At 31.9% G+C, this 230,686-nt stretch carries 194 protein-coding genes, 1 tRNA gene, 1 other RNA gene, 4 pseudogenes and 2 riboswitches (1 of these 202 cut by a window edge); of the genes and pseudogenes, 98 read left to right on the top strand and 102 right to left on the bottom strand.

Annotated features, from left to right (window positions below; all coding sequences use genetic code 11):
* From ccoN to AMD28_RS01445, 3 genes are all read right to left on the bottom strand, one after another.
* Positions 1 to 1,434: the 5' portion of a cytochrome-c oxidase, cbb3-type subunit I gene (gene ccoN / locus AMD28_RS01455; RefSeq protein ID WP_055442380.1), read on the bottom strand. The gene continues 750 nt to the left of window position 1, outside the view; only the first 1,434 of its 2,184 coding nucleotides appear in the window; it begins with the start codon at positions 1,432 to 1,434; its stop codon lies beyond the left edge, outside the window.
* Between the two features lie 9 nt (positions 1,435 to 1,443).
* Positions 1,444 to 1,632 (bottom strand): cbb3-type cytochrome oxidase assembly protein CcoS, encoded by a 189-nt coding sequence (gene ccoS, locus AMD28_RS01450; RefSeq protein WP_055442379.1) that lies wholly within the window; start codon positions 1,630 to 1,632, stop codon positions 1,444 to 1,446.
* Positions 1,633 to 1,717: 85 nt separating this feature from the next.
* Entirely contained in the window at positions 1,718 to 4,093 is a 2,376-nt protein-coding gene (locus AMD28_RS01445; RefSeq protein WP_055442511.1) for a heavy metal translocating P-type ATPase, read from the bottom strand.
* A gap of 106 nt (positions 4,094 to 4,199) precedes the next feature.
* Here AMD28_RS01445 and AMD28_RS01440 point away from each other — a divergent pair, with 106 nt between their 5' ends.
* From AMD28_RS01440 to AMD28_RS01430, 3 genes are all read left to right on the top strand, one after another.
* Complete coding sequence (locus AMD28_RS01440; protein WP_055442378.1) at positions 4,200 to 4,877, top strand: Crp/Fnr family transcriptional regulator; 678 nt, start codon at positions 4,200 to 4,202, stop codon at positions 4,875 to 4,877.
* Between the two features lie 54 nt (positions 4,878 to 4,931).
* Positions 4,932 to 6,059 carry a vWA domain-containing protein gene (locus tag AMD28_RS01435; protein ID WP_055442377.1) on the top strand — a complete coding sequence of 376 codons (1,128 nt, stop codon included), beginning with the start codon at positions 4,932 to 4,934 and terminating at the stop codon, positions 6,057 to 6,059.
* Positions 6,060 to 6,173: 114 nt separating this feature from the next.
* Positions 6,174 to 7,640 carry a sigma 54-interacting transcriptional regulator gene (locus AMD28_RS01430; protein WP_055442510.1) on the top strand — a complete coding sequence of 489 codons (1,467 nt, stop codon included), beginning with the start codon at positions 6,174 to 6,176 and terminating at the stop codon, positions 7,638 to 7,640.
* 81 nt (positions 7,641 to 7,721) lie between these two features.
* Here the strand turns inward: AMD28_RS01430 and AMD28_RS01425 are convergent, their stop codons facing one another.
* The 8 genes from AMD28_RS01425 to AMD28_RS01390 all read right to left on the bottom strand — a co-directional run bounded on the left by AMD28_RS01425 (position 7,722) and on the right by AMD28_RS01390 (position 18,978).
* The gene (locus tag AMD28_RS01425) at positions 7,722 to 8,294 is read right to left on the bottom strand and encodes a YdeI/OmpD-associated family protein (protein WP_055442509.1); all 573 of its coding nucleotides are present in this window, start codon (positions 8,292 to 8,294) and stop codon (positions 7,722 to 7,724) included.
* Positions 8,295 to 8,299: 5 nt separating this feature from the next.
* Positions 8,300 to 9,943, bottom strand: coding sequence for a M1 family metallopeptidase (locus tag AMD28_RS01420; RefSeq protein ID WP_055442376.1), 1,644 nt, complete (start codon positions 9,941 to 9,943; stop codon positions 8,300 to 8,302).
* Between the two features lie 85 nt (positions 9,944 to 10,028).
* Positions 10,029 to 11,837, bottom strand: coding sequence for an acyl-CoA dehydrogenase family protein (locus tag AMD28_RS01415; protein ID WP_055442375.1), 1,809 nt, complete (start codon positions 11,835 to 11,837; stop codon positions 10,029 to 10,031).
* Positions 11,838 to 11,976: 139 nt separating this feature from the next.
* Positions 11,977 to 13,167: an acetyl-CoA C-acyltransferase gene (locus tag AMD28_RS01410; RefSeq protein ID WP_055442374.1), complete on the bottom strand. Its 1,191-nt coding sequence runs from the start codon at positions 13,165 to 13,167 to the stop codon at positions 11,977 to 11,979.
* Between the two features lie 5 nt (positions 13,168 to 13,172).
* On the bottom strand, positions 13,173 to 15,581 hold the full coding sequence (locus AMD28_RS01405; protein WP_055442373.1) for a 3-hydroxyacyl-CoA dehydrogenase/enoyl-CoA hydratase family protein: 2,409 nt from the start codon (positions 15,579 to 15,581) through the stop codon (positions 13,173 to 13,175).
* 1 nt (position 15,582) lies between these two features.
* Positions 15,583 to 16,038 (bottom strand): MarR family winged helix-turn-helix transcriptional regulator, encoded by a 456-nt coding sequence (locus AMD28_RS01400; RefSeq protein ID WP_055442372.1) that lies wholly within the window; start codon positions 16,036 to 16,038, stop codon positions 15,583 to 15,585.
* Positions 16,039 to 16,150: 112 nt separating this feature from the next.
* Positions 16,151 to 17,923, bottom strand: a complete 1,773-nt coding sequence (locus AMD28_RS01395) for an AMP-dependent synthetase/ligase (protein ID WP_055442371.1) — start codon at positions 17,921 to 17,923, stop codon at positions 16,151 to 16,153.
* Positions 17,924 to 18,162: 239 nt separating this feature from the next.
* Positions 18,163 to 18,978 carry a helix-turn-helix domain-containing protein gene (locus AMD28_RS01390; protein ID WP_055442370.1) on the bottom strand — a complete coding sequence of 272 codons (816 nt, stop codon included), beginning with the start codon at positions 18,976 to 18,978 and terminating at the stop codon, positions 18,163 to 18,165.
* Positions 18,979 to 19,531: 553 nt separating this feature from the next.
* On the opposite strand from AMD28_RS01390, the gene AMD28_RS01385 reads away from it, so the two are divergent.
* Together AMD28_RS01385 and AMD28_RS01380 are read left to right on the top strand one after the other, a co-directional pair.
* Positions 19,532 to 20,095 carry a hypothetical protein gene (locus tag AMD28_RS01385; RefSeq protein WP_055442369.1) on the top strand — a complete coding sequence of 188 codons (564 nt, stop codon included), beginning with the start codon at positions 19,532 to 19,534 and terminating at the stop codon, positions 20,093 to 20,095.
* Positions 20,092 to 20,541, top strand: coding sequence for a hypothetical protein (locus tag AMD28_RS01380; RefSeq protein WP_241492413.1), 450 nt, complete (start codon positions 20,092 to 20,094; stop codon positions 20,539 to 20,541). Before AMD28_RS01385 ends, AMD28_RS01380 begins: the two co-directional genes overlap by 4 nt.
* Positions 20,542 to 20,627: 86 nt before the next feature.
* On the opposite strand, the gene purL is transcribed toward AMD28_RS01380, so the two are convergent.
* The 4 genes from purL to AMD28_RS01360 all read right to left on the bottom strand — a co-directional run bounded on the left by purL (position 20,628) and on the right by AMD28_RS01360 (position 27,346).
* On the bottom strand, positions 20,628 to 24,311 hold the full coding sequence (gene purL / locus AMD28_RS01375; protein ID WP_055442367.1) for a phosphoribosylformylglycinamidine synthase: 3,684 nt from the start codon (positions 24,309 to 24,311) through the stop codon (positions 20,628 to 20,630).
* A 105-nt stretch (positions 24,312 to 24,416) separates the two neighbouring features.
* Positions 24,417 to 24,752: a hypothetical protein gene (locus AMD28_RS01370; protein WP_055442366.1), complete on the bottom strand. Its 336-nt coding sequence runs from the start codon at positions 24,750 to 24,752 to the stop codon at positions 24,417 to 24,419.
* A 243-nt stretch (positions 24,753 to 24,995) separates the two neighbouring features.
* Positions 24,996 to 26,123, bottom strand: a complete 1,128-nt coding sequence (locus AMD28_RS01365; protein WP_083478211.1) for an endonuclease — start codon at positions 26,121 to 26,123, stop codon at positions 24,996 to 24,998.
* An 8-nt stretch (positions 26,124 to 26,131) separates the two neighbouring features.
* Positions 26,132 to 27,346 (bottom strand): RsmB/NOP family class I SAM-dependent RNA methyltransferase, encoded by a 1,215-nt coding sequence (locus AMD28_RS01360; protein ID WP_055442364.1) that lies wholly within the window; start codon positions 27,344 to 27,346, stop codon positions 26,132 to 26,134.
* Between the two features lie 238 nt (positions 27,347 to 27,584).
* On the opposite strand from AMD28_RS01360, the pseudogene AMD28_RS01355 reads away from it, so the two are divergent.
* From AMD28_RS01355 to AMD28_RS01350, 3 genes and pseudogenes are all read left to right on the top strand, one after another.
* Positions 27,585 to 29,759 (top strand): annotated as a pseudogene (locus AMD28_RS01355) (CotH kinase family protein); the annotation flags it as partial.
* A gap of 32 nt (positions 29,760 to 29,791) precedes the next feature.
* Positions 29,792 to 29,878 carry a hypothetical protein gene (locus AMD28_RS19140; protein ID WP_420806037.1) on the top strand — a complete coding sequence of 29 codons (87 nt, stop codon included), beginning with the start codon at positions 29,792 to 29,794 and terminating at the stop codon, positions 29,876 to 29,878.
* A 112-nt stretch (positions 29,879 to 29,990) separates the two neighbouring features.
* Positions 29,991 to 31,061: a WD40/YVTN/BNR-like repeat-containing protein gene (locus AMD28_RS01350; protein WP_055442362.1), complete on the top strand. Its 1,071-nt coding sequence runs from the start codon at positions 29,991 to 29,993 to the stop codon at positions 31,059 to 31,061.
* Positions 31,062 to 31,157: 96 nt separating this feature from the next.
* On the opposite strand, the gene AMD28_RS01345 is transcribed toward AMD28_RS01350, so the two are convergent.
* The 7 genes from AMD28_RS01345 to AMD28_RS01315 all read right to left on the bottom strand — a co-directional run bounded on the left by AMD28_RS01345 (position 31,158) and on the right by AMD28_RS01315 (position 38,086).
* The gene (locus tag AMD28_RS01345; protein ID WP_055442361.1) at positions 31,158 to 31,601 is read right to left on the bottom strand and encodes a Spy/CpxP family protein refolding chaperone; all 444 of its coding nucleotides are present in this window, start codon (positions 31,599 to 31,601) and stop codon (positions 31,158 to 31,160) included.
* 10 nt (positions 31,602 to 31,611) lie between these two features.
* The gene (locus AMD28_RS01340) at positions 31,612 to 32,112 is read right to left on the bottom strand and encodes a hypothetical protein (RefSeq protein WP_055442360.1); all 501 of its coding nucleotides are present in this window, start codon (positions 32,110 to 32,112) and stop codon (positions 31,612 to 31,614) included.
* Positions 32,113 to 32,153: 41 nt separating this feature from the next.
* Positions 32,154 to 32,696, bottom strand: a complete 543-nt coding sequence (locus AMD28_RS01335; protein ID WP_055442359.1) for an RNA polymerase sigma factor — start codon at positions 32,694 to 32,696, stop codon at positions 32,154 to 32,156.
* A 313-nt stretch (positions 32,697 to 33,009) separates the two neighbouring features.
* Entirely contained in the window at positions 33,010 to 34,836 is a 1,827-nt protein-coding gene (locus AMD28_RS01330) for an ABC transporter ATP-binding protein (protein WP_055442358.1), read from the bottom strand.
* A complete protein-coding gene (locus AMD28_RS01325) occupies positions 34,836 to 36,566 on the bottom strand; it encodes a phospho-sugar mutase (protein WP_193787277.1) in 1,731 nt (576 codons plus the stop codon). The genes AMD28_RS01330 and AMD28_RS01325 overlap by 1 nt, the downstream gene beginning before the upstream one ends.
* Positions 36,567 to 36,610: 44 nt before the next feature.
* Positions 36,611 to 37,567, bottom strand: coding sequence for a glycosyltransferase family 2 protein (locus AMD28_RS01320; protein WP_055442357.1), 957 nt, complete (start codon positions 37,565 to 37,567; stop codon positions 36,611 to 36,613).
* Positions 37,568 to 37,570: 3 nt separating this feature from the next.
* The gene (locus tag AMD28_RS01315) at positions 37,571 to 38,086 is read right to left on the bottom strand and encodes a DUF4199 domain-containing protein (protein ID WP_055442356.1); all 516 of its coding nucleotides are present in this window, start codon (positions 38,084 to 38,086) and stop codon (positions 37,571 to 37,573) included.
* Between the two features lie 261 nt (positions 38,087 to 38,347).
* On the opposite strand from AMD28_RS01315, the gene AMD28_RS01310 reads away from it, so the two are divergent.
* From AMD28_RS01310 to AMD28_RS01295, 4 genes are all read left to right on the top strand, one after another.
* The gene (locus AMD28_RS01310) at positions 38,348 to 38,599 is read left to right on the top strand and encodes a type B 50S ribosomal protein L31 (RefSeq protein ID WP_055442355.1); all 252 of its coding nucleotides are present in this window, start codon (positions 38,348 to 38,350) and stop codon (positions 38,597 to 38,599) included.
* A 101-nt stretch (positions 38,600 to 38,700) separates the two neighbouring features.
* Complete coding sequence (locus tag AMD28_RS01305) at positions 38,701 to 39,879, top strand: GlmU family protein (protein ID WP_055442354.1); 1,179 nt, start codon at positions 38,701 to 38,703, stop codon at positions 39,877 to 39,879.
* Positions 39,880 to 39,901: 22 nt separating this feature from the next.
* The gene (locus AMD28_RS01300) at positions 39,902 to 40,819 is read left to right on the top strand and encodes a TolB family protein (RefSeq protein WP_161804609.1); all 918 of its coding nucleotides are present in this window, start codon (positions 39,902 to 39,904) and stop codon (positions 40,817 to 40,819) included.
* Positions 40,820 to 40,964: 145 nt separating this feature from the next.
* A complete protein-coding gene (locus tag AMD28_RS01295) occupies positions 40,965 to 41,684 on the top strand; it encodes a lysoplasmalogenase family protein (RefSeq protein ID WP_055442352.1) in 720 nt (239 codons plus the stop codon).
* A 4-nt stretch (positions 41,685 to 41,688) separates the two neighbouring features.
* Here AMD28_RS01295 and AMD28_RS01290 read toward each other — a convergent pair whose 3' ends face one another.
* Positions 41,689 to 43,269 carry an ABC transporter substrate-binding protein gene (locus tag AMD28_RS01290; protein ID WP_055442351.1) on the bottom strand — a complete coding sequence of 527 codons (1,581 nt, stop codon included), beginning with the start codon at positions 43,267 to 43,269 and terminating at the stop codon, positions 41,689 to 41,691.
* A 57-nt stretch (positions 43,270 to 43,326) separates the two neighbouring features.
* On the opposite strand from AMD28_RS01290, the gene AMD28_RS01285 reads away from it, so the two are divergent.
* Together AMD28_RS01285 and mtaB are read left to right on the top strand one after the other, a co-directional pair.
* Positions 43,327 to 44,169: a T9SS type A sorting domain-containing protein gene (locus tag AMD28_RS01285; RefSeq protein ID WP_055442350.1), complete on the top strand. Its 843-nt coding sequence runs from the start codon at positions 43,327 to 43,329 to the stop codon at positions 44,167 to 44,169.
* Positions 44,170 to 44,256: 87 nt separating this feature from the next.
* On the top strand, positions 44,257 to 45,582 hold the full coding sequence (gene mtaB / locus AMD28_RS01280) for a tRNA (N(6)-L-threonylcarbamoyladenosine(37)-C(2))-methylthiotransferase MtaB (protein ID WP_055442349.1): 1,326 nt from the start codon (positions 44,257 to 44,259) through the stop codon (positions 45,580 to 45,582).
* Positions 45,583 to 45,637: 55 nt separating this feature from the next.
* Here mtaB and AMD28_RS01275 read toward each other — a convergent pair whose 3' ends face one another.
* Positions 45,638 to 45,934 carry an N-acetyltransferase gene (locus tag AMD28_RS01275; protein WP_193787276.1) on the bottom strand — a complete coding sequence of 99 codons (297 nt, stop codon included), beginning with the start codon at positions 45,932 to 45,934 and terminating at the stop codon, positions 45,638 to 45,640.
* A gap of 118 nt (positions 45,935 to 46,052) precedes the next feature.
* Here AMD28_RS01275 and AMD28_RS01270 point away from each other — a divergent pair, with 118 nt between their 5' ends.
* The 3 genes from AMD28_RS01270 to AMD28_RS01255 all read left to right on the top strand — a co-directional run bounded on the left by AMD28_RS01270 (position 46,053) and on the right by AMD28_RS01255 (position 49,322).
* A complete protein-coding gene (locus tag AMD28_RS01270) occupies positions 46,053 to 46,715 on the top strand; it encodes an alpha/beta hydrolase (RefSeq protein WP_055442348.1) in 663 nt (220 codons plus the stop codon).
* A gap of 57 nt (positions 46,716 to 46,772) precedes the next feature.
* The gene (locus AMD28_RS01265; RefSeq protein ID WP_055442347.1) at positions 46,773 to 47,702 is read left to right on the top strand and encodes a lytic transglycosylase domain-containing protein; all 930 of its coding nucleotides are present in this window, start codon (positions 46,773 to 46,775) and stop codon (positions 47,700 to 47,702) included.
* A 158-nt stretch (positions 47,703 to 47,860) separates the two neighbouring features.
* Positions 47,861 to 47,956: riboswitch (SAM-I-IV-variant riboswitch) on the top strand.
* Between the two features lie 55 nt (positions 47,957 to 48,011).
* Positions 48,012 to 49,322 carry a Na+/H+ antiporter NhaC family protein gene (locus AMD28_RS01255; RefSeq protein WP_055442345.1) on the top strand — a complete coding sequence of 437 codons (1,311 nt, stop codon included), beginning with the start codon at positions 48,012 to 48,014 and terminating at the stop codon, positions 49,320 to 49,322.
* A 3-nt stretch (positions 49,323 to 49,325) separates the two neighbouring features.
* On the opposite strand, the gene AMD28_RS01250 is transcribed toward AMD28_RS01255, so the two are convergent.
* Positions 49,326 to 49,904 carry a hypothetical protein gene (locus AMD28_RS01250; protein WP_055442344.1) on the bottom strand — a complete coding sequence of 193 codons (579 nt, stop codon included), beginning with the start codon at positions 49,902 to 49,904 and terminating at the stop codon, positions 49,326 to 49,328.
* A 186-nt stretch (positions 49,905 to 50,090) separates the two neighbouring features.
* Between AMD28_RS01250 and rpmH the strand changes: the two genes are divergently transcribed.
* The 3 genes from rpmH to AMD28_RS01235 all read left to right on the top strand — a co-directional run bounded on the left by rpmH (position 50,091) and on the right by AMD28_RS01235 (position 54,102).
* On the top strand, positions 50,091 to 50,252 hold the full coding sequence (gene rpmH, locus AMD28_RS01245; protein WP_034059443.1) for a 50S ribosomal protein L34: 162 nt from the start codon (positions 50,091 to 50,093) through the stop codon (positions 50,250 to 50,252).
* A gap of 100 nt (positions 50,253 to 50,352) precedes the next feature.
* Positions 50,353 to 53,205: a carbamoyl-phosphate synthase large subunit gene (gene carB, locus AMD28_RS01240; protein WP_055442343.1), complete on the top strand. Its 2,853-nt coding sequence runs from the start codon at positions 50,353 to 50,355 to the stop codon at positions 53,203 to 53,205.
* Positions 53,206 to 53,274: 69 nt separating this feature from the next.
* The gene (locus AMD28_RS01235; protein WP_083478210.1) at positions 53,275 to 54,102 is read left to right on the top strand and encodes a choice-of-anchor V domain-containing protein; all 828 of its coding nucleotides are present in this window, start codon (positions 53,275 to 53,277) and stop codon (positions 54,100 to 54,102) included.
* Positions 54,103 to 54,111: 9 nt separating this feature from the next.
* Here the strand turns inward: AMD28_RS01235 and AMD28_RS01230 are convergent, their stop codons facing one another.
* The 10 genes from AMD28_RS01230 to AMD28_RS01185 form a co-directional block, all read right to left on the bottom strand.
* On the bottom strand, positions 54,112 to 54,813 hold the full coding sequence (locus AMD28_RS01230; protein ID WP_055442341.1) for a DUF3307 domain-containing protein: 702 nt from the start codon (positions 54,811 to 54,813) through the stop codon (positions 54,112 to 54,114).
* Positions 54,810 to 55,424, bottom strand: coding sequence for a hypothetical protein (locus AMD28_RS01225; protein WP_055442340.1), 615 nt, complete (start codon positions 55,422 to 55,424; stop codon positions 54,810 to 54,812). The genes AMD28_RS01230 and AMD28_RS01225 overlap by 4 nt, the downstream gene beginning before the upstream one ends.
* Before the next feature lie 188 nt (positions 55,425 to 55,612).
* A complete protein-coding gene (locus tag AMD28_RS01220; protein WP_055442339.1) occupies positions 55,613 to 56,176 on the bottom strand; it encodes an acyl-CoA thioesterase in 564 nt (187 codons plus the stop codon).
* A 1-nt stretch (position 56,177) separates the two neighbouring features.
* On the bottom strand, positions 56,178 to 56,543 hold the full coding sequence (locus AMD28_RS01215) for a hypothetical protein (protein WP_055442338.1): 366 nt from the start codon (positions 56,541 to 56,543) through the stop codon (positions 56,178 to 56,180).
* Positions 56,544 to 56,589: 46 nt separating this feature from the next.
* Positions 56,590 to 56,847, bottom strand: a complete 258-nt coding sequence (locus AMD28_RS01210; RefSeq protein ID WP_055442337.1) for a hypothetical protein — start codon at positions 56,845 to 56,847, stop codon at positions 56,590 to 56,592.
* On the bottom strand, positions 56,840 to 58,228 hold the full coding sequence (locus AMD28_RS01205; RefSeq protein WP_055442336.1) for a DNA recombination protein RmuC: 1,389 nt from the start codon (positions 58,226 to 58,228) through the stop codon (positions 56,840 to 56,842). The genes AMD28_RS01210 and AMD28_RS01205 overlap by 8 nt, the downstream gene beginning before the upstream one ends.
* A gap of 81 nt (positions 58,229 to 58,309) precedes the next feature.
* Positions 58,310 to 60,037: a tetratricopeptide repeat protein gene (locus AMD28_RS01200; RefSeq protein ID WP_055442335.1), complete on the bottom strand. Its 1,728-nt coding sequence runs from the start codon at positions 60,035 to 60,037 to the stop codon at positions 58,310 to 58,312.
* Between the two features lie 117 nt (positions 60,038 to 60,154).
* On the bottom strand, positions 60,155 to 60,949 hold the full coding sequence (locus AMD28_RS01195; protein ID WP_055442334.1) for an ABC transporter ATP-binding protein: 795 nt from the start codon (positions 60,947 to 60,949) through the stop codon (positions 60,155 to 60,157).
* Between the two features lie 280 nt (positions 60,950 to 61,229).
* A complete protein-coding gene (locus AMD28_RS01190; RefSeq protein ID WP_055442333.1) occupies positions 61,230 to 62,258 on the bottom strand; it encodes a FecCD family ABC transporter permease in 1,029 nt (342 codons plus the stop codon).
* Entirely contained in the window at positions 62,259 to 63,416 is a 1,158-nt protein-coding gene (locus AMD28_RS01185; protein WP_055442332.1) for an ABC transporter substrate-binding protein, read from the bottom strand.
* Positions 63,417 to 63,607: 191 nt separating this feature from the next.
* Positions 63,608 to 63,804, top strand: a riboswitch (cobalamin riboswitch).
* Positions 63,805 to 63,831: 27 nt separating this feature from the next.
* On the opposite strand from AMD28_RS01185, the gene AMD28_RS18815 reads away from it, so the two are divergent.
* From AMD28_RS18815 to AMD28_RS01175, 3 genes are read left to right on the top strand one after another with little or no spacing between them, the layout of a single operon-like run.
* On the top strand, positions 63,832 to 64,935 hold the full coding sequence (locus AMD28_RS18815) for a TonB-dependent receptor (RefSeq protein WP_241492412.1): 1,104 nt from the start codon (positions 63,832 to 63,834) through the stop codon (positions 64,933 to 64,935).
* A gap of 50 nt (positions 64,936 to 64,985) precedes the next feature.
* Entirely contained in the window at positions 64,986 to 65,666 is a 681-nt protein-coding gene (locus tag AMD28_RS18810) for a TonB-dependent receptor domain-containing protein (RefSeq protein ID WP_338035219.1), read from the top strand.
* A 3-nt stretch (positions 65,667 to 65,669) separates the two neighbouring features.
* Positions 65,670 to 66,731 carry a YncE family protein gene (locus tag AMD28_RS01175; RefSeq protein ID WP_055442331.1) on the top strand — a complete coding sequence of 354 codons (1,062 nt, stop codon included), beginning with the start codon at positions 65,670 to 65,672 and terminating at the stop codon, positions 66,729 to 66,731.
* A 50-nt stretch (positions 66,732 to 66,781) separates the two neighbouring features.
* On the opposite strand, the gene AMD28_RS01170 is transcribed toward AMD28_RS01175, so the two are convergent.
* On the bottom strand, positions 66,782 to 67,477 hold the full coding sequence (locus AMD28_RS01170; protein WP_055442330.1) for a Dph6-related ATP pyrophosphatase: 696 nt from the start codon (positions 67,475 to 67,477) through the stop codon (positions 66,782 to 66,784).
* Positions 67,470 to 68,891, bottom strand: a complete 1,422-nt coding sequence (locus tag AMD28_RS01165; protein ID WP_055442329.1) for a S41 family peptidase — start codon at positions 68,889 to 68,891, stop codon at positions 67,470 to 67,472. The genes AMD28_RS01170 and AMD28_RS01165 overlap by 8 nt, the downstream gene beginning before the upstream one ends.
* Before the next feature lie 137 nt (positions 68,892 to 69,028).
* Here AMD28_RS01165 and AMD28_RS01160 point away from each other — a divergent pair, with 137 nt between their 5' ends.
* From AMD28_RS01160 to AMD28_RS01145, 4 genes are all read left to right on the top strand, one after another.
* Positions 69,029 to 69,538, top strand: a complete 510-nt coding sequence (locus tag AMD28_RS01160) for an RNA polymerase sigma factor (protein ID WP_055442328.1) — start codon at positions 69,029 to 69,031, stop codon at positions 69,536 to 69,538.
* Positions 69,525 to 69,962 (top strand): hypothetical protein, encoded by a 438-nt coding sequence (locus AMD28_RS01155; RefSeq protein WP_055442327.1) that lies wholly within the window; start codon positions 69,525 to 69,527, stop codon positions 69,960 to 69,962. Before AMD28_RS01160 ends, AMD28_RS01155 begins: the two co-directional genes overlap by 14 nt.
* A 131-nt stretch (positions 69,963 to 70,093) precedes the next feature.
* Complete coding sequence (locus tag AMD28_RS01150) at positions 70,094 to 70,654, top strand: DUF4252 domain-containing protein (RefSeq protein ID WP_055442506.1); 561 nt, start codon at positions 70,094 to 70,096, stop codon at positions 70,652 to 70,654.
* Between the two features lie 239 nt (positions 70,655 to 70,893).
* Positions 70,894 to 71,289 carry a DUF4252 domain-containing protein gene (locus AMD28_RS01145; RefSeq protein WP_241492411.1) on the top strand — a complete coding sequence of 132 codons (396 nt, stop codon included), beginning with the start codon at positions 70,894 to 70,896 and terminating at the stop codon, positions 71,287 to 71,289.
* A gap of 77 nt (positions 71,290 to 71,366) precedes the next feature.
* On the opposite strand, the gene AMD28_RS18470 is transcribed toward AMD28_RS01145, so the two are convergent.
* From AMD28_RS18470 to AMD28_RS01135, 3 genes are all read right to left on the bottom strand, one after another.
* Positions 71,367 to 71,588 (bottom strand): hypothetical protein, encoded by a 222-nt coding sequence (locus tag AMD28_RS18470; protein ID WP_152975510.1) that lies wholly within the window; start codon positions 71,586 to 71,588, stop codon positions 71,367 to 71,369.
* A 9-nt stretch (positions 71,589 to 71,597) separates the two neighbouring features.
* Positions 71,598 to 72,941, bottom strand: a complete 1,344-nt coding sequence (gene purB / locus AMD28_RS01140) for an adenylosuccinate lyase (protein ID WP_055442326.1) — start codon at positions 72,939 to 72,941, stop codon at positions 71,598 to 71,600.
* 314 nt (positions 72,942 to 73,255) lie between these two features.
* On the bottom strand, positions 73,256 to 73,837 hold the full coding sequence (locus AMD28_RS01135) for a hypothetical protein (RefSeq protein WP_055442325.1): 582 nt from the start codon (positions 73,835 to 73,837) through the stop codon (positions 73,256 to 73,258).
* 53 nt (positions 73,838 to 73,890) lie between these two features.
* Between AMD28_RS01135 and AMD28_RS01130 the strand changes: the two genes are divergently transcribed.
* The 7 genes from AMD28_RS01130 (at position 73,891) to AMD28_RS01100 (ending at position 80,788) form a co-directional block, all read left to right on the top strand.
* Complete coding sequence (locus AMD28_RS01130) at positions 73,891 to 74,355, top strand: heme-binding domain-containing protein (RefSeq protein WP_055442324.1); 465 nt, start codon at positions 73,891 to 73,893, stop codon at positions 74,353 to 74,355.
* 43 nt (positions 74,356 to 74,398) lie between these two features.
* Positions 74,399 to 75,631, top strand: coding sequence for a glycosyltransferase family 4 protein (locus tag AMD28_RS01125; RefSeq protein WP_055442323.1), 1,233 nt, complete (start codon positions 74,399 to 74,401; stop codon positions 75,629 to 75,631).
* Between the two features lie 36 nt (positions 75,632 to 75,667).
* On the top strand, positions 75,668 to 76,186 hold the full coding sequence (locus tag AMD28_RS01120) for an NUDIX hydrolase (RefSeq protein WP_055442322.1): 519 nt from the start codon (positions 75,668 to 75,670) through the stop codon (positions 76,184 to 76,186).
* 123 nt (positions 76,187 to 76,309) lie between these two features.
* Positions 76,310 to 77,761: a cardiolipin synthase gene (cls, locus tag AMD28_RS01115; RefSeq protein WP_055442321.1), complete on the top strand. Its 1,452-nt coding sequence runs from the start codon at positions 76,310 to 76,312 to the stop codon at positions 77,759 to 77,761.
* An 86-nt stretch (positions 77,762 to 77,847) separates the two neighbouring features.
* Complete coding sequence (locus AMD28_RS01110; protein ID WP_055442320.1) at positions 77,848 to 79,416, top strand: serine hydrolase; 1,569 nt, start codon at positions 77,848 to 77,850, stop codon at positions 79,414 to 79,416.
* A gap of 24 nt (positions 79,417 to 79,440) precedes the next feature.
* Positions 79,441 to 79,824, top strand: coding sequence for a VOC family protein (locus AMD28_RS01105; RefSeq protein WP_055442319.1), 384 nt, complete (start codon positions 79,441 to 79,443; stop codon positions 79,822 to 79,824).
* 166 nt (positions 79,825 to 79,990) lie between these two features.
* Positions 79,991 to 80,788, top strand: coding sequence for a Rossmann-fold NAD(P)-binding domain-containing protein (locus AMD28_RS01100; protein WP_055442318.1), 798 nt, complete (start codon positions 79,991 to 79,993; stop codon positions 80,786 to 80,788).
* Positions 80,789 to 80,890: 102 nt separating this feature from the next.
* On the opposite strand, the gene AMD28_RS01095 is transcribed toward AMD28_RS01100, so the two are convergent.
* Positions 80,891 to 81,568 (bottom strand): SIR2 family NAD-dependent protein deacylase, encoded by a 678-nt coding sequence (locus AMD28_RS01095; protein WP_055442505.1) that lies wholly within the window; start codon positions 81,566 to 81,568, stop codon positions 80,891 to 80,893.
* Complete coding sequence (locus AMD28_RS01090) at positions 81,565 to 82,770, bottom strand: tetratricopeptide repeat protein (protein WP_055442317.1); 1,206 nt, start codon at positions 82,768 to 82,770, stop codon at positions 81,565 to 81,567. Before AMD28_RS01090 ends, AMD28_RS01095 begins: the two co-directional genes overlap by 4 nt.
* A gap of 31 nt (positions 82,771 to 82,801) precedes the next feature.
* Between AMD28_RS01090 and AMD28_RS01085 the strand changes: the two are divergent.
* Positions 82,802 to 83,460 (top strand): annotated as a pseudogene (locus AMD28_RS01085) (TrmH family RNA methyltransferase).
* Positions 83,461 to 83,876: 416 nt separating this feature from the next.
* Here AMD28_RS01085 and AMD28_RS01080 read toward each other — a convergent pair.
* The 4 genes from AMD28_RS01080 to AMD28_RS01065 form a co-directional block, all read right to left on the bottom strand.
* Positions 83,877 to 84,659 (bottom strand): carboxypeptidase-like regulatory domain-containing protein, encoded by a 783-nt coding sequence (locus tag AMD28_RS01080; protein WP_055442316.1) that lies wholly within the window; start codon positions 84,657 to 84,659, stop codon positions 83,877 to 83,879.
* A gap of 87 nt (positions 84,660 to 84,746) precedes the next feature.
* On the bottom strand, positions 84,747 to 86,618 hold the full coding sequence (locus AMD28_RS01075) for a DEAD/DEAH box helicase (protein WP_055442315.1): 1,872 nt from the start codon (positions 86,616 to 86,618) through the stop codon (positions 84,747 to 84,749).
* A gap of 479 nt (positions 86,619 to 87,097) precedes the next feature.
* Positions 87,098 to 88,051: a Fic family protein gene (locus AMD28_RS01070; protein ID WP_055442314.1), complete on the bottom strand. Its 954-nt coding sequence runs from the start codon at positions 88,049 to 88,051 to the stop codon at positions 87,098 to 87,100.
* A 178-nt stretch (positions 88,052 to 88,229) separates the two neighbouring features.
* Positions 88,230 to 89,468 carry an NADH:flavin oxidoreductase/NADH oxidase family protein gene (locus AMD28_RS01065; RefSeq protein ID WP_055442313.1) on the bottom strand — a complete coding sequence of 413 codons (1,239 nt, stop codon included), beginning with the start codon at positions 89,466 to 89,468 and terminating at the stop codon, positions 88,230 to 88,232.
* 227 nt (positions 89,469 to 89,695) lie between these two features.
* On the opposite strand from AMD28_RS01065, the gene AMD28_RS01060 reads away from it, so the two are divergent.
* Positions 89,696 to 90,739, top strand: coding sequence for a flavin-containing monooxygenase (locus AMD28_RS01060; protein WP_055442312.1), 1,044 nt, complete (start codon positions 89,696 to 89,698; stop codon positions 90,737 to 90,739).
* Here the strand turns inward: AMD28_RS01060 and AMD28_RS01055 are convergent.
* A complete protein-coding gene (locus tag AMD28_RS01055) occupies positions 90,736 to 91,314 on the bottom strand; it encodes a non-canonical purine NTP diphosphatase (RefSeq protein ID WP_055442311.1) in 579 nt (192 codons plus the stop codon). The genes AMD28_RS01060 and AMD28_RS01055 overlap by 4 nt on opposite strands.
* A gap of 176 nt (positions 91,315 to 91,490) precedes the next feature.
* On the opposite strand from AMD28_RS01055, the gene AMD28_RS01050 reads away from it, so the two are divergent.
* Positions 91,491 to 92,372: a DUF4421 family protein gene (locus AMD28_RS01050; protein WP_241492410.1), complete on the top strand. Its 882-nt coding sequence runs from the start codon at positions 91,491 to 91,493 to the stop codon at positions 92,370 to 92,372.
* Between the two features lie 89 nt (positions 92,373 to 92,461).
* Positions 92,462 to 92,761, top strand: coding sequence for a ribosome hibernation-promoting factor, HPF/YfiA family (hpf, locus tag AMD28_RS01045; protein WP_055442310.1), 300 nt, complete (start codon positions 92,462 to 92,464; stop codon positions 92,759 to 92,761).
* Positions 92,762 to 92,775: 14 nt separating this feature from the next.
* Here hpf and rlmH read toward each other — a convergent pair whose 3' ends face one another.
* Positions 92,776 to 93,249 carry a 23S rRNA (pseudouridine(1915)-N(3))-methyltransferase RlmH gene (gene rlmH / locus AMD28_RS01040; RefSeq protein ID WP_055442309.1) on the bottom strand — a complete coding sequence of 158 codons (474 nt, stop codon included), beginning with the start codon at positions 93,247 to 93,249 and terminating at the stop codon, positions 92,776 to 92,778.
* A 91-nt stretch (positions 93,250 to 93,340) separates the two neighbouring features.
* On the opposite strand from rlmH, the gene nadC reads away from it, so the two are divergent.
* The 3 genes from nadC to AMD28_RS01025 all read left to right on the top strand — a co-directional run bounded on the left by nadC (position 93,341) and on the right by AMD28_RS01025 (position 95,647).
* Positions 93,341 to 94,201 carry a carboxylating nicotinate-nucleotide diphosphorylase gene (gene nadC / locus AMD28_RS01035; RefSeq protein ID WP_055442308.1) on the top strand — a complete coding sequence of 287 codons (861 nt, stop codon included), beginning with the start codon at positions 93,341 to 93,343 and terminating at the stop codon, positions 94,199 to 94,201.
* Between the two features lie 77 nt (positions 94,202 to 94,278).
* Positions 94,279 to 95,226: a YihY/virulence factor BrkB family protein gene (locus AMD28_RS01030; protein ID WP_055442307.1), complete on the top strand. Its 948-nt coding sequence runs from the start codon at positions 94,279 to 94,281 to the stop codon at positions 95,224 to 95,226.
* Positions 95,219 to 95,647: a DUF2147 domain-containing protein gene (locus AMD28_RS01025; RefSeq protein WP_055442503.1), complete on the top strand. Its 429-nt coding sequence runs from the start codon at positions 95,219 to 95,221 to the stop codon at positions 95,645 to 95,647. Before AMD28_RS01030 ends, AMD28_RS01025 begins: the two co-directional genes overlap by 8 nt.
* Here AMD28_RS01025 and AMD28_RS18805 read toward each other — a convergent pair.
* From AMD28_RS18805 to AMD28_RS01015, 3 genes are all read right to left on the bottom strand, one after another.
* Positions 95,644 to 95,913 (bottom strand): LytR/AlgR family response regulator transcription factor, encoded by a 270-nt coding sequence (locus AMD28_RS18805; protein WP_275077392.1) that lies wholly within the window; start codon positions 95,911 to 95,913, stop codon positions 95,644 to 95,646. The genes AMD28_RS01025 and AMD28_RS18805 overlap by 4 nt on opposite strands.
* Before the next feature lie 122 nt (positions 95,914 to 96,035).
* Complete coding sequence (locus AMD28_RS01020; protein ID WP_055442306.1) at positions 96,036 to 96,380, bottom strand: LytR/AlgR family response regulator transcription factor; 345 nt, start codon at positions 96,378 to 96,380, stop codon at positions 96,036 to 96,038.
* Position 96,381: 1 nt separating this feature from the next.
* Positions 96,382 to 98,442, bottom strand: a complete 2,061-nt coding sequence (locus tag AMD28_RS01015) for a tetratricopeptide repeat-containing sensor histidine kinase (RefSeq protein ID WP_161804608.1) — start codon at positions 98,440 to 98,442, stop codon at positions 96,382 to 96,384.
* Positions 98,443 to 98,610: 168 nt separating this feature from the next.
* Between AMD28_RS01015 and AMD28_RS01010 the strand changes: the two genes are divergently transcribed.
* The 4 genes from AMD28_RS01010 to priA are packed head-to-tail and all read left to right on the top strand — an operon-like array spanning position 98,611 to position 103,635.
* On the top strand, positions 98,611 to 99,747 hold the full coding sequence (locus AMD28_RS01010) for a T9SS type A sorting domain-containing protein (protein WP_055442304.1): 1,137 nt from the start codon (positions 98,611 to 98,613) through the stop codon (positions 99,745 to 99,747).
* Between the two features lie 45 nt (positions 99,748 to 99,792).
* A complete protein-coding gene (locus AMD28_RS01005) occupies positions 99,793 to 100,224 on the top strand; it encodes a hypothetical protein (protein ID WP_055442303.1) in 432 nt (143 codons plus the stop codon).
* Between the two features lie 23 nt (positions 100,225 to 100,247).
* The gene (locus AMD28_RS01000) at positions 100,248 to 101,123 is read left to right on the top strand and encodes a tetratricopeptide repeat protein (RefSeq protein ID WP_152975509.1); all 876 of its coding nucleotides are present in this window, start codon (positions 100,248 to 100,250) and stop codon (positions 101,121 to 101,123) included.
* 58 nt (positions 101,124 to 101,181) lie between these two features.
* A complete protein-coding gene (gene priA / locus AMD28_RS00995) occupies positions 101,182 to 103,635 on the top strand; it encodes a replication restart helicase PriA (RefSeq protein ID WP_055442301.1) in 2,454 nt (817 codons plus the stop codon).
* Between the two features lie 263 nt (positions 103,636 to 103,898).
* Here priA and AMD28_RS00990 read toward each other — a convergent pair whose 3' ends face one another.
* A complete protein-coding gene (locus tag AMD28_RS00990) occupies positions 103,899 to 104,594 on the bottom strand; it encodes a LytR/AlgR family response regulator transcription factor (RefSeq protein WP_055442300.1) in 696 nt (231 codons plus the stop codon).
* Between the two features lie 208 nt (positions 104,595 to 104,802).
* Here AMD28_RS00990 and rpsF point away from each other — a divergent pair, with 208 nt between their 5' ends.
* The 6 genes from rpsF (at position 104,803) to AMD28_RS00960 (ending at position 110,769) form a co-directional block, all read left to right on the top strand.
* Entirely contained in the window at positions 104,803 to 105,141 is a 339-nt protein-coding gene (rpsF, locus tag AMD28_RS00985; protein WP_055442299.1) for a 30S ribosomal protein S6, read from the top strand.
* 2 nt (positions 105,142 to 105,143) lie between these two features.
* Positions 105,144 to 105,443: a 30S ribosomal protein S18 gene (gene rpsR, locus AMD28_RS00980; protein ID WP_055442298.1), complete on the top strand. Its 300-nt coding sequence runs from the start codon at positions 105,144 to 105,146 to the stop codon at positions 105,441 to 105,443.
* A 13-nt stretch (positions 105,444 to 105,456) separates the two neighbouring features.
* A complete protein-coding gene (gene rplI, locus AMD28_RS00975) occupies positions 105,457 to 105,900 on the top strand; it encodes a 50S ribosomal protein L9 (protein ID WP_055442297.1) in 444 nt (147 codons plus the stop codon).
* 137 nt (positions 105,901 to 106,037) lie between these two features.
* Positions 106,038 to 109,154, top strand: a complete 3,117-nt coding sequence (locus tag AMD28_RS00970; protein ID WP_055442296.1) for a TonB-dependent receptor — start codon at positions 106,038 to 106,040, stop codon at positions 109,152 to 109,154.
* A gap of 84 nt (positions 109,155 to 109,238) precedes the next feature.
* A complete protein-coding gene (locus AMD28_RS00965; RefSeq protein WP_162838494.1) occupies positions 109,239 to 110,177 on the top strand; it encodes a glycerophosphodiester phosphodiesterase family protein in 939 nt (312 codons plus the stop codon).
* A gap of 124 nt (positions 110,178 to 110,301) precedes the next feature.
* Positions 110,302 to 110,769 (top strand): DUF6495 family protein, encoded by a 468-nt coding sequence (locus AMD28_RS00960; protein WP_055442295.1) that lies wholly within the window; start codon positions 110,302 to 110,304, stop codon positions 110,767 to 110,769.
* A 203-nt stretch (positions 110,770 to 110,972) separates the two neighbouring features.
* Here AMD28_RS00960 and AMD28_RS00955 read toward each other — a convergent pair whose 3' ends face one another.
* From AMD28_RS00955 to AMD28_RS00940, 4 genes are all read right to left on the bottom strand, one after another.
* Positions 110,973 to 111,377, bottom strand: a complete 405-nt coding sequence (locus AMD28_RS00955) for a hypothetical protein (protein WP_055442294.1) — start codon at positions 111,375 to 111,377, stop codon at positions 110,973 to 110,975.
* An 88-nt stretch (positions 111,378 to 111,465) separates the two neighbouring features.
* Positions 111,466 to 112,299, bottom strand: coding sequence for an energy transducer TonB (locus tag AMD28_RS00950; protein ID WP_152975508.1), 834 nt, complete (start codon positions 112,297 to 112,299; stop codon positions 111,466 to 111,468).
* A gap of 134 nt (positions 112,300 to 112,433) precedes the next feature.
* Positions 112,434 to 113,000, bottom strand: coding sequence for a DUF998 domain-containing protein (locus AMD28_RS00945; protein ID WP_055442292.1), 567 nt, complete (start codon positions 112,998 to 113,000; stop codon positions 112,434 to 112,436).
* 86 nt (positions 113,001 to 113,086) lie between these two features.
* On the bottom strand, positions 113,087 to 114,328 hold the full coding sequence (locus tag AMD28_RS00940) for an ABC transporter permease (protein ID WP_055442291.1): 1,242 nt from the start codon (positions 114,326 to 114,328) through the stop codon (positions 113,087 to 113,089).
* Between the two features lie 241 nt (positions 114,329 to 114,569).
* Between AMD28_RS00940 and hisS the strand changes: the two genes are divergently transcribed.
* Positions 114,570 to 115,961 carry a histidine--tRNA ligase gene (hisS, locus tag AMD28_RS00935; protein WP_055442501.1) on the top strand — a complete coding sequence of 464 codons (1,392 nt, stop codon included), beginning with the start codon at positions 114,570 to 114,572 and terminating at the stop codon, positions 115,959 to 115,961.
* Positions 115,962 to 116,043: 82 nt separating this feature from the next.
* On the opposite strand, the gene AMD28_RS00930 is transcribed toward hisS, so the two are convergent.
* From AMD28_RS00930 to AMD28_RS00900, 7 genes are all read right to left on the bottom strand, one after another.
* Entirely contained in the window at positions 116,044 to 116,862 is an 819-nt protein-coding gene (locus AMD28_RS00930) for a T9SS type A sorting domain-containing protein (RefSeq protein WP_055442290.1), read from the bottom strand.
* 268 nt (positions 116,863 to 117,130) lie between these two features.
* Positions 117,131 to 117,973, bottom strand: coding sequence for a T9SS type A sorting domain-containing protein (locus AMD28_RS00925; RefSeq protein ID WP_055442289.1), 843 nt, complete (start codon positions 117,971 to 117,973; stop codon positions 117,131 to 117,133).
* 358 nt (positions 117,974 to 118,331) lie between these two features.
* On the bottom strand, positions 118,332 to 124,178 hold the full coding sequence (locus AMD28_RS00920; RefSeq protein WP_083478208.1) for a choice-of-anchor D domain-containing protein: 5,847 nt from the start codon (positions 124,176 to 124,178) through the stop codon (positions 118,332 to 118,334).
* Between the two features lie 182 nt (positions 124,179 to 124,360).
* Complete coding sequence (locus AMD28_RS00915; protein ID WP_055442287.1) at positions 124,361 to 126,940, bottom strand: M14 family zinc carboxypeptidase; 2,580 nt, start codon at positions 126,938 to 126,940, stop codon at positions 124,361 to 124,363.
* A gap of 197 nt (positions 126,941 to 127,137) precedes the next feature.
* Positions 127,138 to 132,105 carry a LamG-like jellyroll fold domain-containing protein gene (locus tag AMD28_RS00910; RefSeq protein WP_083478207.1) on the bottom strand — a complete coding sequence of 1,656 codons (4,968 nt, stop codon included), beginning with the start codon at positions 132,103 to 132,105 and terminating at the stop codon, positions 127,138 to 127,140.
* A 167-nt stretch (positions 132,106 to 132,272) separates the two neighbouring features.
* Positions 132,273 to 133,949 carry a PQQ-dependent sugar dehydrogenase gene (locus AMD28_RS00905; RefSeq protein ID WP_055442285.1) on the bottom strand — a complete coding sequence of 559 codons (1,677 nt, stop codon included), beginning with the start codon at positions 133,947 to 133,949 and terminating at the stop codon, positions 132,273 to 132,275.
* A gap of 223 nt (positions 133,950 to 134,172) precedes the next feature.
* Positions 134,173 to 136,158 carry a T9SS type A sorting domain-containing protein gene (locus tag AMD28_RS00900; RefSeq protein WP_083478206.1) on the bottom strand — a complete coding sequence of 662 codons (1,986 nt, stop codon included), beginning with the start codon at positions 136,156 to 136,158 and terminating at the stop codon, positions 134,173 to 134,175.
* A 1,139-nt stretch (positions 136,159 to 137,297) separates the two neighbouring features.
* Between AMD28_RS00900 and AMD28_RS00895 the strand changes: the two genes are divergently transcribed.
* The 11 genes from AMD28_RS00895 to AMD28_RS00845 all read left to right on the top strand — a co-directional run bounded on the left by AMD28_RS00895 (position 137,298) and on the right by AMD28_RS00845 (position 152,148).
* A complete protein-coding gene (locus AMD28_RS00895; RefSeq protein WP_055442283.1) occupies positions 137,298 to 140,087 on the top strand; it encodes a type I restriction endonuclease subunit R in 2,790 nt (929 codons plus the stop codon).
* A gap of 1 nt (position 140,088) precedes the next feature.
* Positions 140,089 to 141,723 carry a class I SAM-dependent DNA methyltransferase gene (locus AMD28_RS00890; protein WP_055442282.1) on the top strand — a complete coding sequence of 545 codons (1,635 nt, stop codon included), beginning with the start codon at positions 140,089 to 140,091 and terminating at the stop codon, positions 141,721 to 141,723.
* Positions 141,724 to 143,286, top strand: a complete 1,563-nt coding sequence (locus tag AMD28_RS00885; RefSeq protein WP_055442281.1) for a restriction endonuclease subunit S — start codon at positions 141,724 to 141,726, stop codon at positions 143,284 to 143,286.
* On the top strand, positions 143,267 to 145,105 hold the full coding sequence (locus tag AMD28_RS00880; protein ID WP_055442280.1) for a restriction system-associated AAA family ATPase: 1,839 nt from the start codon (positions 143,267 to 143,269) through the stop codon (positions 145,103 to 145,105). The genes AMD28_RS00885 and AMD28_RS00880 overlap by 20 nt, the downstream gene beginning before the upstream one ends.
* A complete protein-coding gene (locus AMD28_RS00875; protein ID WP_055442279.1) occupies positions 145,105 to 146,223 on the top strand; it encodes a hypothetical protein in 1,119 nt (372 codons plus the stop codon). The genes AMD28_RS00880 and AMD28_RS00875 overlap by 1 nt, the downstream gene beginning before the upstream one ends.
* An 18-nt stretch (positions 146,224 to 146,241) precedes the next feature.
* A complete protein-coding gene (locus tag AMD28_RS00870; protein ID WP_055442278.1) occupies positions 146,242 to 147,837 on the top strand; it encodes an AAA family ATPase in 1,596 nt (531 codons plus the stop codon).
* Positions 147,838 to 149,160 carry a 5-methylcytosine restriction system specificity protein McrC gene (locus AMD28_RS00865; RefSeq protein WP_055442277.1) on the top strand — a complete coding sequence of 441 codons (1,323 nt, stop codon included), beginning with the start codon at positions 147,838 to 147,840 and terminating at the stop codon, positions 149,158 to 149,160. It abuts the gene before it with no gap.
* A 332-nt stretch (positions 149,161 to 149,492) separates the two neighbouring features.
* The gene (locus AMD28_RS00860; protein ID WP_055442276.1) at positions 149,493 to 149,777 is read left to right on the top strand and encodes a hypothetical protein; all 285 of its coding nucleotides are present in this window, start codon (positions 149,493 to 149,495) and stop codon (positions 149,775 to 149,777) included.
* Positions 149,778 to 150,031: 254 nt separating this feature from the next.
* Positions 150,032 to 150,589 (top strand): hypothetical protein, encoded by a 558-nt coding sequence (locus AMD28_RS00855; protein WP_055442275.1) that lies wholly within the window; start codon positions 150,032 to 150,034, stop codon positions 150,587 to 150,589.
* Positions 150,590 to 150,617: 28 nt separating this feature from the next.
* Positions 150,618 to 151,226: a hypothetical protein gene (locus tag AMD28_RS00850; protein ID WP_055442274.1), complete on the top strand. Its 609-nt coding sequence runs from the start codon at positions 150,618 to 150,620 to the stop codon at positions 151,224 to 151,226.
* Positions 151,227 to 151,236: 10 nt separating this feature from the next.
* A complete protein-coding gene (locus AMD28_RS00845; protein WP_055442273.1) occupies positions 151,237 to 152,148 on the top strand; it encodes a helix-turn-helix transcriptional regulator in 912 nt (303 codons plus the stop codon).
* A 78-nt stretch (positions 152,149 to 152,226) separates the two neighbouring features.
* Here the strand turns inward: AMD28_RS00845 and AMD28_RS00840 are convergent.
* Positions 152,227 to 152,433 (bottom strand): annotated as a pseudogene (locus AMD28_RS00840) (helix-turn-helix domain-containing protein); the annotation flags it as partial.
* A gap of 52 nt (positions 152,434 to 152,485) precedes the next feature.
* Between AMD28_RS00840 and AMD28_RS00835 the strand changes: the two are divergent.
* The 3 genes and pseudogenes from AMD28_RS00835 to AMD28_RS00825 all read left to right on the top strand — a co-directional run bounded on the left by AMD28_RS00835 (position 152,486) and on the right by AMD28_RS00825 (position 157,431).
* Positions 152,486 to 153,699, top strand: a pseudogene (locus AMD28_RS00835) (DNA polymerase Y family protein).
* On the top strand, positions 153,699 to 156,656 hold the full coding sequence (locus AMD28_RS00830) for a DNA polymerase III subunit alpha (protein WP_055442271.1): 2,958 nt from the start codon (positions 153,699 to 153,701) through the stop codon (positions 156,654 to 156,656). The pseudogene AMD28_RS00835 and the gene AMD28_RS00830 overlap by 1 nt, the downstream one beginning before the upstream one ends.
* 34 nt (positions 156,657 to 156,690) lie before the next feature.
* Positions 156,691 to 157,431: an SOS response-associated peptidase gene (locus tag AMD28_RS00825; RefSeq protein ID WP_055442270.1), complete on the top strand. Its 741-nt coding sequence runs from the start codon at positions 156,691 to 156,693 to the stop codon at positions 157,429 to 157,431.
* Here AMD28_RS00825 and AMD28_RS00820 read toward each other — a convergent pair.
* The 3 genes from AMD28_RS00820 to AMD28_RS00810 form a co-directional block, all read right to left on the bottom strand.
* Positions 157,428 to 158,114, bottom strand: a complete 687-nt coding sequence (locus AMD28_RS00820; protein ID WP_055442269.1) for a hypothetical protein — start codon at positions 158,112 to 158,114, stop codon at positions 157,428 to 157,430. The genes AMD28_RS00825 and AMD28_RS00820 overlap by 4 nt on opposite strands.
* 2 nt (positions 158,115 to 158,116) lie before the next feature.
* Positions 158,117 to 159,460, bottom strand: coding sequence for a tyrosine-type recombinase/integrase (locus AMD28_RS00815; protein WP_055442268.1), 1,344 nt, complete (start codon positions 159,458 to 159,460; stop codon positions 158,117 to 158,119).
* 55 nt (positions 159,461 to 159,515) lie between these two features.
* Positions 159,516 to 159,589 (bottom strand) — tRNA-Met (locus AMD28_RS00810).
* A gap of 126 nt (positions 159,590 to 159,715) precedes the next feature.
* Here AMD28_RS00810 and AMD28_RS00805 point away from each other — a divergent pair.
* Positions 159,716 to 160,102, top strand: coding sequence for an START-like domain-containing protein (locus AMD28_RS00805; RefSeq protein WP_055442267.1), 387 nt, complete (start codon positions 159,716 to 159,718; stop codon positions 160,100 to 160,102).
* A gap of 57 nt (positions 160,103 to 160,159) precedes the next feature.
* Positions 160,160 to 161,005, top strand: coding sequence for an aminotransferase class IV (locus AMD28_RS00800; RefSeq protein WP_055442266.1), 846 nt, complete (start codon positions 160,160 to 160,162; stop codon positions 161,003 to 161,005).
* On the opposite strand, the gene AMD28_RS00795 is transcribed toward AMD28_RS00800, so the two are convergent.
* The 5 genes from AMD28_RS00795 to AMD28_RS00775 form a co-directional block, all read right to left on the bottom strand.
* Entirely contained in the window at positions 160,998 to 161,558 is a 561-nt protein-coding gene (locus tag AMD28_RS00795) for a YqgE/AlgH family protein (RefSeq protein WP_055442265.1), read from the bottom strand. The two genes, AMD28_RS00800 and AMD28_RS00795, sit on opposite strands and share 8 nt — an antisense overlap.
* A gap of 123 nt (positions 161,559 to 161,681) precedes the next feature.
* On the bottom strand, positions 161,682 to 161,954 hold the full coding sequence (locus AMD28_RS00790) for an HU family DNA-binding protein (protein WP_055442264.1): 273 nt from the start codon (positions 161,952 to 161,954) through the stop codon (positions 161,682 to 161,684).
* A 190-nt stretch (positions 161,955 to 162,144) separates the two neighbouring features.
* Positions 162,145 to 163,092 (bottom strand): methionyl-tRNA formyltransferase, encoded by a 948-nt coding sequence (fmt, locus tag AMD28_RS00785; protein WP_055442263.1) that lies wholly within the window; start codon positions 163,090 to 163,092, stop codon positions 162,145 to 162,147.
* The gene (locus AMD28_RS00780; protein ID WP_055442262.1) at positions 163,092 to 164,993 is read right to left on the bottom strand and encodes a RecQ family ATP-dependent DNA helicase; all 1,902 of its coding nucleotides are present in this window, start codon (positions 164,991 to 164,993) and stop codon (positions 163,092 to 163,094) included. Before AMD28_RS00780 ends, fmt begins: the two co-directional genes overlap by 1 nt.
* Positions 164,993 to 165,535: an AAA family ATPase gene (locus tag AMD28_RS00775; RefSeq protein ID WP_055442261.1), complete on the bottom strand. Its 543-nt coding sequence runs from the start codon at positions 165,533 to 165,535 to the stop codon at positions 164,993 to 164,995. Before AMD28_RS00775 ends, AMD28_RS00780 begins: the two co-directional genes overlap by 1 nt.
* Positions 165,536 to 165,626: 91 nt before the next feature.
* Here AMD28_RS00775 and AMD28_RS00770 point away from each other — a divergent pair, with 91 nt between their 5' ends.
* From AMD28_RS00770 to murA, 3 genes are all read left to right on the top strand, one after another.
* Positions 165,627 to 165,920 (top strand): DUF493 family protein, encoded by a 294-nt coding sequence (locus AMD28_RS00770; RefSeq protein ID WP_055442260.1) that lies wholly within the window; start codon positions 165,627 to 165,629, stop codon positions 165,918 to 165,920.
* Between the two features lie 65 nt (positions 165,921 to 165,985).
* Positions 165,986 to 166,642 (top strand): DUF4290 domain-containing protein, encoded by a 657-nt coding sequence (locus tag AMD28_RS00765; protein ID WP_055442259.1) that lies wholly within the window; start codon positions 165,986 to 165,988, stop codon positions 166,640 to 166,642.
* A gap of 6 nt (positions 166,643 to 166,648) precedes the next feature.
* Positions 166,649 to 167,965 (top strand): UDP-N-acetylglucosamine 1-carboxyvinyltransferase, encoded by a 1,317-nt coding sequence (murA, locus tag AMD28_RS00760; RefSeq protein WP_055442258.1) that lies wholly within the window; start codon positions 166,649 to 166,651, stop codon positions 167,963 to 167,965.
* A gap of 73 nt (positions 167,966 to 168,038) precedes the next feature.
* On the opposite strand, the gene AMD28_RS00755 is transcribed toward murA, so the two are convergent.
* The 12 genes from AMD28_RS00755 to AMD28_RS00700 form a co-directional block, all read right to left on the bottom strand.
* Positions 168,039 to 168,401, bottom strand: coding sequence for a SnoaL-like domain-containing protein (locus AMD28_RS00755; protein WP_055442257.1), 363 nt, complete (start codon positions 168,399 to 168,401; stop codon positions 168,039 to 168,041).
* A 66-nt stretch (positions 168,402 to 168,467) separates the two neighbouring features.
* Positions 168,468 to 169,778 carry a cryptochrome/photolyase family protein gene (locus AMD28_RS00750; protein WP_055442256.1) on the bottom strand — a complete coding sequence of 437 codons (1,311 nt, stop codon included), beginning with the start codon at positions 169,776 to 169,778 and terminating at the stop codon, positions 168,468 to 168,470.
* The gene (locus AMD28_RS00745; protein ID WP_055442255.1) at positions 169,775 to 170,242 is read right to left on the bottom strand and encodes an SRPBCC family protein; all 468 of its coding nucleotides are present in this window, start codon (positions 170,240 to 170,242) and stop codon (positions 169,775 to 169,777) included. The genes AMD28_RS00750 and AMD28_RS00745 overlap by 4 nt, the downstream gene beginning before the upstream one ends.
* Entirely contained in the window at positions 170,242 to 170,697 is a 456-nt protein-coding gene (locus AMD28_RS00740) for a TspO/MBR family protein (RefSeq protein ID WP_055442254.1), read from the bottom strand. Before AMD28_RS00740 ends, AMD28_RS00745 begins: the two co-directional genes overlap by 1 nt.
* Before the next feature lies 1 nt (position 170,698).
* Positions 170,699 to 170,869, bottom strand: a complete 171-nt coding sequence (locus tag AMD28_RS18460; RefSeq protein WP_055442253.1) for a Lacal_2735 family protein — start codon at positions 170,867 to 170,869, stop codon at positions 170,699 to 170,701.
* Between the two features lie 4 nt (positions 170,870 to 170,873).
* Positions 170,874 to 171,392, bottom strand: coding sequence for a glutathione peroxidase (locus tag AMD28_RS00730; protein WP_055442252.1), 519 nt, complete (start codon positions 171,390 to 171,392; stop codon positions 170,874 to 170,876).
* A gap of 29 nt (positions 171,393 to 171,421) precedes the next feature.
* Positions 171,422 to 172,105 carry an SDR family NAD(P)-dependent oxidoreductase gene (locus AMD28_RS00725; protein ID WP_055442251.1) on the bottom strand — a complete coding sequence of 228 codons (684 nt, stop codon included), beginning with the start codon at positions 172,103 to 172,105 and terminating at the stop codon, positions 171,422 to 171,424.
* Between the two features lies 1 nt (position 172,106).
* Positions 172,107 to 172,331 (bottom strand): hypothetical protein, encoded by a 225-nt coding sequence (locus tag AMD28_RS00720; protein ID WP_055442250.1) that lies wholly within the window; start codon positions 172,329 to 172,331, stop codon positions 172,107 to 172,109.
* A 3-nt stretch (positions 172,332 to 172,334) separates the two neighbouring features.
* The gene (gene folE, locus AMD28_RS00715) at positions 172,335 to 173,021 is read right to left on the bottom strand and encodes a GTP cyclohydrolase I FolE (protein ID WP_055442249.1); all 687 of its coding nucleotides are present in this window, start codon (positions 173,019 to 173,021) and stop codon (positions 172,335 to 172,337) included.
* A gap of 53 nt (positions 173,022 to 173,074) precedes the next feature.
* Positions 173,075 to 173,347 (bottom strand): TIGR03643 family protein, encoded by a 273-nt coding sequence (locus AMD28_RS00710; RefSeq protein WP_055442248.1) that lies wholly within the window; start codon positions 173,345 to 173,347, stop codon positions 173,075 to 173,077.
* Positions 173,344 to 174,768, bottom strand: a complete 1,425-nt coding sequence (locus AMD28_RS00705; protein ID WP_055442247.1) for an SDR family oxidoreductase — start codon at positions 174,766 to 174,768, stop codon at positions 173,344 to 173,346. Before AMD28_RS00705 ends, AMD28_RS00710 begins: the two co-directional genes overlap by 4 nt.
* Positions 174,769 to 174,771: 3 nt before the next feature.
* Entirely contained in the window at positions 174,772 to 176,082 is a 1,311-nt protein-coding gene (locus AMD28_RS00700; RefSeq protein WP_055442246.1) for an ABC1 kinase family protein, read from the bottom strand.
* Positions 176,083 to 176,392: 310 nt separating this feature from the next.
* Between AMD28_RS00700 and AMD28_RS00695 the strand changes: the two genes are divergently transcribed.
* Positions 176,393 to 177,238, top strand: a complete 846-nt coding sequence (locus AMD28_RS00695) for a DUF2911 domain-containing protein (RefSeq protein ID WP_055442245.1) — start codon at positions 176,393 to 176,395, stop codon at positions 177,236 to 177,238.
* Between the two features lie 65 nt (positions 177,239 to 177,303).
* Here AMD28_RS00695 and fahA read toward each other — a convergent pair whose 3' ends face one another.
* Complete coding sequence (fahA, locus tag AMD28_RS00690; RefSeq protein WP_055442244.1) at positions 177,304 to 178,596, bottom strand: fumarylacetoacetase; 1,293 nt, start codon at positions 178,594 to 178,596, stop codon at positions 177,304 to 177,306.
* A gap of 230 nt (positions 178,597 to 178,826) precedes the next feature.
* On the opposite strand from fahA, the gene glyA reads away from it, so the two are divergent.
* Positions 178,827 to 180,101, top strand: coding sequence for a serine hydroxymethyltransferase (glyA, locus tag AMD28_RS00685; protein ID WP_055442243.1), 1,275 nt, complete (start codon positions 178,827 to 178,829; stop codon positions 180,099 to 180,101).
* Between the two features lie 66 nt (positions 180,102 to 180,167).
* On the opposite strand, the gene AMD28_RS00680 is transcribed toward glyA, so the two are convergent.
* From AMD28_RS00680 to AMD28_RS00655, 6 genes are all read right to left on the bottom strand, one after another.
* A complete protein-coding gene (locus tag AMD28_RS00680; RefSeq protein WP_055442242.1) occupies positions 180,168 to 180,794 on the bottom strand; it encodes a hypothetical protein in 627 nt (208 codons plus the stop codon).
* A gap of 376 nt (positions 180,795 to 181,170) precedes the next feature.
* Entirely contained in the window at positions 181,171 to 181,533 is a 363-nt protein-coding gene (locus tag AMD28_RS00675; protein ID WP_055442241.1) for an endonuclease domain-containing protein, read from the bottom strand.
* A gap of 501 nt (positions 181,534 to 182,034) precedes the next feature.
* Entirely contained in the window at positions 182,035 to 183,588 is a 1,554-nt protein-coding gene (locus AMD28_RS00670) for a hypothetical protein (protein ID WP_055442240.1), read from the bottom strand.
* Positions 183,589 to 183,686: 98 nt separating this feature from the next.
* The gene (locus AMD28_RS00665; protein ID WP_055442239.1) at positions 183,687 to 184,085 is read right to left on the bottom strand and encodes an acyl-CoA thioesterase; all 399 of its coding nucleotides are present in this window, start codon (positions 184,083 to 184,085) and stop codon (positions 183,687 to 183,689) included.
* A gap of 200 nt (positions 184,086 to 184,285) precedes the next feature.
* Positions 184,286 to 184,675 (bottom strand): acyl-CoA thioesterase, encoded by a 390-nt coding sequence (locus AMD28_RS00660; RefSeq protein ID WP_055442238.1) that lies wholly within the window; start codon positions 184,673 to 184,675, stop codon positions 184,286 to 184,288.
* A gap of 1 nt (position 184,676) precedes the next feature.
* Positions 184,677 to 185,711: a glutaminyl-peptide cyclotransferase gene (locus tag AMD28_RS00655; RefSeq protein WP_055442237.1), complete on the bottom strand. Its 1,035-nt coding sequence runs from the start codon at positions 185,709 to 185,711 to the stop codon at positions 184,677 to 184,679.
* A gap of 88 nt (positions 185,712 to 185,799) precedes the next feature.
* Here AMD28_RS00655 and ffs point away from each other — a divergent pair.
* The 4 genes from ffs (at position 185,800) to AMD28_RS00640 (ending at position 189,808) form a co-directional block, all read left to right on the top strand.
* Positions 185,800 to 185,897, top strand: an RNA gene (ffs, locus tag AMD28_RS18290) — signal recognition particle sRNA small type.
* A gap of 124 nt (positions 185,898 to 186,021) precedes the next feature.
* Positions 186,022 to 186,825: an SDR family oxidoreductase gene (locus AMD28_RS00650; RefSeq protein ID WP_055442236.1), complete on the top strand. Its 804-nt coding sequence runs from the start codon at positions 186,022 to 186,024 to the stop codon at positions 186,823 to 186,825.
* Positions 186,826 to 186,893: 68 nt separating this feature from the next.
* Positions 186,894 to 189,326 carry a T9SS type B sorting domain-containing protein gene (locus AMD28_RS00645; RefSeq protein ID WP_055442235.1) on the top strand — a complete coding sequence of 811 codons (2,433 nt, stop codon included), beginning with the start codon at positions 186,894 to 186,896 and terminating at the stop codon, positions 189,324 to 189,326.
* Positions 189,327 to 189,376: 50 nt separating this feature from the next.
* Entirely contained in the window at positions 189,377 to 189,808 is a 432-nt protein-coding gene (locus tag AMD28_RS00640; RefSeq protein WP_055442234.1) for a hypothetical protein, read from the top strand.
* 32 nt (positions 189,809 to 189,840) lie between these two features.
* Here the strand turns inward: AMD28_RS00640 and AMD28_RS00635 are convergent, their stop codons facing one another.
* Positions 189,841 to 191,274: a TlpA family protein disulfide reductase gene (locus tag AMD28_RS00635; protein ID WP_055442233.1), complete on the bottom strand. Its 1,434-nt coding sequence runs from the start codon at positions 191,272 to 191,274 to the stop codon at positions 189,841 to 189,843.
* Positions 191,275 to 191,498: 224 nt separating this feature from the next.
* Here AMD28_RS00635 and AMD28_RS00630 point away from each other — a divergent pair, with 224 nt between their 5' ends.
* Entirely contained in the window at positions 191,499 to 193,118 is a 1,620-nt protein-coding gene (locus AMD28_RS00630) for an ABC-F family ATP-binding cassette domain-containing protein (protein ID WP_055442232.1), read from the top strand.
* Between the two features lie 75 nt (positions 193,119 to 193,193).
* Here the strand turns inward: AMD28_RS00630 and AMD28_RS00625 are convergent, their stop codons facing one another.
* Positions 193,194 to 193,430 (bottom strand): DUF2007 domain-containing protein, encoded by a 237-nt coding sequence (locus AMD28_RS00625; RefSeq protein WP_055442231.1) that lies wholly within the window; start codon positions 193,428 to 193,430, stop codon positions 193,194 to 193,196.
* A 208-nt stretch (positions 193,431 to 193,638) separates the two neighbouring features.
* Between AMD28_RS00625 and AMD28_RS00620 the strand changes: the two genes are divergently transcribed.
* Entirely contained in the window at positions 193,639 to 193,833 is a 195-nt protein-coding gene (locus tag AMD28_RS00620) for a cold-shock protein (protein WP_055442230.1), read from the top strand.
* A gap of 117 nt (positions 193,834 to 193,950) precedes the next feature.
* Here the strand turns inward: AMD28_RS00620 and AMD28_RS18455 are convergent, their stop codons facing one another.
* Both AMD28_RS18455 and pheT read right to left on the bottom strand, forming a co-directional pair.
* Complete coding sequence (locus AMD28_RS18455; RefSeq protein WP_152975507.1) at positions 193,951 to 194,139, bottom strand: hypothetical protein; 189 nt, start codon at positions 194,137 to 194,139, stop codon at positions 193,951 to 193,953.
* 9 nt (positions 194,140 to 194,148) lie between these two features.
* Entirely contained in the window at positions 194,149 to 196,575 is a 2,427-nt protein-coding gene (gene pheT, locus AMD28_RS00615; protein WP_055442229.1) for a phenylalanine--tRNA ligase subunit beta, read from the bottom strand.
* Positions 196,576 to 196,796: 221 nt separating this feature from the next.
* Here pheT and AMD28_RS00610 point away from each other — a divergent pair, with 221 nt between their 5' ends.
* Positions 196,797 to 197,561, top strand: a complete 765-nt coding sequence (locus tag AMD28_RS00610; protein ID WP_055442228.1) for a hypothetical protein — start codon at positions 196,797 to 196,799, stop codon at positions 197,559 to 197,561.
* Between the two features lie 62 nt (positions 197,562 to 197,623).
* Here AMD28_RS00610 and AMD28_RS00605 read toward each other — a convergent pair whose 3' ends face one another.
* From AMD28_RS00605 to recG, 4 genes are all read right to left on the bottom strand, one after another.
* Positions 197,624 to 199,453 carry a PLP-dependent aminotransferase family protein gene (locus tag AMD28_RS00605; protein WP_055442500.1) on the bottom strand — a complete coding sequence of 610 codons (1,830 nt, stop codon included), beginning with the start codon at positions 199,451 to 199,453 and terminating at the stop codon, positions 197,624 to 197,626.
* 213 nt (positions 199,454 to 199,666) lie between these two features.
* Complete coding sequence (locus AMD28_RS00600; protein ID WP_055442227.1) at positions 199,667 to 199,954, bottom strand: type II toxin-antitoxin system RelE/ParE family toxin; 288 nt, start codon at positions 199,952 to 199,954, stop codon at positions 199,667 to 199,669.
* The gene (locus AMD28_RS00595; RefSeq protein ID WP_055442226.1) at positions 199,947 to 200,186 is read right to left on the bottom strand and encodes a ribbon-helix-helix domain-containing protein; all 240 of its coding nucleotides are present in this window, start codon (positions 200,184 to 200,186) and stop codon (positions 199,947 to 199,949) included. Before AMD28_RS00595 ends, AMD28_RS00600 begins: the two co-directional genes overlap by 8 nt.
* Positions 200,187 to 200,277: 91 nt before the next feature.
* On the bottom strand, positions 200,278 to 202,380 hold the full coding sequence (gene recG / locus AMD28_RS00590) for an ATP-dependent DNA helicase RecG (RefSeq protein ID WP_055442225.1): 2,103 nt from the start codon (positions 202,378 to 202,380) through the stop codon (positions 200,278 to 200,280).
* 94 nt (positions 202,381 to 202,474) lie between these two features.
* Here recG and AMD28_RS00585 point away from each other — a divergent pair, with 94 nt between their 5' ends.
* Entirely contained in the window at positions 202,475 to 204,478 is a 2,004-nt protein-coding gene (locus tag AMD28_RS00585) for a M1 family metallopeptidase (RefSeq protein ID WP_241492409.1), read from the top strand.
* 10 nt (positions 204,479 to 204,488) lie between these two features.
* Positions 204,489 to 205,400 carry a patatin-like phospholipase family protein gene (locus AMD28_RS00580; protein ID WP_055442224.1) on the top strand — a complete coding sequence of 304 codons (912 nt, stop codon included), beginning with the start codon at positions 204,489 to 204,491 and terminating at the stop codon, positions 205,398 to 205,400.
* A gap of 9 nt (positions 205,401 to 205,409) precedes the next feature.
* Here the strand turns inward: AMD28_RS00580 and AMD28_RS00575 are convergent, their stop codons facing one another.
* On the bottom strand, positions 205,410 to 205,928 hold the full coding sequence (locus AMD28_RS00575) for a DUF7935 family protein (protein ID WP_055442223.1): 519 nt from the start codon (positions 205,926 to 205,928) through the stop codon (positions 205,410 to 205,412).
* A 316-nt stretch (positions 205,929 to 206,244) separates the two neighbouring features.
* Here AMD28_RS00575 and AMD28_RS00570 point away from each other — a divergent pair, with 316 nt between their 5' ends.
* The 12 genes from AMD28_RS00570 to AMD28_RS00515 all read left to right on the top strand — a co-directional run bounded on the left by AMD28_RS00570 (position 206,245) and on the right by AMD28_RS00515 (position 218,766).
* The gene (locus AMD28_RS00570; RefSeq protein WP_055442222.1) at positions 206,245 to 209,049 is read left to right on the top strand and encodes a DUF7619 domain-containing protein; all 2,805 of its coding nucleotides are present in this window, start codon (positions 206,245 to 206,247) and stop codon (positions 209,047 to 209,049) included.
* Positions 209,050 to 209,058: 9 nt separating this feature from the next.
* Positions 209,059 to 210,090 (top strand): hypothetical protein, encoded by a 1,032-nt coding sequence (locus AMD28_RS00565; protein WP_055442221.1) that lies wholly within the window; start codon positions 209,059 to 209,061, stop codon positions 210,088 to 210,090.
* A 34-nt stretch (positions 210,091 to 210,124) separates the two neighbouring features.
* Positions 210,125 to 210,571, top strand: coding sequence for a hypothetical protein (locus AMD28_RS00560; protein WP_055442220.1), 447 nt, complete (start codon positions 210,125 to 210,127; stop codon positions 210,569 to 210,571).
* A gap of 11 nt (positions 210,572 to 210,582) precedes the next feature.
* A complete protein-coding gene (locus tag AMD28_RS00555; protein WP_055442219.1) occupies positions 210,583 to 210,903 on the top strand; it encodes a hypothetical protein in 321 nt (106 codons plus the stop codon).
* 25 nt (positions 210,904 to 210,928) lie between these two features.
* Positions 210,929 to 211,729 carry a prolipoprotein diacylglyceryl transferase gene (locus AMD28_RS00550; RefSeq protein WP_055442218.1) on the top strand — a complete coding sequence of 267 codons (801 nt, stop codon included), beginning with the start codon at positions 210,929 to 210,931 and terminating at the stop codon, positions 211,727 to 211,729.
* A 4-nt stretch (positions 211,730 to 211,733) separates the two neighbouring features.
* Positions 211,734 to 212,432, top strand: coding sequence for a putative metal-binding motif-containing protein (locus AMD28_RS00545; protein ID WP_083478204.1), 699 nt, complete (start codon positions 211,734 to 211,736; stop codon positions 212,430 to 212,432).
* A gap of 211 nt (positions 212,433 to 212,643) precedes the next feature.
* The gene (locus AMD28_RS00540; protein WP_055442216.1) at positions 212,644 to 213,573 is read left to right on the top strand and encodes a CPBP family glutamic-type intramembrane protease; all 930 of its coding nucleotides are present in this window, start codon (positions 212,644 to 212,646) and stop codon (positions 213,571 to 213,573) included.
* A gap of 366 nt (positions 213,574 to 213,939) precedes the next feature.
* Complete coding sequence (locus AMD28_RS00535; protein ID WP_055442215.1) at positions 213,940 to 214,125, top strand: putative metal-binding motif-containing protein; 186 nt, start codon at positions 213,940 to 213,942, stop codon at positions 214,123 to 214,125.
* 88 nt (positions 214,126 to 214,213) lie between these two features.
* Positions 214,214 to 214,645, top strand: coding sequence for a hypothetical protein (locus tag AMD28_RS00530; RefSeq protein ID WP_055442214.1), 432 nt, complete (start codon positions 214,214 to 214,216; stop codon positions 214,643 to 214,645).
* A 6-nt stretch (positions 214,646 to 214,651) separates the two neighbouring features.
* Positions 214,652 to 214,978 carry a hypothetical protein gene (locus AMD28_RS00525; protein ID WP_152975506.1) on the top strand — a complete coding sequence of 109 codons (327 nt, stop codon included), beginning with the start codon at positions 214,652 to 214,654 and terminating at the stop codon, positions 214,976 to 214,978.
* A gap of 219 nt (positions 214,979 to 215,197) precedes the next feature.
* Positions 215,198 to 218,026: a sensor histidine kinase gene (locus AMD28_RS00520; protein ID WP_055442212.1), complete on the top strand. Its 2,829-nt coding sequence runs from the start codon at positions 215,198 to 215,200 to the stop codon at positions 218,024 to 218,026.
* Complete coding sequence (locus tag AMD28_RS00515; RefSeq protein ID WP_055442211.1) at positions 218,026 to 218,766, top strand: LytR/AlgR family response regulator transcription factor; 741 nt, start codon at positions 218,026 to 218,028, stop codon at positions 218,764 to 218,766. Before AMD28_RS00520 ends, AMD28_RS00515 begins: the two co-directional genes overlap by 1 nt.
* 84 nt (positions 218,767 to 218,850) lie before the next feature.
* Here the strand turns inward: AMD28_RS00515 and AMD28_RS00510 are convergent, their stop codons facing one another.
* Positions 218,851 to 219,879, bottom strand: a complete 1,029-nt coding sequence (locus AMD28_RS00510) for a T9SS type A sorting domain-containing protein (protein ID WP_055442210.1) — start codon at positions 219,877 to 219,879, stop codon at positions 218,851 to 218,853.
* A gap of 379 nt (positions 219,880 to 220,258) precedes the next feature.
* On the opposite strand from AMD28_RS00510, the gene AMD28_RS00505 reads away from it, so the two are divergent.
* A complete protein-coding gene (locus AMD28_RS00505) occupies positions 220,259 to 222,004 on the top strand; it encodes a hypothetical protein (protein ID WP_055442209.1) in 1,746 nt (581 codons plus the stop codon).
* Positions 222,005 to 222,066: 62 nt separating this feature from the next.
* Here AMD28_RS00505 and AMD28_RS00500 read toward each other — a convergent pair whose 3' ends face one another.
* Complete coding sequence (locus tag AMD28_RS00500) at positions 222,067 to 223,623, bottom strand: FMN-binding glutamate synthase family protein (RefSeq protein ID WP_055442208.1); 1,557 nt, start codon at positions 223,621 to 223,623, stop codon at positions 222,067 to 222,069.
* A 339-nt stretch (positions 223,624 to 223,962) separates the two neighbouring features.
* Between AMD28_RS00500 and AMD28_RS00495 the strand changes: the two genes are divergently transcribed.
* The 3 genes from AMD28_RS00495 to AMD28_RS00485 all read left to right on the top strand — a co-directional run bounded on the left by AMD28_RS00495 (position 223,963) and on the right by AMD28_RS00485 (position 230,238).
* Complete coding sequence (locus tag AMD28_RS00495) at positions 223,963 to 224,142, top strand: hypothetical protein (protein ID WP_152975505.1); 180 nt, start codon at positions 223,963 to 223,965, stop codon at positions 224,140 to 224,142.
* Positions 224,143 to 224,347: 205 nt separating this feature from the next.
* Complete coding sequence (locus AMD28_RS00490; protein ID WP_152975504.1) at positions 224,348 to 229,432, top strand: BspA family leucine-rich repeat surface protein; 5,085 nt, start codon at positions 224,348 to 224,350, stop codon at positions 229,430 to 229,432.
* 17 nt (positions 229,433 to 229,449) lie between these two features.
* On the top strand, positions 229,450 to 230,238 hold the full coding sequence (locus tag AMD28_RS00485) for a T9SS type A sorting domain-containing protein (RefSeq protein WP_055442205.1): 789 nt from the start codon (positions 229,450 to 229,452) through the stop codon (positions 230,236 to 230,238).
* Positions 230,239 to 230,686 lie beyond the last annotated feature (448 nt).

Genomic DNA, 230,686 nt, shown 5'->3' with positions numbered 1-230,686 from the left:
AGAAACATGCTGTAATGCAGGAGCTTCGGCTAATTCGTCTTCTACTTTACTACCTTGTCTTATTGTAATATAAACGTTATATACAAGAATTAACATTCCTACAATATAAAGCGTTCCACCAACAGCACGCATATAGTACATTGGCATAATTTCAGTAACAGTTTCTAAGAAGTTACCATACATTAAGGTACCATCTGGATTAAACTGTTTCCACATACTTGCTTGTGTAAATCCAGCAACGTAAAGCGGTAAAGCATAAAATATAATACCTAAAGTACCAATCCAGAAATGCAAGTTAGCAAGTCCGAGAGAGTATAACTTCGTTTTAAATAATCTTGGTACTAAGTAATAAATCATACCAAAGGCTAAGAAACCATTCCAAGCTAAAGCACCAACGTGAACATGCGCAATAATCCAATCGGTAAAGTGACCAATTGCATTTACATTTTTAAGGGAAAGTAAAGGTCCTTCAAAAGTTGCCATACCATAACCGGTAAGTGCAACAACCATAAATTTTAAAACAGGATCTGTACGTACTTTATCCCAAGCACCACGAAGTGTTAGTAGTCCGTTTATCATTCCTCCCCAAGAAGGCATTAATAACATTACAGAAAATGCTACACCAAGATTTTGTGCCCATTCTGGTAAAGCAGTATATAGTAAATGGTGAGGTCCAGCCCAGATATAAATAAAGATTAAAGACCAAAAGTGAATGATAGAAAGTCTATATGAATATACAGGTCTGTTTGCAGCTTTAGGTACAAAATAGTACATCAATCCTAAGAAAGGTGTTGTTAAAAAGAATGCTACGGCGTTATGTCCGTACCACCATTGTACCAGTGCATCTTGAACTCCTGCGTATACCGAATAACTTTTCATAGCACTAACAGGTAGCTCTAAACTATTAAAGATATGTAATACAGCAACGGTTACAAAAGTGGCTATGTAAAACCAAATAGCAACATATAAGTGACGTTGTCTTCTTTTAATCATGGTACCAATTAAATTGATCCCGAAGGCAACCCAAATAAGCGCAATAGCAATATCAAAAGGCCATTCTAATTCTGCATATTCTTTAGAGGTAGTATACCCTAAAGGTAATGTGATAGCAGCACCAACAATAATGGCTTGCCATCCCCAAAAATTAATTTTACTTAATAGATCACTGTACATTCTCGCTTTAAGAAGACGTTGTGAAGAGTAATACACACCTGCAAAAATAGCATTACCAACAAAGGCAAAGATTACAGCGTTGGTATGTAATGGTCTTAAACGACCAAAGCTTAACCAGGAAATGCCTTCTGTGTAATTGGGAAAAATGAAAAGGAAAGCTAGCATTAAGCCGACTGCCATACCTACAACTCCCCAGAGAATAGTAGCGTAAAGGAAATTTTTAACGATTTTGTTATCGTAATAGAATTGTTCTTTTTCCATAATAAATAATTAATTAGTCTTTTTAGTTTTTATAGTTGGTTTTGGTTTCTCTTTAACAAGTTCGTCTTCAAAAAGCATTCTAACGGAAGGGGTATAGCTATCATCAAATTGACCACTTTTTACGGCATAAATAAAAGCTGCAAAAAAACCGATTGCAACTATAATGCTGATAGTCAATAAAATATAAATAACACTCATACCTATTAGAAGTTATGGTTCAAAATTACATGTAAACCGTTTTGTAAAACATGATTTTTATCATGTTTAGTTATTTGTATTCATTCTAATTTCTTGCCAATTTTCTTCCTAAAATATTTGTAGCAATGGTTGTAAACACTACGATACTAATAGAACTCAAAGGCATTAAAATGGCGGCAACTACAGGAGCTAATTGTCCGGTTACTGCAAAGTACAAACCTATTACGTTATATACAAATGAAAGTACAAAACTCCATTTAATAATTTGTATAGCACTTTTTGATACTTTGATATATTTGTATAGTTGATTGAATTTAGAAGCATCTAAAATAGCATCACAAGCTGGAGAGAAGACGTTTACGTTTTCCGACAATGCAATACCAACATTACTCTGCGCCAAAGCACCAGCATCATTTAAACCATCTCCAATCATGAGCACTTTTGCACCTTCGGTTTGATGGTATTTGATGTATTCTAATTTGTCATCTGGTTTCTGATTGAAAATTAACTTCGTTTTACTTGGAAGTATTTTTTTTAAATTTTCCAATTCTCCTTCATTATCACCAGAAAGGATTACCAAATCGTAATGTTTTTTTAGTTTATTGAAGAGTTTTGACAACCCTTTTCTATAGCTATTATAAAAAGTATATTTTCCTTTATAAATATTGTTAGTACTAATATGAACCGCTGTATTTAAAACGGAAGCTTCTGAAGAACCCACAAAACTTGCAGAACCAATTTTTATGTTTTCGTTATTATGGGAAGCTTCAATACCTTTACCTAAATGCTCTTCAAAATGATTTAAAGTAATGATATTGTTTTCGTCTAAAATATCATACAATGTTCTACTTAGTGGATGATTAGAACCTCGAAGCGTATTTTTTAGTAAGATGCCTTCGGAAGTAGAAAGCGTTTCCCCTTCATAAGTTGCCGTACTTTGTTTGTTGGAAGTAATCGTTCCTGTTTTGTCAAAAATAATCGTGTTTATAGCAGCTAACTGTTCTATAACCGAAGCATTTTTAACATAGAATTTTTGCTTTCCAAAGATGCGAAGTAAATTTCCGAAGGTAAAAGGAGCAGAGAGCGCAATGGCACACGGACACGCAATAATAAGTACAGCAGTAAAAACATTCATGGCTTTCGATGCATCTACAAACAGCCAAAAAGTAGTTGCTAGTATTGAAATACTTAGTACAGCGATGGTAAAACGTTTACTAATTCTATTAGTTAGCGTGGTAAATCCGTCTTCCTTATTTTTACTGAATACATCATTACTCCATAATTGCGTGAGGTAACTTTGTTCTACCGATTTCAAGGCTTCCATTTCTATCACTCCAGCGGTTTGTTTTCCTCCTGCAAATAGCTTGTCACCAGAATTTTTACTAACGTTTTCCGATTCTCCAGTTACAAAGCTATAATCAATTCGTGCTTTTCCGTTAATGAGAATACCATCTACAGGTATTAACTCTTCGTTTCTAATCAGTAATCGGTCTCCTTTTTTAATTTCGTAAACTTGAATTGGAGTTTCGCCTTCTTCCGAAGAAATTTTAGTTATTGCAATTGGGAAATACGATTTATAATCCCGCTCAAACGAAAGGAAGGAATATGTTTTTTGCTGAAAGAATTTTCCGAGTAATAAAAAGAAAACCAAACCCGTTAAACTATCGAAGAAACCGGATCCTAAATCGAAAATGATTTCTATAGTACTTCGAATAAATAAAACCGAAATACCTAAAGCTATTGGTACATCTATATTTAAAAGTTTAGCACGTAAACCTTTGAATGCCGAAACAAAATAATCTTGTGCTGCATAAAAAACGACAGGAAGTGAAAAGGCAAACATGAGCCAACGAAACAAGTGCTTGTATTGTTCTAACCAGAATTCACCAACTTCAAAATACTCTGGAAAAGAAAGAAACATCACATTACCAAATGCAAAACCTGCAATTCCTAATTTGTAAATTAGTGTTCTGTTAATATGTTCTTTTCCGGTTTTAAAATCGTCTAAAGAAATATAAGGTTCATAACCAATACTACTTAAAAGTATCACAATTTCTTTAAGCGATGTTTTTTCGGTATCGTAAGTAACACGAACGGTTTTCTTACCAAAATTAACTTGTGAGGTGGATATCCCTGGATTTAATTTATTTCCATTTTCTAGAATCCAAATACAAGAACTACAATGAATATGCGGAATGTAAAGGGTAACTATTTGTGTGTTACCATCATTAAATTCGGTTAATTTTTCAATAATATTTTCTTGCGAAAGGAAATCGTATTTACCTTGAATTTCCTTCGGAATTGCTCCAGGAGAAGATTGTAAATCGTAGTAACAAGTTAAATCGTTTTCTGAGAAAATTTCATAAACGGTTTTACAACCATTACAACAAAACGACTTTTCGTTAAATTGAATAATTGTATCACAATCATCACCACAATGAAAACAAGTAGACTTGTCCATATTTTTTTTGCTCATTTATACCTGTAACAAAAGTCACTAAACATGTGCTAATATACTATGATATTTGTCATGTTTTAATTAATTTCGCCAAACATTAAAAGTCCATATGAGTAATTGTAACCAGTGTATAGTAAAACAATTTAATGCTTTAAAAACCTTATCCAAAGACGAATTGGTACGAGTTTCTAATTGTAAAACGTCTAGAACAATTAAGAAAGGAGAAACTATTTTTGAGGAAGGAGAAATGATAAATGGCATTTACTGTATTAAAGATGGCGTTTGTAAATTATCTAAACTAAGTCCTAACGGAAGAGCGCAAATTGTAAAACTGGTTGTAAAAGGCGATTTATTAGGCCAACGTTCTTTAATTGGTAAAGAATCTGCAAATTTAAGTGCCATTGCACTTAACGATATGGAAGTTTGTTTTATTCCTAAAAGAGAAATTGTCGATGATTTAAGTAAGAATCCGGAGTTTTGTCATTCTATGTTAGAGCAAATGGCAAACGATTTAAGAGAGTCGGATAATATTATAGTCAATATGGCTCAAAAATCTGTTAGAAATAGAATAGCAGATATTCTTATTTATATGTTTGAAAACTTTGGAGAAAATGAAGAAGGCTTTTTGGCTATCCATTTTTCAAGAGAAGACTATGCTAATTTGGTTGGTACAGCTACAGAGTCTGCAATACGAATTATGTCTCAATTTAAAAAAGAAGGATTAATTTCTACATCTGGTAAATGGATTAAAATTGAAAATCTTCAAAAATTAAAATCTATAGAGTAATTTTATTATAGATTTAATATTCTTCCATTAAAAAAGCAGTATTTTTATGCTGCAATGAAAAAAGAAAATATACACAGAAAAGGCTTTGTATTTAAAACATACGAAGCACCTTCACAATCCCCTTTCGAGAAGCTTTTTGATATATTTAAAGAGTTAATTACACATACTTCTGGAGATTTTGACGAAGCTATAAGTTGGCTTCGCGAATTAGATAAAGAGTATGAGTTAACTACTGCCGAATATACCATAGACGACTTTATTGAAGACCTGAAAGATAAAGGGTATATACGTGAAGAAATTAAACCAGATGGTAAAAAAGGGAATGCTATTACAGCAAAAACCGAACGTGCTATTAGGCAATCTGCATTAGATCAAATCTTTGGAAATATTAAACGTAGTGGTTCTGGAAATCATAAAAGTAAAGGTGCCGGAATAGGAGATGAGCATACTGGCGATTTTAGAAATTACCAGTTTGGCGATAGCTTAGATAAAGTGTCTATGACCGAAAGTTTGCGTAACGCACAAATTAATCACGGTATTGGCGATTTTAATCTCACCGAAGACGATTTGGTGGTGGAAGAGACCACGCATAAATCGCAAATGAGTACCGTGTTAATGATCGATGTTAGCCACTCTATGATTCTGTATGGCGAAGATAGAATTACTCCTGCCAAAAAAGTAGCAATGGCTTTAGCCGAATTAATTACCACACGCTATCCAAAAGATACCTTAGATATTTTAGTTTTTGGTAACGATGCTTGGCCTATTAAAATTAAAGATTTACCCTATTTAAATGTTGGTCCATACCATACCAATACGGTTGCAGGATTAAAGTTAGCAATGGATTTATTACGAAGAAAACGAAATACCAACAAGCAGATTTTTATGATAACCGATGGAAAACCGAGTTGCTTGAAAATGCCTGACGGAACGTATTATAAAGACAGCAACGGATTGAATCCGTACATCACGAATAAATGTTATGCACAAGCGCAACAAGCTAGAAAATTACATATTCCTATTACCACTTTTATGATTGCGCAAGATCCGTATTTAATGCAATTTGTAGAAGAGTTTACGCATGCCAATCAAGGGAAAGCATTTTATACCGGTTTGAAAGGTTTAGGGGAAATGATTTTTGAAGATTACGAAACCAATAGGAAGAAAAGAATTAAAGGCTAATTAACGAACTGTTAAATAAGAAGTAACTCTCCTCTTATTTTAAGAGGAGAATGAATTTTGAGTTTCATTAAAGAAAATCAAAAGAAAGAGGAGTTAAAAAAGAATAAAAAAAATATGGAAATAAAAGATATAAATACTTTAGGCGAATTAAAAAACGCTGGATATAAAAGCAGATCGATTAAAGACGAATTAAGAGATAATTTAATTGAAAAAATAAAGAATAAAACAACTGTTTTTGAAGGAGTACATGGTTATGAAAATACCGTGATTCCGGAATTAGAACGTGCTATTTTATCCAGACATAATATTAACTTTTTAGGATTACGCGGACAAGCAAAAACACGTTTAGCACGTTTAATGCTGAATTTGTTAGACGAATATATTCCTGTGGTGGAAGGTTCTGAAATTAATGACGATCCGTTGCAACCAATTTCTCGTTATGCTAAAGAATTGATTAAAGAAAAAGGGGATAGCACTCCAATTACTTGGATGCATAGAAGCGAACGTTTTGCTGAAAAATTAGCGACTCCAGATGTAACTGTTGCAGATATTATTGGTGATGTAGATCCAATAAAAGCAGCGAATTTAAAGTTGAGTTATGCTGATGATCGCGTGATTCATTACGGAATGATACCAAGAGCAAACCGTTGTATTTTTGTGATTAATGAATTACCAGATTTACAAGCAAGAATTCAAGTGGCTTTATTTAATATTTTACAAGAAGGCGATATTCAAATTAGAGGATTCAAATTGCGTTTGCCTTTAGATATGCAGTTTATATTTACTGCAAACCCGGAAGATTATACCAACAGAGGAAGTATTGTAACTCCTTTAAAAGATAGAATTGGTTCGCAAATATTAACGCATTATCCAACAGATATTGAAACTGCAAAAACCATTACACAGCAAGAAGCAAAATCGGATGCAAGACAAAAAGAAAGCATTCACGTACCAGAATTAGCAAAAGACTTGTTAGAACAAATTGTATTTGAAGCACGTGAAAGTGATTTTATTGACGAAAAGAGTGGTGTAAGTGCACGATTAAGTATTACTGCTTTTGAGAATTTATTAAGTACGGCAGAATTGCGTTCGCTAAAATCAGGAGATGAAACTACAACCGTAAGATTATCCGACTTTTTAGGGATCATTCCAGCAATTACTGGTAAAGTGGAATTGGTATATGAAGGAGAACAGGAAGGAGCTGCACAAGTGGCTTATAATTTAATTGGTGAAGCAGTAAAAAGTTTGTTCCCAGAATTTTTTCCAGAGATTGAAAAACTAAGAAAACAAGAGGATGAAAGTCCGTATGACGCTATTATTTCGTGGTTTTTTAATAATTCGGAAGGATTTGAATTACTAGATAGCCTAAGAGATAAAGAATATAATAATTTACTGGACGCTGTTTCTCCTTTAGATGATTTGTTAGCAGAACACCAACCAAAATTATCGAAACAAGAAAGTTATTTTGTAAAAGAATTTGTGCTTTGGGCTTTGGTAGAGTACAAGCAATTAAGTAAACATAGGTTTACTGAAGGGATTCAATTTAAAGATCCTTACGGAAGTTTTCTAAGTGGTATTTAATTCAAAAACCTTTAAAACATTAGCTTTTAAAGGTTTTTGAAACTGTCATTCCCGTGAAAATGGGAGTCTAAATAATATTGTTTACCAAGTATCCCGAGATTTAATATTAGCATCGCAGCGTTTTATAATCTCTGCGATTCTTTTTTGTTTTGTAGCTTCACGTTTGGCGCTATGTAACCAATACAAGTAATGTTTTTTATAAGAAGGAGCGAAGTTGTTATAGTTTTCCAATGCTTTAGGATTTTTGTTAAAAGCAATTTGTAGTGCTTCCGGAATGATTCCTTTCTCCACAGCATCTAAAGCGGTCCAGCTCCCATTTTTCTTTCCTGTTTTTATAATTTCTAATCCTTTGGGATGCATTAAATCTTCCGCAAGTAAATCTTTAATATGCCTTTTGTTTAAAGCACTCCAAACACTTTTTGGATTTCGTTTGCAAAAATATTGTCTTCGTTTTCCGTCTCCTAAACTTTTCACAGTACTATCAATCCAACCATAGCATAAAGCAACTCTAACCGCTTCTTCCCAACGCATGCTTTCGTTTTTATGGTCCACTTTGTAAAAGATAAGATAGATGCCATTATCACTATCGTGATTAATGTGTAGCCATTCGCGCCATTCGTTATCGGATTTAAAATATAGTTCTGCTAATTCCATTACCATTAAAGTTTGCTTGATTTTACATAAAAATCCTCGTCTATTTGAATGTCTTTATTTTTAATCGCTGTTTTTTTCCATTCGTTATTTGGAAAAATCCACTGTTCTTTATCATCAATGGTTACTTGAATTGGCATATCAAAATCTGCAACAATATTCGTCCATCTATATTTTAGTTGGTTGTTTTTAATTTCATATTCTAAGGTAGGAATTCTAGTATCTCTTAAATATTGATTAAAAAATGCAGTTAAATCTATTCCAGATTGGGCACTAATATAATTCTCGACTTGTTGTGTAGTAACGGTTTGGTGGTAAAATGTTTTGTTTAATCCACGAAGAATTTGTCGCCATTTTTCATCGTCTTCAATTAGCTGACGAAGCGTGTGTAACATGTTTCCACCTTTACTGTACATATCACTAGAACCTTCGTTGTTTACATTGTATTCTCCAATAATTGGTTTGTCATTTCTAATTCCTTTACGGGTTCCTATAACATATTTTGCAGAAGATTCTTTGCCATAATGATAATCTAAAAATAGATTTTCAGAATAATTAGTAAAACTTTCATGAATCCACATGTCTGCAATATCTATATAGGTAATATTATTGGCAAACCATTCATGTCCAGCTTCGTGAATGATAATAAAATCGAATTTTAATCCTTCGCCTGTACCTGAAACATCTCTGCCTAAATATCCTTTTTTATACTGGTTTCCGTAGGTTACAGAACTTTGATGCTCCATACCTAAATAAGGTACTTCCACTAACTTAAAGCTATCTTCGTAAAAAGGGTAAGGACCAAACCAATGTTCAAAAGCTTTCATCATTTTTGGAGCGTCTTTAAAATGCTCTTTCGCTTTTTCTAAGTTATCGCGTAGTACGTAATAATTCATGTCTAAATCGCCATTTTCACCTTTATATACTTCCGAAAAATGCACATAATCTCCAATGTTTACATTTACTCCGTAATTATTAATCGGGTTTGCAACATGCCAATTGGTAGTAATGGTTTCATCGTTATTCTTGACAATACTTTTTAATCTTCCATTAGATACATTCATTAAGTCTTTTGGAATGGTGACGCTAATATCCATACTATCCACCTCGTCATACATATGGTCTTTATTTGGCCACCAAACGCTAGCTCCTAATCCTTGGCAAGAAGTAGCTACAAAGTGTTTTCCATTATTGTCTTTTTTCCAAGAAAAACCGCCATCCCAAGGAGCACGAACAGCTTCTTTAGGTGTCCCTTCATAAAAGACATCGATGCTATTTACATCGCCAATATTTTGTGGTTTTGTTAAAGTTACAAAGTGTGCATTTCCAACATGTTCTATTTCTAGTTCATTGTTGTCTTGTGTTACTTTGGTGATTTTTAAAGGCGTTTGTAAATCTACTTGTAGGATGTTGTTTTCTTTTAAAACAGTATACTGAATGGTGTTTTTTCCACCAATAGTTTTATCGTCTGGATTTACTTTAATATCTAAATGGTAATAGGTTAAATCCCACCATTCACGTTCAGGAGTGATGCTTCCTCTTAAAGTATCTTGTTTTGTGAAATTATTTTTAGATTGAAATAAGCCATCTTTTTTTTGAGATAAACAAGAAGTAGCTATAAAACAAGTGATTATAAGGAATAGATTTTTCATGAATTTAATTTTGCTCTAAAATAAGGAAAATAAAAAAGCCGTTTCATTTCTGAAACGACTTTTTAAATTCTAATTAAACTTAAAGTTAGAAGCAGTATTTATTCTCTGCTTTTACTTTTTCAGCAATCTCGATACGTAAATCTACGATGTCTGGATAGTTCGCGTATTTTGTAAAACGTTTAAGTCCCATTAGCATCATACGTTGTTCGTCTCCTTCAGCAAAAGAAATAATACTTTCTTTTCCTTTTTCTTCCACGATATCTACAGCGTGATATAAATATAATTTCGCCATAGCGATTTGAGCAGATTGCTCTTTTTCGCTAGTACGTTTCACATTTTTCTCTGTTCTTAAAATTGCAGATTCTGCCATATAGATTTCAATTAAGATATCTGCAGCTGCAATTAATAATTGTTGGTGATCTTCTAATTGAGGACCATATTTTTGAACCGCTCCACCAGCAACCATTAAGAAAGTCTTTTTCAACTTCTTAATCATTTCTTTTTCTTCTGAAAATAACTCTGAGTAATCTGGAGTTTCAAAAGAAGGTATTCCCATTAATTCTTCTTGTACTTTAGAAGCAGGACCTAATAAGTCTACATGACCTTTCATTGCCTTTTTAACTAACATACCAACAGCTAACATTCTGTTAATTTCGTTAGTACCTTCGTAAATACGTGCAATTCTAGCATCTCTCCAAGCCGACTCCATTGGAGTTTCTTCAGAGAATCCCATTCCGCCAAAAATTTGGATACCTTCATCTGCACAATTTTGTACATCTTCCGATACAGCAACTTTTAAGATAGAACATTCAATAGCATATTCTTCAACACCTTTAAGTTCTGCTTCTTGATGTGTATTTCCAGCAGCCTCACGCATTGCGATTCTGTCTTCAATATTTTTAGCAGCTCTATAGGTTGCAGATTCACCAGCATAAGCACTAGCAGCCATTTCTGCTAATTTGGTTTTAATAGCACCAAAGTCTGAAATTCTTGTTTTGAATTGTTTACGTTCGTTCGCATAATTTACAGCGATAGATAGTACTCTACGTTGTGAATCTAAACAAGCCGCAGCTAATTTAATACGTCCGACGTTAAGTGCGTTCATTGCGATTTTAAATCCTTCGCCACGACCAGCTAACATATTTTCAACAGGAACTACAGTATCATTAAAAAATACTTGACGTGTAGAAGACGCACGAATACCTAATTTATGTTCTTCTTCACCTAAAGTGATTCCGTTTGGCGTATCGCCATTATATTCTACGATGAAACCCGTAATATTTTTATCTCCTTCAATACGAGCAAAAACGATCATCACACTACAGAAACCTGCGTTTGAGATCCACATTTTTTGTCCGTTAATTTTATACGATTTCCCATCTGCAGAAAGTTCCGCTGTTGTTTTACCCGAATTTGCATCCGATCCAGCACCAGGCTCTGTTAGGCAATATGCTCCAAACCACTCACCAGAAGCTAATTTTGGCACGTATTTTTGTTTTTGTGCTTCGGTTCCATATAAGGTAATTGGCATGGTACCAATTCCTGTATGTGCACCAAAAGCAGTACTAAAAGAACCCGTTCCACTTGAAATATAATCACAAGTTAAAACAGTAGAAACAAATCCCATTCCCATTCCGCCAAAAGCTTCAGGAACAGCTACACTTAAAAAGCCCATTTCTCCAGCTTTACGCATCACTTCTTCTGTTAATGCATAATCTTTAGCTTCAAAACGTGCTTTATGAGGAATGATTTCACGATCATTAAATTCCATTACGGATTCTTTCATCATTGTTTGCTCTTCTGAAAAATCTTCAGGAGTAAACACATCTTCGCATTTTGTTTCTTTTACTAAGAATTGACCACCTCTTAAGATGTCTTTTTCAGTTGTTTCCATATTTTTTTATTAGATTTTAAGATTTCTAGAACCAAGAATCAAGACAGCTTAAGTCCGGATTTGAATCTTGAAATCATTTTTTGTATTTGTCTTATTTTTTTAAGTCTTTCCTCTTTATTCTATGCTCTCTTTTCTTTTCTTAATTAAGAAATTCAAAAATTCCACAAGCACCTTGACCGGTACCAACGCACATAGTAACTGCACCATATTTACCTTTCATGTCACGCTTACGCATTTCATCAAAAAGTTGTACCGATAGTTTTGCTCCTGTACATCCTAATGGATGCCCCAATGCAATAGCACCACCGTTTACGTTAATAATGTCTGGATTAAGACCTAATTCTCTAATTACTGCTAAAGATTGCGAAGCAAAAGCTTCATTTAACTCAATTAAAGATAAATCGTCTTGTTTTAATCCTGCTTGTTTTAATGCTTTCGGAATTGCTTTTACCGGTCCGATACCCATAATACGAGGTTCCACACCTGCAGCAGCATAGTTTACCATTCTTGCAATTGGCTCTAAACCTAGTTCTTTCACCATGTCTTCACTCATTACCATTACAAAAGCAGCACCATCACTCATTTGTGACGAGTTACCAGCGGTAACACTTCCTCCAGCAGCAAATACGGCTCTAAGTTTTGCTAAAGCTTCTTTACTAGTTCCTGCACGAGGTCCTTCATCTTTAGTTACGGTGTACGATTTTGTAGCTTTCTTTCCGTTAGCATCAATGTAGGTTTGTTCTACTTCAATAGGAACAATTTGATCTTGAAAACGATTTTCAGCTTGCGCTTTTAATGCCTTCATATGCGAATGGTATGCAAATTCATCTTGGTCTTCACGAGATACTTTAAACTGTTTTGCAACCGCTTCGGCAGTATTTCCCATTCCCCAATAATAATCTTCATGACCAGATTTTACGATATCGTAATTCAATTCTGGTTTAAAACCTGTCATTGGTACGCTACTCATACTTTCTGCACCACCAGCAATAATACAATCTGCCATTCCGGCTTGTATTTTTGCAGTTGCCATACCAATAGTTTCTACTCCAGAAGAGCAAAAACGGTTGACAGTTACTCCAGGAACATCTACGATATCTAATCCCATTAAAGAGATTAAACGTGCCATATTTAATCCTTGAGAACCTTCAGGCATTGCGTTACCAACAATAACATCGTCAATACGCTTTGGGTCTAAACCTGGCAATTCCTTCATCATATACTTGATGGTTTCTGCTGCCAATTCATCTGTTCTTTTAAAACGGAACACGCCTTTTGGTGCTTTACCAACTGCGGTTCTATATGCTTTTACTATATATGCTGTTTTCATTTTTCTTAGTTTCTTAAAGGTTTACCTTTGGTTAACATGTGCTGAATACGTTCTAAAGTTTTACGTTCTGTACATAAACTTAAGAAAGCTTCACGCTCTAAATCCAATAAATATTGTTCTGTTACGCGAGTTGGTTCTGATAGATCTCCACCAGCCATTACGTAAGCTAATTTATTAGCGATTTTCATATCGTGTTCTGAAATGTAGTTAGAGTCTTCCATAGAGTCTGTTCCTACTAAAAACATTCCTAATGCTTGTTTACCAAGAACTAAAACGTCATCTCTTTTAACTGGTTGTGTGTAACCAGAATTAGACATTAACATAGCGTGTTGTTTAGCAACTGCTATTTGACGGTCTTTATTTACAACCACAACATCTTTTCCTTTTTGTAAAAGGTTTAGGTCGAAAGCTTCATAAGCAGAAGTCGATACTTTTGCCATACCAATAGTTAAGAAATGCTCTTGTAAAACGTTTAACTGTACGTCTCCTTTATGGAAAAGGTCTTGTGCTCTTAAAGCCATTTCTTTAGAACCACCACCACCAGGAATCACACCAACACCAAACTCTACAAGTCCCATGTATGTTTCTGCTGCTGCAACTACTTTATCTGCGTGTAAGGATAACTCACATCCACCACCTAAAGCCATTCCATGCGGAGCAGAGATAGTTGGGATAGAAGAATAACGCATACGCATCATAGAATCTTGGAAGTATTTAATAGCCATGTTAAGCTCATCATACTCTTGCTCTGCAGCCATCATGAAAATCATTCCAATGTTTGCACCAACAGAGAAGTTTGCTGCTTGGTTACCAACAACTAAACCAGCAAAATCTTTTTCAGCTAAATCAATAGCTTTATTTAATCCAGCCAAAACGTCTCCACCAATGGTGTTCATTTTAGATTGGAATTCTAAATTCAGGATTCCGTCTCCTAAATCTTCAACAACAACACCAGAATTCTTAAAGACTTCGGTTGTTTTTCGGATATTATCTAAGATTATAAAGGAATCTTGACCAGGAATTTTAGTTTGTTTTTTAGAAGGAATATCATAGAAATATGAAGCACCATCTTTTACTGTATAAAAGGAAGTGTTACCAGAGGCAACCATATCATTAACCCAAGCAGCAGGTTCTAAACCTTCGGCTTTCATTAATTCGATTCCTTTTTCTACGCCAATAGCATCCCAAATTTGGAATGGTCCGTGTTCCCAACCAAAACCAGCTTTCATTGCATCATCAATCTTGTAAAGCTCATCTGAAATTTCTGGAATACGATTCGATACGTAAGCAAATAATGCGGTGAAGCTTTTTCTGTAAAATTCACCTGCTTTATCTTTTCCTTTTACAAGTACTTTAAAGCGGTCAACAACCTTATCAATCGTTTTCGTTAATTCTAAAGTTGCAAATTTTGCACGTTTTGCAGAACGATATTCTAAAGTGTTTAAGTCAAGAGATAAAATTTCTTTTTTCCCTTCAGGAGAAACAGTTTTTTTATAAAAACCTTGTCCCGTTTTACTTCCTAACCATTTATTCTCCATCATGGTATTGATGAAATCTGGTAATTCAAATAAGGCTAAACGTTCGTCATTCGGACAGTTTTCTCTAATTCCGTTTGCAACGTGAACTAAAGTATCTAAACCAACAACATCTACGGTACGGAAGGTTGCCGATTTTGGACGACCAATTACTGGTCCAGATAATTTATCGACTTCTTCAATAGTTAAATCTAAATCTTTAACTGCGTGAAATAAACTTTGTATGCTGAAAATACCAACTCTGTTTCCTATAAAAGCAGGAGTATCTTTAGCAACTACCGAGGTTTTTCCTAAGAATTTTTCACCATATTCATTTAAAAACTCTAAAACAGAAGCATCTGTTTTTGGTCCAGGAATGATTTCAAATAATTTTAAGTAACGTGCAGGATTAAAGAAGTGCGTTCCGCAGAAATGCTTCTGGAAATCTTCACTACGACCTTCATTCATGAATTTTATTGGAATTCCTGAAGTATTCGACGTAATTAACGTTCCTGGAGTTCTGTATTTTTCAAGTTTTTCAAAAACTATTTTTTTAATGTCTAGTCTTTCTACTACAACTTCCATAATCCAATCTACATCTGCTACTTTAGCAATATCGTCTTCTAAGTTTCCTGTAGTGATACGACTTGCAAAAGCTTGGTTGTAAATAGGGGATGGTTTCGATTTTAAAGACGCCGTTAAAGCATCATTTACTAATCTGTTTCTTACGACTTTGTCTTCTAAAGTTAAACCTTTAGCTTTTTCTTTGTCGTTTAGTTCTCTAGGAACAATGTCTAATAATAATACATCTACACCAATATTGGCGAAGTGACAAGCGATACCGCTTCCCATAATTCCGGAACCAATAATCGCAACTTTTTTAATTCTACGTTTGCTCATGTTATTTTAAGGTATGTTCTTTTTTGTTGTATATTTTTTTGTTCGATATCATGTTATTAATGATTTCTGCTACTTTATGAAAACTCTCTAGTTCTTCAGCTGCTACGTTTGCTTTAATGGTTTCATTAAAGGTTAGTACTTTTTCTTTAGAGTAATTTCTTTTTTCTCTACCAAACTCGGTTAGAAAAATGAGTACGCCACGACCATCTTCGGGGTTCGGTTTACGTTCTATTAAGCCTCTTTCCTCCATGTTTTTTAATGTACGAGATAAGCTTGTAGCTTCCATTCCCATTTTTGGACCTAAAGAAGTAGACGGTGTACCATTTTCAGGATCTATGCTTAATAAAGCAAAACCTGTAGCCATTGTGCTATCAAACTTTGAAGCTTCTTCATTATACATTTTGGTTACAGCTAACCATGTGGTTCTTAACACATAATCTATTGTTGCATCTTTCATTTAGAAATTTTAGATTCCCAAATATACAAAAATATACTATGCGTGCATAATAAATTTGAAAAATATTGTGTAGAAATTAAAAAGCTCCTGTAGGATAGGAGCTTTTAGGTATTTAACTATAAATTTTATCGTAAAGATCTTGATGCATCTTTTTAATAACAATTCGTTTCATTTTCATGGTAGGAGTTAGGTGTCCGGAATCTATAGACCAAATTTCTGGAGTAAGTTCAAAACGTTTAATTTGTTCCCACTTTCCAAAGTGTTTGTTGTATTTATCTATTTCTTCCTGAATGCGATCAATTACCACTTGTGAAGTTGCAATTTCAGTATCCGATGTACCAATATCTAGTTTTTTGTGACTTATCCAATCTCTAATGAAATCAAAATTAGGTTGTATGATTGCTCCCGGCATTTTTTCTCCTTCACCAACGACCATGATTTGTTCTATGAAAAGGGATTGTTTCATTTCGTTCTCTAAAAGTGGCGGAATTACATATTTACCACCAGAGGTTTTAAACATTTCCTTTTTACGACCTGTAATTTTTAAAAAACCATCGGTATCAATTTCTCCTTTATCCCCGGTATGAAAAAAGTCTCCAGTCATTACTTCCTTCGTTTTTTCTGGGTCTTTATAATACCCCATCATAACGTTTGGTCCTTTCACTAGTATTTCGCCATCTTCGGCAATTTTCACTTCTACATTTTTAATTGGTTTCCCAACAGTACCAACTCTAAAATGGTGGTTAGCATACATTTCTACGGAAACAACTGGAGAAGTTTCAGTTAATCCGTAGCCTTGCATTACTTGCATTCCAGCAGCAGAAAACACTCTTGTTAATCTAGTTTGTAAGGCAGCACTACCAGAAACCATGGTGTGTAATTCACCTCCAAGTGCTTCTCGCCATTTGCTAAATATCAATTTGTTAGCAATTTTTAGTTTAAACTCGTACCATGCGCCATTTGCTCCATAAGGTTCCCATTGTTCACCTAAACGAACAGCCCAAAAGAAAAGTGCTTTTTTTATTCCAGATAAATCTTCAGCTTTTGCTATAATTTTATCATACACTTTTTCTAATAATCGTGGTACAACACTCATTAAGTTTGGCTTGATCTCTTTAGCGTTTTCGCCAATTTTATCTATGCCTTCCGCAAAGTATATAGTTGCTCCTGCGTATTGATATAGGTAAATTAGTACACGCTCAAATACATGACAAATAGGTAAAAAGCTCAGTATTCTATTTTCTTCCGAATTTATAAAAGGCAGGCGATCTGAAGCATCCAAAGCGTTGCTAGTAATGTTATTATGAGAGAGCATAACTCCTTTTGGTTTTCCTGTGGTACCCGAAGTGTATATAATGGTTGCTAAATCGGTAGGAAGCACAGCGTCTTTACGGGCTTGTACTTCTTTTTGATTGCTTTCGTCTTTACCTAGTTCTAATAATTCTGAAAAATGTTTACATCCTTCTATATCATCAAAGGAGTATACTTCTTTTAGTTTTGTATTTGCTTGTACTTGACGTACTTTTTTTAAAACATCTGCATCAGATACAAAACAGTAAGTTGCTTCACTATGGTTTAAGACATATTCATAATCTTCGGCACAAATAGTTGGGTAGATAGGAATGTTTTGCGCTCCAGTTTGTAAAATACCAATATCCATGATATTCCATTCGGTTCTATTGGTAGTAGAGATTAATGCAATTTTATCATTCTTTTGAACTCCCATTTTTAACAAAGCTCTACTAATAGCATTAGCTTTATCAACATATTCTTTAGTAGAAGTCGCTACCCATTTTCCATCTTTTTTAGTTACTAGTGCAGCATCTAAATTATATTTTTCGAGTTGATAATATGGAAAATCAAAAAGTCTAGTAATATTTGTCATTAGGAAATTTTAGTTAGAAGACTTGCAAAGTATGAAATTAATAATTGTTTTCAAATTACAAAATCAAAAAGGAACCATAAAAATTATAGTTCCTTTAAAAATTTACTGATTAAATAGACGATAATTTATCATTCGCAATAAAAAATTATAGAATCCCTAAATAACTAACTAAACTGATATTAGAATGACTCGCTTATTCCATATAAAAGTAGGGTATAAGGGGAAAAAAGTATTGTAAATTAACGTAAACTTTGATTTTTTAATATTTTTTTTATAAAAACATTATCTTTTTTAAAAAAGGAAGTAGGAGATTCATTCATGAATAATTTAAAATCTTTATTAAAATGCGATGAATCGTAGTAGTTATACATATATAAAAGGTCTTTTATATCTATCTCATTATTTTCGTATTTTTTTAAAAGTTTAATAAATCTAAAGGAGCGAATATATTTTCCAGGAGTAATACCAACAATTTTTTTGAACTGTGTTTCTAGTGTTTTTTGAGATATTTTAGTTTCAAATAAAATTCTATCTATGTTAATTAATCCTTCACTATCCCGAATTAAATCAATTGCTTTATCTATAAGTATTGTGTTTTGGTTAATGGTTAGCGGCGTTTCGTTTAATAATTGCTCTAAATCATTAACAGCGCTTTGTGGTGTTTGATAATTTTGGAATATTATATTTAGTTTTTCAGAAAACGGGATACTAATATCTTGTAGCGGGATATGTTTATTTTTTATTTTAGAAACATCTATATTTAAAAGTTTATGAAGTGCTGTTGGATGTAAAGTACAGCCGAAGGAAGAACCAAATTCGGTAGAGACAAATTTATAAGATTGATAAAAGATACCACTTAGTGTTAATTTATTTAATGGTATTTCTTTGTTTTTTACTATTGCTTTTTGGCCAGGAGTAAAAATATAAGTTATGGCTGTATTGCCAATTGGTAAAATTCTGGATTCAAAAGGTATGGCGCTTTCTTTTAATATAAGCTCATAGTATTCTTCCACTAAAGGATTAGTGTTTTCGTTTTTAAAATATGTTAATTGCATTAAATGTGGTTATGAACAACTTAATTATTATATATCTTTTTTATCGAAAATTTTAATTTTTAGGGTTGTTCAAATATTATGGTAAGTGGTAAAAACATTTTTATGCTCTAAAGCATTTTAGGAAATGTTAAGATACGAAATTAGTTATAATTCATTAAATGTACTTGTAAAATATCGTAATAATAGTTCTTTTATTACATCTAAACATGCTTTTTCCTCCATTCACCTTCAGGTAATTACAAGTTTTTTTAACAAGACGAAACCTTTTTAATTATTTAAACCATTCGATTAAAAGTAAAATACTCCATATTTGGCATGTTGTATTCCTTTTCGTCAAGCGGAAGATTGTGTTTTCTTTTACAAACGAAATATAAACTCCTAAAGTACCAGTTTCATGTTTTGGTAAAATCACCAAATTATTATTTCTTTTTCTAACGGAAGCAAAATCATTTTTGGGAGCAATAGAATCTTTTATATTATACTTATAAAGTAATTAATAAGGAAAGCTAAAACAGCAATATTATGTATTTTTGTAGTGTATTAAATACCAATTATGATTAAAAAGCATGTAAAGAAGCTTTCTTTTAGTTTAATAATACTATGTCATTTGGGCTTTTTAGCTGCCATTTTATTTGAAAAACAGAATAACATTTTTATTTCTGGATTTGTGATTTTGGCATTAATATTACTTCTAATTACTTACAAAAAAACACCATTAAGTGCTGGAAACCATAGTCTAGAACATGTATTGACCATTGCATTTGTTTTTTTTGGAGCTATTGTGACTTATATTTTATCCGTTTCCTTTGGTTTGAGTAATGTTTTATCTGCAGGTTTGGTAGGTTTGGTAGTTAGTTTTATACCTAATTTTTTTAAGAAGAATACTTTTATTCAAGGAATGCCAACCGCTGTTTATTGTGGTGCTTTTGTTGGAATGACTAATATTAGCATTGCTCATGGTTATATATTTATCACGCTTGCAAGTACCATTACAGGTTTATTATTAATTGGTACTAAAGATGCTTTTCATGGTGTTGGAGGCAAGTTAGGTACGCTAGCTTTTGGAGGTGTTGCTCTTGCTTTTTTTATTACATTTTTAGTTTCGGAATGGGTATGACACATTGGATATTGTTTTTGGCAGGAGGTCTTTCTTCTATAATCACTTTTGTTTTACAAGTAAACTTTAAACAAGGAGCTGTGCGAGCATCTGCATTAGTTGGCGTTTTGGTTGGAGTATTCGTTTTAGTATTCCCTAATTTGTTATCACCTTATTTAACCGAAAATTTACCATTAGTTTGTTTCGGAGCTTCCTTTATTGGGATGGTTTCTTCTAAAGTACTTTCCAACTATTTTTTAATTGGAATATCCGGAATGGTATTCACTTTTATCTTTTTAAATACCAGTTCTTACTTTGAAGGTTTTGGTGGCGGATTAGGTTCTGCAGCGTGTATCGCGCTTTTAGTAACTTTAAGTTTTCCTATATTACGTAAGAAAAGAGGGATAAGTAATGGTTTGATACAGCTTAGAGACCAGATGCGATCTAGGATTAAAAATAGAAAATAAAAAGTTTTTTTGTTAATAGGAAGCGAAAAAAAAGCGATTTAAGATAAATTTCTTAAACCGCTTAATTCTATAATAAGAATATATTTTTATTTGTTTTCAATCCAATTTTTAGCATTCACAAAAGCTTCTAACCAAGGCGAAACTTCATCCTTTCTGTTTTCTGGGTAATTTGCCCAGTTCCATTGAAAAGTAGAACGCTCAATATGTGGCATCGTTACTAAATGTCTTCCTGTTTTATCACAAAGCATTGCGGTGTTAAAATCGGAACCATTTGGGTTATGCGGATATGCTGCATAGCCATATTTTGCAACAATGTTGTATTGGTTTTCGTCAAGCGGAAGATTAAATTTTCCTTCGCCATGAGAAATCCAAACCCCTAAAGTAGCACCTTCTAAAGAAGAAAGCATTACCGAATTATTCTTTTGAATAGCTACGGAAGTAAAAGAACTCTCATGTTTATGAGAATCGTTATACGTTAGTTTTCCATGTGTTTCATGCTCCGGATTAATTAAATCTAATTCCATCCAAAGTTGTGCGCCATTACAAATACCAACAGATAATGTATCTTCTCGTTTAAAGAAGTTTTTTAAAGCAGTATTTGCTTTTTCGTTGTATTTAAATGCGCCTGCCCAACCTTTTGCCGAACCTAAAACATCCGAATTAGAGAAACCACCAACAGCACCAATAAACTGAATATCTTCCAATGTTTCACGACCAGAAATTAAATCGGTCATGTGCACATCTTTCACATCAAAACCAGCTAAATACATTGCATTTGCCATTTCGCGTTCGGAGTTTGATCCTTTTTCACGAATGATGGCTGCTTTAGGCTTCTCGATACGATTCGTTTTAGACGAATTACTCGAAGTGATATCTTTTAACTTTCCAGTGAAGTGTTTTGGAAATGTAAATTGTAAAGGTTGCTTTTTATAATTATCAAATCGATCTTGTGCTAAACCGTTAGCTGTTTGTTTTTGGTCGAGTAGGAAAGAGGTCTTGTACCAAACATCTCGTAATCTAGAAATGGTTAATGTGAACACTTCCGCATTATTAATAATACTTAGTGTATCACTTTCTGTAACTTTTCCTATGTTGAAAAATTCAATATTTGCATCTTTTAATACTTTTTCTACAGAAGCATCCGATGATTGAAAAACAATTCCTGCATTTTCAGAAAAAAGAAGTTTTATAGAATCTTTTTCCCCTAAATCCGTTAAATCTAATTCCGCACCAAGATTGGTATCTGCAAAACATAATTCTAATAAAGTAGTAACTAATCCACCAGAAGCAACATCATGTCCTGCAACAATTTTGTCGTCTTTAATTAATTGCTGTATGGTATTAAAAGTATTCTTTAATTGTGCAGCATCTTTAATGGTAGGCGTTTCATTTCCTACTTTATTTAATACTTGCGCAAAAGAACTTCCTCCTAATTTAAATGCGTCTTGAGAGATGTTTATATAATAAATGTTTCCTGCATTTTTCTTTAAAACAGGTTCTACTACTTTAGTAATATTGTTACAATTTCCGGCTGCCGAAATAATTACGGTTCCTGGAGAAATAACATCTTCTGTAGGATATTTTTGCTTCATAGAAAGGGAATCCTTTCCTGTTGGAACATTGATTCCTAAATCGATAGCAAATTCTGAAATAGCTTCTACCGCTTCATAAAGTCTAGCATCTTCACCTTCATTTTTACAAGGCCACATCCAGTTTGCAGATAATGAAATAGAATGTAAGCCATCTTTTAAAGGTGCCCAAATAATATTAGTAAGCGATTCTGCAATAGCATTTCTACTTCCTGCTGTAGGACTAATTAATCCAGAAATAGGAGCGTGGCCAACCGAAGTTGCAATACCTTCTTTTCCTTTATAATCTAAGGCCATTACACCACAATTATTAAGCGGTAATTGTAAGGGGCCTGCACATTGTTGTTTGGCAACTTTACCACCAACACAACGGTCTACTTTGTTGGTTAGCCAATCTTTACAAGCAACAGCTTCTAACTGTAAAACTTGGTCTAGATAGTTTAATATATTATCAGAATCATAGGTAATAGCATCATAATTTCTATGTACCGTTTTGTCTGTCATGATTGTTTTTGGCGAACTACCAAACATATCTTCTAAAGCTAAATCCATTGGTTTTTCTCCAGTAGTTTTAGACTCAAAAGTAAAACGATCGTTTGCAGTTACCTCACCAACCGTGTACATTGGTGAACGTTCACGTGCGGCAATTTTACTTAGCGTATCTAAATGTTTTTCGGCAATTACTAATCCCATTCTTTCTTGAGACTCATTACCAATAATTTCTTTTGCAGAAAGTGTTGGATCTCCAACAGGCAATTTATCTAAGTCGATGTTTCCACCAGTATCTTCTACTAATTCGGATAGGCAATTTAAATGTCCTCCAGCACCATGATCGTGAATAGAAACTATAAAATTTTCTTCACTTTCTACCATACCACGAACGGCGTTGGCAGCACGTTTTTGCATTTCTGGATTAGAACGTTGTACTGCGTTAAGCTCGATACCAGAAGCAAATTCTCCTGTATCTGCACTTGAAACAGCAGCGCCACCCATTCCTATTCTGTAGTTTTCACCACCAAGAATAACAATTTTATCTCCTTTTTTAGGCGTGTCTTTTAAAGCTTGTTCTGCTTTACCATAGCCAATTCCTCCAGCTTGCATGATGACTTTATCGAAACCAAGTTTGCGTGCATCTTCTTCATGCTCGAAAGTTAAGACTGAACCGCAGATAAGTGGTTGTCCAAATTTGTTTCCAAAGTCGGAAGCACCATTACTCGCTTTGATTAAAATATCCATTGGTGTTTGATATAGCCACGGACGTTCTTGCATTTTTTGTTCCCAAGGACGTGCATCTTCTAATCTAGAATATGAAGTCATGTAAACTGCTGTTCCTGCTAATGGTAAAGAACCTTTTCCTCCAGCAAGTCTATCTCTAATTTCTCCTCCAGAACCAGTTGCAGCCCCGTTAAAAGGCTCTACTGTTGTTGGGAAATTATGTGTTTCAGCTTTTATAGATATTACAGAATTGAAATCTGTAGTCTGATAAAAGTCTGGTTTATCTGCTGTTTTAGGAGCAAATTGTTCTACTCTTGGTCCTTTTATAAAAGCTACATTATCTTTATAAGCGGAAACAATATCGTTAGGAAATTGTTTTGAAGTTTCTTTAATTAATTTGAATAATGACGTTGGTTTTTCTTCGCCATCGATAATAAAAGTTCCGTTGAAGATTTTATGACGACAGTGTTCTGAGTTTACTTGAGAGAATCCGAATACTTCAGAATCTGTAAGTGGTCTTCCAATTTTCTTGGAAACACCTTCAAGATATGTAACTTCTTCTTCATTTAAAGCTAAACCTTCTTGTTGATTATACGCAGCAATATCTTCGATATTAAGAATTGCTTCTGGTTGTATGTCTATAGTAAACGAATCTTGATGGATTCCTTTATATTTTTCAGAAATCATAGGATCGAATGCATCAAATGCTTCCGTAGAAGCTTGAAATTCTTCTATTCTAATAATATCTGTAATTCCCATGTTTTGGGTAATTTCAACAGCATTAGTACTCCAAGGTGTTATCATAGCAGCTCGTGGACCAACAAAAAAAGCATCTAAAGATGCTTGTTCTATTTTGGGCTGGTTGCCAAATAACCATGTCAGTTTTGAAATGGTTTCGGTTGATAATTCTTTTGTTGCTTGAACAGCAAGTATTTTACTGTTTTGGTTTCCGAAGAAATGAATCATTATATCGTGGTTTGAGTGTTGTTTTTTAAAGAAACAAATTTAGGTTTTTTAGTTAGAATTTTTCAGTAAAAGGTATACTTAATTTTCGTTCTTTAGAAAAAGAATCTATTCTAGCCACTTAAAACTGTTTGCTATTTTTCTACCGGCTTCTAAATCTATATTGTAGCAATATACCGTTACTTCGTATGCTAATCCCAATTCCTTATTAATAAAAGCAATAACATAAACAGGAGTATTTGTTTCTTCGTATTGATCATAAGCAATTACATAAAAAGCACTTTCTATATGTGGTAAGAAAGCCCCGGTTTTAATATCTTTTAATCCCAATAATTTAGCGGTTGTATGGGCACCATCTTTTTGAGATTTTATAAAGGTGGGAGACTGTTCTGTTATTGGAGTTATTTCAATATCTACGGCTAAGTTACTGTTTTCGTAACCCAATACCGTTTCTGCTTCGGTTTCGTATTGTTCTAATACTTCTGGCGAGGTAAAGCTATTTTATATTTATCTGACTTGACATTGTACTGCGCGTTTATTGTAGTATATGCTAAAAGTAAAATAATGGAAGTCATAATTTGTTTCATCTATATCTTATTTAAAGTTGGTTAAATATATAAAATCTAATGAAACAAAAAAAGCGACTCCAATTGGAATCGCTTTAGAAATATATAGTCTAACAAATGTTTATGACTTGATTAGTTTTTTTGTGGTGCTACCTGTAGCAGAATTAAATCTCACTAAGTATAAACCTTTTGACAATCCAGAAATATTTAATTTATTCTGACTTGGAGTAATGTTTTGCATCTTAATTCTCTTACCTAAAACATCGTAAACTTCTACAGAAAGATTTTCTTTAGCTACTATAGTAATTGTATTTCCATTAGAAGGGTTAGGGTACATTTTAATTGCGTCTACCGTTTCAAAATCATCTACAGAAAGAATACTAGACCAAATAGCTTGCACGTATTCTGGATGATTAATAAACGGGTTTGCATTCCCTTGATATGCATAAGCAGCATTGTTTCTATCTATTTCTCTTTGACTTACGCCGTCTTGAAGGTGCCAAGAATACAATAAGTTTACATACCAAGTTTCGTAAAACTGATTAGATGTACCGTTTAATGGGTTATTATCAACGCTATGTGATGACCAACCAGAATCGTTCCAATTGTCTTCATATCTAACCGCAAAATATAATAACATTCTAGCGATGTCTCCTTTAAACTCATCAATAGGTTCAAAAACAATCCCAGTATAACCAGGAGAAATAGAATTACCTAATTTAGATCCGTTTTCTGTTGGGTTATCAATGTTACTTTGACTTACTAAATTGGTGCCTACTTCACCAAAAGGGTAATTATTTCTAAAACCATTAACTCTTCCATCTGTAGGTACTACATGATGAATATCTCCTCGCATTGGATTTTTCTGATCAAAAAATCCTTGTGGGAAAAGATGTTCTCTATTATAACAATCACCTTCATCGGAATAATTTCCACATGCTTGTCCTGGAGCAGAACCACCATTGGTGTCATGTTGAAAGTTATACGGATCTGTAGCATCTGGATTTTCAGAATACATATCTAATACCGAATTATCATTTTCGTAATACGAATCGTTATCGGACGTTTGATAAGCGACATACAAACTATTTGTATATCCGTGATCTACGTGACCATTAGTAATAATAGTTTTTAATTGTGTTTTTAAAGTATAACCAGTTCCAGTTGCATCATCATAATAATCTGAAGGTATCTGAGCCGAAACTGTAATAGTTACTAATAGTAATAATAGGGAGTAAAATTGTTTCATTCTATAATTTATTTTTTCTTTTCTAATAATGCCATGTAGAATCCGTCAAAGCCAGATTCATGCGATAATATTTTTTTCTCTTTAACAAAGGTAAAATCTTTTCCAGAATCTGATTCTAAAAATGTTTTCACTTGATCTTGGTTTTCTGAAGGTAATATAGAACATGTTGCATAAACAATTTGTCCTCCAGGTTTCACCATTCTAGAATACGAGCTTAAAATTTCAGCTTGTGTTTTCTTAATTTTATCTAAAAACTCTGGTTGTAGTTTCCATTTTGCATCTGGATTTCTACGTAAAACACCTAAACCAGAACAAGGCGCGTCAATTAAAACTCTATCTGCTTTGTCATATAGTTTTTTAATTGGTTTTGTAGAATCTATTACACGGAACTCAATATTATGCGCTCCAGCACGTTTTGCTCTACGTTTTAGTTCTTTTAATTTATTTTCATAAATATCCATTGCAATGATTTGCCCTTTGTTTTCCATAAGAGCTGCAAGGTGTAATGTTTTTCCACCTGCACCTGCGCAAGTATCTACAACTTTCATTCCAGGTTGTACATCTAAAAATTCGGCAACTTTTTGAGAAGAACCATCTTGTACTTCGAAAAAACCTTTTTGAAAAGCTTCTGTTGTAAAAACATTTGCTCTTTCTTTAAGTCTTAATGCGTCTGGATGATTTTTTACAATTTCAGTTTCTATATCTAAGTCAAAAAGTTCTGCTTGTAGCTTTTCTTTAGTTGTTTTTAGCGTATTCACACGTAAAACAACGTCTGCTTGCTGGTTTAAAGCCGATATTTCTTTAGTCCAAACGTTTTCACCTAACTCTTTAGCCGCTATTTCATCCATCCAATCTGGTACAGATGCGCCAATTTTTCTTATGTTAGAAAGTTCATCATAACGACCTTTAATTTTTCTAGTAGGTGTATTTTCAAAATATTTCCAATCCGGAAGTTTTATTCCTTTTAAGGTTGCCCAAACGGCAATTAAGCGCCAAACATCATCACGAGAAAATGGTTCTTTTACTTCCGCAATTTCTGCATATAAACGTTTCCAACGTACAACGTCGTAAGTAGTTTCTGCAACAAAACCTCTGTCGCGACTTCCCCAACGTTTATCACGTTTTAATAATTGTTGTACTACTTTATCTGCATACTTGCCTTCGTTAAAGATTAGTAATAAACCATCCACTGTAGCAAAACATAAATTTCTGTGTAATCTCATATATTCGTATTCGTTGTTCAAAAACAGAAATAAGTATTTATTCCGATTGAACTTTTTAAAAGTTTGAAACGTGCAAAGGTATGATTTTAGAAATTATTATAATTATTTCTTGATCATTAATAGGTGTTAATTTTTACTTGTATTCTCTGTGATTGAAATTTTATCAAAATATTTTAGAAAGTTGCACAAGTTTTTTAACAATTAGGCATCTAAAGGAGAGTAACTAAAATATACATAAATGAAACAACTAATTACTCTGACGTTATTTTTATTAATTTTTATAAAATCGTACGCACAAGAATTATATGATATAAATACCATTCAAACTATAGAAATAGAATTTGCAGAAAGCAATTGGGACGCATTATTGGATGCGGAAAAAGCAGGAGATAATAATTATACAGAGGCAACATCTGTTACTATTAATGGAACTGTTTTTAATCAAGTGGGTGTTAAATATAAAGGAAATAGCTCGTATAGTGCAAATCAAACTAAAAATCCATTTCATATAGAATTAGATACGTATGTGGATCAAGATTACCAAGGTTATAAAGATATAAAATTGGCAAATGTGATGTTCGATCCTTCTTTTGTTAGAGAAACGATTGCTTATAATATTGTGAATCAATACATGGATGCACCACAAGCAAACTATGCAAATGTATATGTAAACGGAACTTTAATTGGCTTATATACCAATACAGAAGCGATTACTAAAACATTTATTAATAAGCATTTTTACTCTAAGGATAATGCCTTTTTTAGTTGCAGTCCTCCAGATGGAGCAGGACCACAGTCTAATGATTATCCAAGTTTAGAATATTTAGGAACTAATAGTACTAGTTATGAGGATGCTTATGAAATTAAATCGGATGATGATACAGATCCAACAGTTGCTGTAGCACATTGGGACGATTTAATAGAACTGACTAATATTTTGAATAATGATATTGCGAATATTGAAAATGTTATTGATGTAGATATGGCTATTTGGATGCTTGCGCTAGACAATGTATTGGTAAATTTAGATAGTTATATCGGTCAGTTTAAACAAAACTATTATTTATATAAAGATGATAATGACCAATTTAATTCTGTGATGTGGGATTTAAATATGTCTTTCGGTGTTTTTAGCATGACAGGAGAAAGTAGTAGTGGACCTGGCGGTCCAGGAGGACCAGGAGGAGGATTAAATTCTACTACCGATAAAGCAGAACTAGATCATTTATTACATGATGACGATGCTACTTTTCCATTATTTTCTAAACTAATGGAAGTGCCTAAATACAAGAAAATGTACTTAGCACATTATAAAACTATTTTAACAGAAAATATAAGTAATTCCAACTACTTAACATTAGCAAACGATTATCAAGCACTTATATCTAGTGCAGTAACAGCAGATACGAATAAGTTTTACACGGACGCACAATTTACGGGTAATATAAATACAGATTATACCGTTGGTGGAAACACAGCTCCTGGATTAACAAATTTAATGGCTTCAAGAAGCACCTATTTATTATCGCAAACAGACTTTACTAATTCACAACCTGTTATTAGTAATGTGACTCCATCGGAAACAACACCGTTAATTGGAGATGTGATTTCTATAACAGCTAATGTTACGGATGTGAATGATGTATATATTGGATATAGAACAGATGAAACGCTTCCATTTACAAAAGTGTTAATGAATGCTGAAGGAGGAGATGTTTACAGTACAGATGTTAGTGTGGATACCGATTATATGCAATATTATATCTATGCAGAGAATGCGAATATTGGTGCATTTTCTCCTGCAAGAGCAGAATACGAATTTTATACTATTGAAGCAACATACCTAACATTAACACCTGGAGATCTTGTGATTAATGAAATTATGGCATCTAATGAAACTACGGTTACAGATCAAGATGGAGAATATGATGATTGGTTAGAGTTGTATAATAATAGTGATCAAACATTGAGTTTAGATAATTTATATTTATCTGATGATGCTGATGATTTACTAGTTTGGCCATTTCCTTCAGGATTAACTATAGCGCCAGATACTTACTTAATTGTTTGGTGTGATAAAGATGACGATCAAGATGGTTTACATGCAGATGTAAAGTTTTCATCAGGAGGAGAAAGTGCTATATTATCGTATGCAAATGGTACCATAATAGAAAACATCACTTTTGGAGCACAAACCGATGATATGGGGTATGCAAGAGTGCCAAACGGAACAGGAGACTTTGCAATTCAGTTACCAACGTATGCCGCAAATAATGAATCCCTATCTATAGATGAAGTAGATTTTAATAATCATTTAAAGTATTATCCAAACCCTACAAGTAACGTGGTAACTATAGTAAATTCGTCTTATTCTATTGAAACGATTAAGGTTTATAATATTCAAGGACAGTTGTTGCTAGACACAAGCAAACCAATACGAATAACATTGTTATTGATTTTTCAGATTTCTCTAAAGGAATGTATATGGTGCATATTAATGATAGTACCGTTTTAAAAATTATACGTAATTAGAAGTGGTTTAAAATCCTAATCCCTAAAGGATTTGATTAGTTTTGATTAATAGCAGGAGAGGCTTTATGATTATGTCATAAAGCTTTTCTATTTTTATAAAAATTTAAAATTTATGAAAAATAGTATTCTTCTAGTAGTTGTTCTTTGTTTTTTGTTTTCCTGCGGAAAGAAAGAAACACCATTTAAAGTCAGAGATTATAAAACAGTGGATATCGAAACCTTGTTGCAAGACTCTTTGTTGAATGTTAGAGCTTTGGAAGTTTATGAAAATAACTTGGCATATTTTGCAACGTCTTCAGGTAAAGTAGGAGTAATTACGGAAGATGCAGATGGCAAAGTAGGTGTTTTAGATTATAAATACTTAATTCAGTTACAACAAGATACTATTACACCTAATTTTAGATCTTTAGCAGGAACAAAGGATAATGGCTTTGCTTTAAGTATTGGTTCTCCAGCTTTGTTATTTAAAATGGGAGGAGAAGAAGATGAAGTAGTCTACCAAGAAAACCACGATAAAGCATTTTATGATGCTATGGATTTCTGGAATGATCAAGAAGGAATTGCTATTGGAGATCCTACAGCCGATTGTATGAGTATAATAATCACTCGTGATGGTGGAAATACTTGGAATAAATTATCCTGTGATATCTTACCAAAAGCAAAAGAAGGAGAAGCGGCTTTTGCAGCGAGTGATACTAATATTGCAATTGTAGGTGATAAAACTTGGATAGCAACAGGAGGAAAGGCAAGCAGAATTTTATTCTCGCCAGATAAAGGAAAAACGTGGGAGGTTTTTGAAACGCCAATCGTGCAAGGTCTTGAAACCACAGGAATGTATTCTGTAGCTTTCTACGATGCGCTTAATGGTTTTGCTATTGGTGGAGATTATACCAAAGCTGCAGATAGTTCTGCAAATAAAATAAGAACAAATGATGGTGGAAAAACGTGGCAGTTGGTTGCACAAAACCAAAGTCCGGGATATAGAAGCTGTGTACAATATGTGCCTAATAGTAATGCTAAAGGTTTAGTTGCAATAGGTTTTAAAGGAATAGATTATAGTAACGATGCAGGAAATACTTGGAAACATTTAAGTGATGAAGGTTACTATACACTTCGGTTTTTAAATGATAGTACAGCCTATGCAGCAGGAGCAAGAAGAATTAGTAAATTGACTTTTAAATAGTATTATTAAAAAGTAACTATTTCATTTTTAATTTATAACAAACAAAAACAGCCAATGTATTTGCATTGGCTGTTTTTATTAATTTAAGTTTCAAGCTTAGTGTTTGGATTCTTTTCTTTTTTTGTACTCACTAAACATTTTTCTTTTAAAGTTATCTTCTGTGTTTTTTAATTTTAAAATTTGTTTTGCCGTAAGCACTTTTTTCAGCGCTAACATATAGTTGTCATTAATGCTGTTTCGCTTTGCATTTAAAGCTTCCAGTTCTTTTAATAATTTTTGAGCTTCCGTTTCTGTTAAAGCATCAATATTGATATCTCTTTTTTTGTTGTGATACTCACTTCTTACACTTTGTTGTTGCTCTTCGTATGTATTATAAATTGGCCAAAACTGTTGTGCTTCTGTAGTGGATAAATCTAAGTTTTCTGTTAGATACGCTATTTTTAAAGCTTTAATTTTATCTTCTTTTTCTTGTCTGTCATTTTGTGAAAAAGCGGCAACAGAAAGAAATAATATAAATAATGTAATAATTGATTTTTTCATTGTAATTGTTTTATTCTGTATATAAATCGTTTAGTTCTAAATTATTGTTTAGGTAATCTTGCATGGCTTCATCGGTAAAACTAATAGCTTTAAAACCGTCTTCTTCTAAAAGGTCTATGTCATTAAATAAAGTTGCTAAATCATTAGCGCTATAATCTTCATTAAGAATAAAATCCTCTACGGTTTCTGTAGATAAAGAAGCGTAGGTTACTTTGGTGTTTAACGATGGTAGATTAAACAATAATACAATTGCGGCAGCTATACTAGATATGTAAATTAGGTTTTGTTTACTAAATAACGGAATAACTTTTACAGTCTCTTCTTGACTTGCCTTTGCTAAAATATCCTGTTCTACATTTTTAAAGTAATCTTTAGGTACTGTAAAACCAGTGTCTGAAGCTTTCTCTTTTAAGTTTGCTTGACGTATTATAGATGCTTCAAAGTTTTCAAAATAATCTTTTGGAACTTTAAAACCCGTTTCTTTCTTGTTATGTAAATGATTATGCTTCACAATATTTAGACTCTTATTTTTTATAAAGGTTTAATGCTTACTTATTTATTCGTTAAATAGCTTTCAATTTTTTTTACGGCTATATGGTAAGATGCTTTTAATGCACCTTCGCTAGTTTCTAATATCTCAGACATGTCTTTGTATTTAATGTCTTGAAAATATTTCATATTAAAAACCAGTTGTTGTTTTTGTGGCAAAGTAGCAATGGCTTGTTGTAATTTTAATTGAATTTCGTCTCCTTCAAAATACACATCCGATTGTAAATTATTAATTGCTAGTTCTTGCGTTTCTTCATTAGTGATTTGTAATCTTTTTGCATTCTTATTAATATATGTAATGGCTTCGTTAGTTGCTATTCTATACATCCAAGAGTAAATTTTACTATCTCCTTTAAAGTTGTCGATGTTTTTAAACACCTTTATAAAAGTGTTTTGTAGTACATCGTCTGTATCATCATGAGATTTTACAATATTTCTAATATGCCAATATAATCGCTCTTTGTATTGCGTAACCAACTCTGTAAAAGCTTGCTCTTTAGAGTTTTTTGACTTTAGCTGTTGTAAAAAAAGTGTTTCGTTTAACACAGAGTACTATTAGTTTTTATTTTAAGACTAAATAATTTACAAAAAGTTTAAAGAGGAAGCTATTTTATTTTTAATTGAAAAAAATATACTTTTTTTTATGGTTTTTAAACTATTGATAATCAGTGGAGAACAGATAAAAACATCGATTAAGCGCGTTATAATTCGGATGAAATACATTTTTTATTTGGTTGGTATGTTTATTTGATATATATTTACATCAACAAACCTACTTAATGTTAGTCGCCCCAAGTCTAACTTAAACAAAAAAAGCTAGATATTTTATCTAGCTTTTTTTTTATTTATAGAAGTTTGATTATTCAAAGCTTTGCATTTCTACAAGCTTTTTATACACACCATTTTTAGCAAGAAGTTCTTTATGCGTGCCTTGTTCTGCAATTTGTCCTTTTTGCATCACTAGAATTTGATCTGCATTTTGAATGGTAGATAGTCTATGTGCAATTACAATAGAAGTTCTGTTTTTCATCATGTTTTCTAGAGCCACTTGCACTAGACGTTCGCTTTCTGTATCTAATGCAGAAGTAGCTTCATCTAGAATCATAATTGGTGGATTCTTTAAAACGGCTCTAGCTATACTTAAGCGTTGTTTTTGTCCGCCAGATAGTTTCCCTCCAGAATCACCAATATTTGTCTCTATACCTTTTGGTAGGTCTTTTACAAACTCCCAAGCATTGGCAATTTTTAAAGCTTCAATTACTTCTTCGTCTGTGGCGTTGGGATCTCCAATTAAGATGTTATTCTTTACGGTTTCATTAAAAAGAATAGAATCTTGAGTTACTAAACCAATTAAGCTTCGTAATGATTTTTTAGTAAGGTTTCTAATGTCTTCGCCATCTATAGAAATGTTTCCTTCGTTTACATCATAAAATCGAGTTATCAGATTAGCAATGGTAGATTTACCAGATCCTGATTGCCCAACAAGTGCTACCGTTTTTCCTTTAGGTACGTTTACGGTAAAGTTTTTAAGGACTAAATGGTCTTCATATTTAAAAGAGATATTATTAATATCTATAGTTTTTGTAAAATCTGTTTTAGTAATAGCGTTTGGTTTGTCTTCTAGTACAGAAGGTGTTTCAATAATTTCTAACACACGATCTGCAGCAGCATTACCAGCTTTTACTTTATAACTCGCTTTACTAATTGCTTTTGCTGGAGTTAAAATTTGGTATGCTAAAGCCATATATGTGATAAATGCACCACCAGAAAGACTTTTCTCTATTAAAACCATGCTTCCTCCATACCATAATAAAGCTGCAATAGTTGCAATACCCAAGAACTCACTTGTAGGTGAAGCTAAATTTTGACGGTTAAGTAAGGTGTTTGAATAATTATAAAATCGGTTAGTTGATTCTTGAAATTTGTTATTAAAACGGTCTTCTGCATTAAAACCTTTTATTACTTTAAGTCCGCTTAACGTTTCTTCTAAAGTAGATAAAAAGATACCTTGCTCTTGTTGAACTCTTCCCGATTTTTTCTTTAAACTTTTTCCTATTCTAGATATAATGAATCCTGCAACAGGTATAAATAGGAACACAAAAATGGTTAGTTTCATAGAAATTGTAAACATGGTTACAATAGCAAAAACAATTGTTAATGGTTCTTTTATAATTAGCTCTAAAACAGCAAGTAAAGAGTTTTTTACTTCGTTTACATCCCCTGAAATACGAGCGATTATATCTCCTTTTTTCTTTTCGGAATAATAGGAGATAGGAAGTGTTAATACTTTATTGTAAATAGAATTTCTTAAGTCTTTTAAAACACCATTTCTTAAAAAGGTAATAAAAAAGAGCGCGAGATAATTAAATATATTTTTAAGTAAAAACAAACTAATGATTAAAACAATCATGTATAACAAAGTGCGTTGCGGACCTTCGTTTTGGTTTGTAATAGTTACAAAATAATTTAAACAATCTTCTCCATAAGATTTTAATTCTCTAATACCTTTGTAAACTGGTTTTATGTATAGTTTTTTAGTTTCACCAAACAATACATTAATCATTGGCATTAAGGATACCATTGCCAATGTGCTAAACAAAGCGTAAAGCACATTAAAGAAAATGTTTAGGTAACCGTATTTTTTATACGGTAAAATAAATGGAGCAATTTTTTTAATATAATCCATTAATTAAGCTTCAAGTCTTTTATTATAGCTTCTATTTTTGACGCTAATTCCTTTTGCTTTGTAGTATAAGCTGCAGCATGTTCTAAAGGTGTATTTACACTAATATAGAATTTAATTTTAGGCTCTGTACCACTTGGTCTTAACGCTATTTTACTTCCGTCTTCTGTGTAATAAATAAGTACATTAGATTTTGGTACATCGATGCTAGTTTCTGCTCCAGAATTTAAATCTTTAGTTATAGATAATTGGTAATCTTCAATTTTAACCACTTTAGAACCATTTACTGTTGTTAATGGGTTTTCTCTAGCGTCAATCATCATTTGTTTAATTTCTTGAGCACCTTCAATTCCTTTTTTAGTGATAGAAATTAAGTGTTCTTTATATAAACCGTGAGCTACATAAAGCTTTATTAATTCTTTATATAATGAACTTCCGTTTGCTTTTGCTTGTGCTGCAATTTCAATAGCTAATAATGAAGATGTATTTGCATCTTTATCTCTTACAAAGTCACCAACCATATAACCAAAGCTTTCTTCTCCACCACCAATAAAATCTAGATTAGAATAGTCTTTTATTAATTTTGCAATCCATTTAAAGCCTGTTAATACAATTTTACAATCTGTAGCATAACTTTTTGCTAAAGCTGCAACCATTGGCGTCGATACAATAGTAGTTGCAACAAATTCATTTCCTTTTAATTTGTTATTCTTTTTCCATTGTTTTAATAGAAAATCGGTCATCAATACCATGGTTTGATTTCCGTTTAGAATAATCATCTTTCCATCTAAATCTCGAACAGCAACACCTAATCTATCTGCATCTGGATCTGTACCAATTACAATATCTGCGTTTGTTTTTTCTGCTAATTCTAAAGCCATTTTTAAAGCTTCAGGTTCTTCAGGGTTCGGTGATTTTACCGTAGGGAAATCGCCATTAGGTTCGCGTTGTTCTTCAACAATATGCACGTTTTTATAACCTGCACGTTCTAATGTTTCAGGGAAAATGGTAATCGATGTTCCGTGTAACGAGGTAAATACAATCTCTAAATTGTCTTTCGCTTCCGCGGAAGTATCAAACGTTCCATTTTTAATAGAGGCATCGATAAAAACATCATCTACTTCTTTACCTATATATTGTATTAAATCTTCGTTTGCTTTAAATTTAATTTCCGCATAATCTAGATTATTGATGGTGTCAATTATTTCAGCATCTTGTGGCGGCACTAATTGTCCTCCATCTTGCCAATAGACTTTGTAACCATTGTATTCTGGTGGATTATGAGATGCTGTTAAAACAATTCCGCAATGACAGTTTAAATGTTTTAATGCAAAAGAAAGTTCTGGAGTAGGGCGTAAGTCTTCAAATAAAAACACTTCTATATTATTTGCCGAAAACACATCTGCAACTACTTTTGCTAGTGTTTTACTATTGTGTCTGCAATCAAAAGCGATTACCACTTTTATTTTTTCACCAGGAAAGGATTGGTGTAAATAGTTACTTATACCTTGTGTATTTCTTCCTAGCGTAAATTTGTTAATTCGATTGGTACCAATTCCCATTACACCACGCATTCCACCAGTTCCAAATTCTAAATCTTTATAAAAAGATTCTTTAAGTTCTTTTGGGTTTGTTGCAATTAGGTCCTTTATATAGGTTTGTGTTTCCCCATCAAAAGCTGGAGTTAACCAACTGTTTACTCTTTTTAATAATTCTGGTTCTATGTGTATCATGTTGTAAATGTAATTATTATGCAAAAATACGGAAATGCTAAAGATTAAATGGATGCTAGATCAATTTCCTCTTTAACCAAATAGCGTTTTTTGTCTGATTTTGTTCTTAAAATAATCTCGCCTAAAAATCCAGCAACAAAAAATTGTGTACCAATAATCATGGTAACTAAAGAAATATAAAATTGCGGACGTTGGGTAATTAGTCTACCTGTTGGGTTTAAGTAAAGCTTATCTATACCTAAATATATAGCAAAGCCAAAACCAATGGCAAACATTAAAAAACCAAGAGCACCAAAGAGATGCATGGGCCTTTTTCCAAATCTGGATAAAAACCAAATGGTTATTAAATCTAGAAAACCATGTATAAATCTATCTATACCAAATTTTGTTTCTCCATATTTTCTAGCTTGATGTTGTACTACTTTCTCTCCAATTTTTGTAAAACCAGCATTTTTAGAAAGTACAGGAATGTAACGGTGCATTTCACCATTTACGTCTATGTTTTTTACAACATCATTATGGTATGCTTTTAAACCACAATTAAAATCATGCAGTTGAACTCCAGATGTTTTTCGTGCTGCCCAATTAAAAAGTTTGGAAGGCATATTCTTGGATATAACAGAATCGTAACGTTTCTTTTTCCAACCAGAAACCAAATCGAAACCATCTTTAACAATCATGTTGTAAAGTTCTGGTATTTCGTCTGGATTGTCTTGTAAATCGGCATCCATGGTAATAACCACGTTTCCTTTAGCTTTTTCAAAACCCGCATGTAGTGCTTGCGATTTTCCAAAGTTTTTTAAGAATCGAATACCTTTTACATTGGTGTCTTTTTGTGATAATTGGGTAATGATTTTCCAAGAATCGTCTGTACTACCATCATCAATAAAAAGGATTTCATAAGAAAAATGATTGGAATGCATAACTTTTGCAATCCAATCATGTAACTCTGTTAAAGATTCTTGTTCGTTAAGTAGTGGTATGACTACTGATATATTCATGTATTATGCTTCTTTTTTCATTATTAATCCTCCAATTAGAGAATAAATTAAGCCAAAAATAGAACTAAAGGCTATAAATGCAGCGTTTGCTATTAATGGACTAGAAAATTTTTCCATCATATCCATTTGTTTGTCAACGATCTCTTCGGTTAAATTTGGGTTTTCTAATAATTTATCTCTAACAGCTTCCATTGCTAAGCCTTGAAATTCTGGATCTATAATATAATTAAAAACTAGAGAGTAAACTGCAAATACAAGTGCACTAATTACTGCAACCAATAAACCAATTTTTATAGCTTGTCTTAAACTTAAAAGATTAGCATTTGTTTTTTTGTATTGGCTAATAGCATAAATAATTGTTGCTGGAAAAATGATATAATATAAATACATTGGCCATTGTATGCCTTCCAACTGCATACCAGTTACATACATAATAACTGTTATTAGAACTAGAATTAACCCTAATACTAATCCGTAATTTTTAGCAAAACTGGCTACTGATACATTTTGTGATTCCATAATTATTTTTTGATTTGTTAGTTTATAGAATTGTTAGTAAACAAATATAGCAAAACGTTACATTTTATTCCCACGAAAGTGGGAATCTTAATAAATTAAGTAATAATAATGTAAATGAAAGTGGAAATCTTTTCCTAATTAATCCCGTATTTTTGCTTTAATTCATTTTAATTGAATTATTTTTACAAAAAATATTGTGCATTAGTAAAAAATACTTAAATTTGCACCTCAAAATTAGTTAAGAAATTAAAGCATTTAGTGATGAGAAAAGGAATACATCCAGAAAATTATAGATTAGTAGCATTTAAAGATATGTCAAATGAAGATGTGTTTTTAACAAAATCTACTGCAAATACGTCAGAAACATTAGAAGTTGATGGTGTTGAATACCCATTAGTAAAAATGGAGATTTCAAGAACATCTCACCCGTTTTATACAGGTAAATCTAAATTAATTGATACCGCTGGTCGTATTGATAAGTTCAAAACTAAATACGCTAAGTTTAAAAAATAATTTAGCTTATAGATATTTTATTAAAGCCTTTCAAAATATTGAAAGGCTTTTTTGTTTTTAATATTTAGACTACTTTTGATTTACACTTAAACTCTATACCAATGAATTACATTCTTTTTGATGGACCTTCTCGTAACCAATTACTTCCATTTACATATACACGTCCTGTTGCAGACATTCGTGTTGGTATTTTAACCATTAGAGAAAAATGGGAAAAACATTTAGGATCTACAACCACTACAATTACAGAAGATTATTTATCTGAAAAATATCCAATGGTGGAAATGGAAAAGAATGTAATGATAAATGCATCCTATCTTCCAGATTATGAATTGGTAGAAATGATTAATTCGTTAGAAGAAAATCAAGCTATTTTTAACGACGATGAAGTTATTGCTTTTTTTACTGTAGAAGCACAAGAAGATATAGACTTAAGTACTTACGAAGCTATTGAGTATACTCAAGAAATATTAAAAATTGAAAATACTTGGGATATTTTCTCTAAAAATGGAGAAGCAATTCAAGAAGATTTTGAACTTTTAACAAAAGGAAGAAAATCGCAACCAATTCCAAGTTCTAATAATATCATTGCAGCAGAAAATATCTTTCTTGAAGAAGGAGCAAAGCTAGAATTTGCAACTTTAAATGCTAGTTCTGGACCCATTTATATTGGTGAAAATGCAGAAGTCATGGAAGGAAGTATCATTCGTGGGCCTTTTGCATTATGTAATGATGCAACAGTAAAAATGGGAGCCAAAATTTATGGGCCAACCACTGTAGGACCACATAGTAAAGTAGGAGGAGAGGTAAATAATTCGGTGCTATTTGGGTATTCTAACAAAGGGCATGATGGCTTTTTAGGAAACTCCGTTTTAGGAGAATGGTGTAACCTTGGCGCAGACACAAACAACTCTAACCTTAAAAATAACTACGCAGAAGTTAGACTTTGGAGTTATGAAACAGAGGGTTTTGCAAGAACAGGTTTACAGTTTTGCGGATTAATGATGGGAGATCATAGTAAGTGTGGTATAAATACAATGTTCAACACTGGCACAGTTGTTGGAGTTTGCGCAAATATATTTGGAAGCGGTTTTCCAAGAAATTTTGTGCCAAGTTTTTCCTGGGGAGGGAATAGTGGTTTTACAACATACTTAACTAAGAAAGCGTTCGAAGTTGCTAAAGTAGTTATGTCTAGAAGAGATATTGACTTTACAGAAGAGGATGAAGCAATTTTAGAACATGTTTTTAACGACACTAAAAAATGGCGAAGCAATTATTAAGTTATTTACTATTGTGCTAATTATGAAAAATACATTTTGGGTTTGTTATTTAATGCTGTTATGCATTAGTTTTAAAGGTTTTTCTCAAAACGATAAAAGGAATATTGTTAACTTAAAACTTAACGATGAGAACAATCATTTTGGGGTCTCTTATTTAGAAGATAATAAAATCGTTTTTACTTCAAATTTATTAACCAAAAGAGGAAAACAAGAATTTCTTAATGGTACACCTTTAGTAACCTTATATCAAGGAGAAATAGATCCAGATGGCGAAATTAATAATGTTAGTCCGTTGCCAAGTAAGTTAGACAGTGATGCTTTTAATATGTCTGCTGCTGCTTTTTATACAACCGATAAAAAATACATGGTGATTACTACCAATGTTTATAATACTACACGAGATGCTAATTTATCGCAAAAAGCATCCAAATTAAGAATGGAAATAGGAGAATATGTAGAAGGCGTTGGTTGGACTAACTTTAAAGTGCCATCTTTTTGTAACCCGAGATCTTCCTATGGGCATCCGGCAATTAGTCCAGATGGTAAATTTATGTATTTTGTGTCTACAATGCGAGGGACTCTTGGTGGTACTGATATTTTTAGAGTTGCTATTAATGAAAATAATGTTTTTGGAAAACCAGAAAATTTAGGACCAAAAGTAAATACTAGAAAAAAAGAACTTTTCCCTTTTATAGGAAAAGATAACGCACTTTATTTTTCATCTAATAGACCAAAAGGAAAAGGGCAACTAGACATTTATAAATGTGATATTCTTGAAGACGGAACTTTTAGTGAAGCGCAATTACTAGATGATCCAATAAATTCTAGGTTTGATGATTATAGCTTTATGCTTAATGATAATTTAGAATCGGGATATTTTTCTTCCGCTAGACCTAAAGGAAAAGGTGGCGATGATTTGTACTATTTTTTCAGCAATTAAATACATTATTTATTTTATCACTTTATAAATAATAATTCTAAATTAATTGATTTTTTAGTTTTTAGGTAGGCGTTTATTGTTTTTTGGTTTAAGTTGCTGTAAATTAACTTTCATAGCTTAAAATAATACCTAGTCGTTACATATCATGTTTATTTTAAAAAATAAATTACACTTTTCCATACTCTATTTTTCCATTCTTATAATTGATATAATAGTAAAATTAGGACTGGATACTATTCCTTTTAGATTTATTACTAAGCCTTTAATAGTAGTTTCTTTAGTCTTCTTTTATTGGATCAATAATAATGAAAAGTCTAAGAGAAAGTTTGTTTTCATGGTTTTAGCTTTATTCTTTTTTCTTTTAGGAGATATTTTTTTAATATTTAAAGACGTTTCTTTACTTTTTTCTTTAGGAATGTTAGGCTTTATTTTGGGGAAATTGTTTTTTACTTTTAGATTTTCTAATCAAAATGATTTTAAATTAGTTAGGTTACTTCCTATAGTTGTTTTTTGTTTTGTTTACATCTTTGTAGTTCTAAATATTATATATGATAATCTAGGAGGTTATTTTATTCCTGTCTTAACTTATCTTTTTGTAGCTATGCTTACATTACAGTTTGCTTATTTAAGAAAATCTGGTGTAGATGCTAAAAGTTATTTAACCGTTGGTATTGGAATTTTATTTTCTGTAGTAGCAGATTCTGTTGCCGTTTTAGCGCAATTTTATGAGAACAACTTTTTTTATGATAAGGTTACCGTTATATTATTCTATGGTATTTCGCAGTATTTAATTGTAATGGGTATCATTGAAGAAAAAGTGAAAATAGATAATAGTTTATATGAAGATGTTAGTATCGAAATCTGATAAATTATTTTTTAAAGACCTGTTTTAATTCTAATAAATTAATTGGGTTTATACCTAATCCGTTTACATTTTTTCTAGTAAAACGAACCACTTCATCATAAAACATAGGAATAATAGGTGATTCTTGCATTACCAAGGAGTCCATTTTAGAATATAATTTTTCCCTTTTTAAAGTGTTTGTTTCTGTAAAAGCCTGTTCATACCAAAGATCAAACTGTTTGTTTTTAAAGTGGGTGTAATTTGGTCCGTTTGGTGCAAAATTCTTACTATAATATAAAGAAAGGTAATTTTCGGCATCCGGATAATCGGCTACCCAACTTGCTCTAAACATATCTGTTTTTCCGTTAGACTTTGCTTCTTTTAAAGCAGAAGCAGGAACAACGTCTACTTTAATATTTAGTCCTGTTTTTTTTAATTCTCGTTGTATATACTCGCAAAAACTCAAATAATTACTAGTGGTAGTAAGTGTGATTTCTGGGTTTTTATTTCCAGTTTCGTTTATATATTTTGCAACTAAATTTTTTGCTTTTTCTGGTTGATAAGTATAACCTATAGTTGCATTATAACCAGGAAGTCCTTTTGGAATAAAACCTCCATTTGCGGCAATACCAATCCCATTTCTTAAATAGGTCATCATTTTTTTTCTGTCGAAACCAAAGTTCACGGCTTGCCTAAGCAATTTAGATTGTACTTCATTAGCTTCCGTATCCATATAAAAACCAAGGTATTCTGTGTTTAAATACGGACCACGAATCATATTTACATCAGGAACATACAAATCACGAAGCGTACCAGTAGCAGTTAAAATTTCATCTTTATACGAAGCATCTAAACCAGATACAAAATCTAAATTACCTTGTGCAAATTGTAAAAACTCACTTTGCTTATCTGGTAAAAAGGTAATAGCCACAGCTTCTAGATATGGAAAGGGATTTCCGTTTGTATCTTTTTCAAAATAATCGACATTCTTTCTAAAAACAAGTTTGATGTTTTCTTCCCAACGTTTAAATAAAAAAGGACCGGTACCAATTGGGTTTGCTCTAAAATCACTACCATAATGCGTAACAACTTCTTTTGGTACTACAGAGCAATACTTCATGGTTAACAATCCTAAAAATGCAGGAAAAGGTTGTTTTAATTGTATTTGAAAAACAGAATCGTTTATTGCTTTAAAATGTTCCACTTTGTTTAATACCCAACTTCCAGATGAAGCTACTTTTTTATCTTTTAAACGATGGAAGCTGTATTCAAAATCACTAGCAATAACATTTCTGGTAGAATCTTTATTAAAAAGAACATGCTTATGAAAATTCACATCATCACGAAGTAAAAAGGAGTAGGTAAGTGCATCGGGAGAAATTGACCAACTTTTGGCAATACAAGGCTGCACGTTTAAGTTTTCATCCATTTGCACCAATCCATTAAATAATTGATGAATTGCCCAAATATCTGCATTGTCTTTAGCAAAGGCTGGATCTAAAGAACCTATATTTTTGTGCTCGTTATAGCGAAACACAGTGTTTTTGTTTTCTTTTTTGGTGACACAACCTAAAAGTAAGATAAAAACTAGAAAGCGAAATTTCATTTAAAACATTTAAAGTTATATATTGTATACAATAGTATTCATTTAAAATTTAAAATTATGAAAAAAAATTACATGTTATTTTTATTAAGTATATTTTTTGTTTGTGCTATAAATGCCCAAACAACTTTAACACATTCTACAGATCCTACGACTATTGTACCAGGTACAGTTTCCTGTCAAGCAGGAGGAATTACTTCTGATAATACTTATTACAGAAGTTTTGATATAGCGACAATGGGTGTATCTCCATTTAGTGTTCTGGAAGTTTCTTTTGGTGTAGAAAATGCTATTATAGATCCTACAGAACCATTAACCATAGATGTTGTTATTTATTCGGCAACTGTAGATTTGCCAGGAGCTGCTTTAACAGAAATAGCTAGAGTACCTGTGCCTATTGTTGATGCAGATGCCGGAACTATTAAAACAGTCCCAATTGTAGCAACAGTAACTACAAATTATTTAGTTAGTACTATTGAAATACCAGATAGTGCTACTGCACAATTTAGTCTAGCATCAAATAATTTAGGTCAATCGGCACCTACCTATATTTCATCTGCAGGATGTAGTATCAATTCTCCTACCGATATGGCAAATGTGGGATCTGGTTTTCCAGACGTACATATACTTATGAGTGTTAGAGATTTTGTTACTTTAAGTATTGATGATAACAGTTTAGAAGCAATTTCCGTTTATCCAAATCCAACTAAGGACTTTATTCATATTAATATGGCTAATACAGATAGTATTGAAAAAGTAGAGTTGTTTGATATAACAGGAAAAAGCGTTTTAAGCTTTACCAATACAACTAAAATTAATATTTCAAATTTAAGTAATGGTATATATATGCTACATATAAAAACCGATAAAGGAAGTATTAATAAAAAAGTAATCAAGAATTAGATATTTTTTTTAAAAGAATAAAAAGAGCGTTTTAACTAGTTAAAACGCTCTTTTTATGTAATTTTGCATCGTTTTATTATTCAATTCATGGCACAAAAAAAAGTCGCATTTTATACTTTAGGTTGTAAACTTAATTTTTCGGAAACATCTACTATTGCTAGAAACTTTAAAGATGAAGGTTTTGAACGCGTAGATTTTAAGGAAGAAGCAGATATATATGTTATTAATACATGTTCTGTTACAGAAAATGCAGATAAACGATTTAAAACGATTGTAAAACAAGCGCAAAAGATTAATCCGGATGCTTTTGTGGCAGCAGTAGGTTGTTATGCCCAGCTAAAACCACAAGAATTAGCAGATGTACATGGTGTAGATTTAGTGCTTGGTGCTACCGAAAAATTTAAAATCACAGACTACATAAACGACCTTTCTAAAAATGATTTTGGAGAAGTACATTCTTGCGAAATTGAAGAAGCAGATTTTTATGTTGGTAGCTACTCTATTGGAGACAGAACACGTGCTTTCTTAAAAGTACAAGATGGTTGTGATTATAAATGTACTTATTGTACCATTCCTTTAGCACGAGGTATTTCTAGAAGTGATGAACTTTTAAATGTACTTAAAAATGCAAAGGAGATTTCAGAAAAAGGAATAAAAGAGATTGTACTTACCGGAGTTAATATTGGTGATTATGGAAAAGGGGAATTTGGTAATAAAAAACACGAGCATACGTTCTATGAACTAGTGCAAGCATTAGATAAAGTGGAAGGTATTGAGCGTTTACGAATATCTTCAATAGAACCAAATTTATTGAAAAATGAAACCATAGATTTTGTTTCTAAAAGCAGAATATTTGTACCTCATTTTCATATTCCTTTGCAAAGCGGAAATAATGAAATTTTAAAATTAATGCGAAGAAGATACATGAAAGAGTTGTATGTAGATCGCGTTAATAAAATAAAAGAAGTGATGCCTCACGCTTGTATTGGCGTAGATGTAATAGTTGGTTTCCCTGGTGAAACAGACGAAATGTTCTTAGAAACCTATAACTTTTTAAACGGATTAGATATTTCTTATTTACACGTTTTTACGTATTCGGAAAGAGATAATACCGTTGCCGCTACTATGGAAGGTGAAGTGCCTAAAAACGTAAGAGCAAAGCGTAGTAAAATGCTACGAGGTTTGTCGGTAAAGATGCGAAGAGCATATTATGAAAGCCAAATAGGTAGTTCTAGAACCGTTTTGTTTGAAAGTGAGAATAAAGAAGGCTACATACACGGTTTTACCGAAAATTATGTAAAAGTAAAAACACCTTGGAATCCAGAGTTAGTTAATACATTACAGGATGTAACACTTACCAAAATTGATGATGATGGTATAGTAAGATTTGACTTTATAAAAGAATTGGCATAAAAAAAACGGAAGCATTTGCTTCCGTTTTTTTTAGTAAACAGTAATTGTATACGTGTTAAATTCTTAATCCTACAGGTAACATACTTTTATATTTCCTGTTTTTTCTAATAAACTTAGCTATTTCCGGACTTGTAGGAACAACGCTTAGGTTTCTTTCTTCAATATTTTTTAGAACAAGTACTATAAATTCATTTTGAAAATCTTCAGAAAATAAGTTCTCAGGAATTATAAGTTTGGTTAAAAATATTTTTCTTTCTTGAAGGGAATATTCAATTTTTGCTAATTCATCTTCAATTTTTAATTCATATTGACGTAAGAAGTCATTATCAATTAATTCAGCTGCATCAATCATAATTAATTTGTTTTAATTCAATAGAAAAATAAGGAGTCAAAACTTTTTTGCATAGTTTTGTGGAGTAAATTTACGAAAATTAATCGGTTATTTATAGTTATTAAGAACTTAAAAACTAATGAATCAAGAACTTATACACGTGTATTTAATGCCAGGAATGGCCGCTAATCCTACAATTTTTGAGCATATAAAATTACCCGAAAATCAGTTTCAAATACACTGGTTAGAATGGGTGATTCCTCATAAAAATGAATCTATAAGTGATTATGCAAAACGTATGACACTTTTCATTAAAGAGGATGATGTAGTGCTATTAGGTGTTTCTTTTGGAGGTATCTTAGTGCAAGAAATGAGTAAGCATATTAAGCTAAGAAAACTTTTTGTTGTATCTTCTGTGAAAACGATGCATGAGTTGCCAAAACGTATGAAAATTGCAAAACATACCAAGGCTTATAAAATTTTGCCAACTAGTTTAGCTGGTAATATAGATGCCTTAGCAAAATATACCTTTGGTAAAAGTGTAGCTAAAAGAGTAGAGCTTTATAAAAAATATATGTCTGTAACTAGTACAGCGTATTTAGATTGGGCAATTGAGCAAGTAGTATGTTGGGAGCAAGATAAACCAATACCAGGAGTTATTCATATTCATGGGGATAAAGACATGGTTTTTCCTTATAAACATATTACCGATTGTATCACCGTTAAAGGAGGAACGCATATTATGATTATTAATAAATACAAGTGGTTTAATGAAAATTTACCCAAATTGATATTGCAGTAATTTCTGGCGTAAATTTTGCTAGATATTATTTAACTTTATAAAAAAAAATCAAGGACTATGAAAAGGATTAAAAATGCACTCGCGCTAGTTGGACTATTTGGGATATGTGGGATGTTTGTTTTTGCGCTGCAAGACGCTCCAACAGATGAAAATTTTGAAAAAAAGCTAATCAACGATTATAACGTTTACGCGTTACAAGTACCTAGTTACTTAGATTTTGCTGGGGAACAAGTACCATTGCATAATCCAGATATTCTAGAACGTATGGATAGAGAATTGTTAGTAAATACCTACTGGCAATCTAATGGTTTTTTAATGTTTAAACGTGCGCGAAAATACTTTCCAATAATAGAACCTATTCTTGCAAAACATGGTATTCCTGACGATTTTAAATATTTAGCAGTTATTGAAAGCGGACTTACAAACGCGAGATCGCATGCAGGAGCAAGTGGTGTTTGGCAAATAATGAAAGATACCGGAAGAGAATATGGCTTAGAAGTGAATGATAATGTTGATGAGCGCTATAATATAGAATTAGCAACAGAGGTTGCTTGTGAGTATTTAAAAAAATCTAAAGATAAGTTGGGTTCATGGACGCTTGCAGCTTCTGGGTATAATGCAGGAATGGCAGGAATGGCAAGAAGGTTAAAAGAACAAGATGTTTCTAGTTATTACGATTTACTTTTAGGAGAGGAAACAGGACGTTATGTTTTTAGAATCATCGCACTTAAAGAAATTTTAAGCCATCCAGATAAGTATGGATTTAATTTTAGAGAGAAAGATTTATATGGATATATTCCAACCTATAAGGTAGAAGTAGATACCGTAGTAACAGATTTTGCTAGTTTTGCTAAAGGATTTGGTATTAACTACAAAATACTTAAACTACACAATCCTTGGTTGCGTGAACCAAAACTTAATAATGCATCTAGAAAAAAATATTTAATAGATATTCCTCGAGAAGGATACTATAACACAAACCCTTAAATAAATGTTTGCGAACTGAAAAAGGATAGCTTTACGTGTAAAGCTATCCTTTTTTTTTGTTTAAAATGGTAGTGGTTTTTCATTTATTAAATAGTTTGTTAAAATTATCTAATTTAGGATGGCGCCAAGACTTTATTCTTATATATTTGCCGACTTATAATAATTATCAAGAATCTCGAAAGGAGATAGCAACCTGCAATAACAAGCAAGGTGCTAAAGCGATAAGCCAATATTTTGGAAAAAATGTTAATTCAATTTCTTTTCTATTTGCTTTTTGTCTTCTTTCTATTAAAATGAAAAAATGAAAAAATGGCAAAATTGAATCCTATTACACCAAGTTTTACAGCACTAATTCCATTATTTGTATTCGTATTTACTTTTTTAGGTGTTGGTTTATATCAAAACGACTTTTACGCACTTCCAGCTCCTATAGCTGTTATCTTAGGTATTATAGTTGCTTTTGTAATGTTTAAGCAATCGGTGAACTCTAAAATTAAAACGCTTTTAAAAGGTTGTGGAGATGATAAAATACTAACCATGTGTTTAATCTATTTATTAGCAGGAGCTTTTGCTGCTATTACTAAATCTACAGGAAGTGTAGATGCTATTGTAAATCTAGGTTTAGACTTCATTGCTATTGAATATATTTATTTTGGTGTGTTTATTATTGCAGCTTTTTTATCTGTTTCTACAGGAACTTCGGTTGGTGCCATTGTTACTTTAGCACCAATTATTATGGGTATTGCAGATCAAGGAGGAACATCTCTAGCAATACTTTGTGGTGCATTACTTGGTGGTTCTATGTTTGGAGATAATCTATCTGTAATATCCGATACTACTATTGCTGCAACGCAATCTCTAGATTGTAAGATGAGTGATAAGTTTAAAGAAAATATAAAAATAGCACTTCCTGCTGCAATTATTACTTCTATAATCTTAATGGTTCAAGGTTTTGATTTGGAAACAAATACGGCTGAAAATGCAATCTACACTTATAATATAATCAAGATACTACCTTATGTTTTAGTTATTTTACTTTCCGTTTTTGGAGTAAATGTATTTGTAACTCTCCTTTTAGGAATTATTTCTGCAGGTATCTTAGGACTGTTTTACGGCGACTTTACACTGATAGAATCCACAAAAATTGCATATTCTGGCTTTACAAGTATGACCGAAATATTTTTACTGTCTTTATTAACTGGAGGTTTAGCGGCTTTAGTAGAAAAAAATGGAGGAATAGATTATGTCTTAAATAAAATTAAAACCTTAATTAAAAGTAAAAAGTCTGCGCAGTTTGGTATTGCAGGTTTAGTAAGTACTATTAATGTAGCAATTGCTAATAATACAGTATCTATTATAATAGCGGGATCTATTGCTAAAACGATTAATGATGAATATGCTTTAGATAATAAAAAGACAGCTTCTATTTTAGATATCTTTGCTTGTATCACACAAGGACTATTGCCTTATGGTGCACAAGTATTAATGATCTTAAGCTTTTCTCAAAGCAAAATAAACTATATAGACTTGGTACAAAACACATGGTACTTACTATTATTATTAGTAAGTACCATTTTGTTTATTGTTTTTAGGACGAATAAAAAACAGGTAATTCAGTAAGAATTATCTGCTTTTTCTTTTTTGCGAACGCATAGAACCACCTTGACCATAATGTTGATTAGGTGCTTGTGCACGCTTCATATTATCTTTCATCATTTTGATCTGTTCTTTCAACATATCACGCTTGTCTAATTTTTCAGCTTCCTTTAAAAGGATTTGCGCTTCTTGCTTTCTTCTTTTAGTAAAAGCAATTCCAGCTAAGTTTAATTTTGCCATAGCCAAATCATGGTCCATAGATAAACCAAGAGTGATTGCTTTTTTAAAGCGCTTTTCAGCTTCACCCATATCGGTTTGGCTAACCATAATACCTTTAAGGTAATTAAAATAACCTTGCTGTTTTGTTACCAAAGCAGCTTCCGGATTTTTGATTTTATCTAACCATTTATTGGCGCCTTCGAAATCTTGCTTACGTAATTTTAAAAAAGCTAATAAAATAAATTCGTTTTTAAAGTATAAGAAAATAAATATTAATGATAATAAAATAAGCATAATACCATTACCAATATAACCTTCTATAAACTGCCAAACAGCTGCTCCTACTATGGCTGCCGCAATAATTAACTTAAAATTTTTGTTGTACATTTTTTACTAAAATTTATGGAATACAAAGAAACTAAATTTTTACGAAAAACACTGCTTAATAAATTTCAAAAAAATATTTAAATTTAGGTTTGTTAAATAAAAAAGGCTTTGTATATTTGCGCGCACATTTGAGGAAACTCAACCCTGAGAAAATATATAATTAAGAAGATTTAAAAAAATAAGACAATGCCAAAAAGAACGTTCCAACCATCAAAGAGAAAGAGAAGAAACAAACACGGTTTCAGAGAAAGAATGGCATCTGCTAATGGAAGAAAAGTACTTGCACGTAGAAGAGCTAAAGGAAGAAAGAAATTGTCTGTATCAACTGAAACAAGACATAAAAAATAATGATTAACAATTGTTAATATATAAAAGGCGTTACTTAGGTGTAACGCCTTTTTTTATATCTAATAAATTTTATTTTTGCAACACACTATAATTAAATAAAATGCCAAAAAACACGCAACTAAAATCGATTTTAATTATTGGTTCTGGACCAATTGTTATAGGGCAAGCCTGTGAGTTTGATTATTCAGGAACTCAAGCCTTACGCTCCTTAAGAGAAGACGGTATCGAAACCGTTTTAATTAATTCTAATCCTGCAACTATCATGACAGATCCCTCTATGGCGGATCATGTATACTTGTTGCCTTTAACTAGTAAGTCTTTAATTCAAATATTAAAAGAACATCCGCAAATTGACGCTGTTTTGCCTACAATGGGAGGACAAACCGCTTTAAATTTATGTATTGAAGCAGATGAAAAAGGTATTTGGAAAGATTTTGGTGTAGAAATTATTGGTGTAGATATTGACGCTATTAATATTACCGAAGATAGAGAGAAGTTTAGAGAGTTAATGCTTAAAATTGGTGTGCCAATGGCACCTCAAGCTACTGCTACCTCATATTTAAAAGGAAAAGAAATTGCGCAAGAGTTTGGTTTTCCTTTAATTATTAGAGCATCTTTTACTTTAGGTGGAGCAGGTGCTTCTTTTGTACATAAAGAAGAAGACTTTGATGAATTGTTAACTCGCGGACTAGAGATTTCTCCAATCCATGAGGTAATGATCGATAAAGCATTAATAGGTTGGAAGGAATACGAATTAGAACTTTTACGAGATGCGAATGATAATGTAGTAATTATCTGTTCTATTGAAAACATGGATCCTATTGGGATTCATACCGGAGATTCTATTACCGTTGCTCCAGCAATGACATTAAGTGATACGACGTATCAGAGAATGCGTGATATGGCCATTCATATGATGCGTAGTATTGGTGATTTTGCTGGTGGATGTAATGTGCAATTTGCCGTTAGTCCAGACGCAAATGAAGATATAATCGCTATTGAAATTAATCCTCGTGTTTCGCGTTCTTCCGCATTAGCGAGTAAAGCAACAGGATATCCTATTGCAAAAATTGCTGCTAAATTAGCTATCGGTTATCATTTAGATGAATTACAAAATCAGATTACAAAATCTACTTCAGCTTTATTTGAGCCTACTTTAGATTATGTAATTGTAAAAATACCACGTTGGAACTTCGATAAATTTGAAGGAAGTGACAGAACACTCGGACTTCAAATGAAATCTGTAGGAGAAGTAATGGGAATTGGACGTTCGTTTCAAGAAGCATTACATAAAGCAACGCAATCTTTAGAGATTAAACGTAACGGTTTAGGTGCAGATGGAAAAGGATATAAAGATTACGATCAAATTTTAAGCAAGCTGAAACATGCAAGTTGGGATCGTGTTTTCGTTATTTATGATGCTATTCAGATGGGAATTCCGTTAAGTAGAATTCATGAGATTACTAAAATCGACATGTGGTTCTTAAAGCAGTATGAAGAATTATACGTGCTGGAAAAAGAAATTTCCACTTTTAAAGTAGAAACCATTCAAAAAGATTTGTTACTAGAAGCCAAACAAAAAGGATATGGTGACAGACAAATAGCACACATGCTTGGTTGTTTAGAAAGTCAGGTATATAACAAACGGGAAGAATTAGGTGTCAATAGAGTGTATAAATTAGTAGACACTTGTGCTGCAGAATTTAAAGCAAAGACTCCTTATTATTATTCTACGTTTGAAAATGATGTAGAAACTGCCGACGGAAAACGTTACGCAGATAATGAAAGTGTCGTTTCCGATAAAAAGAAAATTATAGTTCTTGGTTCTGGTCCAAATAGAATTGGTCAAGGTATCGAGTTCGATTATTGTTGTGTTCATGGTGTATTAGCTGCCGCGGAATGTGGTTATGAAACCATCATGATTAACTGTAATCCAGAAACGGTTTCTACCGATTTTGATACTGCAGATAAATTATACTTTGAACCTGTTTTTTGGGAACATATTTATGATATCATTAAACACGAAAAACCAGAAGGTGTTATCGTGCAACTTGGTGGACAAACGGCTTTAAAACTTGCTGAAAAATTAGATAGATACGGAATCAAAATTCTTGGTACTACCTATCAAGCTTTAGATTTAGCAGAAGATAGAGGTTTGTTTTCTAACATGCTGAAAGAAAATAATATTCCATATCCAGAATTTGATATTGCTACAACAGCAGACGAAGCTTCAGCAATTGCAGATGTTTTAGACTTCCCTATATTGGTAAGACCTTCTTATGTGCTTGGTGGACAAGGAATGAAGATTGTAATTAATAAACAAGAATTAGAAAAACACGTTGTTGATTTATTAAGAAGAATGCCAGGAAATCAATTGCTTTTAGATCATTATTTAGATGGCGCAATAGAAGCAGAGGCAGATGCTATTTGTGATGGTGAAAATGTGTACATTATTGGTATAATGGAACATATTGAACCTTGCGGAATTCACTCTGGAGATAGTAATGCAACATTACCTCCTTTTAATTTGGGGGAATTTGTAATGCAACAAATAAAAGATCACACTAAAAAAATTGCTTTAGCATTAAATACTGTAGGTTTAATAAACATACAGTTTGCTATTAAAGATGATATCGTATACATTATTGAAGCAAATCCTAGAGCTTCACGTACAGTACCATTTATTTCTAAAGCTTATGGGGAGCCTTATGTAAACTATGCTACTAAAGTAATGTTAGGGGAGAAGAAGGTTACCGATTTTGACTTTAAACCACAACTTAAAGGATACGCAATTAAGCAACCAGTATTCTCTTTTAATAAGTTTCATAATGTAAATAAACAACTTGGTCCAGAAATGAAAAGTACAGGAGAAAGTATTTTATTTATCGATAGCTTAAAAGATGATGAGTTTTATAATTTATATTCTAGACGAAAAATGTATTTGAGTAAATAAACTTTTTTGTTTTTATTATTAAATGAGTTATTTTTAGAGTGTTAAACATTGTTAATCAATATTTTAATCATGAAAAAAAATAACTCATTTTACTTTACTCTATTGTGTATTCCTGTTTTTGCAATGCTATTTCTTTCTTATAGTTCTGGTCAAACCGTGTATTATGTTTCGGGATCTCTATCAGATAATATGGATGCTTTAAATGAGCAAGGTAATGGGCTTATTGGTAATTGTTCTACCTGTCATACCGGTAATGTTGTAATTGCAAATAGTTCTACAATTTCTTTGAATGCTCCTTCAAATTATGAATTGAATACTAGGTATTCTATTACAGTATCTTCTAGTTCTAGTGCTTCACGACAAGGGTTTCAAATGTCTGTTGAAGATACAGCGAATATGAAAGTAGGGGATTTTGAAGGGGATGGATTTAGTACACAAGCATTTGTTAGTCCTATAGTGAATAGGGGAGAAGCTATAACGAATACTGGTAATGGTTCTTATCAAAATTCTTGGACTTTTGATTGGACTTCTCCTGCAGCCAATGTTGGTCCGGTAACATTTTACGTAGCTTTAAATGAATCTAATTTTGATAACAATACAACAGGTGATCAAATACACTTAAAGCAATCTTCTTCTAATTTATTATCTACAGAGAATGCTGTTTTTAAAGATATAAAAGTATATCCTAATCCAGTTCAAGATTTTGTAACTATTGACTTACCTGTAAATTTAGAAAATACGAAAGTTACTGTTTTCGATTTTCTTGGGAAACAAATATTAGTTCAAGATGTAACCGCTAAAAATAAAATAGATGTTTCGGTATGGCAATCTGGTGTGTACTTAGTACAAATAAAGAATGATAAAGCATCTATTACCAAACGTTTTGTAAAGCAATAGATTAAAGTGTTAATGTAGGTTAAATAAAACACCAATACTAATAGCAATACCAAAGCTAATTAATGTACCAATTAATATGTATTCGGTAAGTTTTCTATGTTTCGATTCTTTTAAATCCCCAAATCTAAAAACAGATTTTGCAGTGATTAAAAATCCAACAGCTTCCCAATGACCAACTACAATAAAAATAAATACTAAAATACGCTCTAGAATACCAATGTATTTCCCTGCATCTTTAAGGGATTCATTGCCTTCGGTAAGTTTCGAAATATCCCATTTAGAAAAAATGGTTTTCATGATGATAGAAACCGGTTGCGTTAAAAAAGCAAAACAGGTTAATAGAAGTAGGCTTTCTTCCGTAAAAAGCATTTTAAAATCTATTTCTGTATTGGTATACATAAAATAGGCGATTAGAATTACTACTATATGAAGTGCTTGATCTATAAAAAAGAGTAAGCGTTTTGTTTTTTTCTTTTGAATTTGAAGCTTAATAGCATCTATAATAAAGTGTGAAACACCAATTAGCAGTACTACTGGCCAAAGCGAAAGATCCCAAAGGATTACGAGTAATAATACAATATGAATTAATATATGAAGATATAATTTTGGAGATTTAAACTTTTTGCGCTCTTTATCTTTAACCCATTTTTTGGGTTGTAAAAAGAAATCACCAATAATGTGTGCTAATAAAAGTTTAATAAGTAGTATCATAATAAGCTGCTTATTTTTTTCTTATACATGTTATTTAAAGCTAAAATTTCATCCAGATTCGCACGTTTTATACGTTTACTAATAGCATTTTGATTAGTACCTATTAATTTTGCTAAATCTTCTTGTAATGCTTGAGGGTTTTCTAAAGTTAATTTAACAATTTCTGCCGAATTAACTGTCCAATGATCCATGCTAATTAATGCTAGTTTGAAATATAGATTCAACTCGTCATTAAGTATTTGTGATTTGGTTTTTATTTTTAGGTTTTGTTTTTCCTTTTTTAAAGTCTCAAAAGTTTCCCCAGAAAATATAAAAGCTTCTCCATTAGATTCTGTAACATCTTTGCCTTGATATGTTTTTTCGCCAATACCAATAGCCAACCTAACATCTAATCCTTTTATCATTTTAATTGCTGCTTTTATATAAATAGCAGCTTCAAAACTTTTGGTGATGTCTTTAATTTCTATTTGAAAACTGTCTCCACGATAGATCTCCCAATGTTTATTGTCTGTTTCTAAATAAGATAGAACAGCCTTTAAATGGCTAAGCCAAATCTCTGGATTTTTTTGTCCGCGGGATTTGATAATATCTCCTGTTACTATGCTTGTCATTCGTTTTGATTTTTATCATATTTTTAAATGATAATTATATTTATCGCTTTATTACGTGATAATCAAATATATTCCTTTTTTATGGAATAATCAAGTTTATTCCTTTAAAAGGGAATATTTTGATTTATTCCTTAATAGTGGAATAATCACGAATATGTAGTTTGTAGGGAGTATTAATAAGAATAAAACTAACTAGAAAAGTGATCTGGTAAATCAATGCGAACACGATGATCTTTTAAATCATTGAAATAGTTTTCCAAAGAAAAGTCTACATGATTAAACTCTTCTTGTCTTGCTCTGTGGTTTTCGTTACGATTTATTGCTTTTAAAAAACGAACAACTTCTTTTTTATCATTTAATATTAAACCGGGAACAATTACCGATTTGCCTGCATCGTCTTTAGCAACCATTGTAAAATAAGAAGAATTACAATGTTTGGTTTCACCAGTTCTAATATTTTCTGCTTCTACACGAATACCAACAACCATAGAGGTGCTACCAACATAATTAACAGAGGCTTTCATGGTTACAAGATCGCCAATTTCTATCGGACTTAAAAAATCGACCGTATTTACAGAAGCAGTAACACAATAGGTTTCCGAGTGTTTGGAACCACAAGCAAAAGCAATTTCATCCATTAAACTTAAAATATAACCACCATGAATTTTTCCACCAAAATTGGAGTGGGATGGTTGCATGAGTAATGATATACTTATACGAGAAGAATCTACAGTTTTAAATTTTAGTTTCATATTAGTATCTATTGTTTCGTGAGGTGTCTTCTTCTACTTTGGTGATAAAATATTTGGTGTCTCCCAACCAAAAGAAGGTTTTGTAACGTTCAAAATACGTTAGTTTTACAAACTTGCCTTGTAAACGATTTAAATCTTTTATGGCTTGTTCTTCTTTGTCTTCTACAGAAAATTTAAACATTTGTGCTTCAGAAACACCTTGGCTAATTTCGCCTTCCCAAGTTTTAAATAGTACTCCTTTACTTGTAAATTTAACCAATTGTCCAGCTCTAACACCTTCACTATAGGTTGCAAAATAGATAAAGCAGAAATATGCAGCTGCTATGAATACTATCGTAATGAATGCTTTTATTAAAAATTTTATCATAATATGTATATGCTAATCGTTAGATGCAGCGTGTTTTGTAATGGTTTTAGACCTCGTGTCTTTTTTCTTTAATACCAATTTCAGTTTCCATTCTATAAAAAAGACCAATAGCAGATAATAAGATTCCTAATAATAAAGTTATAATTATGATAAACATATCAAAATCTGGTTTGTTTATGATACTATATCCAGAAATTAGTAAAACAAGTGCAAAGCTAACTAAACCAACACCTATTGCTAATATTCTATAATAACGAAAACGTAAAAACCATTTATATATAGTATCTATTTTTTTCTTATTCATTATCTTCTTTAGCACGTTTTATAATTGCTTCTGGTAGTGCTTTTTTTGCTTTGGCTCCTAGTTTCTTGATTTTTTCAACGCTAGTTATAAGATTTCCTTTTCCTTCCACTAATTTATTCATAGCAGCAGAATAGTCTGTTTTTGCAGCATCAATCTTTTTTCCAACTCCGGTTAAATCGGTTACTAAACCATGAAATTTGTCATACAAAGCTCCAGCTTGTCTAGCAATTTCAATGGCGTTTTGTTGTTGTTTTTCATTATTCCACATACTATCTACCGTTCTTAAAGTAGCCAATAGCGTAGAAGGTGTAACAATTACAATGTTTTTCTCGAATGCTTTATTATAAATGGAATTGTCGGCATTAATAGCAACAGCAAAAGCAGGTTCAATTGGTATAAATAGCAATACAAAATCCGGACTTTCAATATCGTATAAATCTTCGTATTTCTTTTCAGAAAGCTGATCTACATGTCTTCTAATCGAATTGATATGTGCTTTTAAGTACGTTTCACGCTCATCATCTTCCGCATTTACATAACGTTCATAATCTGTTAAAGACACTTTACTGTCAATAATCATTTTTTTGTTATCTGGTAAATGCAATACAATATCCGGAAGCACTCTTGTGCCATCTTCTCTAGTGAAATTTTGCTGTACAAAGTACTCTCTGTCTTTTTCTAATCCCGATTTTTCAAGAACACGTTCTAATACTAATTCGCCCCAATTTCCTTGCATTTTACTATCTCCTTTTAAGGCTCTAGTTAGGTTTGTAGCTTCTTTAGTCATTTGTTGGTTTAAATCTTTTAAACCTAATAATTGTTCTTTTAAAGCAGAATGCATACTGATACTTTCCTTTTGGGTATCGTCTACTTTCTTTTCAAAAATTTGAATTTTTTCTTGAAGCGGATGTAATATTTGTTGGATATTTTCTTTATTCTGAAGGGTGAATTTTTCAGATTTAGCATCTAAAATTTTATTTGCAAGATTTTCAAAATCGGTACGAAGTCTTTTTTGTTGTTCTTCAAGTTCTTCGTCTCTTTTTAAATTCAGTTTCTGAAGGTTTTCAAACTCGGTATTCTTTCTTGCTAATTCTTGATTTAAGAAATCCTTTTCACGACGGATGCTTTCACGCTCCGTTTCAATTTTAGAAATAGTTTCTCTAAGTTCATTTAACTGCGCAGTAAACGTGGTGTTTTGTTTTTCGTTTTCGGTATTATGAAACTGCTTTAAATCGGTTAACTGTTGTTGTAAATTATTGTTGCGTTCCTCTAAAGTGCTTTTTTCGCTTTTACTTTTCATTTTAGCGAATAGCATACCAAGATATGCACCAATTGCTGCAGAAATAAGAATAGAAATAATAAGAATAATACTGTCGTTCATTTAAAATAGAAGTTTATCCAAAGATAAATTTTTATTCAGAAATAAAACGAATGAATAAGAAATGATTTAACAGTCGGTTGTTTATAAAATGGATGTAGAAATTTCTATATCAGCATCCTTCCAAGCAGTATCAAATTCTTGCTTTATTTTGTTTGCTTCATCCTGTTTTCCTTGGGCTTTTAAACTTTGATATAAACCCATTAATGACCAACCATTTTGTCTTAAATCTTTTAAATCTTCTTTAAAAACCTGTTCTGCTTCTTTATATTTTTTAGCATTAAGTAAAACAGCTCCTAAATTTTGTCTTGGCGGAATATACCATGCAGATGGTTCGTTGTAAATTAAATGATCTTCTATTTCTACAGCGCTTTCCAAATGTGTAATAGCAGCGTCATAGTTTCCTTTTAAGGCTTCTAATTCGCCAGCAACGACTTGAAATGCCAATTTAGAAATAGTAGTGCCATTATCAAAACCTGTAGCAACTATGGTTTCCATTTCTGGATCTTTAACATAACTAGCTATAGCGTCTAGTTCTTCTTGTGCCTCTTTAATATTGTTTTTTCTAATAAAAGCTATCCCACGCGCATAATGCCAAATCATTTTTAAATGTTTGATCTCATCATTTGGTTTCGGAATGGTTAAAATGTCATTCCATTTTCCAAATCGCGTATAGGCAAGTAGTGGAGTAGCAGCAAAATTTTGTAAAAAATGAAGTTCTTTTAATTCTCCTGTCGGAACTTTTTCTGCTGTTTTTTTAGCGGCATCTATAGCAATTTCACTATTTCCTAAAAGGGTTGCTGCCGACCATAAAAAGTGAATGTTATGCGGATAATATCCTAAAGGATACATGCCTTGAGATAAACATTGTGAAATATAATCTTCATCTGCTAAAATAGCTTTTTGATTAGATTCTACAGCATCTTTATATCTACCAACTCGTATATAAATATGGGATGGCATATGTACAATATGTCCGGCAGCAGGCATTAATGATGCTAGTTTTTCTGCACTTGGAATTGCTAAATCTGGTTTTGGTAGTTCTACCATATGAATATAATAATGGTGTGCGCCAGGATTATTAGCATCTAAAGCCATCGCTTTTTCCAGTGCTGCTTTTGCTTTATCAATATTTTGCGACGGATTACCATCTTTATCCCAATAATTCCATGGAACCGTATTCATAACAGAAGCAGCAAATAAAGTGTTGATATTCGTGTCTTCTGGATATTTTTCTATAAGTTTAGTCATTGCGTGCATGTAGGCGACATTTAATTCTGGAGTATCTGCAGTCAGATCTTTAGAATATCGATGGGTTAAAGCTTCAATGATAGCTTGCTCTTTTTTAGTTGCGTTTGTTGCTAACTGTTTCGCTTTGTCTATGGCTTCGTTGTATTTGTTTTTACGGTCATCGTCTGGTGAAGGATCATTAATATTTGGACCAAGAGCGTAAGCTTGTCCCCAAAAAGCCATCGCTAAATTTGAATCTAATCTAGAAGCTTCCATAAAAGAACGATGTGCTTCTGCATGATTAAATGCGTAGGTAAGTCGTAAGCCTTGGTTGAAAAATTGTTGTGCTAATTCGTTTTTTGTACTGACCTTGTACGCGTGATTTCCAAGATTTTCAAATAGCGGAGAAATTTGTTTGGTGGTATCTACATCTTCCAATAAAAACGTTGCAGGTGTGCATTTAATTACATTCATGCCGTATTTTTTAGAATAGTCGATTTCTTCTTCTTTATTTAAAAGGAATAAAGACATTAAAGTCACTGTAAGAAGTGAAAATAGGAATAGATTTAATTTCGTTTTCATGGTTTCTATAATTTAGAATGCCATAAAAATAAATATGATTAATTTCAATAAATAGATTTAAGTCACTGAAAATGAGCGATATAAATATAGTGAATTTATTTGATAGTTTTAATAAAATTATTTTTTTACTCTAAAACTTCCTGTCGTTGCATCGAAAGTAATTAAGTCTTCTGGGAATAATGTATTAAAAGTTCCTTGCTGAATTAAATGACAAGGCGAATCTGAAGTTACTTCGGTTTTAGTCATTACAATCATGGTATCACAAAGTTGAATAGCAAGATCTATTTCGTGTGAAGAAAATAAAATAGTTTTACCCGTTTCTTTCACCAATTTTTGAAGCAGTTTTAAAATGTACACTTTGTGATACATATCTAAATGTGTTGTTGGTTCATCTAGAATAATCAAGTCGGTATCTTGAGCTAGTGCACGAGCAATCATTACTTTTTGCAATTGACCATCACTAAGTTCAAAACATTTTTTATGTTTTAAATTGTCAATATTTGTTTGTTGAATAGCAGTGTTTATTATCGAAATATCTTTTTCAGATAAATTACCAACCCAATTGGTATATGGTTGTCTTCCTAAGGCGATCAATTCAAAAACGGATAAATTTTTAGAAGCAATAGTTTCGGTTAAAACCAAACTCATTGTTTTTGCTAAGTCTATATTAGCGTAGGTTTCTAGAGGTTTATGATTTAAATGAATTGCTCCAGATAATTTAGGTTGTACTTGGGTTAATGTTCGTAATAAAGTGGATTTACCAATACCATTTCCGCCAACTAAGCCAATAAGTTCTCCTTTTTTTAAGGCGATATTTATGTTGCTAGCAATTGAAGTTTCTTCTTTTTTGGTTTTGTAACCAATAGAAAGATTTTCTGTTTTAAGGATGATATGTTGGTTGGTTTCTGACAATACTTTTTTCTAAATTGTTAAACTAATATAATTTCCTTTTTTCATTTTGTCTAGATACAAAACGAACCAAAAAATCATGTCAAAATTAGGAAATTGCTAAAGCATCACTCACTTTCGGAATTTCGTGCTTAAAGCTTCGCTTTGCATCTGCATTCCTTCGTTCGTTATTTCTGAATTTTGACGCTTCCGACTGTGTCGAAATTCCAAGTTCATTTTATATTTTATTATAAGTTTGATTATTCGTTTTTAATCAACAATCAACATTTTTTCTTTACTCTATCTAAAACACCATCTTTCTTTTTCTAACCAGTAGCCAAATTACAACAGGAGCACCAATTAAACTAGTAATGGCATTAATAGGTAGAGTATAATCGCTTGCTGGTAATTGTGCAATACTGTCGCAAATAAGCATCACTATGGCACCAAATAAAAAGACTGCTGGTAATAATATTTTATGATTTGCCGTGTTAAAAATTTGTCTCGTTAAATGCGGAACAGCCAAACCAATAAAAGCAATTGGTCCTGCAAAAGCGGTTATGGTTCCTGCTAAAAGACTGGTTGCAATAATGATTAATAATCGGCTTTGTTTAATATTCAATCCTAAACTCTTCGCATAATTTTCACCAAGTAATAAGGTGTTTAATCCTTTTATTGAAAGGATACTTAAAAGTATTCCGAAGCAATAAATAATAAAGAAAATGGCAAGTTCATTCCACGAAAGGTTTCCTAAACTACCAAATCCCCAAAAGATATATTGTTGTAATTGTTCGGCAGAACTAAAATAGGAGAGTACACTTACTACTGCAGAGGTAATGCTTCCAAACATGAGTCCGATAATAAGAATAGCCATCGTGTCTTTCACTTTTGACGAAACAATTAATACGGCTAATAAAACAAGAAAACTTCCTAAACTGGCAGCAATAACGATGGTCCATTTGGAAATTAGTAAACTTGCAAAAAAGCCTCCAAAAACGCCAGCACCAAGAATTACTAAAGCAACACCTAAACTTGCTCCAGAAGTAATACCAAGTACAAATGGTCCTGCTAACGGATTTCTAAAAAGGGTTTGCATCAATAGGCCTGAAATTCCCAAACCAGAACCAACTAAAATGGCGGTAAAGGCTTTTGGTAATCTGTAATTCTGAATGATATATTGCCAAGATTCGTTTTTAGCAGAATTTATTAAACTATTAAAAATTTCATCCAAAGGAATAGATACAGAACCTAGGCTAATGTTAGCAAAAAAGCATGCAATAAGTACTAGTATTAATACTAGGTAAGAATTTCTATATGTAGCTGTTTCCGACAATTATTTTAAAGGTTTAAAAAAGTAAGGGGTATATTCTGGTAGTAATTCTGGATGACAGATTTTAATAATATCTTTTAAAATGATATCTGGTCTGGCTGTACCAAGTTCGTAATATAAAACACCACCAGTTTTTCCTGTTGTTGTCGAAAATGTATAGATTTTTTTATTTTTAAAAGCATCAAATTTCGTGTAATGTGCATTTGCTTTTTCTAGCGCTTCCATACTTGTGTAATACGAAGGACTTAACCATAAATCTGCATGCGCTGCTTTTTCAAAAACGGATTCAAAGTTTAGTGCTAAACTTCCGCTCCCTGTGGTCTCACCATATAAATAGTTTACGTTAGCGTCTTTTAAAATTTGTGCTTCAGCACTTGTGCCATTTGGTAAATACCAAGTGTCTTTATGCATTGCTCCACTTAATACAGTTGGTTGATTTTCTACTTTTGCCGCAATATCTTTTGCTTCCTGGTAATTTTTTTCAATAGAATCAAAAATAGTATTTGCTACTTTTTCTTTGTTATAAAGAACACCAAAGAATTTAATCCATTCGGCTTTTGCTAAAGCAGATTTTTCTACCCAATCGCCATTATAAATTACAGGAATTCCAGATTTTTTAATTGTTTCAAAGGTTTTGTTATTTCCGTCAATACCATAACCAATAACTACATCTGGTTGTAATTCTAATAAAACTTCGGTGTTTATACCTTCGTTTTTTCCTAATTCTCTAATGCTTTCCGTATCAATTCTAGTTCTCGTTTTTAAGGAAGAGACATAATCTGTTCCAGGAAAACCAACTAATGTTTCTTCTACTTCTAAAAGCTCTAAAGCAGGAATATGTGTAGTAGATGTAACTACTATTTTTTCAATAGGAATTGTTATTATGCCATCAAATTCGTCTTTGTTTAACGTTATTTTAGATAACATATTTTTTTGCACTAAGGCATATTTATATGTTTTTTCCGCTTTAGGCCAAGGGTTATTTATGGTTAGGATTTTAAAGTTTTCATTATGTGTAATGGCAAAACCTTCGGCATATTTAAATGTTGTTTTCGCAAAATCTTGTTTGTTTTCCGGAATTGGTTTTACTTCCTTTTTACAGGAGGTTAAAGACAATAAAAGACAAAATAGGAGTGCTGTGAAAGTTTTGTTTTGTAACATTAGTGACATTTAAACAGATTAAATTCGTGTAAATTTATATAAAATTATAGTCATGAGAGACGGTTCAAATGTAACAATATATATAGTAGGTGGAATAATAATAGCACATTTTTTAATCGGTTTTATTTTTCTTATTTATAAAATGAACAAGAAAAAGTAGCTATAAATTAGCTTGCATTTAAAAAAGAAACTATTTTTGCGCTGAATTTTGGTTTGACTTCGCAATGATGCAAAGTCGATTAAAAGGGAATCTAGTTAAAATCTAGAACTGTTCCCGCAACTGTAAGCTATAAAGCTTCATGTTAAACTTCAAGTCACTGGAAATAATTTCTGGGAAGACCAACATGAAGACGTAAGTCAGGAGACCTGCCAATTTCAACATCAAATGAATCTTCGGGAGAAAGATTTTAAGATTATGAAAAAAGGTATTCTATTTTTATTTGGTCTTATTTTTAGTTTAAGCTGTTTCTCGCAAACAAGGCTAGACTCTGTGCAACAATTAGATGAAGTGGTTTTAAAGTCGGATAGATACTTAAAAACGTTTTCTAATACACAATCTATAACGACATTAAATGACACGGTGTTATCTAGAAGTGCACCTTCATTAACCCAATTATTAAACTATAACTCTAACATCTATTTTAAGGAAAATGGTTTAGGCATGGTTTCTTCGCCATCTTTTAGAGGAACCACTGCACAGCAAACCGTTGTCGCTTGGAATGGTATTAATATCAATTCGCAATTTAACGGTCAAACCGATTTTAATACCATTAATATTCGCAATTTCGATGGCGTAAGTATACGAAGTGGTGGAGGAAGTGTGCTTTACGGAAGTGGTGCCATTGGAGGTTCTATTCACTTAAATAATGATATCGCTTTTAATGAAGGTTTTGAGAATTCTATATATGCCAACTACGGAAGCTTTAATACCTTAGATTTAGGATTGAAGTCTGGATTTTCTTCTGAAAAATTTAGCGTAGATGTAGCGATAAGTAGATCGAGTTCCGATAATGATTACGATTATGTAGATAGTGATAAAACGAATCTTAATGGCGCGTTTTACAATCAGAGTTACTCTGCAAATTTTGGTTATAAAATCAATAAGAAAAATGTACTGAAATTGTACAGCTATTTGTTGGATGGCGAACGCGAATTTTCATTTATATTTCCTTCGGAAACACCTACAAAATACCAAGATTTAAATTCTAGAAATATGCTAGAATGGAATGGGTTATACGGAAAATTCATCTCTACTTTAAAACTAGCATATCTTACAGAGCAGTACAAATACTTCGCGAATAGTAATTCGGATACCTATTCCTTTGGGGAAGCAAAAACACTTATTGGAAAATATGATTTAAGTTATCGTGTATTTAAGGACGCCATGCTACAAGGGGTTGTGGATATTACGAATACTTCTGGCGAAGGATCTAGTATTGGTGAAAGTAAAAGGACCATTTCTAGCTTTAGCTTGTTATACAAACAAGAATTAATTCCTTTTTATACGAAGCTGCTTTAAGAAAAGAAATTACTAGTAATTATGATAGTCCGTTACTATATAGTTTAGGATTGCAATATAAATTTGGTAACCATTATACCGTAAATGTAAATGGTTCTAAGAATTTCAGAATTCCAACCTATAATGATTTGTATTGGGAAGGAAGTGGTAATACCAATTTAAAACCTGAGACTTCCAATCAAGTAGAAATGGGACACCAATTAGATTTTAAACACGTGTCTTTTTCTGCAACAGGTTTTTATAATGATATAAAAGATATGATTCGTTGGCTTCCTATAGGAAGTAATTGGCAACCAGTAAATACAGACCATGTAGAAACCTATGGTTTAGAGTCTACATTAGATTTAAAATATCATTTAAAAGAACATCAGTTTACTTTAGGAGGAACGTATGCATATACTGTTTCCAAAAATAAAGAAACAGATTTACAGTTAATTTATGTTCCAAAACACAAGGCAACAGCTACTCTTAACTACCAGTATAATCGTGCTTCTTTATATTACCAAACGCTTTATGTTGGAGAGGTTTTTACTCTATCAGATAACAATCCTAAGTACATATTAGATGCTTATTTGGTTTCTAATATCGGACTTTCTTATGCTTTAGGAAAAGAGAAACAATTCACTTTAGGAGCACAAATTAAAAATATGTATAACGAAAACTATCAGAGTGTAGCAAACCGCTTCATGCCTGGAATTAACTATAATTTTTACTTAAACTTTAATTTTTAAACTATGAAAAAACAATTTAAATTTTTAGCTTTTACTCTCTTTTTGGGATTATTAATCACATCTTGTAGTAGTGATGATGATAATTCTTCAACCCCTCAGGAGCCTTTAGGAGATTATGAAAATGGTATTTTAGTAAGTGCAGAAGGAGGTCCTTCTTCAGTATCCTATATTTCTAATGATTTTTCTACTGTAGAAAACAATATTTACGCGAATGTAAATACGGAAAGTTTGGGTGTTTATCTACAATCTATTGGTTTTGATGGTAATCAAGCTTATATTATTTCAGATAATGTGAACACAATAAATGTAGTTAATCGTTATACTTTTGAAAAAGAAACGGCTATCACTACAGGTTTGTATACACCAAGATATATTGGTTTTGCTAACGGAAAAGGGTATGTTAGTAATTGGGGAAGTGGTTCGGATGCTATTGATGATTTTATTGCTGTTATTGATTTGTCTACAAATACAGTAGAAAGTACTATTCCTGTTGGAGAAGGACCAGAACAAATTGTAAGTAATAACGGAAAAATCTACGTTTCACATAAAGGTGGTTGGTCTTTTAACAATATTATTACGGTTATTGATACCAATACTAATTTGACAACTACTATTACTGTAAATGATGTTCCAGATGAAATGTTTATTAATAATAGTGGTGAACTTGTTGTGTTATGCGAAGGAAAACCTGGATGGTCTGGAAGTGAAACAAATGCAACTATATCTAAAATAGATGTAACAACAAACACAGTAACCGAAACACTAAACTTTGCTGCTGGTGTGCACCCAAGTCAAATGAGTTCTGATAATGGGGAAATTTATTACCAAGCGAATAACGAAGTTTTTGTAATGAGTGAAACTTCTTCTTCATTACCAACAGCATCTATTGTTAATTTAGGAACTATTAACACGTATGGAATGGCTGTAAAAGGAGATAAACTATATGTAACAGATGCTAAAGATTTTGCATCTTTAGGAGATCTTAATGTATATGACTTAACAACAAACACTTTAGAAAATACTTTTACAGTAGGAGTAAATGCTTCAAAAATCTATTTTAATTAAACTTTAGTCTTTAATTATAATAAAAAAGCCACTCGATCGAGTGGCTTTTTTTATGCAATCAAATCGCAAAACCAAAAACCGGTTTTTTCATTTTTAGCATTTGGAGTATCATATTCACGATATACCTTTTCTCCAATAGTAAAAGGAATAGGTGATTTAAATATTGGACCATCATAACAAAAGGTATGGAACTCTCCATTTTCGCCACAAGGATCTACCTCTTTTGGTAAGTTTTCAATAAGTTCTTGAGTAATGGTTTTTCCAACAAAGTCTTCCGAGAAATATTTGGCACTAGCACAAACGATCACCGCTTTAAAACCTAAGTCTAGAAATTCGGTAATCAATGCTTTAGTGTTCCTTTTCCATAGTGGGAATACAGTAGAAATGTCAAGTTTACCTAAATCATCTTCTCTGTACTTTTTTAAATCCTCTAAAAAGATATCTCCAAAAGCACTATGTGTAAAGTGTTCTGTCTTTAATTTGTTTAAAGCAGTATGCATGATGGTTTCATAATCGGTCATGCTTGGCTGCTCTGGCAACTCTATAATTTGTAACGGAATACCAATCGCTTCTGTTTGCTTTTTTAATAAGGAAACTGGCAAACCATGCATAGTTACTCTTTGGTAATGTGCGTTAATGGTTGTGACTAATTTCTCTATTGAAAAATTTTCGTCTAGAAGTAAGTAATGCAATGCTAAAGAAGCATCTTTTCCTGTACTCCAATTAAAGTATGTTTTATTATTCAATGTACATGTCGTTTTCAAAAGGATGGTAATCTACTTTGGTACTTAATTTATTTAAGTTATTGGTTTGAGGTTGTACATATCTTCCGTTTTCTAAAATATGCTGTAATGCTGCAGCAAGTAACGGTTCGTTTTCATTTCCTAAAATGCCATAATTATTTGGTGTTTCCTTTAATAGGATATCTGGGGTTAGCCCTTCATTTGGAACACTAATATCTAATTTGTTTATCGTTTTTGCGACTAATGGTTGGAGCGCATACGTATGTAACGGGTTTGCGTCATTTCGTTTAAAATTTGGAGAATCGTAAATCGTTATAGATGCTTGCGATTTCCCTCTAGTTTCAACCCCAATTTGAATAACTTCTATTTGCGAGTAGGCTTTTAAGCTATTTATCACCATTTCACTAGCAGAAGCAGATGCGTTGGTAGTTAGTATGTATACCTTTTGTAGATTCAGACTGTTTATACTGTTTCCGTCGAAGGAATCTGTAAAACGATATTCGGTATTACTACTTTGTAAATCGTTGTTATATATTAATTTCGAAAAGATTTCTCCGTTAAATTGTCCGGTAATCATACTTCCTAAAAGTGTTGCAGTATTTACAGATCCACCAGGATTATAACGTAAATCTAAAACCAAGTTTTGCACATTATTACTTTGTAAAGTTGCAAAGGCATTATTTAGTTGGTTGTTAAAATCTGCAGTAAAGCCATTGTACATTAAATAACCAACGTTTTGACTGTTCACTTCTAGTATTTCAGTTTTATAAACAGGATTTTCGGTTAAAGAAATTTTGCTTAAGGATACAGATTCTGAAGTTGTTTCAATAGCGTCATCACTATCATCATTTGGCGTATTATTGTCATTATATATTGCAAGATTTAAGGTATAGCTATCTTGATTTAATAAGGAACTAATATTATTTTCGGTTAAATCTATCCCATCGACAGCATTAAATATTTGTCCGCGTTGCAGGTTTTGATCTTCCGCAGGACTATTATTTAAAACCAATTTTATAATTCCAAAAACATTGGTACTACTTCCTGGCTCAAAATAAAAATCAAACTCTAAACCATTACTTTTTCTGGTACCACTAAAAGATTGTTCTAAAGCAAAATAATCATTCGTAATCCAGCTAAATCTATCTATACTTTGTCTATTGTATATTAAATCTTCAAATAGGGCTTCCGGACTTTCAAAAGCATTTAAATAACTAGAATATTCACTGTTGTTAGAAAATCGATCATTTGCTAAATCTGGTTTGTTTTCTTTGTATAAATAGGCATAATGCATTCCTTTGTAAACAAAGTCTTTTATATCTTTACTGGTAACAGGAGAATCATCTAAATCTTCAAAACAAGCAGTACATAAGGATGCAGCAAAGAATAGAAGCGTTATTCTTTTTATCGTATTCATAGCAATTAGGGTTTCTTTTTCACTTTAAAAGTACTTATTTTATATTGGACAAAAAATTTATTGTAACAAAATATAGAGTTGTTCGTCTTAATAGAAACCGCCCTTACCAAGCCGTTTTATAACTAGAACCAAAAATAATGACACAAACAGAGTTTTTACATATTGTAATGCCCTTTAAGGATAAGGTGTTTCGTTTAGCAAAACGTTTGTTAGTGTCTAGGGAAGAAGCAGAAGATGCAACACAAGAAGTGCTTTTAAAATTATGGAAGAATAAAACCAAGATTCAAGAGTATAAAAACGTAGAAGCATTTTCGATGACCATGACCAAGAATTTTTGTTTGGATAAGTTAAAATCGAAACAAGCACAAAATTTAAAATTGGTGCATAGTAACTATCAAGACAACAATACGTCTTTGCAAAAGCAATTAGAATTTAGTGATAGCGTTAATTGGGTTGCTAAAATAATGGAAGATTTACCAGAGCAACAAAAAATGGTAGTACAATTAAGAGATATTGAGCAATATGATTTTGACGAAATTGGCAAGATGCTTGATATGAATAATACAGCAGTGCGAGTAGCATTGTCTAGAGCAAGAAAAACAATAAGAGAAAAATTAACAAAAACACACAATTATGGTGTTAAATAATATAGAACAATTACTAGAAAAGTACAACAATGGCGAAACATCGCTAAAAGAAGAGCAGCAGTTAAAAGACTATTTTAAACAAGAGACTGTAGCGCCACATTTAGAAATGTATAAACCAATGTTTGCTTATTTTTCGGTAAGCCAAGAAGAAAAGTTTACTAAAGACGTTCCATTAAAATCTAACAAAAGCAATTTGTATAAATGGATTTCTGTCGCAGCAGTAGCAGTTCTTATGTTAGGGTTTTATTTTAAATCGCCTCTAACTTCTACAGAAGATTTAGGTACTTATGATGATCCTGAAATGGCATATCTTGAAGTGAAAAAATCTTTAGAAATGATTTCTACGCAATTCAATAAAGGCGCTTCAAGTATTAATTATCTAGCAGAAGTAGATAACACAACACGTTTAATCTTTAAAAAATAGAAAAAATGTACCGAGCCATCCATCTTATTTTATAACAAATGAAATAGTGGAATAGGCGAACACCTTTTTACAATTAATAACAAATAAATACTACAAAAATGAACACGCAAATAAATAATAAAATAAACAAAATGAAAAAGAATGTAATTTTAGTCGCAATGGCTTTATTAATGATGCCTTTAACATCTATGGCACAAGATGTTTTTGCAAAATATAGCGATAATGCAGATGTAACGTATGTAAACATTAAACCAAAAATGTTTCAAATGTTAGCAAAAATAGATATAGATACCGATGATCCAGAAGCAAATGAATACCTAGAAATGGTAAATAGTATTACTAGTTTAAAAACTATTATTACGGAAAAAGGTAGTATTTCTGCAGATTTATCTTCTTGGGTAAACTCTAAAGCAAGTAGCTTAGAAGAGTTAATGGAAGTTAAAGATGATGGAACAGTAATTAAATTCTATATCAAACAAGGAAAAGACGAAGACCACGTACAAGAGCTTTTAATTTTTGTAAATGGAATAAGCAAACACATGGAAGGTTCTAATGTTTCTGTAAATGGTGCGCAACGTAAATTTGAAACTGTCATTGTATCTTTAACAGGAGATATCGATTTAAAACAAGTTTCTAAACTTACCAAGAAAATGAACATTCCTGGAGGAGAACATTTAGAAGATAAAAAATAAACTATGAAACTTCTATAACGAGCATTCGATACCTAATGGAATGACTATTAAAGAAGCAACATGTGACCAATAAAAAACAAATAATATATACACATGAAAACATCAATCAAAACAATTTTGTGCAGCTTACTAACAATTACTTTGTTAGTGAGTTGTAACAATAAGAATCTTTACAAACATACTTTGTAGATAATCAAGAAACCGCAAGTTTTACAACCGTAGATATACCTACAAGTATTGTGGACTTTGAAAATGCAGATCTTTCTGAAGACGAAAAAGACGCATACAACTCTATAAATAAGCTAAACTTTTTAGGCTTTAAATTAGACAGTACCAATCAGGAAACGTATACCATAGAAAAAGCGAAAGTAGCTTCTATTTTAAAAGATGAAAGATATATTGAACTAGGTGATTTTAATATGTTTGGCTCTAAATTATCTGTAAAATATATTGGGGATAACGATCTTGCTGATGAGTTTATAGTCTTTGGAAGTTCTAAAGAATATGGTTTTGGTGTTTTAAGAGTTTTAGGAAACAAAATGAGTCCAGCAAAACTAGTAAGACTTGCCGAATCTATGAATAAAGGAAAAGTAGATGACACACAATTAAAAGGGCTAATGGAGTTTTTTAAGTAAAAAAATAGTTCCTTAATTTTCAATAAAAAAGGCTTACCATTTAGGTAAGCCTTTTTTTTATGTGTAAAATTTATTTCTTAAATTTCTTCAGAAGCTGTTTCTTTTGCTTTTTTAATTTCTTCTAGCTCTTCGGCTTCCGGAATTCTTTTGGTTACTATTAAATTGATAACAACAACAAGAAAGCCTATAATAATTGGGCCAGCAATAAAAATATTATCCAAAACGTCTAACATTCCAAAAAAGACAAAGGACACCATTACTATTCCGCAAAGTAATATCGATTGATTGTCTGTTAGCATAAAATAAATTTATATTCCTGTATAGTTACTAGGCGAAATTACTTTTAACTCTTCTTTAATTTCGTTAGATACTTCTAAGGTATCAATAAAATTTGAAATAGATTGTTTTGTAATCTTTTCATTCGTTCTTGTTAAACCTTTTAAAGCTTCATACGGATTAGGATACGCTTCTCTTCTTAATATGGTTTGAATTGCTTCTGCTACAACAGCCCAATTGTTTTCTAAGTCTTCGGCAAATTTAGATTCATTCAATAACAATTTATTTAATCCTTTTAAAGTACTTTTAAAAGCGATTAATGTATGTCCGAAAGGTACACCAACATTACGTAAAACAGTACTATCTGTTAAATCACGTTGTAATCTGGATATTGGTAATTTGGCAGATAAATGCTCGAAAATAGCATTTGCAATTCCTAAGTTTCCTTCTGAGTTTTCAAAATCAATAGGATTTACTTTATGTGGCATTGCGCTACTTCCTACTTCACCAGCTTTAATTTTTTGCTTGAAATAATCCATAGAAACATAAGTCCAGATATCTCTATCTAAATCTATTAGAATGGTATTTATACGTTTTAAAGCATCAAACAAAGCAGCCATGTGATCATAATGCTCAATTTGTGTGGTTGGAAACGAGTGTTGTAAACCTAATTTTTCTTGTACAAAAGTACTTCCAAAAGCTCTCCAGTCTATATTTGGATATGCCACTTTATGCGCATTAAAGTTTCCTGTTGCTCCACCAAATTTTGCTGCACTTGGTACATCATTTAATAAATTAAACTGCTCTTCTAAACGCACCACAAATACTTCAATTTCTTTTCCTAATCGCGTTGGAGAAGCAGGTTGACCATGTGTTCTTGCTAGCATTGAGATATGCGACCAATCTTTTACTAATTCTTTTAAACGGTTAAGAACAATAAAATATTCTGGTACATACACATCGTTCATAGCATCTTTAATGCTTAACGGAATGGCAGTATTGTTGATGTCTTGAGAGGTTAATCCAAAATGGATAAACTCTTTATAGGCTTGTAAACCAAGTTTGTCGAATTTATCTTTTATAAAATATTCAACAGCTTTTACATCATGATTGGTAACTTTTTCAATGTCTTTAATTGCTAAAGCATCTGCTGTAGAAAAGTCGGTGTAAATCGCTCTTAAATCTCCAAAAACCGATTTGTTTACCGATTCTAATTGCGGTAATGGTATTTCGCAAAGTGCAATAAAATATTCAATTTCTACTAAAACGCGATATTTTATAAGCGCTTCTTCCGAAAAATATTTACCTAATTCATCTACCTTATTTCGGTATCTTCCATCAATAGGAGAAATGGCATTTAGTGTGTTTAAAGACATAGTGTGTGTTGTTTTTTAAGTGCATCTTCATAAAAAATTCGATGCATTTTTGAAAGTGGCAAAGATAGGTTTTTTAGCTGTTAAAAAGAACATTTTGAAGATACTAATATGAGTAACGTAGAAGTTGTTCTTTGAATTTAGAGGTGGAATATTTGAAGCTCTCCTCTTTTTTCAAAGAGGAGAATGCATTTAAATTCCCATTAAAGGAATTTGAAGAAAGAGGAGTTAAAAGCCGTTTCACGCTTTTCGACAAACCATCCGATTCCGTAAAACGGAACCACCTTCCTTTAGCTAAAGGAAGGAGCAAATAGTAATTATATTTTAGGTAAAGATTTCCCTTTCACTTTTTTTATAATCTGTTTTGCTCGTGCTTTAAATCCGGAGCTTTGCATCTGGAAATCACGTTCTAAAATAAGAACTAGTTCTGGATGAATCCAATCGTAATCCTTACCAAGTAGATACAAACACTTCATGGAGTACGCCTTTGGTGCAATTTTCTCCTCATTAATCATATAATCAAAACAGACTTCTATAATTTTTTCACGATGTCTCGGAAGTAATTCTGTTTTCATCCTGTTTTCACTTCTAGAATAATACGCATTTACTAAATACTCACATACTTTTGCAACGGGTCTAACCGCAGAATCTTGATGTACTTTGTGCATGTTTTCTGTGAAATAATCGAGATACGGAATCGCTTCTTCCAGATTTTCTTTACACATAAACTCAAAAACCCAAGCCGCACGAGGCGAAATTTTATCGTCTACCATAAAAAGGATTTCTAATAACTTTTCGATTAAATCGGGATTGTCGATTACCAAATTAGCATAATGCAAACGCTTTTCTCGCGAGTGATTTACATAATTTAATTCTTGATAGAGTTGTGCTGTCGTCAAAAGATTTTCTTATTTTTAAAGTCTAAAATTAATCAAAAAAAATAGATCATATTATGAAAAAGATTCTTTTACCTTTACTTGTACTTTTTATAATGGCTCAGTTTTTTGGTCCAGCAAGAAATGAAGGAGAACTAACATCTATTACAGCTTTTGAAACAGAAACAAATCCGCCAGAAGATGTAAAGTTTATTTTGCAAACGAGTTGTTATGACTGCCATAGCGATGTAACCAATTATCCTTGGTATAATAAAATTACACCAGTAAATTATTGGTTAGCTAGTCATGTAAAAGATGGAAAAAAACATTTTAATGTATCTGGTTGGGAAGCAAATTCGGTAAAAAAGAAAGACCATAAGTTTGATGAGCTTATAGAAATGGTGGAAGAAAAAGAAATGCCTTTAGATTCGTATACTTGGACACACACCGAAGCTAAACTTACCGACGCACAAAGAGCATCTGTAATAGAATGGGCAAAAAATGTGCGTTTAAAATATAGCCTTATAGCTAAACCACAATAAGTAGTTTTTAGTAAATAATATAAAAATAAGCATTCGTGTATTCGTGGTAAAAAAACTTTTAATAATCGGATTTGTTTGGCCAGAACCTAAAAGTTCTGCCGCAGGAAGTAGAATGATGCAAATTATTCAAGTCTTTCTAAATCAAAATTACCAGATCACTTTTGCTAGTCCTTGTGCAAAAAGTGATAATGCTTTTGACCTAACAACTATTGGAATTGCACAAGTTGCCATCGAGTTAAACCATCCTAGTTTTGATGCTTTTATTCAAGAGTTACATCCAGATGTTGTTTTATTCGACAGGTTTATGATGGAGGAACAATTTGGATGGCGCGTTGCCGAAAATTGTCCGAATGCACTTCGAATTCTAGACACCGAAGACCTTCATTTTTTACGAAAAGGAAGACAGCAAGCCTTTAAAGATAAACAGCCTTTTACAGACGAATATCTATTTAGTGATGCAGCAAAAAGAGAGATTGCAAGTATCTATAGATGTGATGTTACTTTGATTATTTCGGAAGCAGAGATAGAAATATTGAAGCATCGTTTTAAAGTAGAAGCCTCTTTATTGCATTATTTTCCATTTATGCTGGATCCAATTTCTTCCGAAACTATTGCTAAACTTCCAAAATATGAAGAACGAAGCCATTTTATAACTATTGGTAATTTTATTCATGAACCCAATTACAATGCCGTTTTATACTTAAAAGAAACCCTTTGGCCTTTAATACGTAAACAAGTACCAAAAGCAGAAATGCATGTTTATGGATCGTATGCTAGCCAAAAAGTAAATCAGTTGCACAATAAAAAAGATGGTTTTATAATAAAAGGTTTTGCCGAAGACGCTAATCAAGTCATGCAAAATGCAAAAGTATGTTTGGCTGCTATTCGATTTGGAGCAGGTTTAAAAGGAAAACTTGCAGAAGCCATGCAAAACGGAACGCCTTGTGTTACCACAACTATTGGGGCAGAAGGGATGTTTGGTAATTTAGAAGCTAACGGATTTGTTGTAGATAGTCCGCAAGAATTCGCAGATAAAGCAGCCGAACTTTATAGTAATGAAAACCTTTGGATAGACAAACAAGAAAAAGGTTTTGAGGTAATTAATTCACGTTTTGATAAAAGCAAAATAGAAAAAGGATTTGTTACCATTTTAGACGAAACTAGAAAAGAACTAAGCAACCACAGAAAAAATAATTTTACCGGACAAATACTTATGCATCACACGTTGCAAAGCACCAAGTTTATGAGTAAGTGGATAGAAGCGAAGAATAAATAAGCTTAGCATTGTAAACCCAATTATTAGAATTTTTTAATGCAAAATTTAAAAACCCATTATCATCCTGAAGTACAAACTTTAGAAAATAAATCTATTTTCACAAGGCTAGCTACTAGAAGTATCGCTGTTCAAGGAAATAATATTTTATTGATGTATACGCAACGATATGAAGATTATAGTCTTCCAGGAGGAGGTTTAGATTTAGGTGAAGATAAAGTGGATGGCATGATGCGAGAGCTTAGTGAAGAAACTGGAGCTGAAGAAATTAGAAACATCAAGCCCTTTGGTATTTACGAAGAATACAGACCTTGGTATAAACCAGGTTTTGATGTGCAACACATGATTTCGTATTGCTATACTTGTGAGATAAATAAAGAACTTGGCGAATCGAACTTAGAACTTTATGAAACTAAAAATGGAATGAAAGCCGTTTGGATGAATATTCATGAAGCCATAAAACACAATAAAGAAACTATGGCTACAAGTGATAAAAAAGGAATGTCTATTGAACGAGAAACTTTTTTATTAATGCTAATAGCAGAAAATTTAAAGTAAATATTTAAACTAGCAACTAAGAAACCGTAGATAATTATCCTTATGGGTGAACGGTTGTATATTAAGTCTTAAATTGTGGTAAATAGGTAGAAGAGGAGCGTAGGTTAAACTAATAAAAATAGTATGAATTGGATTCTAATTGCTCAAGTAGTTTATGTAATAATACTCATTTTTGTATGCTTTCGTATCATTTTTGATACAGACAACAACACGAAAGCCATAGCTTATGTGCTACTCGCTATATTTTTGCCAATAGTAGGGATGATTATATACTTTTCTTTCGGAATTAATTACAGAAAACGAAAGATGTATGATAAAAAACTTGGAGATAAAGAGCGTTTTCAGGGCGATTTAGAAAAAGAACTAATTAGATACTCTAAAGACATTTTGCAAGAAGGAGATGCCGCTGTAAAGAGTAATAAGAAATTAGTGAATCTCGTTTTAAAAGAAAATTTAAGTCCGCTAACAAATAATAATGATGTAAAACTTCTTCTTAATGGCGAAAATAAATTTCCAGAAGTTTTTAAAGCAATAGAAAACGCTAAACATCATATTCATATAGAATATTATATTTTTAATGATGACAAAATAGGGAACCAACTTGTTGATTTGCTAATTAAAAAAGCCAAAGAAGGCATTAAAGTAAGATTTATTTATGACGATTTTGGTAGTCGTTCTATTCGAGAAAAATGCATTCCAAAATTAAAAGAAGCAGGAGTGCAAACCTCTCCTTTTTACGAAATAAAGTTTTATGCATTTGCTAGTAGAATCAATTATAGAAACCATAGAAAAATTATTGTTATTGATGGAAAAACTTCTTTTGTAGGAGGAATAAATGTAAGTGATAAATATATTAACAACCAAAAGAATCAGCTGTTTTGGCGTGATACGCACTTAATGATTCACGGACCAGCAACATGGTATTTGCAATTTTTATTTTTATGCGATTGGAATTTTTGTGCGAATGACACCATTACTATTAAAGATGTTTTGTTTCCGCAAAAAGAAACATTCATATCTACACAAGATAAGTTGGTGCAAATAACTGCTAGTGGTCCAGATTCAGATACACCAACTATTCTTTTCTCCATGTTTCAAGCTATTTGTTTAGCTAAAAAAGAAATTCTAATTACAACTCCTTATTTTATTCCAGGTGATAGTCTTTTAGATGCGCTTATAATTGCAGGAAATAGTGGCTTAGCTGTAAAACTTCTAGTTCCTGGTATTTCCGATTCTAAATTGGCAAATTTTGCATCTAGTTCTTATTATAATGCACTTTTAAAAGCAGGAGTAGAAATTTATAAATATCAAAAAGGTTTTGTTCATGCTAAAACTTTGGTGATAGACGATGAAATAGCAATTGTTGGAACAGCAAATATGGATATTAGAAGTTTTGACTTGAATTTTGAAGTAAATGCCATTGTTTATGATGAAGAAATAACAATTCAACTTAAAAATGCGTTTTATCAAGATATAGAAAATGCCGATAAAATCAATATGCAAGCTTGGCAGAATAGACCAAAATACATAAAGTTCTTCGAAAAAATTGCACGTCTTTTTTCTCCATTACTTTAAGTGTTTGTTTAAAGTACAACAAGAAGAAGTACAGTCTGTTAAAATATTAATTACTGCATTTAAGCAACGTTTAATCCATTTAAATTATGAAAGGTACCCAAGCGAAACATTTTAGAATTTTACTATTTGTCTTATTATTAACTAATCCTGTTTTTTCACAAGTATCCTCCAAGCAAATCGATTCTATAGTGAATTATGCCATGACAAAGTTTAACGTTGCAGGGACTGCAATTGCTGTTGTTAAAGATGGAAAGATAATTCATAACAAAGGTTATGGAGTAAAATCTATTGTAACCAAAGAACCTGTAAATGAACATACCCAATTTGCAATAGCATCTAATAGTAAAGCGTTTACTACTGCTGGATTGGCAATTTTAGTAGAGGAAGGTAAAATAAATTGGGAGGACAAAGTTAAGGATCATATTCCTGAATTCACCATGTATAATGACTATGTAGAAGATAATTTTAGTATTCTAGATTTAGTAACCCATCGCAGTGGATTGCCTTTAGGAATGGGAGATTTAATGTTTTTTCCTGACGGAACAGATTTTACAATGAAGGATTTACTTTCTAGTTTTCAACATTTTAAAGCTTCTTCTGCTTTTCGAACCAAATGGGATTATGATAATTTATTGTATATCGTTGCAGGCGAATTGATTGCCAGAAAAAGTGGCATGACTTGGGAAGCATTTACAAAAACGCGTATTCTTGAACCTTTAGGAATGGATAATACCTTTTCTTCTTTGGCAAATATAAAAGATACCTCAAATTTGTCTGCATCACATGCTACAGAAAATGGAACTATTAGAGTGATACCAACTTTTAAAGAAATGATGAATGGTGCTGCTGGTGGTATATTTTCTAATGTAGACGATTTATGCCAATGGATGTTACTCCATTTAAACGATGGGAAATATGGAGAAAAATTGGACAAAGAACTTTTCTCAGCAACCAATCATGACGAAATGTGGAAAATTCATACGGTTATGGGGGTTAATAAAAATCCGCGTTACAATTCGCATTTTTCAGGATATGGATTAGGTTGGTTTTTATCGGATGTTAAAGGAAACATGAAAGTAGAACATACAGGTGGTTTGCCAGGAATGTTGTCGCAAACGGTTTTAATTCCAGACATGGATTTAGGTATTGTTATTCTTACTAATACCAGTAATGATGGTGGCGGATTGTTTTCTTCGGTATCGCACACCATTTTAGATATGTATTTGGAGTTAGACGATTTTAAATGGATTGATACATATGCAGACTATTTAAAATCTAAAGAAAGTAAAGGAGATGCTGTAACTGATAAAGTATGGGAAACGGTTGAAAATGTGAAAAATAAATCTATCGACAAAAATAAATATTTAGGATTGTATACAGACAATTGGTTTGGTACTTGTGAAGTTTTTATGAAAGGGGATAAGCTATGGTTAAAGTTTCATCGTTCCTCAAAATTAAATGGCGCATTACAATTTTACAAAGACGAAACCTTTGCTGTAAAGTGGGAATACCAAGATATGAATGCCGATGCTTTTATCACTTTTTCTTTAGGAGAAAAAAGAAAAGCACAAAGCATAAAAATAAAAGGAATCTCACCGAATATCGATTTTAGTTTCGATTTTCATGATTTGGATTTGAAGCGAGTAGAAGAGTAGATCAAAATAACAAATAAAAAAAACATGTTTGCATTTTCCTTTAATCATATAGCACTTTCTGTAAAAAATGTTGATGAATCTATTGCGTTTTATCAGAAGGTATTTAAGTTCAAAGAAATTGAGAATACAGCTTCGACTTCTAAAACCAGATGGCTTGCTTTAGGAGAAGGAAAACAATTGCACTTAATTCCTAGACCAAATTTAGAAGTAAAAACCAATAAAGCCGTTCATTTTGCTTTAGCAATCTCGGACTTAAATTCTTTTGTGAAGCATTTGCAGGATTTAGATATAGCATATAGTGATTGGTTAGGTACTGCCAATAAAGACTATGTTAGAAAAGATGGAGTGCAACAAGTATATTTTCAAGATCCAGATTTCTATTGGATTGAAGTAAATAATGCAGAATAATTCACTTCATATAGATTACAATAATTGGAATATCTATAACAACTTGATTTTATAAGAAAAAATAGCTAACTTAGTTTTAAGTCACTGATAATTAATTGAATATGTTTTTGGTGATGATTCCAACGCATAGTTAATAGGAGATAATTATGTCAAAAAATTATTGCAGATGAACAAATTATTAATAAGTATCGCATTATTATTATTATTAAGTATTTCATTCACTTCTTGTAGAGAAGTAAAGGAAAAATCAGATGGTGCTGCAGAAGCTATTGAAGAATACCCAGTAGAAGCTATAGAGTATCCTGTAGAAGCTATAGAAGAAGCGGTAGAAAATACTATAGGAAATCCCATTGATACATCTAACGAAAACACAGTAATAAATTCTGGAGGAGTAGCACAAGATACTATGCTAATTAAATCGGATGATTTTAAGGTCATCTTATCTGTTGATAGTACTATTCATAAGAATGAAACAGGAATATTACAAGTCTGGATTGGAGCCTCTAATATAGAGGCATCCTTCCCTGAAGGTATGGTTCAAGACCAAACTATGGTTCCATCAACTATAGGTAGTTATGCCAAGATAACACCGGTTGCACCAGATTTTGACGTAGAATATCTGACAGAAGACAAATGTCATAAAATTCATCCAAGTGGTTCTGATGTTCGTTTTTTAATAAAACCTAAAATGCCTGGAACCTATAAGGTAAGTGCTAATGTTGAAATCTATAGAACTAATGATTGTAATGGTGCTTCTGTTCCTAAAACATCTAAAACTTTATCTGTAATTGTAGATGTGGATACAAAGAAGGAAATTTCAAAAAAGCTTCAAGAACTTTTAAATATCATTTGGGAGAAATTCTTAAGCTTTTGGGGAGCCTTAATTGCTCTAGTTTTTGCTGCTTTATTATTTGCAATCAAGCGTAGAATAAAAAAGAAAACGGATTTTGATGAAACAGAATAATATAATAATAAAGAGGAATTATTTTAAAAGAAAACCCATATCATTCATAACCATCTTAATTGCGGGCACTTTATAATGCTAGTGTTTGTGCATGTATTAAAACTAATCTTTTAATAGCTCAATAACCTCTTTTACACCAACCGTTGCAGGTTTTGCAACAACCGTTAAATTGTCTTTGCTAGACATTGCAGGCTTCGGGTCTATAAAATAAGTCGCTGTGTTTTCTGGTACATAATGCATCAAACTTGCAGCAGGATATACTTGCATGCTTGTTCCAATAATCATTAATATATCTGCAGTTTCACAAACTTCTACCGCTTTATCAATCATAGGTACCGCTTCTCCAAACCATACAATATGTGGTCGTATTTGGTGTCCTTTGGCATCTAGATTTCCAAGAAGTAAATCGGTTTTCCAATCAAATATTTTGGTTTCGTTATGTATGCTTCTTGCTTTTAATAATTCGCCGTGCAAATGTATAACGTTACTGCTTCCAGCACGTTCGTGTAAATCGTCTACATTTTGGGTGATTATGGTTACTTGGTAATCTTTTTCTAGCGTGGCTAAGTCGTAATGTGCTTGGTTAGGTTGTACCTCCAGAAGTTGTCTTCTTCGTTGGTTATAAAAATCTAAAACCAATGCTGGATTGTTTGCAAATCCTTTCGGAGAAGCTACTTCCATGACATCATGGCCTTCCCATAAACCATCTGCATCTCTAAAGGTTTTAATGCCACTTTCGGCACTTATTCCTGCTCCAGTTAATACCACAATATGTTTTATATCATTTTCCATTTTTTGAAAGCTTTAGAATCTACAAGGTCTTTGTACTCATTATCACCATTTTCATCTTCGCTCTCAAAAAAGTCTATGATATCGTTTTTGTCTTCATAGTTTTCAGATAGCCTGGTAAGTAAAGGAATACATTGGTCATATTCTTTTTCAAGTACTAAACAATATATTGCGCTAAGATATGGTGTACTATAATCTGGATAGTTTTCTGTTATATATAGAAAATGTTGATATGCTTGTTTTGTGTCTTCCTTTAGAAAATAAATATTACCTTTTAAAAAATTTAAAAAATCGTCTTCGGTAGTATATTCTAAAAGGTCTACCATTTCTATGGCTTTATTATATTTTTCTTTTAATAAGTAATAATCTATCTGGTTTAAATAAATAGTAGGATCTTCTTTATGTGTTTGGATTAACTCTTCTAAAGCTTCAAAATATAAATCGTCTGTAATTTTTGATGCAATATTAATTTTCATTATTTGAAAAAACTTTTCATCTTTTAAGGTACTTGTAACCTTATTTATTTCTTTTAATGCATCTATATAATTTTGATCACCAAATAATTCTATAGCTTTAAAATACGTTTGCATTTCTTTTATGCTATTAGATGTTATGAAGTTTTCGTTTTTGTCTTTTGGAAAAGTTAGTATATACATCCTTTTTAAGGTGCTTGATAAATGTTCTCCGGTTAAATAGATGTATATATCCGAAAACTTATATTCACCATTAACCACAGAAACTTTGTAGTCATGATAATTTACACCTTCTTCTTCAGAGTAAAACCGAAAAAGCATGTAATATGTTCTCTCAATGATATCATATTTATAGCTTATAAAATCATAAAAGGCCCCATTTGCAACAGAATTGGATAGTTTTTGAGGAAAGGAGGTATTGAATGAATCTTTAAACCCATCTTTAAAGCCTTTTTGGTATGCTTCGGTATTGTTCTCGTTATCTACGTTTGTAATAGATTTTAAAAATAATGGAAATGCCATTTTTGAAGCAAAATCTTCAGGAGTATTGTTTATAATGGTAGCTTCAATATATTGTGCTAATTCAATAGTTTTGTTAGCATTTTCTTCATTCTCAATTATTATAGTATCTTTTTTTATACTTTTGGTTTCTTGTGCATAATTCACATTAAAAAGCAACAAAAAAATTAGTGTAAATTGGAAATAGTATTTAATACTCATATTTTAATTTTGCGTTAAATATAATATTTAAATGACAGACATAAAACTCTTAGAGTACCTAGAAACGTATTTAACCGAAAATCGTAGAAACAAGTTTAATAAAGTGATTAAACAACGTACCAAGCATTTTACGGTAGCAACAGAAGATGTATATCAATTACATAATTCTAGTGCTGTAATGCGTAGTTGTGATGTTTTTGGCATACAAGAAGTAAATATTGTAGAAGAGATTAATAGTAAGACCATTGATAGAGAAATTGCAATGGGAGCACAGAAATGGGTGGATTTAAACCGATTTCATTCGGTAAAAGATTGTATTGCAGATTTAAAGCGGAAAGGATATCAAATTGTAGCAACAACTCCACACACTAATGATTGTGAGTTACAAGATTTTGATTTACTAAAAAGTCTTGTTTTTTCTTTGGAAGAGAAACAGAAGGGTTAAGCCAAGAAGTTCTTGATGCTGCCGATAGCTATTTAAAAATACCAATGGTAGGTTTTACCGAAAGTTTAAATATATCTGTAAGTGCAGCAATTATATTGCAAGAAGTAACCGCGAAATTAAGACGAAGTGATATTGCTTGGCAACTTAGCGAAGAAGAGCAAAATGAAAAACGATTGGATTGGGTGAAAAAAACCATTAAAAGCTACGATCAAATTATAGCGCGTTATTATGAGGATAAAAAATAGCGTCATTGCGAGGCATGAAGTAATCTGTTTGTGGATTATTTAGTAGTATAAAACAGCTTCGCATTTTAGTCAAACGCTCCGATTCCGTAAAAACGGAACCACCTCTCTTTAGCTAAAGAGAGGAGCAAGTGCTAACTGAAATTATATTAAACAAGAGGCTCTTCTCTTTTTTTAAAATAGGAGAATGAATTTTAATTTCTTTTTTTGAAATTGAAAGAAAGAGGAGTTAATGAAAATTAGGGTTGTAGATATAAAAACAGCTTCGCATTTTAGGTTAAACGCTCCGATTCCGTATAACGGAACCACGGCTCTTGATCAAAAGCAAGGAGCAGGTACTCATTTAATCTGTTATTAAAACAAAAAAAAAGCGTAACCAAATAAATGATTACGCTTTATATCTTGAATACTATTAATTTTTAAAACTTTCCAGATCTACTTCTGCTTAATACTTTGTATTCTTCATAACATCCGCTAATAGCGTCTAGTATTTGAAGATCGTTAGCAGAGTTAATAAACTCTTTAGAATAGTTACACTGACTTATAATTTCATCTAAATCTACTTTACTTACTTGTAATAAAACGGTAAGCATTTCTCTATCAAAACGAGTAGCAAGTAAACTTCTTATTTCGTCATCTTGCTTCATTTTTTTCAGCTTACGCATTTCATTAGGCTGTCTACCAAACATTCTAAATAGAAAATCGGCAGGATTAAAAATAGCGCCTAATACTTTGGTTACAGCACTTGGTGAACGGTTTCCAGCTTCATAGCCAGTACTAGGTAAACCAGAAATAGCATATCTGTAACTATTATTTTTTGGAGCATTTTTTATATCTACTTCCAAAAAACCTGTAAGTTTAAACTGTGTTACAACAACTTCTTCTAATGCTAAAGCTAATTCTGTTAAAGCAATATTAGAACTTCCATATTTTAACCAGTCATTAGTAACTCTAACCTTAATAGATTTAAAACCTAAATACGAAAAGTGTAAGGTGTCATTCGCTTTTGCTCTAAGTTCAAATGCTCCTTTTTCATTAGTTGTAGTACCAATTACTTGAGTAAGATTTACAATATTTACGCTTTCTAAAGTACTATCGTCAGCAGCATTGATTACCACACCAATTACTTTAGTTGGTGCATCTTGTGCTTGACTAAATGTAACGGTAAGTAATAAAATAAATAAGGTAAACCTGTTCTTCATAATGGTGTTTGTCGTTGTATAAAGGTACAAACATATTTATAAATATGGCAGTACCTTTACATTTTGACTTAATATTAACAAAAAGGTTTAACGTCTAGAGCGTGTTGGACGTGAATGAGAAGTTTTAAATTCGCTTTTATCTCTATCTCCACCATCACTTCTTTTAGAACGTGTTTTTGAGCTATCATCGCTTCCACGACGTCTGTCACTTCTGTTTTCTCCAGAACCTTCACTACGTCTTCCGCTAGAACGTCTTTCACCTCTTGGTTTATCCGATCCTCCACGTCTTCTGTCACCTCCGCCATCGCGTCTTCCGCCACTACGACTTCCGCCACGACCTCTTCCGCCTCCGCCTCCGCGATTTTCACTTACTTCTACATTTACAAAACGTCCTTCATGCTTGTAATCATTGAAAAAGGCAATTATTTTTTCTTGGTGTACTTTTTCTGTATTAAAGAATGAAAAACTCTCTTTTACATCTACTTTAAATACATCATCTCTACTAAGTTCTAATATTTCCTTTAAGAAATCTTTTAACTTCATCCAGTCAAAACCATCCTTTTCTCCTACATTAATAAAGTAACGAGAATCAGAGCTATTACCTCCAGAGCTTTCACGATCGCTTACTCTTGAAGCATCTACTTTCTGAATTCTAGATTTTTGGTAGTAGTTAAAGAAACGTGTAAACTCTACAGAAAAGAATTTCTTGATAAGTTCTTCTTTGGTAGTTTCTTCAAATAATCCGTTGATATCTTCTAAATACTTATCAATCTCATGATTGATTTCTGTATTGTGTATCTTGTTTGCTAAAGACATTAACTGTACTTCGCAAATCGCCATTCCGTCAGGAATTTCTTTTAACTCAAATTTTTGGTTAATAATACGCTCAATACTTTTTAATCTACGTACTTCACTTTTAGAAACAATAACCATAGAAATACCAGTTTTACCAGCACGTCCTGTACGTCCAGATCTATGTGTATAGGTTTCTATTTCATCACTTAATTGGTAGTTAATTACGTGTGTAATATCGTCTACATCAATACCACGAGCAGCAACATCTGTTGCAACAAGCATTTGTATTTGACGAGATCTAAATTGTTTCATCACAATATCACGTTGATTTTGAGATAAATCACCATGTAAAGCTCCAGCGTTATAGCCATCTTCAATTAAGTTTTCTGCAACTTTTTGCGTATCTCTTTTGGTACGACAAAATATTACTGAAAATATATCTGGATTCGCATCTGCCAAACGTTTTAAAGCTTGATATCTGTCACGCGCATTTACTAAATAGTATTCGTGAGAAACAGTATTGGTACTTTCATTTTTATGACCAACCGTAATTTCTTGCGGTGCGTTCATAAATTTTCTTGCAATACTAGCCACTTCTTTAGGCATGGTTGCAGAAAATAACCAGGTATTTTTATCTTCTGGAGTTCCAGAAAGAATATCTGTAATGTCCTCTTTAAAACCCATGTTTAACATCTCATCGGCTTCATCTAAAACCGAATATTGAATTTTAGTAATATCTACTAATCTTCTGTTAATCATATCTTTCATTCGGCCTGGTGTTGCAACAATAATTTGTGCACCACGTTTCACCTCACGCGCTTGATCTGTAATACTAGAACCACCATAAATAGCGACTACGTTTAAACCTTTTAAATGCTTTCCGTAGGCTTTCATTTCATTTGCAATTTGCAAACAAAGCTCACGAGTAGGAGATAAGATAAGACCTTGAGTAGTACGACTGTTTACATCGATTTTTTGCAACATAGGAAAACCAAATGCTGCTGTTTTTCCAGTTCCAGTTTGCGCTAAGGCAACTAAATCTGTTTCTTCGTTTAATAAAATTGGGATTGCTTTTTCTTGTACTTCTGATGGTTTTTCAAAACCTAAATCTGTAATACCTTGTAATAATAGATCGTTAAGACCTAATTCTTGGAATGTGCTCATTCTTCTTTGTTATGTATTTCAATGTCAATCTATTTTGGTGTTACAAATAGAAGTGCATTGAACATACTTAACCTAAAACTTCTAGTAACACATCCTCTCTCTGAGGAGTAATAAAACCGCAAGGGTTTTTCAAGGTGCAAAGGTACTCTTTTATTTAACACTAGCACTATGTATTGCATTTATTAATTTTGTGGGCGTTTTAACACGCTATTCGTTATATCTTTTTTTGCCATTTATGGCAGCAAAAAAAGGATGCCACTACTATCGTTAACGCTAGAAAGGATGGTGTGAAAAGGGGAGTGTTGGAGGTTTTGTTTTGTTTTGTTTTGTTTTTTCGAAATTAATGGAACGGTTTTGTATAAAAAGAGTTGCGTTTTGCGAGCGAGGATTTTTAATAGGAAGATTAGAAGTAGCAAAAGTGCACTGTTCATTGTTTAAACACTAATCTGCGCATAATTTTTATGCAATGTTGTGCCCTGTTATTTTAAAAGGTAAATTGTTTTATTTTTTTCTCCTCTTTTTTTAAATAAATTTAATTCAGTCCCTTTTTTTAAATCTCTACTTGCTGTTGCTGAAGAAATATTTTTAAAAATATCCATATAATCTTTTCTCGTAAATTCAGTTTTATCTAAAGAAACAAAATAGTCCAATCTATCTTTTTCATTTAATGTTCGATTATTGAAATTTAATAACTCACTTATTGAAATATCAATTACGTTTAACATATATTCAATAAATTTTGTTGATTTTCCTGAATTATCACTTTCTGCCAAAGCTTTGTAATATTCTTCTTGTCCTTTACTAATTAAAATTTCAAAAGGTAAAAACTCAAATATTGGATATTTTTCCATTAAAATTAGGGTTTGCCATAATCTTCCCATTCTACCATTTCCATCCAAAAATGGATGTATAAATTCCATTTCGTAATGAAAAACACAACTCTTAATTAATTCAATTTCGTCTGACTTTTGCAAGTATTCAAAAAGGTCTTTCATTAAATAAGAAACATTCCTAAAAGGAGGAGCTAAATGCGCAACTTTTGAACCTTTTACAATTCCAACACTTTGATTTCTGTATTTTCCAGAATTTTCAATTAGACCTTCCATTAAGTCTTTATGTGCTTTTAAAAAAGACTTCTCATTAGAAGGATTATATTGATCTAAATTTTCATAAATATTAATTGCATTTAAAACTTCTAAAACATCTTTTTTGGGACCAATAACTTTTTTGTTTTCTAAAAGTGCCGTTATTTGTTCTTCGGTAAGCGTATTTCCTTCTATTTTTAATGAAGAATGAATAGTTTTGATTCTATTCTGTTTTCTTAATTTTGGCGAAGGTTTGTTTAGTAAATTAGCATTTACTTCTCCTATTTTTTCCGAAATAGAAGTTATTAGTTTTAAAATTGAAGATGTTATTTCGTAAGGTGGCTTCATCTTTGATACTATCATTTGACGCTATCAAAGATACAATCATTTAGCTGGAATTATGTGATGAAACGGAATTTTTAATTGGGCATAGCGGTTAAAAAGATATGATATCGTTTTAATGATTTACAGCATCCGTTCAATAAATCTCGAAGTTAGTTGATTTTACTAAAAAGTCAAATGCAATTTATTTATAAACCTTACTAGCTTTTGGTTTCTTTATCAATTTTTGTTCTAGTATTAACCACACATAATTAAAAAACACAGACCATCCGCTTAAATTTGGATTGGGCGCTTTTCCTTGTCCCATTCGTTTTATCTGTGCTTCGTACCATATAATATTCATCATACCATCCAATTCTTTTACGCCTGTCTTTTTAATGTTAGATGTAAAATCTGTGCGCGTTTCGTTTAATATTTCATTTCCAATATTAGGGAATACGGCGAAAGGTCTAGCAAGTCCTATAATGTCTAATTGATTAGAAGCAACCGCATCTTGCATTACCGAAACCGTACGAAATCCTCCGGTTAGCATTAAAGGAGTAGTGGTTACTTTCCTCACTTTTTCAATATAATCGATAAAATAGGCTTCTCTTTGTATGGTGCTCGCTTTGCGTTTTCCCATCATAGCTGGCGCTTCATAGGTTCCTCCAGATATTTCTATTAAATCCATTCCTTCTTTAGAAAGAATTTTAACCACTTCCATAGATTCTTCTTCCGAAAAGCCACCTTTTTGAAAGTCGGTAGAGTTTAGTTTAATCCCAATAGGAAAATCATTTCCTACGCGTTCTCTAATTTTGCGATACACTTCCACAACAAATCGGGCTCTGTTTTCTAATGATCCTCCCCATTTATCGGTTCTAATGTTGGTGTAAGGTGATAAAAACTGACTCACTAAATAGCCATGTGCACCATGGATTTGCACGCCAGAAAAACCTGCTTCTTTTAATATAATAGAGGTTTCTGCAAAAGCTTCAATAATATCGAGAATCTCACTTTCGCTTAAAACTTCAGGTATTTTTTTGGTTGTATTTTTTCTGCCACCCGTTTTTAAAGCTACTGCAGAAGGCGCTTTTAAAGTACTGTTGATCTGTTCCATAGCTTGACGGCCAGGATGATTGATCTGCGCCCATAACTGTGTATTGGTACCTTTTACACTTGCGGCCCATTCTTTTAGGGCTTCCATGTTTTTTCTATCCTGAACGACTACATTTCTTGGTTCTCCAATGGCTTCGGAATCTATCATAATGTTTCCAGTAATCAATAATCCGGCACCGCTTTTAGCCCAAGCTTTATAAGCGTTTATCAACACTGGCGTTGGTTCATGACGTTTGTTCGATAAATTTTCACTCATTGCCGATTTAGCAATCCTATTACTTAAGATTACGCCATTTGGTAAAATCATTTCTTTCTGTAATACATGCATGAGATTGGAACTTAATAGTGGTTTTTAATAAGTTCGAAGTTAGTGGAATTTTATAAAAGAGTCAAACACAATTGGTATCGAAATCTAAAGGGTAATCACATTATTTTAAAAGAAATTATTTTGCTCTTTCTTTTATTTAAACCAATTCTATTGCCTGTTTTTCGTTCCTTCTTGTTTAAGTTTTTACCTTAGCTGCATAATTAATGATAAAAGAAGATAGACGATAGATGTTAGATTATATTATAATTGGTGGCGCACAAGCAGGATTATCGATGGCTTACCATTTAAAAATATTAGAAAAGGAGTTTGTAGTACTAGATGGCGAAAATGAAATTGGCGCTTCTTGGTTAAACCGATGGGATTCTTTAAAATTATTTACACCAACCGAATATAATCATTTGCCTGGTTTGAAATTTGATGCGCCAAAAGGACATTATCCGACTAAAGTAGAGGTAAGTGATTATTTTAAAACTTATGTAGAAACCTTCCAAATCCCAGTGCAGTTAAATACCTTAGTTACTTCCGTAAGGAAAACAGAGAAAGGTTTTTTTGTGACGTATAAAGATGGCGAATTGCAAGCCAAAAATGTCATTGTTGCCACAGGACCATTTCATATCCCATACACACCGCCTTGTAATACTAAAATAGCCAAAAGCGTTCTGCAGTTGCATAGTAATTACTATAAAGGAGTAGATCAATTGCAAGATGGAGATGCTTTGGTAGTTGGAGGAGGAGATTCTGGATATCAAATTTTAAATGAAATTTCTAAAGATACATCCAGAACCGTTTATTTTTCTGGAGATACTACCGTACGATCTTTACCACAGCAAATTTTGGGTAAAACCTTATGGTGGTGGTTTACGCTAGTTGGTTTTTTAAGTTTTACGAAATACAGTTGGATAGGAAAAAAAATCAGTAATTTTTCACAACCCGTTATTGGTACCGATGTGAAAGAAATTCTTTCTAGAGAAAATGTAATCATTAAAGGAAGAACTAAAGACGCATTACAAGAAGCAATTATTTTTGAAAAGTCGAAAGTTGCTACTATTAAAAATGTTATTTGGGCTACAGGTTATCGTCCGAATTTCACATGGATTGAAGGATTAGAACTGGATGAGAATAGCTATCCTAAAAATTATAGAGGCGTAAGTAATATTGACGGTTTGTATTTTATTGGCTTGCCTTGGATGTACACACGCGGATCTGCAACTTTAGGAGGTGTTTCTAAAGATGCTAGTTATTTGGCTGATATTATAAGTAAGCAGGATTAGCGGAAGCTTTGTAAAAAATCAACAAGCTGTTTAACGGCTTTTCCGCGATGACCAATTTTGTTTTTTTCGTCTAAAGAAATTTCAGCAAATGTTTTGGTGTAGCCTTCCGCTTTAAAAATAGGATCGTAACCAAAACCTTTTTCACCATGTTTTTCTGTGGTGATTTCTCCTTTGCAAATTCCGGTAAACGTTTCTAAGTTTCCATTTAAATGCAAAGCAACAACGGTTTTAAATTGTGCTTGTCTGCTGGCTTTATCTTTCAGGTTGGCTAAAAGTAAATTCATATTGTCTTCTGCATCTCTTTGTTCTCCGGCATAACGTGCAGAATAAACTCCGGGTTCGTTATTTAAAGCAATTACTTCTAATCCGGTATCATCTGCAAAACAATCATAACCATAATGCGCTTTAATGTACTCTGCTTTTTGAATGGCATTGCCTTCAATAGTATTTTGCGTTTCTGGAACGTCTTCAAAACAACCAATATCTTTTAAACTTAAAAGTTTGATGTGTTGCGGAATTAAAGATTGTACTTCTTTTAATTTATTTAAATTATTGGTGGCGAAAACAAGTTGCATAGTTTATGGTAATTAATGTATTTTAGCTTTTGTAAAAATATATTAATCAAATTAATCCTCCTTTGTTAGAACAGAATATTTTTAAAAAGACTTTAATCTCTAAGTTATTTTTCCTCTTTATCTTTTGCTTTTCTTTTTTTTCTGCGACTTCGCAAACACTGGAAGATGTCGATTCTTTGTTAGTAGATCGTAATTTAGAAAATTATTCGGTACGTATATTTTCCAATTTTAAAGTAAAGAAATTCACTATAAAAGATGGAGATTCGAAGTCTAAATTTGTTCCTAATAATAGATATGGTTTAGGTTTTGGAGTGGCTAGTGAAAAGTTTATCATCGATCTTGCTTTTAATATTAAAAACCCGAATAAAGCCGAAACAAAGCGATTTGATTTGCAAGCGACCACCATTTTAAAGCAGCAACATTACGTGAATTTATACATTCAAACGTATAAAGGATTTAATGTGAAAAATGACTTTGATGTGCCAACGGTTTTTAGAAGCGATATTCGTTCGGTAACCTTCGGAATTAATTATTTATATACTTTTGATGATGTCGCCTTTTCGTATTCGCAATTAAAAGCAGGCTTGCCGCAAAAGCGAAATAAAGATATTTATATCACTGGCGGACTTGGTGTTTTTGGTGTGTATGATTATTTTTCAGCAGATGCGACTGTTTTTTCAGAAGAGACCAGTGCCTATTATAATGAAGCTGCAAATATTAAAAGATATAATGGTCGCGCACTCGGACTTTTAGCAGGATTTGTATCATATTTTAAACTTCCTGAAAATATTACAGCTACTTTTAATTTTATGCCCGGAATTGCTTTAATTAATAAGACAATCACCTTGGAAGAAGATAGTTATAGACCATCAAATGTAATGCTTTATAAAATAGATTTTCATGTTGGTTTGGGCTATAGTTATAAACGTTACTATGCTAGTTTAACGTATGGAAATGGTTTTTATTCCACCAATTTTAATAACGATAATAAGTACTTCTTCAATCTCTCTAATGCCAAATTAGCAATAGGGTATAAGCTGAAAGCAAAGCGCAAATAGACACGATTATTTAAAGTATGATATTAGTCATTTTTAAATGTTATAATCTTACTTATTTTTGAATAGATTAATAATTAAAAGATAAGACTATGACTATAAATATTCAATATGTACATATGGCAACTAGCGAAGCTATGAATGATTATGTAACTGAAAAACTAAGTGTTTTAGCAAAAAAATATGAATGGATTATTAATGCAGAAGTGCATTTTGAAGTAGAGAATAATGCGAAGACAAATGGAAAAATTTGTAAGATCGAATTAAGTGCTCCTGGACCACGTATTTTTGCAATGTCGGATGAAAGTAATTATGAAGATGCTGTTAAAAACACGATTAAAGATTTAGAAAAGCAACTTAAAAAACGCAAAGAAACTTTTTCTACACACTAAAATATAAAGAGGGTTTATCTATGATGATAGGGTTCGTTCCTTAAAATAGTAAACCCTCTATATAATTGTTCTATCACAAACAGTCTCACCATTTGGTGGGAGAAAGTCATTTTAGAAAGCGAGAGTTTTCCTTGTGCTTTACTATATACATCTGGACTAAATCCGTAAGGTCCACCAATTACAAAAACCAATTGCTTGATACCAGAATTCATGTGTTTTTGTAAGTAGTTAGAAAAACCAACGGAATCTAATTGTTTGCCGTTTTCATCTAATAAAATCAATACATCGGTTGCATTTAATTTACCTAAAATAAGTTCTCCTTCTTTCTGTTTTTGCTGGTCTTCACTTAAGTTTTTTACCTTCTTTAAATCTGGAATAACCTCTAATTCAAACTTGATGTAGAAGCCAAGTCGTTTTGTGTAATCGTCTATTAAGCTTTGTAATTGCTTATTGTCTGTTTTGCCAATGGCAAGTAGTTTAATGTTCATATTTAGCAAAGATAAAGTTTTTTAGAATTTGGAATTTGAAAATTTGAATATTTCGATTTTCAATCGTTATTTTAGCACAAAGAATTATTTTATGATTAGCAAAGCTCAATTTGATACAGAAATAGATTTAATAATTACCAATGCCATTAGAGAAGATGTTGGAGATGGAGACCACAGTTCTCTTGCGTGTATTCCTGCAACCGCACAAGGAAAGGCAAAACTTCTAGTAAAAGACAATGGTATTATTGCAGGAGTAGCATTCGCAAAACAGGTTTTTGCGTATGTAGATAAAGACATGAAAGTGGAAACGCTTATTGAAGATGGTAGCAAGGTGAAATATGGCGATATTGTTTTTTATGTGGAAGGTGCTTCGCAATCTATACTAAAAGCAGAACGTTTGGTGTTAAATGCCATGCAACGTATGAGTGCCATTGCAACTAAAACCAGACAGTTTGTGGACTTATTAGAAGGTACAGGAACAAAAATTCTAGATACTAGAAAAACTACTCCTGGAATTCGTGCCTTAGAAAAATGGGCAGTTAAAATTGGAGGAGGAGAGAACCACAGATTTGCTTTATATGACATGATTATGCTTAAAGATAATCATATTGATTTTGCTGGCGGACTTACTAAAGCTATTGATAAAACAAAGAACTACTTAAAAGAAACCAATAGAGATTTAAAGATTATTGTAGAAGCTAGAGATTTAAATGAAATTGAAGAAATCTTGAAAAGTGATGGTGTATACCGAATTTTAATTGATAACTTTAACTACGAAGACACTAAAAAAGCAGTAAAACTGATTGGAAACAAATGCTTAACAGAAAGCTCTGGAGGTATCAACGAAAAAACAGTAAGAAAATATGCAGAATGTGGTGTAGATTATATTTCATCTGGTGCATTAACGCACTCGGTGTATAATATGGATTTAAGCTTGAAGGCTGTGAAATAGTTTTCCATCAAATCAAAGTCAAAGTCGCCGTTTTAGTAAGTAATTCCATAGCTCCATAAAAGGGCTAGTCTAAATTAATGACAAAAAAAACAGAAGATAAACTAGAAAAAATACCAGTAGTTAACCTATTGGTAAAGCTTTTAAAGCAAATAAAACTCCCAGGTTTTGAGGGGTTGTCTATTTACGATTTGTTAGAATTGTATGTTATTGGTATTGCTAGAGGTACTTTAACAACAAGAGCAAGTGCCATTGCATTTAGTTTTTTTATGGCTATTTTTCCGTTTTTGTTATTTGTACTTATTGTGATTCCGTATATACCAATAGATGATTTTAGAATTGAATTTCTGTCTTTTCTAAACTCTTTTTTACCTCCAAATACTTCCGAGTTTTTTGATGAAAATATTTACGGAAACATAAATACAGGTCGTGGAGGTTTACTTTCTTCGGTGTTTTTACTTTCCATATTTTTAATGGCAAATGGTGTAAATGCGCTCTTTTCTGGTTTTGAAAACTCCTATCATGTGCAGTTAACACGTAATGTTGTAAAACAATATTTGTTTGCTATGGGTGTCGCTTTAATTTTAGCAATTATGGTGATTCTAACGGTGGTCATATTTGGTTATGTAGAGATTTATTTGCTCCAACCTTTTTTTGATAAACTAAACGAGCAAGGACTCACGCAAGCAGATTCTAATGTCTTTTGGATTGTTGCGGCCAAATATTTATTCTTTTTAGTAATGACCTATTTAGCAACGGCAACCTTATATTATTTTGGAACCAGAGAAGGAAAAGATTCTAAGTTCTTTTCTGTAGGAGCATTATTAACTACGCTGTTGTTTGTTTTAACTTCCTATCTTTTTGGTGTTTATATCAATAATTTTGCACAATATAACGAGCTGTATGGCTCTATTGGTGCCATATTAATCTTAATGTTTTACTTGTGGCTAAATGCAAATATTTTACTTTTAGGTTACGAGCTTAATGCTTCTTTAAATGGTTTGCGAAAAATTAATAAAAATGAATAAATATATCTTATTAATAATATTCTTATGCATATCTATATCTGTTACTGCACAAGATATCTTCGGAAAATGGAAAACGATAGACGACGAAACGGGTGAAGAAAAATCTATTGTCGAAATTTATGAAAAGGACGGAAAAGTCTTCGGGAAAATAATTGAAATACTCAACCCGTTAAAAAAGGATGCACTTTGTACTGCTTGTGAAGGTGAAGATTATAACAAGCCTATTTTAGGATTTCAACTGATTAAAAATCTTACAAAAGACGGTGACTACTATAAAAACGGAAGTATTTTCGATCCGCAAAAAGGGAAAATGTATACATGCAGATTAGGTGTCGATGCTGATAATCCAGATGTTTTAGAAGTCCGAGGATATATTGCTTTTTTCTATGCAACACAATATTGGCAACGCGTAGATAATTAATTAAAAAGCTTTAAAAAGGCTTCCTTTCTTCTAGTAGAAACATCTATTGTTTCTTGGTTAGACATGGTGACATAGCCTCCTTTTCCTTTGGTGTATTTCTTAACGTGTGCAATATTGATTAAGTGTGAATTATGAATTCTGAAAAAGTTTGCATCCGTCAAAAGTGCTTCAAAGTGTTTAATGGGTTTCGATACTAATATGTTATCGGTTTTAGTCTGAATATACGTATAACTCGTATCTGCTTTACAGTGAATAATATTTTCAATTTCTAGAATTTCAAATCCGTTAGAAGTTGGTATTCGTATGGTTTTTTTCTTGTCTTCCTTTTGAAGGTTACTTAATAAAATTTTAATTTGTTCTGCATTATCAATAGGCTGTATTCGTTTTTTTAATCTTTTAATTGCTTGATAAAATCGTCTTTATCAATGGGTTTTAATAAATAATCCATGGCACTATATTTAAAGGCTTTTATAGCATAATCATTAAAAGCGGTGGTAAAAATCACATTAAAGTTATAGTCTCCTAAGTTTTCTAAATAATCAAAACCAGTTTTATTATGAATCTCAATATCTAAAAAAACGAGATCTGGTTGTAACGTTTTGGTTTTCGCTAAAGCATCATCCACCGTACTACAAGTTGCTACTATTTCTAGGTTAGAATCAAAAGATTCCGTTAGCTTTATAATACTATCAATACAATGTTGTTCGTCATCAACAATAAGTGTTTTAATCATTTTAAAAGGCGAGAGTTAGTGGTAGTTTTATTTCAATTTTGGTTCCGTTTGGTTTGTCAATAATTTGAAAATTACCATTGGTGTTCTTTATTTTATTGATGATTTCAATCCTACTTTTAGTGATGCTCATTCCTAAAGAATGTTTACTATTATTTGTCTTTGCAGATGCTTCTCGGCCAATACCATTATCTTCCACACTACAAATAATCATGCCTTCTTTTTGGATGTAATTAATGGCTATTTCTCCGTTTTTAGTACTGTTTCTTAATCCGTGAATAATACTATTCTCTACAAAAGGCTGTAGAATCATTGGCGGAATTAAAGTGTTTTCAGGATCTATATTTTCGTCTACATTTATAGTATAGGTAAAACTATTATTGGCACGTTTGTTTTCGATATCTAAATAGGTTTTTAGGATGCTAATGTCTTCGTTTAAAGTAATTTCTTTTTGTGTCGATTTCTCTAAAGTTTCGCGCATTAATTTAGAGAATTTGGTCAAATAGTTGGAAGCATTTTCCATATCATTTTTAGCAATATATGCATTGATGGAATTCAAAGAATTAAAAATGAAATGCGGATTCATTTGCGCTCGCAATGCTTTCAGTTCGGTATTAGAAACTTTTAAATTAAAGGCTGTTTCTTTAGTTGTAGCAATTGCTTCTTGTTTCTTTTTGTACAATATGAAACCAATTATTAACCCAATAGCCAAGCTACTACCAGCATAAATAGAAGTGTTTTTTATAAACTTATGTCTCGCTATTTCTGCTTCTTGAATTGCTTGTTTTTTATCGTGAACTGCGGTTAGTGCAGCTTCCTTTTTTTCGTACTCGTATTTGGCTTCTAATTTTGCTATTTCTTCTTTCTTTTCGGAAGACATAAAACGATCTTTTAACTTCTTTGCTTCCGTTTGGTTGTTGTATGCCGTTTTGTAGTTTTTTAGCTTCGCGTTTACTAATGCTAGGTTTTCTAAAACACTTGCTTGTCGTTCTATACTTTGTGTTTTTTTAGAATACATGAATGCACTTTCAAAATTACTTTTCGCTTTCAAAAAGGCGCCACTTTCTAAATACGCAGTGCCAATACTTTCATAAACAATTGCTAGGCTATTGGTGTTGTCAAGTTCTTGAAATAAGACTTTGGTTTGGTTTAAATAGGTTAATGCTTTTTCGTAACTTTTTAAAGTTATGTAAGCAATTCCCGTGTTTGTTAATGCACTTGCAATTCCGTATTTATTATTAATACTTTGCATGATGGCCAAAGATTCCTTGTAATACGCGATAGCTTTTTCAGGTTGTTTTAGGTCGTCATATAAATTACCAATATTCGTGAGTGCATTTGCGGTTCCTATTTTAGCATCTAACTTTTTATTAATTTCTAGGCTCTTATTATAATATTTTAGTGCTTCCTCATATTTTTGTAGTCTAGAATATAGCAATCCAATATTAGAAAGAATTCCTGCATGCCGATCTGTATTGGTAGTATTTGTTTGATCATGAATTTTGGAAGCTTTTAGATAGGTGTCAATAGCTTCGGGGTATTGCGATTGATACATTTGGTTAATGCCAATGCTATTAAGTACCACAGCCATTAAAAAACTGTCTTTTTCTTTTTCAAAAATGGCTAATGCTTTGTAATTAAGTTCGTTTGCTTTTTGGTAATTCGATTGTCCAAAATAGATAAGTCCTTTGTTGTATTTAATACGTGCAACTTGATTCCATGCTTTGCGTGTGTTTTGAATCTTTATAGCTTCGTTATACGCTACAATAGCTAAAGAGTCTTTAGATAACGCAATTAAATGAATTGCTTTGTTTTTGTAAGCAAGCGCTTCTTTGTCCTTTAAAGGAAGGCTTTTAGCAAGTGAAATAGCTTCGTTAGCAAACTGTAATCCTTTTTCTGGATTGGACGGATTATAAGCAGCAGCAAGCTGATTTAAGATTTCTAATTTCTCAATATTTGGCGCTTCGTTTTTTGTTAATTCTATTTCAAGCGAATCTATTTTTTGCTGTTGCGAAAAGCAAACCAAAGAATACAGCATAAAAAAGTAACAAATAATACATTTCATTTGTGGTAAAGAATTAACTAATAGCAAGTTAAAAGTACTTCTATTTTTTTTAAAGACCATATTATTTGTGCGAAAATGAAGTCAAAACGAGCAGTTATAAATTATAGGTAGTCATTTTAGTCAAATTCCTGTTACTTCATAGAGCTATTAATCCATAAACTGGCTACTATGAAACTAAAACTACTTTTCGCTTTGTTTTTTTATGCGCATGTAACTCTTGCGCAAATTGCAGCTCCTCCCGTTCCAGAAACTTGGGAGAATGATTTGTGGTTTTCTAACCAATGGATGCATTTTTCTACCGTAAATTATATGTTTAATGTAGATTGCCTTCCAGATCTAGCTATCTCACAAGTTTTAGATTTTAGCAGTAGTACGTTTGTTAATAGTTCTAGATTAACCATAAGTTATAACGGAAACAATCAAGTTAGTGAATCTATAAATGAATTATGGAACAGTGATAATGCAGTCTGGGAAAACGATAGACGATCTACACAAGCTTATGATGGAAATAACCTAACAGAGATTATTCATTATCTCTGGATAGACAATAATTGGCAATTGGATTATAGAATTGTTAATAGTTATGATGGTAATAATCTGCCGCAGGAAAGCCTAATAGAAAATAGAGATTTAAATACAGCGACTTGGATTCGTGTTAGCAAACAAGAATTTACCTATAATGCAATTCCGCTTTTAGAAATTGTTCTAGCTAGTTTGTGGGATGCTGTAAACGACGTTTGGGTTAATGATGGCAGATCGACCTTTGTGTATGATGCGAATAATTTATTAAACACAAAAACTTTTGAAGATTGGGAAAACAATACTTGGGTTAATGATAATCAAGAAGCATACACGTTTGATAACAATGATTTTTTAATAGAAGCTCTGGTTTCGGAGTGGAATACAAGTACCATGGTTTATGACCTAGACAGAAGAGAAACCTACACCAATAATGCACAAGGATATTATACCGAACTTCTTAGAGAAAATTATTTATTGGGGACTTGGGTTAATAGTACAAGAGATCGAAGAGTTTATCCAATATGCTATACGTTGGGTATTGAAAATGTGTTAGCTGAAGATTTTTCGGTATATCCAATTCCTGCTCAAAATGTTCTACATATTAAAAGTAACACGCAACATAGTGAAGCTATAATTATGGATTTAAACGGAAGAATTGTACAGCAAGAAAAACTTACAAATACATTACAAACCATAGATATATCGCAATTAAATTCTGGAGTGTATATTTTAAAACTCTCTAATGGTAATCAGGTGATTACTAAAAAAATTATTAAGAAATAAATCCGCTAATTCGTCAAAAAATAGCTTCCAATAAAATTAGATATTATGAAAAATATACCAAAGACAAAACATATCCTTCTAATAATCGTACTCGCTGTTTTTCTAATTCCGGGCTATGGATTTTCGCAAGAAAAACGTATCAAACCACCAAAAAGAGAATCTAAGATTTCTAGTGTAGATCATTTTGTAGATAAGACGTTTAATCTATATCACAAAGTATTTGTTTATGACAGTTTAACGCAGGCAGGAGTAGAGATTCCAACAGAGATTGAAGACGAATTAATGGAGCATGCAGAAAAAGATATCGATAGTCTTTGGGATATTTTTCCTGAAGTTTTTGATGATATGGCTAACGGAAACGCGAACCTGATGAAAAAAGGAAAAGCAACAGCAAACTTAAACAAGTCTAAAAAAGTATTACGATACTGCGTTTTAATGGTCAAAACCTATTTTGTAGGTACAGAAGAGGAAGAATAAATAATTCTAAATACAACCGTACCATGAAACAGATACATCTCTTTTTATTCTTCTTGTTAAGTGTACACTTTGCGAATAGCCAAAACTATAAAAGTGCCTTTAGAACAGATATTTGTTCCTGTATAGAAGAAGAAAGTTTAAAACGAAACCTGACGCCAAATGCATATAAAAAGTGTTATACCGAAATCCTACCTAAATATGCAAACCAGATAGATGCTGCAATTGTAGAGGAGGATCTGAATAAAAAATATTATTTAGGACAAGTAGCCAGAAAAGACTTGGTGCTTGCGTTTCAATATGAATTAATCTACAGTTGTGATATCTATTTTGAGTATTTGAATAGAACCCGAACTAGTGAAATATTAATAGCAAGAGAACGAGCAAAAGAAAGCGATTTAGAATCTAAAAACCAAATGGTAGCAATGTCTCCAAATGCGTATGCCTATTTTCATCGTGCGCAATTACACTTTGATTTGGGGAATTTAAAAGAAGCTGAAGCCGATATTCATAAAAGTTTTGATGTCAATCCTAATGCTTCTAATATACAATCTACAAGACATGAATTGCTATTATTAGCTGGTGTTTATGAAGAGCAAAAACAATATACCAAAGCGATTGCACTTTATGATAAAATATATATGGGAGATTATGATTCGCAAGTAGCAACCTTAAGAGCGCTTGTAGATAAAAAAGCAGGAGGAAGCATGTCTAGCATACCAAAAGCAGCTACAGATGTTGTTTCTTCAAAATCTAACGCATCGGAAAGAAGAAGATCCACCTCGAAAAATTCAAGAAGTAAACGCGCAGAACGAAAACCTGCCATAAAGAACGAGAAACCCCAAACAAAACAAAAAAGGGATTCGGCTTCCTTAAAAAAATTATTTAAATTAGGTAATTGATTAAAAAAGCATCTTTTTTAAAGGCGGTTTTTTTATAGAAACATATTACCTTTGGTTTATGAATCATTTCATAGACGTCATTCTTCCCGTTCCTCTAGAAAAACTATTTACCTATAGTATTACAGAGGCAGAAGCATCTTTTCTACAAGTAGGAATGCGTGTGGCTGTTCCTTTTGGTAAAACAAAAATGTATACCGCGCTTGTGCATAGTATTCATAACAACAAACCGTTGGTGTATGAAGCTAAAGAGATTCATCAAATTCTAGACGAAACACCTGTAATTACGCTGCAGCAACTTACTTTTTGGCAATGGATTTCTAAATACTACATGTGTACTTTAGGAGATGTCATGCGAGCAGCGTTACCAAGTGCATTTCTATTAGAAAGTGAAACGATTATTAGTAAGAATAACGATAAGATTATTGCAGACGAAGACTTAAAAGATGATGAATTCTTGGTTTACGAAGCATTACAGCATCAGTCGTCCTTAAAGATACAAGACCTAATATCTATTTTAGATAAAAAGAATGTACTTCCAGTAATTAAAAGGCTTTTAGAGAAAGAAGCGATTCATTTACAAGAAGAGATTTACGAAAAATACAAACCAAAATATGTACGATATGTAAAGTTACATACTGCATATACTTCGGAAGCTGCGCTTCAAGATATATTGGAAGAATTAAATAGAGCGCCAAAGCAAAAACAAGTGATCATGACTTTGTTTATGTTATCGTCAAAAACAAAGAAACCGATAAAGGTTGCCGAATTAACCGAAGCAAGTGGTGCTTCTTCGGCAATTATAAAAACATTAGTAGATAAAGGTATTCTAGAAGAATATCACATTCAAACCGATAGAATTAATTATTCTGGAGATGAAAATGAAGCTTCCAAAGAACTAAATGAACATCAAATTGTAGCTTTAGAAGAAGTGAAAACGGCTTTTGAAAAGCATAGTGTTACCTTATTACATGGAGTAACTTCTTCTGGTAAAACAGAAATATATGTCAAGCTCATTGAAGAAGCTTTAGCTAAAGGAGAGCAGGTATTGTATTTGCTTCCGGAGATTGCACTAACTACGCAATTAGTTTCTAGGCTTCAGAATTACTTTGGCGAACAAGTAGCTGTGTTTCATTCTAAATATTCGATTCATGAACGCGTAGAAGTTTATCAAAATTTACTGAACAATTCCGCGAAAGCGCGAATCATATTAGGAGCACGTTCTTCTATATTTTTACCATTCAGCAATCTTGGGCTAATTATAGTAGACGAAGAGCACGAGCAATCTTTTAAACAGTTTGATCCTGCGCCACGATATCACGCAAGAGATGCAGCGGTTGTTTTAGCAAATATTTTTAAAGCAAAAACCTTATTAGGTTCTGCAACACCAAGTTTAGAAAGTTCTTTTAATGCCCAACAAAATAAGTATGGTTTTGTAGAATTAACTACGCGATATAACAATGTCTTGATGCCAGAAATTGAATTGGTAGATATTAAAGACAAGTATAAGCGTAAAAAAATGAAAGGTCATTTTAGTGATCGGTTAATTGAAGAAATGACCGAAACATTAAATGACGGACAACAAATTATACTGTTTCAAAACCGAAGAGGCTATTCGCCAATTGTAGAATGTAATACTTGTGGTAATGCGCCACAATGTCCTAATTGTGATGTGAGTTTAACCTATCATCAATATAGAAATCAGTTACGTTGTCATTATTGTGGTTATAATGCTGCGATGCTACAAAAATGTATGGCTTGTGGTAGTCCGTCTTTAGATAGTAAAGGTTTTGGTACCGAACAGATAGAGGTAGAGGTGAAGGAGTTGTTTCCAGATTATAAAGTGGGTAGAATGGACTTAGATACTACGCGTGGTAAATATGGTTACGAAAAAATTATTACTTCTTTTGAACAACAGGAAGTCGATATTTTAGTTGGTACACAAATGCTAACCAAAGGATTGGATTTTAGAAACGTGCGACTTGTTGGGATTATGAATGCAGATAATATGCTGAATTTTCCAGATTTTAGAGCGCATGAACGTAGTTTTCAATTGATGCTTCAGGTTTCTGGTAGAGCAGGGCGTACCGAAAAAAGAGGAAAGGTATTAATACAAACGTATAATCCGTATCATAAGATTTTGCAACAAGTATCGACCAATGATTATGCAGGTATGTACAAAGAGCAAATGGATGAAAGGTATAATTTTAAATATCCGCCAATTTACAGACAAATAAAGATCGTCTTAAAGCATAAAGATTATAATCGCGTAAATATGGCTGCAGATTGGTATGCCAAATCTTTACGACAAGTATTTGGAGATTTTGTTCTCGGACCAGAATTTCCTCCGGTTTCTAGAATACGAAATCAATTTCATAAAAACATTTTGGTTAAGATACCAAGCAAGCAATCTTTAGCAAAAACCAAAGAAGCTATATTAAGAATCGATACTAGTTTTAATGCGGTAAAAGATTTTAGATCGGTTCGTGTTATCTTAAATGTTGATAATTACTAAAATAAACCATTTTTCTAAGGATTACGATTTGTCAGTTCGAGTGAATTTTATGCTTTTTGAAGCATGAAATTAGTATCGAGAACATTTTTAGTATGCAGAAGTATAAGAAGTTTCTTTCCTGAAATAAATTCTCGATTTTATTTTTAGATAAAACCACTGTAATAGACACTGTTTAATTAGAGGTGAAAAAAACACAAGAATTACAAACAAAAAAAAGTCCAACAAAAGTTGGACTAGTTAGTTGCTATTAATCGATTTTGGGGCTAATTATTATTTAAAGCTTCTACAAGTTGGGTTTTCTTGTTTCTACTTAATGGAATTTCATAAGCGCCAACTTCTACATTTTTACTATTAAATCTATCTACCTTATCTAGGTTTACGATATATGATTTATGAATTCTTAAAAACTTACCTTCTGGTAATTCATGTTCAAAAGCTTTCATAGTAGAAAGTACAACCAGACTAGTTTCTTCAGTTACTAATTTTACGTAGTCACCAAGAGCTTCAATCCATTTAATGTCTTTAATATATACTTTACGTTTTTTAAGGTTACTTTTCACAAAAATGTGTTCTCCTTCTGCTTCGTTAAAGTCTAATTTTAATTTATGTTGCTCTAGGGCTTTATCTACAGCGGTACTAAATCTTTCTTTTGTGATTGGTTTTTGCAAATAATCTGTTGCATCATAATTAAATGCTTTAAAAGCATACTCTGTTTTACCAGTCACAAAAATAATCTGTGGTTTATTATTTAATACATCCAATAATTCAAATCCATTTAATACAGGCATTTCTATATCTAAGAAAATTAAATCTACTTTGTGTGTATTTAATCCATTTTTAGTTTCAAGAGCACTGCTATATTCTGCTATTAAATTAAGAGAAGAGTGATTTTCTATTAACTTTACAATAGACAGACGTTGTATTGCTGAATCATCAACTACTACACAGTTTAAAGTCATAACATTTATATTTATTCGGTTAAGATATCGACAATAGTACGAATTATTCGGATAAAAACCAAAAAACACCGACTAAATGATTGTTTTAACAAAATATTAACAAATTAAAATGTTTTAAAATTACTTGTAATTTGTTTAAAAATTTGTTGTTCTATTTAAATAAAAGGCTTACTTTTGCACCCAATTTTAACAAATAAATTAGATTTTTATGAATCATTATGAAACTGTTTTCATCTTAAATCCCGTTTTATCTGATACACAGATAAAGGAGACAGTAAAGAAATACGAAGATTTTCTTGTTTCTAAAGGAGCAAAGATGGTATCCAAAGAAGATTGGGGCTTAAAGAAATTAGCTTACCCAATTCAAAACAAAAAAAGTGGATTTTACCACTTATTCGAGTACACTGTAGATGGTGACGTTATTAACCCTTTAGAAGTAGAGTTTAGACGTGATGAGCGTTTTATGCGTTACTTAACTGTATCTTTAGACAAGCACGCGATTTCGTGGGCAGAAAGAAGAAGAGTTAAACTAAAACAAAAAGCATAATTATGGCAAGTACTATAGAACAACAATCTAAAGGAAAAAAAGACGGAGAAATTAGATATTTAACTCCTCTTAATATAGAAACGAACAAGAATAAAAAGTACTGTCGTTTTCAAAAATCTGGAATCAAATATGTTGATTACAAAAATCCAGACTGGTTATTAGGTTTTGTAAACGAGCAAGGTAAAATTTTACCAAGACGTTTAACAGGAACTTCATTAAAATACCAAAGAAAAGTGTCTGTTGCAGTAAAAAGAGCACGTCACTTAGCATTAATGCCTTATGTGGCAGATTTATTAAAATAAAATACTCATAACAATGGAACTTATATTAAAACAAGACGTTGAGAATTTAGGATTTAAAGACGATATTGTAACAGTTAAGAACGGTTATGGTAGAAACTTTTTAATCCCTACAGGAAATGCTGTTATAGCTACTTCTTCTGCAAAGAAAGTATTAGCAGAAAACGTAAAGCAAAGAGCATTTAAAGAAAAGAAAGTTATTGATGATGCTAACAAAGTTGCAGATGCACTTAAAGCATTAGAAATTAAAATAGCTGCTAAAGTTGGTGCTGGAGACAAATTATTTGGATCTATTAACAACATTAACGTAGCAGAAGCTTTAGCTAAAGAAGGTCAAGCAATTGATAAAAAATTCATTACTGTTACTACAGTAAAACGTTTAGGTAAGTATGATGCTACTATACGTTTACACAGAGAGGTAAGTATTGATTTATCTTTTGAAGTAATTGCTCAAGCTTAAAAAATTATAAATCTTGTTAACAAAACGTTAATAAATTATAACTAATTATAAAACCACTCTATCTAGAGTGGTTTTTTTTTGTGGTATTTTTAGTTGATATTATATAAGCATATTAATTAATCAAAACCAATATCACAATGAAAAAACTAAGTTTAACAATTACTTTATTGTTATTTACAGTATGGAGTTTTGCTCAAGTTACTACATCTAACATTAAAGGTCTTCTTTTAGAAGATACAGGCCAAACATTATTTGGCGCAAATGTTATTGCTGTACATCAACCAACTGGTACAAAGTACGGAGCGATAACAAATTTAGATGGTCGTTATAATTTACTAAACCTTCGAGTAGGTGGACCGTATCAAGTAACCATAACCTATGTAGGTTTTAAAGATCAAGTATTTAATGATGTTTACTTAACCTTAGGTAAAACAACGAATATTGATGCCGTAATGGCTACAGATACCGAATCTTTAGATGAGGTTGTTATTACTACATCCACGTCAGGAACTTTTAGTAGTGATAGAACGGGCGCAGAAACTAGTGTTGGAAGACGTGAATTAACTTCGCTACCAACCATTTCAAGATCTGCAGCCGATTTCACAAGATTAGAGCCTTCTGCTTCTGGTAATTCTTTTGGTGGTAGAAATGACCAATTCAATAATTTCACTTTAGATGGAGCCGTTTTTAATAATCCATTCGGATTAGATGCTGCAACGCCTGGCGGACAAACAGATTCGCAACCAATATCTTTAGATGCTATCGATCAAATTCAGGTGTCATTAGCACCTTATGACGTTACTTTATCCGGATTTACCGGTGCTGCAGTGAATGCAGTAACTAAAAGTGGAACGAATGAGTTTCATGGAACGGTTTACGGTTTTACTAGAAATGAAGACATGACTGGTGGGAAAATTAAAGGAGAAGATGTTATTCAAGCAGATTTAGAACAACAACAATACGGTATAAGTATTGGTGGACCAATTGTTAAAAACAAATTATTCTTCTTCGCTAATTTTGAAAAAGATGAACGTTCCGATTTAGGTACTGCTGGTTATGCGCCTAATACAGGAAGTGGCGCTATTAATGAAACACGTGTTTTAGAGTCGGATTTATTAATCGTTCAAAATGCCTTATTAGATATCGGATATAATCCAGGGAAATATCAAGGTTTTAATTACAATTCGAACTCTACAAAAGGTATTGTAAAATTCGATTGGAATATTAATGATAATAACCGTTTAGCAGTTATTTATAATTTCTTAAACGCATCTAAAGAAAAACCTGCACATCCATCTGCATTAGGCTTTAGAGGTCCGAGTACAAATACATTACAATTTGAAAATGCAGGATATGAAATTAATAATAATATTAAATCGGTACAGGTAGAATTAAACTCTACGTTACCAAACGATATGACTAATAAATTACAATTTGGTTATACGCATTTTGATGATTTTAGAAATCCGCTTTCCACACCAGCACCAACGGTAACGATTACTAAAGATGGTTCTAATTACATTATTGCTGGACATGAACCTTTTTCTATCCACAATAAACTAGACCAAAAAGTATTACAGTTTTCTAATAATTTAAATATTGTAAGAGGAGATCATACGTATACGGTTGGTTTTTCTTTTGAAAAATTTGAGTTTGATAATTCCTTTAACTTAGGTGCTTATGGCGCACAAGGGGTTTTCTTTCCAACGACAACCATGGATGACTTTCAAAACTTTGCAGATTCCGGGCAATTACAAGCGTTATTCAACCAAGCAAACAATGCACATAACGGTTTAGAATCCAACGGTGACGGTGTTGCTGGTGGATGGGCTTTAGCCGAAACGAATGTTGGTCAAGCAGCATTTTATCTACAAGACGAATGGAACGTAACCGATAACTTTAAACTAACCTATGGGGTACGATTTGATAAACCATTATTCTTCGACTCTGCAACCAAAGCACAAGAAGTAATTGATAGAGCGTGTTGTTATGCACCAGACATTCCATATTTAAATCCGAATACTGGAGAAACCGTATTTTTAGATAACACTAAAATGCCAACCAATAAAGTATTAATCTCTCCAAGAGTAGGATTTAATTATGATGTTAAAGGCGATAATAGTTTTCAAGTACGTGGTGGTACAGGAGTATTTACAGGTAGATTACCATTTGTTTGGTTAGGGAACCAAATTGCAAATCCAGAAGTATTCTTTTATCAAGTAGTAGATCCAGAATTTAAATTCCCACAAGTATGGAGAACAAATATTGGAACCGATTACAGATTCGAAAATGGTATTGTAGCAACAGGAGATATTTCTTTTACCAAAGATATTCATGGAGCACACGTGCAAAACTGGGGACTTCGTGATCCTTCCGGAAATTTAAATGCACCAGGAGATACCAGACCTATCTATACTTCTAGTGATGTTATTAATAATGCGTACGTGTTTACAAATTCAGACAAAGGACGTATCTGGAATTTTACAGCCAAAGGACAAAAAACATTCGATAATGGTTTATACACTAGTGTAGCGTATAACTATTTAAATGCGAAAGATGTAAACTCTATTGAAGCAGAAATTACTGGGGATGCTTTTGCTTTTAATCCTGTAGTTGGTAATGCTAATGATGACGTATTATCCTATTCTAAATATGGAGATACACATCGTTTTATTGGTGTTGCTAGTAAAAAGTTCACCTACGGAAAAGATAAATGGTCCACTACAATTTCTACATTCTTTGAGTATGCGCAAGGCGGACGATTTAACTACACCTATGGTGGTGATTTAAACGGAGACGGATCGAATCTAAATGATTTACTATATGTACCAACAAGTTCCGAATTACAACAAATGCAATTTTCAGGTGCCGGACAAGCAGAAGCTTATGAAGCTTTCATTCAGCAAGATGATTATTTAAGTGATCGTCGTGGAGATTACGTAGAGCGTTACGGCGCTTTAGCTCCTTGGAGAGGACGTTGGGATCTTAAAATATTACAAGATTATAAATTTAAAGTAGCTGGAGACAAAACCAATAGCATACAATTAAGTGTCGATGTATTAAACGTAGGAAACTTAATTAGTAGTGATTGGGGACTTGTACAACAACCAACATCTGTGCAACCAATAGGTGTAGATGTTGACGCTTCAGGTGTACCAACTTATACTTTTACTGGCGTGCAAGAAACTTTTTCTTATGACAGTAGTTTATTATCTAGATGGCAAGCACAATTCGGAGTTAGATACATTTTCTAGTCCGTACGTCACATATATTTTTTAAATTTGCGCTCCTTTTAAGGGGCGCATTTTTTTTAACGCAATTATTTAAAAATATTTTTAATGACATTTATTTATAAACGCTTTCGCGGAAATCAATCTATAAAGCATTTATGTTTCGCATTCCTTTTTATAGCTCTTGTGTCTTGCAAGAACCAAAATACTAATGTTTCTAGTCCAACGGAAGCAGAAAAGGAAACGACTAATAAATCCACATTAATAGAAGCTTTTAAATACCAACCCAATGCAGATCCAATAATTAGTGTGCATCGCGGTGGAAAAAGTATTGCATTCTATCCTGAAAACGCTATAGAAACCATAGCACATGTGTACCAAAGTATTCCCACTGCTATTTTTGAAATAGATGTTGCAAAAACCAAAGACAACCAATTGGTATTATTACATGATAATACGCTAGATAGAACTTCGACAGGAACCGGAAAGTTAACCGACTATAGCTATTCCGAATTAGAAGCTTTTTATTTAGAAGACGATTTTGGAAATGTAACGACTTTTAAAATCCCATTATTTAAAGACGTTTTACAATGGGCAAAAAAGAATAATGTAGTATTAACGGTAGATATCAAACGTAGTGTTTCCGTAGAAACGGTTATAGACGCTATTAGAGATGAAAAGGCAGAAGATGTTTGTCTTATTATCACTTATGATATGGAACAAGCAGAAAAGGCTTACAAAGCTGCTCCTGATTTGTTATTATCTGTTTCCGCTAGAAATGAAAAAGAATTAGATTGGTTATTGCATTCTAGTATTCCAACCGAAAACATGTTAGCATTTACAGGAACACGTTTATCCTCAGAGGCATTTTATAAAAAAGTACAATCCTATGGCATAAAAACCATTTTGGGTACTTTAGGAAACTTAGATAAGCAAGCAGCATCCAAAAAAGATGCACCGTATAAAGTATGGCAAGAAATGGGCGTAGATGTTTTTGCAACCGATAGACCCTTTGCTGCAGCCAAAGCATTAGGAGTAAATAAATAATAATATAGTTATCCTGCTAGGTTTTTAAAACCTTGTAGGTATTTTAAATAATAATAAATATTCTCTTTTTAAGGGAATGATAATTAGACTTCCGTTTTCACGGAAGCAAAAAATAATTTTTTTGATGAAGTATTCTAGACTTACGAAAGAGCAATTTGAAGAATTGCACCCAGAATTTATTAATTTTTTAGCAACACAAACCATAACTGCTGCAGAATGGGATGAAATTAAAACCAGCAAGCCAGAAGTTGCAGAGCAAGAATTAGATGTGTTTAGTGATTTGGTTTGGGAAGGTGTTTTAAACAATGCACAATTTATTGAGCATATTTCGCCAGAGCAAATGCATTTGTTTTCTTTAGGTGACGATAAGATGCATGTTATTGCAGTACAAATTAAAAACGGAATAGATATTACTACTAAAGATGGTTTTGACTGGTTACGAGAAAATTTGATGGATGAAAACGTAGAGTTTTTACAAGCTAAAAAAGAATATTCCGAAGATAAGAATAAAGACAAGTTTACACTTATTCAACAAGGTGGCGTAATCACCAAAGGAGAGTTATATACCTATTTAAATAAGTTGATTAATTAGGATTGGTGGCTAATAGTTGTTTGATTCTTAATTAAATGTATTGTTGGGAGTAAAATACTTCCGTTTTTTACTCCCAACGGTTTTTTATAAAAAGAGTTGCGTTTTTCTCAGCGAGGAATTTCCGAAGGAAAATCAGAAGTAGGTAAAAATGCAACAACCTTTGTTTAAGTACTAATGTAGCAGTTTCTTTTATGTGTAGTTGGCTACAGTTTTATTCCGATTTTGTTTTTTTTCTTTTCTGCTCTTCGTTTTCGTTTCTCTTCTTTCTTCTTTATTTTAATAAGTTTATTATGAGCTTCTATCGTTTTTCTATCAAGTAAGCCATTAATTTCAACATCATAATCAAGACGGATTAATTTCTTTTGATAAGCAATCATTTTCAGCTTCCTTTGTTCCTTTTTTATCAGTTGCTCCTTCGTTCTAGATGTTTTTTTTCCTTGAACCTTAGAACAATCAACTTCTTTCCATTCAAACTTTACATTATAGTCAAAAGAGTTTGCATAACATTTTCCAACTTTAGGATTTTTAGGTAACCCTAAGTTTTGAGCTTGCAATTGAGATGTAGTAATTAGTAATGTAATTAAAAACAGTACAGTTGTATTTTTCATTTGTTTAAATTCTTTTCTGATATTAATACCAACAACAGATAAAATCCATGGAAATGAGATCTTATACGTGAAGGTTTAGTTATAGTTTTTAATGTTTAAAAGTTAACGGAATACGAAATCTCGTTTTTACTCTTTTTCCATTTATTGTTGCAGGAATCCATTTTGGCATTTTTTTTAACTGTTTAATTGCTTTTTTTTCAAAATTTAAACTCTTTTTGTTTATAGGGACAAAGTCTGTTAAATTACCATTTTCATCTACCACAAATTCAATCTTTATTTTTTTATCCATTCCAATATATTTTGAAAATTTTGGGTAGTTTATCCTGCTAGCTAAATCTTTGTAGAAACGTTTTAGACCAGTTTTAGGATATGATTTTGTGTCCGTTATGTAATAAATGGTATCTTTCTTTAATTCCCTAACAATGTAACCCTCAGTTTCTATGGAGTCTTTAAAAATCCGAACTTGTTTTTCGTTATTTTTGACATAATTTCGCTCAAATTTACCTGTTCCGTTTATTAAATATGATTTATCCTTATTCCATAACTGAATGAATTTTGTTTTGTCTTCTATGTATAATAGTTCAGAAGTTGTTTTTCCATCTTTATTCAAATATTTAACGATACCTTTTCTATTTGTTAATTTTAAATCAGGGCTTTTATCATATTGCCTATTTGAATTATACCAAATGAATTCGTCAAGATTTTTTAAGTCCTTAAATCCATAAAATTCGGCAGTTCTGTATAAGCGATTGTTTTTAAAGTCCTTAATTTCAATTAGACTGTCTTTTACGATGTACTCTCGCTTGTTTTTACTTTTATTGTCATCAGTTCTATAGTGAAAACTTCTGTCAAATAAAGCGGATTCTTGACCGTAAGTAAAGGTGGTTAACACTAAAAGGATAAATGTGTGTTTTATGTTCATTTTTTGTTCAAATTGCACCTAACTAGTTTCTATAAATGCAAAATACTATTTTTAGAACTAAAAGCGGTAACATCGATGAAAACATACATGGTTGTTCTCTAATACCTACTCAATACGTAAAGACTCCATAGGATCTAGTTTTGCAACATTTTATTTAATTCATAAGCAAAATAGGCTATCCAGCCAAAAATGAATCCGCTAGCTAACCTTTGGGTTAATCCTTTAAAATTAACTGGGTCTAATCCTACAAGCATAGACCAGAAATATATAAAAATGACAAAGCCTGAAAGCATGGTTATTTTAAAAAATAGTTTGCTTATGTTTTCATTTTTCAATTCGTAGCAAGCAATAAAAGGCAATATCATAAGCGTAAATCCAATACCATATAATCCATGCATTATGGTTCCCATTGGATATAAGCCATTAGAAATCATGGAAATTCCAAAAATTGCCAATAAGATACTTGTGGTATAGAATCTCTTAAAGTTAATTACAATTCCAATCGCTAATAAAATACAAGATAATCCAGTTAAAATTGCACCACTATTAATTATGGCCTTGGCTGTAGTAAAATCGGTAATTGTAATTTCGCTTGCGTGTTGCGAAATTAAATTATAATCCTCAATTAAAAAACCTGCAATAAATACAGGAACGAAAAACAGAATCGGAATTAGTGTCGCTTGCTTTATTAAATATCTCATTTGTTTTTATTGTCTATTTAGTTTGCAAAGAATTAGTAGTACGGTAAATCGGCTAGCTAATAGCGTTACACCTTGTTTTATATAGCTTACTCATAACGTAAAGATTCAATAGGATCTAGTTTTGCAGCTTTAAGTGCTGGCATTAAACCAGAAATTACGGCAACTAAAAACGAAATGGCAAAAGCACTAAACATAGCAAACCAAGGCGTTGTAAAATTAAAATCGGCAAGGGTTGCAACTAGTAGTCCAATTAAAACACCAAAGATAATTCCTAAGATACCTCCTAATTGTCCGATAATTAAGGCTTCCATAAAAAATTGAAAAGCAATCGTTTTCTTTTTGGCACCTAGCGCTTTACGAACTCCGATTTCTCGTGTTCTTTCGGTTACCGAAACAAAAAGAATATTCATAAGTGCAATCGAAGATCCTAGAATAGTAATGATACTAATAATCCAAGCGGCATATTCTAAATAGACGGTTATAGATCCAATTCTGTTAATTAAATCGTCACTACGTTCTAATCCGAAATTATTTTCTTCCACCGGACTTAAGCCACGAATGTTTCTAAAGGTAAGTATGGCTTGATCTTGTGCGCCTTCTAGCATTTCTTTATTTTCTACCATAACACTAATATCATAATTGATATTTGGTAAAGTAAAAATAGAACGTGCATTTTGTATTGGTATAATCACACGCAAATCTTGATTGTTTCCAAAAGTTGCACCTTTAGATTCTAGGGTTCCAATAACAATAAATTTAACACCTCTAACGCTAATGGTTTTACCAATAGGGTTTACATTTTCAAATAAAGCTTTATTTAAATCGCTACCAATAATACAAAGGTTACTATTGTTTTGCACATCAAAGAAATTGAGTTCTCTTCCTGCATCTAGTTTTAAACCGGAGTTTTGTATAAAGTTTTCATTAGCACCAATAATGGTAACTTCTGGGTCTGTTTTTTTGTTTTCAAATTTTACCTCAGCACCACGAGTACCTGTAAAAGAAACCGATGTTTTAGTACCAGGGAATTCATAATTCTCTTCAAAAGCTTTTACGTTTCTATAGCTAATTATTGGGTTGATTTTTTGTACTTCACCACGACCTCTACGTTGCGTAGTAAATTCATAGCGTTGTATGTTAAAGGTGTTCGATCCCATCGAAGAAAAATCACTAGAAATGGTATTCTCAAGAGCTGAAACAGCACTTAAAATACCAACCAAAGCGGTAATACCAATGGCAATAATTAATACCGTTAAAATGGTACGAAGTATTTGACTTTTAATAGAATCGAAAGCAATATGTATATTTTCTCTAACTAATCCAAACATGGGTTGTGGTGGTTGTTTTTTAATAAGACTACTAAAACAGGATAAAGTTACTACAAATACCAAATAAACTTCAAAATAAATCTGCTTTATATTAAAATTGGTTTGGTATAATTATGATGCTCTTTAAAAATTATGATATTTTTGTCAAGAAATATTGAATTAACCAAGTGTTGTTTTTTTTTTTCTTAAGAAAAAGAAATAGATACTTTAAATGAGATTCCCACTTTCGTGGGAAGTAAATATGGCACAAAAACCAAGCATTCCAAAAGGCACCAGAGATTTTAATCCAGAGCAAGTAGCAAAACGTAATTATATTTTTAATGTAATTAAAACGAATTTTGAACGATTCGGATTTCAACCTATTGAAACACCAAGTTTTGAAAATAGTGATACTTTAATGGGGAAGTATGGCGAAGAAGGCGATCGACTGATTTTTAAGATTTTGAATTCTGGGGATTATTTATCTAAGGTAGATGATGCACTTTATACAAGTAAAGATTCTACTAAAATAACGACTAAAATTTCTGAAAAAGCCCTTCGTTATGACCTTACTGTACCTTTTGCAAGATACGTGGTGCAGCACCAAAACGAGATAGAGTTTCCGTTTAAGCGTTACCAAATACAACCAGTTTGGCGTGCAGATAGACCTCAAAAAGGAAGGTTTAGAGAATTTTTTCAATGTGATGCAGATGTGGTTGGTTCTAAATCTTTATTTCAAGAAATAGAATTTATACAATTGTATGACGCTGTTTTTTCTGCTTTAAAGTTAGAAGGTGTAACGATTAAAATTAATAACCGAAAAATACTTTCTGGTATTGCCGAAGTTATTGGTGCTAGTGATAAACTTATCGATTTTACGGTTGCTTTAGATAAGCTAGATAAAATAGGAGAGGAGAAAGTAAAAGAAGAAATGCTAGGTAAAGGTATTGCGCAAAGCGGTATTGATAAATTACAGCCTTTGTTTACACTTTCAGGAGATTTTGAAAGTCAGATAGAAAGTTTAAAAGGAATTCTAAATACTTCCGAAGAAGGAATGAAAGGTATTGAAGAATTAGAGTTTATAAATAAAGGAATTACTGCTTTAGGTTTAACAACAGCCAAATTACAACTAGATGTTACTTTGGCGCGTGGTTTAAATTATTATACCGGAGCCATTTTTGAAGTATCTGCACCAGAAAACGTGAAAATGGGTTCTATTGGTGGCGGAGGACGTTATGATGATCTTACAGGGATTTTCGGACTTAAAGATGTGAGTGGTGTTGGTATTAGCTTCGGATTAGATAGAATTTATCTGGTTTTAGAAGAACTTGGATTGTTTCCGGAAACGGTGAGTAAATCTGTAGATATACTATTTATCAATTTTGGGGATGACGAAGCTTTATTCTGCTTAAAAGCAATAAAGGAATTAAGAAATCAAGGGCTTAATGCCGAATTATATCCGGATAAAATCACCAACGGAAAACACATGAAAAAGCAAATGAATCATGCTAATAAGCGTAGTATTCCTTTTGTGTGTTTGGTGGGTACCGAAGAAATGAATGCAAATACCTATACTTTAAAAAATATGGTTTCTGGAGATCAGGTAAAGGTTTCGTTAGAAGATTTAATAGCGTACATAAAGGCTGCTTCCTAATTCTAGAATTAAAAAATAGATAAAATAAAAAACCCGAAACATTGCTGTTTCGGGTTTTTTTATGGATTAATAAATACTTACATTATCTTATAGCTACTTTTTTAGTAATGCTTCCTAAATCTGTAGTTACCATTAAAATATAATTTCCAGCACTTAAGTGGTTGGTTTGGATTACGGTTTGATCTACTGCGTTTATATTATTAAACTCGTTTATTTGTTGACCAGAAATCGTATAGATTTTTACCGATTTAATATTTTGATTCCCTATGTTTTTAATAGAGATACTTTGGATGTTGTTATAGTAATTTAATTCCATTTCCGAATTATCTGTAACCTCATCGATACTTAATTCATGATCGTCTGTATTTTCAATATTACTAGCATTAGCAGATTCTATAACGCTGTTTGAAAATGACATCACAAAACGGTCTAGGTATTCCCCAGCTGGTAAATTTATAGAAAAGCTTAAAGTTTGTTTGATATTGTAATATGTATTTGTCTCTGTATCTAAGACACCAATTTGTAAATCTTCAGGAACATTTGTTAATCCTTCAATCGATATTGTGTTGATACCATCTGTACTTGTGTGTATTCCTAAAGGAAGTGTAGTATTCTCATCAATTGTATTTGTACCTTGAATTAAAAACTTTCTATCTTCAATCATCCAATACATATCATCTGCTAGGTTTTGATAGTTTCCAGAGTCGTAACCTAAATCAATTCCTGGTGTGGTATTGCTATCTACAGTTACTAATATTTGTCTGTGCATACTCTCTGAAGTAAATCCTAAACGAATTTTCATTCTATCGTCTCCGTCAGAATTATTTTGAGATATTGCATTAAAAGATAAGCAAAGAAGTAAAAAAGCTAGTAGTGATGTTTTAGTCGAATACGTTTCCATAAGTAGGGTTGTTATAGACTCATGGAGGGACTTGAGTGTTAATCTTGGGACAAATTTATAACGGAAAAAAGTGTTGGTAAAAAAAAAACTGTAACTAACTTAAAAATTCGATATACTGAAAAAAGGTGCATTTATATCAGTTTAACGACATACTATTTAGCGATAAGAAGCCTGAATTTTAATTTTTATTACAACTAGTATTGGCAAAATTGTTTAGAAAGGAATGGATAATAGGACGCTCTTAAATATGGTTTAATAAATAGCTGAATTATCGTACAGATACTTTTTTAGTCATACTTCCAGCATCAGAAGTCAGGATTAAAATATAATTACCACTTTTAAGGTTGTATGTTTTAATTAATGCTTGGTCTACAGCTTTTATATTTTTAAACTGCTTTATTAATTTACCAGTGATACTATAAACATAAACAGATTTTATGTTTTGTTCTCCTATATTTTTAATGGAAATACTTTTTATTTTATTAATATAATTAAGTTCCATTTTTACTTCTTCTGCAATAACTTCGTTTTCAAAATCTGTTTCTATATTTTCTCCTATAACTTGTTCATTTTCTTCTTCGTCACTAGGAGTGGTGTTCACAGCATCTTCATTTAAAAATTTTAATTCAAAACGATTTAAATATTCACCAGCATTTAAGTGTATGCTTAGAGAGGTTGTATTTTTAATATTGTAGTATGTATTTGTATGCTTATCTAAAATTCTTATTTCTAGATCTTCAGGAACATTTTTTAATTCCTCAATAGACATAATGATGTTACCGTTAGTGCTTGTGTGTAAACCAAGAGATAGAGTAGTGGTAGCATCAATTACATTTGTACCTTGAATTAAAAATTGTCTATTTTCAATCATCCAATACATATCATCTGCATTCGTTTCAAAATTTTCAGCATCATAACCAAAATCAACTCCTGGTGTGCTATTACTATCTACAGTTACTAATATTTGTCTGTGTAAGTTATTGGGAGAGGTAAAGCCTAATCGGATTTTCATTCTATCGTCTCCATCCGAATTATTCTGACAGAATGCATCATTAGATAAAAGAAGAAGTAAAAATAGTAGTAGAGATACTTTATTCGAATAGGTCTTCATGCAAAAGGTTGTTTTAACTCGTGAAAGGACTTGATTATTAGTCTTGTAACAAATCTATGACGTAATGAAGGGTTTAAAAAAAAATATGCTGTAACTAACTTAAAAACTCGATATACCGATTATAAGTGTCATTTTTCAGGATTAACCGTATGATTTTTAGCAATAAACCCCCTGAATTTTAATTTTATATACATAGGTATATGTAAAATGGTTTAGAAAGGGATGGGGTTTTACTCTTATTATTCTTATTATGACATAGCTCATAATATTAATTATTAAACATAAAAAAACCCAAAACATGACGTTTTGGGTTTTAACAAAGTTTAGTTAAAATGAATAGTAGATTTGGGGCCTATATTTATTTAACTAAGACTTTTTTAGAGATTTCACCAATCTCAGTTTTAAGGTTAATGATATATGTACCTACACTTAAGTTTTTTGTTTTAAGTGCTATATAGCTTTCGGTAGTAACCTCATTAAAACTGTAAACTTCTTGTCCAAGCATGTTCATAATTTTAGCTTGATCTATTCGAATGTTTTTAGGGTTATTAATAATCATACTATCGCTATCATTAGCAAAGTATGCTTCCAGGTTATATATTTCTGATTCTTCTATACTTAAAGCTTGATCTGTGAACGTAATTTCAAAACGATCTAAGTATGCACCAGCTGGTAAGTCTATTTCAAAATCACCATTTCTTAAATTATTATAAGTATCTAAGGTTTTATCATGAACGTATACTTGTAAGCCTTCAGGGAAGTTGGTAAGTGCATCAATTTTAAACGTATTGATTCCGCTTACGTTAGTTTTTATTCCTAATGGAAGAATAGTAGATTCGTTAACTGTATTAGTTCCTTGAATTATAAATTTTTCATCTTCTATCATCCAGAACATATCTGCAGATTGATCATCTTTATTAATGGCATCAAAACCAAAGTCAATTAGATTTGTTGCACGATCATCTCTGGTAACTAACAGTTGTCTCTTATAGGTATTTGAAGTATTAAAGCTTAATCTCATTTTTAATCTATCATCTTCTTGATTATTGGAAGCGTTATTAGTTGCATCTTGACTTGCTCTAATAAACACAGAAGAGGCACCTTCTTTTTGGAAAGCTCTTTGGTTGTTTTTAAAATCTATAGTACCATTGTTTGCTCCTATAACAAAGAATCCTTGTGCTACAGGAATATATCTTCCAGGTCTTTTTATTCCAATTCCGCCAGAAGCGTCTGTACCACCAGTAGTATAATCATATTGTATAGCTTCTGTACCACCAGATAGGTTGTAAACAGCATATCCACCTTGATACTCTATAGTATTGTGTGTACCACCCCCAAAATGTTCCCAGTAGTATATAGAACCGGTAGTATTTGTATTTGCTAATATAAATGTGTTAGCATCCATAGCAGAAGCGTAAGGATTACCAATTAAATAATCATTTCCAGCATTTATATTAAGGGTGATATCTCCATTGTTTGGTTTCCCTTCTATAGTATAGTTTTGTTGAAGAGTTACGTCTCCTGTATCTGCAACACCTTTCATTGTAAATCCTTCTCCAGGAAGTAGGCTTCCAGTATTTCTAATATGTTGCCAAGAAGCATAATCTTGAGAAGTTCTGTTACTAAACTTCCAAATCCAATAATTAGCAATAGAAATTGGCGAACCATTAGATCCATTATAACCAGATACAAAATTCATATTAACAGGAGCAAGGGGATTAGAACCATCTTTAAATATGTTATCATTTAAGGTATAGCTATTATTATTAGATACTGTATTACTAGCTCCAACAGGAGAAGACCAATAGTTATACGTGTAATAATCTTGGGTACCTTGTTGGTCTTTTTCAAGAGTACCAGCACTAGTAACATTTAGATCACTATCTTCTGTTTGGATAAGTTGCGATTCTCCTTGTAAATCTATTTTTCCATCTAGATTTAAGAAATGCGAAACGGTTAAACCGTTACCTGTACTAGAAGTATTATCTCCGTTAACAGTAAGTTTGTTTGCATCTACAAATAAACCTAATACCGATCTATTTTTATTATTTGCACTAGGCAAACTAGTATTATCCATAGTAACGTTATGATTCGTTACCACAATATTCCAATCTACCGTTTTTGTATTATCTACAATAGAAGCAGTTCCTGGTATGGTTTGTACGTTTCCGTTTAACCAAGTAGCATTGGTATTCCAATCGCCATTTGCATTCGATCTATATGGAAGTGGAGCTGTTTGGTGATCTACGGTATTTAGGTTTCTTAAGTACCCTTGATTACCATTACCAGACTCGTCTTCGGTATTTGTATACGTATAAATAGACATTGGATAGTAACCTGCTAGTTTTGACCAAGGAATAGTTATTATGTCATTTTTTGTAACTGTTGTTGGCATCACTTTACCATCTACAAATGCACCATTATCAACTATTTCTTGATTCATGATGTAGTGTAATTGTGTTTCCGTTAAAGCGGTATCCCAAATTCGTACTTCATCAATATTTCCTTTAAAATGTGCAGTAGGTGTGTTTTTTGCTGCAGCACCAACATAAAAGTATTGATTAGTAGCGGTAGGGTTACTTAATGTAGCGGAAACATCTTCAATACCATCAATATATAGCGTTGCTGTACCAGAGCTATACACAACAGCAACTTGATGCCATTCGTTCTCGGGAATAACAACGGAAGAGTTTATACTTTCTGTTGATGCTCCGTTTTTCCAAGATACTTCAAATTTCCCTGAAGCGTTAATTTTAAAGTCATATCCTTCTGAATAAAGGAAATCTCTTTTAGATAGGATAGAGGTATTGTTGGAGCCAGACTCTCTATTAATCCATGCAGAAATAGTAAATTCGGAAGGATTTAGATTTAGTTTATCTTCCATATCAATAAAATCCACAGCACCATCAAAATATATAGAACGTTCTACTATAACTTGCGGGGCATATCCAAAAGTGATATACTTTGTTCCATCAAAGTCATAGTCTGTCTCTAAGTTTGCACCATTAGCAGTCATTAATCTATATTTAGCTGTTGGATCGAATACAGGGCTATCCGAAATAAACATGTAGTAACTTCCAGGAGGTGTAATATTACGAATTGCATCTTTCGGAATTGAAATTTTTACGGAAGGTATATCGCCACCATTTTCAACTACTTTCCATACACGTTGCATAGCAGTAAAGGAAACATTTGTTGTAAGCGTACCAATACCAATACTCATATCCACGCTAATAGTGGAAGCTGCTAAGTTTAAATCTACACCATTGTTTCCCCAAACTAAAAATTCTTTATCGTTTAGGCTTGTAGCATTGTCAGACTGGTTTAAATTATTAGTGTCATAAATATCGGTTAATCCCATGGTAACAATTCCTTGCGTTCTACCTAAACCATCAGATGCATTATTTACACTTCGGGATTGTTTTTGGTTTAAGTCGGAATCATCATCTCTACCAATACCTGCAATATCATAATTAAACATATCATTGGTAGGAACACCAGTATTATTATCCCAAATTAAAGATCCATTACTATCTACATAATCTTGTGTCGTTCCATTAACACCTAAAGTAATTCCGTATTTAATACCTAGATACGATTGTATTCTGTTTCTTTCTACGGTTAAATCTGTATCTATTTTTCTATTAGAATATGTAATAACTTCTGCTATTCTTGCATTAGTAGTTGCTTCCCATCCTTCACTACGACCTAACCAATATCTGGAATTGTTTACATTTACAAAGGAAGGAATATCATTTTGATTACTTTCAATATTATTTGCATTATAGTATAATTCTTGTTGTGTTACTGCGGGGTTATTTCTAGCATTAATGATCCCTACGTTGCTATATGAAGTGTTTGGGCCATCATTTACAGCATAACCATCACCAGCAATACTAGTAGTATACGTGTCTAGTGAAAAACAGATAGATTCATTACTAACACGACCGGTAAAGTCACCAAAACCTATACCTGTAGCATCTGTTGCATTTGTAGAAAAATCTGCATCCCCACAAAATACATCCATAAACCCGAAATCTTTGTTTATTGGTGTATCATCTGGAATGACTACAAGGAAGATTTCTTGTGTATACATGCCAGAAGTACCTTCTAAAAACTGCGTTGAAGTATTATCAAAGGAGTAATCATCATCTAAAGAAAATGTAGAAAAGGTATTATCAAATTCTACAACAGGGTTAAAGTTTATATTTCTTGAAGTATTATCGTAGTACGTTGGTTCTTGTCCGGTAGTATTTACCGCTGCGTCTGAACCATTACCTTGATCTACCCAAAGGGCTACAGGTTGTCCATCAGTATACCCTAAGCCATCTGTGCTTTTAAGCCACAGTGCTAAATCGGAATTTACTCCACCAGGAGCAGTTGCTCCAGCACCTTGAATATTAAAAGTATATGGATCTTCATCACTGTCATCATTTTCAATAGTAACTGTAGCGGTTCTAGTTCCAAGTGCACTAGGATCGAAAGTAATATCAAAGGTTGTACTTCCACCAGCTCCAATGCTACCTGTAGGTGTTGCTGTAACTGTGAAGTCTGCTGCATTAGTTCCACTAATAACAACGTAAGGTGCCCCACCAGTTAAATTTAAAGTAAGGGATCCGCTATTTTGAATAGTGAACGTATTTACTTGCGTTCCTCCAGAAACACTAGCACTTCCAAAATCGGTAGCATCCAACGGAGAAGGAGTTGTATCTCCATCAAGAATGGTAGTTGCGTTACCTTGCAGGTTTATTTCAGGCGTTATTGAGAATCCATTACCTTGAATTGTAAAAGTATATGGATCTTCATCGCTATCATCGTTTGCTATGGTAATTATTGCAGATCTTAGTCCAGCTGCACTAGGGTTAAAAGTAATTTCAAATGTAGTGCTTCCTCCAGCAGAAATTGGAGTAGTAGGATTTGCATTTAGTGTGAAATCTCCAGGATGTAATCCGGAAATAGAAACATATGGAGATGCCCCCGTTAAATTTAGAGCAATAGATCCGCTATTTTGAATGGTAAATGTATTGGTTTGCGAACCAAATAATATACCAACAGTTCCAAAATCGGTATCGTCGGCTGCAGCAGGTGTTGTATCTCCGTCATTAATGTTTTGGCCATTACCTACAACATTGATTTCTGGTGCATTTACTACCTCGGTGGTTAAAGAAATATCATCTATAGACATATCTCCTCTATAATCATTATCTGTTTCACCTCTAAAACGAATTTTAATAACCTGTCCTGTATAGGCGTCTAAACTGATATCTACTAAATTCCATGCTTGACCTTGATTTGATTGCACATCGCCAAATTGAGACCAAAGCGTAGTATAGGTAGCACCGCCATTAGTACTTACTTCTACAAAAAGATCTCCCATACCTGATCCAAACATGTGATAATAAAAGGAAAACAAAGCAGTAGATTCTGAAGTTAGATCAAAACAAGGGCTAATTAAATTAAATGTATCATTATAGTTTGGGCTACTGGCTTCTGTAAATAGATACCAGGAACCTCCATTAGCACCATTAGGACCTGTGTTATTGGAAGGAGTTCCTCCATTTTCTCTCGTCCAATCATTGTCATCTGTTGTGTCTTGACTCCAAGCACCTATACCAGATTCAAAACCTTCATTATAAGGAAAAGTATTTATAGAGCTTCCACAACCAGAACCAGTAATAACTATATTATCAAAAACATTATATTCATCATCATCACTAGCTGTTGATGAAAATCTAAACTTTGCATTTGTTACTAATGAATAGGTTGCAGAATCTAATGTAAAAGATAGATTATAGCTACTGTTACTTCCTGTACCTGTAAAGTGTGTTCCTCTTAGAAAAGTAGTTACTGCTTGCCATGTGGTACCATTAAAATACTCAACATTAAACCCTTCACCGTTATCTAGTCGTGAATTTTTAGCACAAAAAGAGATTTCAATAGAATTATAAGAAGAAAAATCAAGTGCAGGTGAAGTTATTCTATTACTAGCAGTTGTATAGTCTTTAGTGTATAAAGATCCGCTGCCATTACAAGAAAAATTATTATTATTTAGCCTACCAGCATCGCTACCACCGTCGGTCCATCCTTGTAAGCCAGATTCAAAATCATAGCTAGCAATTGTAGTTTGAGAATACATAATATTAGTTAAAAGCAAAATGCTAATAAACATAATATACCTTATCGTTTGATTAGTATAGGTTTTCATAAGTAGATTAATTTTAGTTTGGGCCTAATTAATATGTTGCCAAAAGTACTTTAAACATCTTTAAAATGCAAATTTATTCGATGAAATGCATAACATAAGTGTAATTTGTTGCTTTTTACAAACAACAAAAAGGCTAAAATATTGGTATTTCAGCCTTTTTATGTGTACTTCATCGATAATTTTTACTTGATGATTTTTCGTATAACCGTATTGTTTGAAGTGTGATTTATAATTTTTAAGAAATAAGTACCATTAGATAAATTATCTAAATTAGATACGTTAATAGTATTATTTATGGCCTGCTTATTTTCTAATTTAGTAATTAATCTACCGCTTAAATCATATAAGTCTACGCTAATTAAATTATTACTTAAACTATTAGGTAGTTTTATATTAATATCATTATTGAACGGATTTGGGTATACCGAGATTTCATCTAAATCAAAATCGCTATTACTAAGTGTTCCATCATCTTCTTCAATGATATTTACCGTATAGTCTTCAACCTCTCCATATTGAAAAGATTCACAACTAGTTGCTAAACCGTCGTACTTTAGAGAGACTCTCATTCTTGTATTTCCTAATAAGGCAGATGCAGGAATACTAATATCTTCAGATACTATTTGTGTATCATTTGCAGCAAGTGATACAACATTTTCATCGGCATCGTCAAAATCGCCATCCTGATTGAAGTCTATCCAAACTGCAATACTTTCATCATAATTTGTTCCTGACCAAGATTTGGTTACCGAAATACTATGTGTTAAGGTTTTGTCTAAATCTGTTGACATTGCTGTATAATCGGAATAACTATTGTCTCCAGTTGTGTTATTAATATCTCCAAGTGTTACATTTCCAATCCATTCATCATCGTCATTAGCGTTATTTCCGTTACTCCCACAATATGCTATTTGTGTTGTGAATAGGGTAGATGCTGCGTATGCTGAAGGCGCATTCGTACCACAAATAGAAGCTACTTGTACTTCGTATTCTTCTCCAACTGTTAATCCTGTAATTTCATACGTGGCAGTAGTAAGTCCTGTAACTGTGGTCCAAGTAGAGCCGCTAGTTGCTTTATACTGTAAATTGTAGCTATCTGCATCATCGGTCCATTCTATAGTTGCAGTTGTAGCACCTACGGTAGATGCTGTTATTCCTGTTGGTACAGTATTACTTGGTACTAATAAAACATCCGCTAGCGAAATAGTTTGACCATCACTAATAGTTTGATTCGTTAAAGTAACCGATTGGTAACAAGGGGATTCTATTAAAATATCATAAGTACCAGCTTTAATAGGTCTGTAGAAATCTCCATGAGAAATATCGGTAATTGTATGAGAATTATATGTATCATGGCCAACAATAGTAATTGTCGCATCTATTGGATTATTAGTGTTAGCATCTACAACTACTCCTCTAAAACCATAGGTTCCTTGTGTTAAAAAATCTAATAAGGCATCTCTGTTATAGTACCAGTAGTCATCTAAACTGCTCTCTGCTAATATTTTAACATCAGATAATTCTATTGTAATTTCTTTACATTGTTGGTAATAATTCATGTAATCCTGTCTACCACCATACACTCTATACCATTCAGCACCGTGTGTTACACCTGGACTTTGAGAGTAATAATTTTGCCATGCTTGGTTTCCGGCGTTCCCATCCCAGTCATCGTCATCAGTCATATAGGAAGACTTATTGTTATATGCAGGTGTAGCAGTTGTACCAGAGTTTGCATCTGTTTGACAATGTGTAGCATATTCTACACCAATATGTTCAAACCAATCATTATCTGCATGTATATATTGAGCGGAATATGCATTATCAAAAGGGTAGTTAACTAATTCTGTCCCGCCATGAAAGTTTGCAGATATAACAAAATGATTTGCGTCTGCTAAAGCCATAAACGCTAAAGTTTCCGTTTGGTATGCTTCTCCATCATCATGCGCTCCTGCTACATTATCTGGATAGTTTCTATTTAAATCTATATTATTTCCATTTCCTCTTCTAGCATTAACCACAGAAGTATTACTAGCACTATTATGGTATGTTCCGTCTGGATTGGCACTTGGATTAATCCAAATTTCTGCATTCTCTACTAAGTTTTTAATTCTTGCGTGATCTGCATGTCCTGTATTATTGTAAACAGTTAAAATATAGTCAATAAGAGAAAGCATCATTGGGTATCCAGCAATCTCATCTCCATGCATGGAGGATGTAAGCATGATTTTAGGTTCTTGCTCATCTGTAGAAACGTTATCCGAAATTTTCACAAATAATAACTCTTTGTCTCCTTGGCCAGTTGCTCCAATACTTAACTTTTGCACTAAAGAAGGGTAATCATCTTCAAAATCTTGCATTTGTGTTGCATATTCTGCATAAGTAGGATATGAACTTACAGGGAAACTTAAAGATGCTCTTTGAGAATTTCTTAAAGCTAAAGGTCTAACATCATAAATTAGTGCTTCATCTACTTCATTTTCTTCCTTTGGTATTGTAAATGGAATGTTTTTAGCTTCAAAAAGTCTAAATTGTTTTTCATTAGCCCAAGCGATAAGTGTTTTAGATTGTGCATCATAATTAATTATAGAAAAATCTCTAGAATACATTTCTATTTCTTTAGGGTCATTTACCTCAAATGTAAAAGTTAATTCACCTTGTTTAGAAATATATTTCTCGGCTTTTTCTTTTTCAGAAATTTGTGCGTTTACTGAAATGGTTGTTGTTAGTAATAATACCAACATTAAAGTAAGTTTTTTCATCAGAGTTTGGGTTTGATAAATTGATTGTTTAATTAATTGGGTGCTAATATATATAATTTTTTAATAAAACATCTATAAAATGCAAAAAAACCCGATAAAAGGTATTATTTTTTTAATTTAAATAAAAAAAACCTGAGTATAGATGCTCAGGTTTTATAAAGTTTAATTACTCTTAATGGGGGAATTTTGATCTATAATTACTTTACCAAGACCTTTTTAGAGATGTCACCAATTTCAGTTTTTAAGTGAATAATGTAGGTGCCAACACTAAGTTTTTTGGTTTTATATTCTATGTAGTTTTTGTTAGTGCTGTCTTCATAACTACAAATTTTTTGTCCAAGCATATTTACAAGAGTAGCTTTTTCTATTTGCAAGTTTTTGGGGTTGTTGATAACCATCGTTTCTGTGCTATTTGCAAAGTATATTTCTAAGTTTTCTATATCATTTTCCTCCATGCTTAGTGGATGATTGCTGAAAGTAATTTTAAAGCGTTCTAGATATTCACCTGCAGGTAAGTCTATTTGAAAATCATTACTTATTAAGTTGTGATAGGTATCTAGGGTTTTATCATATACATATACTTGTAAGCCTTCGGGGAAGTTCACTAATGCATCTATAGTAATTGTATTTATACCAGCGTCTCTAGTTTGTAAACCAATAGGTATTGTGGTGGTTTCGTTTATTTGATCTATACCTTGAATGGTGTATTTTTCATTACCAATCATCCAATACATATCATCCATTTGGGTGTCTATATTTTTAGCATCAAATCCCCAATCATAATCCTTTGAAGCTCTTTGGTCTACTGTAATAAGTAATTGTCTGTGTATGGTGTTTGTAGAATTAAAACCTAGACGAATCTTTGTTCTATTATCACCATCGTCTGCAGCAGCAGTGGGAGAGGCGCTTTCTTGATCTGTACGAATAAATATAGAATTAGTAGCATCTTCCTTATGAAACACGCGTTGGCTGTTATTGAATTTTATACTACCATTAGCTTCACCGGTTACAAAAAAACCTTGTGCTACAGGAATGTATTTTCCAGGTATTTTGGTTGGACTACCGCCAGTTGCTACATCTGGATCGCTTGTTCCTAAAGAAGCTGAAGGAGCTCCACCAGCAAGATTGTAGGTAGCATAACCACCTTGATAATCTGCAAGGATATGAGATCCGCCTCCCCAATGTTCCCAGAAGTAAAGCGTACCAGTTGTGTTGCCAGATCCATTAATAGTAGGTCCGTTGTCTAAAATAAATTTCTCGGCATCTATTGCTGAAGGATACGGATTACCCACTAGATAATCATTACCAGTATGAATAGGTAATGAAATATCTCCATTATTAGGTTTTCCTTGAATGACATAATTTTGTTCTAAACTAACGTTGTTATTGGTATTAGAAACACCTTTCATAGTAAACCCTTCTCCAGGAAGTAGGCTTCCTGTGTTACCAATATGTTGCCAAGAAGCATAGTCGTCACCAGTTCTATTGTTAAATTTCCAAATCCAATAACTTGAAATACGCAAAGGGGAACCAGTAGATCCATTATGTCCAGAAACAAACTGAATGTTAGCTGGAACAGCTGAATTTGTACCGTCTTTAAATATATTATTGTCTAATGTGTAACTATTATTATTAGATGAAGTGCTTCTTACGCCAACAGGAGAAGACCAATAATTATACGTGAAATAATCTTTAGTTCCTTGTTGGTCTTTTTCTATAGCGCCTTTACTGGTAACATCTAGTTCGCTTTCTGGACCTTGTACTAATTGCGATTCTCCTTCAAGATCAATTATTCCATCTAGTTTTAAATACCAGTTTATACTCATGCCAGAGTCATCAGAAACTTTTAATTTAACAGGGTTGGAACTTGCATCTAATTCGCTAATAAATAGGCCTAAATGTTTTTGTTCTGCATCTGTGGTAACATTACTATGTCTAATTTTTACAATAGACCAGTCATAAGTAATGGCATCGTTACCATTTACACCATCTTCTGGTGTGTTTACTGCAGTTGCTAAATCACCACTTTGTTTTGTAAGAAAAGGCATTGGAGCAGTTTGGTAGTCGATTACTTTAATATTATATAATTTTGCACCGCTTCCTGTATCTATAGTAGAAGTAGTTAAATTGTCTGTAATATCTCCTTTGAATTGATCTAGTCTATAATAGCGTAACAAAGAATTCCATGTTAATGGGTTAATAGTGCTTTCATCAATAAAGTCTGTAATATCTTTAGGAATAACTCTTCCTCTAACGCTACTTGAATTTTTTTCTATTTCTTGATATACAATTTTTTGTAATTCGTTTTCTGAAAGTGTTTTCTGAAAGACGCGAACTTCATCTAAAGCTCCTTTAAAATAAGTGTTTGTTTCATAAAAATTAGCAGCTCTACCCATTGTAAATCCAAAAGTGTTTGTGTTAAGTGGGCTACTTACTTCAGTAGTGTTATTTACTTCTTCACCATTTATATATAGTTTTAGGGTTCCGTTAGGTCCATCGTATGTTGCAGCTAAATGAATCCATTGGTTTTTAGTAATTGGCGTTACAGTTGGATCTGTATTAATGGTATTGCTATTTGCTCTTGCAAATATTATTGGTTGAAACGTATCTTGAATTTCAATCTCTAAATTAGATTGACCAAATACAATACTTCTACCAGTAAAAGTAGGATCAATTTTTACCCAACCCATAATGGATGCATTTGTAGCACCACTTAAAATTTGAGCATCTTCAACGTAATCATTTCTACCATCAAAATAGAGTAGTAGTTTCTTGTTAATATCTCTTGGAGAGCCAAAAGTAGAATCACTAGTATCGAATAAATCTACTATACCATCACCTTCCGCATCATTTGTATCGTCAATAACGCCATCATTATTTGCATCTAGGTCACTATATAATGTATGCGATATATCATACGTAGCACCATCGGAAGTAGTATCTATATAATCTGGTGTACCATCATTATCTGTATCTAATACATAGTAAAAATTACCATTACCTTGGTTTGTATTTCCGTATGCAGTATTAAAAGTACCACCATTGTAATAGTCGTAAATATCTAAAATACCATCTGTATAATATTCTAATGTGTTATCGGAGTCTAAGTCGGTAGGTCTTACGGTATCCGAATCTGGTCCGTCACCAACACCATCCCCGTCAATATCTCCATCTCCATTTTGAAAGGAAGTATTTGCTGAATTTCCTGCTCCAGATTCATCGACATCAAAAATAGCATCATTATCGGAATCTAAATCTAAATAGTTTGGTGTGCCATCATTATCAGAATCTAAAGTTAAATTCATTTCCACCAAATCGTGCATGCCATTACCATTTGCATCTAACCAGCTTCCGCTATTGGTTAAAGTAGCACTTGCACCACTATAATTACCTAAGCCAGCTTCTACAACATCTGGAATTCCATCGTTATCAGAATCCAAATCAAATATATCTGCAACACCATCGCTATCGGTATCACAAAGTGTTTGACTAATAGTTATATCATCAATCGCAAGGTCATTTCCTTGTCCTCCAAGTTCATTATTAATAAAATATACATTGAATTCACTTACAGGAAAAGTTAAATCTGCAGTAAATTGGTACCAATCCCCAGCGGTATTTCCGGCAGTAGTAGGAGTTATATCTCCTGTTGTAATAGATGCTAATACATTATTATTTACATCTCTAAACTCTACTAAAATATTAGGTCTTAATCTTGTTGCTATGCCAGGTGCATCGGATCTATCCAGATTCAATACCCAAAAACTATAGGTTACTGGTGTGTTTGGTAAAGCACCCGTAATAGACGCAGTATAGAAAATACCAGGAGCATAAGAAGCGTTAAACATAGCCATTCTACCATTTGTGTCTCCTGGAGTATGGTCTTCTGCGGTATACCAATAGTCGTCAGCCCAATCTGCAACCTCATTCACAGGAGTTTGATCGGTGCCATCTCCATTTGCTGCTTTATGATAGACGGTATATTCCCCATCATTTAAACTATTAATACTTAAATCTGGGCAATCTTCAGAATCTACACCTATTGATCCGTCTTCATAGCAGTAGGTAGTTTCTGCATTATAGTTCGTGTTTATGGTCGTTCTAGTGTTAGTAGCTCCAAAAGTTTCATTTAAAAACTTGTAGTTGGCAGTAATTGCAATAGAAGAGTTCTGGCAATCTGCTTGTTCTTCCGAATCTCTAATACCATCATTGTCGTCATCAATATCTATACTATCATAAACGCCATCACCATCACTATCAAAGAATTTTTCTTCCGATTTAGCAATAATTTGAAATTGGTAGGTAGATTCGTCATCATCATTATTATTAATAGTAACCGTAGTGGTTTTTTCGCCAACTGTTAAAGCATTGTATCTAATTGAAAATGTTGTGGAGTCGTAAATACCAACAGGAGTAGCGTATGGTGTACCAACAATTGTGAAATCTGTAGTATTAGATAATGAAATACTAGAAATATTTAAGTTCGCGGTTCCTGTATTATGAATGGTAAAAGGTCTAGTGATGGTTATATATGAATTTGCGCTACCAAAATTTGTATTGTCTACTATTAATGGTGTTGTATCTCCGTCTGGAATCAAATTATTATTTCCTTTAACATCAATTTCTGGAGCAGGCGGATTGGCAACAATTTTCACATTGTCTATATAAAGTTTATTCCAGTCTGAATCAGCATCACAACGTATTCTAAACTTTGAATTTGTTGAAAAGGTGTACCCATTAGTTCCTATATTAATGGATGCGGCATAATTTGTATTATTTAGAGGGAAGTCTACAACATTTGCATAGGTTCCTATATTTGTCCACGTGCTTCCTCCGTCACTAGAGTATTGTACCCAGAAATCTAATCCCCACCAAAAATTAGCCGTTCTATAATCGAAAGATATAGTTGCTGATCCATAGGAAGTTAAATTAATATTGTTTGTGGTGATTAAAGAACTACTTGTATTATCTCTTAGTTCTATAGCTGTAGATCCATTAATAGGAGCACCACTTAACCTTTGGCTATCTGTTCCTCCGTCATTCCAGATTCCCCAGCCGTAGTTAAAGTTTTCATTTGAAATAGTGGTCTGTGCAACTGTCTTTACAGAAAAAAACATACAAATTATAAGTGCGCAAAGCCATGATAAAAAAGTGAAATTTTTCATAATCGGTTAAGTTTTAGTTTGGGACTAAATTTTAATTAACAATCTAAATCAAACATCTATTAAATACAAATGTATTCGCTAAAACGTGTTGATAGTTAGTGTTTTAGTTTTTGAAACGTACATGTAACAAATTTATGAGTGTAATAATGTGTTTCGTTTTTATTAAGCTATTTCTTTATTAGTTTTTTTGATGCTATTTCATTGTGATTCTTATCAAATATTTTAATAAAGTATAAACCATTAGATAAATCGGTAGTACGAATAGCGTCATTATTTGAAATTGTATTTATTTGGTTTACAATTCTTCCTTGAAGATCTATAATTTTAATGTTTACGGAATTAAAAGTAGTTTCGTTAAACTTTATTTTAAAATGATTTATTGTTGGGTTAGGGAATAAGGAAAAACTATTTTGAAGATTAACCGTTTCTGTATTAAGGGTTTCTCCTGTAAATTTAATTTTTACAATAACACCTGGATTCTCAATAGATACTTGAGAACTACCAGAAGGACCAGAGGTACCGCCTGTATTATCTGTAATAGCATACATGGTAATTCCGTCTGGATCTAAAACTACATCTCTATATCTATCATTGGAAGAATGAAACTCTTCATAATATTGGGATCCGCCATTCACGGGAACTAAGGCGTCTCCAGTAGCATTTAATTTTGCTCTATAAATGGTGCCTTTTTTTAATGCAGGTATTAAAAGAGATGTTCCCCAATCTGGAATTAATCCAGCTTCATATATATTAATACTAGAAGGGCCTATTGTTGGCCAAGTTAACCAGTCTCCATTTGGTTGTATAGCAGTTGTGCTATTGTATGTACCAATTGGTTCTTGAAAATTAACTGGCATTCCAGAAGTAGATTCAGGAACACCTGATCCATTATTACAAGAAGTACCAGTATTACAACCCGCTATTGCGGAAGTATTACAGTATCTATACGCCATATCATCATAGTAACCAGCAATTTCTGGCCATCCATAATTTTTACCAGATTCAATAATATTTATTTCATCATCTGTATTTGGTCCATGTTCTGAAGAATACAACTTTCCGTTAGATCCAAAAATGATTCCTTGGGGATTTCTATGACCAACAGTATATAAATGACTTTGTACACCATTAAATGTAGGATTGTTGGAAGGAATACTACCATCTAAATTAAGTCTTAAAAGTTTACCTTGGTATGTATAATAGTTTTGATTGTTTATATCTGCTTGTGTTGGTAAAAGTTGTGCTCTAATTGGTTTGCATCTATTGCCAAACTGGTTGGCTCCATTATCACCAGCTGTGTAATATAATTTCATGTCAGGACCAATCTGTAATTTTCCGGAATTATGATCATTACTAGCATCTAAATCTTCAATAACAGTTACAGCACTACCACTATCTAAGTCTCCTGTACTTGGGTTATAAGTATAGCGTGCAATACGAAGTTTTCTTTCTAAACCACTACCAGGATCATTATCATAGGTGTAAGCAATAAAAACATGTCTTGTTGGATTGCTCATCGTTAAATCGCTGTATAGGCTTGGGTGTATTGCTATTCCCATTAATCCGTCTTGTCCTTCACTTTGATGTACTATACTTGTTAAGTTTAGTATGACACTTTTTGAGTTTATTCCATCAGTTGGACTCACTTTTACAATTTTTTTTCCAATACGTTCTGTAATCCATAGGTATCCATCTGGTCCATAAACAATGGTATTTGGATAATCTAACTCATTGTCTGCAGTAATATTATTTACTGTCCAATCTGCACTATTTGTAATAGGGTTTTGTGCAATTCCTAAGTGGAAACATAAAAAAGCAATAACTAATTGTAGTTTTAATTTCATTAGTAGATTTTTTAAAGGGTTGAATTTGAGCCAAATATATTAAAATATTTTAAAAAACATCTATGAAACACATATAAATCCGATAAAAGGTATGTTTTGATGCTTTTTGATAAAAAAAACCTGAATTGGTATATTCAGGTTTTTCTATATAATACATCTGTTTTTATGATAAATTAGAGATATTTTTATTCTTTAAAAGAAATGTTTATTTAAATAAAGTAGTTTACTTTTTGAGTACTTGTTTGGTTAATAATTTTACTTTGTTATCCTTTAAAAATTGTATAAAATACAATCCAGTTGGATATTTAGAAAGATCTATTCTTCCTGTGTTTTTATTAAAAGATTTTGCTTCTATTGTTTGTCCAATAGCATTTAAGATAATTACATTCGATATGTTTTTTGAAGCTTTAAAATAGATATAATCTTTTGTCGGATTTGGGTAAACAAAGATTAGTTTTTCTCTTTCCGTATTTTCTATACTTAAGGTATTGTCTGTAATTTCAATATTTCTTGTTGTACTATAATACCCATTTGGGTACAGGATAGATGTTGGTCCAAAAGAATAGGTAACGGTATATGTACCAACCAATGAATTGGATGCATCTATTTCTCCTGTACTAGCATCTATAGTTAATCCTGGAGTACTAGTGAATATTCCGTTAGGAACTCCTTCAATTGTTGGAGATGGATCTGTATCGGTTATATCATATGTGGCAGCTCCAAAATTAAAAACGGTAAAATCATTATAATGAATGTCTATATAGTTTAATACTACATTTGCATAATCAATAGCGAATGGTTCAAGGGTGCTTCCAACATCTCTAACGCGTCTATTTACTTCGGTCATAATACCATCAATATTTCCAGATGATGTGATATTACTACCGCTTCCTCCAGGATTACTACCATCGTCTACTGTGATATTTGCAGAGCCATGTCTTTCGTTATTATAATAGAAACCACTAAAGTAATCACTATTATTAGGGGCTGTGTCGTTACATGCCCCAGATCCTCCATTAAAATTACTAGGAGTAGCTCTATATCCATTGGTTCCATTTCTGCTGCAATTTGGGTAGTTCTGACTTGCATAATAAGTGCCTGGTGCATTGTGAAATAAAGCACCTAAACTATTAGGGCCTCTAACTAATTCTTCAAGATCTAATCCGCCTAGATTATTACTAACCAAATTATTAATTGAAGATCCAGATACAATGCTATTGTAATTTGAATTTGCTGATGTTAAATTGTTAGTCAGTAAATTATTTCTTGAAATGCGATAACCAATTTCAATTCTTGGCGTAGTATGACTCTGACCATGTAAATCAATATAAAGTCCTTTCTCATAATTAGCTTCTACAGACGTACTTGCATCATCAATAAATTTGTGCCATGCATTCCAATAGTATAAAGCTTCTGTAGTATCTGTTTCATCGGTATTATTTGTATTCGTACCATAGCAGGTCGATTCATCAACTTCTCTATTTGGGTCTAATTTAATTCTATTCAAGTTATTTATTATAACGTGTGCATAACCTCCTGTTTGAGCAAAGATCTCATCTTGTATCGCTCTAATTAAAATTCCGGTATTGTCATCTGGTTCATCTGTACCACAAGTTCTGTTTGGTAAGGATCCAGAAGTTATCGTTCCGCCATGAGGAGCCGAAATTATTATTGGTAAGTTACCATGTATGTATTCTATATAATTGTTTCCGCTACCATCAAATTCCGAAACTCCAGGAGCTAGAGGAATAGGAGGAGCAGGATCTTCAACAGCAAAATTTATTATTTCTGTTATTTCTGTATTTGCACCACTAGTGCTAAAATTACCATCAAAGTTTAAAACGGATACACCATCTACAGTAATAGACATGCTTCCATTACCATTCCAACCATCTCCATAAGTGTCATATACTATTACATAATAGCCAGTTCCTTCTGGGGAATTTGCATTATTAGTTAGACCAGAATATGTTTCTGAAGTATTATATGGATTTGCAACAGCTCCGGATCCATCATAACCATTATCAATAATTGGAGTTATAAGCGTGTCATCCCCAGTAGCTAATGTGCCATTTGCGTTATATAATTCGACTTTGTTTTCTGTAGACCATTGTGGCCAATCTACCGTGATAATAACATTAGATGTCTGTGCTATTATAGATGTTAAGGTGTACAAGAATATGCTGAAAAACAGTAATTTTCTTTTCATGATTTGGAGTTTTAAAATTTGGACTAAAATTATTATAATTTATCTCGCTCACTAATATAGGACATTTTTTATTGAAATATCTATAAAGTGCAATTAAAACCGATAAAGTGTAAAAACAGAGATGTTTAGGTATAAAAAAAGCTCTTAAGTTAATAAGAGCTTTTTTAGTAGCGAGAACGAGATTTGAACTCGTGACCTCTGGGTTATGAATTTTAATAAAAATTTTCAAAAATCCTGTTTATAGGGCTTCCCAGCGCTTAATATGTAAAATCGTGTTCAAAAACGTGTTCAGTTTTGTGTTCACTTTTGTTGTTAAATATTGTAATGCTAATGTATAAAAAAAACGGTAAAGAGGGTGAACTGGAATAAAAAAAATAACAGGATTTTTTATCCTTTTTATATGCTATTTAGAATAAAATATAGTTAGATTTCATTTAACGCTTTCTTAAGCAATATTACAAATCCTATAAATAGGTTTATATTTCATATAATCAGGAATAAAAAAAAACGGTAAAAAACGGTAATTGTTTTTTACCGTTTTTACTTTTTGGTTCTTTTTTGGGTAATCTGTTTAGATACCGTTTTTTGCCGTTTTTTTAATGTCTAATTCGCGTGATTCTTTTGCTTATACCGTTTTTTACGGTTTTTAAAATAATTGTTTTCTGTTTGTTTACGGTTTATCGTAAGGTTCTATTTTTTAATTGTTTTATGTGTAATTATTCTTTAAATATTTTAGATGTATTTATTTCATGTAATCAGGAATCAAAAAAACGGTAACAAACGGTAAACGTTTTTTAGCGTTTTTACTTTTGGGTTAGTTTTTGGTAATCTGTTTAGATACCGTTTTTTACAGTTTTCTTAATGTCTAATTCGCGTGATTCTTTTGCTTATACCGTTTTTTACGGTTTTTAAAATAATTGTTTTCTGTTTGTTTACGGTTTTCCGTAAGGTTCTGTTTTGTAATTGGCTTATGTTTGAGGTACGATTATTCTTTAATTTTTTCGATGTATTACAAACGAAGTTTATAAAAAGGTTATATATTTAAAATCTCCCTAGAAAATTAATAATAACAAAGTAAATGTTGTAATCCTTTTGTAAGAATTTCTATTTTTACGAATGGCTAACTTGATAAAGTTTCTTTGAACGAAAAACAAACAAGAAAAGATTTAATCGATAACCAACTTCTCGAAGCTGGCTGGAATATTAATGACCAATCTCAAGTAGTCATTGAGTATAATATAAGTAAAGATCAATCTGTTAAAGAACCAAATTCTAAATACGATACCACTCAATTTAGCGATTACGTACTTTTAGGTAAAAACGGAAAAGCTTTAGCTGTTGTAGAAGCAAAGAAATCCTCAACAGATGCTGAAATAGGAAGAGAACAAGCAAAACAATACTGCTTAAATATTCAAAAGGAATCAGGAGGAGAATTACCCTTTTGTTTTTATGCTAATGGACATGATATTTACTTTTGGGATATAGGAAATTATCCACCAAGAAAAGTAATTGGCTTCCCTAAACGAGATGACTTAGATCGCTATTTATACATTAGAAAAAATAGAAAGCCATTAGAATCAGAATTAATCAATACTGATATTGCAGGACGTGACTATCAAATTCAAGCCATTCGTTCCGTAATGGAAGGCATTGAAAGAAAACGCAAAATGTTTTTATTAGTAATGGCTACAGGAACTGGTAAGACAAGAACTTGTATAGCCTTAGTTGATGCTTTAATGCGATCACATTGGGCAGAACGAGTATTGTTTTTAGTAGATAGAATTGCACTTCGTAATCAAGCATTAGAAGCATTTAAAGAACATTTACCTAATGAACCCACTTGGCCAAAAGTTGGAGAAAAAAATATAGCAACAGATAGACGTATTTATGTTTCAACCTATCCAACAATGTTAAACATTGTTAGAGATGAATTAAACACATTATCGCCTCATTTTTTTGATTTAATAGTGGTAGATGAAAGTCATCGATCTATTTACAATACTTATGGGGAAGTGCTAGATTATTTCAATACTATAACATTAGGATTAACAGCAACACCAACAGATGTAATAGACCATAACACCTTCAAGTTATTTGAGTGTGAAGATGGCTTACCAACGTTTGCTTATTCTTATGAAGAAGCAGTAAATAATATTCCACCTTATTTGAGCAATTTTCAGGTAATGAAAATTCAAACGAAGTTTCAAGAAGAAGGAATTAGTAAAAGAACAATCAGTTTAGAAGACCAAAAACGATTGATTCTGCAAGGTAAAGAAGTTGCTGAAATAAACTTTGAAGGTACAGAACTTGAAAAAGCCGTTATAAATAAAGGCACAAACGTTACTATTGTTAAGGAGTTTATGGAGGAATCTATAAAAGATCCTGATGGTGTACTTCCTGGTAAAACTATTTTCTTTTGTTCAACAAAAGCACACGCAAGACGTATAGAAGAAATATTTGATGCGCTATATCCTGAATATACTGGAGAATTAGCTAAAGTAATGGTGTCAGATGATTCTAGAGTCTATGGTAAAGGTGGATTACTACACCAATTTACGAATAACAATATGCCTAGAATTGCTATTAGTGTAGATATGCTAGATACAGGAATTGATGTTAGAGAATTAGTCAATCTAGTATTCGCAAAGCCTGTGTATTCTTATACTAAATTTTGGCAAATGATTGGTCGTGGTACAAGATTGCTAGAACCAACCAAAATAAAACCGTGGTGTCCAGAAAAAGATAATTTTTTAATATTAGACAGTTGGGATAATTTTGAATATTTCAAATTAAACCCAAAAGGAAAAGAATTAAAAGCACAAATACCATTACCTGTTCGATACTTTGGATTACGTTTAGATAAAATTGAACTCGCTTTAGAATTAGACGAAAGAGAAATTGCTGTAAAAGAAATAAATAAGCTTAGAGAACAGATTTCAGAATTACCAAAAAAATCCGTGGTCATTCAAGATTCTAGGTCAGATATTGCTTTGTTAGAATCTCTAGAATTTTGGAAAAATCTAAGCGCAAAAAATATAGCATTTTTAAGAGATAATATAAAGCCATTATTCAGAACTGTTTCACAAGTCAACTTTAAAGCCATGCGCTTTGAAAAAGACGTCTTAGAAGTTTCAATAGCTCATTTAGCGGAAGAAACAGAGCAGTTTGATACACTTAAAGAAAATATTATCAATATTGTTGGCGAATTACCTTTAACTATTAATAGCGTTGCAAAACATAAAACCTATATTAATCAAATAGTAACCAATCATTTTTGGAGTACAGTTACAGATACTGGTTTCGATGTTTTGGCTGAAACTATTGCACCATTAATACATTTTAGAGAACCAACTACATTACCTTTGGGAGCAACGAGACTAAATTTAGAGGACGTTTTAAAAACCAAAGAAATGGTAGAGTTTGGTCCAGAAAACGAAGCAGTAAGCATCTCTAAATATAGAGAAATGGTAGAAGCTAAAGTAAAAGAGCTCACAGAACGTAATACCGTTTTACAAAAACTAAAAGAAGGTAAAACCATTACAGAAGAGGAAGCCAATGCTTTAGCGGAAGAATTACACGATGCAGATCCACATATAACGGAAGCTTTATTACGTAAAGTATACAATCATCAAAAAGCAAAATTCATTCAGTTTATAAAGCACATTCTGGGTATAGAGGTTTTAGAAAGGTTTGATGATCAAGTTACTAAAGCAGTACAGCAATTTATTACAGAACACACCTATTTAACCACAAGACAAATAGAATTTTTAAACTTGCTAAAAAATTATATTATAGAACATGGTTCTATTGAAAAACGCGATTTAATACAAGCGCCTTTTACAATTATTCACTCAAAAGGAATACGTGGCGTATTTTCGCCAAACGAAATAAAAGACATTCTAACATTAACAGAAAAATTTGTAGCCTAATATGAGCTTAATAAATAGCAATCCACAAATTGCATCAAAAATAAATGATCTTTGGAGTAAATTTTGGTCTGGTGGAATTTCAAACCCACTAACAGCCATAGAGCAAATTACCTATTTGCTGTTTATGAAAAAATTAGATGAAAATGAACTGACAAATGAAGCAAATAAAGATTGGAGAGATTTTACACCAAAGTTTGATGGTATATTTTATGCAACAAAAGAGGATAAAGAAAAAAAACAGAATGGAATAGATAAACAAAAACTACGTTGGAGCGCATTTAAGCACATACCCGCAGTAGAAATGCTGGAGCTGGTTCAAACTAAAGTTTTTCCATTTATTAAAACATTAGATACTGCTGATTCACCATTCGTAAAACACATGGCTAATGCTGTATTTATTATACCTAAACCAACATTATTATACGAAGCAGTTATAAGTATTGATGAAATCTTTGACCTTATGGAAAAAGATGCCAACGAAAATGGTCAAGATTTTCAAGACATTCAAGGTGACGTTTATGAGATGTTATTAAGTGAAATTGCTTCTGCAGGTAAAAACGGACAGTTTAGAACGCCAAGACATATCATTAAATTATTGGCTGAATTGGTAAACCCAAAATTAGGACAACGTATTGCAGATCCTGCTTGTGGTACAGGTGGTTTTTTATTAGGTGCTTACCAATATATGGTAACACAGTTAGATAAAGAAAAAGAGAAACAACAACCAGACGAAGATGGTTTTATACGCAGTAGCCGTAGCGCATTATTAACCGAAGATGTTAAAGAAATTTTAGGTAGTAGTTTACAAGGCTATGATATAGACCAAACCATGGTGCGTTTAGGTTTAATGAACCTGATGATGCATGGTATAGAAAGTCCACAAATAGATTATAAAGATACGTTAAGTAAAAGCTACTTTGAAACTAGCGAATACGATGTGGTATTAGCAAATCCACCATTTACAGGAAGTGTAGATAAAGGGGATATACACGAAGAGTTAAGCCTTAAAACCACCAAAACGGAATTACTATTTATAGAGCGTATTTACAACATGCTTAAAATGGGAGGAACTGCTGGTATTGTTATACCGCAAGGCGTCTTATTTGGTTCTGGTAAAGCTTTTGTAGAGGCTAGAAAATTAATGATTGAAAAATCGGAACTGAAAGCAGTTGTTACCATGCCAAGTGGAGTTTTTAAACCGTATGCAGGTGTAAGTACAGCTATTTTAATTTTTACAAAAGGTGGCGAAACCGAAAACGTTTGGTTTTACGATATGGAAAACGATGGTCGTTCTCTAGATGATAAACGTGCTAAACTAAAAGATAACGAGGGTAATAATGATTATGGAGATTTACAAGACATCATTACCAACTACAAAACAAGAGATCCTAAACAAGAAAACGACCGAAAAAACATAAAACACTTTTTTGTGCCTAAAAAAGAGATTAAAGCCGAAGGTTACGATTTAAGTTTCTCTCGTTATAAAGTTGAAAATTTTGAAGAAATAAAATACGAAAAACCAGATGTAATTTTAGAAAAATTATTAGGAAAGTTTAATGCTAACGGAGAGGTCATTGAAAAAGGTTTAGAGCAAGAGATTTCTGAAGGATTGAATGAATTAAAGGAATTGTTTTAGATGAGAATAATAAATGAATCTTTTTTAAAAGTAATTTCTGATAAGACCTCGAAATTTACTAAAATTCACAAAAGTAAGTTCTTAACTAATGGTGAATTTCCTATAGTAGATCAAGGTCAAGAATATATAGCTGGATATACCAATAATAAGGAAGATATTAACTATTTAGGTGAGCCTGTTATAATTTTTGGTGATCACACTAGAATATTAAAATATGTAGATTTTCCTTTTGCAATTGGTGCAGATGGTGTAAAAGTTCTTCACGTAAATAAAGATAAGCTCAACCCATTATTTACGTATTATTATTTAAGAAGTTTAGATATTCCAAGTGCTGGTTATTCGAGGCATTTCAAATTTATAAAAAATAAAAAACTAAATTTCCCTGAATCCGTTACAGACCAAAAACGCATAGCACAAGTTTTATCTAATTGTGAAAGTTTAATAGAAAAACGTAAAGAAAGTATTGCGTTATTAGATGAGTTGTTGAAGTCTACTTTTTTGGAGATGTTTGGTGATTTGAATTCTAACCCTTTAAATTACAAAACATCTACTATTAATAGTTTATGTATTAACATAGTAGATTGTCCACATAGTACGCCAAAATACATCGACAAAATAACGGATTATCCTTGTATTAGGACTTCAGAAATTAAGAATGGGACAATCGATTGGTCTTCTATGAAATATACAAATGAAGATGTGTATGTTAAAAGAATTGAAAGGTTAAGACCAGAACACAATGATATTATTTTTGCGAGAGAAGGCACCGTTGGTGACGCTGCTATAATTCCAGAAAATTTAAATATAAGTCTTGGACAAAGAGTTATGATGTTGAGAGTTGATTGTTCAAAAGTGTTACCTGTGTATTTATGGGCCTCTATAAGGTCTGATTATATACAACATATGATAATGCGAAGAACAATTGGAGCAACTGTAAAAAGAATAAATATAAGTGAAGTAAAAAAAATTAAATGCATAGTTCCACCTCTTGAACTACAAAAAAAGTTTGTTGAAATTGTAAAAAAAGTTGACTCTATTAAACAAGGCTATCAAACCCATTTACGAGAACTAGAAAACTTATATGGTAGTATAAGCCAAAAAGCTTTTAAAGGAGAGTTGGATTTAAGTGAAGTATTATTAAGAGAGACAAAATATTTTTCAGACAGTCCAAATGAGACTCCAGAAGATTTTAAAAGAGAAATGGATGCGCTTTTAAAAGAAAAAAATAAAAAATCTAAGTTAGACGAAAATTATATTGACGAACCCAAACCAAAAGAGAACTCATCAGATTCACTTTTGAAGGGTGAAATAAACAATAGTTCGCCACTTCATTTTAAAATTGCATTAATTGAGCATTTTAAATATAACCAAGGAACATATCAAGATTTTATTACTGATTATGTTTCAAGATATAAGAACAGAAATGTATGGTTAGACCATGAACAATTGAAAATAGAAGTTTTCAAACTACTCGAAGGCTCTAAACCTAAGCTTATTCAGTATTTTGATGATAATGATAACACAGTAAAACTAAAACTAACAGATGAAGCTTTTAAGGCTTAAAATAAATCAGCCAAATGGCTTTCGCTCGTTAAAAAAAGGTTTTGAGATGTATTTCTTAAGAGACTTTCATTATCAAGATGCAACTTCATTTAATCCATATGTATTAGCAGGTACAAACGGAAGTGGGAAGTCTAATATTTTGGAAGCACTTGCAGAAATATTTTTTCATTTAGATTGTATTTATTTAAGCAATAAACCAGATTACTTTGATAAAAGTACTGAGAATCCAAAAGGTTTTGATCCTAAAAAGTCTAGAATAAATGCTTATGAGTTAGAGTATTTTACTTTTTTAGATAAAGAAATATTTCCTAATGAAAACCTTACAGAAAAGGCACAGATTAAAATAGTAAAAACACAAAATGATAGACCAAAAATAACGTGGTTAAACAAAGAAAAATTTAAACATAGTACAGATTTAACTCAAAAAGAAATAAAAACAATATTACCAGAATATGTAGTTGGCTATGCTTCTGGAAATAATGAAACCTTAAGTTTACCATTTTTTAAAAGTAGATTCTTACAGTATGATGCTTATTTAAACGATTTGTTAAATGGGGAATTTGTAGATCCTAAACCACAAAACTCTTTAGTGTATTTAGATGAGACTTTTAGTCAAGCCATCTTACTAACTAATTTACTAATGTATGATGTTATTGTTGATGAAGAATCAATAATTGAAAAAGCTGAAAGCACTATTTTAAAACCATTTAAAGAGTATGTGAAATTAAAAGATGTAAAGTCTTTTAGATTAATAGTTAGAACAGATAAAGCTTTAGATGTTCCAATTCCATATGAAGATCAAAAAGGAACCGTTGATAAAAGAACATCTAGAAAAGTTAAGCTTTTACAAAATGTAGACTTAAAGACTGACACTAAAAGTGTTTTTATACGCTCGTATCTTGAAAAACTGAAATGTTGTGCTACTTCTTATTATGAATATCAGAATTACGATGTGTATCGAGAAGATGATGACGAAGAAGAAATGTTTGACTCTAATGGCTATTTAATTTTAGATTATCACGTAAATGACGCTACCAAGCAGGCCTTTCAGTTTCATTTTGAAAAAGAGCCATTAAAGCTGTTTGAATTATTTCAATTATTATTGGTTTTGGATAATAATGAAGTAAGTAAAAAGAAAAAGCAGCGTGCTTATAATTCCGAAAACATCTTTATCAATCAAGATATTCATCAAGTTCCAGTAGAAGAAGATAGAATACTAAGATTTAAAGATTTTTACATTCAAAAAGAGCATTTAAATAAAGCTATTTACACCAAAGCTTTGTCAGATGGAGAACATCAGTTCTTGCACACTTTAGGGTTGTGCTTGCTATTTAAAGACACCAGAACGCTCTTTTTATTTGACGAGCCAGAAACACATTTTAATCCAGATTGGAAAGCGAAATTTATTTCTAGTATTAGAAATTGCTTTTCAAAAGAGGAAGGAGATAGTGATGAAACTATGCGAGAAATGTTGATTACCACACATTCGCCCTTTTTAATATCAGATAGTAAAAGTGATTACGTGCATATATTTAAAAAGAATCCAAAAACAGGTAAAGTAGAAGATGTTAAACATCCTGAATTTCAAACCTTTGGTTCTTCAATAAATAAAATTGGTATTCGCATTTTCGAAATGCCAAATACAATTGGAGAGTATGCACAACAGAGTCTTGAAGTCTTTAGAAAAGAATTTGAACTATTAGAAGACTCAAAGCAAATGGAGGATTTAATAATCAGAATAAACAAGGAACTTGGTGAATCTGTAGAACGTATTTTACTTGTAAACGAAATTATTAATAAAATTGAAGGTTCTAAATAATGCATTTTAATTATATACCTATAGAACACGATATTAATAAACTGCAAGGTTATTTAGATTTTTTGTTTTTTGAAATTTGGATAAAGGCAGAAGGTGATTTTAATTCTAGTTTGCTTGAACCGAACAAAGAATTTTATGACATCTACATTATTTTAGAACTACAAGAAACTGAATGGGGAAATTTTTTTAATGGTAGAATAGCATTAATTCACGAAGAATTCGCAAAGATTGATGATGATAAATTCAAAATGGATTTAGCGGAAAGCTACAAAGCAAATAACGATATTGAAGGATTATGCTGTAATAAAGATTTGATACCAATTACTTACCAAGATATACACTCTAGTTATCCAGATCTAGCCAAAGCTTTAAAAAGTTTTTACTCTAGAGTATACGGAAGTACATCTCCATTTAATTTAAAGGCATTTGGTTTTTTAAATGAAAAGTTACTACCTGATTTTGATACTGAGTTTATGAAAGTTAATAGTAAAGAGATTTGTCCTTTCTGTGGTATTAATCATATTAAGGGAAATAATTATTCTACTAGAGAAGCTTACGATCACTTTATACCAAAAGGAATATATCCATTTAACACAGTCAACTTTAAAAATTTAGCTCCAATGTGTCATGAGTGCAACTCTACATATAAGCTAACCAAAAAACCAATCTATAATAATGATGAAAATAATATTAACCCAATAGAAAGGGAGTTAAGTAGAAATTTATCTTTCTATCCATATTCTGATACCAAGCCAGAAATAAGTTTTAGAATAGAGTTAAATACGACTAGAATAGATAAGCTTAAAACGGACGAAATAGTTTTAGAGATTGAATCTGAAGGTAATGAAGAACAGGTAGAATCTTGGAAACGTATTTTTGGTTTAGACGAACGCTATAAAGCTTTATTGTGCAGTCCAAGTGCGGGAATTGATTGGTATAATTCAATAATTTCTGAATATGAGAATGCCGAAGCTTTATCAGATATTGAAGGTGCTGAACAATATTATCAGGTAATATTAAAAGATGCAAAGAAGAATCTAATTTCAGGAACAGGTTTTATAAAAAGTGTGTTCTTAGAAACATGTCATGAGAAAGGATTATTTAAAAAATTGGATTAATTTAATTAAAAACAAAATATGAATTATTGGGCAGTTGGATCTAGCTTTGGAGGAACAGATGATAAAACGCAAGAGTTTATCGATAATAAAAACTGGTTTGATGGAAAATATGAAAATGGAGATCTTGTTAATCAATCTTATTTAGAAAAAATAAATCTAGGTGATGTATTAGTTATGAAATCTAGTGCTACAAAAGGTGAAAACCACAGTATTACATTTACTAGAGTAAAATCAATTGGTGTTATTACTAAAAGGCTTGACACACACAAATTTAAAATTGATTGGTTGTCTAGTGAAAAATTCCCACTAGATTTTGATGGTTTATCTTACAGGAAAATTATAGAACCCTTAAGAGATGATGATATTAAAAAATTTGTAAAAATTCAACGTCAGAAAAAAGAGAAAATGGAAATAACTAAGTTGTTAAAACATAAAAAACAAATAATTTTACAAGGTCCTCCGGGGACTGGTAAAACAAGATTAGCAGAAAAAATTGCAAAGGAATTAACGAAAAACAATCAAGCTATTATTGAAGTAGAAGATTCTATGCTACCAAATAAAGATGTTCGCATTACATCAGCTTTTATAAGATCTGTTTTTAAAGTGGGAGATAAGCTAACGGGAAAGAGTAATAAAGAATTTGAAATAATTGCTTTAGATCATAAGACTGTAAAAGTAAAAAGTGAAAATAGTAAAGTATGGAATCCATCATACGATAAAATTATAAAATCCTACAATGAGGAACTATTTAACGTCGTTGGTAGAACAGGTGGGTACAAATCATATGAGGATGCCCTAGCTAAAAATCTAAAAGAAAAAATTAAATCTAATCAATCGATCGTTATGTCGGAGTTTGAAGAGGAAGATGAAACGGATTTCATCGAATTTGTTCAGTTTCATTCTTCATACACTTACGAAGATTTTGTTAGAGGAATAATCGCTAAATCTGATGATAATAATAATATAGCTTATAATACTGAAGATAAGATTTTAATTAAAATCTCTAAGAGTGCCATTAAAAATCCACATCAAAATTATGTACTGGTAATTGATGAAATCAATAGAGCTAATTTGTCTTCCGTTTTAGGTGAATTAATATATGCTTTAGAGTATCGTGGTAGAGAGGTTAGTAGTTTATATGTCATAGATGATGATTCTAGGATAGAACTGCCTAAAAACCTTTTCATAATAGGTACAATGAATACTGCGGATAGAAGTGTTGGATATATTGATTATGCTATTAGAAGACGTTTTGCTTTTGTAGATGTCTTACCAAAAGTACTAACAAATGAAGAGTTAAATAAAGATAAAGAAGTTAAAGATCCAACATTAGAATTTGCAAAGGATAAGTTTATAGCCGTTTCCAAATTCTTTATTAAAAATGATGTAGCATCTGTAAATGATGAAACAATATTTGAGTCTTCAGTTTTTTTGTCAGATGAGTTTAAAGTAGAAGACGTTTGGTTGGGGCACAGCTATTTTATTCATGAAAAAGACACTTTTAATTTACGATTAAAATATGAGATAAAACCTATTTTAAGAGAATATGTTACAGACGGAATCTTAAAAGATAGTGGAGATGAAAAAATTCTTGAGAAAATAAATGCTTTGTAAATGATTATTCTTAGAGAACATTTTGGTAACAAGTTTAAAGCTAAAGATCGTTATCTATTATCTAATAGAAATGAATCTATTAGTAATCAAATATTTGTTAACGGAACCATAGAGAAATTATTTAGTGATAAAACAGATACATTTTGCTATAAATTAAGTCAATCTGAAGATGGGAAATGTCAATTTGAAACTGGCTATTATATAGGTGTTGATTGGATAGGTGAAACTAATGTTCCGATTTACGTCCAGCCAAAAGTAAACAACGAAGATATAGAAATAGATTATTTGTTTATGCTTTTTGAAGCACTAGAAGAGCCGAAAAATTTTGAACATTTAGAAGCATTGTATACAATAGATTTTGATGCGCCTTTGTTAGAAATAGAGCAATACCAGGATCAATTAACACCTTTGTTATTATTAGAGTATTTGCAGATTTTAAAAAAAATTGTAAACAAAGGATTAAAAAAGTCGTATTACAAAGTTACGAGAAATTTAAATGCTAAAGTAAAGGGGAAAATACTAGTAAATGGTACATTAAAATTAAATCATAGCAAACAAAAAATGCTTTATACTGTTTGCCAATATGAAGAGTTTGGGTATAATTCAATAGAAAATAAAATTTTAAAAAAAGCTTTACTCTTCACGCGTTCAGCTTTAGATAAAATTAAAACTAATTCCAAAATAAATTTAAATGAAGTTTTTAATTATATCTCTCCAGTATTTGAAAATATAGAAGAAGAGGTTGATATCAGAGTGTTAAAAAGTAGTAAACCAAACCCCATGTTTAAAGAATATACACAAGCTTTAAAATTAGCTAAATTAATTCTTAAAAAGTACGGGTATAACATTTCCAATACTAAAGCAAATAAAATTAAAACACCACCATTTTGGATCGATATGCCAAAGTTATTTGAGCTATATGTTTTTAAAAAATTGCGAGAAGAGTTTAGGGGTAAAGGTGAAGTTGTTTATCACCAAAAAGTGAATAGACAAGAGCCAGATTATATTATAAAAAGTGAAGATAATACATGTAAATTTGTTGTAGATGCAAAATACAAACCATATTATGAAGACCAAGAAATACAAATGAGAGATGCTAGACAAGTAAGTGGATATGCTAGGATGGAAAAAATGTATAAATTACTGGGAGAAGAAGATTCTAATAAGGTTCTTGATTGCTTAATTATTTATTCTCATCAAAACCAAAATAAAAATATAAAAAAAGATAATTTACATTTAGACGCTTATAAGCACTATGTGAATTTTTATCGTTACGGAATTAAATTACCTGAGATTTTAAGTAGGATTCCAAAAAGCAGTTAAATTTTAAGGCAATAAGAAAGGGAATATTCCAAATAATAGGGATTCTAAACATGATTAGTAAAGTAAAAGACAATATAAATATAATAGAGTTATCCTTTACTTACTCAAAAACTGAAGATAGCGATAAATTGTAGTATTAATATTAAGCTTTTCAAGCGCCTTTATTTTTTTTAATTGTAAAAGGAAGAGATTACTTACATCTATAGATTCAAAAAACATTTATAGATCTCAAAATACAGGTTTAGTCGTAACTGATTAAAAGTTTTTTTGTAGTTACGACATGTTTTGTCGTAGTTATCGCATAACATTTGCATTCATTAAAAAATAAAACAATGGATAACGTGTTAAATGAATTTAAAGATTATTTAGAAGTATATGAGAATATGGCTTCTAATGAAGTACAATCTACCACAGGCGCACTCAAACAGTTTGTAGCTAATTGTTTGAAAACAGTAAACATTAATATTTTAAAACTGAAGACAAGTAGGGAGTTTGATCTAACTATGAGAGCTTATCATTTTGTAAATAAAAATAAAGAAGAAAGACTATCATTTAAAAAAGTGTCTAAACAATATAACCAGTACTTGTTACATAAAACGGTTATGGAGTGGCTTTAAAAATTGGTGTAAAAAAGATAGTTTTATATGTGGAATATGGTCTATAAATAATAATAATCAAAAACCGATGAGTACAATAGTATCAATAGAAGAGATTTAGGAATCATTATACTTATGTGAGCAAAGCATGAGGTAAAACATCAATTATGAGAAAAATAACAAGAAAATAAATTATAAAAACATTAAAATCAAGATTAAGTTCTCAAAGGAGAGTTTTTAATTTTGATGATGATCAAATACTAGTATTACCAGTTTTGGAGCATCCAGAAGGTATTGAATCTAGTATTGAAAAAATTAAATTTTATATAGATAAAAATGGAGGTTTTTTAACGATAACAGATATTAGTGAGATACGAAACAGTAAAGATGGCTCAATTAATATTTATGATAATAATAAGAACGAGATACCTCTTTTTTATAAAAAGATGGATGGTAGTTTTGGTAGAGTAATAAATAATAATTTTTTATTCAGTGATTTAACAATAGATCACTCTCCTTCAATACATACTGTTTTGTTTACTTTATATTTAAATAAAGCAACCGAGTATACCGTTTTAAATGAATTTTATAAAAGCATTACGAGTGAAAAATTAAACCTAAGCGAAATAAAAGCTGGAGGATTTAAAGATATGGTTATTGAAAAATTGGATACGAGTATAGAAAAAAATAAAATACTCAATGCCTATAAAACAATATTTGATTCAATAGAACTTGAAATCATTCCAAAAGAAAATAATAATGCAAATTTATCTATATCTTCATTAGAGTTTTATATAAATAATAGTAGTAAACAAAAATGTATTAACATCTAAAAAATCTAAAACTAACAAATACTTTTTATTGATCCACTACCTAATAGAAACAAAATATTGGAGAAGAGCAGTACCCAATATTCACGATGCATCTCATCATGAAACTCCAGATAAGAATGATTTAGTAGAAACCGTAAAAGAGTTTTATGATGAGTCTCCAATAGAAGCTAGAAAAGCAGTTTTTGAGCATTATCATAGTATTTTAGATGTATTGTATAATGGTTTGGGAATTTTTCAAACCACAGACAAACAAGCGCGAATAGATTTACAGCAATATTTAGACTCAGGAAATGGTATAGAATATCTAAGTAAATATCCAGATAAAAAATATAAAATAAACAGTATCGATATGTATAACCGTATAGAGATTTATTTGGTTGTAGATGGTCTAAAAACAGCTATTCATGGTATAAGATATCTTGATTATGTAGATCGTTTAGATTATGATCTTTTAGAAGATTTACAGGGTTTAATATTAGAACATAAAATGTATACTGAAAACAATTATTCTACATCAGGTTATGAAATGAATGTTGATTTTACCACTGTTGGTGGAGTTACAGAAACTTTTATAAAAACTCCTGTAAATTGGAATGAACTAGTTAATGATTATGCTGGCTTAGAGTTAATTTCTTAAATACTAAACAATGTCTGTACAAGGAAAGATAAAACGCTACTCATTAATAATAGAAAAAATAAAAAACGGTCAAGACACTTCTTTTCAAGCGGTGAAAGATTTTTTATTTGATAATGGTTTTGAACATACGAAGAGAACTATTCAACGTGATTTTGATGATTTAAGAAATGAATTTGGTGTTGAGGTTTTATATGATAATGTTAAAAACAATTACTTTATTGATTACGATAATAGTCCGAATTTTGAAAATTTTGTTAGATTTCTAGAGTTGGTAAATACGGCAGATTTATTAAAAGAAAGTTTTAAAAGTAAAAAAGAAACTTTGAAGCATATTGTATTCGATAATAGTGAGGGACTTCAAGGTATACAATACTTAGAGCTTTTTTTATCCGCAATAAAACAACACAGAGAAATCAGTTTTGTTCATTATAATTTTCAGAAAAATACCACTACAAAACGGTTGTTAAAACCGTATCTATTAAAGGAGTATGCTAATCGTTGGTATATTGTAGGTGAGCAGGAAGGCGTAAAAGAGTTTAGAAATTTTGGAATTGATAGAGTTTCTAACGTGCAACTAACTGAAAAGACATTTGTTCCCAAAACAGATGTAGATATTAACTATTTGTATCGTGATGTTATTGGTATGGTGTATTCAGAAAACACGATACAAAGAGTAATATTATCTTTTACTCCAGAACAAGGGAAATATGTAAAAACATTGCCTTTCCATCATTCTCAAAAAATACTAATCGACACAGATGTCGAGTTACAAATTTCATTAGACTTAATTCCGAATAGGTCACTTATAGAACGCATTTTAATGTATGGAAAAGGAGTGAAGGTAATAGAACCTATTAGTTTAATTGAAGAAATAAAAGATATATATAAAACTGCGCTTTCAAAATATAGCAGTGGCTTATAACTTATTCGTTGTATCTATATTAAAAAACGGTTTTAAGTAAAAACGCATCCGCTTTTTCATTACAATAAGTAGTTATTGTTTCGTTAAATCATTTCTTAGTAAAATATCTATGGGTAGTTTAAAATAATCAGATAATTGAATGAGCATTTCAATAGTTGGCGCAGAACGACCTTCTTCGTAAGAACTTATACGCGATCTGGTTACCTGTAAATCTTCAGCAAGTACTTCTTGGGTAACTCCTTTTAAGCGTCTTAAATGGCGAATGTTTTTTGATATAAATTTCATAATGCTACAAATATAAGCAATAATTGCTTGTAAATGTAGCTAGATTTGTAGCATGAAGAAAAACATCTTACATCTGGATTTAGATACTTTTTTTGTGTCTTGTGAACGACTGATAGATAGTCGTTTACAAAAACGACCGTTATTGGTTGGAGGTACAGGAGATAGAGGCGTAGTTGCAGCTTGTAGCTACGAGACTAGACGTTTTGGAGTGCATTCTGGTATGGCAATGAAGGTTGCAAGACGTCTGTGTCCTGAAGCAGTTGTAATTCGTGGAAATTCTTCTATTTATACAAAACAGTCACATTTAGTTACCGAAATTATTAAAGAGAAAGTACCCATTTTTGAAAAGGCAAGTATCGATGAGTTTTATGCAGATTTAAGTGGAATGGATAAGTTTTTTGGAAGCTATAAATATGCATCAGAATTAAGAGAAACTATAATTAGAGAAACAGGTTTGCCAATTTCTTTTGGATTATCGGCAAATAAAATTGTTTCCAAAGTTGCTACAGGAGAAGCCAAACCGAATAATCAACTACGTATAGATCATGGTTTTGAAAAATCTTTTTTAGCTCCTTTTCTATTAGGAAAATACCATCAGTTGGTACAAAAACATATCAAATATTAAGAAACTTAGGTATTGATAAAGTTAGTGTAGTACAACAAATGCCAGTGGAAATGTTAGTTAGTGCTTTAGGTGTTAACGGAAGAACTATATGGAAACGAGCCAACGGAACAGATAATCCGCCATTAATACCATTTCATGAACGAAAATCTATTTCTACAGAACGAACATTTACAAAAGATACTATTGATGTAGAAAAGTTAAGAACTACAGTTTTTGCAATGGCTGAAAACTTAGCATATCAATTACGAAAAGGTGAAAAACTAACTGCTTGTATTAGCGTAAAGATTCGTTATTCCGATTTTAATACTTATACAAAACAACATAAAATACCATATACAAGTGCAGATCATGTAATAATTCCCAAGATTTTAGAGCTTTTTGATAGATTATATCAAAGACGTTTATTGATAAGATTGGTTGGGGTAAAGTTTACACATATTGTTAGTGGAAATTATCAAATTAATCTTTTTGATGATACCGAAGAAATGTTGAGTTTGTATAATGCGATGGATACCATAAGAGATAAGTATGGGGAATTAAGTATACAAAAAGCAGGATCTATTGGGGCAAAAACGATAGGTCGTTTTAATAATCCGTTTAATGGAGAACCTCCAGTTATTTTGGCACATAGAAAACAATAATGTATTTAAATTGTCACACATATTTTTCCTTGCGTTTTGGAACATTTTCTGAAGTTGATTTATTAGAATTAGCACAAGAAAACGGTATCTGTTCACTTGCATTAACAGATATTAATAATACTTCTGCGTGTTTAAATTTTATTCAAAAAGCAAAACAGTATAATATTAAGCCAGTTGTAGGAATTGATTTTAGAAATGGAGCAAAACAACAATTTGTAGGTTTAGCAAAAAACAATGACGGTTTTCAAGAGTTAAACTCGTTTTTATCTCATCATTTACATAGCAAAATTAGCATTCCTGCCGTTGCTCCACCGTTTATTAACGTTTTTGTTATCTATCCTTTTGAACAGGTTTTGCAACAAGAAAAAACGGTATTTAACGAAAATGAACGTATTGGTATCTCTGTAGAAGAAATTAGAAAGCTTCCTTTTTCCATTTATAAAGAGTATAAAGATAAATTAGTCATACAACAACGTGTTACAACGAGAAATAAACGGGATTTTAATGCACATAGATTATTAAGAGCTATAGATAATAATACCTTGTTAAGTAAACTTCAAAAAACGGAAGAATGTCGGGAAACAGACCAGATGATTTCTATAGATAAACTTCAAAAAGCATTTATCGATTATCCGTTTATTATTGAAAACACGAAAAAGATATTAGATGCTTGTACGGTTTATTTCAATTTTGGAAAAGATAGAAAACCGCAAAACCAAAGTGTCTATTTAGATTCTAAAGAAGAAGATTATAAACGATTAGAAACCTTATGTCAAGAGAAGCTACATAAACGGTATTCAGATCCAAGCGAGAAGGTAAATAAACGGTTAAAAACGGAATTAAAAACAATTAAACAGTTAGATTTTGTTTCTTACTTTTTAATCAATTATGATATTATTTCTTATTCAAAAAGCATGGGTTATATACATGTTGGAAGAGGAAGTGGAGCCAATAGTATTGTAGCGTATATAATAGGAATTACAGATGTTGATCCAATAGAACTAGATTTGTATTTCGAACGGTTTATTAATCCGTTTAGAGCATCTCCTCCAGATTTTGATATTGATTTTTCTTGGAAAGATCGAGAGGATATTACTAATTACATTTTTAAACGGTTTAAAAACGTTGCATTGTTAGCAGCCTATAACACGTTTAAATATAAAGCAGTTGTTAGGGAATTAGGTAAGGTATTTGGTTTGCCAAAAGAAGAGATTGATAAATTGAGTAGAGGTCGTTTTTCTAATGAAAAATTGGATGAAATATCCGCTGTGGTTTTGAAATATGGAGAATTAATAAGAGGTTTTCCAAATTATGTAAGTGTGCATTCTTGTGGTATACTAATACTAGATAAACCAATACATTATTATTCCGCTACAGATATGCCTCCAAAAGGTTTCCCAACCGTGCAGTTTGATATGATAATTGCTGAAGACGTTGGTGTTTTTAAGTTTGATATTTTAGGACAGCGAGGTTTGGCAAAAATTAAAGAAGCTATAGATATTATTAAACATAACCGACCAGAATTACCGCCAATAGATATTACACAAGTAGAACGTTTTAAAAGAGATCCTAATATTAATAATCTGCTGAAAAACGGTAAAGCAATTGGTGCTTATTATGTAGAGTCTCCTGCAATGCGTGGATTAATGCAAAAATTACAAACACAAGATTATTTGGGTTTGGTGGCAGCAAGTTCGATAATTAGACCAGGAGTTTCAGGATCAGGAATGAAACAGGAATTTATTGTTAGACAACGCAATCCAGAAAAACGTAAAGAAGCTAATCCAATGTTGCTTAAAATTATGCCAGAAACGTATGGGATTATGGTGTATCAGGAAGATGTTTTAAAAGTAGCAAATCAATTTGCAGGATTAACTTTAGGGGAAGCAGATGTATTAAGAAGGGGGATGAGTGGAAAGTATAGATCCAAAGAAGAGTTTGTTGCAGTCGAAGAAAAATTTATTTCTAATTGTAAAGCTAAAGGATATAAAGATGAATTGACGTTTGAAGTATGGAATCAAATTAAAAGTTTTGCAGGCTATGCTTTTGCAAAAGGGCATTCCGCTTCGTATGCTGTAGAAAGTTATCAAAGCATGTATCTAAAATGTTATTTTCCTTTAGAGTTTATGGTCGCTGTTTTAAATAATGGAGGAGGGTTTTATAGTGCAGAACATTATATACATGAAACTAAAATGTGTGGAGGTATTATAAATCCGCCTTGTGTAAATACAAGTGACCACCCAACAACGATAGAGGGCAAAACTATTTATTTAGGTTTTGGATATTTAAAAAGTTTAGAAGTTTTAGTTATTAAAAGAATTCTATCGGAAAGACAGCTCTATGGAAAGTATAAATCTTTAGATGATTTTATTGATAGAGTAACTATTAGCATAGAACAGTTAACTATTTTGATTCGGATAGATGCTTTTAGATTTACAAACCTATCAAAGATTGTATTACTATGGCAAGCAATTTTTAAATTGAATGTTTCTAAAGCTAAAACAACACAAGCAAAACTGTTTAAAACGGAACATAAACGGTTTAATTTACCAACGATTAATACCTCTTTTGTCGAAGAAGCTTATGATCAAATGGAGTTGTTGGGGTTTCCGTTGTGTGATTATTTTGATTTAATAGATGAGCCATTAAATGAAAGTGTTTTAGTTAAAGACTTAAGTCAAAACATTAATAAAACGGTTTTACTATACGGTGTATTGGTGAATACAAGGTTTCATAGAGCGTCGAACGGAAAGATAATACGTTTTTGCACGTTTACAGATAGAGAAGGTAATTATTTTGATACCGTACATTTTACAAAAGTTGTAGAGAGATATCCAATACATGGGTTAGGGGTTTATGCTTGTTTCGGGAAAGTAACAGCGTCTTTCGATTTCTGTAGTTTAGATATAAGATGGTCAAGAAAATTAGCATTAAAATCAGATCCACGAGAAAGTTAATTTTATTTTATAACTTTCATTAAAATTATAGACAATGTGTTTTCATACTAGTACAACTCAAAAAACAAAAAAACTTGAAACTCATTTTAAAGTAAAAATTAGTAACGATAATCTACGTCCTGTTTTTGATAAACCAAATTACCATTTAAATGGTTTTGCACACCCGAATATGTTAGTAATTCCGCAAGAGAAGGCAGAAGTAATTGCTCCTGGTGTTTGGGGGATTGTTCCTTCGTATAAACCTTCAGATCAGATAAAAGCATATTACAAAGAAGCAGTTAAATATGGAGGAGGATTAAATGCAAGATCAGAAAAAATATTTGACCATTTTCTTTATAAGGAATCGGTAATGGAGAAACGTTGTATAATTCCTGTAACTGGTTTTTTTGAGCCTCATGAACATAACAAAAAGAAATATCCATATTTTATTCAGCACGCAGAAAAACACCCATTAGCATTAGCAGGATTGTATTCTGTAATTGATACCTATATTACATTTACAATATTAACTAAAGAAGCTTCTCCTTTATTTGCTAAAATACATAACGTTAAAAAAAGGCAACCAGTAATTTTAAATGAAAGTAAATATGCTAATTGGTTATCTCCAGATTTAAATGAAAAGGATATTAAGGATTTAATACTTCAAGATTTTTCAGAATCTAGTTTACAAACTTATACGGTTAGTAAGGAATTATTTAGTCCTAAAGCAGATAGTAATATTAATACTATTATTCAAAAAGTGGATTTTCCAGAATTGAATGAAACATTATTTTAATTACCCGCTTCTAAATCTATATTAAAAACGGTTTTTAGTAAAAAGGCATCTGCTTCTTCATCCGTAATTAATTTAGGTTTTTTTGGTTTCTTTTTTGGAATAGGAGTTCTTGTAGTCTCTAGCTTTAAATCTTTTGTATCGTTTTTATGTAAACTCTTTAATGGTGCAATTTCTCTTTTTATGTAATCAATAATTTCTTCATCATTACTATAAGCAGTTATTGCTTCGTCATTAAAAGTTTCATTTATTGTTTTTTGATGTGTATTGAAATTGTGTTGCTGTAGCTTGAAAACAGTCAATATATTTTCATCCTTAATATTAAAAACTAAATGAGGCGCTATCGAATTGATAATATGACAATACGTATTTAGTAACATTTTGTATTTGTCAAATAAAATATTAAACTGAAACGCTGCTAGTTTTCCTTTTTGATCCAGTAGTATTAATAAATTACTTTCTAAAATAGATTCTTTACTATATAAATCTATAGTATTAGGTTTGTCGTTTAATTCAAATGCATTTCCATTCTTTTCAATAACAATAACTTTATTAAAAAAGAGTGTTTTGAATTCCTTTGAAAAACCAGAAATTAAATTTTTAGGAATAATTATTTCAGGTATATATAAGATAAAAGGTTGATAGAGATTATCTTTTAATAAGGTATATGTTTTTTCTAAGCTCATAATTATTTAAGCATTTTTGAATAATCATCTGGTAATTCTGCATCAATATCTCTTAGATATTTTTCAAGAGAAGTCATTGTGGAGTGACCAGTAATTTGCATTAAATAACTTTTCGCAGCAAAAGGAGAGGAGTCTTTTACTAGAGCTCTGTATAGCTTTGTAATAAAAGTATGTCTAAAACTATACAGTCCATAATTTTCCCCTAAATTAAAATGATCTTTAACAACGCTTTTAAACCTTTTAGAGAAATGATCTCGTCTGTTATTATCTGTAGCATCCCATTTTAAGCCAATTCCATCTGGAGTAAACAAATAACTGTCTTTATCCATATTAGAAATATCAGGTAAATCATTTAATAGTATTTCTGGAATAATCTTCGTTTTAGAAGCTTTGTTTTTTGCTTTAAATTGTAGGGTTTTGGTTTTTAAGTTAATGTCTTTAATTTTAAGTCTACAAGCTTCCACAGGTCTTAAAAAGTTGTAGGATACAAACTTGATAAAGAGCAATAATGTTGGATCTTTTTCTTCTAGGAAATGAAAAATGTTTTCTTGTTCTTCTAGCGTATATGTTTTGTTACGATTTGGTTTCGTTTTTAAAACAGGAATTTTCTTCATGATATTTGATGTCATGATATCATTATCTTGTAGAATCTGCATAACACTACTTAAATCTACTCTATGATTATTTCGATTTCTAGGGCTGGAATTTATTAAAAGCTCGTTTAAATAGTTTAAAACAACCTTCTTTGTTAGTTGATCAATGGTTTTTATATCTGGAAAGTTACCTTCCATCCATTTTAAAAAATTATTTATTTTATAACTATAAGCCTGAATTGTAATAGCACTAACAGAAGTCTTTTTTAGTTTTAATCCAAAGTCAAAAGCTTCCCTTAAAGTCATCTTTGGTGTGTGGTCAACCTCTGGTGTAGTTTTGGAGAAGGTTTCCGTTTCTGTTTTTACTATTTTTTCAACTTTAGTAGTCGTTACGGGTGTTTCAACAGTTTCCTTCTTTTTGTAATAAAGGTCTAAATTATCAGAGTATGGGCAATATCCTGTTCTTAATAGAATTAATAAACGTTTACGATAGGTAGTTAAAATGGTAAGCCTGTCTTCTTTGTTTTTAAAGTTGTTTGCTCTACCATAAATATTTTTCATGCGCTCTAGTTTCCCTGTCTTTGGGTTCCTATAGGAGTAGTAAACATACCATCGTTTACTCAAATCACCTTTGGCATTATAGATTTTTGGGTCTGAAAATTTCTTCTTTACTGACAAACTGTTTTCTAAATTGTGTTCAAAATCGTGTTCACTTTCGTGTTCAAATGTAATAATTTCATTTATTTTAGGCATAAAAAAAACGGTTTAGAGTGAACTAAACCGTTTATTGGTACAACTTTACCGTTTGTAGCGAGAACGAGATTTGAACTCGTGACCTCTGGGTTATGAATCCAACGCTCTAACCAACTGAGCTACCTCGCCATAATTTGAGTTTGCAAATATATAAACAATTTCGAAGCACGCAAACAAACAAAATAAAATTTTTTAAAAATTTATTTTAGAACTTTATAATTAAATGTATATATTGAACAAAATATTATTATTTCTATGGACGACAAAGTTAAATACGAATTAGAATTCCCTATACATGCTTCACCGCAACTACTATATCAATATATTTCTACGCCTTCAGGTTTATCAGAATGGTATGCTGAAAATGTAAATTCTCGTGGAGAGTTTTTTAAATTTATTTGGGATGGTTCAGAAGAAGAAGCTAAATTATTAAGTAAAAAGAGTGGAGAACGCATTAAATTTAAATGGTTAGATGATGAAGATAGCTCTACTTATTTTGAAATTAGAATTCAAGTAGACGAAATAACTAAAGATGTCTCTATCATGATTACAGATTTTGCTGATGAAGATGAGGTGGAAGAATCTAAAATGCTTTGGGAAAATCAAATTTCAGATTTAAAGCAAGTATTAGGTTCTGCTTAAAAAAGAATACAATTATTAAACTTATATTTGTCCCGAATTAATTTTCGGGATTTTTTTATGATAAATTTTAATGGAAATATTACTGACGAAACAAATATCATTTCGTTTAACAATAGAGGTTTTAATTATGGTGATGCTATATTTGAAACCATAAAATGCTCGCATGGTAAACTATTGTTTTTTGAAGATCACTACTTTAGATTAATGGCTTCTATGCGCATCATGCGCATGGAAATCCCCATGAATTTTACTATGGAGTTTTTAGAAGAACAAATTTTAGAAACTTTAAAAGCAAATAACGTATCTAACGTGTCTGCTAGAGTGAAGTTGATGGTAAATAGAGTAGTAGGTGGTTTATATTTACCAAAACATCATGAAGTAGATTATGTAATTAGCGCTGCTGTATTAGATGCAGATTTTTATCTAATCCATCCTGAAAAATATGAAGTAGATTTATTTAAAGATTACTATGTATCACCAAGTTTATTGTCTACACTAAAAACAAATAATAAAGCATTACACGTTGTAGGAAGCATTTATGCAAACGAAAATAACTTAGACAACTGTTTACTTCTAAATACCAATAAGAGCGTTGTAGAAGCTTTAAATGGTAATCTTTTTTTAGTAAAAGGAAAGACTATTAAAACACCTCCTTTAACAGATGGTTGCTTAAAAGGAATTATGCGTAAACAAATTATAGAAATTATTGCGTTAATGCCAGAATTAACTTTAGAAGAAGTTTCTATTTCTCCCTTTGAATTACAAAAAGCTGACGAATTATTTATAACAAATGTAATCACAGGAATACAGTCTATAACGAAATACCGAAAAAAAGAATTTACAAATACGGTAGCAGAAGATTTAGTGAAAAAACTAAATGTTAAAATTAGATTATCTAATTAAGACTCGGGTTTTCTGGTGCATTAGACCAGATGCTGTACTCACCGCCAAACTCTAGCATTTTTTCTCTCCAGAAGGCTTCACAGTTTTTTTCTATAATTTCTTTTTTATAGATATTTTCTGTAACTACCCAAGAGTTCAATCTAAGTTCTTCATCTAGTTGCTTAGCTTGCCAACCAGAATATCCTAAAAAGAAACGTATATGTTTTTCATTTAATTTATTCTCTGCAATAAGTTCTGCAACTTTGTTAAAGTCTCCACCCCAAAAAATACCTAAAGATATTTCTATACTATCTGGTATTAATTCTGGCACTTTATGGATAAAATATAAGTTATCCTGCTCCACAGGTCCTCCGTTATATACTTTAAAATCTGCTTCAATTTCAGGTATAAGATCTTGTATGGTGTATTCTAATGGTTTATTTAAAATAAAACCAATAGAACCATCTGTATTGTGATCTGCAAGTAAAACTATAGATCTATTAAAGGACATATCTCCAATAATGGAAGGTTCTGCAATAAGTAAATTGCCTTTTTTTGGTTTGATTGAAATCATAAAGATTTATTTTGGCTAATTAAATCTAATAAAATTTTATTAATTAACCAATATTTATTGCCCTTAACATAAAAAAAAAGCCTTCTTAAGTAAGAAGGCTTTTTTAAAATATTCTAAAAAGAATTAGTTTACAGCGCTAGATAAATCTGAACCTGCTTTAAACTTAACAACGTTTTTAGCTTTAATTTTTATAGTAGCTCCTGTTTGAGGATTTCTTCCATCTCTTGCAGCTCTTTTAGATACTGACCAAGATCCAAAACCTACTAAAGAAACTCTGTTTCCTTTTTGTAAAGCACCTTCAATTTCTATTAACGCACATTCTAAAGCTTTCTTTGAAGCTGCTTTAGTAATTCCTGCGTGTTCTGCCATTGCATCGATTAAATCTGTTTTGTTCATAATTTTAATTTTAATTATTAATAAATTGTTGGTTAAACATTATTGTTATATCCTCTACAAAATTATACGGAAATTCAAACCACGCAAGTAATAGCAAGGGAAATACGCTTTTTTGTTAATAACTTATGCGTTTTGTTAATAAAGCTAGGGCATTTTATCGATTTTTTAACAAGTCAACAAGCATAAGGCTTTACAGCATTTTTGCGTTTTCATCAAAATTATAACCGTTTAAAAGTGATTTTGCATCCATTTTTCGTTTTCCAGGAAGCTTAATTTCTTTTACTATTAAGTAACCTTCTTTAACAGAAACCTTTATCTCTTTTTTGGTAGTTATTACTTTTCCTATTTCAAAATCGTGTGCTTCGATTTCTTTTTCGGCAGCATAAATCTTAATATCTAACGCTTCTTCATTGTTTTGTAAAATACACCAAGCGGCAGGATACGGACTTAACCCTCTTATTTTATTATATATATTGTCTAAAGAGTCGTTAAAATCAATCTTACAATTGTCTTTGTTTAGTTTGTATGCTGTTTTCATAACTGCATTTTCTGGCTGCGGTGTTGTTTCTACGTCTCCTTCTGCTATACGTCCAACCGTTTTTAAGACTAAATTGCTTCCTAAGCACATTAATTTATCATGTAGGCTTCCGGCATTTTCGCTTTCTTCAATGCTAATTTCTTCTTGAAGAATCATTGCACCAGTGTCAATTTTTTCGTCTATAAAAAAAGTAGAAACACCTGTTTTTGTTTCGCCATTTATAACCGCCCAGTTTATTGGTGCTGCACCGCGATAGTTTGGTAGTAAAGAAGCATGCAAATTAAAAGTACCATATGCTGGCATTTGCCAAACTACTTTTGGTAGCATTCTAAAAGCAACTACTATTTGTAAGTTGGCTTTTAATGCTGCTAGTTCTTCGGTAAAAGACTCTGCTTTTAGGTTGGTTGGTTGCATAATATGTAAACCTTGCGATTTTGCATATTCTTTTACTGCAGATTCATTTAATTTTCTACCTCTACCAGCAGGTTTGTCTGGAGCAGTTATTACACCAACAATATTGTACTTGTTTTCTACTAATGTTTGTAAAGTGGCAACTGCAAAGTCTGGAGTTCCCATAAATACTATTCTTAAATCTCTCATTATAAATGTGCTAATTTGTAGGTGTTCGTTTTTGTAATGGTAATAATATGATGCTCTAATAATAATTGAATCATGTTATTTATTTCTTTTTCAGAAAAGGGTAATTCTTGTAAAATAGCTCTAGAAGATAAATGTCCGTTTTCCAATAAGCTAATAATTGCATTTTTAATTTGTTTTGTGTCTGTTACTTCTGGTTTTTTCTTGGTAATACATACCGAGCAAATACCACAAGGTTCTAAATCTTTCTCACCAAAATAGGAGAGTAGTTGTATGCTTTTACAAAGGTCTTCCTTTTTAACATAGCTTAAAATAGCAGCTACTTGTTTTTGTTTTAATGCATTTTGTTGTTTTAAAACATTTGCAATTACATTAATGGTTTTATCGTCTTCTCTAGGTTCAAGAAAAGTAATTTCGGCATCGGTTTTAGAGGCGTTTAGCGTAATTATTTCATCTTTTTCTAATTGCGCTAAAACTTTTAATACAATGTTTTCATTCACAGAAGCTTTATCTGCGACTAAAGTGGTATTTAATTTTATTTCTTGATCAAAAATACCACCATAAGTTCTTAAAATGGATTTTACTACAAGAGTTAAATGATTGTTATTCTTTAAATAAGCGAACAAGCTGTTATTAGTAATAACAAATTGTACCAGTGTTTGTCTATTAAATTGTTTCGATAAACTAATGACACTAGTTCTATCTAAAAACTGAATAGCATTATAGCATAAAACAGTATTGAATGTATACGTTTTACAAAATTGATTAAAATTAAATTGATGTGTGGTATCTACACCTTCACCGTACGATATTTGAAAGTAACTACAGAGTTTTCTGTATACCACTTTCACAAAATCTACCGTAGGCAATCCGTCTAAAAATTGTTTTTTGACTAAAGCTTCATCACTATTATTTTTTAAAATAACGGCAAATGCTTTTTTTCCATTCCTTCCTGCACGACCAGCTTCTTGAAAATAGCTTTCTATGCTTTCGGGTAGGTTTAGATGAATAACGGTTTTTACATCGGGTTTGTCAATTCCCATACCAAATGCATTTGTGGCAACCATTACCTGGTTTTTGTTTTGCAACCAGTCGTTTAGGTGTTTGTCTTTCTCGTTATTACTAAGTCCGCCGTGATAATACGTTGCGCTTATATTTTGTTTGGCCAACATATTACAGATTTCTACCGTAGATTTTCTGTTTCTAACATAAATAATGGAAGGTGCATTTTGTTTTTTTAAAATGCTTTCCATTTTATAATATTTATCATCTTCATGAAAAACCATATACGCTAGATTTGGTCTAGCAAAAGATTGTTTAAATATTTTAGGACTAATAAAGTCGAGTTCTTTTATAATATCATCTACTACCAAAGGTGTTGCAGATGCAGTAAGCGCAATACAATTAGCACTTGGTTTTATTTGTCTTAGTAGTTCTATGTTTTTATAGGATGGTCTAAAATCATTTCCCCATTGTGAGATGCAATGTGCTTCATCTACAGCAATAAGGTTTACATTCATTTGTTTTATTCGGTCTTGAACTAGTTCTTGTTGTAGTCGTTCTGGAGAAAGATAAAGAAACTTATAATTACCATAAATGCAATTGTCTAGAAGTGCATCCAGCTCTTTATAATGTATTCCGCTAGTAAGCGCAATAGCTTTAATGCCTTTGTCGGTTAGCGTTTGTACTTGGTCTTTCATTAAGGCAACCAAAGGAGAAACAACAATGCAAATACCATCTTTAGCAAGTGCAGGAATTTGAAAACATAAAGATTTTCCTCCTCCAGTTGGCATTAACGCCATCACATCTTCTCCTGCTATTACTGCATTAATGATGTCTTCTTGAAAAGGTCTAAAACTTGTAAAGTTCCAATAACGTTCTAATATGTTTATTGCATTTTGCATTATAATGCTTTTACCACGTCTAATATAAAGTCCGCTCTACTTTCTATAGAACCAAAAGGTACATCAAGTAAACTATAATTATAAGTTTTATAAGTGTTTAATAAGTGTTTGTGAATTTCTATTGCTTGTTCAAAATTTTCGTAACGTTCACTATCGCTACTAAATATTTCTTGCCATGGTGCTAAAATAAATACATGATCGTACAGGTTTTCTTTACAAGCGTTTGTAAATTCTTCTGGATAGTCATCACCTATAAAGTCCATATAAGCCAAAACGTCAGGAATACCTCTATCTAGAAATATAAAGTCCTCATTAAGGGCATCTGCTTCTAGAAACTGTTGTTTCCTTCCTTTTAAAAGTAACTCACTAAATAAAAGAGGTTCTGTTAAAAACAACTGCTCGATTCCGTCTTCACGGGCTTTTAAGGTGATTTGTCTAGATATTTCTTCAATACAATTATAGCCTCTTTTAGTAAGCTCATTAATTATAGAAGTCTTTCCTGTTCCTGGTCCTCCAGTTATAATAATTTTTTTCGTGTTCAAATTTGGCAAGGTTTTGGGTGTAAAAATCGTAATTTAAATTTTAAATAAAAAATGTAAAGGAAACTGTATCTTTACAACTTACTTTTTAATCATGAGCGAAAAACAAAATCCAGAAGAATTTTATACCAAATTAAAGGCGCAATTGCACGATACGGATAGCTGGCCTTCTGAATATTTATATAAATTTATTGTGAAGTCCGACTTGCATAAAATTGCTGAAATAGAAGCATTATTTAATAATATTGGTGCAATTATTAATACTATAGAATCTAAAAACGGAAAATACACAAGTATTTCTATTCACGTATTAATGCAAGATCCAGATGCCGTAATTACCAAATATAAAGAAGTTGCAGAAAATGTAGAAGGAGTTATTAGCCTTTAAATATTTTTTGTACTTTGCACAAGCATAATAACTACGTGCGAATAATATAACTCTACACTTAAATTTTGATAGATATTTTAGAATACAATACCGAGCGTGAACATTTGATTATACCTGAATATGGAAGACATATGCAGAAAATGATTACTCATGCTAAAACACGAGAAACTAAAGAAGAACGCAATAAGATAGTAAAAGCCATTATATCTGTAATGGGGAACATGCAACCACATTTGCGTGATGTTCCAGATTTTCAACATAAACTTTGGGATCAGCTTTTTATTATGGCAGATTTTGACTTAGATGTAGATTCTCCATACCCTAAACCTTCACGTGAAGAATTATATGCAAGGCCTGAAACTTTAGAGTATCCTCAGAATTTTCCAAAATATAGATTTTATGGTAATAATATAAAAACCATGATTGATGTAGCAAACACTTGGGAAGAAGGGGAATTGAAAGAAGCTTTAGTATATACTATTGCGAATCACATGAAAAAGTGTTTTCTAAATTGGAATAAAGATACGGTTGAAGATTATATTATTTATAATCATTTATTCGAATTATCTGACGGGAAAATTAACTTAAAAGAATCTGAAGAAGATTTATCAGATTCTACAAGTTTAATGCGAAGTAAAAAGAAGTATGCGAATACGAATTCGAAAAAAACGAATTATAAAAAGAGTAACAATAACCAAAACAGAAACAGAAAACGCTACTAGTATTTCATGGGAACATTTAAAATTGAAGGAGGTCACCAATTAAAAGGAAAAATACAACCTCAAGGAGCAAAAAACGAAGCCTTACAAATTTTATGTGCTGTATTACTAACTCCAGAGTTGGTAACTATAAACAACATTCCAGATATTGTTGATGTTAACAAGCTTATAGAATTACTAAAAAAACTAGGAGTACAGGTTAATAAAATTGGAAAAGGTTCTTATACTTTTCAAGCAGATCAAGTAAATTTAAAATATTTAGAGTCGGAACAATTTAAAATTGATGGTCGTGGTTTACGAGGATCGATTATGATTGTTGGACCTCTTTTAGCTCGTTTTGGTAAAGGATATATTCCTAAACCAGGAGGTGATAAAATTGGTAGACGTAGATTAGATACACACTTTGAAGGTTTTATAAAACTAGGAGCAAAGTTTAGATACAATCGTGAAGATCATTTTTATGGAGTTGAAGCAGATAAATTAAAAGGAGCATATATGCTACTGGATGAGGCGTCTGTTACAGGAACGGCAAATATTGTAATGGCTGCAGTTTTAGCAGAAGGAACAACAACTATTTATAACGCCGCTTGTGAACCTTATTTACAACAGTTATGTAAGATGCTTAACCGAATGGGGGCAAAAATTTCTGGTGTTGGTTCTAATATGTTGACTATCGAAGGTGTGGATGCACTAGGAGGTACAGAACATAGAATGCTTCCAGATATGATTGAAATAGGTAGTTGGATTGGTCTAGCTGCTATGACAAAGAGTGAGCTTACCATTACCAATGTAAGTTGGGATGATTTAGGACAAATACCAGATGTATTTAGAAAAATTGGTATTACTCTAGAAAGACAAGGGGATGATATATATATTCCTGCACATAAAGATGGTTACGAAATACAAAGCTATATAGATGGTTCTATTTTAACTATTGCAGATGCGCCTTGGCCAGGGTTTACACCAGATTTATTGAGTATTGTTTTAACGGTACTTACACAAGCAAGAGGAAGTGCTTTAGTGCACCAAAAAATGTTTGAATCTCGTTTATTCTTTGTAGATAAATTGATAGATATGGGAGCTAAAATTATTTTATGTGATCCGCATAGAGCAACCGTTATTGGTCATGATTTTAATTCTACATTAAAAGCTACCACAATGACTTCTCCAGATATTAGAGCAGGAGTTTCTTTATTAATTGCAGCATTATCTGCAAAAGGAACCTCTACTATTCATAATATTGAACAAATTGATAGAGGTTATGAAAATATAGACGAACGTCTTCGTGCTATTGGTGCAAAGATTGAACGTGTAGAAGGAAACTAAAAAACATAAATTATACAAAACAAAAAAGCTTCGAAATTATTTCGAAGCTTTTTTTATATACTTAATTCTAATATTAATCGATGTTATAAAAATATTGCTCACTTGCAATTTTACCATCTTTTACTTCGTAGACACAAACTTCTTCCATTTTTTGTCTTCCTTGTTCTTTAAAAGTACAATCGAAAGTCATTTTAGCAGTAAAAAAGTTACCAGCAACAATAGGTTCGCTAATTTCGCTAGCATGAAAATCTTCTACACTTTCTAACCATTCTTTACTCTTGTTCAAAATATTTTCCTTTCCTGTAGTTATTTCTCCAGGCATTCCAGGCATTTCTCTACATACCACATTTTCAGCATATAGTTCATTAACACATTCTATATGCTTATCTTCTTTGCACATCTTCCACCATGTATTGGCAACCTCTTTCGTATTCATTTTATTTAGTTTTAAGTTGTTTTTATAAAGATACTGAATCTTGTAATAAGATATTATAATGTTTGGCTAGGAAGCGTTTAAAGCTTCTTTATATGTTTTTAAGCATCGTTCTCTTGCTTCTTTATGATCGACCATAGGCCTCGGATAAGTAAGCTCTTGAAAATCGGGAACCCATTTGTTTATGTATTCTAGTTTTTTATCAAATTTTTCTATTTGTGTCGTTGGATTGAATATGCGAAAATAAGGAGCAGCATCTACACCACAACCAGCAACCCATTGCCAGTTGCCAATATTACTAGCCATTTCATAATCGTGTAATTTTTCAGCAAAATAAGCTTCCCCTAATCGCCAATCGATTAGTAAGTGTTTGCATAAAAAACTACCAACAAGCATGCGTACACGATTGTGCATAAAACCAGTTTCGTTTAATTCTCGCATTCCTGCATCGACTAAAGGATATCCGGTTTTTCCTTGACACCAAAGTTTAAATTCTTCTTCGCTATTTCGCCATACAATATTGTCATATTTGGGTTTAAAGCTATACGTTAGCGTTTGCGGAAAATGCCAAAGAATTTGAATGAAAAACTCTCTCCAAATGAGTTCTTGCCAGAAGACTTCATTAGTTTCTGATATCGCTTTTTGTACCATTTCACGAATACTTACGGTACCAAAACGTAAATGTGGTCCTAACTTTGAAGTGCTATCTTGCGCTGGGAAATTTCTTGTTGCTTCGTAATTTTGAATTAAATTAGCAGTGACTTTATATGCTTTTATTTCTTGATTAGATGGTACAAAACCAATATCCTGTAAACTTAAATTAGGAAGGTGTTTTTCTTGAATTAAGTGGTTCAGTAAACCAACAGAATCATAAGTTTCTAAACTTTTTGTTCTAAAAGTTGCTTTCCATAATTTCATGTATGGTGTGTATACTAAATACGGTTTGCCATCTTTCTTTACAATTTCATCTTTTTCAAAAATAACATGATCTTTAAAGGTTTTAAAGGAGATGTTTTTGCTCTCTAAAAAGGTTTCAATTTCTGTATCCCGATCTTTAGCGTAAGGCTCATAATCGCGATTGGTGTAGACAGTATCTATGGTGTAAGATGTAGCTAATTTTTTATATACCTCCAGAGGTTTGCCATAGTACATAGCAATACTACTATTGTATTTGCTTTTTAATTCCTTATTGATGTTTTGTAGCGTGTTGTGAATAAAACTAACACGAGCGTCTTCTTTTGGTAGTTGTTCTAGAATTTCTGTATCGAAAATAAATATAGGTAAAACGGGTTTTTCAGCATTTAAAGCATGAAATAACCCTACGTTATCTTCTAATCTTAAGTCTCTTCTAAACCAAAAAATGTTTACAGTATCTTTCATTGTGTGTAGGTTCCAAAAAGGGATTCTAGTTTTTCTTTGCGGTATGCAAAAATTTCATTCAATTTAGGCTTCACAAGAAAAGGATGCACTAACTGACCAATAATTCCGAAAGGAACTTTATAATCTATAATATCTTCCATTTCAACGCCACCTTCAATTTCTTTAATAAAATGTTTATGATGCCATAATGCATACGGACCAAAGCGCTGTTCGTCTACAAAATAATGTTTATCGACTATGTGTGTGATTTCTGTAACCCATTTTGTTTTTATTCCTAATACAGGAGTAACAATATATTGAATAATCTGTCCTGCATACATGGGTCTATCTGCACCAGAAAGTATATTAAAACTCATATAATCTGGAGTGATAACTTTAAGGTTTTTTGGATCCGATAAAAACTTCCAAGCTTCATCCACAGAAATTGGTAGTTTTTGTTTTTTATGAAATGTATAAATTTTCATTAGTTATTTATAAGTATGTACGCATTTAGAGATGTTGCAATACATAGCCAAATGATATATGGTAATAGGAGATATCTAGTTTGTATTACATCAAATTTAAAAAAGAAATAGCATACTAAAATGGTTAATAGTATGATTACTAAAAAGCCTATTAAAATGAGGTGTTGGTTGAAAAAAACATAGTTCCACATGACATTTAGAATAAACTGTAATGCGAAAAGGGTAAGGACTTCTTTGGTTGGCATTTTTAGATATAACTGTGCCATGTATATCGAAAAACAGATCATTATGGTTGTCCAAGCAACACCAAAAACCCAACCTGGAGGAGTCCAAGGTGCTTGGTTTAAACTAGTGTACCATTCTGTTCGTGGTCCATTATTCATGAGCCAACTTCCAATACCTAGAGCTCCAAAATTTAATATTAAGAACGAAACAAATACTTTAAAAAATTGCATATTAAACTGTTTTAAGACTTTCTATTTCATCTAATACGGCATTGGCTTCTTGGTATTTTTTATCGCTTTCTGATCTATTAATACTAGAAAGTTGATGCCATTCTTTCATTAACTTGTTGTATTTCTCCTGAAGCTTTTCGGCTTTTGTTTTCTTTTTAAATAGTCCAAACATAATTTTATGAATTTAAATGTTTTACAATCTTATTGCTTGCAGGATTGGTTGTAGAAAAATAATAATCGACTAATTGGCCTTCTTTATTTATTAGGTATTTCTGGAAATTCCATTTTACGGTAGAATTAGATTTTCCGTTTAATTCTTTGTTGGTTAACCATTGGTAAAGGAAATGTTGGTTGCTTCCTTTTACGTCTAATTTTTCGGTCATTAAGAAAGTTACCCCGAAGTTTTTCTGACAAAAAGATTGAATCTCACTAGCAGACCCAGATTCTTGAGCCCCAAATTGATTACAAGGAACACCTATAATCATTAGATTATTTTTATAAGTATCGTATAATTTTTGAAGGTCTGCGTATTGTTTCGTAAAACCACATTGTGAAGCTACATTAACGATGAGTAGCATTTTTCCTTTATATTCGGATAGATCAATAGCTTTGCCGTCTAAACTATTTATTTCTATATCGTAAATAGATGTAGATGGTGGCTTTTGCGCTTTTGATTTATTTAAAAAGTGGAACATGACGAAAGTTATTATGAAGTTTTCACGGTTTATATTTTAAAGGAAACAATTCCACAATCCATTTCAAAGATTTGTCCAGACATAGATGCTGCTTTTTCAGATAATAAAAAAGAAGCCATTTCTGCAACTTCGTTAGGTTTTAAAAATTTTTTTAAAGGATGGCGTTCCGTAATGTTTTCTGCCATTTTGTCGCTCCTTAAAAGTTTGGATGCCAATTCGGTGTCAGTAACAGTAGGAGCAATGGCATTAATTCTTATTGTAGGCGCTAATTCGGCTCCAAGTGATTTAACTAATCCCTCTACTCCAGATTTAGCAGTTGCAATACTGGCATGGTACGGCATTCCTAGCTTTGCAGCTACGGTACTAAATAATAATATAGCAGGTTGGTTACCCTTTTTTAAAATAGGTAAATACTTTTGAATGACTTTTACGGCACCAAGAACATTAATTTCAAAATCTTGTTTAAAATCGTCAATACTTAATCTAGAAATTGGTTTAAGGTTTATGCTACCAGGGCAATACACCAGGCCATCGGCTTTATCAATTTCAGGTAAATCATCCACCAGAACGTCACAACCATAATGTGTTAAATTATCAAGGTTGAAACTAGGAGCTGTTCTACTAATATTAATAATTTTATTATTGACTATTAAAGTTTCAATAATAGCCTTACCTATACCTTTGCTACCTCCAATTACTATATATGTTTTCATGTTAAGCGGTTAAAGGTCTTCCTTTTAGCCTTTTTTCTACTTTTATTTTGATAGCAGTAAGCCTCTTCATGATATCCATGATTTCTGTATCTTTTTTCTCTTTATAGATTTCGTTTAAACCTAAAATTAGGGCTTTTGCTTCTCTAACAATAATAACTCTATCGCTTGTAGATAAAGAGTTTAATTTTTGCTTTTCAAATTCTAATGCTTTTTCTATTATGTCCATGACTTAATTTTTTAAATAGTTTTGTAATTCTGCAATTTTATTAGGAGTGTTAAATTTCCCTCCATAGTAGGTTGTAATTGTTGTAGAGGTGTCATCTTTAATACCTCTAGAAGAAACACATAAGTGTTTTGCATCTATTATAACGGCTACATCTTCTGTTTTTAAAATTGTTTTTAATTCTTCTGCTATTTGATTTGTTAAACGTTCTTGTACTTGCGGTCTTTTTGCATAATATTGAACGATTCTGTTTAGTTTAGATAACCCAATAACTGTACCAGAAGATATATATGCAATATGTGCTTTTCCAATAATTGGCACAAAATGATGTTCGCAATTGGAATATAAGGTAATATTTTTTTCGATAAGCATTTGGTTGTATTGATATTTATTATCAAATAATGCTATTATCGGCTTGTTTTTCGGGTTTAAACCCGAAAATATTTCATCTATATACATTTTAGCAACACGATTTGGCGTTCCTTTTAGAGAATCGTCTGTAAGATCTAGTCCGATAACATCCATAATTTCTTCAAAAAGTATGGCTATGCGTTCTTTTTTTTCATCATCACTCCATTTAAAAGCATCTGCTTTCATGGGTGTTTTTAATCCGGTGTATAAATGTTCATCACCAATATCTTCATGACTAAAGCCATTTAAAGTATTGTTGTTTTTAATAGTTTCTGTTTTCATAATCGTCTTTTTAAAGTGCTGTTTTTAGTAATTACTACTAAAACAAAGCAAGGTTATCTTTTAGAAATACTGTTTTGCGTTATTTGTTTTTGTCTGCTACATTTAAATCTACCTTCGTTAAAAGAGCGTAGTTTCTCATGTTTTGTTTTTCTTCCTTGCACCCGTTTTCGCCACATCATAAAACTGCTAGGTTTCATTTCTTGTCGCATTAAACGAATAACGTCTTGTTCTTTTAGTTTAAATTGAAAGTATATCGCTTCAAAAGTGGTTCTGTCTTCCCAAGCCATTTCTATAACTCTGTCTACTTGTATGGTATTTAATTTCATTTAAGTGCTAATTTTTTTATCATTCCGTTAAAAATAAATCCGTGAAATGGTAAAACACTATACCAATATAATCTACCAAGTATTCCTCTTGGTCTAAATGTTGCTGTTTGTTTTAAAAGGTTGTCTTCAATTTTAAATTCTAGCCAAGCTTCTCCTGGAAGTTTCATTTCGGCATAGAGTAGGAGTTTTTGTTTTTCCTTATCGGCATAAATAACTCTCCAAAAATCTAATGCATCTCCTGCATCTAATTGCGTCGGGTTTGTTCTTCCTCTTCTTAATCCAATTCCGCCAAATACTTTATCTATATAACCTCTTACTCTCCATAAAAAATTTCCGTAATACCAACCTGTTTGTCCGCCAATAGCCCATATTTTATCCATGGTTTGTGCGCTGTTAGTTACTTCGAGTTCTTTATAATCTTGAAAGCAACCATATTTGGGAACATTTATATATTTATGAAAGTTGTCTTTTAATCTTCCGCTACTAATAAAGGAATCTTTCCAGCTAGAAATAATACTGTTTTGCTCAATTTTTTCAAAAGCTAAAGCTACAGCATCTTTATAACTTAAAGGATTTACATGTAGTATGGCATTGATTTCACTGGGTTTACCAATAATTTCCACACCCATACTATCTACAAGGTTAGAGGCCAGTTTGTAAGATGTAGATGTTACAAAATATAACCAATACGAAGATAGTTTTGGTGTCATTATAGGAACCGTAAGAATGTATCTTTTAAGTTCCCGCACTTCTGCAAATTGCAAAAGCATTTGTTTGTAGGTTAAAACTTCTGGTCCAAAAATATCGAAAGAACGGTTGAAGGTTTTTTTATTTCCTACACTTTTTAATAGAAACGAAAGTACATCGCGAACCGCTAATGGTTGTGTTTTTGTGTTTAGCCATTTAGGAGCAATCATAAAAGGAAGTTTCTCGACTAAATCTCTTATTATCTCAAAGGAAGAACTACCAGAACCCACTATAATACCTGCTTTAAATATGGTTAACGCATAGCTTTTAGATTCTAATTCGTGCTCCACATTTTTACGTGATTGAAGATGTTTAGAAAGGTTTGCGTCGTTTGTAATACCACTAAGATAAATTACTTGCTTTGTATTTGTTTTTTCTATACTCGTTCTAAAATTTGCCGCACATTCTTGTTCTAACTTTTCAAAATCGTTAGAAGTATTCGACATGGAATGAATAAGATAATATGCAATATCGATATCATTAGGAATGTTTTTTAATGTTTCCGGTTTTAAAAAATCAACCTCAATAACATCTATTTGCTCTTCTTGTAAATAGCTTTTGTCTGCTCGCAATTTATCTCTTACAGCACAAGTAACGTGATGCCCTTCATGCAATAATAAAGGGATTAGGCGTTTGCCTATATAACCTGTAGCTCCTGTTACGAGAATATTCATTTTTTATAGGGTATGAAAATTGTTTATTTTTATGTTTTTAGCTTTTAAGTCGAACATTAAATTATAGAGTCCGAAAAAAGTTCTATTGATATAAATGAAATGTTTAGAACCTCTGTTACCATTCATTTTTCTTAATTGTGTGCTTTTAGAATAATGCTCACCAAGTGCTGCAATTTCTTGGAAAAAATAAGGATTCGAAAAATCGAAAGTTTCGTCTTGTAATGGTCTAGCAAATAGACTTAGCATTTTATGAAACATTTCTGTGAAAAATTCGATTTCCTCGGCAGTGTCTTCCTCTTTTAAAATTTCTAATTCGTATAATTTAGAAAGGAAAACAGCTTCGTCTTCTATATTCTCTTTCTGCGCTAATTCAAAATAGGGTGTGTAAAATGCATCCGGAATGCTTTTCATGCAACCAAAATCTAATACGATTAAGTTTGCGGTATCTGAAACTAAAAAGTTTCCAGGATGTGGATCTGCATGCACCTTTTTTAATACATGAATTTGATACATGTAAAAATCCCAAAGTGCTTGACCAACTTGATTAGCCTTTTCTTCCGATTCATTTATTGCAGTAAATTCGGAAAGATGTATACCATGCATATAGTCCATAGTAATGATTCTTTCAGAAGATAGTTCTTCGTAATATTCTGGAAATAATAAATTTGGTATGTGCGCGCATGCCTTTGCAACCTCTTTACTTTGTGCAATTTCTAGAATGTAATTGGTTTCTTCAATTAGTTTTGATTCTACTTCGTGAAAGTATTTATCCGAATCTTTTCCTTTAATATTAAACATACGCATGGCAATAGGTTTTACCATGGCTAAATCGGATGAGATACTTTCTGCAACTCCTGGATATTGGATTTTCACAGCAAGTTTTTTCCCGTTTCTTTCTGCTATATGGACTTGGCCAATGCTAGCAGCATTTACAGAAGTTGCATTAAAAGTATCAAAGAGTTCGTTTGGAGATTTCCCAAAATATTTTTTAAAAGTCTTTATTACTAGAGCAGGAGATAATGGTGGAACCGAAAATTGCGATAGCGAAAATTTTTCAACATAAGCCTGTGGTAACAAACTCTTTTCCATGCTTAACATTTGCGCTACTTTTAAAGCACTTCCTTTAAGTTGCTTTAAACTATCGTAAATATCTTCTGCATTATTTTTATTCAGACGTTCTTTAGCTTCTTCTTTAGAATTAACCATTTTGTCTCCGTAATATTTGATATAATTTACACCAACTTTAGCACCTGTACTAACTAATTTAGATGCACGTTGTATTTTGGTAATTGGTATTTGATCAATGGTTTTCATTCGCTTATAGATGCTTTTTTACTTTTAATTTCAAATTATATGTAAATATACAAAATTGTCTAACTTTTAGTATTAATAATTAGACAAAATTATTATGAAGCTATAAGGAAAGTCTATGTGTATAGAAAAGAATACTCGTTTTGCTATTATTTGTAAGTGTTTCCATCTTATTTATTTAGATAAGTAAATAAAAGGAACCCTAAGTTTATAAACCAATAACACCTTTTATTTTAAGGTTTTGTTAACAGATAAGATTTAGTTAATGTGTAATTTTATAGCAAAATATTATCAACTAATTAATACAATAACTATGAAAAAATTATTATTAATCGCTTTAGTGTTTACCTATTCGTTTCACGTAAATGCACAAATTGAAACACCGCAACCTAGTCCAACTAGCAAGGTGGAACAGAAGGTAGGATTAACAGATTTCTCTTTTGAATATTCACGTCCTGGAGTAAAAGGAAGAACTATTTTTGGAGACCTTGTACCTTACGGAAAAGTATGGAGAACGGGAGCAAACTTAAGAACTAAAATAACTTTTAACAACCCTATTACTGTAGGAGGGAAAGAACTTAAAGCTGGTACGTACGCTATCTTTACTATTCCACAAGCAACTTCTTGGGAGGTTATATTTTACACAGAGTATGCAGGAGGAGGAGCTCCAGCAACATTAGATGAAACTAAAGTTGCGGCAAGAGTTTCTGCTGATGTTCATGAAATTCCTTTTAATGTAGAGTCTTTTACTATGGATATTAATAACTTATCTAATAATGGTGGAACTTTAGAATTTCTTTGGGCAAAAACATACGTTGGTGTACCTTTTACAGTGCCAACAGATGCTACAGTATCAAAAAGTATTGATAAGGTAATGGCAGGACCAGGAGCTGGAGATTATTATGCTGCTGCTGCGTATTACTTAGAAGAAGGTAAAGATATTAATAAAGCTAAAGTTTGGATTGATAAAGCAGTCGAAATGAATAAGCAGGATCCTAAATTTTGGCAATTAAGAAGACAAGCTTTAATCTATGCAAAAGCAGGAGATAAAAAAGGAGCTGTTAAAGCTGCTAAAGCTTCTTTAGAATTAGCAGAGAAAGCTGGAAATGCAGATTATGTTAAAATGAATACAGAATCTATTGCAGAATGGTCTAAATAATTTAGAATCATTTACACATAAAAAAAGCGACCAATTGGTCGCTTTTTTCTATTTTATATAAGTTGTTATTTTACTTTCTTCGGATTAAATACAGGAAGTAATTTATTGCTTACTTCACCAAAACCAATTCTAGTTCCGTCTTTATCGCAATACCCTCTCATGATTACCGTATCGTTATCATTTATAAATTTACGTTCTGTACCATCTGCCATTTTAATGGGTTTTTCACCTCTCCATGTAATTTCTAACATCGATCCGTAACTATCTGGTGTTGGTCCAGAAATAGTACCGCTTCCCATCATATCTCCAGAGTTAATAGGGCAACCATTCACCGTATGATGTGTAAGTTGTTGTGCCATGTTCCAATACATATATTTAAAGTTCGATTTACTTACCACAGTTTCTTTCGCTTTTTGTGGTTGTATGGCTACTTCTAAATTAATATCAAAACTCTTCTTTCCTTTATATTGTAAGTATTCTAATTGTTTTTTTAATGGTTTCGGACTTGCCACTCTATAAGGCTCTAAAGCATCTAAAGTTACAATCCAAGGAGAAATAGATGAAGCAAAACTTTTTGCTAAAAATGGTCCTAGTGGTACATATTCCCATTTTTGTATATCTCTTGCAGACCAATCATTAAATAAAACCAATCCGAAAATATATTCTTCTGCTTCTTCAATAGGAATTGGCTCTCCTAAATCATTAGCGTCAGTAGTAATAAAAGCCATTTCCAATTCAAAATCAATCAGCTTGCTAGGTCCAAAAACAGGTTCTGTTGCTCCAGCAGGTAATGTTTGTCCTTGTGGTCTATGCACAGGAATTCCAGAAGGAATGATAGAAGAACTTCTACCATGATATCCAACAGGAATGTGTAACCAGTTTGGCAATAATGCATTATCTGGATCTCTAAACATAGTACCAACATTAGTTGCATGTTCTATGCTCGAGTAAAAATCGGTGTAATCACCAATTTGAACTGGTAATTGCATTTCAATTTCGTCTAAACGAAATAATACAATTTCTTTATGTTTCACATTGTTCTTCAGCGTATCGTTTTCCGCATCAAAAATTTCTGCAATTCTATTTCTAACAGCTCTCCATGTTTTTCTTCCATCTGCAATAAAATCATTTAAGGTATCTTGAAGAAAAATATCATCTGTTAAAGGAATACCTTCAAAGTAGCCTAATTGGTGTAAAGCACCTAAGTCTATTGCTGTATCTCCAATTCTTGTTCCAATAGTAATGATGTCGTCTCTTGTAAGAAAAACACCAAAAGGTAAATTTTGAACAGGGAAATCTGAGTTTTTATCTACATGCAACCAGGAAATTCTATCTGGATTGTTAGCTGAAATTGGCATAGTATATTTTAAATTAAAAATTATTAAATCTATTCAAACCTACATAACTTTTTAAATTAATGCTAATTTTATATAATAAAAGTAGGTTCGTATTATGCTATTTAAAAAAATAACATATTCTAGAAGTAAATATATGTTTTTTGATGTATTTAAATAATGTAATTGTTATTTTTGATAAATATTTAACTATAACTAGATTTCCTACTTGAAGGAAATTAAAATTAAACTATATGCAACGCGACGAACAAATCTTTGAACTTATTCAAGCTGAAAAAGAAAGACAGCTTGAAGGTATTGAATTAATAGCTTCAGAAAACTTTGTAAGCGACCAAGTAATGGAAGCTGCAGGTTCTGTATTAACGAATAAATATGCAGAAGGATATCCTGGAAAAAGATATTATGGAGGTTGTGAAGTAGTAGATGAAGTTGAGCAATTAGCAATCGATAGAGCAAAAGCTTTATTTGGTGCAGTATATGTAAACGTACAACCGCATTCTGGAAGTCAGGCAAACACAGCAGTATTTTTTGCTTGTTTAAATCCTGGCGATACTATTTTAGGATTCGATTTATCGCATGGTGGACATTTAACTCATGGATCTTCAGTGAATTTTTCTGGTAAACTATACAACCCTGTGTTTTACGGTGTAAAAAAGGAAACTGGTTTAATAGATTATGATCATGTTGCAGAAGTAGCAGAACGTGAAAAACCAAAATTAATTATTGCAGGTGCTTCGGCATATTCTCGTGATATGGATTTTAAACGTTTTCGTGCTATAGCAGATTCAGTAGGAGCAATTTTAGTAGCAGATATCTCACATCCTGCAGGATTAATAGCAAAAGGAATTTTAAACGATCCGTTACCACATTGTCATATTGTAACTACAACTACGCATAAAACATTACGCGGACCAAGAGGAGGAATGATTATGATGGGACAAGATTTTGATAACCCATTTGGTCAAAAATTGAAAAACGGAAACTTAAAGAAAATGTCTTCGCTTTTAAACTCGGCTGTTTTCCCAGGAAATCAAGGAGGACCATTAGAACATATTATTGCAGCTAAAGCAATTGCTTTTGGTGAAGCACTTACCGAAGAGTATATGCACTACATGTTACAAGTAAAGAAAAACGCAGCAGCAATGGCAGCAGCTTTTGTAAAAAGAGATTATAATATCATTTCTGGTGGTACAGATAACCACATGATGTTAATTGATTTACGTAACAAAGACATTACAGGAAAAGATGCAGAAAATGCTTTAGTAAAAGCAGATATTACTGTGAATAAAAATATGGTTCCTTTTGATGATAAATCGCCATTTGTAACTTCTGGAATTCGTATTGGTACTCCGGCAATTACTACTAGAGGTTTAAAAGAAGAAGATATGGAAGGTATTGTGGAGTTAGTAGATCAAGTAATTACCAACTATCAAGACGAAGAGATGTTAGAAGCTATTGCTGGTAAAGTAAATGCTATGATGCATGATTTACCACTTTTTGTGGATTAATTTAATAAATGCTATTTCGCTTTCGCGGAAAAAAAAAGCCTACTGTTTAGTAGGCTTTTTTAGTTTTTATACTTTCTGAAGTAAATCATCTAGGGATTCAAAATCTTTTCTTTTATATCGAACACCATCTTTATTTCTAATGTAGCGTAATAAGTCGTGTTTTGGACCAGATGTCCAGAAAAACCATGTGTTAATTAAAGCATCATTTTCTTTGACATAAACAGATCCGGAAAGTTTATTGCTAAAAGGGCTTATAGCAGTATCGTAAACCGCTACATCGCTGTTGTTATTATAAACCTCTCTTAATAAAGCTTTTTCATTTTCAATAGTTTTAAAAACAGTATCTGTAGTTGTACTATCTGTTTTATATAGTTTTACTTCATCAATAGTATCAACAGGGTAAATTTTACTATCCTTTTCAGTGTAATGTATAACAACATAATTATCTCCTACAGGATTATTTAAACTTAAATACCCTTCAATGAAATCGCCATTTTTTAAGGTCATCTCACCTAGATAGGGTTTGTTAGGCCTATTATTCAAGTCATCATTTATACTGTTAAACAATAAAACTAGACTTAATGCTTCTATAGACTCTGCATTGGATTTAGATTTATTCTGCCCAATTGTTGGTGTCGAAAAAGACAAGAATAATAAAACTAAGAGTACTGGAATACCTGTTTTAAATTTCATAATAATTGCGTTTTAAAGGTTTATATAAATAAAAAATTATCAATAATTATACCAAAAAACAAGTTAATAGCTTAAAAATCATGCTTGTTGAGTTTCATTAATGTATGTAGCTTTCCTCTTTTTGTAAGAAGGAGAATGAATATCTGTTTTTGAACAGGAGGAAAGAGGAGTTAAGATAATTAGGAATGTTAATTTTAAAATAGCTTCGCATTTTGGGTCAAATTCTCCGATTCCGAAAAACGGAAGCCCCTCTCTTTAGCTAAAGAGAGGAGCAAGTATTTACTTTAATTTTTATAAGATAGCAGCTCTCCTCTTTTGTTAAAGAGGAGAATGAATTTTAATTTCTACAGGAAATTGAAAGAAAGAGGAGTTTTGTTTATTTAAAGTTATTCTCAATTTCCATTAATATAGAAGATAGATTATCAAAAACCATTTTGTTTTCAAACCTAATTACTTTGTAACTCAAGTTTTCTAAATATTTTGTTCTTTCATTGTCTTTTTCAATTTGTAGAGCGTTATTGTGTATTTCTCCATCTAATTCAATTATTAGCTTATGTTCTGCCCAGTAAAAATCGACAATGTAATTACCTATACTATGTTGTTTTGTAAAACGTTTGTTTTTAAATTTTCTAGCTTTTAAAACATTCCATAAATACGCCTCAGCAGGAGTTAGCTTTTGTCTTAATATTGCTCTTAAAGTTTTAAGTTCTTTTTTAGTATGAATTTTATTTTTATTCATAGTTTGAAGTTAAATATTTCTCATCAATTTAACAAAAAAACATAATCGTAAAAGGCTCTCCTCTTTTTGTAAAGAGGAGAATGAATTTAAATGCTTTTTGGCATTTGAAGAAAGAGGAGTTAAGATAATTAGGAATGTGAATTTTAAAATAGCTTCGCATTTTAGGTCAAACTCTCCGATTCCGAAAAACGGAAGCCCCTCTCTTTAGCTAAAGAGAGGGGCAGTTGTTATTTGAGATTTTGGTTATAGGAACGAGGTGTTTTGAATACATACAGCATTGTTTTCTAATTATATAAAAACATAATCGTAAAAGGCTCTCCTCTTTTTGTAAAGAGGAGAATGAATTTAAATGCTTTTCGTATTTGAAGAAAGAGGAGTTAAGATAATTAGGAATGTGAATTTTAAAATAGCTTCGCATTTTGGGGCAAACTAGCCGATTCCGTACAACGGAAGCCCTCTCTTTAGCTAAAGAGAGGAGCAGGTTCTAACTATAATATTAATCTACTCAAAAGTAATATGCTGATAAGCTCCTAAATCTGGAGTAGTAGTTCTATTAACACCAAGAATATCTAAAGGAACTTGGGTAGCAAAAAACGCATTTCCTTGGTTGTTTGCTGCAGAATCATCACCAATAATAAAATCGTTTGCACTAGTATCTCTAAAATCGGGATCTTGATTAAAGAGCATATTTTCGTATAAAGCAACATTAGCAAAATCATAATTTGCTCCAGAAAAGGTATTACTTGTATCGCTAAATCGGACTAAACAATTAGTAAATTTAAAATTGAAAGCTAAAGAAGTATCTTCAATTTCATCGAGTATAAATTCCGGATTATCATTTCCGTAGATAATACAGTTATTAAAATTAGCTTCTGTTAAATTGGCTAAAAAAGTAGCGTCTGCTGTTTCTTGAAAATTATTGATAAGTAACGCAGGAAATTGTCTAAAACTATTAGACCAATAATTAGCAATAGTACAATGTGTAAGATTATATTTTCCACCTAAAGTAATAGCAAAACTAGTTTGTCCGGCATTATTTACGACTAAATTGGTAGCTTCAATAGAGGTATTTCTTCCTAAAACACCAAAGTTACTAGAGTTGTAAATTTGCGAATTGGTTATGGTTAATTTGTTTGTAGCTTCGTTAGGGTTTCCTTCACTTAAAATACCAACAGATGCATTTTTTATAGTTGCATGATTTATGGAATTATTAATACTTCCTTCTAACAACCAAATTGTTCCCCATTGTCCTGGTACATTTGCAAAAGCAGGTTCTAATCTGTCTCCTTCAAAAATCACTTCGTTTTCTAATAATTTTTGGTCTGTACTTATTTCTCCATTAACTTGTAAGGAAGCACCTTCTGCAACTAAAAGTCCAGAATTGGCATGAAAATGCACTCTTGCTCCAGCTTCAATATTTAATGTTTGATTGTTTGGTACTGCTGCATAGCCATAAACTACATACGGTTTTTGGTTGGTAAAGGTTAATTCATCGGATTCTAAATATCTACCTTGAATTTCGGTTTCAATAGATTCACCTCCAATATCTATGGTAAGGGTTTCAATAATTCCTGTAGTATTATCTTTATCTGGATAAATAAAGACAGCGTCTTGAACAAGCGTTACCAATTCTACGGTTTGTAGGTTTCCTCCAGCATCGAATTCTATTTTATCGGTGTATAAAAAATCGTCACTAAGAGCTGGTAAGTCGTTAATATCTATCGTGGTTTCGACAAAAATATACATGCTGTCTTTTGCAAGAATTTCTACATTATCAAAAGATTTCCCAGCAATACCATCTACATTTAATCGGTATTCAGAACTTTCACCTAAAGCCAATTTTACGTTTGGTATACTAATATCTTCATCACTTCGGTTATATACTTTTAAGTTATACGTACTAGAACCAATATTGGTGAATACAGTATCTAAATAAATAGTGTCTTTAGAAAAACCAAGATTACCATTGCTAGAGGAAAAGTTAAAGTCTTTTCTACAAGAACTCCAAAGTAAAAGAAAGCTGAAACAGATTAAAAAGTATAGTGTCTTTTTCATATATAATAAACAGATTGAAAGGCAAAAATAGTAAAATGCGATTTAAACGTTAAAAATATAACTTTTGAAACTAGCTTTTAGTATCTATTCCATATTATTTAATTTAAAATAGCATCAATTTCTTTGGTAACACGAGTAGGACGTTTTGTTTGTTTAGCCATTAAACACCAAGTGGTTTCTGCTTTTAGTAGTATTTTTTGTGTGCTATTGTTATGCATTTCTATGATGCTTTTTGCTGTAGCACCTTGTGCATCCATAAACTTGGTAGTTATTTTTACTTCGTCATATAAATGAGCAGAGGCTTTGTAGTCTACGATATGTTTTTTAACCACCCAAAAATAGGAATTATAGATGTCTTCTGTTGCAATTTGTTTCCAATGTGCTTTGGCTATATCTTGAATCCATTGTATATAGCGAATGTTATTAACGTGGTTGAATTCGTCTAAATCTTCATTAGTAACAGTAACTGAAAATTCGAAGGTTTTTTTAAAGTCCATTTAATAGCGTATTTAATTAAAAATAGTGTTTAATAAAAATTGGCTATTAATCATTGGCTTTCTGTAGAAAGGTGATTATTTAAATATAGTAAAGAGGAGGTTCTCTGGAAATTAAATTGGTTATAAAACCATTTTTTTAGTTGTTATGCAGTATTGTGTAATGATCTAATTATCAAATAGTTTGAAATATTAATTACTTGCTATAAAAAAAGATCTCTAATTTCTGAAGTAATACGAGTAGGTTTTTGTGTTTTCTTACTGATTAAACACCAGTTGGTTGTCGATTTAGCTAATAATTTTGAGGTGTCTTTGTTGTAAATCTCAACAATTCTGGTAGATTTTACTCCTTCCGATTTAGAGACGTAGGTCTTAATTAAAATAGTATCGTTTAAATATGCAGCTTGTTTATAGTCTATATGATTAGATAGCATGACCCAGAAATATTCCTCTTTAATAGTAGGAGTAGCAATTTGTTCCCAGTTTTGTTTTGCAATATCATTTACCCATTGTACATAACGTACATTATTAACATGATTTAGATCGTCTAAATCATGTTCTGTAACTACTATTGTGGTTTCAAAAGGTTTCAAATTATTCTTTAATTATTTCAACTTCAAATAATTTATCCCAGCGTTTTCCTGTAATAAAAAGTGTTTTTGTTTCCGGATTGTATGCAATACCATTTAATACATCTAAACCTTGGTGTTGTGTGACTTGCTTTTTTAATGGCGAAAAATCTATAACACCTTCAATTGCTCCGTTGGTAGGATTAATAATGGCAACACCATTTTTTTGATAACGATTTGCGTATATTTTTCCGTTTACCCATTCTAGTTCATTTAGTCCAACCACTTTTCCTTGGCTGTGGTATGCTTGAATATAACCTTCTTCAGTAAGTGTTTCTGGGTTGATAGTCCAGATTTTTTCTGTTCCATCACTTTTATATAAGGTTTTATTGTCATTACAAATTCCCCAACCTTCTTTACTGTTATTGTATTTAAAACTTCCCGTTTTTTCAAAAGTATCTGCATTGTACACAAAACCAGTTCCGCTTTGCCAAGTAAGTTGGTATACTTTATTATTTAATACGGTTAAACCTTCACCAAAATAAGCATCTTCTAAATCTACATTCTTTAAAACTTCTCCGGTTTTATAATTTACTTTTCTAAGTTTAGATTCGCCATGTTGTCCTGTACTTTCATATAAGTCCCCATTATGAAATTCTAATCCTTGTGTGTAGGATGTAATGTCATGCGGATATTCGTTTATAATTTTATAGGTATATACTTTAGGAGGTGTATTGTTTAAAACGGTTAGCTTTTGCGAAATAGTTTGCGTTTCACCATCAAAGGTAATAGTCGCTTCTAAGGTTTGTTCCCCAAGTTTTGTGTTTTGTAATGTTGTTTCTTCTGAAATAGTCTCTCCATTTAAAGTATAGCTTACAGATGTAATGGTATGCTTTTTAGGATTTTTTATAGACAGATTTAAGGCTTCTCCTAGAGCTAAAGCATTATTTTTTGCATTAGTAACAAGGGTAAAGTCGTTTTTTTTCTGTGTAGTACTACTTCCGCAGGATGAAATAAAAAGAGCTAAAAATATGATTGTGAGTAATTTGAATGTTCTCATGTTGGATTAAAAGTTTTATGCAAGATATTTATTAAAATTCGATTAAAAAAAACATTGTAAAAAAATAAAAAGTTTGTACCTTTGCAGTCGGCAAGTCCTACACAACTAGCTCCTGTTGAATCCTCCAGGTCGGGAACGAAGCAAAGGTAAATGGTTGAGCAGTGTGATGTAGGTAGCTTGCCTTTTTTTATGCAATAAACTCAAATCTTGAAAGCAATAGCGAATCAAGATTTTTTTGGTTTATAGAATTCCTATAATAATGGGAATCTCTCCATTAAAATTGTATTTTTGAAATCCTAAAAATATATGTATGTCTAAAGTTGTTTTAATTACTGGAGGTTCTTCAGGAATAGGTAAATCTGTTGGTGAATTTTTATCCGAAAAAGGATATATCGTTTATGGTACTAGTAGAAATCCGAAAAATTATACTTCAAGTACGTTTAAAATTATTGCTTTAGATGTCACCAAAACAGAAACCATTACCACAGCCATTAAGGAAGTTGTAGCAGCAGAAGGTAGGTTAGATGTCCTTATAAATAATGCAGGTGTTGGTATTACAGGTCCTATTGAAGAAATACCGGAAGCTGAAATTAAAGCCAATTTTGAAACTAATTTTTTTGGACCAATAAATGTAATTAAGGCTGTTTTACCGCAAATGCGAAAGCAACAATCTGGTTTAATAATTAATATTACTTCTATTGCTGGTTATATGGGACTTCCATATAGAGGGATTTACTCTGCAAGTAAAGGTGCTTTAGAAATTATTACCGAAGCTTTTAGAATGGAAATAAAAGATTTTAATATAGAGATGACAAATATTGCTCCTGGCGATTTTGCTACCAATATTGCTTCTGGACGTTTTCATGCACCAATACAAGAAAATTCACCATACAAAAAACCGTATGGTAATACGCTAAAGTTAATGGATGCGCATGTAGACGAAGGTAAAGACCCTTTGCTTATGGCAAAAGCGGTTTATAAAGTAATAAATACAAAAAAACCTAATGTGCACTATAAAGTAGGGGAGTTTATGCAAAAATTTTCCATTGTTTTAAAACGTATATTGCCAGATAAAGTGTACGAAAAAATGTTATTAAACCATTACAAATTGTAAGGTAGAGTACTATTCTTCTGACCAAAGAAAAATTATTAATTAGATTTCTGTTTATTCAGAAAATAGATATGAGAAAAATAAAAAACGGATTAGTATTATTTTTTATGCTTTTAGCAAGTACTACTTTTGCACAATTAATTAGTATAAATGATGCAGCTGATGCAGAGTCTACTTATGGTCTGCAACAATTAGTAGAAGATGTTCTTATAGCTAGTGATTGTGCAGTTATTGATAACTTTTCTGAGCAAGCATCGGGTATACCAACAAATTCGCAAACAAAAAGTTATGGTTATTTTAAAACCCCAACAGGAAGTAATTTCCCATTTGAAAGTGGTGTAGTTTTAACCACTGGAAGAGCTTTTCCTGCAGGAAATGTAAGAAATAATAGTAGTCCTTTTCCTGATTTTGGTAATGGATTGCCTGGAGATGCAGATCTAGAAGCTGCTTTATCTCAGAATAACACAAATGATGCTACTTTTGTAAAGTTTAATTTTACACCAACATCTAGCGATTTTAGTTTTAGATTTTTAATGGCGTCTGAAGAGTATACTGGAAGTGATGAATGTCTTTATGCAGATAGTCTTGCTTTTTTATTAAAAGAAGTAGGTACAGCGACTTATACTAATTTGGCTGTTTTACCAGACGGAACTCCGGTTAGTGTAACCAATATAAATAACTCAGGAACTTGTTCTGCAAATGTAAATTTCTTTGCCGGATATAATCTTGGTAGTACAAATTATGGCGGAAGAACCGAAGTTTTAACAGCAAATGCTGTGGTAATACCAAATCAAGCTTATGAAATAAAAATCGTAATAGCAGATCAAAGAGATTCAGCATACGATTCTGCCATTTTTTTAGAAGCAGGAAGCTTTAATCTTGGTTTAGATATAGGAGAAGATGTCACGTTTTCTTCTGGAAATCCAGTTTGTGGTAGTACAAGCTACACAATAGATACACAAATTCCTGTTACCGATGCCGCACATATATGGTTTAAAGATGGTGTTGAAATTATTGGAGAAATTAGTCAAACCCTAGATGTTACAGTTGCTGGTGTATATAAAGTAGAAGTAGCATACGGAACTACTTGTATAGCCACAGATGAAATTGTTATAGAGTTTACCCAAATCCCAGTTGCAAACCCAATTGATGACCAATTTATTTGCGATGATAATAATGACGGTTTTAATACTTACAATTTTCAAGTATTTAATGACATAGTTCTTGGTGCACAAGCTGCTGCAGATTATACTGTAACATATCACACTTCTCAAATAGATGCCGAAACTGGGGATAGCCCAATAACTACAGATTATACCAATCAAAATGCTTATGTGTTAGAAACCATATTTGTTAGAATAGTAGACAATACTTATGATTATTGTTATGGTACTAGTACTTTCGATATTGCTGTTTTTAATTCGCTAACAGCTGCTAATCCGCAACCATTACATGCTTGTGATGTAGATACAGATGGGTTTGATCGTTTTGATTTAACATTAGCAGAACCAGATATTTTAAATGGTTTACCTGCTGCTAATTATTCGATTGATTATTATGAAAATGAAGATGATGCTATTCTTGGTAACACGATACAAATAGCTACACCTACAAATTATAGCAACACAGTAGCAACCACACAAATTGTATACACAAGAGTACAACCAATAACTAATGAATGCTTTCAAGTGGTACCAATAACAATTATTGTACATCCTTTTTTAGATATTAATTTAGACGATAAATATCTTATTTGCTTAGCAGCAGATGATAGTGTATTGGCTCCAGTTGAAATAGATACAGCATTACAAACGTCGCCAATAGACACCCACTTAAGTGGAACAGAATATCTTTTTCAATGGTATGAAGGGGAAGACGTTTTAGCAGCAAATAGTATTCCGGGAGCAACACAATCTGTTTATAATGCTACTACTATTGGGGTTTATACCGTGCATGTTACTAATATCATAACGCAATGTACGTATGAAGATACTACCGAAGTTGTTTCATCTTATCCTCCAGAAAGTATTTCTGTGAGAGTGCTTACTAGTGCTTTTTCAGAAAACAGTAGTTTAGAGGTAACCGTTACCGGAATTGGTACGTATGAATTTAGTTTATATGAAGGCTATTGGCAAAATTCTCCAATATTTGAAAATGTTTTAGGAGGAGAACAAATTGTTAAAGTAAGAGATGTTTATAATTGTGAAGAATTAACTTTTGAAGCTATTATAATAGATTACCCTAAAGTGTTTACACCTAATAATGATGGATATAATGATACCTGGAATATTCTAGGAGTTAATAACCAATTAGGCGCAAAGATTTATATTTTTAATAGATATGGCGTGTTAATAAAACAGTTAAATCCTTCTAGTGCAGGTTGGGATGGGACCTTTAATGGTCAAGATTTACCGACTTCAGATTATTGGTTTAGCGTAGAGTATATAGATCCTATAAATAATACGAAGAAAGAGTTTAAATCGCATTTTACACTTAAAAGATAAGTATTTTCTGTTTGGTGTAGTTGGGATTAAATAGAGTTAAAACAAAGTAAATGGGGATATTAGGAAAGCTATTTGGTACAGATAAGTTAAAAGTTACAGATACCGATTTTGGAGAAATAGAAAGTTTTAGCACTAACGGAGATAGAATAGGTTGGCTAGTAAATAGAAGGTATCTAGATACCGATGTTGAAATATTAATTGATGGTAATATCGAAGGCCTTTTTAAAGCCCAAAAACAAATTTTACTTCAAGCCTTAAATAATGAGTCGGCTGTAAAGTTGGAAGCAGAAAATGCGCTAAAAGAACAATATGAAAATGCAGAATTAGCATTTACTTCTTTAGATACACATTTTCAATTAAAAGGAATATCTGTTAATACCGAAGGATTTGAAATGATATTTCAGGAAAAAGAAGGTAAAAACTATTTCTTTTCTGTGCATTTTAAAAACAACAAACAAATAGGCGTTTCTATAGACGGATAGGAGATAAGAAGGAGATGTAAACGTTTCAGGTACTATTGATTCAATAATCCTAATAACTCTTCTTCAAATTGAATAGAAAATAAATTGGTATGTGGATCTATAATTTTTCCTTTTCTATCTACCAACATTACTTTTATTATTGGGTTTATAGCCAATGTTTCTTTTGCTAGTTTCGGATCCTTTAATTGGTATTCATTTCGATAGGTTAAATCATATTGCTGTAAAACCCGACTTTTATCTCTTAAATGAGAATCATCGATATTTATAGAAATAAAGTTTACTTCTGGGTATTTTAACATCAAGTCTTTTACTTTAGCATGACTTTCTTGTAAATGAGATTTGTAATCTTTAGACCAAAAATATAAAGCAGTAGGCTTTTTAATTAATTTATGTAAATCTACTTCTTGATTTTTATACGTTACCAAAGTTACATTTGGTATTTTATTTCCAGTCTGTAATTGCTTTAGAGATTTAACTAACTTTTCAATATAGTTTTTGTCTTTGGTATCCGTGCTTTTTTCGTAATAGAAATCCAGAAAAGCATCTAGCTCTTTTATATTTTTTGTTTTATTAATGTAGTCAATAGATGAGATACTTAGCAAAGGGTTTTTAATGTCTTTATCTGTGATCAAGCTATCAATTAGTTTCAGTTTATCTAAATTATAACAGTAAGAATTTCTTTTTAATATACTGTCTTTCGATTTTTTTAAATGTTCTGATAAAGCTAGATTTTTAAAATGGTATCTTAAAAAAGTCTTGTAGGTAAAGTAGTCCTTTAGAGCAATACTATTATAATCGATATTTTTTCTATAGTCATAAAAATTTGCAGGTAACGATTGTAAATTCTTTATTTCATTATCACCATAATAAGCAAACGGATAAATTTCTTTACTTAAATAGTAGTTGTAGTCAATATTGCCTTTTGCAATTTTCTGAAACAATTTTGAAGTAGTGTTTTTTTCAAGAAACAGGTTTAAGTTAGCGTTTCTAAGTCTTCTAATAGAATCTATTTTTCTTTCAAAAGCAATAGGTTCTAGTTGATAGTAGCGTAATATTTTTTCGTTTATTTCTTCATTCTCAAGAAACATGTTGATTAAATAATTATTCTTTTTTGCTCCATTTCCTGTAAATACCAAAGATTCATCAAAATCTATAGTATTTAATCGAATCATAATACTATCCTTTGGCTCTAGTAAAGCCAATTGAAATTCTTCTCCATTTTGAGACTGAAGTTTAAAAGTATATAAACCGCTTTCTAAATAATTTAATTTATATAAAAATCTATTTTTTGTATCTAATAAAATAGTATCAATTATGGTATTAGATTTACGTATAATTAGCTGTTTATCAATTGGGTTTATTATTTCACCACCAATATAAGCCGTTTCACCTTCGTTTGTAGCAACATCATTTTTGCATGAAAAAAAGGTAAGTGTTAATAATAGTATGGAATAAAGTAATCTCATATATAGGTGAAAAACGTAGTTAAGTCGCTTTAACAAAAGTATGCCTTGCAAGTTATACCTCTTGTTAATTCGCTGTTAAAAGTTATAACAAAGTGATCAAATTTAAACTTTTAATAAATGTTATTTTAGCGATAGAAGTTTCTTCTTATGGTTTGAATTTTCTACTTTTGCATCCTCATTCACCAAAGCTAAGGTGAAGGTGTTAAAAAAAATTAAATACAATTATGTTATCAGTTTCTAATCTTTCCGTTCAATTTGGAAAACGAATTCTTTTTGATGAAGTAAATACAACTTTTAATAACGGAAATTGCTATGGTATTATTGGTGCCAATGGAGCAGGAAAATCTACTTTCTTAAAAATTATTGCTGGAAAGCAAGATCCAACATCTGGACATGTTCATTTAGAAGCAGGGAAGCGTATGTCTGTTTTAGAACAGGATCACAACTTGCATGATGAAGACACTGTTTTAGAAACAGTTTTAAAAGGAAATAAACCTTTATATAAAATTAAAGCAGAAATAGATGCTCTTTATGCAGACTATACCGATGCTAATGCCGAAAAAATTGGAGAGCTTCAAGTAAAGTTTGAAGAAATGAATGGTTGGAATGCAGAAAGCGATGCCGCTACCATGCTTTCTAATTTAGGTATTAAAGAAGATGCGCATTATACCTTAATGAAAGATTTGGATGGAAAACAAAAAGTACGTGTTTTATTAGCACAAGCTTTGTTTGGTAATCCAGATGTGTTAATTATGGATGAGCCTACCAATGATTTGGATTACGAAACTATTTCTTGGTTAGAAAATTTTCTTGCAAATTATGATAGTTGTGTCATTGTAGTATCGCATGATAGACACTTTTTAGATTCGGTTTGTACACATATTTCTGATATTGATTTCGGAAAAATTAATCACTTCTCTGGTAACTATACCTTTTGGTATGAATCTTCGCAATTAGCAGCAAGACAACATGCACAACAAAACAAGAAAGCCGAAGACAAAAAGAAAGAATTAGAAGAATTTATTCGTCGTTTCTCTGCTAACGTTGCAAAATCGAAACAAGCAACAAGTAGAAAGAAAATGATTGATAAGTTAAATATTGAAGACATTAGACGTTCTAGTCGTCGTTATCCAGCACTTATTTTTGAAAGAGATAGAGAAGCAGGAGATCAAATATTAAATATTGAAGGCTTGGCTGCTTCTATTGAAGGGGAAACTCTTTTTAAAGACATCGATTTAAATTTAAATAAAGGAGATAAAGTGGTTATTTTCTCTAGAGATTCTAGAGCTACAACAGCATTCTACGAAATTTTAAATAACAAAATACAACCAGATGCAGGAAAATTTGCTTGGGGAGTTACTACTACGCAATCTTATTTACCATTAGATAATAGTGAGTTTTTTAAAAATGATTTATCTCTAGTAGATTGGTTACGTCAATGGGCAACTACAGAAGAAGAAAGAGAAGAAGTTTTTATTAGAGGCTTTTTAGGAAAAATGATCTTTAGTGGAGAAGAAGCACTAAAAAAATCGAATGTACTTTCTGGAGGAGAAAAAGTACGTTGTATGCTATCTAGAATGATGATGGTAAGAGCTAATGTTTTACAGTTAGACGAACCAACAAACCATTTAGATTTAGAAAGTATTACGGCGTTTAACAACTCGCTTACAAACTTTAAAGGTACCGTCTTGTTTTCTACGCATGATCATGAGTTTGCACAAACACTAGCAAATAGAGTAGTAGAGCTTACGCCAAATGGTGTAATAGACAGACATACTTCTTTTGATGAGTATATGCAAGATTCTAAAATTAAAGAGTTACGCGATAAAATGTATACCGTTTAATCGTAAATACATAGATAAAAAAAATCCTGAAGTTTTTGCTTCAGGATTTTTTTTGCTTTTCTGTTATTGAACTATCTAAGCTTGCATCTCTGCAGTAACACTTTCTATAATAGGCACGGCAGTATCTAGTTCATCTTTATTAACATATAATTCTTGTGTACCTTGGTTAAATGTACCAAAACCTCCTAATCTACCAGATTCCGATTCGTCTTTAATAATAGCACGAATACCAATAGCTTCTAGTTTATCAACCATTAATTGTGTTACAATAAAATTTCCTGTGTAGATTTTAATATAATTAGACTCTTCCATAGTTTTTAGATTTTGTGTTCTCTTAAAGTTACAAAAAAAATACCATATTTAAACGATTTTTTTTGTTTTCAAAAGTGCTTTAATAGTCGTTATTTATTGCGTTATCTTACGTTTAATAAAAAAAAATATTACTAAAGTTGCAGTGAAATGATTATATAACGTTTTAAAAACTATCTTTGTCATTATAAATTAATCAATATATATTACGATGAGTAAAGGAACAGTAAAATTTTTCAATGATTCTAAAGGATTTGGATTTATTGTAGAAGACGACAACAACAAAGAGCATTTTGTACACATTTCTGGTTTAATCGATGAGATTAGAGAAGGAGACGCTGTAGAATTTGAACTTACAGAAGGAAAAAAAGGATTAAACGCAATAAACGTTAAAGTAATAGACTAAGTATTACAATTCTTTAAAAAGACAAAAGCCTTTTCAGAAATGAAAAGGCTTTTTTGTGTTGATATTTTATTAGATTTTTTAAAATTACATTGTTGTACGTTGTAATTTTATTAAGGATTAAGTACTAAAGTAATTATATAATCGGTATGCACCAAAGCCAATCATTACCAAAGATAATGCGAGTCTTAAAGTCGTGATTAATTCATTTCCGAAAAAATATCGGTAAACAATATAACTACCAAGACCTAAAAATATTAATCCAGATATTAAGCTAAATACACTTTTTTGTGGTGTTCTATTTTCCATATTTTGTGTTTATCTTAACTCCGCGCCAAGCTGTTTTTCAAAATTTGCTTGTAGCTTATTCATAATCTTATCAATCTGCTTGTCGGTAAGCGTTTTGTTTTCATCTTGTATTGTAAAACTAACCGCATAACTCTTTTTACCTTTTGGTAAGTTTTTACCTTGGTAGACATCAAACAAATTCACGGCTTTTAAAAGTTGCTTTTCTGTTTGTTTTGCTATAGTATGAATAGATTCAAAAGAAACTGCATCATCTAATAATAAAGCAAAATCTCTACGTACTTCTGGGTACTTCGGAATTTCTTTAAATTTGATTTTATTGTGTTTCGCAACTTCAATAATATTATCCCAATTAAAATCGGCAAATAATACTTCTTGGCTAATTCCAAAATGCTTTAAAATATTCTTCTTAACTAAACCGAAGCTTACTAGTTTGTTTTTTCCTAAACCTAAAGTTAATCCTTCGCTAAAAATAGCATCTTTAGTTGGTGTTTCTTTAAATCTAGTAATCCCTAAACGTTCTAATATACTCGTGATGGTTCCTTTAAAATAAAAGAAGTCACTAGGTTTGTTTAAACCATTCCAAGCTTCAGCAGTTCTGTTTCCAGTTACTAAAAGCGTAAGATGCTTGTGTTCTTCACGATTTTCACTAAAGTTATGATAGGTTTTTCCGAATTCAAAAAACTTAACATTACTACGTTTTCTATTGATATTATAAGAAAGTGCTTCTAATCCAGAAAATAAAAGCGATTGTCTCATTACCGACAAATCATTACTTAATGGGTTTAGCATAACAATATTATGTTCTTCTTTTAGCTGTTCGTCTAATTTAATATACTCCGGAGTCGTTAACGAGTTCGCAAGCATTTCATAAAAACCTTGGGAAGCTAATTGGTTACCAACAATATTTTGCAATTTATGATCTTCAAATTTAGAAGAGTTAGAAATAGAAGCGTTTAACTTATTGGTAAAGCCAATATTATTATAACCATAAACACGTAAAATTTCTTCGATGATATCTGCTTCGCGTTGCACATCATTTCGGTATGCAGGAACGGTTAAACCTAATCCTGTTTCGGTAACATTATTAATTTTTATATCTAAAGAACTTAAAATACGTTTAATAATTTCTTTTGGTATTTCTTGACCAATTAACTTTTCCGCATTTTCAAAACTTAAACGGACTTGGAAGTCTTCTATTTTGTTAGGATATGCATCAATAATATCACTTGTTATTTCTCCTCCAGCAAGCTCTATAATTAATAAAGCAGCACGTTTTAAGGCGTATTCTGTAATATTTGGATCAATACCTCTTTCAAATCTAAAAGAAGCATCTGTGTTTAAAGCATGACGTTTTGCCGTTTTTCTAATGTTTATCGGATTAAAATAGGCACTTTCTAAAAAGATACTTGTGGTATGTTCAGTAACTCCAGAAGCAATTCCGCCAAAAACACCAGCAATACACATTGGTTTTTCTGCATCACAAATCATTAAATCGTCTTCGTGTAACTCTCTTTCTACTTCGTCAAGCGTTGTAAACTTTGTTCCAGCAGCAACCGTTTTTACTTCAATTTTATTTCCTATAATTTTTGCAGCATCAAAAGCATGAAGCGGTTGACCAAGTTCATGTAAAACATAATTGGTAACATCTACTACATTATTTTTCGGAGTTAAACCAATAGATTTTAATCGGTGTTTTAACCAATCTGGTGATTCGGATACTTTTATTCCAGAAATAGTAACCCCGCAATATCTTGGTGCTAATTCCTTGTTTTGTACATCTACATCAATCTTTAGTGTTCTGTTATCTACGTGAAAAGCACTAACGGATGGTGTTATTAACTCTACAGCAATATCTTTTTGTAAAAAACCAGCTTTTAAATCTCTCGCAGTTCCATAATGACTCATGGCATCTGCTCGGTTTGGTGTAAGTCCGATTTCAAAAACCTGATCGTTTTCAATATTAAATAGAGTAGAAGCAAGAGTACCAACAACAGTATCTTCGGCTAAAACCATAATACCATCGTGCGATTTTCCTAAACCTAGTTCATCTTCTGCGCAAATCATTCCATGGCTTTCTTCGCCACGAATCTTTCCTTTCTTAATGGTCCAAGCTTCACCTTCTTCGGTATATAAAGTAGTTCCAATAGTAGCAACAGGTACTTTTTGTCCTGCAGCAACATTAGGTGCACCACAAACTATTTGAACAGGAGCTTCTGTGCCAATATTCACTGTGGTTATCTTTAATCTGTCTGCATTTGGGTGTTGTATACAGGTTAGTACTTCACCAACCACAATACCTTTTAATCCTCCTTTAACAGACTCGTATGCATTAATTCCTTCTACTTCTAAACCTAAGTCTGTAAGTAGTTCTTCGGTTTGTTCTGCTGCCCAATCGGTTTTTATAAACTGTTTTAACCAGTTGTATGATATTTTCATTGCCCTTCTTTAATTTGAAGTGCAAAGATAAAATAATGCAGTTAGCATTCAAGCATTGTTATAAGTTTTGTGGTACGAGTTTTTGGTTAATTTATTAGGAAGAATAAAAGTGTAATATTTAATACGTAATTAATACAGATAGTATAATTATTTCGTGATAATATTAACTTATCTTGCGCTCCTTTATTTGTAGTCAATATAAGTAAAGTAAAAAGTATATTATGGATAACAATCGCAACAAGGAAGACAAAGTAACTCAGATAAATAAAGTAATAGAAAATTACTTTAACACCAATACAGATAAAGATTGGATTCCTGCAAAAGACATCATGCAAGATTTAGTATTAGCAGGTGTTTTTAACAAAGACATTAAAAAAGGTTTGCCGCTTCGAAAAGTTTTACGAGATTTAGATAAGCAAGAATTACTAAATACAATACCTTCTGTACATGCACAACGTACGGAAACTGCTGTATATTGGTACTTAGTAAGAGAAGGTGCTACTTTTGTTCCTGATGAAACGGAAACTGCTGCTTCTAAAAAAGAAAAATTTAAAAACCAAAGAGAGAGTAGTGACGAATTCTATGTTTTAGATCTTTGTGACGAAATACTGAAAGAAAAAGCTTCTCGTAAACATACCTTTTCTTTTTTGCTAGGGGATATGCATAAAAAAGGAAAAACAAGAACAAAATTGCCTTTAGCTGCCTTTTATAAAGATGCGAATTTGGTTATTGAGTTTTTAGAAAAGCAAAACAAAACAGAGGCGGATCTAGAAAAATTAGAAGCGATGACTGTTAGTGGTATTACTAGAAATGAACAAATCAAGAAATACAACAAAAGAAGAAGGTTGGTATTAGAAAAAAAGGAAATTAATTTAATCGAAATTGATTATTCTTTATTTGAATGTGATAATAAAAAGAATTTAAGTCGTAAAAAAGATAGTGATATCGCACTTCTTAGAAAGATTCTTACCAAGTATATAAAATAACTTACCGAAAGTATCTCGATAAGTTATTTTAATAGCTTGTTGCTTTTCAGCAAGTATATGGCTTAGTTATATACTTGCTCAAATTGCTTAAACACTTTTTTGTGAAGCTCTAAATCTAAATTTGGAGAAAGCGATGCACGTACAATATAATCTTTATCACCTTCTTTGGTAGTTCCTTGAGTCGACGTTGCTGGAATAGTCCAGTAACATCCTTTTAATTGTCCGTAACTCACACAAAATTTACTCTCCTTAGGAATTTCTGTAATCATTAAATTTATTAATTTAAGATTAAGCGCTCTTTTATACGTTTCTCTTTCTGCATCTGTATTTCCTTTTGTAGGAAGATCTAAAGAGAATACCGAAGGTGTAAAGCCTTGTTCTGCTAATTCCTCAGACACAAAATTGATTTTTGCTCCTGGTAAAGTATCCTGAATAAAGTTTACAAATTCACGAGTATTGGTATATGCATCTATAATTCTCTGATTCATAGAAGGCAGTTGCTTTGCTAATATTTCATATTGAAGATTGGTAGCTTCGTTATCACAAAGTGCCAAATGCAATGCAATCTTTTCCATTAAAGCAATGGTTTTTTTGTTTCCTACGCAATAACCAGCAGTACATTTTCCACCACTTGGAAATTTAGAACCACTCGCAAAAGAAATGGTTCTAACGCTTGCTAGAATATCATCTTCTCCTAAAAAGTGTACATTCGGACAAAAAGTTTGGTCTAAAATAAAAACGGGGTCGATAGCAATTGCACCAGTTGCAGTTTTGCGTTCTCTGCTTAAAACTTCTTTTAATTGAATTAAATCCGGAACTTCTACTCTTGGGTTTGTTGGTATTTCGGCAATGATATAAGGTATGGCGTCTTGCTTTGCAATTTCGGTTAAAACGCTATCAATACTTTGCACCATATCATTATCGCCATCTACTAGAAGATCTACTATTTCTACATTATCCATACAAGCAGCAACACGTCTTGCTTGGTCATTGGTACCACCATAACAATTTGGAGGAACCACGATTTTAATCGCTTTTCCTTTATTATTTTCTAAGGCATCGTGTACTAATCCCATTAAAATGGCATACTGAATAGATAATCCGCTAGAAGCAACCAAAGGTTTTGTTTGAGAAGCTGTAATTGCAGCAACAGATTCTAAGACACTTGTTTTACTTGCGGCATCTCTTTGCTTGTCTGCAATAGAAGATTGCGTTATTAATGCTTCTAAGGCAGTAAGACAATTAGCCGGAGTCATTGCAATGGATTCTCTACGACGTACATGCTGAATGTCGGAAACGTAACTTTCGTTTTTCTCACCGTTAACTAGTAGCACACTTCCTAAATGTCCATGTAAATGGATGAAAAAGTCCACATTAGTATTATTATCTATAGTATTGATTTTATCTTCTTGGGAAAGGAAAATGCTAGTTCCATTATATTCAGAAATATCTGCTACTTTTTCAACTTGCTTTAATTCGAAGGTATAGCCATAAATATCTCTTAGTGTTTCTGCATCAAAACAAGCAGGTAATGCGCCAGTATAAGCGATTTGCGTGTTTTTATTTTCTAATACATTTTTTCTTAGAATAGCCAAAATAGGCATGGTCTTCGAAGAAAAACTGATGACATTTTCTGGTTTTTGATCCTGCAAGTTTGCAAGTGCCCATTCTAGAACACAAGATAAAGGATGACCTAATCGAATATAATCATAAGCAGTAGGTAATTCCTTTAATGCAGAAGGCGTGTAATCATTCTTCTTGTATAAACTTTCCAACTGTTCTGTAAATTGCACTTTCGCTAACTTCTCCTCATAAATATCTAGTCGATGCGTGGTTAGGTTTAGCCAGTCTGTTGGCATGTTTTCTAATACATTTTTTATATAGTTTAGCATAGTATTTGCTTTTGTAATGTGAACCTTTAAATAAGGATGCAAGGTACAATACATAGGGGATTTAATTACGCTGTAGAATGTGAAAAGTTTGTTATTTTTAGGAGTGGGTAAGGAGGTTTTTTAGTATGTGGTTTGCTTAAGCGACTACTTTAGAGAATAGTAAGTAGTCTAATTACATAGAGTTAATGATGTCTATTGTTGAAAATTGTATTTTTAAAGCATATTATCCAATTCTTGTCTTCCAATAATGGTTATTATCTCCACAACGTTTTCGCTTATTTTGAAGAAAATACTATCCGATCCACAAACACAACGTCGATATCCTTTTTTTATAAAGTCCACAGATTCAAATGAGAATGGGGTTTGCGCAATGGTATCAAAGTACTCAAAAAAAGTGTCAAAGTATTTATCCGCTTGTGCAATTCCAAATTTATGAACACCGTAATGATGTATTCTTATTAAATCCTCTTTTGCCGTATTACTTATTCTGTATTCAGCCATTCAGTAAGTCCTTGGATTGCTTAAGGATTTGCGATTTACTATCGGAAGTAAATCCGCTATTCTCCGCTTTTTCCAGCTTTGTTCTAATCCAGTCTATTTGCGCTTGTTGCTTTCTAGCTTGTCTAATTAAATCGTTGACTAATTCGCTTTTACTTGCGTATTCATTACTGTCTACTTGATCTTTTAGCCATTGATCATTTGGTTTTGTAAAGGAGATGCTTTGTCTAGCCATAACATTGTCTTTTGATGTAAATTTACACCAAATAGGAACCAATTGCAAGTTTTTTAATGTTGTTACTAGCTGTTTTGTGTTAGGTGTGTATTTACGAGATATAATTCCAAATATTTCGATACTTACTCATTTGTCTGTAGGTATTTAATATACTTTGGTTTTCTGCAGCGGCTAAAGAAGGATCTTTGCTAAGTACTTGTTTGGCATGAAAGCGCGCCAATTGTAGTATGTCGTTATCTTTAACAATATCGGCAATTTTAAGGTTTAAAATACCACTTTGTTGGGTTCCCATGATATCTCCAGGACCACGTAATTGTAAATCGACTTCTGCAATTTCAAAACCATCGCTGGTTCTAACCATGGTTTGTATTCTCTTTTTGCTGTTTTCAGAGAGTTTATGGCTGGTCATAAGTATACAGTAGCTTTGCTCTGCACCACGACCAACACGACCACGTAATTGGTGTAATTGTGCCAAACCGAAGCGTTCTGCACTTTCTACAATCATTACAGATGCGTTGGGTACGTTAACACCAACTTCAATTACGGTGGTGGCAACCATGATTTGCGTTTCTCCTTTAATAAAACGTTGCATTTCAAAATCTTTATCTGCAGGTTTCATTTTACCATGCACAATTGAGATTTGGTATTCTGGCATTGGGAAATCTCTAGAGATACTTTCATAGCCATCCATTAAATCTTTATAGTCCATTTTTTCGCTTTCCTGAATTAAAGGATATACCACATAAACCTGTCTTCCTTTTGCAATTTCATCCCGAATAAAACGGAAAACTTTTAGCCGATTTGCATCGTATCTATGTACCGTTTTTATGGCCTTTCTTCCTGCTGGTAATTCATCAATTAAAGAGATGTCTAAATCGCCATAAACAGACATGGCTAATGTTCTAGGAATTGGTGTTGCGGTCATTACCAAAATGTGTGGAGGAGAGGTGTTTTTCTTCCATAATTTACTTCTCTGTGCAACGCCAAATCGATGCTGCTCATCGATAATTGCAAGTCCTAAATTCTTGAATTTCACTTTGTCTTCTAACAATGCATGTGTGCCAATTAAGATCTGTAATTCGCCATTTGCTAGCTCCTCATGAATTTTTTTTCTTTCTGAAGTGTTACTTGAGCCTGTTAGTAGTTTGATTCTGATATTCAGTTCTTTACAGTACTCGGTTAATCCGTGATAGTGCTGTACTGACAAAATAGCAGTAGGCGCCATTAAACAAGCTTGAAAGCCGTTGTCAAGCGCTATTAGCATTGACATTAGTGCTACAATAGTCTTCCCGGAGCCAACATCTCCCTGTAAAAGGCGATTCATTTGCGCATTGCTTCCTAAATCGTGACGAATTTCTTTTAAAACACGTTTTTGCGCGTTGGTTAATTCGAATGGTAAATGGTCTTTAAAAAAGGAATTAAAATAATTTCCAACCGTTGGAAAAGGAAAGCCTTTTATCTTCGATTTATGGATTAAATTTTTTAAAATTAACTGTAATTGTATGTAGAATAATTCTTCAAATTTCAGTCTAAATTGTGCCTTAGAAAGTAGCTCTTGTGTCTTCGGAAAATGGACATTAAAAATAGCTTCTGGTTTAGAAACTAATTTTAATTCTGTACGTATATTTTCAGGTAAGGTTTCTACGAATTTTCCATTACTTTCTAAAAATAATTGTTGCATAATTTTGGTCATTACACGATTGGTAATTCCCTTGTTAGAAAGTTTTTCGGTAGAAGGATAAATGGCTTGCATCGAAGAACGTAAGTTTTCTTCATGCACTTTTTGAAGCTCAATATCTGGATGTGGCATATTAAACTTGCCACTAAACCAGTTGGTTTTTCCGAAGATTACATAGCTTGTGTTGAGTTGTAAGCTTTCTCGAATCCATTTTTGTCCTCGAAACCAAACCAGTTCCATCGTACCGGTTTCGTCTTGAAAGGTTGCAACGAGTCTTTTTCCTCGTTTTTGAGCAATTTCTTCAAACTTTATAATCTTACCAACTAGCTGAACATCCGCATTGTTACGCTGTAATTGGTTGATTTTATAAAACTGCGTTCTGTCTATGTATCTATTCGGAAAAAGATTGAGAAGATCTTGATAGGTATGAATACCAAGCTCCTTGCGAAGCAAATCAGCACGATTTGGTCCAACACCTTTTAAATAATCTATAGGAGTTTGCAGGTTTATACTCATAAAGAACGAAATTAGTGTTTTTGTATATATTTTAAAAGAAAAGGTTTGTCATTCCTGCTTTCACAAGAATCACAAAAAATTGTATTTTGGCGTAATGATTGAAATTCAAAGAGCTATGAAACGTATTCTGTTTTTATTCCTAATCCTATTTTCTGTTGTTGTAAAAGCGCAACAAACAGATTTTGTGGACTTTAAAAAGGTAGATGCTGTTGTGTTTTTTAATCAGATTCGAATAGATAGCACACTTTATGATTCTTTTGAAGTGCACTTCGATATCCTAAAAAAAACGGATTCTATTTATTTAGACGCTGTGCATATGAAGTTTAAGAATATTGCTTTAAACGGAAAGAAAATCAAATATAAGAACGATGGTAAAAAACTGATTATCTATAAGAAATTCAAGCCTTCGGAAGATAATAAACTGCAATTCTTGTTTTTCGCTTCGCCTAAAAAAGCCATGTATTTTGTAGGTTGGGAGGATGAAGCACGAAATCAAATTTGGACGCAAGGACAAGGGAAGAACACGAGCCATTGGTTGCCAAGTATAGATGATATGAACGATAAAATAGAATTCGATCTTACTTTTGCTGCTCCAAAAGGCTATGAAGTGATTTCTAATGGAAATTTGGTGTTAGAAAATGAGAGTTCCGATTATGTGCTCTGGAAGTACGACATGCAAAAACCAATGTCTAGCTATTTGGCTGCTTTGGTAGTTGGTAAGTATGCTAAAAAAGTAGAAAGCTCAAAAAGTGGTATTCCTTTGGAGATGTACTATTATCCCGAAGATTCACTAAAAGTCGCGCCTACGTATCGATATACTAAAGATATGTTTGATTTTTTAGAAGAAGAAATAGGATTTGCTTATCCGTGGCAGAATTACAAACAAGTTCCTGTGCATGATTTCTTGTATGCAGGAATGGAAAATACGAGTTGTACTATTTTTTCGGATGCTTTTATGATTGACGAAACCGCCTTTGTGGATAAAAACTATGTAAATGTAAATGCCCACGAGCTTGCACACCAATGGTTTGGCGATTTGGTAACCGAAACTTCGGGAACGCATCATTGGCTTCAAGAAGGTTTTGCGACGTATTACGCATTGCTTGCAGAGCGACACGTTTTTGGTGATGACTATTACTATTTTAAATTATATGAATACGCACAAGAATTAGCAGCGCAAGATCGATTAGGGACAAGTACCGAAGTTATGAATGCGAAAGCGAGTAGCTTAACGTTTTATAAGAAAGGAGCAATCGTTTTGCATATGTTGCATGAAAAAGTTGGGGATATCGCTTTTAAAACGGCAGTTAAGAGTTATTTAGAGAAGTATGCATTTCAAAATGTGGAGACAGGTAATTTTATTAATGAAGTTGCGCAAGCAAGCGATCAAGATTTAAGTGCTTTTGTTGCTAAATGGTTACAAGACAAAACCTTTTACTATGAAGAGGTGGAAGCTTCTTTGCAAAGACAGTCTGTGTTTATTACCGAATACCTAATGGTAGATTGTGAAGCGGCTAATGCGAAGTGTGATTATTACTTGATATCAGGGATTTCGGACGAAGCAAAAAGTAAAGTTATTTCTCAAGTGCCAGGAAAAATTACTTCCGAAGTATTTAAAAGCAGTATTAAAGTAAGACAAGAAATAGCGCGAAGTGTAGTAGAAATTCCTTCCGAATTAAAGAAAGATTATGAATCGCTTTTAGAAGATCAATCCTATGTAACTATAGAAACGGCATTGTATAATCTTTGGACTAATTTTCCGAAAGAAAGAAGTGTATATTTAGATAAAACAAAGCGTGTTGTTGGTTTGCCTAATAAAAATGTTAGATTGCTTTGGTTAACCTTATCTTTGGTGACTCCAGATTATGCTGTAGACGAAAAGAAATCGCATTTAGCGGAGTTGATTAAGTATACATCACCAGCATATAATTATGAAATAAGAATGCAAGCTTTTTCTTTTTTAGAATCTTTAGAGATTGTAAACGAAGAGATTGTAAAGCATTATGCGCAAGCAGCACAACATCATAACTGGCGATTAAAAAAGTTTGCAAAAGCTTTTTTTGAAAAGCATAAAGAAAGTATAAAAACAACGAACTAAAAATAATTTAATGCGAGCATTAGTAATATCTGGAGGAGGAAGCAAAGGTGCTTTTGCCGGTGGCGTAGCGCAATATTTAATAGAGCATGAAAAACGCGAGTACGATATGTATTTGGGGACTTCTACAGGAAGTTTGTTAGTGCCTCATTTGGCGTTAAATGATGTTGGTAAGCTGTATGATATGTTTACTAATGTGAGTCAGCATAATATTTTTAGCGTAAACCCTTTTGTGCAGCATAAAAAAGATGGACGCGAGTATGTTTCTATTAATTATATAAACTCTATCTGGCAGTTTATTAAGCGAAAACGCACTTTTGGTGAAAGTAAAAGTTTAAGAAGGCATATCAAGAGAAATTTTTCGGAACAGGAATATAATGCGATTATAAAAAGCGGAAAAGATGTGGTGGTAACAGTTTCTAATCTTTCTAAAAATAGAGTAGAGTATAAGTCTATTAAAGAGTTTAGTTATGAAGAGTTTTGCAACTGGATATGGATTTCGTGTAATTATATTCCGTTTATGTCTTTAGCAAAAGTAGACGGTTTTGAATATGCAGATGGTGCTTTTGGTTGTGTAGTACCTATTCGTGAAGCAGTTAAGCGTGGTGCAACAGAGATTGATGCAATTATTCTAGAGAGTGAAAATATGGAGTACAATAAGGTGCTTGGTAAAAATCCTTTTTCTTTAATGTTGAATTTATTTGGTCACTTATTAGATCAAGTAGAAAAAAGTGATATTGCTATTGGTAAGTTGGCAGCAAAGCATAGAGGTGTGAAACTAAACCTGTACTATACGCCAACAAAACTCACCGAAAACTCTTTGATATTTAGTAAAAAACTAATGACTGCTTGGTGGTTAGATGGCTTTTTGTATGCAGAAGATAAGCATGGAAAAGATTCTAGTACGGTTGCTGTAAAGTATTAATTACAAGATTTAAAACATTTTACTTACTTCGTCTCTTATGTATGATAACCCAGCGTTACTTGGTGGGTGTCCTTCTATCATTTCGGTTAAAATAACTTCGCGAAGTTTGTTGGCCGAATCTGTTTTTTCTAATAAAGTAGCTTTTCGTATTAACTGAATAGTAGCGTTTTTTGAAGCGTTAACAACAATCCAGCATTCCTCAGAAACATATATTTGTTGGGCTAAATTGTGCTCCATTTCTTGTTCAATAGAAGCTATTAGTAAAGATTCGTAATCTTCTTTACTTGATGATGTTGGGTGCACTCTTAACAGTAATTTTGCAGGAACAATTCTTTCTAGGAAAAGTGTTAATCGCTCATACGCTTGCAAGCGAAGTGGGAACGATTCTTTTTGCAATTCTTTATGCATTAAAAAAGTTCTTCGGTTGTTTTCATTTTCTATATGTTCTCTAAAAAATAGAAAAGCAATTGCTCCTGTAACCAAGGCAGGAATGATATACATCAATAGGTTTAAAAGTTGTTGTTCCATAGTTTCAAATATACAATTACAAACATAAGTCGTTTTTTAGAATAGCACAAATTATCTTTCATGGAATGAAAGGGTTCTTTCCATACGCGAAAACGACTGTTCGTTGAATGGTTGTATGTAGTCTTTTTATTACATGGTATTTTGCAGGTGCTATTAATTAGTTATCAGTTAAGTAAATCGTCAGTGAGAAAACAGCCTTTTTTGCTGGCGATTCTTTTTTTAATTGAAAAAGGGGTAACATTTCGTATCGTTTTTGGATATAGAAATAGAAAGCGGATAAAACGAAGCTTTTTTTAATCTTTAAAATTTAAGAATCATGAAGAAAACACTACTATTACTTGCTATGTTCATTGTAAGTATAACACAAGCGCAAACGGTATTAATTCCAAATGGCGGATTTAACGATGCTTTAGATATTGGTTTTTGGTCTGTTGCTTCAGCACCCGCTACCAAATCTTGGTTTAATGGAGGATGCCAATCTATGTTTGTAAATAATTTAGGTAATCCAGCAACAACGATAACCTCTTCCGTTTTTAGTGTTGGGTTATCTGGAGATTATGAGTTAGAATTAGAATATGCAGTTATATATAGTGGAACTGCAGCTATATTTGAGTTAGTAGATACTAATAGTGCAGTTATTAGTGCAACTTCTATAAATACAGTTACAGGTACTTGTACCGATTGGCCAAGTCCTAAGCATAGTTCGTTAGTGTTTGCTAATTTGCCTGCTGGAAATTACCAATTACGAATAACAATTCCTTCTTGTCAGTTTTTTCTAGATGGCGTAGCATTAGGAGCTTATAATCCTATAACGGTAAGTGGTAATGTAAATACTACTGGCTGTACTTATAATAATATGCTGAATAATTTTCCGATTAAAATTACAGACTTAAGTGATAACTCTTCGGCATATACGGCTACCATTAATGGTGTTTATAATTTTATTTTACCAAATACTTCAGGTAATTTTTTAATAGAACCTGTTAATAATGGTAATATAGTTGCTACTCCAAATGGAATTAATTTAACCATTAACTCATCATCTACGTCATACTTAAATAACGATTTCTGTTTGACTAGTAATATTAATGGAGTAGAAGTGCAAGCACAATTAGTAAGTCAAAATTTAGCTAGACCAGGATTTGTTGCTTCTTATGACTTAATTTATGGAAATAATGGAAATATTACAACAGGAAGTGAGTCTCTTGTTTTAAATTTTGATAGCTCTAAACTAGCGTATGTTACTAATTCAGCATCCGTTATACCAACAAGTGTAACAGGCGGGACTATTACTTGGTCTTATAGCAATTTAACACCTTTAGAGTTTAGGAATATTACACTTTCATTTAACGTACTATCTCCTCCTACTGTAAATAGTGGAGACGTTTTAAGCTTTACAGGAAACATTACTCCAATTGCGGATATAAATCCATCTAATAATATTATTAATTTCAATCAAACGGTTGTAAATGGTTATGACCCTAATGATGTATTATGTATGGAAGGGGATGAAATTTCGCCAACCCAAATAGGAGATGATTTAACATACAGAATTCGTTTTCAGAATACAGGAACAGCTTCTGCAGTAAACATTTCGGTTAAAACAGATTTAGATGCGGATTTAGATTGGGCTACGTTTCAGCCAATTTCTGCTTCACATGCGTATACAACGACTGTTGCGAATGGAAATGAACTTACATATACATTTAATAATATAAACTTAGACGATGCAACAACAAATGAGCCAGGAAGTCATGGTTGGATTTTTTATAAAATAAAACCGAAAAGTACGGTTGCAGTTGGAGATGCATTTGACGCTACTGCTAGTATTTTCTTTGATTTTAATCCTGCTGTGGTTACAAATACTTATACTACTACAATAGTGTCACCTGCATTAACCTACGTGCCAGACGATAATTTTGAAGCACGCTTAATTGCACTAGGTCATGATTCTGGTTCTTTGGATGATTATGTGCCAACAGCAAATATAGATGCATTAACCACTTTAGATTTAGAAGATCAAGGTATTGTTGATATGACAGGAATAGAAGATTTTGTAGCATTAGAATTCTTGTATTGCCATACCAATTCTATTGCTACTTTAGACGTTTCTTCCAATATAAATTTAACTACGCTAAATTGTAGTGGCAATGCTTTAACAACTCTAGATGTGACATTAAATCCGAACTTAACGTATTTGTCATGTAGTCAAAATCAGATTTCGAGCTTAACGATTAATAATTCCAGTCTGTTAACAGATTTATTAATTAACAACAATCAATTAACAAGTTTTGATGCTTCTGGTTTTTCTAATTTAATAGACTTTAGATCTGGAGATAACCTGCTAAGCAGTCTTAATGTTAAAAATGGAAACAATACCAATTTTGTTTTATTTCAAGCAGGAAATAACCCAAACTTAAATTGTATTCAAGTAGATGATGCAGCTTGGAGTACAATAAATTGGACCAATGTAGATGCGCAAACGGGTTTTAATGAAGATTGTGCAACAACAGCTTATGATAACTACGAACCTAATGATAGTTTTGCGCAAGCTGTAAATATTCCACTTTGTAATATTTATAATCCTACTATTGGAGAGCCAGGCGATGTAGATTTTTTTACATTCCCTTTAGAGGCAGGTGTTGGTACAGAAGTTATAATAAAAAATATTCCAGTAGGTTTAACCTATAAAGTAACCTTTTTTGATAGTTATCAACAAACAACACCACCATTTTATGTAACTAGTTCCGATCCGTTAACCAGATACGTTTATTCTCCATTGAGTAGCTTCTATTATGTTAAAATAGAAAGTAACAATGCAAACTACAGTGTGCTTCCTTATCAAATAGAAGTATCTAATGCAAATTGTAGTTTAAGTGTTTCTGAAGTATTTAAAAGTAGTTTTAATGCTTTTCCTAATCCAGTAAATAATAGTCTAACTGTATCCATACAAGAAGATGCTAATTATAGTTTAATAACTGTAAATGGGCAAGTTGTTAAACAAGGACAACTTCAAAAAGGAGAGAATACCTTAAACACTTCTAGTCTATCTAACGGTTTATACTTTTTACAAGTAAGAACGAAGGAAGGTGTTTCCACTAAAAAAATTGTAAAACAGTAATTCTAAATTATGAAAACAATTAAAACAGTATTCTTTACTATGTTAATAGCTACTTTTATTAGTAGTTGTGATTCCGACGAAGATAATGATGTCACAACCGTTTGTGATGCTAAGTTTTACACAATGGCTGTAGATATCCCAGATTCATCGGTTGGTGTTTTTGATATTTTTGAATACGAAAAATCCAATGTGCTCTCGACGCCAATGGCGCTTACTTCTGGAAATGCATTAAATAATGCAACAGGAGGACCGTTAAGTGAAATGCTATCTGCTATAAATCCGAATACAGGAGAAATCACATATCAATTTACCTATCATCCAGCTATATTTAAGTACAATATCAATTCGAATACCGTAACGCAAAGTACTTTTAATGGCGGTTATAATTATGAATATTTAGGAAACAGTTTATACTCTATAAAACACACTTATATTGGTTCTAGTGTTTTATCGGATTATACCATAATTGATGCGTCTGGTAGTGCTGTTGGTCAAACAATTCAAAATGTAGATATTAGTAATTCTGGAGCAACTACACTATTGCTATTCAAATCCACATCAAACAATCTAGACAAGCTGTATTATTTAGCGAATACCAAACTTCTTACTTACAATAAAACAACAGATACTTGGAGCGATGATCTTTTAGAAACGTATAATGAAACTACAAATAAGGTTTTTTATAGAAGTCTGGAGTATGTGGATGATAATACGCTTTATATTTTAAAGTCGGACGAGACTATTGCTAGTAGTTATACACTAGAACTTTTAAAAGTAGATCTAAGTGGAAGTGTACCGCAAGTTTCTGTAATAAAAGATTTGACAAACAGTCTTAGTTTGAGTGCGAATACGCTTTTAGCTCCTGGAGGAGATAGACAAATAAATGCTGCTTATGATGCTTGTGATGACAGTTTCTATTTTAATTACACCAATCCATTTACCATGAATTCTATCGTTTTTGAAATTAAACTCATAAGTGATACGGTTAATGAATACCCCATAAATGGCAAGTATTTATACGGCTTAGACATTATAAATTAATTCTATTTAATAAAAATAATAAACATCCCTAATTATGAAATCAATTATAAAAACAGCATTCGTACTAATATTAGCATTATCCTTCTTTAATTGTGATAATGATGATAACAGCGCACCAAATACCAATGTTTGTAACTATCAAGGCTTTTCTTATTTAGACGGAAACAGTAATGATCAAACCATTATACCTGAATCGGAATTAAACACACAGTATTTTCCAAATGCGAGTAACGGACCTTATGGAGCGCCCGGAATTGAAATAGCATCTTTTACGGGAGCTACAACATTATTTTTTACTACAAATGTGATACTGTTAAATGAAACAGGAGTAGGAAGAATGACTATTGATGGAGGAACAGAGCAGTTAGTAACTGTAACATGTCAACGCGCAGGAACAGCAGTAGGTGATGAAATTAGATTAGATGTTGTTAGCGGTAGTATAGAAGTGGAATTCTGTGTTATTATAGATGAAGTTTTATAAAATAAAGTAATATGAAAATACAATTTAAGTACCTCGTTATTGCTATTGGTTTGCTTGTTTTTAATTGTAAAAACGAAAGTAAAACAACGCAATTAGAAAATACAACTATAACCGAAGCTGCCAAGGAGCTAAGTGAAGACGAAAAAAGAGAAATAGTGAAATACTATTTGATTAATGGCAAAAAAATGGCCGAAAAAGATTTTCATGAAATCATCTTTTTAAATGATTTTGTAGATGGCGTAAAAGTAGTTTTTTATGAAGATAGGGATGCTTTTTTTGGAATGAAGTTTTCTGAAGCTTTTAATTATTATAACGCTAATAAAAATAAATAATCTATTATAAAGCACTAAACAGAATATGTTTCCAAAATTATTAGATTTTTCTCTTCCAGATTTCTTGGCAAGCCTTTTTGGTGTAGAACAAGTTACTGTTTATACCTATGCAACTTTAATTGCATTAGGTACATTAATAGCAGCGCTTTATACAAAGAGGAGCGCTAAAAAAGAATTAGGGATTACAAAGCTTTCCAATAGTTTCTTCTATGGGATTTTTGTTGCAGGTTTTGTTGGCGGAAAGTTGTTTTACTATTTACAAGATCCTTTGCCTTACATGCAAAACCCAAGTTTAATGTCTGATAATTTTTCAGGAGGTTTTGTGTTTTATGGATCGTTTGTAGTGATTATTCCTTATGTTATTTGGTATTTAAAAAAGCATAACATTCCCGTTTTACCTATGCTAGATATATTTGCAATCACGACTACTATTGTGCATGCCATAGGTAGAATAGGTTGTTTTGCCGCAGGATGTTGTTACGGAGCGCCAACAGATAGTAGTATCGGAATCATTTTTCCAACAACACATGGTATTTCGGTTCACCCAACACAATTATATGAGGTAGCGCTATTAATAGCTATAATGTTAACGCTATTTGTAATTAAAAAGCACAAACAGTTTAACGGACAAATTTTCTTAATCTATTTAATGCTATATGCTTTTGGTAGAGGTATTCTAGAACTTTTTAGAGGAGATAACAGAGGCTATATTATAGATAACATATTGTCTCATTCGCAATTTATAGGGCTTTGTCTAATAGCAATTGCAGCTTATTTTTATTTTAAATTTTATAAACGAACAAACACTAACTTAATTAATACTTAACATTATGAAAAAACGATTTTTTAAAACAATTTTACCAGTGATGCTGTTAGTATCAGCAGTATTTATAATCGGTGCTGGATGTGGAGATGGTATAAGTGATCCACCACAAGATTTCCAAAATTATTGGCCAGACATAGATCAAGATGGCTATGGCGACGCATCCGTATCTTCTACTTCTTACACAGCTGATGATGTTCCTGTAAACTATATAATGGATAACACCGATTGTAATGACAACGATGCAACTGCATATCCAGGTGCTACAGAAATTCTTGACAATGGTATTGATGAAGATTGTGATGGTTACATATCGATAACCTTATTTGTAGATGCAGATGGAGATGGTTTTGGTAATCCAAACGCAACAGAAGTTGTAGAGTTATTGGTAGGTGAAAGTATACCTAGTGGTTATTCTTATTATGCTGGAGATTGTGGTGACAGTGATGCAAACATAAATCCTTTAGCAGATGAAGTTTTAGGTAATGGAATTGATGATAATTGCGATGGTAATTCAGATATTTTAGAATATTATACAGATGCAGATGGAGATGGTTATGGTGCAGGTGCAGCTTTACCACCACCAGCTTCTGGCGTTAACAATAATATTGATTGTGATGATTCTAATGCAGCTATTCATCCGTATAACATTGAAGTGCTAGATGGCATAGATAATGATTGTGATGGTGTAATAGATGAAAATTAATATATTAAAGCACTAAAACTTTTTTTACTAATTTCATAAACTCCATATCACAATAATTTTCATTTGGATATGGAGTTTTTCTTTTTCTTAATAATTTACCAATTATTTTATAGCTACTGTTTTACGAAGTAACCTCATATGCAGAAATTACGTTTGTTAACATGATAGATAAAAATTTATAAAACCAATATATTTTAATATCCATTTCAAAATGAAAACCATAGTAAAATATATAAGAACACATCTAAAAGAAGATTATAAAACGGATACATACTTCATTTTTTTATCGTTTTTAAGTGTTTTTATCTATATAAATCATGTTACAAATTTTGACCTAAACTTCTTAAGTAAAACTATAAATACTCCGTTACTTGTAATGTTTTATTTTGTATTTTTTGGGTTTGCTTATTACACAACAATAGCAATAATAGTTTTTACAAAATCAGATTATAGTTTTATAAAATCGAGTGGTTTTTGGTTTACAAGTATATTTGCTATTCTATTAGTAAGTTTGCGATTAGGGTTTTTAGAACACTACAAATGGATTTATGAAAATATTGCACCTCAAAAAGCTTTTTTTTATACTAAAATTGCCGCCAGAGCAATGCGTACCATTATTTTTTCGTTCGGAATTTTATTTTTCTATTATCTATTTGAAAAATATAACACCAATTTTTATGGTTTTTCAACAAAAAATGTAAGTTGGAAACCATATTTTTTACTCTTGTTAATCGTTATTCCTTTTATTGGTATTGCATCCTTTCAACCTAGTTTTTTAAATCAATATCCTTTAATTGGTAATACAGGTAACGCTATAAATAAGTTACATGCTTTAGCTATTTATGAATCTGTGTATTTATTCGATTTTATTTCTATAGAATGGTTTTTTAGAGGATTTCTTGTTTTAAGTATGGTTAAAATTTTGGGTTCAAAGGCTATTTTACCAATGGTAGCATTATATGTTTTTTTTCATATAGGAAAACCTACTGGAGAAATTATAGGCTCCATATTTGGTGGTTATATTTTAGGAATTATTTCTTTGCATAGTAGATCTATTATTGGCGGAATCATTATTCATATGGGAGTTGCTTTTTTAATGGATTTAATGGCAATTATTCAAAAATTTGATAATTATTTTTAAAATTTATTATCGTTAAATAAAAAGGACCGTTCCTTGTATCAAATACACGTTTGTTTCAATAGGTCTTCTTATGCGCTAATATAAAAGCTATGTTTGTTTAACTAAATAATTATGAAAACTATTTTTAAAATGGTACTCTTTATCTTATTTTTTACAGTACGTACGGTACATAACACTAATAAAAACCAGACTAACTTACGTATGTTTTAATAGAGATATTACAGATGAAAACTGAAACCTTGAAATACCAAATGGTATGGTGTATAATAATGACGATTGTGATGATAACGATGCTATGATAAACCCGAAAGTAGATGAAATAGTTGGTAATAATATTGACGTAACTGTGATGGTTATGTAGACATTATGGAATATTACACCGATGCAGATGGCGATGGTTATGGAGCAGGTGATGTATTACCACCACCAGCAGTTGGAGTACATAATAATTTAGACTGTGATGATACCAACCCTGAAGTACATCCGTATGCTGTGGAAGTTGAAAATGGTATCGATGATAATTGTGATGGAATAACAGATGAACTTTTTTAAATATTAAAAAAGAATCCATTAAGGGGTAACAATTTCTTTATTATTTTGATATAAGGGAAATGTATAATATTAAAACAAATTAACAATTATGAAAACAACGATCAAAATGCTTTGCCTACTAGTTTTATCTCTAGTATTATTTAACTGCGATAACGATGATGGGGATGCAGACAATCAAGACGATTGTAATTTTGCCGGATTTACTTTTTTAGATACCTCAGACAATACACAAACATTAATCGCGGAATCCGATTTAACCACAGATTTCTATTACACATCTTCTAATGGACCAGAAGTGGAAATATATAAATCTAGCGATCCTGGAAATTTTTGGTTTGTAACATTAGTTGTAACAGATGGAGCAACAGGAGGAGGACAATTAAGTGTTAATGGTACCATTTATAATGTAAATGTTACTTGTCAAAGAGCAGGTAATGCCATAGGTGAAGAATTTAGATACGATATTACTGGATTAGGTTTAGAAGCAGAGTATTGCGTAATTATTGACTTATACCATTAAAATAATATGAAAACACAAATTAAGTATCTAGTTCTTTGTATTGGTATGCTTGTTTTTAATTGTAAAGATGAAAATAAAACAGAACAATTAGTAAGTAAAACGAAGGTGGAGACAAAAAAAGAGGAAACAAAACAACTAAGTGAAGACGAAAAAATAGAAATAGTAAAATTCTATTTAAAGAACTACGCTAATAAACCTATAGAGTTTAAGGAAATTGTTTTTTTAAAGGACTCTTTAAATAAAGTGAAAGTGATTTTAAATAAAAAATTTAAAGCTACACAAACATTCAAGTTTTCGGATGCATTACGATTTTATAATGCTAAAAATAAATAATAACTACGCTTTTAATTTTAGAATAGTAATTGTTTGGAAGCATAATTTAATTAGAGTTTAAAATCCATTACTTTTGTAATACATCAAAAAAAGATACTATTGAAACATAAAAAACGCCATATCCTAATTTTATTCCTTTTGATATGGCGTTTTTTTTCTGTGTTTTCTATTTTATTTATTAAGTCAGAAAGAATAGCAAAACACAAGTACTTCTTAATAATGTTGTTTTTCTCATTTACTATTTCCTTTGCACAGCAGTACACCAATTACTCAACAAAAGATGGTTTGCCAAGTAATCATGTATATACTATTATACAAGATGCTAAAGGATTTATGTGGTTTTTAACCGATAAAGGAATGACAAGGTTTAATGGAAACCAATTAATAACATTTACTACAAAAGATGGATTGCCAAATAATGATGTTTGGGATGCGTATCCAACGCCAGATGGTAACGTTTGGTACATGTCTAAATCTGCAAGCCTAGGCTATGTAAAAGAAGATTCTATTCTATCCTTTCCTAATAGCAATAAAAACAAAATTATTAATCCCATATATTCTTCGCAAGTTGGTGATTCTGTTTATCCGTCTGGTCCAAATAGAACATTTACGTTAAAAGATAAGCAATGGATTGGTGAGTCGATTAAATCGTCAAACACTTTGTTTTTAGACAGAATAAAAGTAAGACAAGGTAATGTGGCTAATATTGCCTTTAAAGAAAAGGGGGAAATAGAATTATACGATAAAAAAAATAATGTCATAACTAGTTTTTATTCTAAAGACATCCATGGGAAAACTGGGGCTAGAGGACAATTAAATGATAGTTTGTTTTTCTGGACCACAAATAAAAATTATTCGATACTTAATTTTAATACCTTAAAAGTAAAAACAATTCATTTAAATAAATCTATAGGCATAGATGAAGTTAAAAATCTTCGAATCAATTTGGTGAATGGAGGATTGCAAATTTCGGGTAACGGATTTGTAGCAAAACTAGATGGAAAATATGAAATAGTTAATCCGTTCTTCTTTCCTAAAAATATGCAAGGCCATTTTGGTTTTATAGATAAATTGAATACCATTTGGATAGCTACTTTTAATAACGGCGTTTACAAACTGCCTTATGTAAAAAGAAATGTAAAATATAAATTGCTTAATGAGAAAATTCAAAGCTTTAATATAATAAACCAGGAGTTAATTGTAGGTGTATACGGAAAGGGTTTTTATAAATACAATAAAAAAGAAAAAGCATTTCAAGAGTATATAAAAAGGGATGATTATGTTTTTGGAGCAAGCCGAATAAAGCAATTAAATACCAGTTTTTACTTATTTAAAAACTCCATATCCAAAGAAGTAAATGGAGTCATTTCTACATTAGATCTTTCTGATATATATATGGAAGAATATGTCATAAATGAAATAGGGCGAAAGCTATTGTATTTTGAGGATAAATTATATGGTAATTTTTCCTTCGGAATTAATAAGCTAAATTTAAATTCTTTAAAAGTAGAGAAAGAATTCCGTCAAAAAGGAGCGAATGATATCGTTTGTTTTAAAGATCGTTTATTAGTTGCAACTACTAATGGCTTAAAGGAAATTATAAACGATTCCTTGCAACCTATAGTATTTGAGAATAAAACATTTAATAAATCTATTTTAAGTATTAAAAAAATGGATGACACCAACATCATAATTAACACGGATGGTTTTGGTGCGTATATTTCAGATTTAAAAGAAATAAAACCTTTAGTTTCTACAGCATTTTTAATTGTTGAAGAAGCATTTGTTGAAGATAAAAAATTATGGTTAGCAACAAATACGGGTGTTTTAAAATTCACTAAAACAAATAACGATTATCAATTAGAAAAACAATTTACAATAAAAGATGGTTTGCCAACAGATCATATAAATACGGTGTTTGTAGATGATGAAAATCTAATAGTAGGTACCAATAACGGAATAGCTATTTTACCAAAAAAAAGCGAGAGTATACCGCAGTTGTTAGATGTGTACATTGGTGAAGCCAAGTATAATAATAAGAATATAACAGCAGATAGTGCTACTTTTAAATACACAGAAAATAATAACGTTAATATTACAGTCGCAAATATTGATTTCTCAGAAAATAACACTGATTTCTTATATGATTTTAAGCTAGAGCCTTCTCAAAAAAAATGGACAACCACCAATACAAATATTTTTAATTTCAACAATTTACAGCCAGGTAGTTATATTTTTCATTTTAAATCTGGTACTATCATTAAACAATTGCATTTTACCATAAAACCATTGTGGTGGCAAGCATTTTGGTTTAAAGTCTTGGTTGTATTGTTAGGTGTTTTTTTAGTAGCATTAATCTCTAGGTTTTTTGTGAGACGTTCTCAATTTAAAAAAAATCAAAAAGTTTTTGAAGACAAACGATTAAGTGAGTTACAACTTAAAGCATTGCGATCTCAAATGAATCCACATTTTGTTTTCAACTCGCTTTCTGCAATTCAATACTATATTGGTGAAAATGATTTTGAAGCTTCAGAGACCTATTTAGTAAAATTCTCAAAGCTTATTCGTCAGTTTTTTGAGCTTTCCAAAGAAAACGAAATATCCTTAGCTACAGAAGTTAGTTTACTTAATAATTATTTAGAAATCGAAAAACTTCGTTTTAAAGAAAAACTAAATTTTACTATTCATGTAGATACTGATTTAAACCTAGAAAGCACAAAAATTCCAACCATGTTATTGCAGCCAATAGTAGAAAATGCTGTAAATCATGGCGTTTTTAATAAAATGGAAAATGGCTTAGTAGCATTGCGTTTTATATATATAGATGCCCAAACATTTAAAGTCGAAATCATCGATGATGGAGTAGGTTTTGTGAATACAAAGAAGCGACAAAATAAAAATGTAAAATCTTCCAACGTATTAAAAGATAGATTGCATTTTTTAAATTATTCCGAAAAATGGCAAATCAGTTATAACGAAGAAGAAGTACATCCAGATAAAAAAGATAAGGGAAACAAATCGGTGTTTTTAATTAAGATAATTAAATAATGAATAATATAACAGCCATATTGGTAGATGATGAGGTTTCAAACCTAAAAGGATTACAGCGTAAAATTGAAAAACTGTTTCCTAATATTCAAATTTCTGGTGCTTTTCAAAAACCAGAAGATGCTATAGAAGCTATTCAACAACAAGAACCAAATATTCTTTTTTTAGATATTGAAATGCCTAGAATTAGTGGTTTTGAGTTACTTGCTAAATTAAAACAAGTCCATTTTCAAGTTATTTTTGTAACTGCTTATAACGAGTATGCTCTAGAAGCTTTTAAAAAGAATGCCATTGATTATGTTTTAAAACCTATAGATAATACCGATTTAGTGGAAGCTGTAAATAAAGCTATAGATATTGTTCATTTAAAAAAGGAAAGCGAAAACAACTCCAAATTAGTCGCTTTATTAGAAGAAAATATATCTAAAAATAATAAGATAATTGTACCCACCCAAAAAGGGGTTTCTTTTATACCACAAGATGAGGTTTTACATTTAGAAGGCTATGAAGGCTACACCAAAATTCACTTAATCAATAGTACTACAATAATCAGTTCTTACAATTTAGGTAAGTTTGAAAAACTAATAAACTCCAAGTTTTTTAAATGCCATAAGTCGCACATTATTAATCTAGAAAAAGTACGTCATTTTGAAAACGAAGGATATGTAGTTCTAGAAAATGCGTATCGTGTTCCCATATCTAAAACCAATAAAAAGGCGTTTTTAAGTTTGTTTAGTTAAGTTATTTGTAAACATGGAATTATTTCAAAAAAAAATCGCTCTTTAAAATTTTAAAGAGCGATTTTTTTTAATTGTTAAAACAAATTAATACTTAATAATTTTCTTGCTGAGGTTTCCAACTTTTAAAAAGTAAGTGCCTTTTGCTAGGTGTTTAGTAGAAACCTCTGTAGTGAAATCTGTAAGTTTTCCTTTTAAAACTACCTTTCCTAAAATTGAATATATTTCAAATTCTTTATTTAATAATGTATCTGTATTAAACGTAATATGGAAATAGTCTTTACTTGGATTTGGATACGTGTTTAATTTAATCTCGTTATAGTTGTCTTCATTAATAGATAAGGAGCTGGTAAATATATGGTCTAGACTTGCTTGAATAAAAAAGTCTAAATCATTGCTAGGAGCTAATCCGTTAGTTACCGATGCGTCAATATTTATAGGGTTAAACAACGTAGACATGACACTAAAGGTGTCGTTTTCATAAAAAGTCATTGTAGTTTCTCCTGCATTAGGGTATGTTGCAGGACCAAACTCATAAACACTAATGCCTTCTGTTCTTGGTGTTACTCCATCTATGTAATATAAGGTTGAAAATACCCAGGTAAGCGGACTTGGGTAACTTATACTTATATTACTATTTTTATCAATTTGAGGAACTCCTAAACCTCCATCATCGACAAAGGTTTGTGTGTCGTAAGAAGCTAACCAAGCATAATCATACATAAATTCTCCAGTTGAAAAATTAGCAGGTGCTCCAAAATACATTCCGTAGATTAAATCACTTCCTATAATCCATAATTTTCCACCATTATTTAAATAACTGGTAAGTTCTGTATTTCCAGAAGTACCGTTAGACCAAAAATTAAGGTTTAAACTATCGTCACCGGTAAACCAAATAACTAAATCATAGTTATCTAACTCTGTACTAGTAGGAATTCCATTGGTATTGGAGTCATATAAAGTTACACTTGTATAAGATGTTGTTAATATCGAATTGTAAAAAGCAGCATTATCATTTATGTCAAAATCATTATCCGTAACTAATAAAATATCATTTTGGGAAAAGGATAATACTGTAATAGATAAGGTTAGAATTAATAGTAGTTTTTTCTTCATATTTATTTTTTTTTAGTGAATTATACTTAAAATTAATAAAAAATAATTAGTTGTAACCTTTTTTGTAAAAGAGTTTTAACGTTGTTTTATTTTTAGGAATTAAATTGCTGATTTATCAAAAAAATGACTGTTATTTTATCTTTTTCTATTGAAGATTTTAAGACTAGAGATTTTTTATAGAAATGTAGTGTAGTACGTCATTTTGAAAACGAAGGATATGTTGTTCTAGATAATGCATATCGTGTTCCAATATCTAAAACCAATAAAAAGGCATTTATAAGTTTGTTTCAATAAATTTTAGAAAATAGGGTAACAAAAGTTCAAGCTAGTTTATATAATGCTATAAACTATAAATTTTGAACGTTTAAAACTTTAAATTATGAAAAATAGAAACACCAAATTCAAATTATTACTTAGTCTAGTACTTGTAGTAGGTACTTTATTTACATCCTGTGACCCAAAGGATATTAACGAGTCTTATGAGCCAGGAGAAAATAATGAAATAGGATTAGACTTAGGGCAAAACGTACAGCATGATTTTATGGGGCGAATTGTAGATGAGTCCAATGCTCCATTAGAAAATGTAATGGTCTCTATCGGATCAAAAATGGAGTCTACAGATGCCAATGGGATGTTTATTATTAGTAACGCGAATGTAAAAAAAAGACAAGCATTTATTGTAGCAGAAAAGCCGGGTTATCTAAAAGGAATGCAAAGTATAGTACCTACTCAAGGAACAAATACGGTGCGTTTGATGCTAATTCCTCAAAATATTGTAGCAACAATTTCTTCTGGAGGAGATAGTGAAGTGAACTTGCCAAACGGAACTGCCGTGAAGTTTGATGGCGCGTTTAAAGAGGTAAACGGAAATGCATATTCTGGAAATGTAGATGTGATCATGTATCATTTAGATCCTTCAAATCCGGATATCGATGCAATAATGCCTGGCAATTTGCAAGCGGAAAATGCTAGTGGAGAGGAACGTATTCTGGAGTCTTACGGGATGTTAAATGTAGAATTAAGAGGAGCATCTGGTCAAGAATTAAATATTGCAGATGGACATGTTGCAGAAATTGAAATGCCAGTAGATCCTGCACAAAGCGGTAATGCACCAGCAACGATTCCTTTATGGCATTTTGATGAAGAAAATGGGTATTGGATAGAAGATGGAGAAGCGACTTTAATTGGAGGGAAATATGTTGGTGAAGTTTCTCATTTTTCATGGTGGAACTGTGATGCGCAATTTCCAACGGTTACCTTATGTTTAAATGTGGTGGATGCTGCAAATATTCCTTTATCTAATGTAAAAGTCGAAATGTTTAGAAGTGGAGCAACCTATCCAAGAACAGGAGTGTCTAATGGTATTGGTGAAATATGCGGTTTAATACCAGCAAATGAAACCTTAACTTTAAAAATATTCGATCAATGTGGTATAGAAGTATATACTACAACTATAGGGCCTTTTTCAACCAATACCAATTATGGTGATTTAGTGTTGCCAACAGTATCGGCAGCAGTTATTACTGGTAATCTAGTAGATTGTTCAAATGCTAATGTTACTAATGGCTATGCAGCGGTAACCTATGGAAACCAATATGCAACTGTAGATGTAACCAATGGAAGTTTTTCTTTAAGTGTAATACAATGTGCTTCTTTAGCCGATTTCACTTTAGAAGGAGCTGATTTTGATACTTTTCAAACCACAACAGCATTGCCTTTTACTTTTAATAATACCAATGTTGGAAATATAATTGCTTGTTCTGCAGTAACAGAATTCATTAGTGTACGAGTAGATAATAATCCAACAGATTATTTTTTAGCTAGTATAAGTGCAAGTGGTAACCAATCAAGTCCTGGGATTTCTGTTAGTTCTCAAACAAATCTAAACTACTTCTATGTTGGTTTAGGGAGTACAACACCAGGGAATTATTCTTTAGATCAGTTTGGTTTTGAAGCATCTAATATCGATTTAGATTATTCTATACCAACTAATTTACAATTAAATTTATCTAATTATGGTAGTGCCGGTAATTATATAGACGCAACCATTAACGGAACCTATACGGATACTTCAGGAAATGTGAGAAACCTTTCTGTAACCATTCACGTAATAAGAGATATGTAATACGAGTTCGTTTTTTGTAATTAGGATAAAAAAAAGAGGCTTCAATGGAAGCCTCTTTTTTATTATTTATTTCCACCTAAATACATACAATCTTGTAAGCTTTTCATACCATTAAAAGGAACAGGAGTCTTTTCGTAACCATAAGTTCCACTTAGTTCTTTAGATAAGTTATGATCATCTACATTAATTTCAATATCGTTCATTGTAAACTCACAAGGATGCTCATACCCAGCAGCATGTGTGATTTCGATAAACTCTTTTCTAAATGTTCTAAAATATTGCGCTAAACGCACCGATTTTAAAGTAGGGTCTATACCGTTTTGTAACCATTTACTTTGTGTAGCAACACCACTTGGACATTTATTAGTATGACAAACTTGTGCTTGTATACAACCTATACTCATCATGGCTTCTCGAGCAACATTTATACAATCTGCACCCATTGCAAAAGCCATTGCAGCTTTAGCAGGGAAACCTAATTTACCGCTTCCAATAAATACAATACGTTCGCTTAAGCCTTTACGTTGAAATAATTTATATAAATCACCAAAACCATACACCCAAGGTAAAGATACGTGATCTGCAAAACTTGGAGGCGCAGCTCCGGTACCACCTTCACCACCATCAACAGTAATAAAATCAGGACCTTTTCCTGTCGCTTTCATAATGTCTGCAAGCTCTTCCCATTGTTCTAATTTACCAATAGCAGCTTTAATACCAACAGGTAATCCTGTAGCTTCGGCTATTTGCTCAATAAAATCTACCATTTCTGGTACGTTACTAAACGCTTTATGATTTGGAGGAGAAAGTACATCTTTTCCAATTTCAACACCTCTAATCTTCGCTATTTCTGGTGTTATTTTAGCTCCTGGTAAAACACCTCCTTTTCCAGGTTTAGCTCCTTGTGATAATTTTACTTCAATAGCACGTATAAACGGATTGTCTTCTACTAGCTTTATCATTTTTTCCATAGAAAAACCACCATCCGCAGCGCGAACACCAAAATAACCGGTTCCAAAATGAAAAACTACATCGCCACCATGACTGTGATGTGGCGATAAACCACCTTCACCTGTATTATGATATGCACCAGCCATTTTAACGCCTTTATTCATAGATTCCACCGCTTTCGCAGATAGCGAACCAAAACTCATAGCAGAAACATTAATTACAGAACCTGGTCTAAACGGTTTTTTACGTTTATTAAACTCACCCATTATTTTTGCGCAAGGCAAAAAGCAATGGTTTTCATTATTTGGATGATCTGTAGGTATTTGATATGGCATCATCGCGTTATTAATAAAAATATGCTGATGTGCATAGATATCTCTATCTGTACCAAAGCCTTCGTAGTTGTTTTCTTTTTTTGCTGAAGCATAAATCCAACCACGTTCAATTCTATTAAAAGGTAACTCGTCTCTGTTATTGGCAACTAGATATTGCCTTAATTCGGGACCAATTTTCTCCAACATATATCTAAAATGACCAATAATTGGAAAATTATGACTTATAGTATGCGATTTTTGAAATAGCACATCTCGAATAGCTACTAATGCTAAACCTATGATAATCCATAACCACCAAGAAATATTGGATAAAAAATCGAGAAGTGTTTCCATTTTGAATGTTTTTTGTTCAAAAATATAAATTTATTGGCTAACAAGTTTATAAAAAGAGGAAAACCCCTTTTAAAGTTTAAAATTAAAGCTTCGCACTTTTATGGAGTGTTTTTTTTATATCTGTTAGAAAGATAAAGAGGATTTGTTGGAGGTATAATTTCAATGTAAAGACTGAAAAATAATCAGATCTAATAACGCGTTGATTATCAGTATTTAATATTGGTTTTGCATACTACGTACCCCTACGTAAATTGATGTGGTGTTAATGCTTTATATAGTTGAATGTTATAATTTGTGGGATAAAATCAAGCAGTATATCACATTTAAATGATTGTTCTCATGAAAAAACACTTACTTCTTTTAACCGTATTTCTTTTTATGTCCTTTTGTGCAAACGCACAGTACACTTCTATTCCAGATTCTAATTTTGAGCAGGAATTAATAAACGATGGTTATGATAGTGAAGGGACCTTGATGGCCAATACTTACCGTAGATGTAATTTACATTACAACTCTTAACATAACAGGAACCAATAAACCGCAAAACCAAAAAATAACAAATCTAACCGGTATTCAGGATTTTATAGGCTTAGAACATTTATATAGTAATGATAATCTTATTTCTCAAATAGATCTAACACAAAACACAAATCTACTGTCCTTACGTTGTAATAATAATGTAATAACAGTATTAGATTTAACTAATAATTCTAGACTAAACTACTTGTCATGTCTTAACAATCAAATCCAGTATTTAGATTTAAGTAACGTTGGGAATTTATATACCTTAAATTGTAGAAATAATGACTTAAGTTATTTAGATATTAGTAATGGGTTTAATTCAAATATGATTTTCTATAGGTCAGATGGTAATCCTAATTTACAATGTGTAAGTTTAGATTCACAAGATGTTGTAGACGATTGGAATTATAGAACAGATACACCAACAACATTTCAGGTCGATGTATCCACTACTTTTAGCATAGACTGTTCTTCTGCATTTACGACTACTTGGAAAACGGATAACTCAGGAACATCAGACGATTATAGTATTACAATACCAACAACAAGTTTGGCTACGTATAATTATAATGTAGATTGGGGAGATGGTCAAACAGATACTGGTTTAACAGGTAGTATTACACATGCTTATAACGCAATTGGTGTTTACACAGTTACTATAACAGGGAGTTATCCACACATGCGCTTTGCCAACTCTGGAGATAAAGATAAAATACTTTCTATTGAAAATTGGGGTTCTCAAGCTTGGAGTTCCATGGACTATAGTTTTTATGGATGCTCTAATTTAGAAATTAATGCAACAGATAATCCAAACTTGTCAGAAGCCACTTCGTTCCTTAAAATTTTTAATACGGCAACCTCTATGAATCAAGATATAGGCGGATGGAATGTAAGTTCAATTACAAATATGGCGTATGCATTTCAAGATGCTACAGCTTTTAATCAAGATATTAGCAGCTGGGATACTAGTGCAACTACATCAATGGCTTTTATGTTTGACGGAGCCACAGCTTTTAATCAAGATATTAGTAGTTGGGATGTAAGTATTGTTGCCAATATGTCTACGATGTTTAGTGATGCAGTTGCCTTTAATCAAGACCTTGGCTTATGGGATATAAGTAATGTTACCAATATGACTAACATGATGGATAACGTAACACTTTCTATAGAAAATTACGACAACACTTTAATAGGCTGGAGCACCTTAAATGGAACAGAAACTAAAATACCAACAGGAATTAATTTTAACGCAGGCAATAGTAATTATTGTTATGGGGAAGCAGCAAGAACTAATTTAGTTAGTGCACCATATAACTGGACTATTTCAGATGGTGTTTCAGACTGTCCAACCTTATTTACTACTTTTTTTATAACCACATGGGAAACTACAGCAGCAAATGAAACGATTACAATACCTACAATAGGTTCTGGTTATAATTATGAAATAGATTGGGAAAATGACGGTACTTTTGATGATCTAAGCGTTACAGGAGATGCTACACATACGTATGCAACAGCAGGAACACATACCATAGCGATTAAAGGTGATTTTCCACATATCTATTTTAATAATTCGGGAGACAAAGATAAAATACTATCTGTGAATCAATGGGGAGATCAGGCATGGAAAAGCATGGAAGCTAGTTTTTATGGTTGTAGTAATTTAGTAATAACGGCTTCCGATATACCAAATCTAGAACAGTGTAGCTCTTTTAATAGTATTTTTCGAGATGCCGTTTCTTTAAATCATGATATCAATGGATGGCAAGTAGAGAATATCACAGATATGGGGCATGCTTTTGAAAATGCTACAAGTTTTAATGAAAATCTTAATTTATGGAATGTAAGTAATGTAATAACTATGGAGAGTATTTTTTTAAACGCCTCCACTTTTAATAGAAATATTAATGATTGGAATGTTGAAAATGTAACCAATATGTCTTCTATGTTCAAAAATGCTACAGCTTTTAATCAAGACATAGAAAACTGGAATGTGAAAAATGCGGTTACCATGGAATCTATGTTTGCCAATGCTACGTCATTTGATCAAAATCTTGGTACTTGGGATATCAGCAGTGTTACCAACATGACAGACATGCTCGATGGCATAAGCTTGTCTTTAAATAATTACGATTATACTTTAATAGGATGGCATGCGCTTAGTGGTTCAGAAATACAAATACCTACTGGAATTACCTTTAATGGAGGTAATAGTGTTTATTGTTTAGCAGATTCTGTTAGAACCAATTTAACGACTTCTATGGGATGGAATATTACAGATGAAGGGAACGATTGTTCTTCAGCTTTTATTACAACATGGAAAACAGATAATCCGGGAACTTCAAATGCTAATAGTATTACCATACCTACACAAGGTACAGACCCTTATAATTACAATGTAGATTGGGGAGATGGTTTAACTAATAGTAATATTGCATCAAGCATAACACATCAATATGCCACAGCAGGAACGTATACCGTAACCATAACTGGAGACTATCCATGGTTTTGGTCTGGAAGTTCTGGAGATAAAGACAAATTACTATCCGTAGAGCAATGGGGAGAACAAGTATGGCAAAGTATGCATGCTAGTTTTTATGGTTGCTCTAATGTGGTTATTAATGCTACAGATAAACCAGACCTGTCACAGGTTACTTCTTTTTACCGTATTTTTCGTCAAGCTCCTGCTATTAATCAAGCTGTAATTGGTACTTGGGATGTTAGTACTGTAACTAGTATGGAACAAGCTTTTACAGGTGCCACAACATTTAATCAAGACTTAAGCAGTTGGGACATGAGTAATGTAACATCTACACTTAATATGTTTTCTGGTGCACTTGTATTTAATCAAGATATAAGTGGATGGGACGTTGGTAACGTTACTAACATAGCTCATATGTTTAGAAATGCAGTAGCTTTTAATCAACCTATTGGGAGTTGGGATGTAAAAAATGTGGAATTTATGAACCGTATGTTTGAAGGCGCAGTAGCCTTTAACCAAGATCTTAGTAATTGGGATATAAGTAAAGTAACCAATATGGCTAGCATGTTTGATGGTGTAACGGTATCCACTTCCAATTACGATAGTACTTTAATAGGCTGGAACACTTTAGTTTCGACAGAAACACAAATTCCTACAAACATAACGTTTAGTGGTGGTAATAGCACCTATTGTTCTGCGGAAGTAGCACAAACAAATTTAATGAGTGCATCTAATAACTGGACAATTACAGATGGAGGAAAAGACTGTTCTGCATTATTTATTACTACTTGGCAAACAGCAGCAGCAAATGAAACGATTACTATACCTACTACAGGTACAGGTTATAATTACGATATTGATTGGGATAATGATGGCGTTTTTGATGATCTAGGGGTTTCAGGAGACGCAACACATTCGTATGCTAATAGTGGTATACACACTATTAATATAAAAGGCGATTTTCCTCGTATTTATTTTAACGATTCTAACGTTTCTGGAAATAAATTAAAAATTCTGTCTGTAGAGCAATGGGGAACCCAAACTTGGGAAAGTATGGACGGTAGCTTTAGTGGTTGTGCAAATTTAGTAATTAATGCCACAGATAGTCCAAACCTATCACAAGTCACTTCTTTAAGCAGAATGTTTCAGTATGCTACTTCTATAAATCAAGATTTAAGCGCATGGGATGTAAGCACTATTACAAATATGTTGGGTGTCTTTTGGGGAGCTTCCACTTTTAATCAAAGCCTAAATGCATGGGATGTAAGTAACGTAACCAAGATGTCATCAATGTTTTATGACGCGTCTGCATTTAACCAAGAATTAAGTAATTGGGATGTAAGTAACGTAACGGATATGTATATTATGTTTGGAGATGCTACTGCTTTTAATCAAGATATTGGTATTTGGGACGTAAGTAGCGTTATAGACATGGCTAATATGTTTGGAGACGCAACTAATTTTAATCAAAACATTGGGAGTTGGGATGTTAGTAATGTTATAAGTATGCGTGGAATGTTTTATGGCTCTGCTTTTAATCAAGATATAAGTTCTTGGGATGTAAGTAGCGTTATAACAATGTCATCAATGTTTAATTTGAATACTGCTTTTAATCAAGATATTGGGAGCTGGGATGTTAGTAGTGTTACCGATATGGGGTATATGTTTATTAACGCTACTTCATTTAATCAAGACATAGGTAATTGGGATGTTAGTAAGGTAACAGATATGTATGGGATGTTTTATGCTGCAACTGTTTTTGATCAAAATCTTGGGTTCTGGGATATAAGTAATGTAAACAATATGGATCAAATGTTTAGTGGTGTAAGCTTATCCTTAGAAAATTACGATAGCACTTTAATAGGTTGGAATACTTTAGATACTGGTGAAATACAAATACCAATAGGTATAGTTTTTAATGGTGGTACTAATAAGTATTGTGCAGGAGAAGCAGCAAGAACCAATTTAATAAGTACTCATGGCTGGACTATTACAGATGGAGGTAGCAATTGTGCTTTAGTTTCTCCAAAAGTGGTATTACAAGGTGCAGCTTTAAACCCTAATACAGGAGAAGAAGCTTTAATGCGAGACGATTTACGTATAGCAGGATTGCTTCCTATTACAAGTCCTTATACAGATGCTGTGGTAGTTGATGCTACAGTATTTAATACAGGAGGAACTTTGGGAACAGGATCTATAGCCGATAATATTGTAGACTGGGTTTTTGTTGAATTACGTGATGCAGCGAACAGCTTAGTTATTTTAGCAAGCCAATCGGCTTTATTACAACGTGATGGAGATGTGGTTGCTATTGATGGTCTTTCAAGTATAAGTTTTGATTTGGGTGCAGACAATTATTATGTTGTAGTGAAGCATCGTAACCATTTAGGGATTATGACAGCAAATCCTGTAACTTTAGATGTTTTAGCTCCTACAGTAGATTTTACAGACGCCAACAATCCAATTACTTATGGGAACAATGCACAAAGCTCTTTTGGGATGCCAACTGGCATTTTAGGGATGTGGGCAGGAGATATAAAAAGTAATGGTCAAACACGCTTTTTAGGACCAGGAAACGATTCAGGAGTATTAAAAAGTATTATTTTAAATACACCTGGAAATACTTCAGGTAGTAATTTCTATCCTTTTATAGCTTACGACAAAGCAGATATTAATATGAATAGTCAAGTAAGGTATTTAGGGCCAGGAAATGATACAGGGATATTAAAAAATATCATTTTAAATCATCCAGAAAATGGATCATCTTCTAATTTTTATCCAATAACCGAACAACTGCCTAATTAATATTAAAAATAAAAAACATGAAAAAAATATACTCAACAATCGTTATAATTTTACTTGCCTTTACATTGCAAGCGCAAACATATGAGTTTAGCATCTCTTTATTAGGAATAAATTCAAGTACAGGAAATCCTCAAATAGCACTATTAGCAACACCAAGCGAGGGTGTCACAGATCATAGTACAGATGATCTAGGAGCAGGTTTTTATGTGCCAGAAGGTGTAACTTTAGGGAATTTTGTAACAGGTAATTCAGGACTTCCAGCTTCTGAATGGGAATCTATATCCTTATCAAATACAACAGACGCCTATTTTTTAAGTAGAGTAGAAGCTGGAGCAAATAGTATTTTATTAAATGGTAGCGGCCCTTTCGAGCTGGTTATATTCGATATTATTGCAACCTCTACACTAGCTTCTAATGCTATGATAACATTTGTTGAAAATGGCGACCCTATTTTTAATGAATTATTATTTATTGAAAACTATATTAATATAGCCGCAGTAAATAGATTTTCACAAAATGACCCAGCAGCCAATTCAATAACTCTAGGAACTTTAAGCACAGCAACTATTCACTCTGGGATAAAAGACATTAGCTTCTACCCAAACCCTGTAAAAAGCAATGTTACTATTGTATTGCTAAATCATGCTTCCTATACAATTCTAGATATAAATGGTAGGCTAGTTCAAAAAGGGGAGTTACTAGAAGGTAATAACCTTTTAAATCTATCAACATTAGCAAACGGCTTGTATGTATTGAAACTTTCAATAGATAATCAAACCTTCATCAAAAAGATAATAAAAGAGTAACCCTAACTATTATTTAATTATTAAAACGTCTTCATTACTATATTATAGTTTGAGGCGTTTTTTGTTTACATATAATTCGATTTAGTGTAAGAATAAAGTAGGTGAGTAGTAAAAAAATTATACGGTATAATGCATTAATTATTAGTGGTTTATGTGTTTTTAAGGTACTACGTACCCCTACGTAAATTGATGTGGTGTTAATGCTTTATATAGTTGAATGTTATAATTTGTGGAATAAAATCAAGCAGTATATCACATTTAAATGATTGTTCTCATGAAAAAATACTTACTTCTTTTAACCGTATTTCTTTTTATGTCCTTTTGTGCAAACGCACAGTACACTTCTATTCCAGATTCTAATTTTGAGCAGGAATTAATAAACGATGGTCATGATAGTGAAGGGACGCTTGATGGCCAAATACTTACCGCAGATGTAATTTACATTACA

Origin of the sequence: Lacinutrix himadriensis, assembly GCF_001418105.1 — a bacterium.
GTDB classification, from domain to species: domain Bacteria; phylum Bacteroidota; class Bacteroidia; order Flavobacteriales; family Flavobacteriaceae; genus Oceanihabitans; species Oceanihabitans himadriense.
Note: the sequence above shows the minus strand (reverse complement) of the source record. Positions and strands in the feature narration are given on the sequence as shown.

Bases quoted from the DNA above. Each gene is read 5' to 3' on its own strand.
- AMD28_RS01210 (WP_055442337.1), bottom strand. From the start codon at position 56,847: ATGAATAAGAAAAAAATAGATACTATATATAAATGGTTTTTACGTTTT.
- AMD28_RS18455 (WP_152975507.1), bottom strand. From the start codon at position 194,139: ATGGAAAATAGAACACCACAAAAAAGTGTATTTAGCTTAATATCTGGA.
- AMD28_RS00885 (WP_055442281.1), top strand. From the start codon at position 141,724: ATGAGAATAATAAATGAATCTTTTTTAAAAGTAATTTCTGATAAGACC.
- AMD28_RS00695 (WP_055442245.1), top strand. From the start codon at position 176,393: ATGAAAAAATTATTATTAATCGCTTTAGTGTTTACCTATTCGTTTCAC.
- AMD28_RS00745 (WP_055442255.1), bottom strand. From the start codon at position 170,242: ATGAAAATTTATACATTTCATAAAAAACAAAAACTACCAATTTCTGTG.
- AMD28_RS00525 (WP_152975506.1), top strand. From the start codon at position 214,652: ATGAAAACACAAATTAAGTATCTAGTTCTTTGTATTGGTATGCTTGTT.
- AMD28_RS18470 (WP_152975510.1), bottom strand. From the start codon at position 71,588: ATGCTAACAGACAATCAATCGATATTACTTTGCGGAATAGTAATGGTG.
- AMD28_RS01390 (WP_055442370.1), bottom strand. From the start codon at position 18,978: ATGCAATTAACATATTTTAAAAACGAAAACACTAATCCTTTAGTGGAA.
- hisS (WP_055442501.1), top strand. From the start codon at position 114,570: ATGGCACAAAAACCAAGCATTCCAAAAGGCACCAGAGATTTTAATCCA.
- AMD28_RS00750 (WP_055442256.1), bottom strand. From the start codon at position 169,778: ATGAAAGATACTGTAAACATTTTTTGGTTTAGAAGAGACTTAAGATTA.
- AMD28_RS00820 (WP_055442269.1), bottom strand. From the start codon at position 158,114: ATGAGCTTAGAAAAAACATATACCTTATTAAAAGATAATCTCTATCAA.
- AMD28_RS00710 (WP_055442248.1), bottom strand. From the start codon at position 173,347: ATGAAATTAAATACCATACAAGTAGACAGAGTTATAGAAATGGCTTGG.
- pheT (WP_055442229.1), bottom strand. From the start codon at position 196,575: ATGAAAATATCATACAACTGGTTAAAACAGTTTATAAAAACCGATTGG.
- AMD28_RS00780 (WP_055442262.1), bottom strand. From the start codon at position 164,993: ATGCAAAATGCAATAAACATATTAGAACGTTATTGGAACTTTACAAGT.
- AMD28_RS00795 (WP_055442265.1), bottom strand. From the start codon at position 161,558: ATGATTTCAATCAAACCAAAAAAAGGCAATTTACTTATTGCAGAACCT.
- AMD28_RS01430 (WP_055442510.1), top strand. From the start codon at position 6,174: ATGGAAATAAAAGATATAAATACTTTAGGCGAATTAAAAAACGCTGGA.
- AMD28_RS00575 (WP_055442223.1), bottom strand. From the start codon at position 205,928: ATGGAACAACAACTTTTAAACCTATTGATGTATATCATTCCTGCCTTG.
- AMD28_RS00825 (WP_055442270.1), top strand. From the start codon at position 156,691: ATGTGTTTTCATACTAGTACAACTCAAAAAACAAAAAAACTTGAAACT.
- AMD28_RS00600 (WP_055442227.1), bottom strand. From the start codon at position 199,954: ATGGCTGAATACAGAATAAGTAATACGGCAAAAGAGGATTTAATAAGA.
- AMD28_RS00830 (WP_055442271.1), top strand. From the start codon at position 153,699: ATGTATTTAAATTGTCACACATATTTTTCCTTGCGTTTTGGAACATTT.
- AMD28_RS01250 (WP_055442344.1), bottom strand. From the start codon at position 49,904: ATGTACAACAAAAATTTTAAGTTAATTATTGCGGCAGCCATAGTAGGA.
- AMD28_RS00890 (WP_055442282.1), top strand. From the start codon at position 140,089: ATGAGCTTAATAAATAGCAATCCACAAATTGCATCAAAAATAAATGAT.
- AMD28_RS01345 (WP_055442361.1), bottom strand. From the start codon at position 31,601: ATGAAAAAATCAATTATTACATTATTTATATTATTTCTTTCTGTTGCC.
- recG (WP_055442225.1), bottom strand. From the start codon at position 202,380: ATGAGTATAAACCTGCAAACTCCTATAGATTATTTAAAAGGTGTTGGA.
- AMD28_RS01255 (WP_055442345.1), top strand. From the start codon at position 48,012: ATGGCAAAATTGAATCCTATTACACCAAGTTTTACAGCACTAATTCCA.
- AMD28_RS00515 (WP_055442211.1), top strand. From the start codon at position 218,026: ATGAATAATATAACAGCCATATTGGTAGATGATGAGGTTTCAAACCTA.
- AMD28_RS01415 (WP_055442375.1), bottom strand. From the start codon at position 11,837: ATGGAAACAACTGAAAAAGACATCTTAAGAGGTGGTCAATTCTTAGTA.
- AMD28_RS00530 (WP_055442214.1), top strand. From the start codon at position 214,214: ATGAAAACAACGATCAAAATGCTTTGCCTACTAGTTTTATCTCTAGTA.
- AMD28_RS00560 (WP_055442220.1), top strand. From the start codon at position 210,125: ATGAAATCAATTATAAAAACAGCATTCGTACTAATATTAGCATTATCC.
- AMD28_RS01110 (WP_055442320.1), top strand. From the start codon at position 77,848: ATGAAAGGTACCCAAGCGAAACATTTTAGAATTTTACTATTTGTCTTA.
- AMD28_RS01130 (WP_055442324.1), top strand. From the start codon at position 73,891: ATGAAAAAGATTCTTTTACCTTTACTTGTACTTTTTATAATGGCTCAG.
- rpsR (WP_055442298.1), top strand. From the start codon at position 105,144: ATGGCAAGTACTATAGAACAACAATCTAAAGGAAAAAAAGACGGAGAA.
- AMD28_RS01155 (WP_055442327.1), top strand. From the start codon at position 69,525: ATGGTGTTAAATAATATAGAACAATTACTAGAAAAGTACAACAATGGC.
- AMD28_RS01265 (WP_055442347.1), top strand. From the start codon at position 46,773: ATGAAAAGGATTAAAAATGCACTCGCGCTAGTTGGACTATTTGGGATA.
- AMD28_RS00510 (WP_055442210.1), bottom strand. From the start codon at position 219,879: ATGAAGAAAAAACTACTATTAATTCTAACCTTATCTATTACAGTATTA.
- AMD28_RS00725 (WP_055442251.1), bottom strand. From the start codon at position 172,105: ATGAAAACATATATAGTAATTGGAGGTAGCAAAGGTATAGGTAAGGCT.
- AMD28_RS01020 (WP_055442306.1), bottom strand. From the start codon at position 96,380: ATGATTAAAACACTTATTGTTGATGACGAACAACATTGTATTGATAGT.
- AMD28_RS01175 (WP_055442331.1), top strand. From the start codon at position 65,670: ATGAAAAAACAATTTAAATTTTTAGCTTTTACTCTCTTTTTGGGATTA.
- AMD28_RS01350 (WP_055442362.1), top strand. From the start codon at position 29,991: ATGAAAAATAGTATTCTTCTAGTAGTTGTTCTTTGTTTTTTGTTTTCC.
- carB (WP_055442343.1), top strand. From the start codon at position 50,353: ATGCCAAAAAACACGCAACTAAAATCGATTTTAATTATTGGTTCTGGA.
- folE (WP_055442249.1), bottom strand. From the start codon at position 173,021: ATGAAAACAGAAACTATTAAAAACAACAATACTTTAAATGGCTTTAGT.
- AMD28_RS00955 (WP_055442294.1), bottom strand. From the start codon at position 111,377: ATGAAAAATACAACTGTACTGTTTTTAATTACATTACTAATTACTACA.
- AMD28_RS01290 (WP_055442351.1), bottom strand. From the start codon at position 43,269: ATGAAATTTCGCTTTCTAGTTTTTATCTTACTTTTAGGTTGTGTCACC.
- AMD28_RS01230 (WP_055442341.1), bottom strand. From the start codon at position 54,813: ATGATACTACTTATTAAACTTTTATTAGCACACATTATTGGTGATTTC.
- AMD28_RS01410 (WP_055442374.1), bottom strand. From the start codon at position 13,167: ATGAAAACAGCATATATAGTAAAAGCATATAGAACCGCAGTTGGTAAA.
- AMD28_RS01380 (WP_241492413.1), top strand. From the start codon at position 20,092: ATGACACATTGGATATTGTTTTTGGCAGGAGGTCTTTCTTCTATAATC.
- AMD28_RS01440 (WP_055442378.1), top strand. From the start codon at position 4,200: ATGAGTAATTGTAACCAGTGTATAGTAAAACAATTTAATGCTTTAAAA.
- AMD28_RS01120 (WP_055442322.1), top strand. From the start codon at position 75,668: ATGCAAAATTTAAAAACCCATTATCATCCTGAAGTACAAACTTTAGAA.
- AMD28_RS00545 (WP_083478204.1), top strand. From the start codon at position 211,734: ATGAAAAAACGATTTTTTAAAACAATTTTACCAGTGATGCTGTTAGTA.
- purL (WP_055442367.1), bottom strand. From the start codon at position 24,311: ATGATTCATTTCTTCGGAAACCAAAACAGTAAAATACTTGCTGTTCAA.
- AMD28_RS00740 (WP_055442254.1), bottom strand. From the start codon at position 170,697: ATGCAATTTTTTAAAGTATTTGTTTCGTTCTTAATATTAAATTTTGGA.
- AMD28_RS00800 (WP_055442266.1), top strand. From the start codon at position 160,160: ATGATAAATTTTAATGGAAATATTACTGACGAAACAAATATCATTTCG.
- AMD28_RS01065 (WP_055442313.1), bottom strand. From the start codon at position 89,468: ATGCATGTATTACAGAAAGAAATGATTTTACCAAATGGCGTAATCTTA.
- AMD28_RS01220 (WP_055442339.1), bottom strand. From the start codon at position 56,176: ATGAAACTAAAATTTAAAACTGTAGATTCTTCTCGTATAAGTATATCA.
- AMD28_RS00700 (WP_055442246.1), bottom strand. From the start codon at position 176,082: ATGAAAACCATTGATCAAATACCAATTACCAAAATACAACGTGCATCT.
- AMD28_RS01235 (WP_083478210.1), top strand. From the start codon at position 53,275: ATGAAAAAAAATAACTCATTTTACTTTACTCTATTGTGTATTCCTGTT.
- AMD28_RS00625 (WP_055442231.1), bottom strand. From the start codon at position 193,430: ATGGAAGAGTCTAATTATATTAAAATCTACACAGGAAATTTTATTGTA.
- AMD28_RS00585 (WP_241492409.1), top strand. From the start codon at position 202,475: ATGATTGAAATTCAAAGAGCTATGAAACGTATTCTGTTTTTATTCCTA.
- AMD28_RS01320 (WP_055442357.1), bottom strand. From the start codon at position 37,567: ATGAATATATCAGTAGTCATACCACTACTTAACGAACAAGAATCTTTA.
- AMD28_RS00940 (WP_055442291.1), bottom strand. From the start codon at position 114,328: ATGTTTGGATTAGTTAGAGAAAATATACATATTGCTTTCGATTCTATT.
- AMD28_RS00915 (WP_055442287.1), bottom strand. From the start codon at position 126,940: ATGAAAAAACTTACTTTAATGTTGGTATTATTACTAACAACAACCATT.
- AMD28_RS00640 (WP_055442234.1), top strand. From the start codon at position 189,377: ATGGGGATATTAGGAAAGCTATTTGGTACAGATAAGTTAAAAGTTACA.
- AMD28_RS00870 (WP_055442278.1), top strand. From the start codon at position 146,242: ATGAATTATTGGGCAGTTGGATCTAGCTTTGGAGGAACAGATGATAAA.
- rplI (WP_055442297.1), top strand. From the start codon at position 105,457: ATGGAACTTATATTAAAACAAGACGTTGAGAATTTAGGATTTAAAGAC.
- hpf (WP_055442310.1), top strand. From the start codon at position 92,462: ATGACTATAAATATTCAATATGTACATATGGCAACTAGCGAAGCTATG.
- AMD28_RS00650 (WP_055442236.1), top strand. From the start codon at position 186,022: ATGTCTAAAGTTGTTTTAATTACTGGAGGTTCTTCAGGAATAGGTAAA.
- murA (WP_055442258.1), top strand. From the start codon at position 166,649: ATGGGAACATTTAAAATTGAAGGAGGTCACCAATTAAAAGGAAAAATA.
- AMD28_RS01305 (WP_055442354.1), top strand. From the start codon at position 38,701: ATGAATTACATTCTTTTTGATGGACCTTCTCGTAACCAATTACTTCCA.
- AMD28_RS01200 (WP_055442335.1), bottom strand. From the start codon at position 60,037: ATGAAAACGAAATTAAATCTATTCCTATTTTCACTTCTTACAGTGACT.
- AMD28_RS18815 (WP_241492412.1), top strand. From the start codon at position 63,832: ATGAAAAAAGGTATTCTATTTTTATTTGGTCTTATTTTTAGTTTAAGC.
- AMD28_RS00930 (WP_055442290.1), bottom strand. From the start codon at position 116,862: ATGGAAACGTATTCGACTAAAACATCACTACTAGCTTTTTTACTTCTT.
- AMD28_RS00965 (WP_162838494.1), top strand. From the start codon at position 109,239: ATGACATTTATTTATAAACGCTTTCGCGGAAATCAATCTATAAAGCAT.
- AMD28_RS01185 (WP_055442332.1), bottom strand. From the start codon at position 63,416: ATGTTACAAAACAAAACTTTCACAGCACTCCTATTTTGTCTTTTATTG.
- AMD28_RS01060 (WP_055442312.1), top strand. From the start codon at position 89,696: ATGTTAGATTATATTATAATTGGTGGCGCACAAGCAGGATTATCGATG.
- AMD28_RS00485 (WP_055442205.1), top strand. From the start codon at position 229,450: ATGAAAAAAATATACTCAACAATCGTTATAATTTTACTTGCCTTTACA.
- AMD28_RS00875 (WP_055442279.1), top strand. From the start codon at position 145,105: ATGCATTTTAATTATATACCTATAGAACACGATATTAATAAACTGCAA.
- AMD28_RS00610 (WP_055442228.1), top strand. From the start codon at position 196,797: ATGGATAACAATCGCAACAAGGAAGACAAAGTAACTCAGATAAATAAA.
- AMD28_RS00880 (WP_055442280.1), top strand. From the start codon at position 143,267: ATGAAGCTTTTAAGGCTTAAAATAAATCAGCCAAATGGCTTTCGCTCG.
- AMD28_RS00535 (WP_055442215.1), top strand. From the start codon at position 213,940: ATGGAATATTACACCGATGCAGATGGCGATGGTTATGGAGCAGGTGAT.
- fmt (WP_055442263.1), bottom strand. From the start codon at position 163,092: ATGAGAGATTTAAGAATAGTATTTATGGGAACTCCAGACTTTGCAGTT.
- AMD28_RS00675 (WP_055442241.1), bottom strand. From the start codon at position 181,533: ATGAATAAAAATAAAATTCATACTAAAAAAGAACTTAAAACTTTAAGA.
- AMD28_RS01300 (WP_161804609.1), top strand. From the start codon at position 39,902: ATGAAAAATACATTTTGGGTTTGTTATTTAATGCTGTTATGCATTAGT.
- AMD28_RS01275 (WP_193787276.1), bottom strand. From the start codon at position 45,934: ATGATTGATGCAGCTGAATTAATTGATAATGACTTCTTACGTCAATAT.
- AMD28_RS00790 (WP_055442264.1), bottom strand. From the start codon at position 161,954: ATGAACAAAACAGATTTAATCGATGCAATGGCAGAACACGCAGGAATT.
- AMD28_RS00815 (WP_055442268.1), bottom strand. From the start codon at position 159,460: ATGCCTAAAATAAATGAAATTATTACATTTGAACACGAAAGTGAACAC.
- cls (WP_055442321.1), top strand. From the start codon at position 76,310: ATGAATTGGATTCTAATTGCTCAAGTAGTTTATGTAATAATACTCATT.
- AMD28_RS00770 (WP_055442260.1), top strand. From the start codon at position 165,627: ATGAGCGAAAAACAAAATCCAGAAGAATTTTATACCAAATTAAAGGCG.
- AMD28_RS01425 (WP_055442509.1), bottom strand. From the start codon at position 8,294: ATGGAATTAGCAGAACTATATTTTAAATCCGATAACGAATGGCGCGAA.
- AMD28_RS00620 (WP_055442230.1), top strand. From the start codon at position 193,639: ATGAGTAAAGGAACAGTAAAATTTTTCAATGATTCTAAAGGATTTGGA.
- purB (WP_055442326.1), bottom strand. From the start codon at position 72,941: ATGTCTTTAAACACACTAAATGCCATTTCTCCTATTGATGGAAGATAC.
- AMD28_RS01435 (WP_055442377.1), top strand. From the start codon at position 4,932: ATGAAAAAAGAAAATATACACAGAAAAGGCTTTGTATTTAAAACATAC.
- AMD28_RS01445 (WP_055442511.1), bottom strand. From the start codon at position 4,093: ATGGACAAGTCTACTTGTTTTCATTGTGGTGATGATTGTGATACAATT.
- AMD28_RS00925 (WP_055442289.1), bottom strand. From the start codon at position 117,973: ATGAAGACCTATTCGAATAAAGTATCTCTACTACTATTTTTACTTCTT.
- AMD28_RS01405 (WP_055442373.1), bottom strand. From the start codon at position 15,581: ATGAGCAAACGTAGAATTAAAAAAGTTGCGATTATTGGTTCCGGAATT.
- AMD28_RS01005 (WP_055442303.1), top strand. From the start codon at position 99,793: ATGAAAAATATACCAAAGACAAAACATATCCTTCTAATAATCGTACTC.
- AMD28_RS00920 (WP_083478208.1), bottom strand. From the start codon at position 124,178: ATGAAAACCTATACTAATCAAACGATAAGGTATATTATGTTTATTAGC.
- AMD28_RS00905 (WP_055442285.1), bottom strand. From the start codon at position 133,949: ATGAAATTAAAACTACAATTAGTTATTGCTTTTTTATGTTTCCACTTA.
- mtaB (WP_055442349.1), top strand. From the start codon at position 44,257: ATGGCACAAAAAAAAGTCGCATTTTATACTTTAGGTTGTAAACTTAAT.
- AMD28_RS01225 (WP_055442340.1), bottom strand. From the start codon at position 55,424: ATGACAAGCATAGTAACAGGAGATATTATCAAATCCCGCGGACAAAAA.
- AMD28_RS01285 (WP_055442350.1), top strand. From the start codon at position 43,327: ATGAAAAAAAATTACATGTTATTTTTATTAAGTATATTTTTTGTTTGT.
- AMD28_RS01015 (WP_161804608.1), bottom strand. From the start codon at position 98,442: ATGAAATGTATTATTTGTTACTTTTTTATGCTGTATTCTTTGGTTTGC.
- ccoS (WP_055442379.1), bottom strand. From the start codon at position 1,632: ATGAGTGTTATTTATATTTTATTGACTATCAGCATTATAGTTGCAATC.
- AMD28_RS00565 (WP_055442221.1), top strand. From the start codon at position 209,059: ATGAAAACAATTAAAACAGTATTCTTTACTATGTTAATAGCTACTTTT.
- AMD28_RS00865 (WP_055442277.1), top strand. From the start codon at position 147,838: ATGATTATTCTTAGAGAACATTTTGGTAACAAGTTTAAAGCTAAAGAT.
- AMD28_RS01295 (WP_055442352.1), top strand. From the start codon at position 40,965: ATGTTTATTTTAAAAAATAAATTACACTTTTCCATACTCTATTTTTCC.
- AMD28_RS00990 (WP_055442300.1), bottom strand. From the start codon at position 104,594: ATGACTTTAAACTGTGTAGTAGTTGATGATTCAGCAATACAACGTCTG.
- AMD28_RS01330 (WP_055442358.1), bottom strand. From the start codon at position 34,836: ATGGATTATATTAAAAAAATTGCTCCATTTATTTTACCGTATAAAAAA.
- AMD28_RS01055 (WP_055442311.1), bottom strand. From the start codon at position 91,314: ATGCAACTTGTTTTCGCCACCAATAATTTAAATAAATTAAAAGAAGTA.
- AMD28_RS01150 (WP_055442506.1), top strand. From the start codon at position 70,094: ATGAAAAAGAATGTAATTTTAGTCGCAATGGCTTTATTAATGATGCCT.
- AMD28_RS01025 (WP_055442503.1), top strand. From the start codon at position 95,219: ATGAATAAATATATCTTATTAATAATATTCTTATGCATATCTATATCT.
- AMD28_RS01270 (WP_055442348.1), top strand. From the start codon at position 46,053: ATGAATCAAGAACTTATACACGTGTATTTAATGCCAGGAATGGCCGCT.
- AMD28_RS01160 (WP_055442328.1), top strand. From the start codon at position 69,029: ATGACACAAACAGAGTTTTTACATATTGTAATGCCCTTTAAGGATAAG.
- AMD28_RS00540 (WP_055442216.1), top strand. From the start codon at position 212,644: ATGAAAACCATAGTAAAATATATAAGAACACATCTAAAAGAAGATTAT.
- AMD28_RS00655 (WP_055442237.1), bottom strand. From the start codon at position 185,711: ATGAGAACATTCAAATTACTCACAATCATATTTTTAGCTCTTTTTATT.
- AMD28_RS00555 (WP_055442219.1), top strand. From the start codon at position 210,583: ATGAAAATACAATTTAAGTACCTCGTTATTGCTATTGGTTTGCTTGTT.
- AMD28_RS00910 (WP_083478207.1), bottom strand. From the start codon at position 132,105: ATGAAAAATTTCACTTTTTTATCATGGCTTTGCGCACTTATAATTTGT.
- AMD28_RS00520 (WP_055442212.1), top strand. From the start codon at position 215,198: ATGTTGTTTTTCTCATTTACTATTTCCTTTGCACAGCAGTACACCAAT.
- AMD28_RS01075 (WP_055442315.1), bottom strand. From the start codon at position 86,618: ATGAGCACATTCCAAGAATTAGGTCTTAACGATCTATTATTACAAGGT.
- AMD28_RS00860 (WP_055442276.1), top strand. From the start codon at position 149,493: ATGGATAACGTGTTAAATGAATTTAAAGATTATTTAGAAGTATATGAG.
- AMD28_RS01100 (WP_055442318.1), top strand. From the start codon at position 79,991: ATGAACAAATTATTAATAAGTATCGCATTATTATTATTATTAAGTATT.
- AMD28_RS00645 (WP_055442235.1), top strand. From the start codon at position 186,894: ATGAGAAAAATAAAAAACGGATTAGTATTATTTTTTATGCTTTTAGCA.
- AMD28_RS00670 (WP_055442240.1), bottom strand. From the start codon at position 183,588: ATGAAAAAGACACTATACTTTTTAATCTGTTTCAGCTTTCTTTTACTT.
- AMD28_RS00550 (WP_055442218.1), top strand. From the start codon at position 210,929: ATGTTTCCAAAATTATTAGATTTTTCTCTTCCAGATTTCTTGGCAAGC.
- nadC (WP_055442308.1), top strand. From the start codon at position 93,341: ATGATTAGCAAAGCTCAATTTGATACAGAAATAGATTTAATAATTACC.
- AMD28_RS00730 (WP_055442252.1), bottom strand. From the start codon at position 171,392: ATGTTCCACTTTTTAAATAAATCAAAAGCGCAAAAGCCACCATCTACA.
- AMD28_RS01105 (WP_055442319.1), top strand. From the start codon at position 79,441: ATGTTTGCATTTTCCTTTAATCATATAGCACTTTCTGTAAAAAATGTT.
- AMD28_RS00595 (WP_055442226.1), bottom strand. From the start codon at position 200,186: ATGGCTAGACAAAGCATCTCCTTTACAAAACCAAATGATCAATGGCTA.
- AMD28_RS00705 (WP_055442247.1), bottom strand. From the start codon at position 174,768: ATGAATATTCTCGTAACAGGAGCTACAGGTTATATAGGCAAACGCCTA.
- AMD28_RS00570 (WP_055442222.1), top strand. From the start codon at position 206,245: ATGAAGAAAACACTACTATTACTTGCTATGTTCATTGTAAGTATAACA.
- AMD28_RS01315 (WP_055442356.1), bottom strand. From the start codon at position 38,086: ATGGAATCACAAAATGTATCAGTAGCCAGTTTTGCTAAAAATTACGGA.
- rpsF (WP_055442299.1), top strand. From the start codon at position 104,803: ATGAATCATTATGAAACTGTTTTCATCTTAAATCCCGTTTTATCTGAT.
- AMD28_RS00505 (WP_055442209.1), top strand. From the start codon at position 220,259: ATGAAAAATAGAAACACCAAATTCAAATTATTACTTAGTCTAGTACTT.
- AMD28_RS00635 (WP_055442233.1), bottom strand. From the start codon at position 191,274: ATGAGATTACTTTATTCCATACTATTATTAACACTTACCTTTTTTTCA.
- AMD28_RS01205 (WP_055442336.1), bottom strand. From the start codon at position 58,228: ATGAACGACAGTATTATTCTTATTATTTCTATTCTTATTTCTGCAGCA.
- AMD28_RS01070 (WP_055442314.1), bottom strand. From the start codon at position 88,051: ATGAAGCCACCTTACGAAATAACATCTTCAATTTTAAAACTAATAACT.
- AMD28_RS01030 (WP_055442307.1), top strand. From the start codon at position 94,279: ATGACAAAAAAAACAGAAGATAAACTAGAAAAAATACCAGTAGTTAAC.
- AMD28_RS00665 (WP_055442239.1), bottom strand. From the start codon at position 184,085: ATGGACTTTAAAAAAACCTTCGAATTTTCAGTTACTGTTACTAATGAA.
- AMD28_RS00970 (WP_055442296.1), top strand. From the start codon at position 106,038: ATGAAAAAACTAAGTTTAACAATTACTTTATTGTTATTTACAGTATGG.
- AMD28_RS00950 (WP_152975508.1), bottom strand. From the start codon at position 112,299: ATGAACATAAAACACACATTTATCCTTTTAGTGTTAACCACCTTTACT.
- AMD28_RS01215 (WP_055442338.1), bottom strand. From the start codon at position 56,543: ATGATAAAATTTTTAATAAAAGCATTCATTACGATAGTATTCATAGCA.
- AMD28_RS01165 (WP_055442329.1), bottom strand. From the start codon at position 68,891: ATGAATACGATAAAAAGAATAACGCTTCTATTCTTTGCTGCATCCTTA.
- rlmH (WP_055442309.1), bottom strand. From the start codon at position 93,249: ATGAACATTAAACTACTTGCCATTGGCAAAACAGACAATAAGCAATTA.
- AMD28_RS00960 (WP_055442295.1), top strand. From the start codon at position 110,302: ATGAAGTATTCTAGACTTACGAAAGAGCAATTTGAAGAATTGCACCCA.
- AMD28_RS01325 (WP_193787277.1), bottom strand. From the start codon at position 36,566: ATGATACACATAGAACCAGAATTATTAAAAAGAGTAAACAGTTGGTTA.
- AMD28_RS00845 (WP_055442273.1), top strand. From the start codon at position 151,237: ATGTCTGTACAAGGAAAGATAAAACGCTACTCATTAATAATAGAAAAA.
- AMD28_RS00805 (WP_055442267.1), top strand. From the start codon at position 159,716: ATGGACGACAAAGTTAAATACGAATTAGAATTCCCTATACATGCTTCA.
- AMD28_RS00630 (WP_055442232.1), top strand. From the start codon at position 191,499: ATGTTATCAGTTTCTAATCTTTCCGTTCAATTTGGAAAACGAATTCTT.
- AMD28_RS01360 (WP_055442364.1), bottom strand. From the start codon at position 27,346: ATGAGATTACACAGAAATTTATGTTTTGCTACAGTGGATGGTTTATTA.
- glyA (WP_055442243.1), top strand. From the start codon at position 178,827: ATGCAACGCGACGAACAAATCTTTGAACTTATTCAAGCTGAAAAAGAA.
- AMD28_RS00580 (WP_055442224.1), top strand. From the start codon at position 204,489: ATGCGAGCATTAGTAATATCTGGAGGAGGAAGCAAAGGTGCTTTTGCC.
- AMD28_RS00605 (WP_055442500.1), bottom strand. From the start codon at position 199,453: ATGCTAAACTATATAAAAAATGTATTAGAAAACATGCCAACAGACTGG.
- AMD28_RS01080 (WP_055442316.1), bottom strand. From the start codon at position 84,659: ATGAAGAACAGGTTTACCTTATTTATTTTATTACTTACCGTTACATTT.
- AMD28_RS01400 (WP_055442372.1), bottom strand. From the start codon at position 16,038: ATGAAAGATGCAACAATAGATTATGTGTTAAGAACCACATGGTTAGCT.
- AMD28_RS01010 (WP_055442304.1), top strand. From the start codon at position 98,611: ATGAAACTAAAACTACTTTTCGCTTTGTTTTTTTATGCGCATGTAACT.
- AMD28_RS00500 (WP_055442208.1), bottom strand. From the start codon at position 223,623: ATGGAAACACTTCTCGATTTTTTATCCAATATTTCTTGGTGGTTATGG.
- AMD28_RS01420 (WP_055442376.1), bottom strand. From the start codon at position 9,943: ATGAAAAATCTATTCCTTATAATCACTTGTTTTATAGCTACTTCTTGT.
- rpmH (WP_034059443.1), top strand. From the start codon at position 50,091: ATGCCAAAAAGAACGTTCCAACCATCAAAGAGAAAGAGAAGAAACAAA.
- AMD28_RS00680 (WP_055442242.1), bottom strand. From the start codon at position 180,794: ATGAAATTTAAAACAGGTATTCCAGTACTCTTAGTTTTATTATTCTTG.
- fahA (WP_055442244.1), bottom strand. From the start codon at position 178,596: ATGCCAATTTCAGCTAACAATCCAGATAGAATTTCCTGGTTGCATGTA.
- AMD28_RS01395 (WP_055442371.1), bottom strand. From the start codon at position 17,923: ATGACAAATATTACTAGACTTTTTGATTTTCCATATTATCAACTCGAA.
- AMD28_RS00755 (WP_055442257.1), bottom strand. From the start codon at position 168,401: ATGAATACGAAAGAGGTTGCCAATACATGGTGGAAGATGTGCAAAGAA.
- priA (WP_055442301.1), top strand. From the start codon at position 101,182: ATGAATCATTTCATAGACGTCATTCTTCCCGTTCCTCTAGAAAAACTA.
- AMD28_RS00495 (WP_152975505.1), top strand. From the start codon at position 223,963: ATGAAAAAACACTTACTTCTTTTAACCGTATTTCTTTTTATGTCCTTT.
- AMD28_RS01000 (WP_152975509.1), top strand. From the start codon at position 100,248: ATGAAACAGATACATCTCTTTTTATTCTTCTTGTTAAGTGTACACTTT.
- AMD28_RS00720 (WP_055442250.1), bottom strand. From the start codon at position 172,331: ATGGACATAATAGAAAAAGCATTAGAATTTGAAAAGCAAAAATTAAAC.
- AMD28_RS01310 (WP_055442355.1), top strand. From the start codon at position 38,348: ATGAGAAAAGGAATACATCCAGAAAATTATAGATTAGTAGCATTTAAA.
- AMD28_RS01385 (WP_055442369.1), top strand. From the start codon at position 19,532: ATGATTAAAAAGCATGTAAAGAAGCTTTCTTTTAGTTTAATAATACTA.
- AMD28_RS00900 (WP_083478206.1), bottom strand. From the start codon at position 136,158: ATGAAAAGAAAATTACTGTTTTTCAGCATATTCTTGTACACCTTAACA.
- AMD28_RS01365 (WP_083478211.1), bottom strand. From the start codon at position 26,123: ATGAAACAATTTTACTCCCTATTATTACTATTAGTAACTATTACAGTT.
- AMD28_RS18460 (WP_055442253.1), bottom strand. From the start codon at position 170,869: ATGTTTGGACTATTTAAAAAGAAAACAAAAGCCGAAAAGCTTCAGGAG.
- AMD28_RS00945 (WP_055442292.1), bottom strand. From the start codon at position 113,000: ATGAGATATTTAATAAAGCAAGCGACACTAATTCCGATTCTGTTTTTC.
- AMD28_RS01090 (WP_055442317.1), bottom strand. From the start codon at position 82,770: ATGAGTATTAAATACTATTTCCAATTTACACTAATTTTTTTGTTGCTT.